This is a genomic window from Flagellimonas sp. CMM7 (assembly GCF_021390195.1).
Classification (GTDB): domain Bacteria; phylum Bacteroidota; class Bacteroidia; order Flavobacteriales; family Flavobacteriaceae; genus Flagellimonas.
Genome location: NZ_CP090003.1, coordinates 169608 through 355000 on the forward strand (window position 1 = coordinate 169608; position 185393 = coordinate 355000).

The 185393-nt window shown below is 37.4% G+C and carries 157 protein-coding genes, 2 tRNA genes, 1 other RNA gene and 1 pseudogene (2 of these 161 cut by a window edge); 97 read left to right on the forward strand and 64 right to left on the reverse strand.

Going from position 1 to position 185393, the window contains the following annotated elements; all coding sequences use genetic code 11:
• Nucleotides 1–765: the 3' portion of a conjugative transposon protein TraM gene (traM, locus tag LV704_RS00945; RefSeq protein WP_163423472.1), read on the forward strand. The gene continues 177 nt to the left of window position 1, outside the view; only the last 765 of its 942 coding nucleotides appear in the window; the start codon falls outside the window, past its left edge; the stop codon is at nucleotides 763–765.
• A gap of 138 nt (nucleotides 766–903) precedes the next feature.
• Nucleotides 904–1725 (forward strand): DUF4138 domain-containing protein, encoded by an 822-nt coding sequence (locus tag LV704_RS00950; RefSeq protein WP_163423471.1) that lies wholly within the window; start codon nucleotides 904–906, stop codon nucleotides 1723–1725.
• A 38-nt stretch (nucleotides 1726–1763) separates the two neighbouring features.
• Here the strand turns inward: LV704_RS00950 and LV704_RS00955 are convergent, their stop codons facing one another.
• On the reverse strand, nucleotides 1764–2420 hold the full coding sequence (locus LV704_RS00955; protein WP_163423470.1) for a response regulator: 657 nt from the start codon (nucleotides 2418–2420) through the stop codon (nucleotides 1764–1766).
• Between the two features lie 534 nt (nucleotides 2421–2954).
• Here LV704_RS00955 and LV704_RS00960 point away from each other — a divergent pair.
• The 32 genes from LV704_RS00960 (at nucleotide 2955) to LV704_RS01120 (ending at nucleotide 49354) form a co-directional block, all read left to right on the forward strand.
• A complete protein-coding gene (locus tag LV704_RS00960; protein WP_163423469.1) occupies nucleotides 2955–4430 on the forward strand; it encodes a hypothetical protein in 1476 nt (491 codons plus the stop codon).
• A gap of 2 nt (nucleotides 4431–4432) precedes the next feature.
• On the forward strand, nucleotides 4433–4978 hold the full coding sequence (locus LV704_RS00965; protein ID WP_163423468.1) for an OmpH family outer membrane protein: 546 nt from the start codon (nucleotides 4433–4435) through the stop codon (nucleotides 4976–4978).
• A complete protein-coding gene (locus LV704_RS00970; protein WP_163423467.1) occupies nucleotides 4959–5585 on the forward strand; it encodes a hypothetical protein in 627 nt (208 codons plus the stop codon). Before LV704_RS00965 ends, LV704_RS00970 begins: the two co-directional genes overlap by 20 nt.
• A gap of 6 nt (nucleotides 5586–5591) precedes the next feature.
• Nucleotides 5592–5933: a DUF6531 domain-containing protein gene (locus tag LV704_RS00975; RefSeq protein WP_233782112.1), complete on the forward strand. Its 342-nt coding sequence runs from the start codon at nucleotides 5592–5594 to the stop codon at nucleotides 5931–5933.
• Nucleotides 5882–11389, forward strand: a complete 5508-nt coding sequence (locus LV704_RS00980) for a hypothetical protein (protein WP_233782113.1) — start codon at nucleotides 5882–5884, stop codon at nucleotides 11387–11389. The genes LV704_RS00975 and LV704_RS00980 overlap by 52 nt, the downstream gene beginning before the upstream one ends.
• Nucleotides 11367–12107, forward strand: a complete 741-nt coding sequence (locus tag LV704_RS00985) for a hypothetical protein (protein ID WP_163423465.1) — start codon at nucleotides 11367–11369, stop codon at nucleotides 12105–12107. Before LV704_RS00980 ends, LV704_RS00985 begins: the two co-directional genes overlap by 23 nt.
• A gap of 4 nt (nucleotides 12108–12111) precedes the next feature.
• On the forward strand, nucleotides 12112–17112 hold the full coding sequence (locus LV704_RS00990) for a hypothetical protein (RefSeq protein WP_163423464.1): 5001 nt from the start codon (nucleotides 12112–12114) through the stop codon (nucleotides 17110–17112).
• Nucleotides 17113–17123: 11 nt separating this feature from the next.
• A complete protein-coding gene (locus LV704_RS00995; protein WP_163423463.1) occupies nucleotides 17124–17519 on the forward strand; it encodes a hypothetical protein in 396 nt (131 codons plus the stop codon).
• 12 nt (nucleotides 17520–17531) lie between these two features.
• Nucleotides 17532–28316 (forward strand): RHS repeat-associated core domain-containing protein, encoded by a 10785-nt coding sequence (locus tag LV704_RS01000; protein ID WP_163423462.1) that lies wholly within the window; start codon nucleotides 17532–17534, stop codon nucleotides 28314–28316.
• Nucleotides 28317–28323: 7 nt separating this feature from the next.
• A complete protein-coding gene (locus LV704_RS01005; protein WP_163423461.1) occupies nucleotides 28324–28980 on the forward strand; it encodes a hypothetical protein in 657 nt (218 codons plus the stop codon).
• 32 nt (nucleotides 28981–29012) lie between these two features.
• Nucleotides 29013–29237: a hypothetical protein gene (locus tag LV704_RS01010; RefSeq protein WP_163423460.1), complete on the forward strand. Its 225-nt coding sequence runs from the start codon at nucleotides 29013–29015 to the stop codon at nucleotides 29235–29237.
• A 201-nt stretch (nucleotides 29238–29438) separates the two neighbouring features.
• On the forward strand, nucleotides 29439–29855 hold the full coding sequence (locus LV704_RS01020) for a hypothetical protein (protein ID WP_205597900.1): 417 nt from the start codon (nucleotides 29439–29441) through the stop codon (nucleotides 29853–29855).
• A gap of 415 nt (nucleotides 29856–30270) precedes the next feature.
• Nucleotides 30271–31323, forward strand: a complete 1053-nt coding sequence (locus LV704_RS01025; RefSeq protein WP_163423458.1) for a hypothetical protein — start codon at nucleotides 30271–30273, stop codon at nucleotides 31321–31323.
• Between the two features lie 371 nt (nucleotides 31324–31694).
• On the forward strand, nucleotides 31695–32546 hold the full coding sequence (locus tag LV704_RS01030; RefSeq protein WP_163423457.1) for a toxin-antitoxin system YwqK family antitoxin: 852 nt from the start codon (nucleotides 31695–31697) through the stop codon (nucleotides 32544–32546).
• Nucleotides 32539–33756, forward strand: a complete 1218-nt coding sequence (locus LV704_RS01035; protein ID WP_163423456.1) for a hypothetical protein — start codon at nucleotides 32539–32541, stop codon at nucleotides 33754–33756. Before LV704_RS01030 ends, LV704_RS01035 begins: the two co-directional genes overlap by 8 nt.
• A complete protein-coding gene (locus LV704_RS01040) occupies nucleotides 33734–34078 on the forward strand; it encodes a hypothetical protein (RefSeq protein ID WP_163423455.1) in 345 nt (114 codons plus the stop codon). The genes LV704_RS01035 and LV704_RS01040 overlap by 23 nt, the downstream gene beginning before the upstream one ends.
• 28 nt (nucleotides 34079–34106) lie before the next feature.
• The gene (locus LV704_RS01045; protein ID WP_163423454.1) at nucleotides 34107–34550 is read left to right on the forward strand and encodes a type II secretion system protein J; all 444 of its coding nucleotides are present in this window, start codon (nucleotides 34107–34109) and stop codon (nucleotides 34548–34550) included.
• Nucleotides 34547–35677 (forward strand): type II secretion system F family protein, encoded by a 1131-nt coding sequence (locus LV704_RS01050; protein WP_163423453.1) that lies wholly within the window; start codon nucleotides 34547–34549, stop codon nucleotides 35675–35677. Before LV704_RS01045 ends, LV704_RS01050 begins: the two co-directional genes overlap by 4 nt.
• A 6-nt stretch (nucleotides 35678–35683) precedes the next feature.
• The gene (locus LV704_RS01055) at nucleotides 35684–36127 is read left to right on the forward strand and encodes a type II secretion system protein (RefSeq protein ID WP_233782114.1); all 444 of its coding nucleotides are present in this window, start codon (nucleotides 35684–35686) and stop codon (nucleotides 36125–36127) included.
• A 26-nt stretch (nucleotides 36128–36153) separates the two neighbouring features.
• Entirely contained in the window at nucleotides 36154–36609 is a 456-nt protein-coding gene (locus LV704_RS01060) for a hypothetical protein (protein ID WP_205597899.1), read from the forward strand.
• 10 nt (nucleotides 36610–36619) lie between these two features.
• Nucleotides 36620–38038 carry a GspE/PulE family protein gene (locus LV704_RS01065; RefSeq protein WP_317164655.1) on the forward strand — a complete coding sequence of 473 codons (1419 nt, stop codon included), beginning with the start codon at nucleotides 36620–36622 and terminating at the stop codon, nucleotides 38036–38038.
• 1 nt (nucleotide 38039) lies between these two features.
• Nucleotides 38040–39932, forward strand: a complete 1893-nt coding sequence (locus tag LV704_RS01070) for a type II secretion system protein GspD (RefSeq protein ID WP_233782115.1) — start codon at nucleotides 38040–38042, stop codon at nucleotides 39930–39932.
• On the forward strand, nucleotides 39932–41119 hold the full coding sequence (locus tag LV704_RS01075) for a hypothetical protein (protein ID WP_163423450.1): 1188 nt from the start codon (nucleotides 39932–39934) through the stop codon (nucleotides 41117–41119). Before LV704_RS01070 ends, LV704_RS01075 begins: the two co-directional genes overlap by 1 nt.
• A complete protein-coding gene (locus LV704_RS01080) occupies nucleotides 41119–41643 on the forward strand; it encodes a hypothetical protein (protein WP_163423449.1) in 525 nt (174 codons plus the stop codon). The genes LV704_RS01075 and LV704_RS01080 overlap by 1 nt, the downstream gene beginning before the upstream one ends.
• Nucleotides 41627–42589: a hypothetical protein gene (locus LV704_RS01085; RefSeq protein ID WP_163423448.1), complete on the forward strand. Its 963-nt coding sequence runs from the start codon at nucleotides 41627–41629 to the stop codon at nucleotides 42587–42589. Before LV704_RS01080 ends, LV704_RS01085 begins: the two co-directional genes overlap by 17 nt.
• Nucleotides 42586–43077 carry a hypothetical protein gene (locus LV704_RS01090; RefSeq protein ID WP_163423447.1) on the forward strand — a complete coding sequence of 164 codons (492 nt, stop codon included), beginning with the start codon at nucleotides 42586–42588 and terminating at the stop codon, nucleotides 43075–43077. Before LV704_RS01085 ends, LV704_RS01090 begins: the two co-directional genes overlap by 4 nt.
• Before the next feature lie 663 nt (nucleotides 43078–43740).
• Entirely contained in the window at nucleotides 43741–44223 is a 483-nt protein-coding gene (locus LV704_RS01095; protein ID WP_163423446.1) for a single-stranded DNA-binding protein, read from the forward strand.
• Between the two features lie 86 nt (nucleotides 44224–44309).
• On the forward strand, nucleotides 44310–44759 hold the full coding sequence (locus tag LV704_RS01100; RefSeq protein WP_163423445.1) for a RadC family protein: 450 nt from the start codon (nucleotides 44310–44312) through the stop codon (nucleotides 44757–44759).
• 384 nt (nucleotides 44760–45143) lie between these two features.
• Nucleotides 45144–45725 (forward strand): BfmA/BtgA family mobilization protein, encoded by a 582-nt coding sequence (locus tag LV704_RS01105; RefSeq protein ID WP_163423444.1) that lies wholly within the window; start codon nucleotides 45144–45146, stop codon nucleotides 45723–45725.
• Nucleotides 45725–46804: a MobB family relaxase gene (gene mobB / locus LV704_RS01110; protein WP_163423443.1), complete on the forward strand. Its 1080-nt coding sequence runs from the start codon at nucleotides 45725–45727 to the stop codon at nucleotides 46802–46804. The genes LV704_RS01105 and mobB overlap by 1 nt, the downstream gene beginning before the upstream one ends.
• A 13-nt stretch (nucleotides 46805–46817) precedes the next feature.
• On the forward strand, nucleotides 46818–48398 hold the full coding sequence (locus LV704_RS01115) for a type IV secretory system conjugative DNA transfer family protein (protein ID WP_163423442.1): 1581 nt from the start codon (nucleotides 46818–46820) through the stop codon (nucleotides 48396–48398).
• A gap of 233 nt (nucleotides 48399–48631) precedes the next feature.
• Nucleotides 48632–49354 (forward strand): hypothetical protein, encoded by a 723-nt coding sequence (locus tag LV704_RS01120; RefSeq protein WP_163423441.1) that lies wholly within the window; start codon nucleotides 48632–48634, stop codon nucleotides 49352–49354.
• A gap of 134 nt (nucleotides 49355–49488) precedes the next feature.
• Here the strand turns inward: LV704_RS01120 and LV704_RS01125 are convergent, their stop codons facing one another.
• Nucleotides 49489–50622, reverse strand: coding sequence for a restriction endonuclease (locus LV704_RS01125; protein WP_163423440.1), 1134 nt, complete (start codon nucleotides 50620–50622; stop codon nucleotides 49489–49491).
• Nucleotides 50623–50830: 208 nt separating this feature from the next.
• Nucleotides 50831–51577, reverse strand: coding sequence for a hypothetical protein (locus tag LV704_RS01130; RefSeq protein ID WP_163423439.1), 747 nt, complete (start codon nucleotides 51575–51577; stop codon nucleotides 50831–50833).
• A gap of 95 nt (nucleotides 51578–51672) precedes the next feature.
• On the opposite strand from LV704_RS01130, the gene LV704_RS01135 reads away from it, so the two are divergent.
• Together LV704_RS01135 and LV704_RS01140 are read left to right on the forward strand one after the other, a co-directional pair.
• Nucleotides 51673–52932, forward strand: coding sequence for a hypothetical protein (locus LV704_RS01135; protein ID WP_163423438.1), 1260 nt, complete (start codon nucleotides 51673–51675; stop codon nucleotides 52930–52932).
• A 74-nt stretch (nucleotides 52933–53006) separates the two neighbouring features.
• Nucleotides 53007–53948, forward strand: coding sequence for a restriction endonuclease (locus LV704_RS01140; RefSeq protein ID WP_163423437.1), 942 nt, complete (start codon nucleotides 53007–53009; stop codon nucleotides 53946–53948).
• Nucleotides 53949–54151: 203 nt separating this feature from the next.
• Here LV704_RS01140 and LV704_RS01145 read toward each other — a convergent pair whose 3' ends face one another.
• From LV704_RS01145 to LV704_RS01160, 4 genes are all read right to left on the reverse strand, one after another.
• Nucleotides 54152–55384 carry a site-specific integrase gene (locus tag LV704_RS01145; RefSeq protein ID WP_163423436.1) on the reverse strand — a complete coding sequence of 411 codons (1233 nt, stop codon included), beginning with the start codon at nucleotides 55382–55384 and terminating at the stop codon, nucleotides 54152–54154.
• Between the two features lie 227 nt (nucleotides 55385–55611).
• Nucleotides 55612–55686: transfer RNA gene (locus tag LV704_RS01150), tRNA-Pro, on the reverse strand.
• A 32-nt stretch (nucleotides 55687–55718) separates the two neighbouring features.
• Nucleotides 55719–55802: transfer RNA gene (locus tag LV704_RS01155), tRNA-Ser, on the reverse strand.
• A 115-nt stretch (nucleotides 55803–55917) separates the two neighbouring features.
• Nucleotides 55918–57954 carry an HD family phosphohydrolase gene (locus LV704_RS01160; protein ID WP_163423435.1) on the reverse strand — a complete coding sequence of 679 codons (2037 nt, stop codon included), beginning with the start codon at nucleotides 57952–57954 and terminating at the stop codon, nucleotides 55918–55920.
• 113 nt (nucleotides 57955–58067) lie between these two features.
• Between LV704_RS01160 and LV704_RS01165 the strand changes: the two genes are divergently transcribed.
• On the forward strand, nucleotides 58068–59243 hold the full coding sequence (locus LV704_RS01165) for an acetyl-CoA C-acyltransferase (protein WP_163423434.1): 1176 nt from the start codon (nucleotides 58068–58070) through the stop codon (nucleotides 59241–59243).
• 22 nt (nucleotides 59244–59265) lie between these two features.
• A complete protein-coding gene (locus LV704_RS01170; RefSeq protein WP_163423433.1) occupies nucleotides 59266–60018 on the forward strand; it encodes a C40 family peptidase in 753 nt (250 codons plus the stop codon).
• A 49-nt stretch (nucleotides 60019–60067) separates the two neighbouring features.
• Here LV704_RS01170 and LV704_RS01175 read toward each other — a convergent pair whose 3' ends face one another.
• Both LV704_RS01175 and gyrA read right to left on the reverse strand, forming a co-directional pair.
• The gene (locus LV704_RS01175) at nucleotides 60068–61330 is read right to left on the reverse strand and encodes a tetratricopeptide repeat protein (protein ID WP_163423432.1); all 1263 of its coding nucleotides are present in this window, start codon (nucleotides 61328–61330) and stop codon (nucleotides 60068–60070) included.
• 33 nt (nucleotides 61331–61363) lie between these two features.
• Entirely contained in the window at nucleotides 61364–63895 is a 2532-nt protein-coding gene (gyrA, locus tag LV704_RS01180) for a DNA gyrase subunit A (RefSeq protein ID WP_163423431.1), read from the reverse strand.
• A gap of 261 nt (nucleotides 63896–64156) precedes the next feature.
• Here gyrA and LV704_RS01185 point away from each other — a divergent pair, with 261 nt between their 5' ends.
• Both LV704_RS01185 and LV704_RS01190 read left to right on the forward strand, forming a co-directional pair.
• On the forward strand, nucleotides 64157–66712 hold the full coding sequence (locus tag LV704_RS01185; protein ID WP_163423430.1) for an ATP-dependent Clp protease ATP-binding subunit: 2556 nt from the start codon (nucleotides 64157–64159) through the stop codon (nucleotides 66710–66712).
• Nucleotides 66713–66888: 176 nt separating this feature from the next.
• The gene (locus LV704_RS01190) at nucleotides 66889–67290 is read left to right on the forward strand and encodes an STAS/SEC14 domain-containing protein (RefSeq protein WP_163423429.1); all 402 of its coding nucleotides are present in this window, start codon (nucleotides 66889–66891) and stop codon (nucleotides 67288–67290) included.
• 14 nt (nucleotides 67291–67304) lie between these two features.
• On the opposite strand, the gene LV704_RS01195 is transcribed toward LV704_RS01190, so the two are convergent.
• Entirely contained in the window at nucleotides 67305–68840 is a 1536-nt protein-coding gene (locus LV704_RS01195) for an NAD(P)H-hydrate dehydratase (protein WP_163423428.1), read from the reverse strand.
• 250 nt (nucleotides 68841–69090) lie between these two features.
• Here LV704_RS01195 and thrA point away from each other — a divergent pair, with 250 nt between their 5' ends.
• The 9 genes from thrA (at nucleotide 69091) to LV704_RS01240 (ending at nucleotide 78390) form a co-directional block, all read left to right on the forward strand.
• Nucleotides 69091–71535, forward strand: a complete 2445-nt coding sequence (thrA, locus tag LV704_RS01200; protein ID WP_163423427.1) for a bifunctional aspartate kinase/homoserine dehydrogenase I — start codon at nucleotides 69091–69093, stop codon at nucleotides 71533–71535.
• Between the two features lies 1 nt (nucleotide 71536).
• On the forward strand, nucleotides 71537–72460 hold the full coding sequence (locus tag LV704_RS01205) for a homoserine kinase (protein ID WP_163423426.1): 924 nt from the start codon (nucleotides 71537–71539) through the stop codon (nucleotides 72458–72460).
• Between the two features lie 4 nt (nucleotides 72461–72464).
• Entirely contained in the window at nucleotides 72465–73760 is a 1296-nt protein-coding gene (gene thrC / locus LV704_RS01210; RefSeq protein ID WP_163423425.1) for a threonine synthase, read from the forward strand.
• A 101-nt stretch (nucleotides 73761–73861) separates the two neighbouring features.
• On the forward strand, nucleotides 73862–74947 hold the full coding sequence (gene gcvT, locus LV704_RS01215; protein ID WP_163423424.1) for a glycine cleavage system aminomethyltransferase GcvT: 1086 nt from the start codon (nucleotides 73862–73864) through the stop codon (nucleotides 74945–74947).
• The gene (locus LV704_RS01220) at nucleotides 74948–75862 is read left to right on the forward strand and encodes a glutaminase (protein ID WP_163423423.1); all 915 of its coding nucleotides are present in this window, start codon (nucleotides 74948–74950) and stop codon (nucleotides 75860–75862) included.
• A 3-nt stretch (nucleotides 75863–75865) separates the two neighbouring features.
• Nucleotides 75866–76687, forward strand: coding sequence for a sugar nucleotide-binding protein (locus LV704_RS01225; RefSeq protein ID WP_163423422.1), 822 nt, complete (start codon nucleotides 75866–75868; stop codon nucleotides 76685–76687).
• Between the two features lie 66 nt (nucleotides 76688–76753).
• A complete protein-coding gene (locus LV704_RS01230) occupies nucleotides 76754–77041 on the forward strand; it encodes a 4a-hydroxytetrahydrobiopterin dehydratase (protein WP_163423421.1) in 288 nt (95 codons plus the stop codon).
• Nucleotides 77042–77118: 77 nt separating this feature from the next.
• The gene (locus LV704_RS01235; RefSeq protein WP_163423420.1) at nucleotides 77119–77829 is read left to right on the forward strand and encodes a YebC/PmpR family DNA-binding transcriptional regulator; all 711 of its coding nucleotides are present in this window, start codon (nucleotides 77119–77121) and stop codon (nucleotides 77827–77829) included.
• Between the two features lie 66 nt (nucleotides 77830–77895).
• Nucleotides 77896–78390 (forward strand): hypothetical protein, encoded by a 495-nt coding sequence (locus tag LV704_RS01240; protein ID WP_163423419.1) that lies wholly within the window; start codon nucleotides 77896–77898, stop codon nucleotides 78388–78390.
• On the opposite strand, the gene LV704_RS01245 is transcribed toward LV704_RS01240, so the two are convergent.
• The 6 genes and pseudogenes from LV704_RS01245 to LV704_RS01270 form a co-directional block, all read right to left on the reverse strand.
• Nucleotides 78387–78926: a 1-acyl-sn-glycerol-3-phosphate acyltransferase gene (locus tag LV704_RS01245; protein ID WP_163423418.1), complete on the reverse strand. Its 540-nt coding sequence runs from the start codon at nucleotides 78924–78926 to the stop codon at nucleotides 78387–78389. The genes LV704_RS01240 and LV704_RS01245 overlap by 4 nt on opposite strands.
• 48 nt (nucleotides 78927–78974) lie before the next feature.
• On the reverse strand, nucleotides 78975–80102 hold the full coding sequence (locus LV704_RS01250; protein WP_163423417.1) for an iron-containing alcohol dehydrogenase family protein: 1128 nt from the start codon (nucleotides 80100–80102) through the stop codon (nucleotides 78975–78977).
• Nucleotides 80102–80806, reverse strand: coding sequence for an HAD family hydrolase (locus tag LV704_RS01255; protein WP_163423416.1), 705 nt, complete (start codon nucleotides 80804–80806; stop codon nucleotides 80102–80104). The genes LV704_RS01250 and LV704_RS01255 overlap by 1 nt, the downstream gene beginning before the upstream one ends.
• Complete coding sequence (gene kdsB, locus LV704_RS01260) at nucleotides 80797–81510, reverse strand: 3-deoxy-manno-octulosonate cytidylyltransferase (RefSeq protein ID WP_205597902.1); 714 nt, start codon at nucleotides 81508–81510, stop codon at nucleotides 80797–80799. Before kdsB ends, LV704_RS01255 begins: the two co-directional genes overlap by 10 nt.
• 42 nt (nucleotides 81511–81552) lie before the next feature.
• Nucleotides 81553–82127: pseudogene (locus LV704_RS01265) on the reverse strand (DUF4126 domain-containing protein).
• A 24-nt stretch (nucleotides 82128–82151) separates the two neighbouring features.
• Complete coding sequence (locus LV704_RS01270) at nucleotides 82152–83585, reverse strand: ATP-dependent RecD-like DNA helicase (RefSeq protein WP_163423413.1); 1434 nt, start codon at nucleotides 83583–83585, stop codon at nucleotides 82152–82154.
• A 194-nt stretch (nucleotides 83586–83779) separates the two neighbouring features.
• Between LV704_RS01270 and LV704_RS01275 the strand changes: the two genes are divergently transcribed.
• The 3 genes from LV704_RS01275 to LV704_RS01285 are packed head-to-tail and all read left to right on the forward strand — an operon-like array spanning nucleotide 83780 to nucleotide 85783.
• A complete protein-coding gene (locus tag LV704_RS01275) occupies nucleotides 83780–84430 on the forward strand; it encodes a hypothetical protein (RefSeq protein WP_163423490.1) in 651 nt (216 codons plus the stop codon).
• Nucleotides 84408–85247 (forward strand): DUF3822 family protein, encoded by an 840-nt coding sequence (locus tag LV704_RS01280; protein ID WP_163423412.1) that lies wholly within the window; start codon nucleotides 84408–84410, stop codon nucleotides 85245–85247. Before LV704_RS01275 ends, LV704_RS01280 begins: the two co-directional genes overlap by 23 nt.
• The gene (locus LV704_RS01285; protein WP_163423411.1) at nucleotides 85247–85783 is read left to right on the forward strand and encodes an RsmD family RNA methyltransferase; all 537 of its coding nucleotides are present in this window, start codon (nucleotides 85247–85249) and stop codon (nucleotides 85781–85783) included. The genes LV704_RS01280 and LV704_RS01285 overlap by 1 nt, the downstream gene beginning before the upstream one ends.
• Here LV704_RS01285 and rnpB read toward each other — a convergent pair.
• An RNA gene (gene rnpB, locus LV704_RS01290) (RNase P RNA component class A) lies at nucleotides 85780–86082 on the reverse strand. The genes LV704_RS01285 and rnpB overlap by 4 nt on opposite strands.
• A gap of 106 nt (nucleotides 86083–86188) precedes the next feature.
• Here rnpB and LV704_RS01295 point away from each other — a divergent pair.
• The gene (locus LV704_RS01295) at nucleotides 86189–87910 is read left to right on the forward strand and encodes a DNA polymerase III subunit gamma/tau (RefSeq protein ID WP_163423489.1); all 1722 of its coding nucleotides are present in this window, start codon (nucleotides 86189–86191) and stop codon (nucleotides 87908–87910) included.
• Nucleotides 87911–88005: 95 nt separating this feature from the next.
• Entirely contained in the window at nucleotides 88006–88587 is a 582-nt protein-coding gene (locus LV704_RS01300; RefSeq protein ID WP_163423410.1) for a tRNA-(ms[2]io[6]A)-hydroxylase, read from the forward strand.
• Here LV704_RS01300 and LV704_RS01305 read toward each other — a convergent pair whose 3' ends face one another.
• From LV704_RS01305 to rpsA, 9 genes are all read right to left on the reverse strand, one after another.
• Nucleotides 88588–89475, reverse strand: a complete 888-nt coding sequence (locus LV704_RS01305) for an exopolyphosphatase (RefSeq protein WP_163423409.1) — start codon at nucleotides 89473–89475, stop codon at nucleotides 88588–88590.
• 10 nt (nucleotides 89476–89485) lie between these two features.
• Nucleotides 89486–91567 carry a polyphosphate kinase 1 gene (ppk1, locus tag LV704_RS01310; RefSeq protein WP_163423408.1) on the reverse strand — a complete coding sequence of 694 codons (2082 nt, stop codon included), beginning with the start codon at nucleotides 91565–91567 and terminating at the stop codon, nucleotides 89486–89488.
• 3 nt (nucleotides 91568–91570) lie between these two features.
• Nucleotides 91571–92056 carry a histidine phosphatase family protein gene (locus LV704_RS01315; protein WP_163423407.1) on the reverse strand — a complete coding sequence of 162 codons (486 nt, stop codon included), beginning with the start codon at nucleotides 92054–92056 and terminating at the stop codon, nucleotides 91571–91573.
• Between the two features lie 36 nt (nucleotides 92057–92092).
• Nucleotides 92093–92740: a pyridoxamine 5'-phosphate oxidase gene (gene pdxH / locus LV704_RS01320; protein WP_163423406.1), complete on the reverse strand. Its 648-nt coding sequence runs from the start codon at nucleotides 92738–92740 to the stop codon at nucleotides 92093–92095.
• 84 nt (nucleotides 92741–92824) lie between these two features.
• Entirely contained in the window at nucleotides 92825–93730 is a 906-nt protein-coding gene (locus LV704_RS01325; protein WP_163423405.1) for a ribonuclease Z, read from the reverse strand.
• Nucleotides 93727–94059, reverse strand: coding sequence for a ribonuclease Z (locus tag LV704_RS01330; RefSeq protein WP_163423404.1), 333 nt, complete (start codon nucleotides 94057–94059; stop codon nucleotides 93727–93729). Before LV704_RS01330 ends, LV704_RS01325 begins: the two co-directional genes overlap by 4 nt.
• Nucleotide 94060: 1 nt before the next feature.
• Complete coding sequence (locus tag LV704_RS01335; protein ID WP_163423403.1) at nucleotides 94061–94987, reverse strand: aspartate carbamoyltransferase catalytic subunit; 927 nt, start codon at nucleotides 94985–94987, stop codon at nucleotides 94061–94063.
• Nucleotides 94988–94993: 6 nt separating this feature from the next.
• On the reverse strand, nucleotides 94994–95533 hold the full coding sequence (gene pyrR, locus LV704_RS01340) for a bifunctional pyr operon transcriptional regulator/uracil phosphoribosyltransferase PyrR (RefSeq protein ID WP_163423402.1): 540 nt from the start codon (nucleotides 95531–95533) through the stop codon (nucleotides 94994–94996).
• Between the two features lie 118 nt (nucleotides 95534–95651).
• Nucleotides 95652–97487 carry a 30S ribosomal protein S1 gene (gene rpsA, locus LV704_RS01345; protein ID WP_163423401.1) on the reverse strand — a complete coding sequence of 612 codons (1836 nt, stop codon included), beginning with the start codon at nucleotides 97485–97487 and terminating at the stop codon, nucleotides 95652–95654.
• Nucleotides 97488–97746: 259 nt separating this feature from the next.
• Between rpsA and LV704_RS01350 the strand changes: the two genes are divergently transcribed.
• Both LV704_RS01350 and LV704_RS01355 read left to right on the forward strand, forming a co-directional pair.
• Nucleotides 97747–98127, forward strand: a complete 381-nt coding sequence (locus LV704_RS01350) for a LysM peptidoglycan-binding domain-containing protein (protein ID WP_163423400.1) — start codon at nucleotides 97747–97749, stop codon at nucleotides 98125–98127.
• 382 nt (nucleotides 98128–98509) lie between these two features.
• Nucleotides 98510–99586, forward strand: coding sequence for a family 16 glycoside hydrolase (locus tag LV704_RS01355; RefSeq protein WP_163423399.1), 1077 nt, complete (start codon nucleotides 98510–98512; stop codon nucleotides 99584–99586).
• Between the two features lie 278 nt (nucleotides 99587–99864).
• On the opposite strand, the gene cmk is transcribed toward LV704_RS01355, so the two are convergent.
• Entirely contained in the window at nucleotides 99865–100557 is a 693-nt protein-coding gene (gene cmk / locus LV704_RS01360; protein WP_163423398.1) for a (d)CMP kinase, read from the reverse strand.
• A gap of 53 nt (nucleotides 100558–100610) precedes the next feature.
• On the reverse strand, nucleotides 100611–103061 hold the full coding sequence (gene lon / locus LV704_RS01365) for an endopeptidase La (protein WP_163423397.1): 2451 nt from the start codon (nucleotides 103059–103061) through the stop codon (nucleotides 100611–100613).
• Nucleotides 103062–103278: 217 nt separating this feature from the next.
• Between lon and LV704_RS01370 the strand changes: the two genes are divergently transcribed.
• The 4 genes from LV704_RS01370 to LV704_RS01385 are packed head-to-tail and all read left to right on the forward strand — an operon-like array spanning nucleotide 103279 to nucleotide 106229.
• A complete protein-coding gene (locus tag LV704_RS01370; protein ID WP_163423396.1) occupies nucleotides 103279–103836 on the forward strand; it encodes an RNA polymerase sigma factor in 558 nt (185 codons plus the stop codon).
• A gap of 2 nt (nucleotides 103837–103838) precedes the next feature.
• Nucleotides 103839–104399 carry a hypothetical protein gene (locus tag LV704_RS01375; protein ID WP_163423395.1) on the forward strand — a complete coding sequence of 187 codons (561 nt, stop codon included), beginning with the start codon at nucleotides 103839–103841 and terminating at the stop codon, nucleotides 104397–104399.
• On the forward strand, nucleotides 104380–105471 hold the full coding sequence (locus tag LV704_RS01380; RefSeq protein WP_163423488.1) for a hypothetical protein: 1092 nt from the start codon (nucleotides 104380–104382) through the stop codon (nucleotides 105469–105471). The genes LV704_RS01375 and LV704_RS01380 overlap by 20 nt, the downstream gene beginning before the upstream one ends.
• Before the next feature lie 32 nt (nucleotides 105472–105503).
• Complete coding sequence (locus tag LV704_RS01385) at nucleotides 105504–106229, forward strand: head GIN domain-containing protein (RefSeq protein ID WP_163423394.1); 726 nt, start codon at nucleotides 105504–105506, stop codon at nucleotides 106227–106229.
• An 80-nt stretch (nucleotides 106230–106309) separates the two neighbouring features.
• Here LV704_RS01385 and LV704_RS01390 read toward each other — a convergent pair whose 3' ends face one another.
• From LV704_RS01390 to glgB, 5 genes are all read right to left on the reverse strand, one after another.
• Nucleotides 106310–106795 carry a nuclear transport factor 2 family protein gene (locus LV704_RS01390; RefSeq protein ID WP_163423393.1) on the reverse strand — a complete coding sequence of 162 codons (486 nt, stop codon included), beginning with the start codon at nucleotides 106793–106795 and terminating at the stop codon, nucleotides 106310–106312.
• A 22-nt stretch (nucleotides 106796–106817) separates the two neighbouring features.
• Entirely contained in the window at nucleotides 106818–108143 is a 1326-nt protein-coding gene (locus LV704_RS01395; RefSeq protein WP_163423392.1) for an MFS transporter, read from the reverse strand.
• An 88-nt stretch (nucleotides 108144–108231) separates the two neighbouring features.
• A complete protein-coding gene (locus tag LV704_RS01400; RefSeq protein WP_163423391.1) occupies nucleotides 108232–109041 on the reverse strand; it encodes a M48 family metallopeptidase in 810 nt (269 codons plus the stop codon).
• Nucleotides 109042–109079: 38 nt separating this feature from the next.
• Nucleotides 109080–111479 carry a glycoside hydrolase family 31 protein gene (locus tag LV704_RS01405; RefSeq protein WP_163423390.1) on the reverse strand — a complete coding sequence of 800 codons (2400 nt, stop codon included), beginning with the start codon at nucleotides 111477–111479 and terminating at the stop codon, nucleotides 109080–109082.
• Nucleotides 111480–111573: 94 nt separating this feature from the next.
• Entirely contained in the window at nucleotides 111574–113469 is a 1896-nt protein-coding gene (glgB, locus tag LV704_RS01410; protein ID WP_163423389.1) for a 1,4-alpha-glucan branching protein GlgB, read from the reverse strand.
• A gap of 160 nt (nucleotides 113470–113629) precedes the next feature.
• Between glgB and LV704_RS01415 the strand changes: the two genes are divergently transcribed.
• The 6 genes from LV704_RS01415 to LV704_RS01440 all read left to right on the forward strand — a co-directional run bounded on the left by LV704_RS01415 (nucleotide 113630) and on the right by LV704_RS01440 (nucleotide 117616).
• Complete coding sequence (locus LV704_RS01415; RefSeq protein ID WP_163423388.1) at nucleotides 113630–114208, forward strand: collagen-like protein; 579 nt, start codon at nucleotides 113630–113632, stop codon at nucleotides 114206–114208.
• A gap of 115 nt (nucleotides 114209–114323) precedes the next feature.
• Nucleotides 114324–114815 (forward strand): peptide-methionine (R)-S-oxide reductase MsrB, encoded by a 492-nt coding sequence (gene msrB, locus LV704_RS01420; protein WP_163423387.1) that lies wholly within the window; start codon nucleotides 114324–114326, stop codon nucleotides 114813–114815.
• Nucleotides 114816–114890: 75 nt separating this feature from the next.
• Nucleotides 114891–115301, forward strand: a complete 411-nt coding sequence (msrB, locus tag LV704_RS01425) for a peptide-methionine (R)-S-oxide reductase MsrB (protein WP_163423386.1) — start codon at nucleotides 114891–114893, stop codon at nucleotides 115299–115301.
• Nucleotides 115298–115834 carry a DUF1572 family protein gene (locus tag LV704_RS01430; RefSeq protein ID WP_163423385.1) on the forward strand — a complete coding sequence of 179 codons (537 nt, stop codon included), beginning with the start codon at nucleotides 115298–115300 and terminating at the stop codon, nucleotides 115832–115834. The genes msrB (LV704_RS01425) and LV704_RS01430 overlap by 4 nt, the downstream gene beginning before the upstream one ends.
• A 98-nt stretch (nucleotides 115835–115932) precedes the next feature.
• Nucleotides 115933–117324: a dihydrolipoyl dehydrogenase gene (gene lpdA / locus LV704_RS01435; protein ID WP_163423384.1), complete on the forward strand. Its 1392-nt coding sequence runs from the start codon at nucleotides 115933–115935 to the stop codon at nucleotides 117322–117324.
• A 10-nt stretch (nucleotides 117325–117334) separates the two neighbouring features.
• Nucleotides 117335–117616 (forward strand): DUF3817 domain-containing protein, encoded by a 282-nt coding sequence (locus LV704_RS01440; protein ID WP_163423383.1) that lies wholly within the window; start codon nucleotides 117335–117337, stop codon nucleotides 117614–117616.
• On the opposite strand, the gene aroQ is transcribed toward LV704_RS01440, so the two are convergent.
• The 4 genes from aroQ to LV704_RS01460 all read right to left on the reverse strand — a co-directional run bounded on the left by aroQ (nucleotide 117608) and on the right by LV704_RS01460 (nucleotide 119815).
• The gene (gene aroQ, locus LV704_RS01445; RefSeq protein WP_163423382.1) at nucleotides 117608–118024 is read right to left on the reverse strand and encodes a type II 3-dehydroquinate dehydratase; all 417 of its coding nucleotides are present in this window, start codon (nucleotides 118022–118024) and stop codon (nucleotides 117608–117610) included. The two genes, LV704_RS01440 and aroQ, sit on opposite strands and share 9 nt — an antisense overlap.
• Before the next feature lie 81 nt (nucleotides 118025–118105).
• The gene (locus LV704_RS01450) at nucleotides 118106–118609 is read right to left on the reverse strand and encodes an outer membrane beta-barrel protein (RefSeq protein WP_163423381.1); all 504 of its coding nucleotides are present in this window, start codon (nucleotides 118607–118609) and stop codon (nucleotides 118106–118108) included.
• Nucleotides 118610–118787: 178 nt separating this feature from the next.
• On the reverse strand, nucleotides 118788–119249 hold the full coding sequence (locus LV704_RS01455) for a hypothetical protein (RefSeq protein WP_163423380.1): 462 nt from the start codon (nucleotides 119247–119249) through the stop codon (nucleotides 118788–118790).
• A gap of 50 nt (nucleotides 119250–119299) precedes the next feature.
• Complete coding sequence (locus LV704_RS01460; protein ID WP_163423379.1) at nucleotides 119300–119815, reverse strand: hypothetical protein; 516 nt, start codon at nucleotides 119813–119815, stop codon at nucleotides 119300–119302.
• 267 nt (nucleotides 119816–120082) lie between these two features.
• On the opposite strand from LV704_RS01460, the gene xerD reads away from it, so the two are divergent.
• Complete coding sequence (gene xerD, locus LV704_RS01465; protein WP_163423378.1) at nucleotides 120083–120979, forward strand: site-specific tyrosine recombinase XerD; 897 nt, start codon at nucleotides 120083–120085, stop codon at nucleotides 120977–120979.
• A gap of 25 nt (nucleotides 120980–121004) precedes the next feature.
• Nucleotides 121005–122693 carry an alpha-glucosidase gene (locus LV704_RS01470; protein WP_163423377.1) on the forward strand — a complete coding sequence of 563 codons (1689 nt, stop codon included), beginning with the start codon at nucleotides 121005–121007 and terminating at the stop codon, nucleotides 122691–122693.
• 188 nt (nucleotides 122694–122881) lie between these two features.
• Here the strand turns inward: LV704_RS01470 and LV704_RS01475 are convergent, their stop codons facing one another.
• The gene (locus LV704_RS01475) at nucleotides 122882–123625 is read right to left on the reverse strand and encodes a M48 family metallopeptidase (RefSeq protein ID WP_163423376.1); all 744 of its coding nucleotides are present in this window, start codon (nucleotides 123623–123625) and stop codon (nucleotides 122882–122884) included.
• Nucleotides 123626–123764: 139 nt separating this feature from the next.
• On the reverse strand, nucleotides 123765–125048 hold the full coding sequence (locus LV704_RS01480; RefSeq protein WP_163423487.1) for an NAD(P)/FAD-dependent oxidoreductase: 1284 nt from the start codon (nucleotides 125046–125048) through the stop codon (nucleotides 123765–123767).
• A 100-nt stretch (nucleotides 125049–125148) separates the two neighbouring features.
• Here LV704_RS01480 and LV704_RS01485 point away from each other — a divergent pair, with 100 nt between their 5' ends.
• The 3 genes from LV704_RS01485 (at nucleotide 125149) to LV704_RS01495 (ending at nucleotide 127788) form a co-directional block, all read left to right on the forward strand.
• Entirely contained in the window at nucleotides 125149–126576 is a 1428-nt protein-coding gene (locus LV704_RS01485; protein ID WP_163423375.1) for an amidohydrolase, read from the forward strand.
• A 69-nt stretch (nucleotides 126577–126645) separates the two neighbouring features.
• Nucleotides 126646–127140, forward strand: a complete 495-nt coding sequence (locus LV704_RS01490; RefSeq protein WP_163423374.1) for an RNA polymerase sigma factor — start codon at nucleotides 126646–126648, stop codon at nucleotides 127138–127140.
• Nucleotides 127141–127143: 3 nt separating this feature from the next.
• A complete protein-coding gene (locus LV704_RS01495; RefSeq protein ID WP_163423373.1) occupies nucleotides 127144–127788 on the forward strand; it encodes a hypothetical protein in 645 nt (214 codons plus the stop codon).
• Here the strand turns inward: LV704_RS01495 and LV704_RS01500 are convergent.
• Both LV704_RS01500 and LV704_RS01505 read right to left on the reverse strand, forming a co-directional pair.
• Entirely contained in the window at nucleotides 127785–128597 is an 813-nt protein-coding gene (locus tag LV704_RS01500; protein WP_163423372.1) for a 1-acyl-sn-glycerol-3-phosphate acyltransferase, read from the reverse strand. The two genes, LV704_RS01495 and LV704_RS01500, sit on opposite strands and share 4 nt — an antisense overlap.
• 37 nt (nucleotides 128598–128634) lie before the next feature.
• Nucleotides 128635–129276, reverse strand: a complete 642-nt coding sequence (locus LV704_RS01505; protein ID WP_163423371.1) for a CoA pyrophosphatase — start codon at nucleotides 129274–129276, stop codon at nucleotides 128635–128637.
• Between LV704_RS01505 and LV704_RS01510 the strand changes: the two genes are divergently transcribed.
• Complete coding sequence (locus tag LV704_RS01510; RefSeq protein ID WP_163423370.1) at nucleotides 129275–129994, forward strand: peptidylprolyl isomerase; 720 nt, start codon at nucleotides 129275–129277, stop codon at nucleotides 129992–129994. The genes LV704_RS01505 and LV704_RS01510 overlap by 2 nt on opposite strands.
• Here LV704_RS01510 and LV704_RS01515 read toward each other — a convergent pair whose 3' ends face one another.
• Nucleotides 129995–130606 (reverse strand): trimeric intracellular cation channel family protein, encoded by a 612-nt coding sequence (locus tag LV704_RS01515; RefSeq protein WP_163423369.1) that lies wholly within the window; start codon nucleotides 130604–130606, stop codon nucleotides 129995–129997. It abuts the gene before it with no gap.
• Between the two features lie 2 nt (nucleotides 130607–130608).
• Nucleotides 130609–131334 carry an RDD family protein gene (locus LV704_RS01520; protein ID WP_163423368.1) on the reverse strand — a complete coding sequence of 242 codons (726 nt, stop codon included), beginning with the start codon at nucleotides 131332–131334 and terminating at the stop codon, nucleotides 130609–130611.
• Between the two features lie 35 nt (nucleotides 131335–131369).
• Between LV704_RS01520 and LV704_RS01525 the strand changes: the two genes are divergently transcribed.
• The 6 genes from LV704_RS01525 to LV704_RS01550 are packed head-to-tail and all read left to right on the forward strand — an operon-like array spanning nucleotide 131370 to nucleotide 137543.
• Complete coding sequence (locus tag LV704_RS01525) at nucleotides 131370–132344, forward strand: stage II sporulation protein M (protein ID WP_163423367.1); 975 nt, start codon at nucleotides 131370–131372, stop codon at nucleotides 132342–132344.
• Nucleotides 132319–133257: a hypothetical protein gene (locus tag LV704_RS01530; RefSeq protein ID WP_163423366.1), complete on the forward strand. Its 939-nt coding sequence runs from the start codon at nucleotides 132319–132321 to the stop codon at nucleotides 133255–133257. Before LV704_RS01525 ends, LV704_RS01530 begins: the two co-directional genes overlap by 26 nt.
• Entirely contained in the window at nucleotides 133257–133976 is a 720-nt protein-coding gene (locus tag LV704_RS01535; RefSeq protein ID WP_163423365.1) for a hypothetical protein, read from the forward strand. The genes LV704_RS01530 and LV704_RS01535 overlap by 1 nt, the downstream gene beginning before the upstream one ends.
• Nucleotides 133977–133981: 5 nt before the next feature.
• Nucleotides 133982–135193: a DUF4350 domain-containing protein gene (locus LV704_RS01540; RefSeq protein ID WP_163423364.1), complete on the forward strand. Its 1212-nt coding sequence runs from the start codon at nucleotides 133982–133984 to the stop codon at nucleotides 135191–135193.
• Nucleotides 135194–135197: 4 nt separating this feature from the next.
• Nucleotides 135198–136196 (forward strand): MoxR family ATPase, encoded by a 999-nt coding sequence (locus LV704_RS01545; RefSeq protein ID WP_163423363.1) that lies wholly within the window; start codon nucleotides 135198–135200, stop codon nucleotides 136194–136196.
• 12 nt (nucleotides 136197–136208) lie between these two features.
• A complete protein-coding gene (locus tag LV704_RS01550) occupies nucleotides 136209–137543 on the forward strand; it encodes a DUF58 domain-containing protein (RefSeq protein WP_163423362.1) in 1335 nt (444 codons plus the stop codon).
• A 6-nt stretch (nucleotides 137544–137549) separates the two neighbouring features.
• Here the strand turns inward: LV704_RS01550 and LV704_RS01555 are convergent, their stop codons facing one another.
• From LV704_RS01555 to mnmA, 3 genes are read right to left on the reverse strand one after another with little or no spacing between them, the layout of a single operon-like run.
• Nucleotides 137550–138032, reverse strand: coding sequence for a hypothetical protein (locus LV704_RS01555; RefSeq protein WP_205597898.1), 483 nt, complete (start codon nucleotides 138030–138032; stop codon nucleotides 137550–137552).
• 32 nt (nucleotides 138033–138064) lie between these two features.
• Nucleotides 138065–139009 carry a nitronate monooxygenase family protein gene (locus tag LV704_RS01560; RefSeq protein ID WP_163423361.1) on the reverse strand — a complete coding sequence of 315 codons (945 nt, stop codon included), beginning with the start codon at nucleotides 139007–139009 and terminating at the stop codon, nucleotides 138065–138067.
• A gap of 2 nt (nucleotides 139010–139011) precedes the next feature.
• The gene (mnmA, locus tag LV704_RS01565; RefSeq protein ID WP_163423360.1) at nucleotides 139012–140202 is read right to left on the reverse strand and encodes a tRNA 2-thiouridine(34) synthase MnmA; all 1191 of its coding nucleotides are present in this window, start codon (nucleotides 140200–140202) and stop codon (nucleotides 139012–139014) included.
• A 577-nt stretch (nucleotides 140203–140779) separates the two neighbouring features.
• Here mnmA and LV704_RS01570 point away from each other — a divergent pair.
• Both LV704_RS01570 and LV704_RS01575 read left to right on the forward strand, forming a co-directional pair.
• Nucleotides 140780–142666: a fasciclin domain-containing protein gene (locus tag LV704_RS01570; RefSeq protein ID WP_163423359.1), complete on the forward strand. Its 1887-nt coding sequence runs from the start codon at nucleotides 140780–140782 to the stop codon at nucleotides 142664–142666.
• 76 nt (nucleotides 142667–142742) lie between these two features.
• The gene (locus LV704_RS01575) at nucleotides 142743–145250 is read left to right on the forward strand and encodes a fasciclin domain-containing protein (RefSeq protein WP_163423358.1); all 2508 of its coding nucleotides are present in this window, start codon (nucleotides 142743–142745) and stop codon (nucleotides 145248–145250) included.
• Between the two features lie 281 nt (nucleotides 145251–145531).
• On the opposite strand, the gene yidC is transcribed toward LV704_RS01575, so the two are convergent.
• The 3 genes from yidC to LV704_RS01590 all read right to left on the reverse strand — a co-directional run bounded on the left by yidC (nucleotide 145532) and on the right by LV704_RS01590 (nucleotide 149393).
• Nucleotides 145532–147400 carry a membrane protein insertase YidC gene (gene yidC, locus LV704_RS01580; RefSeq protein ID WP_163423357.1) on the reverse strand — a complete coding sequence of 623 codons (1869 nt, stop codon included), beginning with the start codon at nucleotides 147398–147400 and terminating at the stop codon, nucleotides 145532–145534.
• A gap of 67 nt (nucleotides 147401–147467) precedes the next feature.
• Nucleotides 147468–149102 (reverse strand): CTP synthase, encoded by a 1635-nt coding sequence (locus LV704_RS01585; RefSeq protein WP_163423356.1) that lies wholly within the window; start codon nucleotides 149100–149102, stop codon nucleotides 147468–147470.
• Nucleotides 149103–149156: 54 nt separating this feature from the next.
• Nucleotides 149157–149393, reverse strand: coding sequence for a DUF3820 family protein (locus LV704_RS01590; protein ID WP_163423355.1), 237 nt, complete (start codon nucleotides 149391–149393; stop codon nucleotides 149157–149159).
• 44 nt (nucleotides 149394–149437) lie between these two features.
• Between LV704_RS01590 and LV704_RS01595 the strand changes: the two genes are divergently transcribed.
• A complete protein-coding gene (locus LV704_RS01595; RefSeq protein ID WP_163423354.1) occupies nucleotides 149438–150301 on the forward strand; it encodes a hydroxypyruvate isomerase family protein in 864 nt (287 codons plus the stop codon).
• Here the strand turns inward: LV704_RS01595 and LV704_RS01600 are convergent.
• The 6 genes from LV704_RS01600 to guaA all read right to left on the reverse strand — a co-directional run bounded on the left by LV704_RS01600 (nucleotide 150298) and on the right by guaA (nucleotide 156879).
• Complete coding sequence (locus LV704_RS01600; protein WP_163423353.1) at nucleotides 150298–151368, reverse strand: serine hydrolase; 1071 nt, start codon at nucleotides 151366–151368, stop codon at nucleotides 150298–150300. The genes LV704_RS01595 and LV704_RS01600 overlap by 4 nt on opposite strands.
• An 80-nt stretch (nucleotides 151369–151448) precedes the next feature.
• Nucleotides 151449–152252: an AraC family transcriptional regulator gene (locus tag LV704_RS01605; protein ID WP_163423352.1), complete on the reverse strand. Its 804-nt coding sequence runs from the start codon at nucleotides 152250–152252 to the stop codon at nucleotides 151449–151451.
• 50 nt (nucleotides 152253–152302) lie between these two features.
• Nucleotides 152303–152833 carry a DUF922 domain-containing protein gene (locus LV704_RS01610; RefSeq protein ID WP_163423351.1) on the reverse strand — a complete coding sequence of 177 codons (531 nt, stop codon included), beginning with the start codon at nucleotides 152831–152833 and terminating at the stop codon, nucleotides 152303–152305.
• On the reverse strand, nucleotides 152821–153225 hold the full coding sequence (locus LV704_RS01615) for an OsmC family protein (protein ID WP_163423350.1): 405 nt from the start codon (nucleotides 153223–153225) through the stop codon (nucleotides 152821–152823). Before LV704_RS01615 ends, LV704_RS01610 begins: the two co-directional genes overlap by 13 nt.
• Nucleotides 153215–155350 carry a LysM peptidoglycan-binding domain-containing protein gene (locus LV704_RS01620; RefSeq protein ID WP_233782116.1) on the reverse strand — a complete coding sequence of 712 codons (2136 nt, stop codon included), beginning with the start codon at nucleotides 155348–155350 and terminating at the stop codon, nucleotides 153215–153217. The genes LV704_RS01615 and LV704_RS01620 overlap by 11 nt, the downstream gene beginning before the upstream one ends.
• Entirely contained in the window at nucleotides 155347–156879 is a 1533-nt protein-coding gene (guaA, locus tag LV704_RS01625; RefSeq protein ID WP_163423348.1) for a glutamine-hydrolyzing GMP synthase, read from the reverse strand. The genes LV704_RS01620 and guaA overlap by 4 nt, the downstream gene beginning before the upstream one ends.
• A gap of 211 nt (nucleotides 156880–157090) precedes the next feature.
• On the opposite strand from guaA, the gene pgmB reads away from it, so the two are divergent.
• The 5 genes from pgmB to LV704_RS01650 all read left to right on the forward strand — a co-directional run bounded on the left by pgmB (nucleotide 157091) and on the right by LV704_RS01650 (nucleotide 164408).
• Nucleotides 157091–157750, forward strand: coding sequence for a beta-phosphoglucomutase (gene pgmB / locus LV704_RS01630; protein WP_163423347.1), 660 nt, complete (start codon nucleotides 157091–157093; stop codon nucleotides 157748–157750).
• A gap of 13 nt (nucleotides 157751–157763) precedes the next feature.
• Nucleotides 157764–159797 carry a glycoside hydrolase family 65 protein gene (locus tag LV704_RS01635; protein ID WP_163423346.1) on the forward strand — a complete coding sequence of 678 codons (2034 nt, stop codon included), beginning with the start codon at nucleotides 157764–157766 and terminating at the stop codon, nucleotides 159795–159797.
• 67 nt (nucleotides 159798–159864) lie between these two features.
• Nucleotides 159865–161739: a tetratricopeptide repeat protein gene (locus LV704_RS01640; RefSeq protein WP_163423345.1), complete on the forward strand. Its 1875-nt coding sequence runs from the start codon at nucleotides 159865–159867 to the stop codon at nucleotides 161737–161739.
• A gap of 227 nt (nucleotides 161740–161966) precedes the next feature.
• Nucleotides 161967–163652 carry a hypothetical protein gene (locus LV704_RS01645; RefSeq protein WP_163423344.1) on the forward strand — a complete coding sequence of 562 codons (1686 nt, stop codon included), beginning with the start codon at nucleotides 161967–161969 and terminating at the stop codon, nucleotides 163650–163652.
• Nucleotides 163653–163862: 210 nt separating this feature from the next.
• Nucleotides 163863–164408 (forward strand): pyridoxamine 5'-phosphate oxidase family protein, encoded by a 546-nt coding sequence (locus LV704_RS01650; protein ID WP_163423343.1) that lies wholly within the window; start codon nucleotides 163863–163865, stop codon nucleotides 164406–164408.
• Here the strand turns inward: LV704_RS01650 and LV704_RS01655 are convergent.
• Together LV704_RS01655 and bshC are read right to left on the reverse strand one after the other, a co-directional pair.
• Nucleotides 164357–165775, reverse strand: a complete 1419-nt coding sequence (locus LV704_RS01655) for a glycosyltransferase family 39 protein (RefSeq protein ID WP_163423342.1) — start codon at nucleotides 165773–165775, stop codon at nucleotides 164357–164359. The two genes, LV704_RS01650 and LV704_RS01655, sit on opposite strands and share 52 nt — an antisense overlap.
• Nucleotides 165776–165777: 2 nt before the next feature.
• Nucleotides 165778–167382 (reverse strand): bacillithiol biosynthesis cysteine-adding enzyme BshC, encoded by a 1605-nt coding sequence (gene bshC / locus LV704_RS01660; protein WP_163423341.1) that lies wholly within the window; start codon nucleotides 167380–167382, stop codon nucleotides 165778–165780.
• 160 nt (nucleotides 167383–167542) lie between these two features.
• On the opposite strand from bshC, the gene LV704_RS01665 reads away from it, so the two are divergent.
• From LV704_RS01665 to LV704_RS01690, 6 genes are all read left to right on the forward strand, one after another.
• Nucleotides 167543–169999, forward strand: coding sequence for a M14 metallopeptidase family protein (locus tag LV704_RS01665; RefSeq protein ID WP_163423340.1), 2457 nt, complete (start codon nucleotides 167543–167545; stop codon nucleotides 169997–169999).
• A gap of 98 nt (nucleotides 170000–170097) precedes the next feature.
• Complete coding sequence (locus tag LV704_RS01670) at nucleotides 170098–171237, forward strand: ankyrin repeat domain-containing protein (RefSeq protein WP_163423339.1); 1140 nt, start codon at nucleotides 170098–170100, stop codon at nucleotides 171235–171237.
• A 92-nt stretch (nucleotides 171238–171329) separates the two neighbouring features.
• On the forward strand, nucleotides 171330–172433 hold the full coding sequence (locus LV704_RS01675) for an AraC family transcriptional regulator (RefSeq protein ID WP_205597897.1): 1104 nt from the start codon (nucleotides 171330–171332) through the stop codon (nucleotides 172431–172433).
• A gap of 79 nt (nucleotides 172434–172512) precedes the next feature.
• The gene (locus tag LV704_RS01680; RefSeq protein WP_163423337.1) at nucleotides 172513–173025 is read left to right on the forward strand and encodes a lipocalin-like domain-containing protein; all 513 of its coding nucleotides are present in this window, start codon (nucleotides 172513–172515) and stop codon (nucleotides 173023–173025) included.
• 102 nt (nucleotides 173026–173127) lie between these two features.
• On the forward strand, nucleotides 173128–174450 hold the full coding sequence (locus LV704_RS01685; RefSeq protein ID WP_163423336.1) for a carboxypeptidase-like regulatory domain-containing protein: 1323 nt from the start codon (nucleotides 173128–173130) through the stop codon (nucleotides 174448–174450).
• A gap of 95 nt (nucleotides 174451–174545) precedes the next feature.
• Nucleotides 174546–175598, forward strand: a complete 1053-nt coding sequence (locus tag LV704_RS01690; RefSeq protein ID WP_163423335.1) for an LD-carboxypeptidase — start codon at nucleotides 174546–174548, stop codon at nucleotides 175596–175598.
• Between the two features lie 83 nt (nucleotides 175599–175681).
• Here LV704_RS01690 and rocD read toward each other — a convergent pair whose 3' ends face one another.
• The 3 genes from rocD to LV704_RS01705 all read right to left on the reverse strand — a co-directional run bounded on the left by rocD (nucleotide 175682) and on the right by LV704_RS01705 (nucleotide 178037).
• On the reverse strand, nucleotides 175682–176962 hold the full coding sequence (rocD, locus tag LV704_RS01695; protein WP_163423334.1) for an ornithine--oxo-acid transaminase: 1281 nt from the start codon (nucleotides 176960–176962) through the stop codon (nucleotides 175682–175684).
• 146 nt (nucleotides 176963–177108) lie between these two features.
• Nucleotides 177109–177498, reverse strand: a complete 390-nt coding sequence (locus LV704_RS01700) for a DUF6768 family protein (protein ID WP_163423333.1) — start codon at nucleotides 177496–177498, stop codon at nucleotides 177109–177111.
• Nucleotides 177495–178037 carry an RNA polymerase sigma factor gene (locus LV704_RS01705; RefSeq protein WP_163423332.1) on the reverse strand — a complete coding sequence of 181 codons (543 nt, stop codon included), beginning with the start codon at nucleotides 178035–178037 and terminating at the stop codon, nucleotides 177495–177497. Before LV704_RS01705 ends, LV704_RS01700 begins: the two co-directional genes overlap by 4 nt.
• Before the next feature lie 119 nt (nucleotides 178038–178156).
• Between LV704_RS01705 and rlmD the strand changes: the two genes are divergently transcribed.
• Genes rlmD through LV704_RS01725 form a run of 4 tightly spaced genes read left to right on the forward strand, consistent with a single transcriptional unit; the run spans nucleotide 178157 to nucleotide 181222 of the window.
• Nucleotides 178157–179569: a 23S rRNA (uracil(1939)-C(5))-methyltransferase RlmD gene (rlmD, locus tag LV704_RS01710; RefSeq protein WP_163423331.1), complete on the forward strand. Its 1413-nt coding sequence runs from the start codon at nucleotides 178157–178159 to the stop codon at nucleotides 179567–179569.
• A gap of 29 nt (nucleotides 179570–179598) precedes the next feature.
• A complete protein-coding gene (locus LV704_RS01715) occupies nucleotides 179599–180117 on the forward strand; it encodes a DUF6452 family protein (RefSeq protein ID WP_163423330.1) in 519 nt (172 codons plus the stop codon).
• Nucleotides 180098–180862: a DUF6048 family protein gene (locus LV704_RS01720; RefSeq protein WP_163423329.1), complete on the forward strand. Its 765-nt coding sequence runs from the start codon at nucleotides 180098–180100 to the stop codon at nucleotides 180860–180862. Before LV704_RS01715 ends, LV704_RS01720 begins: the two co-directional genes overlap by 20 nt.
• A 12-nt stretch (nucleotides 180863–180874) precedes the next feature.
• Nucleotides 180875–181222, forward strand: a complete 348-nt coding sequence (locus LV704_RS01725) for a VOC family protein (RefSeq protein WP_163423328.1) — start codon at nucleotides 180875–180877, stop codon at nucleotides 181220–181222.
• A 9-nt stretch (nucleotides 181223–181231) separates the two neighbouring features.
• Here the strand turns inward: LV704_RS01725 and LV704_RS01730 are convergent, their stop codons facing one another.
• Both LV704_RS01730 and LV704_RS01735 read right to left on the reverse strand, forming a co-directional pair.
• Nucleotides 181232–181462: a hypothetical protein gene (locus tag LV704_RS01730; protein WP_163423327.1), complete on the reverse strand. Its 231-nt coding sequence runs from the start codon at nucleotides 181460–181462 to the stop codon at nucleotides 181232–181234.
• Complete coding sequence (locus tag LV704_RS01735; protein WP_163423326.1) at nucleotides 181459–182625, reverse strand: class I SAM-dependent RNA methyltransferase; 1167 nt, start codon at nucleotides 182623–182625, stop codon at nucleotides 181459–181461. Before LV704_RS01735 ends, LV704_RS01730 begins: the two co-directional genes overlap by 4 nt.
• Before the next feature lie 57 nt (nucleotides 182626–182682).
• Here LV704_RS01735 and LV704_RS01740 point away from each other — a divergent pair, with 57 nt between their 5' ends.
• The gene (locus tag LV704_RS01740; RefSeq protein ID WP_233782117.1) at nucleotides 182683–183372 is read left to right on the forward strand and encodes a ZIP family metal transporter; all 690 of its coding nucleotides are present in this window, start codon (nucleotides 182683–182685) and stop codon (nucleotides 183370–183372) included.
• 41 nt (nucleotides 183373–183413) lie between these two features.
• Here LV704_RS01740 and LV704_RS01745 read toward each other — a convergent pair whose 3' ends face one another.
• Together LV704_RS01745 and LV704_RS01750 are read right to left on the reverse strand one after the other, a co-directional pair.
• The gene (locus tag LV704_RS01745; protein WP_163423325.1) at nucleotides 183414–184052 is read right to left on the reverse strand and encodes a hemolysin III family protein; all 639 of its coding nucleotides are present in this window, start codon (nucleotides 184050–184052) and stop codon (nucleotides 183414–183416) included.
• Nucleotides 184053–184058: 6 nt separating this feature from the next.
• Nucleotides 184059–185393 carry the 3' portion of an amidohydrolase family protein gene (locus LV704_RS01750; RefSeq protein ID WP_163423324.1) on the reverse strand. 6 nt of this gene lie beyond the right edge of the window, so 1335 of the gene's 1341 nt are visible here — the last part of the coding sequence; the start codon falls outside the window, past its right edge; its stop codon occupies nucleotides 184059–184061.

The window sequence follows — 185393 nt, forward strand, 5'->3', positions numbered from 1 at the left end:
GCAGTGGATGATTTAAAAGAAGTCAGGCAAACCAACGCACCCAGTATCTATGATGAAAAGTATCTGGATTCCACAGGCGTTTTTGACCCTGATTTTTTGGAAAAAGAAAAGATACGAATGGTGGATAGCATCTATAACAATAGCCGCATCAATTACACGACGGGTACTCTTCGGGCAACGAATCCTGTTCGGGATAGTGTGGTCAATGCGATAGCTAAGAAACAGAAAACACAAAAAAAGGAAGTCTCGCCATTGGCTATAGAAATTAGCCCAAAAGCATTGGCCTTGGAACAGCAGTTGTTTTTTGCTTCCAATCCCTTGCCTATTGAAGAAACGATAAATGAACCGAGCATTGAGGTAATGATTGATAAGAAGCAGGTCATTAAAGTCAATGACCGATTGCAAATGCGCACCTTGCACAATGTCGAAATTGAGGGCAGGTTGATTCCAAAGAATACCACGCTGTTTGGTATGGTCAGCTTTAAACCCAATCGGGTGTTGTTACAAATCGAAAACATTGATAACGTTCCACTGTCTTTTAAGGCGTATGATTTTAGGGATAGGTTGGAAGGAATCTATGTCAAAAACAGTTTTCGGGAAGAATTACGGCAACAAGTGCTGGGAGATGTAGTAGATGATATCAATGTACCTGGTGTGCCTCAGGTCACGGGATTCAAAAGGTTGTTCCAACGCTCAAACCGACAGGTAAAAGTAACGGTGAACCCTAATTATAAACTCATAATAAAAGTCGATGCACAACAATAAAAATATAGGATATGAAATGAGCATAAATTTTTTCATTAAGAAGTTCAACTATCTGGATGAAGAAAATTTTTGCGAATTACTTAATGTCTTAAAATTTTTAAGACGTTGAATATTATAGATTTAAAAAAAATTAAACAGATGAAAAAGATACTGATACTGTTAAGCTTGGGTCTGTTTTACCCAGTTCACGCAACAAATACACAAATATTGGATACTATTTACGCCAATTCAACAATGACAATGGCCTTGTTCTTTCCCTCAGATATAAAGCAGGGCATTACAGGTTCAGAACATTTTGTGTTCACCTATAATCGCGAAAAAGAACAAAATTTAGGACTATTGAAAGCCGTAAAAGGCCCCCCTAGTAATTTATTGGTGATTACTACGGATGGAAAAGTATACTCTTATATCTTAAGGTATGCAGAGCATCTAGAAAACCCCAATCGTTTTATTTCGGTTCAAGAAAGTATAGGGGATGCCAAAAGGCGCTCAAAAGAGGAAATACAACTGGAGGAAGATATTGATATAAATATTTCGGTCAATGATTCTCCGGAACTATTGCGAAGATCCTGTGAATCATTATTGAATCTTCCTGAAGAAAAACATATCAGAAAGAAAGAGGGAGAGATTGTTCTGACCCTAAAGAACCTTAAGTATCACGGCGATAATGTATTTCTACAGTTTGAGATTGAAAACAAATCAGGCATGCGCTTTGATTTCGACTACCTTAAAATCTACAAGGTAAACGGCAATAAAAAGCGTAACGCTTCTTATCAAGAACTCCCGTTAGAACCTGTATATGTGCACAATAAACCTTCACAAATAATCCCGAATACAAAGGTCAGAATGGTTTATGTAGTGCCTAAATTCACCATCGCAAAAAATGAGAAAATAGTAGTTCGATTAAAAGAATTGCATACCTCCCGAGGAGTAAATTTGATAAAGAAGAAATTTAATTAAAAGAGGCTATGCCAATACAATAAATGTGCAATCATGTCCTAAATAAACCCTTTCTTCCGGGCAACCTCCAGAAGATCTTTGGTATTTCCATTCGGAACCCCTAGCAAAGCTTTTATCCGTTTCTTTCTGCGTTCGATTGTTGGCATGGATAATTGGATGTGTTCAGGTAAATCCTTCATTCTATATCCTTGGGAAAGGTGGTATAAAATTTTCCTGTTTGAAGAATCAATATAGATCTTTTCGAAATCTTCAGGATATAACAAATCTTTGATTTTTTCACTGTAATACGTTCCATTTTGCAATACTTTATTTACAGCTATTTTCAATACGTTTGCACTAATATCCGATTTTATTAGAAAACCCTCAGGTTTTAGTGTGTTGAAAATGTTAGAGATTCGCTGTACATAATTTAAACCCGTATGTACTATAATCTTAGTCTTTGGGTATTTTTTTCTAATCAAAAAACCTAAGTCTTCTCCAGACGTAACTTGTTTATCCTTGGAAGCCGGGAGGCTTATATCAAGTAATACCACATCAAAGAACAATTCTTCCGGTACATTCATAATTTCGATTACCTGGTCACAATTCGTGGCACCCTGTACTTCATTGGATAATGCAATTTTCTGGTTTTCTAAAATAAGTTTGTACCCTCTTATAGTAATGGGATGGTCGTCAATGATTAAAATATGGGGCATTATAGTCGTTTGTAAGGTTAAGCATCCTATATAACGTTCATCTCTTTCAAATGTTTTGCTAAATGACACGTTTTTAATCGATTCGAAAATTCCAAATGAACCAACGTTTTGCTTTTTCTACAAAATAAATTACCTGTAAACTCAAGATTGAAAAAAGAAGAAATCCATGTGTTTAGTTTAAAAATGTAGGATTCTTCTACAATATGATGGAAAACCCATCATCCAATCCATTTTTTAGTAAAACCCAAAAGTGTGCATTACATCGCGAAAACAATACTGCTTACCGAAACTGAATGCATTACATGGGAAAATTCTACCATTTCACCGAATGTCGTTTGTTCTCAAATTTCCTGTTTGACAGATTTGTAACAACAACTAAAAAACCAAAATGATTATGACACTTAAGATATTTCAACAATTGAAATTTCAGATGTAATTCTTAAAGACAGATTGTTTTCTTCTATCTGAGTAATTCAATTTGTAGCTATCCCCATTCTACAACTTAAAGCTACTTACTAATTAAATTAAAGATTAATGACTAGAATATATCTATGCCTGATATTGGCCTGTGCATTCTCATTTCAAACCCAAGCTCAACAGAATGGGCGTTTGGATACTGATTCCGATGGAGTTATTGACAAAAGAGACGTTGATGACGATAATGACGGAATATTGGACCGCCATGAGAATAGGGTTAGAAAGATTCAAATGAAAAATTGGGTGAACCGTGTCAGTGTGAATGCATGGCATAACGACATTTATTTTCGGCGCGGGAACTTAGGATGGAACAACTCGATTAATTCTGCACCTTATACATCCTTTGGGTTTATTAAAAACTATGCGGTTTCATTTAATGCTAAAATTTCCACCGAAGCCATAGTAGGATTCGGTATTGAGGAAAATGGAGTGGGAAAAGAAGATGTTGATTATGGCTTCTTCTTTGACCGGGGCCGATTTAGCATTTATGAAAATGGATTGCCAATAACCAATGAAAAATATTATCGATTCAATGATGAATTTAAGATTGTGTACGAACGGGATGAGTTAAAATTCTACAAGAACGACAGAATTGTTAAAACCATTGATGTTGGTGAGAATATTGGGTTCTATCTAGATACTTCCTTCAAAGGCTCCAACGGGTATTATAGAAAAGCCATTTTTTCAAATTTTCAAATTTTTTCCTCTTTTGGTAATCGCGATATTGATGGCGATGGCATTATCAATAGTAAAGACTTGGATAGTGATGGTGATGGTTGTAACGACGTATTGGAAGCAGGTTTTGAAGACCCAGACAATGATGGTATTTTAGGAGAAGGACCCCCAGTTGTTAATAAATGGGGTAAAGTAATATCATGCGATGGGTATTGGGATGTCAATGACGATTACTTGGACCCAACCACTCAGCCATGTGATACCAATGTCGAAGGTATCACCATTAACACAAAAAACCTTCCTAGTTCCGAATTTGAAGTAATTTTTGGAGACACCACTCTCGGCAATCTTGTCAGCGGCACCGAGGAAAGTGAAGTATTCGTAGAAACCGGCACAAACAATGGTGAAGACATTATACTTCTTTTGAATGTTTCTGCAACTACGAAAAATGCTGCATTGAACCTAAGAATAACTAAAAGTCAGGATACTTATCGAATCGAAGTATTTCAAAATGGCGAATGGTTATTGTTGAGTGAAGAATTCTATGACATCGTTGGAGATACCATAGCATTTACAAACCAAGGAAACTTAACACGTGTCCTTCCATTCAGTGTGAGCTTGGTGAATGGGGTTGAATATGACAGATTAAACCCATTACAATTCAATCTGACCGAAATCATAAGTGTTGAAGGAGGGACTTTGGATATAACAGGTCCTAATGGGTTTTCAACATTGATTCAGCCCGATGTGGCTAACAACAATTTTGTTTGGGACGGGACACAGGCGCAGCCAGGTCTTTATAAATTCAAGATACAGCTACAAAATAAAATTTTTAACGGACAATTCCTGATACTTTAACCATGAAAGAAAAAGTACTTTTTAGTATAGCCGGTGCGCTGGCCCTAGCAACAATATGGCTCTTATTTAGCTTCTCCAAAACAGATGATACCGTAGCAGTGGTTGATTCTCAAAGGGTTTTGGAAGAATACCAGGGTTTTTTGGAAGCAAAGGACTCCTATGAAATCAAAATCAATGACCTCAGCAAAAACTTTAATGAAAAGCGTATGGTCTTTGAATCCAAGACCAAGGAATATGAGATTTTAGAAAATTCTATTTCCAATACAGAAAAGTCAAAAAAACAAGTTGATTTGGCAAAAATGCAACAAGAGTTAATGAAGCTGGGAACAACCATTGAAAACCAGTCGACGGTTGAAGAGACTAAGTTGCTGGAAGCGGTTTACAACAAAATCAACGATTTCATCCAACGCTACGGCAAAGAAGAAGGATATACAGCCATTTTGGGTGCCAATGGACAAGGAAATGTCATGTATGTGGATGAAAGGAATGACATTACACAAGAAGTTATTAATGCTCTAAACAAAGAATATGTTGAAGGGATTAAGTAAAGTATTTGTGTTAGTTACTGGGGCTTTATTGCTCAATGGTTGTAATACATCGGTTACGAGCGAAGCAGCATTCCTACAGTGGCTTGACAATCCGAGTAATGGATTAATCAAGAAGGCTTCTGCCAATGGATTTTCGCTGTCTCTTAAATATCTGCCATCAGAATATTTGGCATATATCGAAATGAAGAAAGGAAACGATGGAAGAAGCCAGCAAGATTTTTTGGATGATTTTAAAGATTCTATGTCCCTCTTGTTTTCTATAGAGCACAATGCCCATGGTATAGACGCAACAAACTATGATGTACAGAATATGGTGGGCTACAAACAACGCATCAATGATTTGAATTTTGAATTAAAGCGACATCTATTCGTCAAGGGACAGGATGGAGAAAAAATAAGCCCTGTCCTGACAACTTTTGAAAACAACTACGAGGTAGGTGGTAAAAAAACATTCTATATAGTTTTTACAAATACCAATGTTGATGAGGAAGAAAACAAATCCATAGACATTGTTTTTGAGGACCCCTTTTTGGATACAGGCATTAGTCACTTCGTATTCAAAAAGAAAAATATTGAAGAAATACCAACACTTGAATTTATAAACTGATACGATATGATTTCTATCTGTAGAAAACACATAAAGGCCGCTGCATATTTTTTATTGTTTGATATGGTTTTAACCATTGCGGTGCCTTCCACAAATGCCATCTACGCGTTGACATCCGGGCCGACCACACCAGAGTTCTCAAGTTTTGAGCCTGTAGCAACTACGAATTTGGTGGACCCGCTTACAGGAAATTTCACCTATAACCTTCCTGTTATACAAATCCCTGGACCTGATGGTGGTGGCTATGCCATGTCCTTGTCCTATCATAGCGGAACCTCACCTGAAGAAGAAGCATCTTGGGTGGGCCATGGCTGGACCTTAAACCCAGGGCCATTAATAAAAATGTAAGGGGATTGCCTGATGAGTATGACAATACCCTGATTGATGTATATAACAAGACCAGACCCAATTGGACCTTAAGTGGTTCTGAAAAATTAAATCTTGAGGTTTTTAGTGCTTCTAAACAAAAACAAGCTAGTTCTGCTGGTAGAAATTTACAATCAGGGTCAGGCTTTGGAGCTTTAAACTTGAGCAAATTTGTAAGATTTAACAATTATCAAGGAGTTGCAAAAACTTCTTCCATCGGCCTATCCAATGGTTTTGGAAGTCTTTCAATGAACCGATCTGTAACAGGCATTACTTTCAGTGCAAATATTAATCCATTATTCATATTTGACAAGAATAGAAAACTTGGAGGAGAGCTGGAACAGGTAAATACTCAAAAAGGCCTTTTACGATTTGACAAGAATGCACTAAAATTTGATAAGGCATCTACCCTAAATACTGCTCAAAATACCGTTCTAGGTACCTTAAGCCCTTTTAGAACCTTTACAGATCAAGGGGTGACAACATCACTTTCAAAACTTAGGGGTTACAATTTTAATGTAAGTTTTGGTGCCCAGGTCAATGCTGCGGTGGCACCAATAGGTATAGAAGGTGGACTTACGGGCACTTTTGCACTTACCGTGACCGAAGAAAAGGAATCTATACCAACATTTGGATATCTAAACACACCATCAGGGATAGGAAATTACCGTTCGGATTACTTTACTGAAAAGGCACAATCTTTCGATCGTCGGGATTATTTTATTGGCATTCCTTTTTCCACACCAGACAACTATATGCTGACAGGAGAAGGGTTATCAGGAGGTTTTAGACCCTATAGAAGTAGCATAGGACATTATTTTCCAGAAAAAATTGACGGTGATGACAACAAAAGACGCACCTATGGTATAGGTATAGAAGGTATGATTGGCACCAATGTTGGTGTGGGTGTGAACTTGGCTTTTGGAAATACCAAATCCTTAATCAAGGATTGGGCCAGAGAGGGAAATACGAACACAAACAGCTTTTCTTTTGACACCGCTGATGACCAGGTTTACCGCTTTTACGGGGATATGGGTGGCAAAATGGAGTATGGCAACAACGACTTGGCAAAAGCTAACCTGACTGCATCACCAAACTTTCCAGGGATTACAACAGTATTTCCCACACTTTCTTCAGATGCAATTTCAGATTTGAACGAAACGGAAGCTAAGAATGCCTCTTATATACAAAAGGAAACATCGGGCTTTAGCATCTACAATGAAGCTGGTTTGAAATACACTTATGATGTAGATATGATGGTAAAGAACACGGCAAGTTTATCTATTGATGTTGATGAAAATGATGACATAGAAGAGAACTATCTAGCATTCAAACAGCTTTACTTAGATAACAATTTTGATATGGATCAATGTGAGCATAAAGTTGTTGTTGGAGATGTAAAAAAAGAAGGTTATGCCGCAACCTCTTTGTTGTCGAGTATAACGACTTCGGATTATGTGGATTTAGGCCCAGGCGGACCTGACGAAGAAGATTTTGGAGGTTGGACAAAATTCGAATATCACAAAAAGTATGGAGATAACAGTGAGTCAGGCAAATGGTATAGATGGCGAATACCTTACAATGGATTGTTCTATTCAAAAAATTCCATATCCGATGTTAAAGACGACACAGGTTTTGTTACTACTGGTGAAAAAGAAATCTATTTCTTGAAAAAAGTAGAGACCAAAACACACGTTGCCTATTTTGTCACCAACAAATCGACTCCAAACCGTTTCGATATTAATCCTTCTGATGAGCAAGCCAAGTTTTTACAAGGCACTAATGTTGATAGGTATGATGGGCTTGCAGCAACTGATTTGAATGGTTCGGAGGACCCCTCAGCGAATAGTGCAGCTTCCAAAAACAATATAGATCAATTGGAATATTTGGAAAAAGTGGTGCTCTTTGCCAAGGATAGACCAGAAGTTCCGCTACAGACCACTAATTTTAAGTATGACTATTCTTTGGTTGGTAATCTTCCCAATAACAGCAATGGAAATTTTCCTGGCAACACAACTTCAGCAGAGAGTGGCAAATTGACACTGAAAAAAGTATGGTCAGAATTTGAAGGGGTCATAGGAGCTCGTATTAGTTCATACAAGTTTGATTATCGATACAAAGAACGAGCGGATTATCCCGATTATTTGGTCACAGAACACCCGGAACTGGACAGTTTCTTTGCTTTGAGTGATCTATACTCTGTAAATGCCCAAAACCCTGACTATGGACCACATTTATTGGACGCATGGGGAGCTAATCAATTCAATGGCAGGGAACGACATCTGAATCTCATTAAATGGCCCTATCAGGGTGACATTCCTGAAAACTCTTTTGATCCCGCTGCATGGCAATTAAAACAAGTGACATTACCGTCGGGCGGGCAAATTTTAGTGGAATATGAGAGTAAGGACTATTCCTATGTCCAAGATCGTAATGTCATGGCTTTGGTGAAACTTTCTCAGGCTGACGATAATTATAATGCTCCAACATATACCTTGGATTTAACGGATATCGGCTATAATTCAGTGGAAGATGCCGACAAGATTGAAGACTTACATCAATATTTAAGAACATACTTTTTAGAGGAGTTTGATGAAACATCGATTCCCGTAAATGGAGGTTTAGCTAATATTTTAGGCAAAGACTTAGGAAACCTAAAGGTTGACAAGCGCATCTATTTCAAGTTGTTGTATGCACTTGAAGGAGCGTTTGCGGATATCGAAAATTGCAGGTCTGAATATATAACTGGTTACGCCAAGGTTCTTGATGTAACATATGACTCCAACAACAATACCATCGCAATTCAATTGGATGGCTCTAGTGATGGGGAAAATCTTGTTGGTGTTGGTTTATTTGATGACCCCGTTCCCGATCAGGGTTATAGACTGACACCTCGTCAAGCATGTTATGATTTCTACACTACCCAGCGATGGGGCAAGTATACGGCCGGTTGCGAAGCTCAACTGGAAAGCAGATATGAAAGGCGCATCAATGAACTGGCGGGCTGTGAGGGTCCTTTGGTCGATAATATTGGAGATGCAGTGGCTATTGCCGAGTTTACAGTGGCAGGTATTGGAGTGGTTTCAGGGCTTTCGGTCAATTCAAGATATCCCGAAAAATCTGAAGTATGTATGGCATTAAACCCTGAATTGTCCTATCTCAAGATTCCAATTAACAAAGCCAAAAGAGGTGACGGTATTCGGGTTAAAAGAGTACTAATGTTCGATAAGGGTATTGAAGATGGTGATGCGGGTATTTACGGCCAAGAATACACCTATGAATTGGAAGACGGTCGCAGTAGCGGTATTGCCACCAATGAACCTAACGAAATGCGTGAGGAAAATGCATTAGTAGGTTTCTTGCCCAAAGACGATCAATCATGGTTGAACCGATTGGTCTCAGGTAAGGATATGGAACAATCTGAAGGTCCTATTGGAGAATCCCTATTACCTTCTCCTTCTGTAAAGCATGCAAGGGTTGTTGTTGAAAATATCCATAAAGGAAAAACAGGTTCAGGGCATACCGTATACGAATTCTATACCTGTAGGGATTACCCTTTTGATAAAGTTTATGATTACTCACAAAATGGCACCAACAATAACCAGTATGATATTGGAACGGCAAAGGCTGTAAGAGGTGTGGATTATTCCGTGCTGCAAGATGATAGCTATGATGACAAACTCCGTATACCTACCCCGGTTTTTAGCTATAGTGTAGACAAGGCATGGGCATCACAAGGGTTTCGATTTGTAATGAATTCCATGGATGGAAAGCCGAAATCTGTTCGCACCTATGGTGGTGATTACGCCACCGGTAATAATAGCTTTATTTCTTCTGGTCAGGACTTTTACTACTATGAACCTGGTGAAAAAGTTCCTATGATGCAAGGTGATGGCACTTATTATTGGGATACTCCTGGTAAGGAAATGGACATTACAATGGAGAAGTTCCAATTGGAAAACCAAAACCTGGATTTCAACTTTGAAATTGATGTCAGTGTCGGTTTGGTATTTCCCCCACCCATATTCGTTTCAGGCTGGCTGCAGTTCAGTTTTAGTGAACAAAAACTAAGTAAATATGCCATATCTAAGGTCATCAAGTATCCCGCTATTCAAAAGAAGGTGGTTTCATATAGCGATAATATTGCATCTGAAACAGAGCATCTTGCTTTTGACAATGCGACAGGGAGGCCTTTGTTGACAAGGACTTTTGATGCTTATCATAATATTCCATTGACTGGTAGCACAGATGTTCATGACGGGGCAATTTACAGTTTGAATCTCCCCGCGCATTGGAATTATGCCCAAATGGGTAGAAAATCTGAAAATTCCAATTATACGAATCAACTATTGGCTAGCTCTGGACAAGTGGTTACCTATGGCTCTGGTGCAAACCCTTTAAATTCATCCAATGGTGAAACCGGAACATGGAATATCAAGACTGATAGGGTTATCTCTTCTGGTGCCAACACCTTTAATACGTTGGCCGGAGTTACTACATGGATCGATGCCAATATCAATGCTATCTATAATTCGTCAGGTGCAACAACCCAATTGGAAAATATATGGCGTTTACACCAAAGCTTTGTATACAAGGATGATACCCAAAAATCGTCAAATAGGAATGCAGCCCTAGGGAAAATTTATGAAGGGGGCATTTTAGATGATTATGTAACCTTTGACTATACTCCTGGTGCCTCCCAAGATGAACGCTGGGTAAAACTGAGCGAGGTGACCAAATACTCTCCCAATGGTAATGCGCTGGAAGAGCAAGATGTGCTGGGAGTATACAGTGCTTCGAAGTTCGGATATAACTTCACTCAACCTGTTATGATAGGGCAAAATGCGCGATATGGCGAAATTTACTTCGAGCATTTTGAAGACAAACAAGGGAGTAGCATCTCTAACATTGTCCAAGGAGTGGGACATTCTGGAAATTATTCCCAAGAAATCACTTCTGGGTCATCAATAATCTCAAATGTTATTGCTCAAGAATTGTTGAGCACAACAGGTGGATGGCTCAAATTTTGGACCAAGTCCCAAGATGAATTGGATACACCAGTTATCACTGTCTCAGGAACGGATTATAACCCAGAGCTAGTGGCTAAAACTGGTGAATGGACCTTGTACCGGGTTTTTATAGATGCAGTATCACTCCCCCAAGGGCAACAGGTGAATATGACATTGGCATTTAATAATGCCAATGCCTATATCGACGATATCAAGTTTAATCCAAAGGAATCACAGACCACGTGTTTTGTCTATGATATAAAATCCTTGCGATTGATTACCCTTTTCGATGACCAACATTTTGGCTTGTATTACCAATACAATAATGAAGGTCAGTTGGTGAGAAAACTCATCGAAACGGAAAGAGGTCTTAAAACAATTACAGAAACCCAATACAATACACCCCGTGAAAATCGCAACAGTCTTTAGGATACCAACTATCATTCTGGCATTAATTCCCTTTTTAGGATGGTCTTATGATACCAATTGCAATACACTGGATTGCAAAGAAAAATTAATGGCCTATTTAAATCAGATGGAAAACATGAATTCCCCAAAAAAAGGGCAGGTATATCATGTTAAGTACAGTATGGAAACCAAATTCAATTCAAATACTGGGGTCGAATCCAGAACAACGGATACCGAAATATTGACCACCGTTGACAAAATTGCTGTGTATGATGACAACATGAGTGTGTTTGGGGATGGGAAAGACATTTTTGTTGTACTCCCAGAACATGGTAAAATTTATTGGAACAATTCGGATCAAAGGATTTTCAATGATGTTAATACGTATAAAAAGTTTCTGGAGATACAGCGTTCCTTATTGCATACCGCCAATGCCATCAATTGTACACATCAGGATAATGGCATGACCCAAATTACAGTAATTCCTGACAAGGATTTTGCCAAACGAACAAAACTTGTAAGTCAGAAAATCACTTATGACCCAAAAACGGGCAGTATTGTGAAAGTACATAACACTTTTAACGCTCAAAGCAAAATCAAGGATCAGAAGATTACATATAAAAAACTTGATTTTAACAGTGCCAAAAAAATCATATCCCCGGTTGCTGCACTTTTCGATCAAAATAAGTTGAAACCGGTCTACAAAGGTTTTCAAATCATAGACAACAGAAAAAATTGATACCATGCGTATAAAAAACTTATTTATCAAGCTAACTGCGATAGCCTGTTTTATAGCCATTCAAGCAGTGGGGGCACAAGAACTGGGCGTTCGCTCAGATCAAACCATGATAGCCATCCCTTCTAATGGAAATGCCACCTCTGGAAGTTTGAATTTCACAACACCTTGTTCAGACTTTTTTGTTAAAAATGGGAAAACATGGGTGAAAATAGATTTGGGGCAACAATATGGTTTTGGAAGTGGCACCGCCGGATTGCTCTTTGATATCAATGTCAATATAGACTTGACTTTAGTCACTTCAGGAGGGACTGATCCCACGATAAATTTTGATGTGAACCTAGACAACCAAAATCCAGAAGGACTTGTCTATCTTGATTTAGAACAATATTTGGATGATACAAATACGGCCACTGGGCTATCCTATCTAACGGAATCAATTAGTAGCGTGACAGCAACAATTAATTCTGCTTCGGATGCAATCGGATCTATTGATTTACAGTCCAATTTACAGATAGGATTATATTATGAACTTGCATATGGGCTTGATGTATCTACCAACGTTGTCACATTGATATCAAATACAGCTTCTATTGGAAACAAAATTGTCGATTTTGATTGGGAGGCGACTTGCGAAGCTCCTAACTATGAATTTCAATTACTTCGTTTATTCAATAAGGATGAAACTTTTGTCGCAGATGAACGCAACATAAGGACCAATGTAGACTGGAGTAAAGCGCTTAGTTTCCAAACCTATAGTTCAGACACACAACTTTCCCTTACCATTGGTGAGGGACAGGGCTTCTATGCGTGGAGGGTGCGGCCTATAGGAACTTTCTATGGTAATGGAATTGAAGATAATGATAACTGGGGGACATGGAATACTTCTGCTTTTGATACTGCCACCTATGAGTTCAGTGATCCAACGGGTGCGGTTGAAACTCTCTTTTTTGAGGACCCGGATGATAACACCAACTATCAATATAGCAGGGTATTTACTGAGGGGAACAAAGTAAGCGAGCAAGCCACCTACGCCACAACTTTAAATCAGGTAAAACAAACCCAGCGCTACTTTCCATCAAAGGATTATAAAATTGTATCTCAAACTATTTTGGATAATTCAGGGAGACCTACCCTTACAACATTGCCCATACCCATAGAAGGAGAACGTATTGATAGGTATAGGAACAATTTTGTTACCACCAATAGTGAATTGTACCGTGCAAAACATTTTGATGAAATATCAAATTATTCGCAACCATCCACTATTGATGCCACAGGAGCTTTTGGGTATTATTCCAGTTTGAACACGGATAGGCGAATTCCAAATTCTGAGGGATATCCATATACACGTGTAATTTTCAGTAACGACGGTACGGATAGGGTCGTTGAGCAATCGGGTGTGGGAAAAACCCATATGCTTGGAGATCAAGCATCAGGACAGGGGCGTACAGTACGGACTTTGTATGGCACACCTACAGAAGAAGAATTGGTTGCATTATTTGGAGATGAGGCTCCAGACCCTGAGCAAGTGGCCAAGGTCATTACCATTGACCCAAATAACACTAAATCTGTTGCTTACATTACCAAAGAAGGCAATACCATAGCAACTGGGCTCACTTTTAGCGAAGATGATACGGTATTGGACAAGATAACTACCGGACCCACGGTTTCTGGTATAACTGACAAAATCACCAACAACACTGCCACAGAAAAAGGATTCAAAGCTTCGAAAAGGATTACCATTTTGGAGGACGCTACAGATTTGAACATCAGTTATACTATTTCTGAGCCTAAAATTGAAGGACTTTGTAACAACCTAGAAATTGAAGCGGATTATCGTTTGAAAATTGAAATTTTCGATGTTGCCAGTGGTACCATTGTTCAAGAATTTGAGGAACCGAGTATTGCGAATCTTTCCAATGACCCAAACAATAATGAAGAGGAGATTACCATTGATTTTGGAACAGTAAGTTTGAATACAGGGTCGTATTACATTCAAAAAACACTGGAGCCAGTTGATGACTTCACGGCAAAATTGGTAAGCAATACCGAAAATACAAGAAAGTTGATAGAACCTTATTTTGCCTGGCTGGTCAATGCGTTGGACGAAATAGACTGTGAAGAGGAAATGCAATACCTCTATAACGATATTTTCTTTTATGGACAAATTTTACACAATCAAAATCTAATAGGTAGTCTAGATAGCAATAACACTTTAAATTTTGATTGTGCTGACTGTTCTACAATTGGTTACCAATTTAGAAGGAAGGATGCGGCCGATCCAGAAGCTACAGATGAATTTTTAGATTTCTATGAACAAAATCCAGGGCTGTACAGTGTTCAAATTATCTATTTTGATGGTAATGATCTGGTATCTATCGATTATTCGCAAACATCGAGTTTAGGAGATATCAAACCTATTGAAGTACGATTTACCACACCCTGTTGTGATTTTAACATTCCTATCGTTTTTACGCCTCCTTTCAAAAAACCGTCTCCTGAAGCCTTAACAGCTTACTTGGGAGATAATGTAGCAGTAAGTCAGCTGAATGGTTCTATTAATTATTTTGACACATCGGCCAATAGTATCAATCCGAACGATGACTTTTTGACCAATACCACGCAAAATTTCACATATCAAGATGATGGAAACGGGAATATTACCATAGTAAATAGGGATGCTTATCCAATGGATTTTGAAGGATATGCTATTTCGATGTTATATGAATGTAAGAGTCTGACAAATACTGGCTATACAAGGGAAATGGCTTCTGAAGAAATATATAATGCCATGCGTGGCTGGCATCGACCTGGATTATTGAACCAAATGGTTTACCACATGGCTACCGACAATTACGGTGCTAGTGGTTGTGCCAACAGGGCGGATGGATCAGACCCGAACGATCCTGCCTCTTTTATAGGGGGTACACCCAACCCGAATATTGGCAAATACAATATTTGTGATATTCCAGAAGCTCCTGTCAGACTTGACGGAGCTCAATATTCCATCAATGAGTTGGCAGAATGTTGGGAACCTTTGGTCATTGAATTGGTCAACCAAATCTGCGTAAATCCATATACAGCAGATATAGATCAAAGTAGCAATGTCGCCCAAAATGTGGATATCCAAGATGGTAATGCTGTAGATGACGCTGTGGATAATATTAGAAGTTGGATTATCCGATGGATTTCCCGTGGAAAAATCAAGCGCAAACTACGAAAGAAGAATGCAAGTACTACCGATGATATCGCAGATGAGGTTGAAAAACTGGACAATAATCTTGTCAAAACCTTTTTGGACTGCACGGGATATGTATTTGCCGATATTCTAGACCCGGACACGCCGTCAAATAACTTTACGGAGTTTGAAAATGATTTTGATACAGACATCGATGATGGGGAATATGACCAAGAGCGCCTGCTAAACAGTGGAGAGGGAGCCAATTGGCAGTATTTCACACTCAATCCAGCAACTCAAAGCAACAATTATGAAGATCCCAATGCAGACCCCAACAATGAGACCACGGGTATTTTAAGGGACCTCTTCCCAAATATCCAAGATCCAGTATATGCATTTAAGTACTACGCTTATAAGGATGGTACCTTTTCTGGTCTTGAGGTTGAGACCTGTTATAGAGATCCGAATATTTGTATAGATGAGAACGGAAACCCAGTACCTTGCTGCGGAGGAACCTTGCAAGATCCTGTCCCCTGTAATTTCTGCGGTATTGGCTATATAACTTGTCCCTATGACAAAAACAGTTGGAGTTGTAATCAACGATTTACCTTCTACGAAATGATAAAAAATTATGACGAGGTCGTTGATTCCGATGCTGGTGTTGTCATCAATTGTGATAATTACTATGAAGCAACGGAATATGTTGTCAATCCTGATTTTGACAGGCTTTTGGATGAGGACGGGGGAAATACTGGTGATTTTGTACTACAATACTTAAATCCGGAGATTCCGTTGGATGCTTTTGTAGACTTACCGTACCTGTCTCGAAGTTTAATTGACACCTATGTTTCCAATAGGACCTTTGAACAATTGCAATCTGCAGGAGGAACTGTGGAGCTAAGGGATATTAATGGAGATACTCAGACCACAGGTATTAGCATCATTGAAAATGATGCCTATGCCATGATGGAGGAATGCAGCTCCAATTGTGACCAGCGTAGGGATGAATTTCGAGAAGAACTCATACGTGCCTTTACCGACCGTTGTTATGAGATTGGAGAATGTAAGATTGACCCTAACGACAACATTATTCCTTATGAAGACATTGAATTAATGGTAGACCAAATTGTCGAGCAGTGTAAATCACAATGCACCATAAGTTCATTCACCTGTTCCGACGAACCTTGTCGCCTACCCACAAGGTCACCATTAGAATTTGGTGGGAGTCCTGAGGCCAGTAATGATTTCAATACATCCTACATTGATTTTGGGGTAAGCGGCCCGATTGTTTCCGGACTTTCAAATCGCGAAAATCAGACTCTTAGAATTATTGACACGAATAACGCTACTGTTGTGGATACTGGTGAAACTGTAACGGCTCAAAACATTTCAGCAACAGGATCCTTGGAAAAATACGAGTACGGCTCTGACCCCTCCATATGGGATGTACGACGTTCGCTGACCTATTCTGAATTTACACGTTGGACCCAGGCCATGGAATGGGATATTGTCCTGGACATACCTAGTAAATGTGATGAATTTGGGAATTACAATGCTTCATTGACATACGATTCCAATGGTCTTCCCATTGAACCTGTGTACCTGTTCAATGAAGAAACGGGACTATATGATATACAACAAAGCTTTTCCATTGCACCCAGTCCATATGTGACCAAGGACAATCCTACCGGACCGGGCGACACTTTTGTAGAACGTGATCAATATATAAAAAGCAATACCACTCCTACGTCAACAAATGACCCTTCATTCAATGATCCTGTGAACTCGCCAGCGGTGGGCATAAAAGTGGAAGTAGACAACAACTAAACAATATAGCCATGAAAAGAATAATTGCAATCATCATACTTTACATTGCCTGTATTGGCATGACCAATGCCCAAGAAGGATCCTTATTTGACTATCAGATACAACGTTTGGATGATCAAAATTATACAATGCAGATGCAACTTTCTGAGAATTCAAATACGCAGTATATACAGATACATTTTTTTGAAAAAGGAGTGGAATTGGTGATATATGAAGCCTCAATTAACAAGAAAAAAGATGGGAACTACTATCTCTATTTTGAGGGGGTGGAAAACCTTGTCTTTCTTGATAACATCACCTTTCAATTCAACCATGATTTTGGAATGCTAAAGGAACCATCGGTAGTGGTAAGATTAATTGATAAGGATTTTAATCAAATAGACACCTACCAGCAAACAATCCAATAAAACCAACTGAAGATGAAAAACTATTACATCATAGCATTTGCTTTTTTAGTAAGCATATTTGCGAATGCCCAGTCAGACAATAATCTATTGGTAGAGACCAATGCTTCGGCCTCATTGAATCTTTGCGGGGAAAACGTCACTATATCAATCACTATATCAAATTCTTCTTCTGAAATTGCAACTGGAGTCACCTTCTCCACGAGCTTACCTATTGGGGTTTCACATATTCCAATGGCAAGTGATTATCCATTGGATTCTGGGTCCACTATAGGAAATCCTATTTTCATGCTTCCAGATGTAGCGGGAAATTCTACTTTAAATTTTACCTATACCATTGCTGGTAGCTGCGAGCTTTTAGATGAGTTTGATAGTACCTTTGGTGATGAAACCGAATTTGAGGTGAGCAATGAGAATACCATCACCTATAGCCTTAATAATGGTTCCCCTAACAGTTTTACCGGTAACTCTGAATCCTATAACGTTCGTTTTGCCGAACTAGAAGTAAAAGTTGCTGATGATGATGTGAACCTTTTTACAGGAGTATTGGAAAAAGACGCAGATGGAACAGTCTTTACCCGTGAGATAGAGGTACGTAATTCAGGGCTTGGAAGACTATCTGAGTATACATTTTATGTAGACGTTGACAATCGTATTGAATTCTCTGAACTTTCCCTGGGGAACCAAGTGTTGACTCCTACTTCAACGGGTGTATCACCTACGGACCCTAATGTAAATAGATACGCTTATACTTTTTCCGATTTTTCAACAATCGGGAATGGAGATGCCTTTTTTGATCAAAATGAATCCATGATTTTCAATGATAGTGTAGCTTTACTCCCCGGTACTTGTGAATCTGCACTGGAGACTAATTATACAGTAACTTGGGGTTGTACTAACACCGTTTGTAATGAAGGAGATCAAGAGGCTACCTCTATTGCCTTTCTTTCCTTCGTTTCAGGTCGTCCTGCAATTTTCAATTCATCGACGGCTTCAGGGCAATTTAGATTGCTCTTGACGGTAATCGATTCAGGAGATATTTGTGGTGATGATAGTGAGGTTGAAATAGGCTTTGAAAATAGGGGTTCAGGTTCGACAATACCAGAATCTGATGCAGCCTTCAATTTAGTAATAAGGGATTTTAACCTTTCATCAGATTTTGAATATACTATTGCAGGGCTCACCTTGACCGATGAAGATTTATCAGATAACTTCCTTGTGACCATTGATGACAACCCAAATTTCACAACTGACCCTGATGGTGTTGGAATCGGATTGGATGATATTGATAAAGATGGTTTTTATGATGACCTTCCTAGAGGTCAAATATTAACACTCCGTCTTAAATTAATGCCCACATGGGATGCAGCAACTTTTGAAAATGTAAAGTCCCGAATATTGGGATTGACCCGAATTTATTATCAAGACAACAATTGTACCCCTTCAAATTATAATGGGAATACAAATTCGATGAGCTATTTCTTGGGTGAAAGAAGCGCACCATCACTTGATCTACCGCTAGAATTACAAACCAATGACACAGCCACTCTCATCTTTAATCATGATTTGAGAAGCCCTACCATTTCTCCAAGTGGATTACTTTCATTTGGTAATTATCTTTCTGATTTCACTTTACCAGAGGGATATGTATTGAATGAAGTTCGATGGATATCCAACTTTGGGTCTACACAAACATTTATACCACAAGCTTTGGGCAACAATCAATATCGTGTATTGGGAGGAAGCACCATTGGTCGTTATGAACTTGATGTTACCGTGGGTTGTAGTGACGGAGCCCCCGAAATAAGTAACGTTTCGTGGAAAATGTACTTAGATGCATGTGGAGACTTTACTGATTTACAATTAATAAATTTAATAGATGAATCAGAGCCTATATTTACAGATTATGATTCCTGTAATACTGGAGGAGGCGGTGGTGGTTCTTGCGATTTTGCCACCGATTCATTTGATGTACAAAGAAATACTTTTGGTTACACGCCTCCCACTCAGGTAAGAAATGGGGAAATTTATTATACACATGGCGAATTGGCAACAGCCGCTTTTGTGAATGCGTCCACTCCTGACATTAATCTAGAGGCTGCCTATCCTAGAGATAAGGTGTTGTTTCAGGCCCAGGGAAAAGTATTGGCCAATGCTACAGCTCGCAGTTATGACCGACTTTATTTTGAATTTGCATTTAATCTGCCGGAAGGTACAAGTGTAGCTATGCTGAACCATGAGACTAATGGGCAACTTCAAATTAATGGAAGTACTTTTCCTTTAACAAATCCAACAACCAGCATTGATGGTAACAATAGAATCACATATCTGTACGAGATAGTGCATAGTTACAATAACGTCAGTGAGCAAAATATTACGGTCTCCAATCTAGAGCTCCAGTTTTTGAACAAATCGGGTCTTAACTTACCCTTTGGTGTTCACGACCTATCAATTTTCCGTGCTAAATTTTATGGTAAAAGAATGGGACTTCAAGAATTTGGTTGTTCAACAGGCAGTGTTGGCACAACCATGTCACTTCTCATGCCATCTTTCTCAACGAGCACTAGCTTTCCAAGCGTTCTTTGCAACGGTAGAGGACAAATGACATTCTTGTCAATTAGTTCTGCAACTACTGGAGATGATTTTCCTAACGAATTTAGGCCTCTTTTTCTGGTAGATGATTATAGCACAACGTTGCCTGCTGGTTATAAGTTTGGGCTAGATGGATACTTTACCCAAGTCTCCAATAGCTCGTTCCCGAATACGAACCCTGAATTGCCAATGACCAATACTAATCCATTGGATTCACCTCAAGTTGATTTTACTTTTGAGAATAACACGGTTCTTGAGGCAAGTGAAAGATTCGGGCAATTGAACATAATTCAAATAATCGAAGCTGATTGTGAAACAAATTTTCAGGTGCCTGCATTCGGTGCTTCTGTATCTTATCCAAGATCGGCAAATTATATTGATCTATTGGAATCTGACAATCCTCAAAATATTAACGGAACGGGTTCAAGATTCTATCAAGATGTTCCATTTACAATTAGCCCTAATACTACCCAAGAAGGTTTTGAAGAATCCGTAAGTTGGCCGGTATTGTTTTGTAACGAATCGACTAGCTTTAATGGCAATATGTCAGGTACATGGATTGCTTTGGAGCTTAAAACTGATGATTTAAGAACCAGACTCGTAGGAGCATCGTCTGACCCTGACGGTTTGTTTGATTACCCTGTGGTTTTTTATGGGCAAACAGCAGATGGATTGCCCAAGGGCATGCTTGTTCAGGTCGGATCTATCTCGCAATCGACCTGTGTGACCGTTTACCCTAGGGTAGAATATATCAATTGTGAAAATGATGCAGTACAGAATATCGATCTACTTTCTAGTTGGAGCTGCGGGGAATACCCCTTGGATGGGGCGAATCAGGCTACCTTGGATGCTATTGTTTCCATTAAAGACCCGGATGTACTCTCATGTCAATACCGCTTGGATGAGCAAGAGCTTACCCTGCGCTATAAAACAGGTGATCTAACTTGGGAGGTCAACCGCTTGGAAGATCAAGTAGATTTATGTGAAGCCTTATCCTATGAGGTAAATGTGCTTAGTTCAAAATTTGCCAATGTTTACGATACAGAATTAACGGTGACCCTGCCACAGGGTATTACCCCAGAGGATATTGCCAACATTCAATATGAATACGACGGAGTGATTGGTTTGGTCAATGTGGCCAATTTTATAGAGGACAATACAACGACATCCAACAATTTTAAAGTTAAGGTTTCCGAATTGGTAACCAGTTTATTACTGGCTGACGGCACTCCAGGTATAGGTATTGGAGATAACACTATCCCTGGTTCACGCTTGGCCGGTAAAAATGAAATTACGTTCACTATAAATCTGGTGGCAGACTGTACCATGGATCCAGGTATTCCCGTGCAGTTCAATCTAGATGGCCGTACCAATTGCAATGACAATATCAACTTGTTGTTCAACCGATTGTTCCCCATCAATGGTGTTGTATTGCCCGAATTGACTATTGATGTGGCTGCAAGCGACTTTTTGGTGTGCAACACTCAAAACCAGGTTGACATCATTTTGGAAAACAATGACCCCAATCCCGATGTGGCCCAGCAAGAATTACGGTTGACCTTACCCCAAGGTGTAGTCTATGGTGGGATTGCCAATGGCACACCGTCACCTGTTCAAAATGGCAATGTGTTGACATGGGACATCGGCGATATAAATACTAATAGGACACAATCGTTCAGTATTTTCACTGACCTAACCGATTTCAATACCATTTCTTTTGATTATACGGTAGATGTGGTGCAGAATGGGCAGGCTACTTGCGTGCTCGACGCACAGGCTTGCAATTTGGAAATCACTACAGCTCAAGGCACGGACAATGCGGCACAGATCACCCTTCCACAGGTGACCATAACGCCCATAACGAGTACTCCTGTTTGTGAAGGGACACCAGTGACCGTGGCAGTGGAATTGGTAGGGGTTACCGATTATACAGGCTATGAATTTGATTGGAACATTGCTCCTGTCTCACAGAACAACAATCAATTCACATTTGAGTTGACCAATACAGCCCAATTACAGTTAAGTGTTTCTCCATTGGGGAACAATAGTCCATCCTGCACAGGAAATGCAAGTTTGGATGTGGAGGTGTATCCTGGGGGCAGTATTGGCATGAGCCTGATTGAAGGCATTACATGTGTAGGCCAGTCTAATGCAAGTGTCTCTGTTACCACCACTGGAGAGGCGGGTACAGGTTTTACAGAACAGCAGCCCTTTGAAATCGTGAGCGCTTCCCCTGTGGGTAGCGTGACCATTGGCCAATTCGTGAATAATGGTGAGACTATCACAGTAGAGAATCTTCCTCAAGGCCCTTTTAGCATTAGTTTTAGGGACAACTATGGTTGTACTTTTGAGCAGACCTTGAATATCCCAACCATTGGTAATCCAATTACTAATTTCTGTACAACCTTATTGCCATGCGGCGTTTTATCCGGCGACGTAACGATGAGTTTTGATACAGCCGATTTGCACAGTGTGTTAAACGGCTCTTCATACAGCGCCGTTGTAACCGACAATCAAACAGGAACCGATATTTCAAATTTTACAGGAAATTTCCCTGATACGCAAACCCATGTCCTTAACGGAGTTGCACCCAATGCCGCTTATACGTTGGAAATTAGTGCAGATAACGGTTGTGTATATACAAGACCTTTTGTTATTGAAACCTATCAAGTGACGGTCAGTCAACCTACTGACGAAGAACTTTGTTTTGCCAATGAGACCAAAGACATTATAGTAAATATAAATGACAACATTCCTACCTGTTCTTCTTTCGCGGTGCCTACCTATGAAGTATTGTTTGGGGTTTATGATGTAGATAGTCCAGATAGGGACTTTATAGGCACACCACAAACCATAGGTGGTATCACCAACCAGTTGGATTTGAACGGATTGGGAGAGGGCAATTATAAAATTGTGGTGAGACCTGATGCTTCAGGCTATACCGACGATATTTCTGCCTGTTTTGTAGATAGATTTTTTAGCATCACTTCAAGTGCGACCTTTTCTGCTACTTTAAACACCATAGATCCCTTATGCACCGGTGAAGCTTCGGGTAGTGCAGAAGTGGTTATCAATGGAGGCTCAGGTACCTTCAACTATGAGTGGGAGGACCAAAGTGGCCAGGTAATTTCAACAGGTTATAGGGCAATCGGTCTTGCAGCGGGTAACTATCAAGTTACTGTAACCAATGCTGAAGGCTGTGATGCTCCAGTGCCATTGACCTTTACATTGACCGATCCGGATCCATTGGAAGCCCCTTTTATTGAAGACGTGCAAACAGCCTGTGAGGCCATTGCGGGAAGTGGTGGCCCAACTGCATCAGGATATACTTCTGGGACCGCTCCCTATACCTTTAGGTGGTATGAAATTCTGACGACCACCGATTTTGAGGGTATCGAAGTAACCAATGAATCCTTTGCATATCAAGAAACAGTACCAGAGGGCGGCACTTCCACATATATAGGCATCACCCCAGGGGACTATATCGTAAGGATTACAGATGCTAACGGTTGTACTGCGGAAAGCTTGGTCACCACGGTAACACAGCCCGAAGTGGCACGCCAGTACAATATCAACCTATCATGGCAATCAAGGGTGATCCAAGAGAATGAAAACCCGAACCCACGAACTTTTGAGGTGGATCCCATTGGTCCATCAAACTATAAATTGGCATTGTCCGCCCAGGTGGAACGCTGTATTGCGGAGACTCAAGAAGTATCACGTGAGAGCGTAGCCAATTTCTTGAAAGATATAGAACAAATTAACGACACGGTCAGCTTGGCCTATGCCAATAATAGTGATGTGTACCATTATACGCTGTATTATTATGATCGTGCGGGCAACTTGGTACGTACCGTACCTCCTGCCGGAGTGAACGTGGCCACAGACGGCGATGGCAACATTGCGAGGGTGCCCACTAATCACACATACGTTACGGGCTACGATTACAATAGCATTTCGCAATTGGGCAGTCAAAACACCCCTGATGGTGGCACCACTAATTTCCTCTACAATGATATTGGGCAATTGCTATACTCACAAAACGAACGTCAAATTGCCGACAATGCGTTCTCATATAGCATTTACGATGAGTTAGGTAGAATCATTGAAGCAGGTGAAGCGCAATTGGCCGGAAAAAACTTTCCGGTAGATTTCTTGGTGAACGACCAAGCCGATGAAAGTGTGGCATTGTCCATCCCATTGGCAGAGAAAGTAGAATACATACAAACCACCTTTAACGATAGAGCCACTATTACCTATCAAGGCGGGGAACAACGGTTCTTGCGCAACCGCGTGAGCCAAATCTACAATCTAGACAAAAACGGCCAGGAAAGCTATACGTATTATAGCTACGACCCCCATGGGAATGTAGAGTGGATCGTACAAGACCTGCCATCCATTGGACAGACTACAGTGGCTTATGAATATGATTTAATATCCGGCAACGTGAATGAAGTAATCTTTAACATAGGTAGGGTTGATGAGTACCATCACCAATACGCTTATGATGAGGATAACCGTATTATCTCGGTAAAAACATCGAAAGACGGCCATCTTTGGGATGAGGATGCTCGATATGACTACTACCTGCACGGCCCATTGGCGCGTACGGAGCTGGGTGAAGACAGAATCCAAGGATTGGATTTCACCTACACCATCCACGGGTGGTTAAAGGGTATCAATACGCCCGATTTGGCTCAGAACGCCTTTAACCCAGATGGTGTGAATACCCAAGGCGATGCGCCCAATACCCATGCCCAAGATGAATTTGGGATGGCACTGGGCTATTACGGAGGTGATTTTGCCCGTGATGGGGTATTTGACAGCCGATTGACAGCCGCTAACCCATTCGTATTGGTCAATCAGATCAATGGAACAAATCAAGACCTATATAACGGAAACATCAGCACGTGGACGGCACATACGGCCGCAGAGGCAAAGGCCAAAAATGCAAACAGTTATGTGGTGGGCAATGCATACCAGTATGATCAGTTGAATCGTATCAAAGAAGCCACCGCCCAAGCCTTTAATGAGGCCAGTCAGGTGTTTGAACCGATCAACGGACAGACCGATGCCTTTAAGACCAATTACAGTTATGATGGCAATGGCAACTTATTGACCCTGCAACGCTTTAAGGACGATGGGCAGTTGATGGACGATTTGGCCTATAATTACGATTTGACAGACCCCAACCTGTCCAACAAATTGACCCATGTAAATGATGGTGTAGGACAGGTGAGTGCCGAAATTAACGATCTGCCCAATCAAAATACTGATAATTATATCTATGATGCCATTGGGCAGTTGGTACGTGATAATAGTGAAGGACTCACCTATGTATGGAACACCTCAGGCAAGGTATCCGAGATCGTTCCTGATGATACAGGAGATCCCAACACTCAAAAGGTGCATATGAAGTTTACCTATGATGGCATGGGCAACCGTATTGTGAAACAGGTGAACCGCTTACCCTATGAAAGCGGCAATGGCCCACAGGTGAACAATCCCGAGGCTATGGAGACCACCTATTACAGTTTGGATGCGCAAGGCAACGTGATGGGCATTTACAAGCGTGAAGATGCAAAAGTGTTCCCGGGTGATGCAACGGATACCAGTTATAGGGCCACTTTTAAAATGAGCGAACGCCCCATGTACGGTAGTGACCGCATTGGGCAAGATACCCGAAAAGAAGATATTTACAGTACGGTTTACAACTTTAGCGGTGAGACGGATTACAATGCCGTGATGCTGGAGTTTGTAGAGCAAATCAACAGTGTTGCCTTAGGCAATGTATTACTGGCACAACAAGTGGACCAAGATATTTTTGATACCGATGGAAATTTGATTACCGTACCGGGCACCAACCTGACCACTACCACAGTTGATGGTGAGTTTGTAGAGTTGCTATACAACAGTATGTTGATACAAGATGCCGACGGTACCCCAGTGATTACGGACAACAACATTTTCTTGATCGAAGATGTGGAAGAAAACCCCTTGGGGTATGGTGTGGTGGCCAGTAGCTATTTTAACACAGACCCAGAAGATGGGGTAATGCTAATCTACGATACCGATGGTGGGTTGATCAATGGCTTGCAATTGATCAATTCTGACACTGCAGAAGCGGTAGATTATCTGGCAAAAAGTGTGGTGGTAAAAAATCCGGCACGCAATGATGAGTTCTTCTTGTTCTATAAAGATGTAACGGGCAATTTGCACACAGCGACCTTAAGCACAGCTTCAGGCAGTTTAGAAGTAGTTGCCACCGTACAATTGGGCTCCAGCAACTATGGCCGCCATATGGCCGTGGTGGACGATCGCCAAATGCAGCGTGCCTTTGTATATGCCACAACGCATACCGAAGCGGTAGTCGATGTGGATGGAAACATTACCACACCACCACAGGCTACCCTGGTACGCTTTGCCATAGATGGTACAGGTACCATAACCGAAGAGGGTGCCGTATTGGATCCCTTTGAAAGCTATGATGTACAAGGAAGCGGAGAACTACAAGTGGCCTTGGATGGTAATACCCTGAGTATGTACAACTACACTGCCCTGGCCACACAGTGGACAGGCCTTGGCGAGGCCGAACTGCGTACATGGCAATTAAATGAAGATTGGTTACCTTTACAGAGCAGTACCCAACAAACAACCATTGGTGGGAATATTGGCAAAGGTTCTTTGATAAATACAGGAGCGGATTTGTATTATACCCAACGTGCACAAGAAGTAAGCACCAATACAGAGACCGTGCGGATTATACGGGTATCTGACGGGCAGGTATTGGCGAATGATATTGGTGATCTTAGGGCCAATAAGAATAACAAATTCTACAATTTTACCCAAGGAGCGGACAACGGAAAGGAGTATAACCTGACCGCCACCAATATTGTGAGCTTGAACAATTTACCAACTTCCAACAACGGTACCACAGGCTACCAGCCCTACCAACCCTATACCATTAATGGGGTGACCCCTGCGGCCACCAACGGGGTGGTGTACCGTAATGTAGGAGAAAAATATTATGAGCTTAAAGACCATTTAGGCAATGTTAGGGTTGTTGTGAGTGACAGAAAGAATTTAGACACTAATGGTAATACCCTTTCAGCGAACGTGGTAAGCTACAATAATTACTACCCCTTCGGTTCCCCCCTACCAGGTCGAACTTTCGATTCACAAGAATACCGCTACGGGTTCAATGGAAAAGAAAAGGATGATGAGATTAAGGGCCAAGGATTGCACTATGATTACGGTTTTAGGGTATATGATCCCCGCTTGGGCAAATTTTTAAGCGTAGACCCTCTATCCAAGACATATCCGTGGTACACACCCTACCAATATGCAGGTAACAAGCCCATCAGTTCCATTGATTTGGATGGTTTGGAAGAGTTCCATTATGTCTTGTTCAGGGACCGTAAGGGCGAAACACACCTCCAACTAAACCATGTCGATGATGTTGAGTGGCACAGTTGGACGGCAGGCAATAGAAATACCAGAAAACAGGTGAAGCATGTGAACGAGTCCCAAAAGTTTATTCTGCACATAGAACAAGAGGTATTCAGAAATGCTGGGCCCGGTGTTCCAAAAGCTGGTTTTCAGTATGTAGCATTGGCCGTGCATGGGATTACTGCCGAACAGACCGCAGGCCTCTTTTTTGCAACGGACAAAGAACGGAACGAAATCATCAATAGGGCCAATGTCCAATATGGCACAGATATTTTAAAGTATTTTGCCACCGCTGCTGCAAGTGAGGTTACAGGGGGCGTTTTGGGCTTAGCCATACAACGTATGACAAGACTTGCGGATGCCGCTTTGGACATGAGTGCGGTAAAGCGCAATTTGATCAGCAAGGCAGATGAAGCGCTCCCTGCTGGCGCAGATGCTGTAAATGCTTCGGTCAAGGGAACCAAGGTTCATACGGAATGGGGCAAGTTGCTTAAAGAAGAATTTGGTGATGCAATAGAAATAGAAAAATCATTTGTGAAAGGAGAAGTGGTCAAAGGAGGTAAAGCATCAAAAGGAGGTGTACGTGTAGATGCTATTTTATATGATACCAAAGGCAAACCATTTGCGATTTTTGATCTTAAAACAGGGAAAGCTGGGTTGACAACCAAGAGAATAAAGGAAATTAGAAGCCAATTGCCTGCTGAACTTAAAGAAATACCAATACTAGAAATCAGACCAACGGCTACTAAATCAAATTAGAATTTTAATGAGTAGAACACGCTTGAACTATAAAAATCTTGTTCCAAAGTCTTTAATAGATAATGGCTTTATTTTGAAGGGTAGTCTTTTATTTAAGCCTATGAACAATGGGCTGTTACAAGGTTTTTGTTTTGAAAAGGTCAGAACACATTTGTATGTAAATGTATTTTTCCTGCCATTGTTCATGAAAAAGGATGTTATTAGTCTAACTTACGGAAATAGGCTAAAGGGCAGGCATAAATTGGGAACTCTCTTTCTGATTGATGATGAGAATTTGATTGATAGCACACAAGAAATTCAATATGTAATACATAAAAATGAAGAATCTGTTCTAAGTATAAAAACCATTGGAGATTTCATTGCCCAATTTCATAAAAGAGAACTGCACAGCGTTCGATTGCTTGAAGGGCTTGTATTTGCTGCATACTTTTCAAACCATCCCAAAAAGGATGAACTGTATACCCTATTCTTAAAGCAGTTCCAAAAATATGATGATGGAAGTTCGGATTGGATGAAAGAGATGAAAGAAGCCATTGATTTTATGGTAGGATTGTACGATCAGGGAAAATCGCAAGAACTGAAATCTCTTTTTAAGGAGAATTTTGATTATTCCATAAAAGAATTGAAGCTTGAAAAATATGCCAATGTTTTAAGAGATGATTAATTTTAACCTGTAGTCAACGGCCAAAATGACCAATGGAAACCGAAAAGATGAACCAGTTGTTACAGAACTTTATCACGGGCGGTGGCCCAGAAAACTATATCTTCCCTGTAAATGGTGTGATAAGCAAAACTTTTGAAAACTCGCGCATCGTTAAAAAAGCATTGGAAAGATATGCGAAAACAGATGCGAGGGAGGTATTCAGGCAGAGCTTTGGCATTGGTGATCTTTTCGGTAACATAAAAGACAATGCAAGCTAGCGCTAGCTTGCAGCTAGTGCCGACTATAAGTAAGCTATAAAGGTCATTTTGTATCTTACCGATATGAGCAGAAAATACAAATTTCATAATCCCAGTGGTGTTTATTTTATAAGCTTTACTACTGTAAATTGGATAGACGTATTTACGTGACAAGCTTATTTTGATATATTGATAAAAAATATCCAATATTGTTGAAAATCTATGAGAATTTTAACAGTTTTAGCCGTATTTACGTTAATGTTGTGCAATTCGCAAACAAAGAAATCGCAAAAATGCAAAGCATCTCTAATGTATGAATTTGTGGGGTTGGTTCCGAAAGATTCAATCTCCGAAGTTCTCCCAGTCGAACTCAAAGTCTCCGTCATGGATTATGATGGTGTTTTGAAAATATCGGATTGCAAAGGAAACGCAGAAATAAAAGTTTTTAGCGATAAAGACGGTTCAGTCATTATTAAAGGGCAGTTTTTGGGTGGAGAGCAGTTAGAAAAAATCGAGGTTTTCACCGTTACGTCAAATCAAATGGTTGCTGATTCCATTGAAGTCTATAAAACTTTTATGAATGGAAATTGGATTTTTAATAAATTGAAGTACAAAACAGATGATGATTTGATAGAATGATTTTTAAGTCAAATTAACTTTATAAAAAACCGCTAGCGCTAGCTTACAGAAAGTCTCGGGCATGAGTAAGCTATAAAAGTCATTTTGTATCCTACTGACATGAGCAAAAAATACAAATTTCATAATCCCCGCTAGCGCCCCCGTCTTCCTATGCTGAGCTTGCCGAAGCATGACGGGTGTCGTACCGAGCAAGAAAAGATAAGAAAGAGCCACTGCCAAAAACGGGTCTCCGGGATACTGATGCTGCATAAAACTGTATTGAAAATATCTGTACGGTACTCTTTTTTAAAGCTAACAATCCAACTTTGAAGTTTAACAGCTACAATTCTTACACATACATACAGTAAAAGACTGTTTGCAACAAGTATTTTTTAGGGTCAAGCTATTAAAATATGTTTGTAAAAACGTGTGTGAAATGAAAACCCGTAACCTGATTCCTTCTATTAAAATAATTGGAAAGACAATAGTCCTATTTAATTTATTCTTGGCAAGTAATGTTCATGCCCAATTTAAGCTTATCCCTAAAGATGTACTTGAAGCGGTAAAAGAAAAAAAACTACTGGTAGCCCTAAAAAATGAGATTGCAACTCAAGGTAAAGATTCATTGACCGATGACGAAGTTAACTTTAACACTATCTACAATAAGGCAATCAAAGAAGAACTGTCCAAATACTGGAAATTGACAAAAGGTCAAATCGAGTACAAAACTGAAAATGAAATAAGGAACATGGCCACTCCCGAGTTGAAGGATTATTTGCTTTTACATGCTAATTGGGTAGTTAAAGTCAGTCGCATACAAGGGGAATTCGTCATGTTTTCTTTTGATCTTGAGTATTTTGAAGAAGATGGTAGTTCTGAATCGGTATTTTCACTCTCTTATTCGCCTAATGATATAGTTGCCAATGCCGATGTAATATTTATGATGAAGGTATTGAACAACCATATTGACATGTCGCAAACGTTGGAAGACTTTACGGGTTATTTCAACATAGAGAGAAACATTGAAGATCTAAAGACAAAAACGTTGCTTCTTGCAAGTAACATAACCAATTTATCGTTGGATCAGGTGAAAAAAAATTATGAAAATGAAGTCAGAATTGTGTCACCAGAAGAAGTTGCTGAAAATATAAGTACTGAAAATGATGAGGGAGTTTTTATACGCTTAGTTTGGTGGGGACCGGAAGCTGTATACGGGGCCTTTAACACAAAAGACTGTGATATTGTTTCAATTATTGGGGCAGGTGGACTGCGTGTTACCCTAGGAAGCCGACAACTTGAATATTACGGCCCAAGTGGTCAATCAAACTTTTATAGCAGTGCAACACCTTACGTTAATCCATGGGCGAGAAACGAACACTTTAGCTTCCAAGTTTTTAGAAGCCAATATGTCCTCAGGAAAAATCATTTCAAATCAATACTTAATGAAAAATGGCAAAAAAACAATTACAGAAGAGTTTTTGGGTATTGATATTTCTTTTCACATTACCTTCTGGTCCAGGTCCAGTTTTTCTTCTTAGCTAAGCTATGTTGAAGTTTTAAGATGGCCCAGTAAAGAGGGCCAATACTTTTCCGAAACTGTTTTCGAGACTTTTTCTTACGCAATGATGGTTTTTCCATCATTTCCCATCATTGTTGAATACACTTTGTTCTAGGTAATACGACTGATAAAAGAACCCTCTTACCGAATCCTTGGTAGTTAATGTGTAGGTAACTGCACTTTGTCGAAAGCCATTTGTAACTAAGTTCCGTAGACTACATTTTTGTTTAGATAACCAATTAAACGTTTTTTTAGGTTGGGGCACATTGCCCTTAGTTAAAAATCTGAAGCGTGGGCCTAACATGAACACTCAGTCAAGAACCAAATGCAAATTCTTTAAAATAGGGCAAACGCCCTTTCCTTTTTTAGTATTGTTTGTTCTGTTCACAGATCAAGCATTTGGACAAACTTTTGAACAGTATGCCAACCGAAAGGTCATCAATGAAAAAGGTTATAAGGAGATAGTCTATATCACTGATAAGACTCCGCAGGCCAAAGGAAAACGCTCGTACCATTGGTACAAATCCCGTAAAGTGCATGCATCGCAAAACAACTATGCAGGAAAACTATTGGATGGGGACTATGTCAGGTATTATCCCAGTAACCAACTTGCAGAAAAAGGATATTTTGAAAATGGCCTTAAAGTAGCACTTTGGACTACATGGCATTCTAACGGAAAAGTAGCTTCAGCAATGCGCTGGAAAAACGGAAGACGTAACGGAAAGTATATACAAAGGGACAGCTTGGGGACCATTGTAGAACTGGGCACTTACAAAAAAGGTCTAAAAACAGGAAAATGGATGTATCCTGTAACAGGGGACACCCTGTATTTCAAAAAAGGAGCATTGGTTCCCTTGGACTCCATCATCAATGATTCCCTCCAAAAAAAAACCTCTTTTCTTAAACGCCTATTTAAAAAGAAAGATACCATAGCTACAAAAGGTGTAAGCGAAGAAACCCTTAAAAAAAATAATTTCTTTAAAAGACTTTTTGCCAAAAAAGAAAGGGACGCCAAGATAAAACCGAAAAGAAACGGTAAAAGAAAGAACAACGGAAAAGATAAAAAAGCACTCGATACCACTACTGATAAGGAAGGCTTCTTAAAACGCCTATTCAAGAAAAAAAATAAACCCCAAAAAAAAACCAATGCTTAAGGCAGGCTCCCTATATTATGCCATAATGGTATGTGTTCTGGTCGGCATTTGTTGTTCGACCTTATTGCTTATGAGCCATTACTCCAATCTCTTTGCCATAAATATGGAGACCCGTACCGAATTGTTGCAAAACAATCGTTCGGCCATGAATTATTACTTAGCAAAAGTGGAAAGTCTTAAAAACGGTCCACAGGAACTCGACCTTTTTGAAAACGGAATTGTTTCCAATGGAAGTGTTTCCCAATGGGGCCTTTATCCTATTTTACATGTAAAGACCGCTTTTAAAAAGGATACCCTGTCAAAGAGTGCCATTATAGGACAAAAATTGTCGCAAAAACCTGCACTCTATCTTGTGGACAATGACAAACCCCTTCAAATGGTAGGCAAGGCCAAAATCATTGGAGATGCCCAATTACCTAAAAAGGGAATCAAAAGAGGATATATTACAACACAATCGTTTAGTTCCTTCACTTTTATGGAGGGAACAAAACTGCGTTCAACCAATAAATTGCCCATTCTTAAGGAAACCTTTTTTCTTCCGGAACAACGCAATGACACCTTACACTTTCTCAATGACTTTGAAAAAGGTAAAGTCATATACAGAGAATTTGAAGAAGAACCACTACATGTTCAGCTGACCGAAAACGTAATCAATAATTGTGAATTGGTGGGAAACATAGTGCTTCACTCCCAAGATTCCATTTTTATAAAAAAGAACAACAGATTTGAGGATATCATAGTCGATGCCCCTGTAATCGTTTTTGAAAAAGGTTTTGAAGGAACGGTACAAGCAATTGCTTCACAAAAAATCATCCTCCAGGAAGATGTCATTCTAGGGTATCCTTCCAGTGTTTATTTGAAAGGCAAAGCTCTTGAAGATACCAAAATAAGTTTGGCTGAAAAAAGTCAGGTTTTAGGAAAAATAGTAATGACTGGTGTATTGGGTAATAATGCAGGGTCTAATCTAGTACAAATCGATAAGAACGCCCAAGTGGTGGGTGAGGTTTATTGTGAAGGAAGTACCGTTTTTAACGGTAGCATAGCGGGCAGTTTGTATACTGACAATTTTTATCTGAAGACAAAAGCCTCATCCTATGAAAACTATATAGAGGATGGCATCATTGACAATAAGACCCTTCCCGATATTTTCTTGGGAAGCATTATAAAGGAAAATGATAACAAAGCTTATGGCATCATTAAGACACTTTAAGGTAAAGGCAAGTTCACTGACAGAATCTATTATCGCTATGGTCATCGTGGCGATATGCCTTTCTATAGCCATGGTAGTCTATGTAACTATTTTAAAACACGATAGAGGGTTGCCCCATTACAAGGCAGAACAGAAGGTGAAAGAACTTTTATGGGTCGTCCAAGAGGAACGATTGTGGGAGGATGAGGATTATACGTTTGATTCGTTCACCATCACTAAAAAAGTGGAACAGATTAAAGGATTGGAAAACACAAATAAAGTAGTGTATACCGTAAACCTGCCCAACGGCAATAAGAACTATACCTATGTGGTATCGAAATAACAAGATAACACAAATAAAAGCTTTTACAGTGCAAGAACTATTGGTCGCTATGGTTATCAGTTCATTGATTATTGGCCTGGTGTACAGCATCTATGTACAGCTCAATAAGCAGTTGTACAGTTATAGTGTCCGCCAACAGGAAATGGTAGTTTTTGAACAGTTCAAACAGGTATTGGCCTCTGACATTTTTAAGGCAATGGCAATTGAAAAAAGCTCTGAAAATAATTTGAGAATAGCTTTTCGGGATGGTGAGCACAATTATTTGTTTCTAATGGACAAAGTGGTCCGGAATAGGAAGGATATGGTAAAAGATACATTTCACCTTGCATTCTCAGAAGTTGCTTTAAAACAAAATAAAAACCATACAAGTATTGAACTCACTACCATATTGGGTGGTGAACCCTTCACCCTATTTGAGGGAAAGGAAATCTCAGCAGCAAATCGAATCAATTCGATTTACAATAAACAATGAGCATCAATATATCTACATATCAACCGAGTGCGTCTAAAACCCTCCAAAAAAAGGGAGCGGGTTACGATTTTCTAAAAATGGAACTCAAAAAAGGGTTCTCAAACAAGAACAAGGTAGAATTCTATAAAGAGTTCGCCACCCTGTTGAACTCTGGAGTAGATTTTAGACAGGCCTTGGATATATTAAAGAACCAACAAAAAAAGAAGGCACATCAACAGTTTATTTCCAATATCACCAAGCAAGTGGTACGCGGTAAATCATTGTATGAAGCTTTTAAGGATTCGGGAGAGTTTTCGGCTTATGAATACTACAGTATCAAAATTGGGGAAGAGACCCGAAAATTGGGCAAAGTACTGAATGAACTAAGCCAGTTTTTTGACAGAAAGGTAAAAACGACACGGCAAATGGTTTCTGTATTTACTTATCCCTCTTTTGTAATGTTATTGACTTTAGGCGTATTGTACTTTATGTTACAATATGTGGTGCCCATGTTCTCATCGGTCTTTAGACAGTTTGGTAAGGAATTGCCGTCATTAACCAAAAAAGTAATTCTACTTTCTGAAAACTTCACCTTGATCGTATCGGTATTCTTTGGAGTGATAGTCGTTTTGGGAGTACTACATTTTGTTTTCAAGAACAACGAATCATACCGATCCATACGCTCCAAATTTGTGCTGAGGGTCCCTTTTTTGGGCAATCTTATCCAAAAGTTATATGTCACCCGTTTTTGCCAATCACTCAGCTTATTGCTAAGTGCCAAAACACCTTTGATCACCTCGTTGGACCTGGTACAAAAAATGATCAGTTTTTACCCTTTTGAGGCCAGCTTGGAAAAAGTAAAAGCGGATGTTTCAAAAGGAACCCTACTGTCCACCGCATTGGCAAAGCATTCTATCTATGACTTTAAACTGATATCAATGGTGAGCGTGGCAGAACAGGTAAATACCTTGGATGAAATGTTTGAACGTTTGGCCAAACAATATGATGAAGAGACACAGCATCAGACTAAGATGATAGGTGTCATCATTGAACCGCTGATCATAGTGGTCATTGGATCCATAGTAGGGGTGGTTTTGATAGCCATGTATTCACCCATGTTTGATTTGAGTAAAATTTTACAAAACTAATAGCATATGAGAACAAAGAAGATAATCGAAAGGTTCAAAAGCCCACACTCTAAAAGTATGTGGGCCAAAGCCTATTCCATGTCAGAATTATTGGTGGTACTTTGCATCATAGGCATATTGATTCTTTTGGTATTGCCGAACCAAACTTCCGTAATTGCCCAAGCCAAGGCCATAGAGGCACAAAGCATGTTGAACCACCTTTACGGATTGCAAAAAAGCCATTTTTATAGGTTCTCCAAATATTCAAATGATTTTGAGGCCCTAGGTTATGAACCGGCAGCAACCATAAACGAAGGTGGCCAGGCCATCTATAAAATCGAAATCTTTGAAGCCTCGATAAACTCCTTTAAGGCTAGGGCAGTATCACTTTCTGACTTTGATGGGGATGGAAATTTCAACACATGGGAAGTGGACCAAAACAAATTATTGATTGAAACGGTTAAAGACTGATGGAGATTATATTGAACATAGTACTCATGGCAATTTTGATTTTGGTGACCTACCAGGACATGAAAATGCGTTTAATCCATGTAATGCTGCCTATTGCCATATTCGTTTTAGGAGTTTCCATGAATTGGGTTTTTGCGGAATTTGCCTATTTGCAATGGATCTGGTCATTACTGTTTCTGGTTTTCAACTTCGCCATTGTAGCGATATATTTTTCGGTCAAAAACGGAAAATACACGAATCCTTTTGACACGTTGATCGGTTGGGGCGATGTACTGTTTCTTATTGCTTTAATACCATTATTCTCGTTTGGAGGCTATATCCGTTTTTTTGTCCTGGGCATGGTCTTTTCCCTCCTTCTTTTTGGAATCATGAAAACATTATATCCTAAGTACAGGACAATTCCTTTGGCAGGATTCCTTGCCATATTCTTGATAGGGACCACCCTTGTAAATCATATTACCGACTTAAACCTTTTATTATAAATATATAGTTTTGGAGTTTTTGGACAACATAGAAATAGCAGTTGAACTTAGGCAGATCATCAATGCCGATCTTGCCTATCACTACCGCGTTGTGCCAAAACAGGATTCTGATAACACTTTGGTGTTGTTCATTGAGGAAGAGAATGCCTCTGATGCGGTTTCAGAGGAGTTGGAGCTTTACCTAGGAAAAAAGATTGAATTCTATAAAGTGTCCAAATCAGTATTGAACAAGGCATTGTACGAATATTACAGAAAAGAAGAGTTCACGACAGAAAGCACTAATGGCCAAACCATTGCCGCTGGAAAAGATTTTCTTCAAAACCTGATTTTAGAGGCCAAGGCCATAGGCAGTAGTGACATCCATTTTGAGGTTTATGAGGAGGAGGCCCGAGTACGGTTTCGGATAGATGGATTGCTTATTGAAAAGTATAAGATTCCAAATGATTCCTATTTGGAAATGATCAACAAAATAAAGATCGAAGCCAACCTTGATATTACCGAAAAGCGCTTACCTCAGGATGGTCGTATCAATTTTGAGGACTTTGATATCAGGGTATCCATATTACCAACATTGCACGGCGAAAAAACGGTCATGCGTTTATTAGGAAGGGATACATCGCACTTGAACCTTGAAGATGTGGGGTTTGAGGAAGAGCAATATCAAATTTACAATGAGGCCATCAAGCAATCCAATGGCATTGTCTTGATCAGTGGTCCAACCGGTTCGGGTAAAACTACTACCCTATATGCCACATTAAAGTTATTGAATGACAGTAAGCGCAACATTGTTACTGTTGAAGATCCAATTGAATATACACTGAAGGGTATTAACCAGGTACAATTAAAAGAGGACATAGGTCTAAACTTTACCAGCGCGTTACGGTCATTTTTAAGGCAAGATCCAGATATCATCATGTTGGGTGAGATTCGGGATGCCGAAACGGCAAAGATGGCAATCAGAGCCTCTTTGACAGGGCATTTGGTGTTATCCACAATCCACACCAATTCAGCGATTGGCACCATTTCAAGGTTGGTGGATATGGGGGTGCCCGCATTTTACATTGCCGAAACCTTGAACGCTTCGGTAGCACAACGACTGTTGCGAAGACTTTGTGACAATTGTAAAGAAGAGACCCTTTTTGACAGAAAAGATTTTCCAATGGGATATAAAATGCCCAAGCCCTTGAAATCTTATTACAAACCGAAAGGATGTCAACATTGTTATTACACGGGTTATAAGGGCAGAAAAGCAATTTATGAGGTAGTTCCGATGACCAATGAAATCGTTTCTGTAATCAAGGAACAGCCACATAATATTAAAGACAACATAAACTATAACTACCACACCCTTGCCGATAAGGCCTTTGCCTTATTGGAAAACGGGACGACCTCAATAGAGGAAATTTATTCCCTATTAATCAATGCATAGAATGAAGAATTATTTGATACATATCTTCTTTTTCCTAATAGCAGTGAGTGGATTTGCACAATCGGATGCGGAAAACCTACTTGTTGACTATGCGACGGAACACGAAGAACTTAGTGAAACGATTACAATAGATATATCTGGTCTTACCATTTATGAATTTTTAAATTCCGTTGCCCTAGAGCATAAAATCAATTTAAGTGTTGACTCAGACCTTACCGAAGTAATTGAGAGTAGTTTTTTTGAGATACCGGTCAAGGATGTCTTTTTGTTCATTGTCAATAAGTTTGATCTTGAACTAAGTATTGTAAATAACATCATCGTTTTCTCAAAAAAGGAAATTGAAAGAGAGGTGATGGAAGCTCCAAAACCTAAGGAAATTGAAGCGAGCTATAATGATAAGAACGATTTTTTGTCCATCAAACTCTCAAACGAGTCTTTAGAAGGTGTGGCCAAAAAGATTACGGATATCTCTGGTAAGAATTTAGTAATTGGTCCTTCACTTAAGGATAAACAGGTGTCCGCTTATATCCTGAACCGACCATTTGAACAGGTAGTGGAAATGATGGCCAAGTCCAATCAAATGGTTTTGACCATAGACGAAAATGGGTTTTACTATCTCGAAAAAGACACTACTCCAACCGAGCAAACAGGAAATCAAAAAACCAAAGGAAATGGGTTGAAAAGCTTAGCTAGTTTAGAATCCTCTGCTGAAATAAAAGTAGAAGAAAATGGCTTTATCAGCATAAAAGCATTTGACGCGGATATTACCGCTTTAATCACAAAAGTAGCTGAACAACTCAATGTAAACTACTTTATGTACAATAGGCCTGATGGGCTGACCACGACATTTGTATCCGAGATGATAACCTTTGATGATCTTTTGGACCATGTATTCAAAGGCAAACCATTTACCTATAAAAAGACAGGGGATTTCTATCTCATCGGTGATCAAAATGTTGAAGGCCTACGAAACACTGAATTGATCCAACTGGAAAACAGAACCATTGAAACCGTGCTAGAGACATTGCCAAAGGATTTATTGGAGAATGTCGAGATAAAGGAATTTTTCGAACTGAACGGATTTGTTATCTCCGGATCGAGACCTCGTATTTTGGAAATTAAGGAATACATCAAGGAAATTGATGTGGTCGTTCCCATGATTTTAATTGAGGTATTGATTGTACAGTACCAAAAATCCAGCGAAGTGCAGACTGGCCTTCAAGCTGGATTGGATAATGAGCCTAGAACAACAGCAGGTGTTCTGTTTCCGACTACTGATGTATCGCTGAATAGCACATCGGTTAATTCATTGGTAGATGCCTTTAATGGTTTTGGAATTTTTAATCTGGGAAAGGTTACAGAAAACTTCTATTTGAACCTTAGGACATTGGAAAACAATTCTGTAATCAACCTTAAATCAACTCCCAAGATTTCTACTTTAAACGGGCATGATGCCAAACTTTCCATTGGAGAAACAAGCTATTATTTTGAACAGAACAATAGATTGATAAATAGTGGCCTAGGGAATGACATTCTACAATCAGGTCAGTGGAAATCTACGGATGCCAACCTAAGTGTAAATATTAGGCCCTTTGTTTCAAAAGACGAACAAATCACATTGAACATACTGGTAGAACGAAGTACGTTTTTGGGAAGACAAGGTGAAAATGCCCCTCCTGGAAAGGCTACCCAGCAGTTTGAGTCATTGGTGCGCTGTCTTAACGGAGAAATGATACTATTGGGAGGCCTTGATGAACTTGATAAGGAAAATTCAGGAACCGGAACACCTGGTTTATCTAAAGTCCCAGTTTTGAAATGGTTTTTTAGTAGCAGAAGAAAAAGCAATAGTAAGTCAAAGCTTCATGTATTTATCAAACCCACAGTAGTATACTAATGCTTGAACTATTTAAACATATTGACATTTTCAATGACAAGGTTTTTGCTGTCATAGGCATTACACTTGGGGATTCTATCAAGTATAGAGCTTTGGTGCTTGAAAAAAACAAAGAAAATCTCTCCATAGTTAAATCCTTTGCAGTAGGTGATTTTGATGAAATCAAGAAGGAAATAAAGACCAATGTTCCTATAATCCTCAATTTCTCAGGGAAAGGAATTATTAGCAAAAAGACACGGGCTAATGGAAATTATATAAAGGAGGTTTTATTCAATGGGAATCCAGATGATTTTTATATTTATACTGTCTTTCAAAACGCCCATAACTTTGTCTCTATCTGCCGAAAAGAAGTTATTGATGAGCAGATACACAAATTCGAAAAAACCAAATACAAGACAATTGATTACAGTATAGGCCCTTACGTGGCATGTTTGGGAAAGAGCATGTTTAAGGAAGATGTATTGAGATTAGATGATGGGGAACTAATCTTCGCCAATGGGAATATTACGGACCATGTTCGCAGAACGAAGGAATCACTTGTTGTAAAATACAAAGTGGGCAATAACAACTTGGACGGGAATGAAATAGTACTCTTATCCTCATTGCTGAACAACCTCTACCCTTCTGATATCATAGATTATGACAATGAATTGCTTTCTGCCAATCTCAACGACCAAAAATTAAAAAAGGTTTTTGATTACTGCTCTGTTGGAACGCTTGCTCTTTTTCTATTGACCCTTTTGGGCAGCTATATGTTATTGGGCCATTATAATGAAAAATATGTGGAATATGAAAAAGGGCTTTATCATTTCAATGACAACTATTCCCAAATTAAAAAAATGGAAGAAGATTTGATCAACAAACGATTTATTGTTGAAAATTCAGGAGTCCTGAACAAAAACTTCATTTCATTCTATATCAATGAGATCGCCTCTTCAGTTCCTGAAGGGATACTATTAGGTAATTTAAAGGTAAACCCATTGCTTAAAAAAGTGAAAGGAAGTGAACCAATTTCTATTGGAACAAATATCATATTGATTGAAGGGGAAACCAACAATAGTTTTTACCTGAACCAATGGGTCAAAAAACTAAAAACTAAACCATGGACCAACAAAATCGAAATATTGAATTTGAATAAAGTGGATAGGAACGCAGATTTATTTTCATTAAAAATAAACATCAAATAATGTTTGAGAATTATTCCCATAAGAAAAAGTTTATTGGTCTTGCAGTGCTGCTGGTACTCTTGTTCTTTGCTGCAAACAAAAGGTCATTCAAAGTGACCAAGAATGCCTATGTACAGATGAAAGAGGTCAAGGAAAAATTAGAGTTCATGCAGAATTCCAACCTTGATTCCAAGGAGCTGCAACGCCAAATGAACCTTTACGACAACTTGATTGGGAAACAAGATATCCAGCCAGATGTAGCCCAACAGTCAATTTTGGACTTCGCAACTAGGTACGGGGATGTTGAAATAGATGAGCTGAGCGAAACTCATTTTTCGAACGAAAAGGGTTTTGACATCATAACCAATCAACTAACACTACAGGGCAGTTATTCAGCCTTGTCAAAAGTAGTTTACGACTATGAAAAAAAGTTTAAAATTTCTTCTTTGATAGGGGTGTCCTACATCAAGGAAAAAAACTATAACCGCAAAAAAAGCAAACTCAAAGTTCTTTTAATATTCCAGAATTATGAAAAGAGTATATAACATTATAGGACTATTATTAGTAGCGACATTATTTATAGGATGTGATGATGTTTTTGAGGAAAATATCTCAGACGATAGTATTACCGTAATATCTCCTAAGGACGATGCCATTATCAATAGCAATTCGGTCACTTTTAGGTGGGACGTTTTGGATGGTGCCAGTGAATACAATGTTCAGGTCTCTGAGCAATCATCATTCACAATCGTTTTGGACTCTATGGTCCAAGGTAATATCCTTTCCGTTCAAATGCAATCGGGAATATATGATTGGCAGGTTCGTGGTGAAAACTTTGCTTATGTATCTAGCTATAGTTTTCCTGAAAGTTTTTCGATAGAATCGACCAATAATCTGGCAGATCAGAATGTTTTCCTGAACGCTCCTTCCGATAACTTCTATACGGGCAACAACACCATAATCTTAAGTTGGTCGGTAATTCAGGCAGCTGATTCCTATAGTATACAGGTGGAAAAGACTTTAGATGGTAACACTTCCATTGTTTTACAACAAAATGAAATAACCGGTGCAAGTTTTACACTTGATTCAAGTATTTTGGATGAGGATGCGGTATATGGATGGTCAATCAAAGCGGTGAATGATATTAGTGAGACATCATTTTCGAGTAGAAACATATTTTTGGACACAACAGTTCCCAATCAACCGACATTAACCTCTCCCAACGACAATGATACCACTTCCACCACAGTAGATTTTACATGGAATTCTGGAGCGGATACTGGGAATGTCCAATCACCTTTGGCCAACTTATTGGAAATTTCTACAGATGAAAACTTCTCATCAATTGTACAATCCTATAACACTGGAGAAGTTGTGTCCCAGCAACACACATTTTCAAATACTGGAATTTTTTATTGGCGAGTAAGGATATCCGACGAAGCGGGAAACGAAAGTTCATATAGTGAAACAAGAAGTATTACCGTTGAATGAAAAAAAAGATTATACATATCACTTTGGTTATCGGGATGTTAATAATTTGGGGCTTTGTTGCCAAAAAAGCCCTGTTTTATTTTGGAAAGGACAACAAAAAAACAGCCTCTATAAATCCTATTTCCTATGATAGCCCAATGCCGGAATTTAAAAAAGATACTTTTGAGCTCTCCATGTTGCAAAGAGATCCTTTTTTAGATGCGGTGATTAAGAGAAAATCGCAGACTTCAAATCAGAAGCCAGTGAAAATCGAGAAAACTTCAAAGCCGAAACAGGGAAAAAAATCAAATATCAACTGGCCAAAACTCCAATATTTTGGTTATTTAAAAGGTGATTCCCAATCAGCAAGACTAGCGGTAATTAAAATAGACAACAAACTTCATAGACTTCGTGAAAAGAAAGCTGTTGAAGATATTCAAGTACTGAAGATTTATAAGGATTCTGTTTTGCTAAAAAAATATGGCAAAACGAAGATGGTTATCAAATAAGCCCTTAATTGGATAAATCAAGTTGGTGGTATTTTACAGTTTGTTTGGATACAAAGGTGCATTATCCTAAAATTTTCGTTCGAAAGATTAGGAAATTGCAAATTACGCTTCACATTCTCAAAATAATTCGACTTTGCACTGGTTGGATTTTCCAGATAAAATATTGTACGTTATAACCTATCTACTTCGGTGGTATCTGTCACGCTAATTTCAAATTGATTCAGTTTTTAAAAAGTAGTTCTTATCCTTCTTCTGTATTGTTTCTATTGTGTGGCACTCTTCCTGTTCTCGTTAAACTCATTCTTCTTTTTTGGTCGTCCTTGTTATCTTTTTAGATAGGCAAAAAAACAATGGCAATACTGTGCGTTGCGGCATAAAGCCGCTCCAAACTTCGACTACGCTCCGTTCTACGCTTTTTATACGCCCCACAAAATCTTGCCATTGAATCATGTATAGCATCAAAAAAGGTAACAGCGACGGCGCTATGGGAAGTAAATCATTTAAAATAAAAACCATGAAATCATACCAAAACAATAAAACGAAAGCAATACAGAAGTTAAAAAATCAAAAAAGAGAAAACGCTCAGGATATAATAAGTAAATCAGTTTTCAAATGCCTGTTGATAGGGCAAAAATCAAATAGTAATAATTTAAATTTTAAGTCATGAGTACATTGAGAAACAAAGTGCAATTAATTGGAAACGTTGGCAGTGAGCCAAAAATCACAAACTTGGAAAGTGGTAATAAAGTGGCCCGTTTTTCCATGGCTACAAACGAATTTTACAGAAATGCGCAAGGCGAAAAAGTCCAGTCCACCCAATGGCACTATGTAGTCGCCTGGGACAAGAAAGCAGACATCATAGAACAGTATGTCCATAAAGGAAAAGAATTGGCCATAGAGGGCAAATTGATCTCTCGGAGCTACACCAATGAAATGGGGGTCAAATGTTATGTCACCGAAATCGTCGCCAATGAAATCCTTTTGTTGGGTTCTAAATATGAAACTGTTCCTACGAATGAAATCGAAGTAGTGGAAACCTCCGTAGAGAATCCAGATGAACATGGGAAACAAGATGTTACAGAAAATAAAAAACCACGGACAGGAAGAACATCAAGCCGTAAAAGTAACGCAGAAAAAGCAGCTTAAACGCACTGATTTTTTCAAAAGTAAAGAGGGCGAACCGTCTTAAGTAACGCCCTCTTTTTCATTATAAATCCTATAAAGAAAATACAATGAGAGAACAAGTTAACGAAATAAAAGTAAGCTACCATGAAAGCCCTACCACACTTTCTCGCTCAAAAATCACTTCCTCATCCGATGCAGCGGAAGTCCTCTTTTCATATTGGGAAAAGGACACTATCGGGCTTCGGGAATCCTTTAAGGTCGTATTGCTGAACAACAGCAATGCCATTAAGGGCATCTTTGAGATTTCCAACGGCGGTATCACAGGAACTTTAGTAGATCTTCGCATTCTTTTCGCTGTTATTCTGAAGTCACTTAGCGTGGGTATTATCCTCACCCACAACCATCCCTCGGGAACGCTCACGGCCAGTAAAGCAGACATCGAGATCACCAAAAAAATCAAACAGGCCGCAAGCTTTTTTGATATCAACCTTTTGGATCATATCATCCTTACACCTAATGGGAGCTATTACAGTTTCGCCGATGATGGTTTGATATAAGGAAGTACATATATTCTCCAACTAAATATCATCTATGGGGCGGTACGATGTACTGTCCCTTTTCATTTTCAAAAATTCAACAAACCCAAACAAACCCTAAGAATACTTTAAAACCTGCCTTACAAACATCTTAAAACCGATTCTTTTGGCATTGGAGCTATTCACTGCGAATAACTTGGTATTCGTATGGATTTTCGACCCGCGAGCGGGCGAAAAGGAATAGCAAGAGGGTAGCGCGCCAAGGCGACGCTACGAGTTTTATTTGCTTCGAAAAGCATTGAAAACAAAGGGGTTTTCGAAGATTTATGAGTAAGAACAAAAGATAAATTTTACTGTAAATCCCCTCAAAGCCCCTTTAAACACGAAAAAAAGTTACTGTAAACCATGGGGAAGAAGAATGGAACATATCGGTATTCAGCCATCAGCATCAAACATGCCATTGCTGTGCGGTTTCGTTCCTTCTCCAAAAAGATGGCCCAATCCCATTCGGAATGCTTGGAGTCCATCATGGACTTTTTTGAATGGCATGGCTTGGATCCCAATAAGAAATTTGGCAAGAGCATTATCCAAGAAATCCTGAAGAACCGACAACGCACGGAGACCTCCATCAAACGGAACGAGGCCACCATAGCCATTATCCGCGACATAGAAATCAACCAGACCAAGCCCAACAATGCCATGTTGTTGGCCCTCTTCGGGGAGGATGCCAAGACCAAAAAACCCATCCGAAAAGAGAAAAAACAGCTCGATAAGAAAATAGATGCAGCAGCTGAAATAGAACTCACCGTTCCCAAGATCCGCTACGAACGTCTTACCGAAAAATTGGAAAAAGTAAAACAGGATTATAGTCATGTACTGGACAGGGTAGAACTCGTCAAAGGAAGTTTTGGCAAGGCCTTTTTTAAGTTAGACCTCTCCCCTTCCGAGCTTGAAAAATTCAAAAGAACCCTCAAAAACAATGCGTAATGCACATCAATATCACCCCTCAAAAAATCGGCCCACAGCATGAAACTTACAACAGTAGCGTGACGGATTATGTGAACTATCTGGAGAAGGAAAACGAAGGGAAACACCCAGAACTGCAAGAGCATTTCTTTGATCAAAACAATGATAAAGTCAGTCCCCAAAGCGTCATTTCCGAAATCGATGGGAACACCAAAAAACTAAAAAAACGGGACCCAAAATTCTATTCCATCGTAGTCAGTCCCAGTACTAAGGAACTCAAGCATATCAACAACGACCCTGCCCTACTCCGTGCTTATACCCGTGAACTTATGAAGGACTATGCCGCCTCCTTTTACCGTGATCGAACAGTCTCCATTAATAATATCAAATACTATGCAAAAATTGAGCATGAGCGAACATTTCGGGGCTTTGAAAATAGGGTCCATGAGAACGCCCCTTATCGCAAGCAGATTGCCAAACTCCGAAACGATATGGTCAAGGTACGGCGTGGGGAATTGGAAGGAAACCTTAAAAAAATTCAACAGGAAATCGACCGATTGGTGGCCGAAGCGCCGCATAAGATCAATGGAAAGTTGGTGACCGAGGGCACGAAAAAGGAAGGCTTTCAGACCCATGTGCACATCATTGTCAGCCGCAAGGATGTCACCGATACCTACAGTCTTTCTCCCAATTCCCAGCATAAAAAAAACGTGACCATCCTCAATGGAAAACAGCAGAAACAGGGCTTTGACCGAAACCAATTCTTTGATGCGGCCGAACGACGGTTTGATAAATTATTTGGGTATGAACGGAGTTTTATCGACCGCTACAATGCCAAAAACCTTTACCGAAAAGACCCCAAGAAATTCTTTGCGCTGGTCGTTGGCCTGCCCACCAACGAGCGGGAACTGGCCTTAAAATCCCTGTACAAAATGGGCATTCCAACCAACCAAAAGGGTGTGACCTTAAAACTGTTCCGCAAGGCAGGGCTGAATGTTCCCAATATCCCAACTAACAAGGTACAGCTGGCCATGAAAGCCTTCAACCAACTAAAAAAGGGAATGAAACGCGCGATTGAATCAGGATCAATAGGCGTCTAAAAAATAGAACGATATGGAAAATTATTTGCTATTGACACTGTTGTTTTTTATAGGGATAGCCTTTGAATATCTGCTCATCCGTTTTCTGAAAAAAGGCTTTTATATCTCCATTTTGCTCTGGGTGGTATTGGCAGTAATCTTCTATTATTATTTTCCTACTACGTTCTTTTTAAAGTCGGTTTTGTATGGCGGACTCCCCCTCCTATTCTTGGCCATTCTCTTCTTCGTTTACGTGGCCAAAGAGGAAAACCCGACCAATATCCATGAAGAATATAGGGCCATTCTCCATACCAAAGGATTCCGTTTGGCCCTTGGCAACATCCGTCGAGGCATCTCCATTATCGGTTCGGCAGGGAGCGGAAAAACCGAAAGTGTCGTCCATGGGCTGTTCCAACATTTAGGGGCACACGGGTTCTGTGGGGTGATGCACGACTACAAGAATTTTGAGATTACCGAGATGGCCTATCCCATCTTTAACGCGACCGATAGGGACTTTTATATTATTTCCTTTGGGCCTATCTACAACCGTGTCAATCCCATTGCCCCTCGATATATTCCCGATGAGGAAAGCGTCCATGAAATCTCTCGGGTCCTCCTCGAAAACCTCTTGGAACTCAAAGAATCTGGAAGTACGGGAGCCTCAAAATTCTTTAATGATGCGGTTGAGGGGCTTATTAGTGGATTGGTCTGGCGATTGAAAGTGGACTATCCCGACTATTGTACCATACCCCATATGATTGCACTGTACCAACATCTGGATACTGTCGAATTGGTGGAGTTTTTGAGTGCCAATGTCACCTCCAAAGCGATGGCCGATGCCTTTATCAGCGGCGTGGATTCCGATAGGCAGACCGCCGGGGTTAAGAGCACCTTGGCCAATGCGTTTAAAAAGATCAGTACCCAAAAAATATTCATGGTATTGTCCGCCGATGAAGTGCCTTTGAACGTGAATGACCCCGAGACTCCCTCCGTTATTTCCGTAGTGAATGACCCAAAAAAAGAAACCTCGCTCTCCCCTGTCATTGCAACCATTATCCATTCCATTACCAAGCAAATGAGTGAACGAAACCGCCTGTCCTCTTTTCTTTTGATGGAGGAAGCGGCCACCTTACGACTGTTGAACATGCACCGCATTCCTGCCACCTTACGGAGCTATGACATCGCCATAATTTACGTTTTACAGGACAAGGTTCAGAACGGTATGATGTACGGTGACAAGGCCAGTAAGGCCATCTTGAGTAACCTATCCTACCAGTTTTTTGGAAAGGCCAATGACCCTGATACCGCCAAATATTATGAACGTTTCTTTGAAATCATAAAGAAGGAAACGCGAAGTATAAGCAAAGGGCATTCCTTGAATTTTGATACCCGTGTGACCCAAGGGGAAAAGGAAGTGGCCAAACGCAGAGCTGATGCATTCTATGGTTTACAACAAGGGGAGTTTGTGGTGTTCTTTGATGGAAAAGATAAAAAAATACGATTTAAATTTCCCAAAATAGTTCGGGAATTACCAAAACCATTATCAATTTCTGAGAGTGAATTGAAACATAATTTTGATAGAATCCATAGAGAGGCTCAATCAATTTTTAAATAATCCCTATATATTGTTGTATTTTTATTAGGATATTACCTACTTATATGTTGTATTCTATTTCAAATAGAATATTATATTCTTATTTTTGTTAAAATCTCCCCCCGACTTTATAATAACATTGATTAATTAACGTAGAGCAAAGGAGCATTTATTCTTTTGGTATAGAAGTAGATTCTGTTGGCTAAAATTCTTTGCAGTTTTGTTTAGGCTTAATATTATATAAAATACTTAAAATGAAAAAATCTATACTATTATTCTTGGCAATTTTAACCATTTCATTCAAGTTACCAGCTCAAGAAAAATCTTACGGCATAATTTCTACAACAATCGATGAATCTAAACAATTAGGTCTAATTGCTTATTTAAATACTATTAAAGAGATTTCCGAAAATAAAATCTTATGGTCAGAAGCAAAATACAATCAAAGAAAAAATAAAAGACTTGAAGAAATTAAAAAAGCCAAAGACTCAAATTCCATAAAAAACCTAGAATACCAACAGCAAAGTGATGATAGTCTGAGACAATCACTTCAAAATGATTATGCCCTTCTAAGATGGAAAAGTAACTTGTTAATTAATCAGCTATCTGCTGATATCATTGATAAAAACAGGATATCCATTTACAGAAACATGAATAAATACTTGGCGAGTGGTCAAGATATTTCTAGCAGACTAAAAAAATTCAAAGAACTCATAAAAACAATAGATGATATCTATTTCGAGGTAATATCATTTTCATATAAGATAGGAGGATTACAAAGTGTTGCAGGGGTACAAGAGATATTTACTTTAGCGGGAATCAATCCATACACAATTTATAAGGATATAAAAGCTTCGAAAGAAAAGAAATTAGCAACTCTTGTAGGGTATATTAAAGAAATGAAATTACAATCTTTATCTGAGCTAACTTCGGATAAAGAAGATGAAAATGAAGACGAAAAAAAGGATGAAGAATAATGTCTATTATTCAAAGAAAAGGATAAAAAATAGTTTGTTTTAATATAATGAGCATTTGAACAGGAATAATATCATTGGTATTAATAATGTTTGCTATAACATATTTTGCCATGCTAGGATTATATATATTAAAATCAAAACCTTAGATTAATGTTTTTCTTATAGTTTTCTACCCAATCAATTACGTTTCCATAATCTTTCAATCCTATTAAGTTTTTATGTCTTTTTTGAAACTTTTGGGCATCTTTAGTAAATCTAGATGTAGTGACCAACAAACTACTATTGGCTTGGTAGTCCAATAAGGTTCCATATAAATTTCTAACCAATGATACTCCTACAGGGTTGTTTGGTCTATATTTCTTTGCTTCTATCAAACAAACATGCTTTCCTAATAAAGTATGATTTGATGCAATAATATCCATTCCTCCATCTCTGGTTTGAGGGGTTAATTCAACTTTCCATCCCGACTCACTTATAATTTCTGCAATCAACCTCTCAAATTCTCTGGGTGATAGTTGATGAATATCTTTTGGGTTTTGTTTTATTTTTTCGATTAGCAACGATTCTACGGTCACTATACTGGGACGAACAGATTTTATTAGTTCATTTTCTTTGGCTTGGCTTCCTAAACTAAAATTTAACCTTAATGGGCTCTCGAGAAGGTTTTTAACTTCTTCAAATGAATATTTATTGAGATAATCATCAAACATTTGAAGTATGAGAGGATTTCCCTGAACTACCTTAAAAATTTCGGTTGAAAAATTAAGAAGTTGTTTCCTTCGTTTCAAAAAACCATTGGTCTCTTCATACGTAAAAGGTGATACCAATATAGCTTTGGAATGAAACGCATATATATACTCCCTAGATATGAGAATAACTTTAATCTTAGAATTGTTGTTTAAAAAATGAGTTATATTACTATTTAAGACTGCTGGATTCATTAAATCGGCATCATCTATAACCAAAATTTTTGTATCAGTATTGACATGCTTAAACAAATCGAACTTTCTATCTGGGTCAACAGAAAAATCTCCGAATAGAATTTTATTCGTTCTTTTTAACCGCGAATAATCTGCTAGCGAAACCCATTCAACAAAATTTTCTAGTTTATTGCTCCACAAAACTTGACGGGTGAGAGTAGTTTTTCCTACCCCTGCCGCTCCAAACACCTGTAAAAATCTCATTTCGTCACTTAAAACAAAATCTAAAACTTCATTTTCTAATCCTTTTCGAGCTATATAGGTATCGGGTATTTGATTCTTATTCATATATATAATAAATTCTTGATAATTGTTGAATTAAGCATACAATAGCTATAGCTATTAAAGTGTAATTTTCAAAGTTTAGGTTGGGGGGATAATAATAGCAGATGGTTACAAACAAATATCTGGAACAGTAAAAATACTAAAAGTCGTGATAAATTTGAATTATAGGTCGGAGTAACTAAATTGTATGGATAGCTCTTTAAATTGATATTTAATCTTGCTCTATTTCTTCCTCTATAGCTTCCAGTTCATCTATATTGAAAACACCAGAAACCACCCAATTGCATCTCGCTATTTTACGTGCTAATTCATTAAAATTTTCCTCGCTAAAATTAAATTCCTCTAATACAGGATACATCATAGTAGTAGCATTGTTTGTTCCATTATCGGCTCGATTTATATGTAATATGTCAAAGCCTTCGTCCTTAATCAAGAAAATTTCTACAGTATGTCCAAAAGAAAGAATATCAATTATAAATGGAATCTTGTTGCTATTAATCGAAAATTTAAATCCTGGTAGTATCAAACTTATGGGTAGTCCGCCACTCTTTAAATCCTCCAATGCGTCTTTAAAATTTTCACCCCCCCAAGTAAGCCCATCGAACTTAAACTTAGTTTTTCCTTTTTTTATTTGAGTTTCTCTCAAGATTAGTCTTTCCATGATAACCAACTCATCCCCATTTTCATATTTCCAATGCAAAAAAACTTTACCCAATATAGCCCATAATAAAACCTTCCTTCGCCTTTTATACACATATAACAAATGGCAACAAATGACTACAGACATCAATGGAAAAAACGTAAAGATTATTGGTAATTGAGTTTCTGCAATCCCTGTGGTTCTTTCAAAAAACATGAAAATTCCCAATGCCAATAGAACAATGGAAATAATGAAAACCCATGTGGCATTCTGGATTTGCTTTCTTGTTTTCTCTTTGGCTTTTCCAAGTACGTCCATTTCTAATTTATATAAGATATATCAAACCTTTTAATATACATAAATATAAAATACTGTCATTTATAGTTTTATACCTATTTTGATTTCTTTTATATATGGAGTCAGATATATTATTCGCCATATTTGGTAGTCTCACATTTTGGGTCACTTTTTTAGGTATAGCGTTTCGCCTTTTCAATTTGGATGCAAAGGAAGTTGAGAGAAAATTTAAGAGCCTATATGACAAAGCCGACAATGTATCCTTTTCAATTTGGAACACATTTAAAATAGTACTTCAAAATATTATTACCTTATTGAAACGGCAAGGAATCCTGAAATTGATTCTTGTAGCAATATTACCAGCCCTAGTCTTAATGACTTTGGTTCATTATGATACCTATCGACAATGGCAGAACAATTCTGAAAGAATTGATACCCAAATCAGGGAGCTAATAAAAGATTTTAACCCTGACTACTTCGCATATACTGGAAATAAATTGGGAAGAAAAAAATTGATTAAGGCGTTTGATAGTAGCACTCATGATGGTATTACCATATATTATAATAATGACCCTGAATCAAAAAAACTCCGTAAAATTTGGTCTGAGTTTAATCAAAAATTCAAGATTGTATTACGAGAGAATAGGCTACAGAAAGAGAACTATCTTGAAATGGCATATGGAAAAGCATACTCAAATCCATATTGGATGGATAATCAGCGTAAACAATTAATCCCAAGCATAGCTATAACCTGTATAATTGCATTTATTCTCGATTTCCTATCCATACTTTCTCTTACATTAATCATGGAAACAGAAAATACAAATGAACCAACCTTCTCTAAAGGAATAGGTCTGATATTCCTTTTATTGAATTTTCTAGGATTAGCACATTGGACACTATATTATCAAGGCAACGGAATTGGAATTTTACGGCCAATTTTGTTCATATCACTGGTAATTGCAATTCCAAGTCTAGCTTTTTATTTTGCAACAGCTGCTAAAACTATAAAGGCGTTAATTCTAAAGATTTTACTTTTATTAGTACTTGCTTATCCATTTTATATTATCATGAAAATGTTTATAAATGAAATATACATTTCATTCTTCGATTTAGCACACGGAGTATCTAACGAATCCATTCTATTAGGAATCACAACTATGTTTCCGCTAATAATTTTAATAACTATTTTTTTCATCATTTGGATTACGAAAATTCTATTTCGTACCTTAAAAACACTTTTGCTTGGTCAAATATATGGCGTAGCTATACTTTCAGGTGGTACTTTTATTGTGGGGTTTTTAACCATACTCGTAACGATAACAACCCTAATTTACTTTTTATTAAAGCATTTTTTGGTCGAAGCACCAAATTGATTTTGATTTTTACATTTCAAAAAAGAATAAACCAAACTATTTGCGTTTATATAGCATATTAATCACAAATAAAAATGGCTAACTCAAAAAACGCTGGCAAAGGATTTGAACGACTCGCAGAATCTTTGTTTAATAAACTAATTGAAAACTCTGAATATGAAAGTGTTGAAAGAGATGTTCAATTACAGGGAAAAGATGGTTTGAGACAGGTTGATGTATTAATTAGAAGTAAAGTCGCATCATTTAATATGCTGACTGTAGTAGAATGTAAAGACCATAATAGAAAGTTAAGCATAAGTGTTGTAGATGCATTTCATTCTAAATTACTTGATATTCAAGCAAATAAAGGCATTCTAATCTCTAGGTTAGGATTTTCAAGCAAAGCAATCTCTAAAGCAAAAAGGCTAGGGATTTCTTTATGTACTGCGCATAAAGCACTTAGTCCCAAATGGATGCCCGATATAGATATACCAGTTATTATTGAAGAAATACAACCAATTGATATTAATTTAGAATTTACTGGGACAATGGAAAAGGGGAATTTAATTTCTCAAACCTCAATACCCTTGATTAACGGAATTGATGTTACTGATTTGGTAGATAAAAAATGGAAAGAAGGAACACTAAAATTCGACAAGACCAACCGACCTCAAAAATTGGTATTGGAAGAATTGTCCAAACCATATATAACCAATTTATCAATAAACAATTCAGGTAGTTCAACAAGTGAAATAAGTGAAATAAGTGACTTGGATATTTTTTTTAGAGTCCGCATTAGATATTTTCAAACAAGTCTTAGCAAACTAAGAGGGACTGAAATATTAAAAGATATTACTGAGCAGAAATTAAAAATATTCTTAGAAATACACTCAGTTGAAAAATTAATAACAGGTCTAAAAGAAATAAAGAAAAATGAAATAGCAGGATTTATAGGTTTAAGAATCTCTCTAAATATTAAACCAAATTTAGTTGATAAACCACAAAAAATTGAATTCCAAAAATTGAAATCAAAATGATACCGAATTTGAAAAAACCAATTTAATATTTAAGTATAAATAAAAAGACTATCATAAATCAAAGTAGATAAATAATAGTCTTTTTGTAGTGATTTAACTTTCACCAATAATTTATGCTTAGACAAACGTTTCAATTTTGCTTAAAGCCATATTAACACAGCTTTATCGTCCTATTTAAATTATCCGCATTGTTTTGGAGTTTTCTATGCACTATGTTGATTTTGATTTAAGGTGTTCTGTAACTTATTCATATCATCCCTAAGTTTCTTCTCGACAACATTCGCATAGATTTGTGTAGTAGAAAGTTTGGTATGTCCCAATAGTTTAGAAACAGTTGCAATAGGAACACCATTTGAAAGTGTAACAGTAGTTGCGAAGGTGTGTCTGGCAACATGGCAGGTTACTTTAAAATCTATATTACATATTGTAGCTATATCTTTAAGATATTGATTCATTTTTTGGTTAGAACATACAGGTAAAAGCCTTTCTGAATTTTCAAAATTTTCATACTTCTTTAAAATGCTTACAGCTTTGTCTAAAAGAGGGACTTTAACAGGTTCATCACTTTTCTCTCTGTATAGGGACAACCATAAATTACCGTCGATTCCCATAACAACGTTATCTTCGGTCAACAATTTTACGTCGATATAAGATAGACCTGTATAGCAACAAAAAATAAAAACATCCCTAACACGATTAAGTTTTTCACTTTCTAATACTACCGTTTCTACATCATTTAGTTGTATTTCATTTAAGTAATTGTTCTTGAATTTGGTATAACTCAATTCATATTTCTCAAATGGATGTTTAGCAATCCAGTCTAGTTTTGCAGCAAAACTCATTAGCTTATTGAGTCGCTCTAAATGCTTCATAATCCCATTATTTTTCAATGGTTGCTTTGTATTTAAATGATTCTTTGAATCAAGAAGAAACAATTCAAAATCAACAATGAAACTGTATTGAATGTACTCTAATGGCAAATCCGAAGATTTAAAATTTTTCTCCATAAAGTCGCTCAAATATTTTTCAGTAGTGGTGTAGTTTTTTAAAGTCCCTTCCGCAAGTTTAACCTTGTTTTTAGCATAATGATATTTAGATAAGCCAAGCAAAGTTTCGTTACTATGGTCTGTTCCTTGATAACGTGCTTTAAGGGATTGAGGAGTAATATATTTACCCTCACGTTTAAGTTCTTTATAAGCTTCTTTTAAATCTACTTTGATAGTATCCAGTTCATCATTTATAGCCCTCGCATTCGAGGTTCTACCAACTACCCTATTCATTTTACCATCCCATTCTTCTGGAAGACTCCAAAGTTCAGTATTAAATTCTGTACGCTTCCCATCTAAAGTAATTCTTACATAGATGGGTGCAATGTCATTTTTCATTCTGGATTTTACCAGACGAAATAAAATTTTGAAAGTTTTTGAAGTTTGCATTTTCTTTCGTTTTAGGTTAAACATCCTAACACGAAAGTTAAATCACTGAGAAAGGCTTGCTTTCTTTATAAAAGGTAAGGAAAAAAATAAATCTGGTGTGTTGGTTCTGTTCCCGAATTGTTCCCGATTTATTTGATTTGAAAACTAACTAAATGATGACAAAAAAAAATTAAAAATCTGAAAATCATTTAGTTAGCAATCAATTAAAATCATTTAAAATGATTTTGTCGGGGTGGCAGGATTCGAACCTGCGACCTCCGCGTCCCAAACGCGGCGCGATAACCGGGCTACGCTACACCCCGAATTGGTTATCCTTGTAATTAAAAGAAAATTGCGGAGAGAATGGGACTCGAACCCATGCGACACTTACGCGTCGACAGATTAGCAATCTGCTCCGTTACCACTCCGGCACCTCTCCAATAATCTTACTTGTGTATGAACCTACGCAAAACGCGGATGCAAAAATACCCTTTCATTTGTAACATCGCAACTATTTTTTGATTTTTTTAAACCGTAATTATTTAGTACATAAATTACTCAGGGTACTCCACCCTTAAATGGTAAATATTGGTCAGTTTTTGTTTTAAAACCTTCTTTACCATTTCTATTTCTTTAAGGGTAATATTGGCGTTTAAAAATTGATTGGCCTGCATTTGCCCTTTTACAATTTTTTCCACAAATTCATCAATAATGATGTAAGTTGGGTTCTTTAAACTTTTTGAGGCCGCTTCAACAGAATCTGCTATCATTAAGATTGCAGTCTCCTTAGAAAATGGAATAGGACCTGGATATCTAAAATCTTTTTCGTCTACCGCTTGTTCCAATTCCTGTTGTTTCTTAAAAAAGTAAAAAACCAAGGTTGTACCGTGATGCGTTCTTATAAAATCTATTATCCTATCTGGAAGTTTATTTTTTCTTGCTATTTCAATTCCATGTATCACATGATCAATAATAATCTTTGCGCTTTCCTTAGGCGGCAAATCGTCATGCGGATTCACGCTTGTTATTTGATTTTCAGTAAAAAAACTAGGCTTGCCCATCTTTCCAATATCATGATACAAGGCCCCTACCCTAACCAACATAGCATTAGCCCCAATTTCGTTGGCAGCTGCTTCTGCAAGATTGGCTACCTGAAGGGAATGATGAAACGTGCCAGGAGCCTTATCCGATAATTCCTTTAACAACTTGGAATTGGTATCTGAAAGCTCTAAAAGCGAAACATCTGATATTAAACCAAATATTTTTTCATACATATAAATAAGAGGTTGCGCAAAAAGCGTTAGAAGTCCATTTAAAATAAAGACTCCAAACAATATCCATTCAATATTTTCAAGATTGCCCTCATGTATTGCATGAAACGCAAAATACCCAATAATGTATATCAACGTAATCTGCCCTACTGAGATAAAAAGATTGGCACGTTTATAAAGTTCTGATGCGGTTAAAATGGTTACAATACCAGCAATAATTTGTAAAAAGATATATTCAAAACTATTGGGAACCACAAACCCAAGTATAAGAACGGTTAGCACATGAACAAACAGCCCTAGTCTAGCATCAAAAAAGTTTTTAAGGATTAAGGGCAGAATGCAAAGAGGTACAACGTAAACATAGCTCTCATTGTTCTTCACCATAAGTGTGGTTGCAAAAACCATTAGCAATACATTCACAAAAATGAATGTGACCTTATTGTTATTCTGGAAGATTTCACTGCGATACCGCTTTAAGAAAAGGAACAACATAATTAATACTAAAGCCACCAAAATGGTATACCCTAGAAGAATGAAATAATAATTATCTCCTCTCCATAGTTCCGATTCATATTCTTCTTTCAAAGAATTAAGGATTTTAAAATTTTCCGCCTCGACCACTTCACCCTTCGCAATAATTAGTCTCCCTTCTGAAACTTCCCCTCGTGTAAAAGAAATTTTGGATAATTCTTCCTCCAAGGCTCTTTCGGTAAGTGCTTCATCAAAGAAAACATTCGTTTCTATTACTCTAACTATCAACGTTTCCAAAACTTCTTTCGCTGGAGTTCTTTTAGTGGATAAAATTGATGAAACTCTTTTCTTGGACTCCGGTAAATCCATAAAGCTATTAGAGCCTAGGGGTCGTGCTTCATTATTCTTAACAAGTAAAATGGAACTTGAAGTTGGCAAATCTTGGAACACGCCTACTCCATAAATACTATCTACCACCTCCAATCCTGTATCCAGTATAATTTTTTGTTGAGGGCTTGGATAGGCACTTTGCGCAAAAAAACCATTTAAATCGGTTTGCAATGCTTTTTTAGCCGCGACAGGCACATCTCCATCAAATGTGTAGTAATCCGTTTTATTATCGCGGAGTGAACGTTGCTCATCGGCAATTTCTGCTTCCGTCTTCTTTATAGAGAAATCAATGGGAGCATATAGGTTTTCATACTGCCAAGGCTTTCCTTTCTGAAATTCATATTTAAACTTACCACCCTTTGGGAAAAAGAATACAATAAGTGCAACGGAAACTAAATATAGAAAATACTTGTATGCAAGTGATTGATGCTTGTAAACATTATCCAAAGTTTTTCCCATTCCGTGTACTGTTAGCATCAAAAATAGAAAATATAAATAAGAAGTGGTCCTCCCTTTATAGACTAGAGCTTTGCATTTAATTTTAGTATTTTCGCATTAGTAAAAATGCATACATGAATAAAGTCGTTATTGTTTCAGCTGTTAGAACGCCAATTGGAAGTTTTATGGGTTCATTGTCCAGTGTTCCTGCACCTAAATTGGGTTCAATTGCTATAAAAGGAGCATTGGAAAAGATAAATTTAAAACCAGAACAAGTAGAAGAGGTTTTAATGGGCAATGTTGTACAAGCAGGAACTGGCCAGGCTCCTGCAAGACAAGCCGCTATATATGCTGGAATTCCCAATACGGTTCCCTGCACCACAATAAATAAAGTATGTGCTTCTGGCATGAAAGCCATAATGCAAGCAGCGCAATCCATTGCTTTAGGAGAAAATTCTATTGTAATTGCTGGAGGTATGGAAAACATGAGCCTTATTCCCCACTATACTTATATGAGAAATGGCGTGAAATTTGGACCTGCAACTTTAGTGGATGGCATGCAAAAAGATGGATTGGTGGATGCATATGATCAAAATGCCATGGGTGTTTGTGCAGATGCGTGTGCCACAGAGCACAATTTTAGCCGGGAAGAACAAGACGCCTATGCAATTCAATCCTATAACAGGTCGGCCGAAGCATGGAAAGCTGGCAAATTTGCCAATGAAGTTGTTCCTGTGGAAGTTCCCCAACGCAGAGGGGAGCCAATCATTGTTAATGAAGATGAAGAGTATACCAATGTGAAAATGGAGAAAATCCCTGCCTTAAGACCTGCCTTTACTAAAGACGGCACCGTTACCGCGGCCAATGCTTCAACCATCAATGACGGTGCAGCAGCTGTGGTGCTTATGAGCGCAGATAAAGCATCTGAATTAAATCTGATTCCTTTAGCTACAATAAAAGGTTATGCTGATGCAGCACGCGAGCCTGAATGGTTTACCACCGCTCCAGCAAAAGCCTTACCGAAAGCTTTGGACAGAGCCGGAGTACCTATGGAAGATATTGAATTCTTTGAGTTCAACGAGGCATTTTCTGTTGTTGGTCTTGCCAATATGAAACTTTTGGGCTTAAAAGATTCCAATGTAAACGTAAATGGCGGGGCTGTTTCATTGGGGCATCCTTTGGGTTGCTCCGGAGCACGAATTACGATTACCTTGCTTAACATACTTGAGCAGAACAATGCAAAATTTGGTGCCGCGGCCATTTGTAATGGTGGGGGTGGTGCTTCTGCAATTGTTTTAGAAAGAAATTAATTTATTCAAGCTCATTAAATAGATGCAATACGGAATTTGCCATCTAAGTATTGTTCCCATCAGAACACTCGCTGATGATAGCAGTGAAATGATCTCTCAATTAATGTATGGAGAACATTTTAAAGTTTTGGAGTATAGAAAAAAATGGAGCAGAATTAGAGTTGCATACGACCATTGTGAGGGTTGGGTTTCCAACAATCAAATTACTTTAATACCCGAAGAAGAATTTGACATACTTAATTCCGAAAAAAATAAAAGGTTTTCTTCGGATATCATTTCTCATATATGTACTGAAGATGAAATGCTGATGCCCATTCTAATTGGGTCTATGGTCTCTAAAACAGCCCCCTTACAACACATTTTTGAAGGGAATTTTATTGAAGGTGCAAACAAGAAATCCAGTTTGGTAGATATAGCGTTGTTATACTTGAAATCACCCTATCAGAGCGGTGGAAAAACTCCGTTTGGTATAGATTGTTCTGGATTTACCCAAATGGTGTATAAGATAAATGGGCATGCGCTAAAAAGAAGCGCGGAACAACAATCCAAACAAGGTGAAGCTTTAAGTTTTATAGAAGAAAGTGAAGCCGGAGATTTAGCTTTTTTTGATAATAATGAAGGAATTATTGATCATGTCGGGATTATTTTAAAGGACAACTACATCATTCATGCTCATGGTCATGTACGCATTGACCGTATTGATCATACCGGCATTTTTAATGCCCATAAAAAACAGTACACCCATAAACTAAGGGTGATAAAAAAAGTGATATAAAAAAAGCTCCACTTGGTGGAGCTTTTTTTAATTTTTACTGCTGAAGAAATTATTCTCCCAATAGCTTTTTTATTCTCATAAAATTTTCAGTATCACCCAAAGCACCATATATGTTCTTTAGTTGAGCCAAAACACTTTGATTATCAGGGTTTGTTTTTAATGCATCCTCCAAAATTTTTGAGCCTTCTAAAAACAAATTATCTTTTTGCTCTTTCAATTCATCATATCTAGCAATATCTGATCTTGAACTACCAAGAGTATTCATTTCATCAATAAGACCATTACCCTCGTTTACATAAGTAGTTGAAAGGTTCAATAGTGCATTAATGTAACCAGGATCAATAGCTAAAGTCTTTTTGTATGCTTCTCTTGCATCTTCTAAATTACCTTGCTCCATATTTATAACTCCAATGTTGTAAAGCAAATCAGCGTTATCAGGAGCCATATCAGAGGCTTGAGCCATCAATTCTTTAAATTTTTCTTTATCCCCCATGGCATAGTACAAATTAGCTTCACCTAAAACTAGGTTAACATCATTTGGATCTACCGCTCTTGCATCTGCATATGCTGCTAGGGCTTTATCATTATCACCTAATTGTTGGTTTATTAAGGCAATGTTTTTTACAATTTCAGCCTTTTTAGAAGGAGACTTTTCTTCTTTTGGATCCTTATGAGTTCCAGCTTTTACATAAAGGTCTCTGGTATTCTTATCCATAGTCTCAACCTCACCGGTTTCAATATTAACCGCAGTGAAAGTAACATCACTACCATCATAGCCAATTTCCTTAAGCTCATCATAGTATTCCAATGACTTTTCATAGTTTTGGCCATTTACGGCGCTACTGGCTGCGTAGTACAAATAAAGCGTATCCGTTGGGCTCAATTTATATGCTTGGTATAATTTTTCCGCCGCTTCTCCAAACTTTTTCTCATTGTTGTCCTCCACAGCAGCATTTACCAAATCAGCTGTTATTTGAGCCAAGTTCTGTCTAGCTATTGTAGTATATTTTTCTTTACCGGCCGCTTCCTCAATCGTAATGACTTTATTGAAAGCATCAATTGCAGGTTGAAAAGCTGTAGCATCTCCTTTTTTGGCCAAGTCAGAATACGTATTACCCTTAACGGCGTAATATTGTGCTTGTATTTTGGCATCAGCGGCATCAATTAAAGATGCAGCTCCTTCCAAAGCGGTCTTAGCACTCTCGGAGTCTCCTGTTTTAAGTGCTTTTTCTGCTGCCTTGATTTCATTTTTTTGGGAAAAGCCCATCGTAGAAATCCCTATGGCTAGTAGTATTAAAACTTTAGTCTTCATTTTAAATGTAATTATAATTATTAGTGTTTATGTTTATTCTTTTGTTTCGTCGGAATTATTATCAATTGCCGTGCCATCTTCCCCATTGACCTCAATATCAAGGATATCGGTTTCCTCTACAGCATCTTCATCCTTCATTACTTTAGCAACAGCAGCAATAGAATCATTGTCCTTTAAGTTAATGAGTTTTACACCTTGTGTGGCTCTTCCCATTACCCGCAAATCTTCTACGCCCATCCTAATAGCAATCCCAGATTTATTTATGATCATCAAATCATCAGTATCCGAAACATTTTTAATAGCCACAAGACCTCCCGTTTTATCAGTAATTGAGATTGTTTTGACTCCCTTACCTCCTCTATTGGTTACCCTGTAGTCATCTATTGTGGAACGTTTTCCATACCCATTTTCAGAAACTACTAAGATATCGTCTTCAAAGTTATGTACAGATACCATGCCTATTACCTCGTCATCGGCATTGGCTAAGGTAATTCCACGCACACCTGAAGCATTTCTACCCATAGGTCTTGTCTTACTTTCTTCAAAACGAATAGCCTTTCCTGATTTCAATCCTAAGAAAATTTGACTTGTACCTGTTGTCAATTTAGCTTCAAGTAACTCATCTTCTTCCCTAATGGTTATGGCATTGATACCATTTTGACGTGGTCTTGAATATTGTTCCAAGGAAGTCTTTTTAACAGTACCTTTCTTGGTGGCCATGATTACGTAATGACCATTAACATAATCTTCATCCTTTAAATCTTGAGTACAAATAAAGGCTTTGACCTTATCCTCACTTTCAATATTGATTAGATTCTGAATGGCTCTTCCTTTGGAAGTTCTGCTTCCTTCAGGTATTTCATAAACACGCATCCAGAAACATTTCCCTTTTTGCGTGAAGAACAGCATGTATTGATGGTTCGTACCTACAAAAAGATGTTCCAAGAAATCCTCGTTTCTTGTGGAAGAAGCCTTTTGGCCTACTCCACCCCTATTCTGTGTCTTGTATTCCGTTAAAGGTGTTCTTTTAATGTAACCGGCATGTGAAATCGTTATGACAACCTGTTCATCAGGAATCATATCTTCAATACTTAAATCACCGCCAGCAAAGTTTATTTCCGACCTTCTTTCATCCCCATACTTATCCTTAATTTCTTGCAATTCATCTTTAATGATTTGCATTCTTCTCTCTTTCTTATCCAGGATATCCTTTAGGTCTTCAATCGTCTTCAAAAGCGCATCGTACTCCTCGCGTAGTTTATCCTGCTCCAGTCCCGTAAGCTGGCGCAAGCGCATTTCTACAATAGCTTTGGCCTGAATTTCAGTCAATTTGAAGCGCTCCATTAAAGTACTTCTCGCTTCATCAACATTTGAAGATGCTCTGATTATCTTAATTACCTCATCAATATTGTCAGAGGCTATAATAAGCCCTTCTAGGATATGTGCTCGGTCTTCTGCTTTTTTAAGCTCGAACTTGGTTCTACGAACCACAACTTCGTGCCTATGCTCAACAAAATAGTGGATAATTTCTTTAAGATTGAGCAGTCTGGGCCTTCCGTTAACAAGGGCAATGTTATTAACACTGAAAGATGACTGCAATGCTGTGTATTTGTACAGCATGTTCAGAACTATGTTAGGAATGGCGTCACGTTTTAAAATGTAAACGATACGCATACCTTTTCTGTCTGATTCATCACGGATGGTAGAAATTCCCTCAATCTTTTTGTCATTGACAAGATCGGCAGTCTTTTTTATCATATCTGCCTTATTGACCTGATATGGAATTTCTGTCACAACAATGCATTCTCTGCCCTGTACTTCCTCAAAAGTAGCCTTGGCTCGCATTACAACACGTCCTCTACCGGTATGAAAGGCTTCCTTAACCCCATCGTAACCATATATGATACCTCCTGTAGGAAAATCTGGAGCTTTTATATGGGTAATCAGCTCATCAATTTCAATATCGTTATTTTCAATATAGGCCACGGTACCATCCACAACTTCACATAGGTTATGGGGTGCCATGTTCGTAGCCATACCCACTGCAATTCCAGATGCTCCATTAACCAATAGGCTAGGAACACGAGTGGGAAGAACGGTAGGTTCCTTTAAGGAGTCATCAAAATTTAACTGATGGTCAACGGTATCTTTATCAATATCCGCTAACATATCATCAGCTATCTTACGCATTCTTGCCTCCGTATAACGCATTGCTGCTGGACTATCCCCATCCACTGAACCAAAGTTTCCCTGTCCATCAACAAGCATATACCTTAAACTCCATTCTTGTGCCATACGCACCATTGAGTCATAGACCGATGTATCACCGTGTGGGTGATACTTACCCAATACCTCCCCTACAATACGGGCAGATTTTTTATGGGCGCTATTGGATCTAACACCTAATTCGTGCATACCATACAACACCCTTCTATGAACGGGCTTAAGTCCGTCCCTTACATCTGGTAAGGCACGTGACACAATGACCGACATTGAATAATCAATGTAGGCAGATTTCATCTCATCTTCAATGTTGATAGGAATTAACTTTTCTCCTTCCGCCATGCTAAAATCTAATTGTTTTTTGTGGTTAAAATATCATGCCAATATACGCAAAATCAAACCTTGCAAGACAACTGAAACTTACTTTATTAAAAAAATTATCAACAGTATTACTTTCGATTTAATTTGAGTAATAAAGCTATGTTAAACCTTGTATAAAGTGTCCCTTATTTCGACTTTAACTACTACTTTATCGAATATGGGTACGGTATTTGACTACGGTAAGGATACTTTTATTAATTTTAATTGCTGAAAAGGAAGTGTATGGACGATAATTTTTCCCCTAGAGTAAAAGACGTTATAGCTTATAGCAAAGAGGAAGCTCTTAGATTAGGGCATGATTTTATAGGAACCGAGCATTTAATGTTAGGGCTTTTAAGAGATGGAAATGGCAAAGCCATCAACATTTTGGACGCCCTAGATGTAGATTTGGATCATCTGAGAAGAAAGGTAGAGATTCTTAGTCCTGCCAATCCAAATACAGGAACAATACAAAAAGATAAAAAGAACCTGCATTTAACAAGACAGGCCGAGCGTGCCCTTAAGACTACTTTTCTTGAAGCCAAACTTTTTCAGAGTTCTTCAATTAACACGGCGCACCTTTTGCTTTGCATCCTTAGAAATGAAAACGATCCCACTACAAAACTGTTGCACAAGCTTAAAGTGGATTATGACAATGTAAAGGAGCAATTTAAATCTATGATTACCAGTGATGATGATTATTTAGATACACCACATGCCGAATCTTTTCCAAGTGACTCTGATGAGACTGGTGATTCTAAAGAAAGTACTTTTGGTTCTGGCTCATCGCAAAAAGGAGCAAAAAAGTCTAAAACACCTGTTTTAGACAACTTTGGTCGTGATTTGACCAAATTGGCAGAAGAAAATAAATTAGATCCTGTTGTTGGAAGAGAAAAAGAAATTGAGCGAGTATCCCAAATATTAAGTAGAAGAAAGAAAAACAATCCTCTGCTTATAGGTGAACCTGGTGTTGGTAAAAGTGCAATAGCTGAAGGACTGGCTTTGAGAATTATTAACAAAAAGGTTTCAAGAATTCTTTACAACAAGCGAGTTGTAACGTTGGATTTAGCCTCATTAGTAGCCGGCACAAAGTATCGTGGCCAGTTTGAGGAACGCATGAAGGCGGTTATGAACGAGTTGGAAAAGAATGACGATATCATTTTATTCATTGATGAAATACATACTATTGTAGGTGCTGGTGGCGCCACAGGAAGTTTAGATGCTTCAAATATGTTCAAACCTGCACTTGCCAGAGGTGAGATTCAATGTATAGGTGCAACCACCCTTGATGAATACCGTCAGTATATCGAGAAAGATGGTGCTCTTGAGAGGAGATTTCAAAAAGTAATTGTTGAACCCACAACAGTGGAGGAAACTATTGAAATTTTGATGAACATAAAAGGGAAGTATGAAGACCACCACAATGTATCTTACACAGATGATGCAATCAAAGCATGTGTTACGTTGACCAATCGCTATATGACAGATCGATTCTTGCCGGACAAAGCAATTGATGCTTTAGATGAGGCAGGTTCAAGAGTTCATATCGTAAACATGGATGTTCCAAAACAGATTTTGGAGCTTGAAGGACAATTGGAAGATGTTCGCGAACTGAAGAACAGTGTTGTTAAAAAACAGAAATACGAGGAAGCGGCTAAACTAAGAGATGATGAAAAACGATTGGAAAAGGAACTAGCTTCAGCTCAAGAAAGATGGGAAGAGGATAGTAAACTGAATCGTGAGACAGTTTCTGAAGATAACGTTGCTGATGTAGTTTCTATGATGAGCGGCATTCCTGTGAATAGAATTGCTCAAACTGAAAGTAATAAACTTGCTGAATTACCTGAATTAATCAAAGGCTTTGTAATTGGGCAAGATGAAGCAGTAGCGAAAGTAGCGAAAGCCATCCAACGTAATAGAGCTGGATTAAAAGATCCTAACAAGCCTATCGGTTCTTTTATTTTCTTGGGACAGACTGGAGTTGGGAAAACACAATTAGCAAAAATTCTTGCAAAAGAACTTTTTGATTCTGAAGATGCCCTTATCCGAATAGACATGAGCGAATACATGGAGAAATTCGCTATTTCTAGATTGGTAGGTGCGCCTCCGGGATATGTTGGTTATGAAGAAGGTGGACAATTAACAGAAAAAGTACGTCGCAAGCCGTATTCAGTAATTCTTTTGGATGAAGTTGAAAAAGCGCATCCAGATGTTTTCAATATGCTGTTACAAGTCTTAGATGATGGGTTTCTTACAGATAGCCTCGGAAGAAAGATTGATTTCAGAAACACTATCATCATCATGACATCCAACATTGGAGCACGTCAGTTGAAAGATTTTGGTCAAGGCGTTGGATTTGGAACTGCGGCCAAAAAGGCACAAGCAGATTCACATCAGAAAAGTGTTATTGAAAGTGCATTGAAAAAAGCATTCGCACCGGAGTTTTTAAATAGAATTGATGATGTTGTTGTCTTTAACTCATTAGAACGGGAAGACATTCATAAAATCATTGACATTGAACTTGATAAATTATTTGGCAGGATCAAGGATATAGGGTACAACCTAAGTCTTACTAAAAAGGCTAAGGATTATATTGCAGAGAAAGGATTTGACAAACAATATGGTGCAAGACCTTTAAAAAGAGCAATTCAGAAATACATTGAAGATGCTCTTGCTGAAGAAATTGTAAATTCCAAACTGGACGAAGGCGATAGTATTTTTATGGACTTGGATGAGAAAAAAGAAGAACTCACCATAAAAATTAAAAAACCTGAAAAAACGCCCAAAACGGAGCAATAAAAACGATTAAAGTAAAGAGCCGACAGTTTTGTCGGCTCTTTTTATTTTAAACAAACTTACCGTACGCAAAATAAAACTTACCGTACATGCGATATTTGCGCCTTTAGTCTAATATTTTTCTGCTCCTATTCTATTAGGTATACTTTCGTCCAAGAGACACTATAATATACTGGAGAATGAAAATTGCTTCTAACAAGAAAGCTATTGTTGTACGTGAATACCAATTGGACATTGGAAGTGTTCAGGTTTTTAACAACTACATGGTTTCAACTTTTGACGAAGGTGCTACACTAACACTGGAGAGAGCTTATCAAATTATTGGAATTTCAGAGATACATTTTAGAGATAAAGACTTTGGCTACATAAGCCTTAGAAAAAATTCTTATGCTGTAGACCCTACTATCTACAATTACTTAAGAGGGATGGAAAACCTAAAGGCTTTCGCAATTGTTTCCAAGAAAGAAATTGACATGCACAATTTTAAAATAGAGAAACTCTTTTACAAAAAGAATATGGAGTTCTTTATAGAGTATGACAATGCATTGGCTTGGGTAAAAAAAAGACTCAAAAAAAAATAACAAAAGAATAAAACCTAAGCTCCTTCCTGATTTTCTTGATTAGGTGGTCTTAATAGTTCCATATAAGCCTTACCAATATTTTCAACAATACCAGAAGCTTTTAAAGCTTCGTATCCATCAGCAGATACACCAATATCACCAGCCAGGCCATGCAAATAGACGCCAAAAACAGCTGCATGTAAAGAAGAATATCCCTGGGCCATTAAACCTGTAATCATTCCTGTCAAAACATCGCCGGTACCTGCCGTGGCCATACCTGGATTTCCCGTTGTATTTACAAATCCCTTGTCCTTATAGATTACAATGCTATGTGCTCCTTTAATAACTAAAATACATTCGTTTTTGGTTGAAAACGCTTTGGCCTTTTTCAGTTTATCAAAATCATTGTCCCACTCCCCTATCAAACGTTCCAATTCCTTTGGATGAGGAGTTAAAACAGATTGTTTGGGAACATCTTTTAGCAAGCTAGGCTGTTTTGCCAAAATGTTTAGACCGTCTGCATCGATTACTATAGGAATTTCAACCTTCTTTAAAAACGAGCCGAAAGCCTTGCTTGTTTCATCTTTTGTGCCCATCCCCATACCTATCCCAATAGCAGCAGGTACAAATGGAATGTTAATCTCACCAATACTATCGTCCTCATCATCTGTAAGGACCATTATTTCTGGAATTGCAGTCTGCAAAGAATGATATCCACATTCAGGCACAAAGGCAGTAACCAAACCACTACCTACAGACAAACAAGCGTTACTTGCCATTTGAACAGCTCCAATTTTGCCATAGCTTCCCCCAATAATTACAGAATGCCCGTAAGTACCTTTATGTGAAAATTTGAGTCGCGGTCTATACATAGGTAAGACTTCTGGTCTCCCTATCAACTCATAATCTGCTTCGGTATTAACCAAAAACTCAGCATCCAATCCAATATCCAGAATCTCCCATTGGTTTTGGTAAACTCCTGTTTCTGGGAGAAAAAATACCAGTTTAGGAACCTGAAAGCTCAATACAAAACTAGCCCTAACAACATGTTCTCCTTCCCATGGATTTCTGTTTGAAGGCAAACCTGAGGGTATATCCACTGAAAGTATAAACGCAGAAGAGGAGTTTAAATGTTTAATAAGATTGGCAACCCAAACATCTGGAGGTCTATTTAATCCTATTCCAAAAATTGCATCTACAATAATGTCATTGGGGTTTATCTTTGGAAACGAACAATCCGAATCTAAAAATTCTGGCCATAGTTTTCGCTCCTTTAATCTATCAAGGTTTATTAGAAAGTCCTTAGAACGTTTTTCACTATAATTGACCACATAAACCTCAATTGCATATCCATTCTCATGAAGATGCCTGGCCAATGCCGCCCCATCTCCTCCATTATTCCCAATACCGCAGAACAAGTGAATTTTAACTTGAGCTCCTTGTAACCTTGAATGCATCCATTCAAATAGCTTGGTAGCCACTCTTTCCATAAGAGCATCACTTGTAATCTGCTGCTTATTTATTGTGAATTTATCAGCTTCATAGATTTGACTGGCGGTAAAAATTTTCATTCAACAAGAAAAATTGATTATTACTATAGATTTCGCAAAAATTTTTGAATCATTTGAGGAAGAAATCAAAAGTACTACTTTTGACATTGATTATTGTACTATGCAATTTAAACAAACGGATATTAACCCTTCAATGATGGAATCTTTTTCATCTATCTTCACTTTGGTTACCATTACCCCTTTGGGGTAATCTGCTAATTATTTTCGTCCGTATTTAATCTATTTTCAACATTTTTCAACAATATTCATCATGAAAGTCTTAAAATTTGGTGGTACATCAGTGGCCAATCCAGAAAATATAAATCGAGTCAAAGCTATTGTCCAAAGTAACCATACGGAGAAAGTAGCCATTGTAGTATCCGCATTTGGAGGTATTACAGACTTACTGCTCAATACGTCTCGTTTGGCTTCAAATCAAGATTTGGCTTATAAAAAAGGTCTTACAGAAATCGAGAACAGACATATTGAAACAATTAGGGAGCTTATCCCTGTTCAAGCTCAAAGTACCATCTTAAGTAAAATGAAAAGTGACCTAAATGTCCTGGAAACCCTTTTGGAAGGCTCATTTTTAATTGGAGAGCTTACTCCAAAACTATCGGACAAAATAGTTAGTTATGGAGAATTACTCTCTTCTTTCATCATTGGTGAATTCTTTAAAGCTGAAGGTTTGGATGCAGAATTTAAGGATAGTAGACAGTTAATACTAACCGACGAAACGTATGGCAATGCAAATATCAATGTTGAAAACACTTATAATAATTGCAATACTTATTTTGAGAATGCCAATCATCAAATAACCGTACTTCCGGGGTTTGTTTCATCAAGTGTCTCTGGAAACTCCACAACGTTGGGAAGGGGCGGTTCAGACTATACCGCAGCAATTATAGCTGCAGCTCAAGAGGCGGACATTTTAGAAATATGGACAGATGTAAGTGGCATGTTCACAGCCAATCCTAAACTAGTAAAACAAGCTAAGTGTGTCTCCCATATTAGTTACGAAGAAGCAATGGAACTTTCACATTTTGGAGCTAAGGTCCTTTACCCACCAACAATCCAACCTGTCTTAAGTAGAGGAATCCCTATTGTCATCAAAAATACTTTTAAGCCTGAGGATGAAGGAACTTATATTTCCCAAAACAATAACGGAAATGGAAAAACAGTAAGAGGTATTAGTCACGTGGACAATATTAGTTTACTTTCTTTAGAAGGGCCAGGCATGATAGGTGTTCCCGGAATATCCAAACGTTTTTTTGAAACCTTATCCCTAAAAAACGTAAGTGTTGTCCTCATTACGCAGGCTTCTTCTGAGCATTCCATCTGTGTTGGTATTTCAGATGAGGATGTTGAAAAAGCGGTAGAAGCTGTCAACATTGCTTTTGATTATGAAATAGCCAGCAATAAAATAAAACCTGTTCTTGTTGAAAAAGACCTTGCCATTGTAGCCTTGGTTGGGGACAATATGAAAAGTCACCAAGGGTTGAGCGGTAAAATGTTCAGTACTCTAGGAAAGAACAATGTAAATATAAGAGCCATTGCTCAAGGCGCTTCTGAACGGAATATTTCCGCAGTAATTACAAAAACCGATGTAAAAAAAGCTCTTAACTCATTACACGAAGAGTTTTTTGAGGAAAATATAAAACAACTCAATCTCTTTGTAATGGGAGTAGGAAACGTTGGTTCCAAGTTCCTAAACCAAATAAGGCAACAGAAAAAATACTTAAAAGACGAACTTAAACTAAATCTGCGGGTCATTGGTATAAGTAATTCTAGAACCATGACCTTTGACGAAGATGGAATCTCATTAAAGGATTGGGAAAGTACTTTGAAAAATGGGCAAAAAGCAGATAAAGAAGCATTTTTTAAAACAGTAAAAATGCTAAATTATCGCAATAGTGTTTTTGTGGACAATACCGCAAGCGGTCAAGTTTCTGAAAGTTATCCTGACTACCTTAAAAATAGCATCTCCGTAGTCACTTGCAACAAAATTGCCTGTTCCTCAAATTATACTTTTTACAAAGAGTTGAAGCAATTGGCAAAGCGATACAATTCGCCATTTTTATTTGAGACCAATGTTGGTGCAGGGCTTCCAATTATTGATACCTTAAAACATCTTATCGCTTCTGGTGATAAAGTAAAAAAGATTCAAGCCGTATTGTCCGGAAGCTTAAATTTTGTGTTCAACAACTTTAATGATGAAGTTACTTTTCATGATATTGTTAAACAAGCACAAGAAGAAGGCTATACGGAGCCTGACCCCACTATTGATCTTAGTGGTGTAGATGTAATGCGAAAGATTTTAATCCTAGCGCGAGAAAGTGGAAATCAATTGGATATAGAACAAATAGAAAACGATTCCTTTCTACCAAAAGAAAGTTTGGAGACCAATTCAAATGAAGCTTTTTTCGAATCATTAAAGCAAAACGAGGCAATGTTTCAAAAACTGTTCAAAGAAGCTAAGGATGTTGATAGCAAACTTAAATATGTAGCGCAATTTGAAAATGGGAAAGCAAAGGTTGGGCTTCAAAAAATACCAAAAGGACATGATTTTTATAATCTAGAGGGCAGTGATAACATTGTGTTGTTTTATACAGAGCGATATCCAAATCAACCTCTAATTATTAAAGGTGCAGGTGCAGGTGCCGAAGTCACAGCTTCTGGTATCTTTGCTGATATCATACGAATCGGAAATTTCTAAGATGGAAGAAATAAAGGTTTTTTGTCCGGCAACTATCGCCAATGTCTCCTGTGGTTTTGATGTCCTTGGACTCGCATTGGATTCTGTGGGTGATGAAATGATAGTCCGAAAAACATCGGAAAAAGGAATAACAATCACCAAAATTTTAGGTCAGAAACTACCATTGGAAACCAACAAAAATGTTTCTGGCGTAGCTGGTTTAGCACTATTGGAAAAAAGTGATTATCAAGGAGGTTTTGAAATTGAAATAGATAAAAGAATTAAACCAGGTAGTGGAATAGGAAGTAGCGCGGCTAGCTCTGCTGGAGCAGTATGGGCAATGAATGAATTGTTGGGAAAACCCTTTTCCAACCTGGAACTAGTTCAATTTGCCATGCAAGGCGAAAAACTGGCCAGTGATGTGGCCCATGCAGACAATGTAGCTCCTGCTATATATGGTGGATTTACTTTGGTAAGAAGTTATGACCCTTTGGACATTATATCCATTCCTACCCCAAGTGAACTTTTTGCAACTGTAATCCATCCACAGATTGAAATTAAAACCTCTGATTCCAGAAAGATTTTAAAAACGAATATAACCCTTGAAAAAGGCATACAACAATGGGGCAACGTAGGCGGTCTTATTGCTGGGCTTTTTAAAAATGATTATAACTTAATAGGTCGTTCTTTAGAAGATTCCATTGTAGAGCCCATTCGGTCAATATTGATTCCTGGTTTTGATGACATAAAATCCAACGCACTGGATGTTGGCGCTTTAGGGTGCGGTATTTCTGGTTCTGGCCCTTCCATTTTTGCTTTGAGCAAAGGAGAGAATACGGCACAAAAAGTAGCTGGGTCCATGAAAGAAACCTATGGGAATATTGGAATTCCTTTTGACATTCATGTTTCCAAAGTCAATACAAAAGGTGTAAAAAGAATAGCATAAATCCATGAAGTTTTACAGTTTAAATAATTCCAACGTTCAAGCTTCCTTTAAGGAGGCGGTCATTGCGGGTATTGCTCCAGATAAAGGATTGTATTTTCCAGAAGAAATTAGACCGTTATCTACTGAGTTTTTTGAAAACATAGACTCCTACTCCAATCACGAAATAGCCTTTAAAGCAATACATCAATTTGTAAGCGCTGACATTCCTGACCAAGTTCTAAAGGAAATCATTGAGAACGTACTGGATTTTAATTTCCCAGTGGTGGAGATTGAGGAAAATGTAGCCACACTTGAGCTTTTTCATGGTCCCACCATGGCATTTAAAGATGTAGGGGCACGGTTTATGGCCAATTGTCTAGGTTACTTTTCAAAGGGTGAGAATAATGAGGTTACAGTGCTTGTGGCAACATCTGGTGATACCGGTGGTGCTGTAGCTAATGGTTTTTTGGGCGTCAAAGGCGTTAATGTAGTCATTCTTTATCCTAGTGGAAAAGTAAGTGACATACAAGAAAAACAATTAACCACTTTAGGTCAGAATATCGTGGCCATGGAAGTGAACGGCACTTTTGATGACTGTCAACGGATGGTAAAAAACGCTTTTCTGGATACTAAAATTACGGATCAAAGGAAATTGACTTCTGCAAACAGTATTAATATAGCTAGATGGTTACCGCAATTGTTCTATTTTTTGTTTGCCTATAAACAAGCAAAACAAGAAGGCAAAGAAATTATATTTTCTGTACCCTCAGGTAATTTTGGAAACATTTGCGCAGGAATAGTAGCCCAAGAATTAGGTATGCCGGTAAAACATTTTATAGCATCGACCAATGCCAATACCGTGGTTCCAAATTTCATGAAGAATGGTGTTTATGAGCCTATGCCTTCTATAGCAACCATTTCTAACGCTATGGATGTTGGCGATCCCAGCAATTTTATTAGAATAAGACATTTGTATCAAGATGATTTTTCTACGATTAAAAAAAATCTTTCATCTTACTCTTTCTCGGATGATGCTACCAAGTCAACAATGAAAGAGATTTATTCAAAATCTGGTTATGTAACGGATCCTCACGGAGCGGTGGGTTATCTTGGTCTTAAGGAGTATCAGAAATCAAATCCAGATGTCTATGGCATCTTTTTGGAGACCGCACATCCCGTTAAGTTTTTAGACGTTGTTGAGGACACGCTCGGTCTTTCTCCAGAAATACCTCCCCAAATTCAAAAAGTAATGGGTAAGGAAAAAAAATCAATCAAAATCAATTCTTATGAAGGGCTAAAATCCTATTTAATGGATAGTTAGCATATTTCTCTTCTCAATTAACATCACTTTGTTCAAAACATTAGCTGTTAAATAGGCTCATCTTGGGTGAATTCAATACATTTATCCCATAAATTGATGTCATGAAAACTATTGCATTAAGTGAAACACATATTTCTTTAGGAGCTAAAATGGTTTCTTTTGCTGGGTATAATATGCCAGTATCTTATGAAGGTGTGAATATTGAACATGAAACGGTTAGAAAGGCTGTTGGTGTATTTGATGTTTCTCACATGGGTGAATTTCTTATTGAAGGGCCAAAAGCTTTGGATTTGATTCAAAAAGTAACTTCTAATGATGCTTCCAAACTAGTGATTGGTAAGGCCCAATATAGCTGTTTCCCAAATGAGACAGGCGGAATTGTTGATGATTTGATCGTTTATAAGATAAAAGAAGAAACATACTTATTGGTCGTAAATGCTTCAAATATTGAAAAAGATTGGAATCATATTTCAAAATACAATGAAGCAATTGGCGCCACCATGAAAGACTTATCTGATGAGTATTCCTTATTGGCCATACAAGGACCAAAAGCAGTTGATGCCATGCAATCCCTATCATCCGTTAATCTTTCTGATATAAAATTCTACAACTTTGTTGTTGGTGACTTTGCAGGAATAGAACATGTTATTATTTCGGCAACAGGTTATACCGGTTCTGGAGGCTTTGAGATTTATTGTAAAAATTCTGAAGTAAAACAAGTCTGGGACAAGGTCTTAGAAGCCGGAGCCAATTTTGGAATAAAACCTATTGGTTTAGCAGCTCGCGACACCTTACGATTGGAAATGGGTTATTGCCTCTATGGCAATGATATTGATGACACTACCTCTCCGTTGGAAGCAGGATTAGGATGGGTGACCAAATTCACAAAAGATTTTGTCAATAGTGAAGCTTTGGCAAAAGAAAAAGAAGAAGGAGTCAAAAGAAAATTGATTGCCTTCCAAATAGAAGAAAAAGGTATTCCAAGGAATGGGTACGTTATACTGAATGAAGAAGGTGATGAAATTGGGAAAGTCACATCTGGCACCATGTCCCCTTCCCTTTCAAAAGGAATTGGTTTGGGATATGTTACTAAAGAAAACTCAAAAGTAGATAGCAGTATATATATTCAGATAAGAAAAAATCAAGTTCCTGCCACCATTGTAAAACTTCCATTTTATAAGTCATAAATGCAAGATTTTCAGCCCATAATAGACCATATTGTCAATGAAGCCAAAAGGCAAACGGACAAGGGCGAATTAGCAAACTATATCCCAGAACTTTCCAATATTGATTCCAATAAATTTGGCATCTGTATATTGGATACCAATGGCACTGAATATAATGCCGGGGATTCCCATGAACAGTTTTCAATACAGAGTATTTCAAAAGTGCTATCCTTATCTATGGCTTTTTCTATAATGGGGGAAAATTTATGGGAGCGAGTTGGTGTGGAACCATCTGGAGACCCATTCAACCATCTATCATTGTTAGAAATGGAGAATGGTATTCCAAGAAATCCATTAATCAATGCCGGAGCCATAGTTATAAGTGATATTCTAATTTCAAATCTAAAAAATCCAAAGTCAGATTTTTTAAAATATGTCCAAGGTATCGCCAACGATTCTTCTATTTCCTATGATGAAAAAGTTGCAGCGTCTGAAAAAAGAACTGGTTTTAGAAACTATGCAGCGGCATACTTGATAAAATCTTTCGGAAACTTGAAGAATGATGTTGATACGGTATTGGATTTTTATTTCCATTCCTGTTCCATTAAAATGTCATGTGAGCAATTGGTGAAAGTCTTCTATATTTTCATGAACCGTGGCAACTGCCTTCAAAATAACAATTATCTAAAAATACCACAGGTAAAACGCATTAATGCCATAATGCTTAGTTGTGGTTTTTATGATGAGGCTGGTGAATTTGCCTTTGAAGTTGGTTTACCTGGAAAAAGTGGTGTAGGTGGCGGCATTGTTGCACTATTGCCCAATAAGTTTTGTGTGGCTACTTGGTCGCCCGGATTAAATAAAAAAGGAAATTCCAAACTAGGTATGCTGGCTTTGGAAAAACTAACAACCGATACTGGTTTGTCAATATTCTAATATTTGGATAAAAAAAAGATACTTATACTTGGAGCAAGTGGTTTTATAGGCAATGCTATCTACAAAGAACTCTGCTCCTACTTTGATACATATGGCACTTATTGCTCCAACACTTCTTTCTCAAAGAATCAACAATTTTATAGGTATGATTTAGAAGAGGATGATATTTTCCGTGTTTTGGAAAAGGTAAACCCAGATTTTATTATTTCTGCATTACGGGGAAATTTTGGTGCCCAAATTCAAGCGCATCAACATTTGATGGAATATCTTTTAAATCACGAATCCAAACTATATTTTATTTCTTCTGCCAATGTTTTTGACGCGTACAGTAAATTTCCTTCTTACGAGTCTGACAAAACGCTTTCTGAAAGTGTCTATGGACGACTTAAGATTAAGATAGAGAATATGATGATGCGGTTACCCAAAGAGAAAACCGCCATTTTAAGAGTGCCCATGGTTTTTGGAAATACATCGCCCAGAGTCAAGGAAATTAGAACATACTTGGAAAGTAATGAGCCAATAGAGGTGTTTCCAAATCTCATTATAAATGTGACCAATGATGACAAGCTTACCCAACAAATCCATTATTTGATCAATAGGGACAAAAGCGGTATTTTTCATTTAGGTAGTATTGATTTAATTCAGCATGAAGAATTCATCAAAGAAATCATTAAACGTATTGGTAATTTTCATCCCTTGCTTAAAAGGGTGTTTACCACCAACGAAGATCGTTACTTAGCGGCATTGCCCAAGGATAACAAACTTCCAAAAAACCTTAGAATTCATTATCAAGATATCATTGACCATCACGTTACCGTTGATTAATCTTTGCGAAGCTTTTTTTTGAAATTTTAAACATGATTTAGCTAACTTTAGGAAAAATGGAAGCTCATGGAAAAGTTAAGTGCCGCTCAAATTGAAGAATTTCTAAAAAATCTAAATGGATGGGCATATGATGACGGTATGATTTGGAAATCATTCAAATTTCAAGATTTTAAAGACACCTTTTCCGTAATGACAAGGATTGCCTTTGAATGTGAAAAACAAAATCATCATCCCAATTGGGAAAATGTCTATAACAACCTTACTATCAAACTAAATACGCATGATGTGGGCGGCATTACCCTAAATGATTTCAATCTTGCAAAAAGCATAGAAAAAATTGTCAACAATAAATAGTGACACTGCTTTAAGTTACACTTGACAAGGGAGCATTTTTTGCTAAATTTGCCCCTATCCATAACCAAAATTAATTCATGGGAAGAGCATTTGAATTTAGAAAAGCGCGAAAAATGAAACGTTGGTCCGCTATGTCCAAAGCCTTTACACGCATAGGCAAGGATATTGTAATGGCGGTAAAAGAAGGAGGTCCAGACCCTGACTCCAACTCCAAACTGCGAGCTGTAATTCAAAATGCTAAGTCCGTCAACATGCCCAAGGACAATGTGGAGCGAGCGATTAAAAGAGCTAGCGACAAAAGTCTGGGCGACTATAAAGAAGTTTTGTTCGAGGGTTATGCACCTCATGGCATTGCTATCCTAGTGGAGACTGCGACAGACAACAATACAAGAACAGTAGCTAACATTAGAAGTTATTTCAATAAATGTAATGGCAGCCTTGGAACATCGGGTTCTGTAGAATTTATGTTTGACCACACATGTAATTTCCGTATTCCTGCGGAGGGAATAGATGCAGAAGAGCTTGAACTGGAAATGATTGACTTTGGGGCAGAGGAAGTTTTTGTGGATGAGGATGGCATATTGATTTATGCTCCTTTTGAAAGTTTTGGGTCCATCCAGAAAGAATTGGAATCAAGAGAGATTGAGATTTTGTCATCCGGTTTTGAACGCATTCCCCAAGTGACCAAGCAACTCAGTGAAGAACAGGCTCTGGAAGTAGAGAAACTTCTTGAAAAAATTGAAGAAGATGACGATGTCCAGAATGTCTACCATACCATGCAAGAGTAACATCTATTTAAACCTTGATTTGTAAGTAAGGAATTGTTTGGCGACCAAATAACAAACTATTCCGCCATGCGAAACATAATCACCATCCTTGTTCTGCTATTTGCTGTAGGAGGCATCTATTCTCAAGAAATGACCTCTGCCAAACTTCTTGAGCTCATAGAACAAGAAGCGGATACTGTTAAAGCGAACGGTAATTCTATCCAGTTTTTAATCAAAGAGAATATGCTAATCTGCATTTATGATGAGAATGCAAATAGAATGCGTATTATTTCTCCCATTGTAAAACGGGAAGAAATTGGTGAAGAAGAATTACTAAATGCATTTGTGGCCAACTTCCATTCGGCATTAGATGTAAAGTATGCCTTAAGTGATGAGATTATCTGGTCCGTTTTCACTCATCCGTTAATGGAACTTTCAGAACATCAAGTTGTAGATGCCATAAATCAAGTGTATTCTGCCGCTGTTACATTTGGCAGTTCTTACTCAAGCACAAATATTGTATTTCCGGGAAACACAAAAAAGACTGAGAAACCCAGGCCCAAAGTCTTAAAAAAAATCTAGAAACTATATTCCGGCACTTTTCCCAAAACGCCTTTATAGAAGCTGTGGAATATTTTAAAGTCCTCTTTCATTTCACCGGTTGGGTAAATAGCTTCTGATATTTTGACCTGTTTTTTTCCAAAGTCAAAAGCAACAGCAACAATAGGTACTTGAGCCATTACCGCAATATGATAAAAACCAGTTTTTAGTTCAGAAACTTTTTTTCGGGTCCCTTCTGGTGCCAAAGCAAACCTAAAAACCTTTCTTTCTCTAAAGATTCCTACAATGCTTTCAACAGTATTGGAACTTGTTGAGCGATCTATGGGCGCTCCTCCCGTCCATCTAAAAAACCATCCAAATGGAGGTTTAAAAAGACTTTTCTTTCCAATGTAATTGATTTCTTCATTAAGAACTTTGCGGACTATTAGGCCTAAAAAGAAATCCATCCAATGTGTATGAGGAACCACAATTACTACACATTTATCCACATTGGGAAATTTACCAATGAGCTTCCATCTTAAAATTTTAAAATATAAAAACTTGGAAAGCTTGTGCATGCATTTTCTTTAATCTACTTATTAAAAGTGCAGAGATAGGTACAACATCTATATTTTTTGATAAATCTCTTGAAGACGTTCTGCTGTCATAATATCCTTCCAGTCTTTTCCAAGTGCATTTTCCCATAGCGCTTCCATGCCCAGGGCGACGCTCACTAAAATATCAAAATCATTCTGTGTTAAATTGGCACAAACTCCCTGCGGAAGATGAATCTTATGTTTTTCAATCATTCTATAGAACAACTGAACTCCTTCTGGGTAGAATTCTTCAAGATGTTGAAACACCAAACAGTTTCCAATCCCATGTTTAATACCAAGAAGATAGGAAAGTCCATAGCTCATTGCATGGGCAATACCCACTTGGGAATAAGCAATACTCATGCCTCCATGCCATGAAGCCATCATTAATTTATCTCTTGACTCCGTAACTGAAATATCTTCTAAAAAAACTTCCTTGCAGAGCTCAAGTGCTTTCTCTCCATAACTTTGACTAAATGCGTTTAGGTATGTTCCGTTCAATGATTCTATACAATGGATAAAGCAGTCCATACCTGTGTAAAACCATTGTTCTTTTGGTACTGTATTAGTTAAATCTGGGTCTAGGATGACTTGGTCATATGTAGTAAAGTCAGAATTGATCCCAAGTTTTTTCTCTGGACCCAACAGAACGGTTGTCCTGGAAACTTCTGCTCCTGTTCCACTAATTGTAGGAATTCCAACATGGTACAAAGATGGTTTACTAACCAAATCCCAACCTTGGTAATCCTGAGCTTTGCCTTTGTTATTTAAAAGTATGGCAACAGCCTTGGCTAAATCTAAAAGAGTACCGCCTCCTATGCCTATAATTCCAGATGGTGGTTCTTCAAACGTTTCTCTTATTCTTGTTACTAGGGCATCTACTTGTTCCGTTTTAGGTTCTTCCTCGGCAGATATAAAGATCACCTCATCATTAAATAGTAATGGAATGCGTCCCACCAGTTCTTTACCTTCAAAAAAATCATCTATTAAAAAAATAAAAGGGGCTTCAGAATTATGGCGTTTAGGTAATAATACATCACCCAATTGATTAAAACTTCCCTGACCAAAAACTACTCTCGGTACCATGGGGAAATTGCGGTACGAAGTGTTCTGATTTGATGTTATTTCCTTTTTCTTCAAATTGTGCTCTGTCTTCATCAGTTATCCAAATACTTCAAAATGTCTTTTAAGCTATTCAACTTCAAGTGATTGTTCACCTGTTCCGCATCTGTAACCATTTCATGTGCCCAAGTTGTATGGAATGGCACATGAATCGCAGTTGCCCCAATATTCAATATAGGTAATACATCTGACTTTAAAGAATTTCCTATCATTAAAAACTCACGGACATTAATCTCTAAATGCTCTAACAAGTTACGGTAGTTGCTCTCTTTTTTATCACTAAGCACTTCTACATGATGAAAGTATTTAGAAATTCCCGATTTCTCCAATTTCCGCTCCTGATCTAGCAAATCTCCTTTAGTAAGCACTATTAACCTGTATTTATCAACTAACTTGCTCAGTACTTCCTCAACACCATCCAATAATTCTACTGGATGGGAAATCATCTTTTTTCCCAGATTTAAAATTTCTAAAATAATTTCTTGTGGAATTTTATTGTTAGATAAATCCAGTGCGGATTCTATCATGGAAAGTACAAACCCTTTTACACCATAACCATAAAGCGCCAAGTTTTCCATCTCCATTTTAAAAAGCTCTTGATCCACTTTATTTTTAGTTTCATAGCCCTCTAACAATTCTGCAAAACGTTCTTCGGTTTCCCTAAAATAGGTTTCATTAACCCATAGGGTATCATCGGCATCAAAGCCAATTACTTTAATATCGTTAAAATCTATTTCCATGCTTTTTTAGCCCGTTCTAAGTCTTCTGGAGTGTCAATTTCTATGCCAGTAACATGTGTTTCCACCATTTTTATTTTTTTTCCATATTCCAAAAATCGTATTGCCTCTATTTTCTCCTTAGCTTCTAACAGTAACATAGGTAATCGTTGAAAATCCAATAAAGCTCTTTTTCTGAAGGCGTAAATTCCTTTGTGTTTATAATATATTGCCTCAACCTTCTCATCTCTGGGGTAAGGAATTGGCGAGCGTGAAAAATATAGCGCAAAATCTTGGTTGTCCACTATTACTTTTACCGTGTTTGGGTTAGAAATTTCATTCCAATCTGTAATTGGAGTCATTAAAGAAGCTAAATCTATTTCTTCATCAACATCCATTTTAAATACCTCGATAATCTTTGTCAGGCTCTCTCCATCAATAAAAGGTTCATCTCCTTGAACATTAATAACGATATCAACGTCCATATTCTCCACAGCCTCTGCAATTCTATCGCTACCACTTTCATGCTTAGTTTTACTCATGAGCACTTGCCCACCTATTCCAGAAATGGTTTCAAAGATGATATCACTATCTGTTACTACATAGACCTCATCAAATAGGCCTGTTTGCACTGCCGCTTCATAAGTTCTTACAATGACCGGTTTTCCACCTAAATCCTGCATAAGTTTTGCAGGAAATCTTGAGGCTTGGTACCTGGCGGGTATCATAGAAATTATCTTCACTTCTACTATTTATTAATTTTGGTAAAACTATCTTTTTGGTTTTGGTCTCAACTTGCGGTAGATCCTAAAAATGATAATCAATATAATAATGACTAAAATGGCCGCTATTGGGGGTACTAAAATTGATGCCGTTGAAACAGCCACTGCTGTTCCCGTTTCTACAGTAGCTACAACGGGGTTAGCTATTCCTCCTGTGGTAGCCGTAGATGTTAATCTGCCCGCGGCATTCGCTCCTTTTATTGCTGTTGCAGTTCCTCCCCAGCAATGATCGCCAAAGACCATGTAACAACAGGATCCAGGTTTGCTACTGTAGACACCACCACTGCAGTTCCCGCTATGGCCGCTAGTGGAACTGCTATACTATCCAACGCATTATCTACCCATGGGATGAAGTACGCAAAAATCTCAACAAAAGTGGCAACCCCAAGAGCGATAAGTGCTGCCAAACTTCCTATCCACTGCCAGCTCTCATTAAGTTCCCACACGTCTAAATATGCGGCTAAACTAAGCGCAAAAAGGGGCAAGAAAACTCTAAACCCTACTGAAGCTGCTAAGCCAATCCCTAAAAATATACTTATTATAGTATCCGGTGTTAATCCCATGGTATTGTCTAAAATAAGTTATTCCTAGTCAAGAAAAAAATCATCTTTGAATCCTATTAAAAATAGTTTTTGTTTAGCTCTGGTAACGGCAGTATACAACCATCTTAAATAATCCTTATCCACTCCATTGGGCAAATATGGTTGTTCTACAAAAACGTTGTCCCATTGTCCTCCTTGTGATTTATGACATGTTATGGCATATGAGAATTTTACTTGTAGAGCATTGAAGAACTTGTTGTTCTTTACACCAAGAAACTTTTTGTATTTCGATTTTTCATGGGCATAGTCCTTCAGGACTTCTTGATATAATCTATTGCCTTCTTCATAGGAAAGTGAAGGCGTTTCAGCATTTATAGTATTAAGCAACAGTACCGTTTCAAACGGTCTTTGGTTTGGGTAATCCACCATTTTCACTTTTACCTCTGCAAACGAAAAACCATACAGCTCCTTTATAGAGAACAACTCCAACACTTCAATGATATCACCATTTGCAATGAATCCAGCTTCTGAGTTTGGTTTCAACCAAAAATAATTGTTCTTAACTACCATCATATAATCTCCCACTGCCAATTCATTGTCCAAAAATAGAATCCGTTCCCTTATATTTTTGTTATAGAGGTTTGCACGCTTATTTGAGCGAACTATTATTGCGGTCTCTTCTTTTCCATTTTGAACATATGAGGTATCAATGGCTTCCTGTATTTCGGTGCCATCAATTAACCGTACAACATCTTTGAACGTATTTACTTCAAATTTGAAATCATCAAAAAAATGAGATTGTAATTGTTCCCTAAGGTTGGTAGCGTTGTATAGGATACCAGAGTCGCTGGTCTGTCTCATTACCTCGTCCAACTCTAAACACTCTACTTCCTTGTTATAGTTTAAAGAAAGCCTTTGTTCTTCCAATGCAGGACTTAAATCCAATTTTACCGGTGGTAATTGCGCTGTGTCACCAATCAACAATAGTTTACAATTATGACCAGAATACACATAAAACATAAGGTCATCAAGTAGAGATCCATTTTCAAAAAGTTTAGAATCTGCTGGTGTATCTGGAATCATAGAGGCCTCATCCACAATAAAAAGAGTATTTCTATGCTTATTGGGCGCTAAGACAAATTGGATACCACCTCCTGTCTGCTTTTTAGGAAAATATATTTTTTTATGTATAGTAAAAGCCTTGTTGCCTGAATAAACCGACATAACTTTTGCTGCACGACCTGTTGGGGCCATTAAGACAGAACTCATTTTCACTTTCCAAAGACTACTTACTATGGTTCCCACTATTGTAGTTTTGCCTGTTCCCGCAAATCCTGTCAAAAGAAAAACTTCCTCTTTTTTTCCATTTAAAACAAAACTGGAAAGCTTTTCCATCGCCAAGCCCTGCTTAATGGTAGGTGTATGAGGAAATTTTTCAATTAGAATGGTTAAAAATCCAGAAGGTGTAGCGTCATTCATAAGCTTCTAAAGATAGCATGGATTTTTAAAGCAAAAAGTTTCGTGATTAAAAAAAAATTGTAGATTTGTCTGTAACCGCTAAATTAACTCAGAAAGACAATATTAGTATGTTAAACTTAATTATTATCGTTTTAGTTATTTGCCTTTTGACCATAGGCCTAGTATTCTTAATTGATAAATATTTACCTCAAAAGATAAAACCAATTCTTGTTATTGTCTTTGGTCTCCTAAGTATTTTCTTGGGATATAAAATTTATCAATCTATTAATGCACCTATTGAATTTAATAAGGTTAGAAAGGAAAGATTTTCTCAAGTCATTGCAAAGCTTAAAGATATTAGGGATTCCCAAGAAGCTTACAAAACAGTAAATGGCAGGTTTGCCAAGGACTTTGGTAGCTTGGTCAAATTTGTAGATACTGGAAGCTACACAATTACCCAACAACGAGATTCATCTTTTATGAGGTTTGATAAAACCTATGGAATTGAACTTCAAAAAGATACAATTATCATTGACACTCTTGGGTTCGTAAAAGTCAAAGATTCCATATTTAAAAATGATGATCGGTATAAAACTATGATGAACGTGCCATATGCACAAGGAGGTGAGAAATTTGAAATGAAAGCTGATATTATTGATAAACAAGGTTATAAAGCACATGTTTTTGAAGCCAAGGCTAAGAAAGACATTATTCTTTATGATCAACCAAAAGATTTATTATCAAGAGAGAATGCTCATCAAAGTGTTGAAGAAGTAAATGGTACCGAAATTAAAGTTGGCTCACTTACAGATGTAAGCTCAAACGGAAATTGGCCTCCAATTTATGATAGAAAAAAGAAACAATAGTATAGAAGATTCAACATCTAACAATAATACTTTCAAAAAATTGTCCATTCAGGTTGGCCTGAATGGACTTTCTTTTTGTGTGCTGGATACTATATCCAATGAAATACTAGTTTTCGAAAAAGTACTTTTCAAAACTTCGTCTACCCCTTATCTAATACTCAAAGAGCTCAAAGCAGCATTAGATCAACACAATATTGTTGACAGTGATTTTTCAGAAGTCATGGTCATACATAAAAATGGTTTATTCGGTTTAGTGCCCAAAACACTTTTCAATAAAGAGGAATTGCCCAACTATTTAAAGTTTAACGCCAAAATCATGGCGAATGATCATATTGTTTTTGATGAGATAATGAATCATGATATGGTCAATGTTTATATTCCTTTTACCAATGTAAACAATTACATTTTTGATCTTTTTGGAGAATTTGAATTTAAGCACAGTGGTACCATCTTAATAGGAACACTTTTAACCCAAAGTACTGCTACTAGAGACCCTATTTGCTACGTACAAGTTTCTGAAAAGGAAATGGAAGTCGTAATTATCTCTGAAAAAAAACTTCTTTTTTACAATCATTTCGAATATAAAACCAAAGAGGATTTTCTCTACTACCTACTGTTTAGTTTGGAACAATTACAATTAAACTTAGAAAATACACAACTTAAGCTTTTTGGACTTGTTGAAGAAGGTGATGCTATCTATGAACTGTGTTATCGTTATATAAAACATGTTTCCGTTTTTGCACCAAACAATTCTGCATACCCAATGGAACAGTTAGAAGATCAGGCTATAGATTTTACAGTATTAAGCTCTCTATAATGCGGATCATCTCTGGAAAATACAAGGGAAAAAGACTTACTGCTCCAAAAAAACTCCCTGTAAGGCCAACGACAGATATGGCCAAAGAAGGACTCTTCAATATCTTAAACAATCGCTTCTATATCGATGAACTTAAGGTGTTAGATCTTTTTGCCGGTACTGGAAACATAAGTTTTGAATTTGCTTCCAGAGGAGCGTATGAAATTATATCTGTAGACAGTTTTACTGGTTGCGTACAATATATTTCAAAAGTGGCTAAAGAACTTAACTTTCCTATCTCCTCAATAAAATCTGATGTCTTTAAATATTTGGAAAGGGCCAAACAAAAGACAAACATAATCTTTGCCGACCCGCCGTATAGTTTTGAAGACAATAAATTTTACAACATTGTGGATTTGGTTTTCGAAAAGGAATTGATACTGGAAGATGGGCTTTTGATTATAGAACACTCAGATCAAACTGATCTATCTAAAAACCAATATTTTAAGGAAAGTAGAAAATATGGTGGAAGCGTGTTTAGTTTTTTTGAAAAATAAAAAGCAGGCCATAAGCCGGATTCTGTCTAGCCTTATCATTTATCTAGACTTTTAGTTACCCAAAAGTTCCAACCGCCTACCCTCCAACTTGGGCGTGCAGCCCTCAAACACTGGTTTACATGACGTTTCACCACATAGAGTTTACCTGATTTCACTACAGCCGAACTGTACTTGCTTTCTGTTGCACTTGTCCTTGCCTCTCAGCTGACGGGCGTTACCCGCTATGTTGCACTGTGGTGTCCGGACTTTCCTCTTCAATCCCAATTGCTCAGGATTGCAGCGATAAGGTGGCCTGCTGGCCGCAAAGGTAAAGCAATTGTTAATAAAAAAAGACTTACTATGCAAAGCTTAAGCAGCTTTGCAGATTCCAATTTTTATATTTGTAGTAATCCAAAATTTATTGATTTGGAACCTTTTGTAGTATCTGCCAGAAAGTATCGCCCCCAGACCTTTAAAGATGTTGTGGGCCAGGGAGCCATTACCAGTACTTTGCTAAATGCAATTGATAATAATCATTTGGCACAAGCGCTGCTATTCTGTGGTCCCAGAGGTGTTGGCAAAACAACTTGCGCACGTATTTTGGCAAAAAAGATAAATGAAGATGGTACCGAGCAGGAAGATGAGGATTTTGCATTTAACATTTTTGAGTTGGATGCCGCTTCCAATAACTCTGTAGATGATATACGTAGTCTTATAGATCAAGTTAGGATACCTCCTCAAGTTGGAAAATACAAGGTTTACATCATTGATGAGGTACATATGCTTTCTCAATCTGCCTTTAATGCTTTTCTAAAAACATTAGAGGAACCTCCAAAACATGCCATTTTTATTTTAGCCACTACAGAGAAGCACAAAATAATTCCTACCATTCTTTCTCGTTGTCAAATTTTTGATTTTAAACGTATTACCGTCAAAGATGCAGCTGAATACTTAAAATACATTGCAGAACAACAAGGAATCGAGGCTGAAGAAAGTGCTTTACATGTTATAGCACAAAAAGCAGATGGTGCAATGCGCGATGCGCTATCTATTTTTGATAGGGTTGTTAGTTTTTCTGGAAAGGAGCTTACCAGAAAGGCGGTAACAGAGAATTTAAATGTTCTGGATTATGACACCTATTTTACCGCAACAGATTTAATTCTTGAAAACAAGATTCCTGATTTACTGGTTCTTTTTAATGAAACGCTGTCCCATGGCTTTGATGGGCATCACTTTATCTCTGGTCTAGCTTCGCATTTTAGGGATTTAATGGTATGTCAACATCAAGAAACCATATCACTTTTAGAAGTTGGAGAGGACGTTAAACAACACTATCTAGAGCAATCCAAAAAGGCTCAAAAGGAGTTTTTGTTAGAAGCTCTAGACATGGCAAATGATTGTGACCTAAAGTACAAAACCAGTAAAAACCAGCATTTACTAGTTGAACTTACTCTAATGAAATTGGCATCCATCACTTTTGATGGAGAAAAAAAAAACTCTAATTTCATAATTCCCGCTTCATTTTTTACCTCTGAATCAGAAATCAATGGTGCCACAATAACCAAAAAGGTTGAAGAAGAACAAGAAGTCGTAAAGGATATAAAGCCGCCCGTTGAACAGATTGAAGTACCTAAACCTGAAGTAAACACTTCACCACCTGTTAAAAAAATCCAACTAAAATCTCCAGAAAACAGAGTGTCTGGATTATCATTGTCCAGCATTAAGGCTAAAAAAGCGCATGAAAATATAAAGGCTCCGCCAACTGACCATAAGGAACTCCCAAAAGAATCATTCTCTGAAGAAGACATGTTAACCCATTGGAATGATTTTGTACAGCAATTAGAGGATAAAGGGCGTAAAATATTAGCAAGTAATCTTCAAACTGATATTCCTAAACTAAAAGATAATTTTGTTATTTGGATAGAGCTTCCCAATGATACAATGAAAAAGGAAGTGGAACGGGAGCAAAGCCTCATGCTTAATTATTTAAAGGAAAAAATGAACAATTTCTCCATTTCATTACACATTACCGTGAATGAAATTGTTGCCAAGAAATTTGCTTTTACCCCTGAAGAAAAATATCAAAAACTGAGAGAGAAAAACCCGGCCATAGATATTCTTCGTAAAGAATTTGATTTGGATTTTTGATACAACTCCCCTAGTATACAATTTTGCTCTTTATAAAGCTTCATAAAGAATACCACTATCTTTGTTTATGAATTGTTTTACTAAAAACTTATTAAATGCTCGGGCTAAAACTACCTACAGACCCAAGATGGGTGAACATTGTTGAAAAGAATATTGAGGAAATTCTAACAGACCATGCGTACTGCGAACAAAAAGCCGCCAGCATGGCCATATCCCTTATTATTGGGTTTCCAGAAAAGTCTGACCTAGTAAAAGAGATGACCGCATTGGCAAGAGAAGAAATGGGGCACTTTAACATGGTTCATGACAAAATTGTAAAAAGAGGTTGGGTATTGGGACGTGAACGTAAGGACGAATATGTACTTGAACTAATGAAATTTTTTCCTAAAGGAGGAAGTAAAGAAACCCATTTGGTACATAAACTTTTGTATGCCGCAATGATTGAAGCAAGAAGTTGCGAACGGTTCAGGCTACTTTCTGAAGAAATAAATGATAAAGAGCTTGCAAATTTTTACCGGAATCTTATGGTCAGTGAAGCAAATCACTATACAATGTTCTTGAAATTTGCCAGAAAATATGGGGAGCGAGAAGTAGTAGATGAAAAATGGCAGCAACTTCTGGATTATGAGGCTTCATTAATGCAAAAATTAGGCAAAAAGGAAACCATCCACGGATAACTATTGAGATTGATAGTAAAGTGTTTTTATCATACCGTCTGCCAATCCAATTTTTGGAACGTGTATTTTCTTTGCACCACTCCATTTTGCGGCCGATAAAAATATTTTTGCGGCTGGTATAATTACATCTGCTCTATCTTGATTTAGTCCTAGTTCTGAAATCCTATCATCATATTCCATACTATTCAAAAAATGGTACTGCGCATTCAACCAAATAAAAGATAAAGGCTGCCCTACTTTTCTACCAGACATCTTATGCAGTTTATTAATGTTTCCACCGGAACCTATAATCTCAACTTTTCCTTCTTTGTTAAAATGAGAGGTTATCCATTCTTTGATTTCATCCCAAATAGAATCTTTTACCAAATCATTCAAGATTCTTACTGTACCTATTTTAAATGATTTTGAAGAAATGAGATTTCCTTGATCAAAAATGGTAAACTCAGTACTTCCACCACCCACATCTACATATAGATATGACCTATCATTGTTAATTAGATCTTTTAAATCAGTAGAGGCTATAATTGATGCCTCCCTCTTTCCATCAATGATATCAATCTTTATTCCAGAGTCTTTGTATATATGTTCCACGACCTCATGACCATTATTTGCTTCTCTTAATGCTGAAGTTGCACAGGCCATATATTTCTCAACACCGTATACTTGCATCAATAAATCAAAAGATTTCATGGTTTTGGTGAGGCGATTCAAAGTTGCTTCAGATATTGTGCCTGCAATAAAGGAATCTTCTCCCAAACGGACCGGAACCCTTATCAACTCACTTTTTTTAAATGTAGTTGGCTTACCTTTCTGCTCTATTACATTGTTTATCAATAATCTAATTGCATTAGACCCAATGTCAATGGCTGCAAATTTTCTTATTATCAATTTAGCAAAATTAGGATTCTAGCTTATCTTGGTAATAATCATAAAGTTTAAACTGAGATCTTAATCCTAGACTCGTCTCCTCTTTTTCCCGATAAGCGTTGTCCTGTTTATCAGAAAAAACACGAGCCTTAAGATTATCATTCCAAGAAATATTAAATGTATCTAATAACTCTTGTTTAATATCTTGGTCATAAATAGGACAACCTACCTCTACTCTAAAATCAAGGTTTCTGGTCATCCAATCCGCTGATGAGAGATATATTTTTGGATCTCCTTGATTTCCAAAAATGAACAATCTTGGGTGCTCCAAAAATTTATCCACAATGCTAATTGCCTCAATATTTTCACTCATTCCCTCAACTCCAGGAATTAGGCAGCAAACCCCTCTTATTATCAATTGAATTTTCACTCCTGCCCTACTCGCTTCGTACAATTTATCAACCATCTTATAGGATGTGAGGCTGTTCATTTTGACTTTAATATAGGCTTCTTGCCCCGCAAGTGCATTCTCTATCTCATTATCGATTAGCTTGATAAATGTTGATTTAGTATAATGTGGGGATAAAATAAGGTGTTTGTATTTGTTTATTTTGTAATTGGTCTCAAAAAATTCAAAGACCTTGCCCATCTCTTTCAGTATTCCTTCATGTGCTGTGAAAAGGGTATAATCTGTATAAATCTTGGCCGTGGATTCATTAAAGTTTCCAGTGCTAATAAAACCATATCTTTTGGTTCCTTCGGCTTCTTCCCTTTCAATTAAGCAAATTTTACTGTGAACTTTAAGTCCAGGAACCCCAAAAATTAAATTGATGCCTTCTGCCTGCAATTGATTGGCGTATTGAATATTTGCTTGCTCATCGAACCTTGCCTGTAACTCAATCTGAACGGTAACTTGTTTTCCATTTTTTACAGCATTTATCAAAGCGGAAGCTATTTGACTGTCATTTGCCAAACGATAAACAGTAATTTTTATGGCACGTACCTTTGGGTCAAGAGCTGCCTCTCTTAAAAACTTGGTAACATAGGTAAATGTATGATATGGAGTATAGATCAAATAATCTTTTTGATGTATTTGCTCCAGAAGACTTCCTGTCATGCTTAAACCTTTAACAGGAAGGGGTTCAATTTTTTTATACATTAAATCATGCCTCCCTAAACTTGGGAAACCCATATAGTCCCTTCTATTGTGATATCTCCCCCCAGGAATAACACTATCTGTGTTAACAATATTCATTTTCTCCTTCAGAAACTGGAGTGTATCCTTGTCTATCCTTTTATCATAGACAAAACGCACCGGGTCACTAATTTTTCTATGCTCTACACTGGAAGAAATTTTTTCTATAAAACTTTTTGTCAAATCATTGTCAATATCCAATTCGGCATCACGGGTAATTTTTATCATGTGTGCACTAATGGATTCAAAATCGAACATGGTAAAAACGCTATCTAAACAATACCGTATAAGGTCATCCAAAATGATGATATAGTTTTTTTCACCCTTCTTTGGGAGCACAATGAAACGGTCAATTCCCTTGGGTATTTCAATTAGAGCATATCTATTATTTCCATTGGTTCCCGATGTCTCATCATTTGCCATTACCATTTTAACTGCTAAATAGGCGGCAGTATCTTTTAATAATGGAAACTCTGTTAAATCGTTTAAGATGATGGTCATCAACTCTTGGTTGACCTTTTTGAAGAAATAGTCCCTTATAAATTCTGCCTGGGTCTCATCGACCTCATTCTCATCTATAATAAAAATATTTTCCGTCTTAAGCTCTTCTTCAATACTATTAAGAATTTCAAGGCTTCTTGCCTGTTGCGCAATTACAATCTTTGTGATTTCTTCCAACAGATCTTGAGCTTTCTCTCCCCCTAATACACTTTTCCCCTTTTTACCCGCATCTACAATGCGCTTTACCGTTGCATAGCGTACTTTGAAAAACTCATCTAGGTTGTTACTGAAAATACCAAGGAACCGAAGTCTATCTATTAATGGCACTTTTTTATCCGCGCTTTCTTGAAGCACTCGTGCATTAAAGTGTAACCAACTAATTTCCCTGTTTACGTACTCGTTCTTAACTTTAATCATGTATTATTTCAACTGTTTTGGAAAGATTATTTCTTCTGTGATTCCCTTTGAAATTTTAGACCATTTATCCGTTTCAAACTTAATTTGTACCAGTCCAGAAGTGGGAACGTTTTCAATATACTGATCTCCCCAAGTATTTGCAAGGTTTGTGAACGCATAATTATGTCCAAAAATCATAACTGTGCTCATTTCATCATCAAAACTCCCCACAAAGCTCTTGACACTTTGTCCAGAAAAATCATATAGCATTTCGCTTACTTGAAAATTGTTTAAATCAAACTCAAGGTTTCTCAAAAAAATCATACTGGTATGCAAGGCCCTATTTGCAGGACTGGAATAAGCAAGATCTATTTGAAGGCCCTTCTTCTTAAAGTTTCTTGCCACTATATGAGCGTCGTTGATTCCCCTTTCTTTTAAAGGTCGGTCCTTATCCGAGACTTCATAATCCCATGACGATTTTCCATGTCTTACCAAGATGATAGTCTTCATTGCTCCTTTTTGATTACGTGATAAGAAAATACAACATTAGGGCTGCAAACGTTCAATTTTCCAATTAAAATCTTCTTGAAGCACATATCTAATTCGATCATGCAAACGATTTGGACGTCCCTGCCAAAATTCTATGGAAACCGGTCTTACCAAATAACCGCCCCAGTAGGATGGTCTTTCAAGCTCTTTCCCAATAGATTCTTTTTCCATTTCAGCTAGCTTCTCTTCCATTTCTTCTCTTGATGCTATTGTTTCACTCTGTTGTGATATTATAGCACCTAGTTGGCTGCCAACCGGTCTGGATTCAAAATAGCCATCAGAAAGGTTTTCTGCTATTTTCTCTGCCTTTCCTTTGATGATTACTTGACGCTCTAAATTGGGCCAGAAAAATGAAAGGCAGATAGAAGGGTTTATTTTAAGAGCTTTGCCCTTTTCACTTTGATAATTCGTGTAAAATATAAACCCTTCATGGGTGTATCTTTTCATAAGGACAACTCTATTTTTGGGAAATCCATCTAAACCAATGGTAGAAACTGTCATGGCATTGGGTTCCTCCAACCCGTCGGTAGCCTCAACCTCATAAAACCACTTCTGAAACTGCTCCAATGGGTTTTCTAAAATAGAATCCTCCATAAGAGCACTCTTTTCATAAGACTTTCTGTAATTACTTAAATCTTTTTGCATGATTTGCCTATAGGGATAAACAAATTTCAGCAAAAGAATGCAGATTAAAAAGGTTGATCCCTTTTTGTTTTTACAACCTTGCCATTATATCTCAAAGGATTTTCCATCATCCGCCAGTTCTACACTGGGAAAAACTTCTAATGCTTCTTCTTTAAAGAGATCAATAGATTTGTATCTAGTGGAATAGTGACCCAAAATAAGATTACCAACATTCGCTTTTAGGGCAATTTGGGCCGCCTGTTTGGCTGTTGCGTGTTTCGTTTTTTTACACAGATCTACATTGGTCTCCAGAAAGGTAGATTCGTGGTATAGGGTATCCACGTTTTCTATTAGTGGTAGAATAGCTTCATTGTAAGCAGTATCACTACAAAATGCATAGGTTTTTGGGTATGGCGGGTCAATGGTTAAGTCTTTGTTGGAAATTATTGTGCCATTTTCCAATACTCCATCCGCCCCATTTTTGATATTGCCATATTGGCTTCTATCAATTTCATGTTCAGTAACTGAATCAACATCCAGCTTACGAGGGTGTGGCTTTTCTTTAAATAAAAATCCATTGGTATAAACTCTGTGATCCAATGGAATAGTATGTACACTTACTTTTTCATCTTCAAAAATAAGTTCTGATTCTTTAGAGTCCAATTCATGAAAAATTAAAGGGTAATTGGTCCATGAATCCCCCAGTTTAAGGAACAATGTAATTGCTTCTTTGATTCCTTTTGGGCCATAAACATGCATTTCTGTCTCTCTTCCTAAAAGCCTGAACGTAGAAATGAGCCCTGGTAACCCAAAAAAATGATCTCCATGCAAGTGTGAGATGAAGATATGTTTGATTCTAGCGAATTTGATTTTGTTCTTTCTGAGTTGTACTTGTGTACCTTCCCCGCAATCAATCAAAAAAAGATGGTTACGTATCTCCAGTATTTGCGAAGTGGGATTTGTAAATGTTCTGGGAGTAGCCGAATAACAGCCAAGTATGGTCAACTTCATATACCCAAATCGCGTTCTATTTCTTCCATTTCAATGAGATCTTTTGCTTCCTGCATTGTTGGCACTACACTAATTTCATCTGGTGCTTCGTCATATGACACCTTATTCGTTACCAAAACAAAAGATTTGTTGGAACTTCTATGCTTGTTGGAAATTTCCAAAAACTCCAAAATATCTCCTGCCGTCAATTTGCTAAAAGAGAAAAGGTTTACAATAATATTGTCGTGCTTTAATCTGGGGTAAGCTTTGTTCAAATTTTCCAAGAAGGTAGAAAGTGAAATTTTTTCTTGGAAAACAGTGGTTGTTGTTCCTTTTTTGTCGAAAATCATTTTACCTAATTTTTGATGCCAATAAATAAATCACTGCCATACGGATTGCAACTCCATTCTCAACTTGTTCCAAAATAATGGACTGGTTAGAATCCGCTACGTCACTTGTAATCTCTACACCCCTGTTAATGGGTCCTGGGTGCATGATTACAATCTGTTTGTCTAAGCTATTCAATAGCTTTTTGTTAATTCCAAACTGTTGAGTGTATTCTCTGGTCGTTGGGAAATAACTAATATCCATTCGTTCGTTCTGTACGCGTAGCATATTTGCTACATCGCACCATTCCAAAGCCTTTTTTAGGTTAGTTTCAACCGTTACGCCCAAAGATTCAATATGCTTTGGAATTAATGTTCTTGGCCCACATACTTTTACATTGGCCCCTTGCAATTTTAGAGCAAAAATATTGGATAGTGCTACTCTAGAATGCAAAATATCACCTACGATAACTACATTTTTACCGCCCACATCTCCTAATTTTTCCCGTATTGAGTAAGAATCCAATAAAGCTTGAGTTGGATGTTCATGTGCTCCATCTCCCGCGTTTATAATGGATGCTTTAACGTGTTTTGAAAGAAAAATACCTGCTCCCGGATTTGGATGGCGCATGACCACCATATCCACCTTCATGGAAAGGATATTGTTCACGGTATCTATTAGAGTTTCCCCTTTTTTGACCGATGACTGTGAAGCTGAAAAATTAATGATATCAGCCGACAATCTTTTTTCGGCAAGTTCAAAAGAGAGCTTTGTTCGTGTGCTATTCTCAAAAAAGATATTTGCTATAGTGGTATCTCTAAGCGTAGGAACCTTTTTAATAGATCTGTTTATTACTTCCTTAAAATGGTCCGCAGTTTCAAAAATGAGCCCTATATCTTTTTTGTCCAGATATTTTATTCCCAGTAAGTGGTTTACACTTAATTCGCTCATTATAAATTATTTGTTTACTAAATACACAATATCCTTCCCATCATTCTCCTTCCACAATACCTTTACCTTTTCTTCATTGATTGCGTCCACCTGCCTTCCTCTATAATTAGGTTGAATGGGTAAATGTCTGCTGAATCTTCTATCGATTAGGGTCAGCAACTCTATATCAGAAGGCCTTCCAAAGGATTGAATGGCTGTAAGGGCCGCCCGTATACTCCTTCCGGTATACAATACATCATCAATAAAAACCACATTTTTATCATCAACCAAAAAATCTATCTTGGTAGTGTTTGCCTCTAAGGTTTTTTCTCCTCTTCTAAAATCATCTCGGTAAAAGGTTATATCCAAAAAGCCCAGGTCTATATCTTTTACTTTGTATTCTTCTTTTAGGATTTTTGCCAAGCGCTCTGCCAGAAATATTCCTCTTGGTTGAATTCCTATTAAAACCGTGTTGCTAAAGTCTAGGTGGTTTTCTAAAAGTTGACAAGCCAAACGGTGCAGTATGATGTGGATTTCTTTTGAGGTAAGAAGTACTTTTTGACTCATTTGCTATGCTACCAACTCTGTTGTATGCAAAAGTAAACAATTCTTTAAAAAGGTTGATCACATAAAAAAGCCCCGTCTGTTTCCAGCGGGGCTCCTAATTGATTTTAATAAAACCTGATTACTTTTTAGAATCAGCTTCCATTTTATCTTTCAACGCCTGTAATTGAGAGTTAGCATCGCCTAATGTGGTTTTAGCTTCCTCCGCAGCAGCTGCAGATTTTCTCTTAGCTGTACTAACGTTGCGTTCTTCTTGCTCTCTAAAGATAGCTGTATGGCTTGCTACCACACGTTTAAAATCTTTATTGAACTCAATGATCTTAAATTCTACTTCTTCACCTTTTCCAATCTTCTTACCATCTTCTTTCTCCATGTGTCTTGAAGGAACAAATCCTACAATATCTTCATTGAAATTAACGGTAGCTCCCTTATCAACAACTTCTGAAATAGCTGCTTTGTGGATAGTACCTTCAGCAAATTCAGCTGAGTACTTGTCCCAAGGGTTCTCTGTAGTTTGTTTGTGACCAAGACTCAACTTACGTCCTTCAACATCCAATTCCAATACTTCAACTTCCAAAGTATCACCAACAGCTACAAACTCAGATGGGTGCTTAATTTTCTTGGTCCACGAAAGGTCAGAGATGTAAATTAATCCATCTATTCCTTCTTCCATTTCTACAAACACACCAAAATTGGTAAAGTTTCTAACAATTCCTTTGTGTCTTGAACCTACAGGGTATTTAGAAGTAATATCTGTCCATGGATCTGGAGTTAATTGCTTAATGCCCAACGACATCTTACGATCTTCTCTATCCAAAGTCAGTACTACTGCTTCAACCTCATCACCTACGCTTACAAAATCTTGCGCAGATCTCAAGTGTGTAGACCATGACATTTCAGAAACGTGGATCAATCCTTCCACACCTTCAGCAACTTCTATAAAGGCACCGTAGTCAGCAATAACCACAACCTTACCTTTAACCTTGTCGCCAATTTTTATTTCATCACCTAAAGCATCCCAAGGATGTTTCTCCAATTGCTTAAGACCTAGTTGGATTCTTGATTTGTTATCATCAAAATCAAGAATTACCACATTCATTTTCTGATCTAGCTCAACAACTTCATTTGGATGGTTGATTCTACTCCAAGAAAGGTCTGTAATGTGAATTAATCCGTCAACACCACCAAGGTCGATAAATACACCATAAGAAGTAACGTTCTTAACGATACCTTCAAGTACTTGACCTTTTTCAAGCTGACCGATGATTTCCTTCTTCTGCTCTTCAATATCAGCTTCAATCAACGCTTTGTGCGAAACTACTACGTTTTTGAACTCATGGTTGATCTTAACCACTTTGAATTCCATGGTCTTACCAACATACTGATCGTAATCACGGATAGGTTTAACATCTATTTGAGATCCTGGCAAGAACGCCTCAATTCCAAATACATCTACAATCATACCTCCTTTGGTTCTGCATTTTACAAAACCTTGAACAATTTCTTCTTTGTCATGGGCAGCATTAACTCTGTCCCAAGCCATAATTGTTCTTGCCTTTCTGTGAGACAATACCAATTGACCCGTCTTGTCTTCACGGATATCTATAAGAACCTCAACTTTATCCCCAACCTTAAGATCTGGATTGTAGCGGAACTCGTTCAATGAAATAACACCTTCAGACTTTGCATTGATATCAATGATAGCCTCACGGTCCGTCATGTGAACAACTTTTCCTTGAACCACTTCTTCATCAGCGGTATCAACGAAATTTTCCTCTACAAGTGCTTCAAATTCCTTAAGCTTTGTATCATCTACGCGCTCAATTCCTTCTTCGTACTTTTCCCAATCAAAATTTTCAAGATATTCTTTTGGATCCTGTTTTGGAGTTTCCTCTTTTACTTCTTGTACTGCTGCTGTAGTTTCTTCTACCTCAACGTTTGCTTTTTCTTCAGCCATGTGCTGATTAAAATTTGTATTCCACAGTTTTACAAGAGTTAAACAATTACTGCAGAAGTTGTTATTGATTTTCTATTCCCTTTTTCCTCTTGTCTATTTGTTAAAAAGGAGTGCAAAAATACAATTAATTCCTTGTTTTACAAACCCTTGCCACCCACTTATTCATTTGAAACAATAATTAGTTAAAAATTAGGCTAAAATGTGACTTTTATATATATCTTGTTTCTTAATATTAACCATTAAAACAATTAAGAATATTATGAGTGCAAAAGCAAAATACCAGGCAGTTTTAGATTTAGGTCAAGAATTAGGAATAAAAGATGGTGATGTATCTGAAGATGGAGGAGTCTTGAAAATTAAAGGAGTGGCCAACACGCCTTATGAGAAGAACGCCATTTGGGACAAAATTAAGCAAATTGGTGGCGAAAGTCCATCTGATGTTAAGGCAAATATTAGTGTAGCAGATGATTCTGTTTACCACAGACACACTGTAAAAGGTGGCGAGTCTTTGAGCAAAATTGCAAAACACTATTATGGTGATGCCATGAAGTACAATAAGATCTTTGATGCAAACACCAACATCTTAAGTAATCCAGATGTTATTCACCCTGATCAGGTTTTGGTCATTCCTAACATCTAAGTTGTTGTTACATTGGGTAAAGTCGAGATGTCTCCTGTAGTTCTCGACTGCGCTCGAACTGACTTATACTTAAAAGAAAGCGCCATTTAGGCGCTTTTTTTTCCACCAATTCTAAAATGAGAATTGGTTTTTTCAAAAGCTTCAACTATCCTGAATGCCCGATAGGATTAGATCCAAACTAAATTCCTAACATAGGTCAAATGCTTTTTTTTAGTTGTTATTTTTAACGGTGGTAGATTTACAAATTCGAAAGTAAAAATTCATGGAAAATCTATTAACAAACAAAGTAGAATCCTACAATCAATTCGCTCCATTTGTTTCAATTATCCTTCAAATAATAGGGTTTGCAACAAAGGATGGTGACAACAAATAAATTGTAATTATGAGAACATTAATTTTCATCTTTTTAGTTAGCCAATTTCTAACTTCACAGGAAATCAACAAGACCATTGAAATACACCCATCCAACTGGGAAATATTTGATGGAACTAAAGCTTTGTTTGAAACATTCGATAATAGAAAAACGCTTTTGCTGAACGGAAAGGTATTTGTCAAGAACATTGAATTTTCGAATGGTACTATTGAGGTTGATATATATGCCAAGAATACTCGAAGTTTTGCAGGAATTGTTTTCAGGCGTAAGGCAGGGAACATGGAAGAAGTATATCTAAGGATGCATAAATCCAACCAAATTGATGCAATCCAATATACACCAACATTTAACAAAGACCTGTCATGGCAACTATACAATGAATATCAGGCTAAAGTAGAATTTAAAGAACAAGGTTGGAACAAATTAAGAATAGAAGTTGTAGATGATAAATCAACCATCTATGTTAATGATACAGAAGTATTAAAAGTGGATCAACTAAAAACTGACCACATGAAAGGAGAAATCGGTTTGTTCGCTTTATTTGAGAACAGGTTCTCCAATTTTAAATATATTCAGAAGGATATACCCGATAACTTTTTAGGTAATGATAACAAATTGATTACTGATTCTACTATTATTTCTAAATGGAATCTAAGCCAACCTTTTCCGTATACAAATAAAGAAATTGATGTTACTGATTTTTTTGATCGGGATTATAAGATTGTAGAAACCGAAAAATCTGGCCTACTACCCATATCAAAATTTATTAAAAAATCCTCATCTGGTAATTTTGACAATAATGAAGAAGCTTTTGCAGTAGCAATGAAGATAATAGAATCTGATATTGAGCAACGTAAGGTTTTTTCATTTGACTTTAGTGATAAGGTTATTGTCTATCTAAACAATCAACCTGTTTTTTATGGGAATAATGCCTTCAGGTCTAAAGGCAATCAGTTTATGGGTCATATGAATATCGATGCAAACAAGGTGTCCTTAAATCTTAAAAAAGGACAAAACCTCCTTCATTGTGTTGTAATTGAACGAGCAAATGGTTGGGGCTTGATAGGAAAACTTATTGATTTCTAAATGATCGAAACAAAAAACAATGATGCGAATTCGTTTCTTCAAAAGCCTCATCTACCAATTTCATCTGGATTTTTACCATAAAATTCCCGAACTTCACTTATCAGTTGCCAAACAATCATTAAAACGATTTTTAGCTTAACGATAAGTGCCATTTCCAAAAATATACTCTTTTTTACCTCTTTAGATTTATCTCTAAAACAATGCAGCACCCTTAAGAAGTTAGCTTTTGCTCTTTAGTTGTGCTCTAGATGACCGCAAGAACTAACAGGGCGTTTCATCTAACTTCGTTCTTCAATCACCCGTTGTGAAAAATTGTATATACGCTCAAATTGTTCTTCAAGTCCCATATCGCTATTATCAAACTCAATAGCATCTTCCGCTTTTTTCAAAGGAGATATTTCACGGGTTGAATCTATTCTGTCCCTTTTTTGGACATTCTTAAGTACCTCATCAAAAGTCACCTCTTCCCCTCTCTCCAACAGTTCTTTATAACGTCTTGTAGCGCGTGTCTCTGGGGAGGCCGTCATAAATATCTTTAATTCGGCATTAGGGAAGACAACAGTACCTATATCCCTGCCATCCATTACAATACCCTTCTCCTCTCCCATTTGCTGTTGCATGGTCACAAGCATATGTCTTACTTCTTCAATGGTGGCTACTTTGCTTACTTGTTCGGACACTTCCATCGTCCTTATCGTCTTTTCAACGTTTTGCCCATTTAGATACATCTCTGAAAGCCCCAAAGTTTCATTGGGCACAAACTTTAATTTGATGTTAGGTAATTGTTTTACCAGAGATGGAATATCCTCATTAACACCAACATAGTTGTTATTTAGAGCGAAAAGGGTAACTGCGCGGTACATGGCACCGGTATCCACATAAACATAGTTTAAGGCAGAAGCCAATCTTTTTGCCAGAGTGCTTTTACCTGTTGATGAATACCCGTCTATGGCAATTGTAATTTTTCCCATTACTTAAAAATACCAAGAAAATAAGTTGTTGATGCCACTGAAAAATAATAAACCTACAATTTTTTAGCCTTCTTCACCTTAGCATCTGTAACGGCAATAGCAATGACCTCGCTCATGTCCGAAACATAATGAAATGTAAGCCCTTTTAAATAGTCTTCTTTTATTTCCTCAATATCCTTTCTATTGTCTTCACAAAGGATGATCTCCTTGATACGGGCTCTTTTTGCTGCTAAAATCTTTTCTTTTATTCCTCCAACTGGCAATACTTTGCCACGTAGGGTTATCTCGCCTGTCATCGCCAAACTCTTTTTTACCTTACGTTGCGTAAAGAGCGAAACCAAAGAGGTAAGCATTGTTATTCCCGCACTTGGGCCATCTTTTGGTGTAGCACCTTCTGGTACGTGAATATGAACATTGTATTTTTCAAAAACACCAGAATCTATTCCAAAAGCATCCGCATTGGATTTAATATATTCCATGGCAATGGTTGCAGATTCCTTCATCACCTTTCCAAGATTTCCGGTAATGTTTAGGGTACCTTTTCCCTTGGATAAAATGGATTCAATAAAAAGAATATCTCCTCCTACGCTGGTCCAGGCCAAGCCAGTAACCACTCCCGCCACATCATTATTCTCATACTTGTCGCGCTCCAATCTAGCAGGGCCCAATATTTTCTCTACATCTTGGTTATTGACCTTAATGTTATATTCCTCCTCAATAGCGATGGATTTTGCTGCATAACGCACCATTTTAGCCAATTGCTTTTCCAAACTTCTCACCCCGGATTCCCTTGTATACCCTTCCACAATTTTCTCCATTTGAGGCTTACCAATCTTCAAATCCTTAGCAGTAAGTCCGTGCTCTTTTAATTGTTTTGGCAACAAATGCTTTTTGCCAATTTCAACCTTTTCTTCAATAGTATATCCGGTAACATTGATGATTTCCATACGATCCCGCAAAGCCGGCTGAATGGTTCCCAAATTATTTGCAGTAGCAATGAACATTACTTTTGACAGGTCATAGCCCATCTCCAAGAAGTTGTCGTAGAATTCGCTATTCTGCTCTGGATCTAATACTTCCAACATGGCAGATGAAGGATCACCTTGATGGCTATTGGAAAGTTTATCAATTTCATCCAAAATAAAAACTGGATTGGATTTTCCTGCTTTCTTTAGACTCTGAATAATCCTTCCGGGCATTGCTCCAATATATGTTTTCCTATGCCCTCTAATCTCAGCTTCATCTCTTAAACCTCCTAAAGAAATTCTAACATATTCTCTTCCCAAAGCTTCCGCAACCGATTTTCCCAAAGATGTTTTACCAACTCCCGGAGGACCATAAAGACATAGAATTGGAGACTTCATATCATTACGAAGCTTCAACACCGCTAAATACTCAATGATTCTTCGTTTTACATCTTCAAGACCATAATGATCTCTATCTAAAATTTGTTGTGCTCGTTTTAGGTCAAATTTATCTTTTGAAAATTCGTCCCAAGGAAGGTCCAAAAACAAATCCAAATAATTACGCTGAATGGAGTATTCCGCAACTTGCGGATTCATACGTTGCATTTTGGCAAGTTCTTTTTCAAAATGCTCTTTAATGGTTTTAGACCATTTTTTCTTTTTGGCCTTTACCCGCATTTCATCCACCTCTTCCTCATAAGACAACCCTCCAAGTTCTTCTTGGATTGTTTTCATCTGCTGATGTAAAAAATACTCCCGCTGCTGCTGGTCCATATCACTACGAACCTTGGATTGAATATCGTTCTTCAATTCCAATTTTTGAAGTTCCATGTTCATATACTTCAAAGTGGTAAGGGCACGCTCTTGCAAGTTTGGAATCTCTAGAAGTTTTTGCTTTTCGCCAACGCTCAAGTTAAGGTTGGAGGACACAAAATTGATTAAGAACGAATTGCTTTGAATATTCTTAATAGCAAATGTAGCTTCACTTGGTATGTTCGGATTATCCTTTATAATTTTAAAAGCCAATTCTTTAATAGAATCTATAATCGCCTCAAACTCCTTGCTCTTTTCATTTGGTCGTTCCTCCGATGCCTCTTTTACCGTAGCGGTAAGGTAAGGTTCCTCAGTAATTACCTCTGCAATCTGAAACCGTTTTTTACCTTGAATAATAACTGTTGTATTACCATCGGGCATTTGTAATACCCTCAAGATTCTAGCAACTGTTCCGAGGGTATTGATATCTTCAACACCTGGATTTTCTGTCTCTTCATCCTTTTGGGAAACTACCCCAATGGTCTTATTGCCGTTATTGGCATCTTTTATTAGGTTTATGGATTTGTCCCTTCCAGCTGTAATTGGAATAACTACCCCTGGAAAAAGGACAGTATTTCTTAGCGGTAAAACTGGTAAAGTCTCCGGTAATTCTTCCTTGTTCATTTCCTCTTCGTCCTCTGGTGTTAACAAAGGAATCAATTCTGCATCTTCATCAAGACCTTGCAGGGATATATTGTCAAAAGTTGAAATTTTTATTTCTCCCATATCATATGTTTCGGTCATTTTGTCACAAATGACGCAAATCTTCGGTTTATACTAGACCTACAAACCCTCATAATGTCTTAAAAGTAAGTATTACAAAAGGCTTTAGGTTCTTTTCTTCTGCTATAAGGGCAATTCTTGTGCCATTAAAAATTAAAAATTTAGAAAAAAGTGTAACAATTAATAAATTCATCAATCTATAAGACAAACCATTCATTTTTTGAGCCACCAAAATGAACATACTGATGCACTGCTGCAATTATGCTTAAAGGGTAAGCAAAGTGCCCAACTAGAAATTTACAACATGTACTATAAAGCTATGTACAATATAGCTTTTAGGATTGTAAAGGACTCGGCCGAAGCTGAAGATGTAATGCAAGAATCGTTTTTGAACGCGTTTACGAAACTGCATACATTTAAAGGTGATGTAACCTTTGGAGCATGGTTAAAACGAATTGTGATAAACAACAGTATATATCATTACAAAAAACAGCAAAAAAACAGAGCTGTTGATCTGGATGAAGTAATGTACAAGGTCGAAGACAATGATGAAGTTGCTTTGAATCACAATGGTTACACTGAATTGAAGGCTCAAAAAGTGATGGAGACCATGAAAAATTTAAAAGACAATTACAGAGTTTCTTTGACCTTACATTTAATTGAAGGGTATGATTATGAGGAAATCAGTGATATTATGAATATTAGCTATGCAAATTGTAGAACTACAATTTCTAGGGCCAAGGAAAGTCTAAGAAAAAAATTGACTGTAAATGCTTAATCATGAGTAAAGATAATTTAGAACGATTGTTTGAGAAGCTTCAAAATGATTTTGATTTTGAAGAGCCCAAAAATGGGCATCAAGAACGATTTTTAGAAAAATTGAGCCAAAACAATGAGGTAGTGACCTTACACCAGAAAAAAACAAATTGGTGGAAACCACTGTCCATAGCAGCATCTATTGCTATTATCTGTTTACTGGGTATTCAGGTATTCAACACAAGGCCTTCCATAAAAGAGCAAGTGGTAGAGATTGCCCCAGAAATTTCAAAAACCGAGTTCTATTTTGCCAGCCTTATTGAAGAACAAGTACAACAACTTAAGGATGAAAAATCCCCTGAAACCGCAAAGTTGGTAGATGATACTTTACAACGACTAGAAAAACTGGAGTTAAACTATCAAAATCTAGAGAAAGAACTAGTGTCTGGGGGTAACAGCAAAATGTTATTGAACGCCATGATAACCAATTTCCAAACCAGAATTGATTTATTAAGGGAAGTATTGACCAATATTGAAAACATTAAAAATTTAAAATCATACAATGATGAAAACATTACTATATAAATATGCCTTTTTGGCATTAGCCCTAATTCCTTTCGCTTTGGGAGCCAATACCGATAAAATGGGTGGCAGGTATACCAAGGAAAAGACTATAAAAAAAGAATTCAATGTAAATCCAGATGCGCTTTTCAAAGTAAAGAACAGCTATGGAAATCTTAACATCACATCCTGGAATGAGGACAGGGTTGTAATAGAAGTTCGCATAAAAACAAATGGCAACAATGAAGAAAAAGTGCAAAACAGGCTGAATGAGATTGATGTAGACTTTGAAAGTAGTGCCAGTTTAGTATCCGCTCGTACTCTTTTTGGAGACAGGAACAATAATTGGGGATGGAAATGGGGAAAGCGAAACAATGTACGTGTAGAGGTAAACTACACCATTAAAATACCTGTAAAGAACAGCGTTAATCTTAACAATGACTACGGAAACATTTATCTTAATCGTGTAGATGGACATGCCAAAATAAACTGCGATTACGGTAAAATTGATATTGGAGAGTTACGCGGACGAAACAACGAACTACGATTTGATTACACTTCTCGTTCTACATTTGAATATATCAATAGTGGGGAGATTATAGCAGATTACTCGGGTTTCACCGTAGAAAAAGCTGGAGACCTCACCGTAAAAGCAGATTATACCAACGCCGTAATAAATGAAATGGAGAATTTAGACTACTCCAGTGATTATGGCTCTATTGAAGTAAACAATGTCAATAATGTAAATGGCAATGGGGACTATATTGGAGTAAAATTAGGAACAGTGCATGGAAACGTTACCATAAATTCAGATTACGGTTCACTAAAAATAAGTGAAATGGCTGCCGATGCAGGTGATATGAATATCAAGACCGATTACACAGGAATTAAGATAGGATACAATCCAAAGTATTATTTCGATTTTGAAATTTCAACCGAGTACGCTGGTGTAAGCGGTAGGGATGCCTTTGAAATTAATGTAAGTAAAGAAAAATCGAACCAAAAATATTTTAGGGGATATCACGGTAAAGAGAACTCCGGAAACACGGTATACATTACCAGTGATTATGGCGGAATCACTTTTTATCAAAATTAAGAATCAAATCAAAAAACAATAAAAACACAATCATGAAAAAACTTATCACGTTAGGATTAGCGCTATCTATGGTAGCGGTTACAAATGCCCAATGGGGCAAAAGAGTAAAAGGAAATGGCAATGTTGTTACCGTTGAACGTTCGGTTGGAGATTATGATGCAGTGGCATTGGCCGGTTGGTTTGATGTTGAGCTGGTTGATGGTGATGAAGGGGAAATAACGCTAAAAGGAGAGTCCAATCTTTTGGAATATATTAAAACTGAAGTAAAAAATGGCAAATTGATTGTTAAGGCTGAAAAAGGGGTCAATCTTAGGCCTTCCAATTGGAATTCAGGAATTTATATAACCGTACCTGTCGAAACTATCAATTCCGTTACTTTATCCGGTTCCGGGGATATAGTAAGTAAGACCACACTTAAATCTGATGATTTTGCTACAAGAATATCTGGTTCTGGAGACATTACTTTAGACATAGAAGCCGAAAACGTAGAAGCCACACTATCAGGTTCTGGTGATATTAACTTAGAAGGGAGAACCACAAATTTGGATATTCAAGTATCAGGTTCCGGAGACATAAAGGCGTATGGACTAGAAGCTGAATTTGCTACCGTACAAGTATCAGGTTCTGCAGATGTAAAAGTGACTGTCAACCAATCTATTGATGCACGGGTTTCTGGCTCTGGGGATATTTCCTATCGAGGGAATCCAAAGAAAATTAAAAGTAAATCTTCAGGCGCAGGGGATATTTCCAAGGGATAATTAGGAGTTTATTACCAATCAAAAACAAATCATCATCAATCAATAATTTAAAAGCCCTGACATAAAAGTCGGGGCTTTTACTATTTAATCCACTCATTTGAGTTTTTCCTTTTAGTATAATCAATCAAATTGGAAGGATAGTTTATCCAATCAACCTGTTTAATAATCTTTCCTGATTGGTTAAAAGTCAAAATGGTGACAAAGTGCATTGCTTCAAATTTCTGTTCTCCCCAAAGAAATTCAGTAAAATGACCACTGGTAACCGCTCTATTCCCATCAATCGTCTGTTCATAAATTACGAGTGCGTTCGCCGCTATCTTTTTATATTCTGGATTATTCCAGTCAAAAAAATCTTCAAGGGCTTTTTTCCCTTCAATTCTGTCTGCATTGATAATGTCCTCAAGAACTATTTTTTCGTCATAAAAACCCAAAAACTTTTCAAAGTCATCCCGTTCTTGATAGGTCTTATAATATTGCTCTATAGTTTTTGAAATATCATTGTCATTGGTGGTGCAAGAAATTGTTGTAATTAAGATAACAGCATAAAGTAATATGTGCCACTTCATAATTTTAGAATCTATAGGTTTTCTATTCAGTTTTCTTGTTTACTCTTGTAAGCAAAAATGCCCCAACTAAAAAGAACAGTCCTAAGAAGATGGTACTGTTCCGCATGCTGCCGGTAAGCTGGGCCACTGCACCATATAAAAAAGTTCCTATTACAATACCTATTTTTTCAGCTACATCATAGAAACTAAAAAAGGAAGTGGTATCTGTGGTTTCTGGTAAGAACTTGGAATAGGTGGAACGGGACAAGGCCTGAATTCCTCCCATGACCACACCAACAAGGGCTGCCGCAATGTAGAAATCTGTGGGCGTTTGCAAAAAGTATGCATACACACATAAAAGAATCCAAATGATATTGATAAAAATCAAAGTTTTGATATTACCATAAGCTTTGGAGGCAAAAGCGGTAACCGTTGCTCCAAAAATTGCAACTATTTGAATCACCAAAATACTGATGATAAGTCCAGTAGTGCGCTCGCTATCTGTTCCCCAGCTTATTTCTTCCTCTCCAAAATAGGTAGCAATCAGCATTATGGTCTGTACAGCCATGCTATACACGAAAAAGGCCCCTAAGTAGCGTTTAAGCCTCTTTTCAGTCCCCAGTTGCTTCCAAACACTTTGCAACTCTCTAAATCCATTAAGGACAATGTTGGTGCGTTCTCCTTCCCGCTTATACCCTTTAGGCAGATGCATAAAAGTATACTGGCTAAACAATATCCACCAGATTCCTACGGAAATAAAGGAATATTTCATGGCCTTAATTTCTGCTACCTCTCCTCCCCCATCTGTAATTCCAAATACAGCAGGTTGCATTACCATTGCAAGATTAAAAACCAACAAAATCACGCTACCAATATATCCCAACGAAAAGCCTTTGGCACTAATTCCGTCTTGTTGTTCAGGAAATGCAACATCTGGCAGATAAGAATTGTTAATAGCAAAGCTTACCCAGAAGCCCACTAAGCCAAAAAAGTAACAGACCAAACCAAAGTAGATGTTTTCCAATGAAAACCAATAAAGTCCAATGCAAGATAAAGCTCCCAAATAGCAGAAGAATTTCAAGAAAATCTTTTTGTTTCCTAGATAATCTGCTATCCCAGAGACCAAAGGTGTAACTATGGCAATAAAAACAAAAGCAAGAGAAGTAACATAACTAATCAAGGGAGCCCGCGCAATCTCACCTCCAAATATGGTAACTTTTTCAATCTCCGCTATACGGAACAATGCACCATAAAATATAGGAAAAACAGCCGATGAGATGACCAAACTGTAGACAGAGTTTGCCCAGTCATAAAAGGCCCATGCATTTAACAACTTTTTACTTCCCTTTAATGCGAGTGCTCGTGCCATAGGTTTTTCAAATAAAAAATGTCATCACAAATACTTCCGTTTATTAGGAATGTTTGTGATGACATTAAAGGTTATTTTGGTCCATTGATTATTTAAATGATGTTACTCCAAACTTAGCCGCTTCTTGTTTTGCTGCTGGTGCCCAAGCCATTAAGTTATTAATTCTTGTATCGTTTGAAGGGTGTGTGCTCATAAACTCCGGAGGTGCCTGTCCTCCTGACTTGGCCTTCATTCTTCTCCAAAGATTAGCAGCCTCATCTGGATTATAGCCGGCAATGGCCATAATTTGCAATCCTATTCTATCTGCCTCAGTCTCATGGCTTCTACTAAATGGCAACATAACACCAACTGTTGACCCCAATCCATATGCTTGATTAAACATATTTCGTTTTTGTGGATCTTTAATCGCTACGTTTCCTGCCACTGCACCAATTTGTTGTACCATTCCTGCACTCATTCGCTGTGCACCATGATCGGCCAATGCATGAGCTACTTCGTGTCCCATAACAACTGCAACTCCTGTTTCAGTCTGTGTTATTGGTAAAATTCCAGTATAAAAAACAATTTTGCCACCGGGCATACACCAAGCGTTTACAGTTTCATCATTCACCAAATTGTACTCCCATTTGTAATCTTTTAAATATCCAGGGTATCCATTTGAATCTAACCAACGTTCCGCCGCAGATGATATACGTTGCCCTACTTTGGTTATCATCTGCGCATCTGAAGTGCCGGTTACGACTTTATTATCAGTCAAGAACTGGTCATATTGCGCAAATGCCATTGGAAAAATTTGACTATTGGGGTAAAAATTAAGCGTACTTTTCCCTGTAAAGGGGTTTGTTTTGCATGCTGAAACGGCTAAAAAAATAACCGCTGTAATGATTAACTTTTTCATTTTGTTTATAGTGTTTAGTGTAGGTAAATTACAAAAAATTATTTTCCAACTATATGAAGTTCTGTAAAATCCTTGCTCACTTCAATGGTGTTGTTTCCATTTAGTTTTATATCCTTTGCATTGACCACCTCATTATCCAACTCTATGGTGCCAATGGTAAACGGCAGACCGTGGAACTTTAGCTTAAACTTGTTGTAAGAAGTGATAAAGTCTCCATCTTTGAACTGTTGTATAATCAATTCGTTTTCTTTTCCGCGCAATCTGAATTTTCTTAGGCTATAACGTCCTTTTTTATAATCGTATCCATCTTGCTGGTCTTCATAAACACTGGAGTTCTCAATTCCGTCTTTGTAGTAAACATCTATTTCCAACTCTTTGATTTCTTTTTCACCAACATATTGCTGTATTGGGTATTTAGGGATCATCGATCCTTCTTTTACAAACAACGGAATCGTATCTATTTCTGCTGCCACCCATTTTTCTACCCCTCCGGATACAACTTCATCCGTCCAGTAATTGTACCACTTTCCTTTAGGAAAGTACATTCTCCTACCTTGTGCATTTGGTTCTTGTATAGGGCACACCAATAGTTGTTTCCCAAAAAGAAACTCATCCGTTCTAAAATGTGTTTGGGTATCTTCTTGATCATAGAAAACCAAGGATTGAAGCATGGGCACCCCATTCTTGTTATACCTATAAAACATGGTATATAAATAGGGCAGTAACATATATCTTAATTCAATATACTTTCTTACAATATCCGTTATTTCATCACCAAAAGACCATGGTTCTTGTTCTCCATGATCACCACTGGAATGTACTCTACAAAATGGATGGAAAATTGCCAACTGCATCCATCTAGCAAATAATTCTCCATTAGGTTGCTCAGCAAAACCACCAATATCTGACCCTACAAAGGAATAACCACTCATACACATGCGCTGCATTTGCACATTTGCTATCCACAAGTGTTCCCATGTTGCAACGTTATCCCCTGTCCAAGTTGCACTGTATCTTTGCGTTCCTGAATATGCGGCACGTGTTAAGACAAACGGCCTTCTAGGAAACATGAACTTTTTGACCCCTTCGTATGTAGCACGCACCATTTGCATGCCGTAAACGTTATGTGCCTTTCTATGACTGCAAGGGTGACCGTCATAATCATGCCTTACATCTAGATTTGCCGTTTTGGTAGGAACCTCCATAATGGCGGGTTCGTTCATATCGTTCCAAACACCTTTTACCCCTAAATCCGCAATCATCTCTTTATACAATCCTGCCCACCATTCTCGAACTTCTGGATCCGTAAAATCTGGGAACTTACATTCCCCTGGCCATACTTTGCCTTTAAAATGTGGACCATCTGCACGGCGACAGAAAAACCCATTATCCATAGCTTGTTGATATACCCAATAATCTCGATCTATTTTTATTCCAGGGTCAATCATTGTGATGGTCTTAAAACCATCTTCCTCCAGCTCTTCTATCATCTTTTTTGGATTGGGAAAATGTCGGTTGTTCCATGTAAAACAACGGAAACCTTCCATATAGTCAATATCCAAATAAATAGCATCACAAGGAATCCTTAGCTTTCTGAAGTTTGATGCTATGTCTTTCACTTTTTTTTCTGGAAAATAACTCCATTTTGACTGGTGAAATCCCAAAGCCCATAAGGGTGGTAATTCTGGCACACCAGTTAAATCCGTATACGCCTCCACCACTTGGTTCATTTTTGGCCCATAGAAGAAATAATAGTTCATTTCACCCCCATCCGCCCAAAAACTGGTCACATTCCGTTTCTCGTTAGCAAAATCAAAATAAGTACTAAAAGAATTGTCAAAGAAAACCCCATAAGCAACATTCTCTTTAAGTCCCACATAAAATGGAATGGACTTATATAAAGGCTCTTGGTCTTTACCGTAGGCATAGGAATCTGTGGCCCAATTGTTTACTCGTTTTCCTTTTAAATTTGTGTGAGAGGCCTTATCCCCCATTCCATAGTAACTCTCTCCTGAATGGCAAGTTTTGCTCATTTTCACCACATTTCCTCCGTAGTCATAATTCTCTTCCCAGTGAAACCCTAGCTCATCTTCAATGATGGTCATATCTTCTAAATCCAAAATCTGAACCTTCAAATTGGACTTATTAACATGTATTTTAATTTTTGAAGTGGTTATAACGTACTCTGGAACCTCTTCTTTCACTGTAAGTTCATTATATCCTAAGCTTACATCGTCACTTATGGCATAAGAAAAATCGGGCTCAAAAACGTGCTCTGTGGCATATCTGAAACGAATTGCGCTATCCCGCAGTATGGTGAGCTCTAAAATAACCCCATTATGGGTGGTAAAATAGAGTTTATCATTCTCTTGTTTAAAGTCAACTATATGATTTGGGTATTGGTTACCTCTTTTTTCTACTTCTGTATTGGTAATCATTCTCGGTGGATTAAGACTAACAAAAGAAAGACTTTAGAGCGAGAAATTAAAAAGATGTTTTGAACAACTTAACTATAACGTTTTAGTAAATTCCTTATCTATAAATTACTACACTTAGTGGAGGAAGTGTCATAACTACGGATTGTTCATGCCCATTCCACGCCTTTGATGATGGTTTTAGTGTTTTCTTACCCATTCCAGTTCCGGCATATTTGGTGTCATTACTATTAAAAAGCAGTTTCAATTGCGAAGTTTTAGGAACTCCTACTCTATAATCTTCTCTTGGAACAGGTGTAAAATTACAGGCTATGATCAAATCATCCTTAGCATCCCGTCCTTTTCTCAAATACGTTAACACTGTATTTTCTTGGTCGTTATATTCAATCCATTGAAAACCATCAGCGTCAAATTGTTTTTCATAAAGCGCAGGATTATTTTTATAGACCTTATTTAAGTCTTTTATTACTTCTTGGATTCCAGCATGAAAATCAAATTGGGTCAAGTGCCAATCCAAGCTGGTTTCAAAATCCCATTCAGATGATTGTCCAAATTCTGCTCCCATAAAAAGAAGATTGGTCCCCGGGTGGGTAAACATAAACCCAAAAAGTAACCTTAAATTAGCAAATCGTTGCCACTCATCACCAGGCATACGGTATAGCAAGGACTTTTTCCCATATACCACCTCATCATGGGAAAACGGCAACATGAAGTTTTCAGTAAAAGCATAGGTCATGCTAAAAGTGATGTCGTTTAGGTCATAAGACCTATGTATTGGTTCTTTTTTAAAGAATTCCAATGTGTCATGCATCCACCCCATCATCCATTTCATACCAAAACCAAGTCCACCAAAATCAACAGGTCTGGAAACACCTCTAAAAGCCGTGGATTCTTCAGCAATGGTCTGCACCCCCTTAAAGCTGGCATACACTTCTTGATTCATTTCTCTTATGAATGACATGGCTTCCAAATTCTCATTATTGCCATACATATTGGGTTCCCATTCCCCTTCTTCGCGTGAGTAATCCAAATATAACATTGAAGCTACCGCATCTACACGAAGACCATCCACATGATACTGATCCAACCAAAAAATTGCATTACTTATTAAAAATGCGCGCACTTCATTTCTTCCATAGTTGAAAATCAGACTTTTCCAATCTGGATGATACCCCCTTTTTCTATCCGGATGTTCATAAAGGTGAGACCCATCAAAAAAACCAAGTCCATGTGCATCTTCTGGAAAATGAGATGGTACCCAATCCAAAATAACCCCTATTCCACGTTGATGAAATTTATCAACAAGAAGTTTAAAATCTTCTGGTTTTCCAAATCGGGATGTAGGAGCAAAATATCCCGTTAACTGATACCCCCACGAAGGATCATAAGGGTACTCCATAATGGGCATAAACTCTACGTGGGTAAATCCCATTTCCTCTACATAGTCCACAAGCTCATCGGCCAGCTCCACGTAGGACAGTGATTCCCAACCATTTTTTTTCTTCCAAGACCCTAAATGAACTTCGTAAACAGAGTAAGGTTTGTTCAACGCATTTTTCTCTTCACGGGTATCCATCCATGTTGCATCCTTCCAACTATGGGAAGCATCCCATACTATAGAAGCAGTGTTAGGTGGATGTTCGCAGCACCTTCCAAAGGGATCTGCCTTTTCTGTCCAAATATCATTATTGTTGGAGTGAATCTTATATTTATACTTGGTACCCTTGTCCACTCCAGGAATAAAGCCTTCCCAGATACCGCTTTCATCCCATCTAACAAATAACTGATGGTCATCTGCTTTCCAAAAATTAAAGTCTCCAATTACAGAAACTGATTTTGCCGATGGGGCCCAAACGGCAAAATAAGTGCCTTTTACACCATCTACCTCAGTCAAGTGCGAACCTAATTTATCGTAAAGTCTATAATGCTTTCCAGCTTTAAAAAGATTTACATCAAACTCTGTGAAAAGACTGTGGACGATTACCTTGGACATATAAGCTGGTTTAACAACTACAATATTACACATCTTTGTCCAAGAATCCGACTTTGCACTCTTTGTTTGTAAAATAAATCGGTAGTCTTACAAAAATGGAATGCTTTTTGATTTTGACTTGAAAACAAATGAAATGAGTACAAATCAAAAATCAAAAATCATGAATAAATTCAACACAATTATTGGGGCATTCCTTGTTTTGCTTACCGTATCCTGCGAAGGCCCAACAGGACCTCCAGGGTTTGATGGGTTTGACGGAGCAGACGGCCAAGACGGTCTAGATGGAATACAAGGACAAATAGTAGAAATAGATGGGGTTAATTTTGGTTATGATGTTGACGGCAACATATATAGTACGCTTATAAACTTTGGTGATGAAACAAATTATGAAGTGCGAGAAGCGGATGCGGTTTTAGTATATCGATTTGATGGTACCATTGACCTTGATGATAATAGCACAGCCGATGCTTGGAGTCAAATTCCGCAAAGTTTTTTCCTTCCCGAAGGTACTCTACAGTATGTGTTTGCCCATACTTTTGTAGATCTTGAACTCTTTATTGACGGAAATTTTGATCTTTCCGCAATAAGCACGGATTTCACAGATAATCAGTCCTTTAGAATTGTGTTCGTGCCCAGTGTGTTTGCAAACTCTTCTAAAATGGATACTTCTAACATAGAGAATGTAATGAGTGCTTTAGGTATTGAAGAAAGTCAAGTCATGAAGATTAATATAGATTAGTCGCTTAAAAATCTTAATTTAAAGACCTGCTGGTAAACCAGCGGGTCTTTTTTATATTATAAAGATATTGTGAAAGGAAAACCAAAAAAAAACGTCTATTAAGTAAAATAAAGAAATGGGAAAACAATTGCTTTTAATCGCATTCCTTATTACGTTAGGATGTAAGGGTGTATCACAGGAAGAGAAAAAAGAAACAAAAAAAGATGTTGCATTCGCCATAGCTAAAACTGATGCTGAATGGAAGGCTGAACTTACCGATATGGAATATTATGTATTGAGGAAGGCAGCCACCGAAAATCCTTTTACCAGTGACTTGCTTGAAAATAAAGAAAAGGGAACCTATGTATGCGCCGCATGCGCTACGCCACTTTTCCGTAGTGAAAACAAATTTAAATCTGGAACTGGATGGCCAAGCTTTGACAGGGAAATTGAAGGCAATGTTGCCTATGATGTTGATTATAAGATTGGTTATGAACGTACAGAAGAGCACTGTGGTACTTGTGGAGGACATTTAGGTCATGTTTTTAATGATGGTCCTAGAAATACCACGGGAAAAAGACATTGTATTAATGGTGTTGCTTTGGATTTTATACCAGATTCCAATTAGTCCAAACTTTTAGGCACCTCGTTTATAGTTTTACAGTTTCAAGATTTAATTCATTTTTTCCTTTAATTTGAGGCTATGGATAACAAGCAAAGTACAGAGAAATCAGAAGCAGAGTGGAAAGAGCAACTTTCTCCTGAAGAATACTACGTTCTAAGGCAAAAAGGCACTGAAAGACCCCATACAGGGAAGTATGATCTACATTTTGAAAATGGTGATTATCATTGTAAAGCCTGTAATGCCAAGCTTTTTGAAAGTGAGCACAAGTTTGAAAGCGGCTGCGGCTGGCCCTCTTTTGATGAAGCAGTAGAAGGTGCTATTGAATATATTAGAGATACCACACATGGAATGATACGCACTGAAACGGTTTGCGCCAATTGCGGTGGTCATTTGGGACATGTTTTTAACGACGGTCCAAGAGAAACAACAGGGCAACGTTATTGCATCAATTCTGTTAGCATTGATTTTGATCCTTCAGAAGAAAAATGAATTTTCAAGAAAACTATCTTAAAAACGTAGTTTTTGAATTCCATCGTTACAAAACAGTGGGCGATAACACTTTTGCCCAACTTTCCGATAAGGAAATCCATTGGAAGTATAAAGACACAGACAATTCCATAGCCATTATTGTAAAACATATGGTAGGCAATATGCTGAGCAGATGGACCAATTTTTTAACGGAAGATGGTGAAAAACCCTGGCGTAATCGGGAAACGGAGTTTAAGGAACCGTACACTTCAAAAGTTGAAATGATAGCGGCTTGGGAAAAGGGTTGGAAATGCCTTTTTGATGCCCTGAGCAGTATTGATAGTTCAAATTTTGAATCAAAAATTAAAATCAGGGACAAGGAACATACCATTATTGAGGCCATAAACAGACAATTGGCGCATTATCCAAGCCATGTGGGACAACTAGCATTTCTAGGAAAAATGATAAAAGGTTCTGATTGGATTTCGCCTTCAATTCCAAAAGGAGGTTCAGATTCGTTCAATAAAAAGATGTTCGGACATCCCAAATCGTAAATTCAGCTTCAAGAAAATCAGGAATCTCAAATCTTGGTAATTGGCATCTGAATTACGTACTTTTGCACTTCATTTTTAACAACTAAAATCAAATTCTAATGAGCAACTTCGATGTAATTGTTTTGGGTAGTGGTCCTGGAGGGTATGTAACGGCTATAAGAGCCTCACAACTTGGATTCAAAACAGCCATTGTAGAAAAGGAAAGCCTAGGAGGTGTATGTCTCAATTGGGGATGCATCCCCACTAAAGCTTTACTAAAATCCGCTCAGGTTTTTGATTATTTAAAGCATGCCGAAGACTATGGCTTAAGTGCTAAAAAAGTAGAGCATGATTTTGATGCCGTTGTAAAAAGAAGTCGTGGGGTTGCTGACGGAATGAGCAAGGGAGTTCAATTCTTAATGAAGAAAAACAAGATTGAAGTTCTAAATGGATACGGAAAAGTGCAACCTGGCAAGAAAGTATTGGTTAAAGGTGAACATGGTGATCCTGCAGAATTTACAGCTGACCATATCATCATTGCTACAGGTGCTAGAAGTCGTGAATTACCAAGTCTTCCCCAAGATGGAAAAAAAGTAATTGGCTATAGAGAAGCAATGACTTTGGAAACTCAACCAAAGAAAATGATGGTTGTAGGCAGTGGTGCCATCGGTATTGAGTTTGCTTACTTCTATAACGCTATGGGTACAGAGGTGACGGTAGTGGAGTATCTTCCACATATTGTTCCCGTTGAAGATGAGGATGTTTCCAAGCAATTAGAACGCAGTTTTAAAAAAGCGGGTGTTAAGATTAAAACCTCAGCAGAAGTTACTCATGTAGATACTTCTGGTGAAGGGGTAAAAGCTACTATAAAAACTTCCAAAGGAGAAGAAGTTCTAGAGGCTGATATTGTTCTTTCCGCGGTGGGTATTAAAACCAATATTGAAAACATAGGATTAGAAGAGGTCGGTATTGCTGTTGATAGAGATAAAATCTTGGTCAATGATTACTATCAAACCAATATTCCAGGGTACTATGCCATTGGTGATGTTACACCAGGACAAGCTTTGGCCCATGTTGCCTCGGCTGAAGGAATCCTTTGTGTTGAAAAAATAGCAGGTATGCATGTAGAGGCACTGGATTATGGAAACATACCGGGATGCACCTATTGTATCCCAGAAGTAGCTTCTGTAGGTCTTACCGAAAAGCAAGCCAAAGAACAGGGATATGATGTCAAAGTAGGCAAGTTCCCATTTTCAGCCAGTGGAAAAGCAAAAGCGGCGGGAACTCCTGACGGTTTTGTTAAAGTTATTTTTGATGCTAAATATGGCGAATGGTTAGGATGCCACATGATCGGTGTTGGTGTAACAGACATGATTGCAGAAGCCGTGGTAGCAAGAAAATTAGAAACCACAGGCCATGAAATCCTAAAAGCGGTTCACCCACACCCAACCATGAGTGAGGCTGTAATGGAAGCTGTAGCTGCTGCATATGGTGAAGTAATCCATTTATAATTTTTTTAGGGTGTTAAAAGTATTCAGGGCAACGGCAATATTGGAAGGAATATCTTATTTACTTCTATTTGGACTAACAATGCCATTAAAATATTGGGCAGGTATGTTAGAGCCCAACAAAGTTGTTGGCTACGCCCACGGGGCACTATTTATTATTTACGTTGTCGTTGCATTGGTTTTTTGTTGGGAACGAAAATGGACAATCAAACGATTTATTATTCTTTTTCTAGCGTCATTGCTTCCTTTTGGGACATTTTACGCGGATAAGAAATATTTGAGTAAACTAGCCTAAAAAACTTTGAATGGCAAGGTCATAGCTTTGAAGTCCAAAACCTAAAATCACGCCTTTGGCTCCTGAAGAAATATAGGAAACATGCCTAAAATCTTCCCGTTTATGGGTGTTTGAGATGTGAACCTCAACAACAGGTGTATTCACCGCCTTTACTGCATCTCCTATACCTACTGAAGTATGTGTATAAGACGCAGCATTCAAAACAATACCATCATGAGCAAAACCAACTTCTTGAATTTTACCTATCAACTCCCCCTCAATATTGGATTGAAAGTATTCCAATTCAACCTGAGGAAATTTTTGTTGTAGTTGAACAAAATAGTCTTCAAAGGTGGTACTCCCGTAGACCTCTGGCTCACGTTTTCCCAGTAAATTCAGATTAGGGCCGTTGATGATAATTAGTTTCATAGGATAAATGTACCAATATTTTTAGGGCATAAAAAAAAGAGGAAGCAACAACTTCCTCTTTTTATAGCTATTGTTAGTTTCTTAATTAAATCTATAACCAGCTCCTACAGTTAGCGTATTGATATCTACAGCATCACCAAAATCTCCTCCTCTAGAAATCTGAAAACCATAACGAGCCTCAACAAACCAATTGTCATCTATTTGATAACCGCCTCCAAACGCTAAGTCCAATCCAAATTCACCATCTGGTAGATCTTCTAACAAATAATTTATTTGAGGACCAGCTTGAACGTTGAATTGATCCGTAATTCTGTATTTACCCATTATAGGAAGGTACAACGATGTTAAATCATCTACAAAACTAAAAAGTAAGGATGGCTCAATATCAAAGCTTTCACATACTTCAAAATTATAACCTCCACCAACAAAAAATCCTAGTTCACTGTCACTGGCATCAAAAAATCCACCAGTATCAACACTGATAGAAACATTATTAAAACCTGCTTTGACCGCAAAGCCTTCTTGGCCGTAGGTTGCAGACACAATACTAATAAAAAGTACAATTAAAATAAATGATTTCTTCATAATTTGTTATTTAGTTATGAGTCACAAATATACTAAAGACAATTTCCTTTAACAGGCTTAAAGCTTCAAAATATAGATATTTCACTTAAATAGAGTATGGCACTTTTAGTACAATTAAATACCAAAAGTGCCATACTGTTCATGGAAAAAAAGCTTCCACAAAAAATCTAATTATTTGCTAGTTAAAAGCATATTGTATTCCAAAGCCAAAAGCACCAGCTTCTCCATCTCCAGCATCGCTTATGACTATAGCCGGTCTCCAATCAAAATTGACTACTATTGGTACGCCATCAATTTTAAAGTCCAGACCTGCATGAGGACGCAAAGAAAATATATTGTCAAAATCATCAATCAGAATTATACTTGGTCCTATTCCCGCGTACCACCTAAGTCCAGGAGCTCCATCAAATTGTTTATGATAAGAATAGAGAAAAGTGAGTATTGTGGCATTGTCTTCAAATCCTAAATCTGCTTGCCCTACATGATTACTTGAGAAAAAGTATTTTGCACTGGGGCCAACAAAAGTGGCATTGTCATAAAGATCAATTCCTAGTCCAACCGCTCCTTTATAGCTACTTTGTGCCGCAGCACTAAAGGCCAACATAAGGGTTAAGACAAATACAAAAGATAATTTTTTCATTTTACTTTATTTATAGTTATTACTTATTCTAAGCTGTTCTTTAGCCTCAATTAAAATAAAAACAGAAGTCCTACCATAGCAATGGAAAATGTTTCACCATTATTATCCACTGCAACATAAGAAACATTCAATTCCGTATTTCCAGTGATATTATAGCCTATTAATGGTCTATAATAAAGTCCTCCTTCATTTCCATCATTTATTCCAACTGCATATCCAACATCTGCCCCTAACTTAAATTGATACGTTGGATAAATCCTTACCGAACCTGCCAATGGCAAAAACTGAAAATCTTCAAACTCTGCTTGTATTTGCACATCACCTACTGCTGTATCAATGTTCTCACCAAAAGCATTTATAAAGCCTGTTGCCAAACCTACATCAAATACCTCTGAGACACCCCAATGGTACGCTGCATCTAATCCAATGGCAAAACTTGAAACATTGGTTGCATCACCAACAGGTATTCCTGCGATTAAACCTGCCTTAAAACTACTTCTGTCCTGGGCGTTTGCGGTAAAACCTGCAATAAATACGGTTACAATAACTAAAATGGTTTTTTTCATGGTTGTTAAAATTTATTAAAAGCTACAACGTACTCGTAATAAATAAAGTATTTCCAATTGTTAAAATTCGTTATACAATATAAATGCACACCAATGTCTTTTCCTTTAGATCAGCATAAAAAAACAGCGGGGTGAAGGTAATATTCCTTGTTAATTTTTGGCACTCTTTTTTGACTGTTACCTTGTTTCAATTGACCAATTATATGTTGCAAAAAAAGCTTTTCAACAAAAGTTAAAATGAAATTCATTTGTAACTATCTTTAAACCATGAACTGGCCACAAGCTTTGCAAGATTATCAGAATTACTTGAAAATAGAGCGAGGACTTTCTGAAAATTCTATTTCTAGTTATATGTTGGATTTGGAAAAACTAATGGCTCATCTAAAGGCACATGAAATTAACGAATCACCAATTCAGGTAAGCGCAGAAACAGTTCAGAAGTTTATCTATGACATTGCCAAAACAGTAAACCCACGTTCCCAGGCGCGCATTATTTCTGGTCTAAAAGGTTTTTTCAATTATCTCATATTTGAAGATTACAGAGCGGATAATCCTATGGATTTGATAGAAACTCCTAAAATTGGAAGAAAACTACCGGATACCTTATCTACTGACGAAATAAATCAACTTATCCTGGCTATCGACCTTTCAAAACCTGAAGGAGAGCGAAATAGGGCCATTTTGGAAACTTTATATGGCTGCGGGCTCAGAGTGTCAGAATTGGTAAACCTTAAACTCTCTGACCTCTATTTTGAAGAAGATTTTATAAAAGTAACCGGTAAAGGTGACAAACAACGATTTGTACCTATTAGTCATTTGAATAAAAAGTACATCAACATCTATAAAAGCGAGATTAGAATTCATTTACCCATTCAGAAAGAACATGAAGACTTTCTTTTTCTCAACAGAAGAGGAAAACAACTCACTAGGGCAATGATTTTCACCATCATAAAACAGTTGTCTGAAAAAATTGGGCTTGATAAAAGTATTAGCCCACACACCTTTAGACATTCCTTTGCCACCCATCTTTTGGAAAATGGTGCAGACCTACGTGCAATTCAGCAAATGCTGGGACATGAAAGCATTACCACCACCGAAATCTATATGCATGTAAACAGAAGTCATTTGGTAAAAGTCCTCAACGAATTTCATCCTAGAAAGTAATATATTCGCCTTTTAAAATTATTGCATGGAACAATCTCGCACTTGGTGGAAGGAAGGAGTAGTATATCAGATATACCCCAGAAGCTTTCAGGATACTACAGGAAATGGCGTTGGTGATATTCAGGGTATCATCAAACGATTAGATTATATAAAAGGTCTGGGCGTGGATATTATTTGGTTATGCCCCGTTTACAAATCTCCAAATGATGACAATGGATATGACATTAGTGATTACCGAAATATCATGGAGGAATTTGGGACCATGTCCGATTTTGATTTATTGCTTGAAGAAATGCATGCCCGTGGTTTAAAATTGGTGATGGATTTAGTGGTGAACCATACCAGTGACGAGCACCAATGGTTCCAAGAGTCAAGAAAATCCAGAGACAATGCATATCGTGATTACTACCACTGGTGGCCTGCAGAAAAAGGAACTCCACCAAAACGCTTTAGTTATTTTGATGTAGATGGCGACGCTTGGAAATATGATGAACCAACGGACAGTTACTACTTACACTACTTTTCCGTAAAACAGCCCGATTTAAAATGGGAAAACCCTAAGGTGCGCCAAGAAATATACGATATGATGCATTTTTGGTTTAAAAAAGGAGTAGATGGCTTCCGTATGGATGTCATTCCCTTTATATCTAAGGATACAAGCTATCCAGAGCTGCCTGAAAAATTTAATGGAAACTTTATTCCTTTTTATTCGGATGGTCCCAAGTTGCATGAGTACCTCCATGAAATGAATAAAGAAGTGCTTAGCAAATACGATATCATGACCGTGGGGGAAACTCCAGGGGTAGCAAGAGACCAGGCTTTACTTTTTGTGGATGAAGAAAGAGAAGAGCTTAATATGTTCTTTCATTTTGAATTGATGTCCCTTGATCGTGACGGAGACGAAGTATTTTGGATGCGAGAGGACAAATGGAAGCTTACAGAGTTTAAAAAAATACATTCGGATTGGGATGAGACCTTTGCCGAAAAAGGCTGGGGAAGTATGTTCTTGAGCAACCACGATAATCCTAGGACAGTAAGCCGATGGGGAAATGATTCTCCTGAGCATTGGCATAATTCTGCCACTATGCTTCATACTTTTTTATTGACCATGAAAGGAACCCCTTATTTTTATTATGGTGATGAAATAGGCATGTCCAATATCCGATTTGATACTATTGATGATTATCAAGATATCAATACCCTAAATAGATACGAGCTGTTAAAACAACAAGGGGTTGATTTGGATACATTTATTGAAAATGAAAAAGAGGCCAGTCGTGATAACGGACGAACTCCCATGCAATGGGATGCTACAGAAAATGCCGGTTTTTCTGCAGCAACACCTTGGTTAAAAGTACACCCAAATCATAAAAAAGGCCTCAACGTTGCGGAACAGGAAAAAGACGAAAACTCTGTTCTCAATTACTTCAAAAGAATGGTACAGGTGCGTAAAGATCATCTGGGATTGGTCTATGGAGATTACCAATTATTGCAGGAAGATAATGAACAGGTTTATGTGTATACCAGAAGCATGAATGATGAAAATTATTTGGTTTTACTGAGTTTTTCTGAGGAAAAGGCCAACTTGGAATTAGGCGATTTAGCAAGTTCAACACTGCAATTGCTCATTTCCAATGATGCTCATGATGCTGCAAAAAGCAATACTGGTTTTGAGCTAAATCCGTATCAGGCGTGTGTCTATAAAATTGACTAGATCTCAGTTTAGTTTGATTTAAACCAATATCTCGAAATTGAGATTTCACTTATCGGTCTCGGCTATGATTTCGTAGCGGCGATTCCCAACGGGAATTGTCGGACTGAAATCCAGCCATATTAAAAGTAATGAATTTTGAGGTTGGGTGAGAGGGAGCTATAAATTATAGCCAATGTTGTGTGCCGTTTTTACTTTTTTTCAAATTTTACTTTTCCGATATCTGCACCTGATTCATTATCTTTTGCAGGTTCCAAGTATATGTAAATTTGGGTGTCCCGATTCCTAAAGATTATATTTTCCAGTAAATCTGGATTATTACTTTCGAGATTATGAATCCTTTCCAAGCAGTATTTATAAAATGTAGTGTCCTTTAGATACAATTCCCTATACTCTTTTTTCGCTTTTTCGAGGTCATTGGACATTTCAAATACATTGCCCTTATGCCATTTAAAGCTGTAATTCAAATGTGAAGCTTTGTTCAACAAGTCGATTGCGGTTTTGAAATCCCCTAATTTTGAATAGCAGCCTGCTTTGTTGGCAAATAATCTTGGAGATGCTGAATAATATTTGGGGTCATCAAAACGTTGAAGAGCTTTATTTATTAAACCATTTTCATATAAAACTTCTCCAGCTAATACATTCAAATGTGATTTATCGGATTTTGAAAGTTTATTATCATGTTCTAATATTGAGTCAATGTACCCAATTCCGTACTCGAGTTTAATCTCCGCCCGTTTATAAAACTCTTCTGTTCGTTTTTGGTCCAAAAGAGCCCTTTGGTTGAACTCTTCTGCCATTTTTCCAAATTCCTCTTTTGATTCCTCCATAAAACTATTCATCAACATTTCTGGAGTTGCATAATTCTTTAGAAAGATATAGGTCAGAGCTATTATAGAGGCTAATGCTATTAAAATCCAGTTTTTACGCTTCATCTTTAGATTTAGAAATGGCACACAACATTAAGCTAAAAATCGTTTTAATGATTCTTTAGCAACTGATAAGTGAAGTTCGGGAATTTTACCCAAAGAAGCTACCATAGATTGACAACCAAATCTTTTGATCTGATAAAATTTATTTAACCCTTATTTTCTTAAACGGCCTAATGATCAATCGTGCCTCACGATCAAACCTGATATAGTTGTACACCCAATTGATAAAGACCACTACCCTATTTCTAAACCCAATTAAAAAATAGAGGTGAACGAACATCCAAACAAACCAGGCAAAAACCCCTTGGAACTTAAATCTTGGTAAATCCACAACGGCTTTATTTCTACCTACCGTGGCCATGCTGCCCTTGTCCTTATACACAAAAGGTTTCAGGGGCTTATTTTCCACTATCCGCACCAAGTTCTCTCCCAAATTTTCTCCTTGCTGCATAGCGGGTTGCGCCATCATAGGATGTCCATGCGGAAAAGCTTCGGTCTCCATTTGGGCTACATCGCCAATGGCAAATATTTCTTTGAATCCCTCAACTTGATGAAATTCGTTTACTTTCAATCTACCTCCACGACAAAGCAACTCCTCAGCATTTAAACCTTCAATGCAGGCCGCTTTTACTCCAGCTGCCCAAACCAAGGTTTCCGATTCAAAAGAAGTATCGGTGTTAGTGGACACATGCTTGCCATCATAGTCCGTAACCCTAATATTCTTCCAAACATTAACACCCAAACTCTCTAAAAAGTGTTCCGCCTTGCTTGAAGCAATTTCACTCATCGCGGGAAGAATTCTATCACTCCCTTGTATTAAATTAATCTGTGCCCTTCTCGTATCCAAATCTGGATAGTCTTTTGGCAAAATTCCTTTTTTAATCTCTGCCAAAGCTCCGGCGAGTTCAACTCCTGTGGGGCCACCTCCAACAATAACAAAATTCATTAAAGCATCCCGTTCATGTAAGTCATCTGTCAACAAGGCCTGCTCAAAGTTTTCTAAAATGAGGCTGCGAAGATTTAAAGACTGTGGAATGGATTTCATGGCCATTCCCTTGGTCTCAATATTTTCATTTCCGAAGAAATTGGTTTCAGAACCTGTGGCGACCACCAGATAATCATATGCTATTTCTCCAATATTTGTTTGGAGCGTCTGCTTATTTGCATCAATCCTTTTGACTTCGGTCAATCTAAAATAAAAATTAGGATATCCTTGAAGCACTTTCCGTATGGGATATGCAATGGAATCCGGTTCCAAACCTCCTGTTGATACCTGATACAATAGTGGTTGAAAAGTGTGGTAGTTATGTTTATCTATCAAAACTACTTGTACTTCTTTTTTACAGAGTTTTTTAGCAAGTGATATGCCTCCAAAGCCACCACCTATGATAATGACCCGAGGAAAACTGGATTGAGGAATGTTCATAGTAGACATGGCCGCAAATTTACGCATTCCCTCATGGTCAAAATCATTTTAAGATAGGTTTTTTAGTATCTTTAAACCTGACTAATCAAATATCCATCCAATGAAAAAATTACTCCTATTCGGTATTGCCTCTATCTTGTTTATCTCTTCATCTTTTTCGCAAGAAGACAGAGACATTGCACTAGAGAGTTTGAACAATAAAGCCCAAGAATATGGAGATATAGCCCACGAAATTTGGGAGCTTGCCGAAATGGGGTATTTGGAACATGAGAGTTCTGCCCTGTTGCAAAAAACACTTTCGGACGAAGGGTTTTCCATAAATAAGGGAGTGGCTGGCATACCAACAGCTTTTATTGCCGAATATGGCTCAGGATCTCCTGTTATTGCCATTTTAGGCGAATATGATGCGTTGCCAGGTTTGTCCCAACAAGCAATTCCTGAAAAAAAATCAGCCGACAAAGCTGCCGGACATGCCTGCGGACATCATCTTTTTGGAACCGCTTCTACTGCTGCTACAATTGCTGTAAAAGATTGGCTAAAGAAAAGTAAAACACAAGGAACCATTCGTTTTTATGGCTGCCCTGCCGAAGAGGGGGGGTCCGGTAAAGTATATATGGTAAGGGAAGGCCTTTTTAATGATGTAGATGCCGCACTACATTGGCACCCAGGATCTCAAAACGCAGCCAGTGCTGGAGCTGCCTTGGCCAATAAATCTGCTAAATTTAGATTTCATGGAGTCTCCGCACATGCTGCAGGTGCTCCAGAAAGAGGTCGTTCTGCGCTTGATGGAGTTGAAGCCATGAACAATATGATAAATATGATGAGAGAACATATTCCGCAGGAAGCACGCATACACTATGTAATTACAGATGGTGGAAAAGCGCCAAATGTGGTTCCTAACTATGCTGAAGTTTATTACTATGCCAGACATAACAAAAGAGATGTTGTGATAGACATTTTTGACCGAATGGTTAAAGCAGCAGAAGGAGCAGCTTTGGGCACGGGTACCACCATGGATTATGAAATGATTGGCGGTACGCATGAGCTATTGCCAAATCTTACCTTACAAAAGATAATGCACGATAATCTATCCAAGGTTGGCGGCATTACCTACACAGGCGAAGAAAAGGCATTCGCGGATAAAATTTCTGTTAGTTTGGGTTACGAGGAACTGGATATGAGCAGAGCCACAGGAGTTCAGCCTTATAAAGAAGAAGCAAGAGCTTACGGATCTACAGATGTTGGAGACGTCAGTTATACCGTTCCCACTGTTGGTATGAGTGCTGCAACTTGGGTTCCTGGCACTCCCGCGCATAGCTGGCAAGCTGTTGCCGCTGGAGGAACTTCTATAGGCACAAAAGGTATGATGGTAGCTGCAAAAACCATTACACTCACTGCAATTGATCTTTTTGAAAAGCCCAGTACCATCGTTAAAGCTAAAGCAGAACTAGAAGAACGTAGAGGAAAAGACTTTAAATATATTCCCTTACTGGGCAATAGACCACCGGCCCTAGACTACCGAAAGTAATATAATTTATTATCGGAATGTAACAAAAGCTGCTTTATAGATACATATAAAGCAAACTTACCAACCAAAGTGAACAAAGAACTGGAACATCGTTTTGTGACGGAACTTGAGAACAATCAAAACATTGTTCACAAGGTATGCACGTTGTACACAAATGATAGAGATTCGCACAATGACCTGTTCCAGGAAATCACAATTCAGTTATGGAAAGCTTATCCTAAATTCAGAGGGGATGCTAAGTTTAGTACATGGATGTACAGAGTGGCATTAAATACAGCCATAACACTTTATAGAAAATCAAAGAAACGAATAAAGACCCAAGATTATGATTCGGTAATTTTTAAAATTAAGACCGACGAATATGATGACACGGAGGAAAAACAGCTAAAGTTAATGTACGGTGCTGTAAAACAGTTGGGGGATATTGATAAAGCCTTGGTCTTTTTGTATCTGGAAGACAAGGACTATGCAGAAATATCGGAAACTCTGGGAATAACCGAAGTTAATGCACGAGTGAAAATGAATAGAGTGAAAAACAAATTAAGAACCATACTAAATCCTTAAGTTATGATGGATGAACTGGAACTCTTAAAGAAAGACTGGCAGAACAAAGAAGAACATCTTCCTAAACTCTCCTATGATCAGATCTATAAAATGATTTGGAAAAAATCATCTTCAATAGTTAAGTGGATTTTTTATATAAGTCTTATTGAGTTTGTCTTTTGGGCAGGAATAAATATCATATTCAGTGACCCAGAATCTATGCAAGAACTAAAAGCCATGCATATCTATAATGTTATGATGGTTTTAAATTTTGTCAATTACGGCGTAATTTTATATTTCATCTATAAGTTCTATACAAACTATAGAAAGATATCTTTTACGGATTCCTCAAAAAAATTGATGGGAACCATACTTGATGTGAAGAAAATAGTCACCCAATATGTATGGTTCAACCTTATCATCTTTGCCATTACGATGATCATAAGTATTTATGGGATTCTTATATACGGCCCGCAAGGCAAAGAAATAATAGCCTCTGCGATGCAAGAGGGAAATGAGGTTACCTTCTGGTTTTTGGTGATTACAGTCTCTGTTATTTTTACAGCAGTCCTGTTAGTATTGATTTGGCTGTTTTATAAGTTGCTCTATGGAATTCTTCTTAAAAGACTCAAAGAAAATTATAACGACTTAAAAAAGCTGGAAGTTTAGTCACCGCGGTAGCTATATCTCCTTTTCTGATGATCTGCTTCATAAGCAGCAAGCTCTTCTTTGGAAAGCACTTTTAAGAAAGATGGATGTTGTTCTATAGCATACTCCAATTTCTCCATTATGGAATCAATGGACTCGTTTTCGTAGTCAATTTCCAGAGGTGTCTTTATTTGCATGGACTGAAGTATTCCTTTCTTTTTCACCCTTAACCCCTTCTTATCAAAAGAGCGTCTAAAGCCATCAATGACCACTGGAACTACAATGGGCTTATATCTTTTAATAATATGGGCCGTTCCCTTGCGAAGTGGCTTCCAAGGTGTAGTAGTGCCTTGTGGGAAGGTAATAACCCACCCATCTTCCAAGGCCATTGCTATATTGCTTATATCACTAAATTTCACCTGTCTCTTCACATCCTGTCCGTCTGCCCTCCATGTTCTTTCAATACTGATAGAACCCGCATAGGCCAAGATTTTGGCGATCAAGCTTTGTTTCATGGTTTCTTTGGCCGCCACATAATAAATGTTCAGCTTAGGGTTCCAGAGATAGCTAAGATTTCTTATGGAGTCATCCCTACCTTTTAAACTGGCATTGAAAACATGAAACATCGCGACCACATCAGCAAAGTAGGTCTGATGATTACTAACAAAAAGAACATTTGCGTCTGGTAAATCACGAATTACTTGGGAGCCTTCAATTTCTAAAGTGTTAAATCCTTTGTACCTCGAATGGGTCATCATTCCCGCAATGCGTATCAACCATCGCTTTAGAAATAAAATATGCCCAAAAGGATTTTCTTTAAATAGCCCCATGTAGTATTCTGTTATGGGCTAATTTACAAAATAGCGGCTAAAGCACTTGCTCCAAAAGTTCCTTGATTTCACTCATCATCATTGCCGTTGCTCCCCAAACCGTATAACCATTTAATCTATAGGCTGGTACATTTACATTTTTTGCATAAGAAGTACTCAGTTTTTCTTCAATATGATTAGAATTATCAAGAAAATCACGTAAATACACCTCAACTAGGGCCTCAACTTCGCTCTCTTGTATCACAAAATGCTTTGGGTTGGAATAGAATCCCATAAAAGGCTGTACTAAAAAATTACTTGGCGGTATATAAACCTCGCTTAATTCTTTTAAAACTTCCACTGATTCTGGCGTCACCCCAACTTCTTCATGAGTTTCACGCAAAGCAGTTTCCAAAAGGTCTTTATCCTGCTCTTCCACTTTACCACCTGGAAATCCAATCTGATTGGAATGAACCCCTTGATACGTTTTGCGCAGAATAAGAAGCAATTTGGTATTTTGATCTATATCTGGATAAAAAAGAGCCATAACTCCCGCCTTTTTAGGCTTCTTCTTTTTTATTTCGTTGGATTTCAACCATTGAATTCTCATTAAAGGGGACATTTTATGATGAGAATCTGTTCCGGGAAGTGGTAGATCTTTTATTTTTAAAGCTTGTTGATAAAATTCCTTGAAATTCATGTTTTTAAAACAATCGGCTTTAACTACAAGTATACTATTATTTTTTCTGGTCTCCTGCGGAGATTCTCCTAAAAAAAGTAATGTCGCAACTGAAGAAACCGCTGTAAAGTTAGATTCTGTCCCTAAAGAAGCTATTGCCCAAGAAGTGGAGCCTGAGGAAGAAGAAGCATTTGTTCTGAATGAAGAAAATGCTATTGATTTCTTTTTTAACTATGCAAAAGATTTAACGGAGGACAAAGTGAAGTTGACCACCAGTATGGGAAGCTTTACGGTACAACTCTATGATAACGTGCCGTACCACAAGGCAAATTTTATTTATTTAACCCGAATGGGGTATTTTGATAATACCCAATTCCACCGTATAGTTAAAAACTTCATCATTCAAGGTGGAAACTCCGATGATAAAGAAACCCCAAGAAAAAGAAGGGCCATTGGAAGGTATCTTCTTCCGCCAGATGCAAAAAAAGGATACAAACACCATAGAGGTGTTATTTCAATGCCGAGCAGTGAAAGGGACAATCCACATAAATTGGCTTCACCCTATGAGTTTTTCATTGTAGTGAGCAAACCAGGTTCTTATCACCTAGATGGTGCCTACACTCCTTTTGGAAAGGTCATCAACGGAATGGATGTTGTAGATGCAATTAGTAATGTTGAAGTTGGAGATGGTGATTGGCCGTGGAAAAACGTATATATACTTAAAGCCGAAGTACTGTAATTAGGCTTCTTTCTTATAAATGTTTGGCAATCGTATTCCCAATCTTACTGCTAAGATCCTTAGCATAATTACCACAAAAATTGCGGCCATATAAGCGTAATTCTCTTCTATAGGAAGCTGGGTGAACAAAAAATAGCTGGCACCGCCCAAAATACATGCAGTAGCGTAAATTTCTTTTCTGAAGATAACCGGTATTTCATTACAAAGAATATCCCTAAGCACCCCTCCAAAGCTAGCTGTCATAGTACCAAGAGCAATGCACATAATTGGTGAAAGCTCTGCTTGCAGCCCTTTTTCTATACCTAGCATTGTATACAGGCCAATACCAATGGTATCAAACAAAAACAATGATTTTCTAAGGTATTTTAATTGATTGACGAAAATAACGGCAAAAACAACAGTTATTGCAATCGTTGAAACATAGGTCAAATCACGCATCCAAACAACGGGGGTGTTCCCAATAAGCAAATCACGTAAAGTTCCACCTCCTATTGCGGTTACAAAAGCAATGATAAGCACTCCAAACAGATCCAAGCGTTTTTCCATTGCAACCAAAACCCCAGAGATGGCAAAGGCCACTGTTCCTAAAATATCTATGGATTGGTAAAACATAGTTACAAGTTTTGGGTATAATAATTATAATCCTTCAATACAGTATCTAGAAATTGTACATCATACAAAGTGGAGTTCGTATTTAAAATGCTTTCAACCTTAACCCTTAACGCAGTAAGTGTTTTAAAATCATTGCTTTTTCTAGCAATTCGGAAAGTATCTTTTATAAGTCTTACGTCTTTATCCGTAAGCAGGGTGACATTGGTAAATTGGGGAACATACTCTTCATGAACCTCTTCTAAAATGGTATGGGATACTTTTGTTTTGTTTTTGGTACTTATTACCACTGTTCCAGCTGCGGCATCTCCCACGCGTTGTCTTTTTTCAGAAAAAAGTATTGATAGTATTCCTATTGAACCTAAAAATATCCAAATATCCACCAAGCGCAACATCCATCTAACCAAATAATTACTCCAGTGTACCGGTGTGCCATCCAACCGAACGACCCGCATCTTCAGTAACATTTTGCCAACTGTTCTGCCATTAAAAATACTGTGCATTAAAAGCGAGTAGAACATGGCCGGTAAAAAAATCAAAGCAGCCAGACCCCTTTGAGTCCAGGTGTCTTCATAGATATACCCAATGGCATTGCTCAAAACACTGACCAAATATGCGAACATGTACAATATGAGGCCATCAATCAAAAATGCAACGATTCTTTCTCCAATACTTACAATTTTATAATCTAGGTTAACATTTTGCGTTGTATTGATTTGGAGGTTACCCATATAACAGTAATTTTAGCTTTACGAATCTCTTATTTATGCGCGAAGCAGCCTTTGTAAAACAAAATAAGGAAAAATGGATAGCATTTGAAAAAGCTATCGCACTTAGTTCCAAAACCAATCCAGATATTTTAGTAGATGGCTATATTCAACTTACAAATGACTTGGCATATGCACAAACGTATTACGAGGAAAGTAAGACTTTATTGTATTTAAATTCTTTAGCGTCTCAGGCCCATCAGAAGATTTATAAGAACAAAAAGGAAACGGGCAACAGAATAATCAACTTCTGGGCGCATGAGTTTCCGTTGTTCTTTAAACAATATCACAGCACATTGGGCATTGCTTTTTTAATCTTCTTTTTAGCCTCTGCCATAGGATGCATTTCAGCATTAAATGATTCTACTTTTGTTCGTCTGATATTAGGAGACGGTTATGTCAATGAAACCCTTAACAACATTGCAAAAGGTGAACCAACCGCTATTTATAAAAGTGGAAGTGAGATTGGAACTTTTCTCGGCATTACGATCAACAACATAAGGGTTGCGTTTTTAGCATTTGCTTTTGGCGTGATTACGAGCATTGGAACTATTTATATTCTTTTTAGTAATGGAGTTATGTTGGGAGCATTCATTACATTTTTTTATACCAAAGACGTTTTTTTTGAAGCAAACAAGCAGATATGGCTGCATGGTACCATAGAAATATCAGTAATTATAATTGCAGGCTGTGCAGGGCTTATTATGGGAAATAGTATTTTGTTTCCGAAAACATTTTCTAGGCGTGTTTCCTTTATGAAAGGCGCAAAAGATGGACTGAAAGTGGTGGTAAGTACAATTCCCTTTTTTATTATTGCAGGGTTTATTGAAGGGTTTATTACACGCTACTCCAGCATGCCAAATTGGTTAGCTTTTGCAATAATTGGCTTGTCGTTATTGTTAATAGTATTCTACTATATCATTTATCCTATTTTAGCAAACAGATTATATGAAAGACAAATACATAGAACTTAGAGTAAACCATGACTTTGGTGATATTCTGACCACTTACTTTGATTTTTTAAAACAAAACATAAAGAAATTCACCAATGTATTTATTAGTTATAATGGGGTTTTTCTAATAGGACTACTTATTACAAGTTACTTATTGGTTTCTGGTTTTATAGGACTTATCGCCGAAGAAGGTGGTTTTTCTGGCAGTGGATTAGGACAAAGTAATGAAGAGGCCTACTGGATCTATATTGTTACGGGTGGTATCCTGTTTTTTGTGATTTTACTTTTGGTAGCGGGCTTAAACTTTAGTTTAAGTTCATCCTATTTAGTGCAGTATGAAAAAACCAAAGGGCTAAACTTTGATAAAAAAGATGTCTGGAATCTTACAAAAAGTAAGTTTGGCAATACAGTGGTTTTTATCTTAATGCTTATTCCAATTTACCTGGTGTTTTTTGTGGTAGTATTAATTACCGCTTTTATTCCGTTGATAGGGTTGTTTGCCCAATACATTCTTCAGTTTTCCTTAGCGGCATGGATTGGGGTTTCCTTTTTCAGTATGTTAGAACAGAACAAAGGAGTAACCGAAGCATTTGGAGAGGGTTGGAATCTGGTCAGCAAAAACTTTTGGAAATCTGTTGGGGTAAATTTTATTCTTGGTTTGCTCAATGGGTTACTTATGTTCATCGTCTTGTTGATTCCCGGAATAATCTTAGGGGTTTATACTTTTCACGTGATTGAAAATAGTGTTGATGTTGGTGCTTCTGTAGTATCTACTGTTGTATATACACTAGGGCTTTGCTTAATATTGATTTTATCAGTCTATGCGCAATGCCTTGCCCAAATTGTAAATGGCATTCTTTTTTATACCCTACATGAGAAAACCTATAACGTAAACACAAGAAGTAAAATAGAGCAAATAGGACAATCCAACTAGTGATAAGAAACATCACATATTTATTTTCTTTTTTGTGGGCATCCTTTACATTCTCCCAAAATGATTCTATACCCATTCCTATAGATGAAAATTCCGTGATTCAAGAACGCAGAATTTATGAGAACCTAAAAGAGAAGTACCCTGGAGAAGAGTTTAATTATGACACGAACACCGGGGAATCTAAAAACCTGCTTGCCCGTTTTCTAAAATGGCTTTTTCAAGGCATTGGTGATGCCGTTGGAATCGATATACCCTATAATGTTCTCCAAATACTGGAATACGTTATTTATGGCTTAATGGGGCTATTGGTCATCTACCTTTTAGTAAGGATATTCATTAATGAAAAATTTAATTCCATATTCTCCAAAAAGGCAAAAGCCATAATAGACATTGACCTCTCTGAGCAACATATTGAAATCATAGACTTGGATGCTTTGATGAATGCTGCCCTAAAAAATAAAGATTACCGACTAGCTGTGCGGTATCAATACCTAAAGATCTTAAAACTATTATCACAGAAGGAAATCATTGAATGGCATTTTGATAAAACCAATGCAGATTATGAGCAAGAAATTAGTGGGTCTAAGTTAAAAAAGGACTTTAAAAAAGTCTCATACCTGTATGAATACATATGGTATGGTGAGCAAATTATTAACGAGACTGATTATACAAATGCCAGTTTTAGATTTACTCAATTAAACAACTCAATATCGCAGTAGCAGTAATGGATAAGAAATCTAAAATAATACTGGTTATCTTTTCCCTTGTGATCATAGGTATTATTATAACGGAAATTGTAAGGCCCAAACCAATTAATTGGAGGCCTTCCTATACCGCATCTTCCAAAATACCCTTTGGCTGCTATGTTCTTTACAATGAACTATCCTCCATTTTTGATAATAGTAATATTGATACCGTTGAAGAAAGTGTTTATGATGTGCTAGTGGACAGAGATAAATCAATTGGGTCCAATTACATATTTATCAACGAGTACATTGATTTAGACAAACAAGAGACCAATCAAATGTTGGATTATGTAAGTGATGGAAATACAATTTTCATTTCTGCTGCGGGTTTTGGAGGTTACCTAGCCGATACACTAAACATCAGCATAGAGTCAGATTATAATTTAAAAGAAGGTTCAACCAAATTAAGTTTGACGCACAAAAAATTCCAATCCGAAAAATTTGATCTCTCTCGCGGAATTTACAATTCTCATTTTACAAGCGTTGATTCAACAAATACCACAATTTTAGGACATATAACATATCTAAAAGAGGACTTTATCGACGACAAACCTCCTCAGAAATTTAGAAGAGCCAACTTTATTAAAACCAAATTTGGAGATGGCCATTTCATTTTAAACACAACTCCCCAAGCGTATTCCAATTTCTATATGCTCAAAGGAAATCAGGATTATGTTTCCCATACCTTTTCTTACTTAGAAGACAAGGATGTTTTATACTGGGATAATTATAAAAAAGCTGGACGTGCCGTCATCAATTCGCCAATGCGTTTTGTTTTAAATCAACCAGCACTTAAATGGGGGTATTATTTAATGATTACGGGAGTTTTGCTTTTTGTCTTCTTTAAAAGTAAAAGGGAACAACGAATTATTCCCGTGATAGAACCTTTGAAAAACTCCTCTGTTGAATTTGCCCAAGCCGTGGGCTCGTTATATAATCAAAACAAAGATTTCACAGATTTGATCAATAAAAAACTCAACTATTTTCTAGAATACATCAGAAGTCATTTTCATATTGATACTTCAATATTGAATGAAAAAACGATTCAGGTATTGGCGTCTAAATCTGGCAAAGGAATGGAAGAGACCAAAAACTTGATAGAGTTCGTCACCAAATTAAAAAACAAGACAACGCACAACGAGCAAGATAGCATTGAACTTAATAAAAAAATAACTGCCTTTAAGCAATAATAGCATGGAAGATAAAGAACAACAAGAGGATTCGTTACAGTTTAATTCAAGAGTGGACCTGACCAAACTGCAGGAAGCCGTTACCCAAATAAAATCCGAATTGGGCAAAGTAATCATTGGTCAACAAAATATGATTGAGTTGCTGATTATTTCAATTCTTTCCAATGGTCACTCCCTTATAGAAGGTGTTCCCGGTGTGGCTAAAACAGTTACCGCAAAACTATTGGCAAAAACAATGAATGTTGATTTTAGCCGTATTCAGTTTACGCCTGACCTAATGCCCAGTGATATTTTAGGAACCTCCATTTTCAATGTAAAAACATCAGAGTTTGAATTTAAGAAAGGCCCATTATTTTCAAACATCATCTTAATTGATGAAATCAACCGTGCCCCAGCCAAGACACAAGCGGCGTTATTTGAAGCCATGGCAGAAAGACAAATTACCATAGATGGCACAGAATACAATATGGAGCCTCCGTTTTTAGTGTTTGCCACCCAGAACCCCATTGAGCAAGAAGGAACCTATAGACTGCCAGAAGCACAATTGGACCGTTTTCTTTTTAAAATTAAAGTTCACTACCCCACCCTTGAGGAAGAAGTGGAAATTCTAGAAAGAAAACATGAGCAGAAGAATTCCCAAGTAGAACAATTGATTACTTCTGTATTATCAGCAAAGCAAATTGCAGAATATCAGAATACCATAAAAGAGATTATTGTAGAAAAAAATCTAATAAAGTATATAGCTTCTATAATTGATAATACAAGAACCAATGCCAATCTCTATCTTGGAGCATCACCAAGAGCCTCAATTGCAATCATGGATGCCTCTAAAGCATTGGCAGCTATAAACGGACGGGATTTTATTACCCCTGATGACATTAAAAAGGTGGCAACACCTATTCTAGCACATAGGATTATTTTAACTCCGGAAAGAGAAATGGAAGGGCTCACGGCAGAACATATGGTTAAACAAATTATAGAGAGTATAGAAATCCCTAGATAAACAATTCCATCCTTGAAAAGACTGTTCAAACATGTTTACTTGCAAAAACGCTTTTTTATAGCGGTTACGGCTATTGTTTTTGGATTTTTGCTCTCTTACATAGTAGAAGATATGTTTGGGGCTATAAAGGTTTTATTCTATGTATTTACACTCTTGTTTATAGTTGATGTTTTATTGCTGTTTGCATCAAAAGGTAAATTGGAAGGTGAACGAATTTTGCCCGACAAACTCTCTAACGGAGATGATAATCCAGTCCACTTAGAAATAACGAACACCTATCTTTTTCAAGTTGACACCAGGATAATTGACGAGATACCATTTCAATTTCAAAAAAGAGATTTTGGTTTAACCAGTAAAATAAAAAGCGGCGGTAGCAAGAGCTATAGCTATATGCTCAGACCTACTGAACGTGGCGTTTATTCTTTTGGCAGCTTAAATTTATTTGCGATCTCCCCTATTGGTTTTCTTGCAAAAAAGTATGAATTCAATCTAGATCAAAAGGTTCCAGTCTACCCTTCTTTTCTTCAGCTTCAAAAGTATGACTTGATTGCTTTTACCAATCGTTTGCATGAATATGGGCTTAAAAAAATTAGGCGTATTGGGCATACTATGGAGTTTGAACAAATTAAGGAATATGTGCAGGGAGATGATATTAGAAACATTAATTGGAAAGCAACAGCAAAGAGAAACCAATTGATGGTCAATCAATATCAAGATGAAAAATCACAACCCATTTATTCTGTTATAGATAAGGGCAGGGTCATGAAAATGCCCTTTAACGAGCTAAGTCTTCTAGATTATGCCATTAATGCTACGCTTGTCATTAGCAATATCGCATTAAAAAAACAGGATAAGGCCGGTATGTTTTCATTTAGTGATAAAATTGAAAACCGTGTTGTTGCAGAGCGCAGAAGCTCTCAAATGAATTTAATTTTGGAAACGCTATATAATTTAGAAACCAATTTTATTGAAACTGATTTTAGTAGATTATATATTGACGTCAAAAGAAACCTAAACCAAAGAAGTCTTTTACTGCTCTACACAAATTTTGAAACACTTGATGCCCTTCATAGGCAATTGCCATATCTTCAAGCAATTGCCAAACAACATCTATTGGTGGTAATCTTTTTTGAAAACACTGAACTGAACAAATTTGCTGGTAAAAAAGCGGAAACCGTTCATCAAATTTTTGAACAGACCATTGCGGAAAAATTCATTTATGAGAAAAAGTTAATTGTAAACGAACTTAGAAAGTATGGTATACAAACTATTTTGACCAAACCAGAAAATTTGACCATTAACACCATCAACAAATATCTGGAAATTAAGGCAAGAGGACTTATTTAGGTGTTTTTAGGGAGAGAGATAACTTCTTAAGAAGGTTGAAGAAAGTCCAAATGTAGTTAAGCTAGGTAGTTCTTCGTAATCGACCAACAGATTCTCGCTTACCACATTTACTTGAAAAACATCTGTTTCTATATGTTCTGTGGTAAAACTTCCCCTAAGCCGTTTATTTCGTTTTTTTGAAAAGACTTCAATTGCAACACCTACTGTAACACCACCTAAAATGGTAGCCAATAGGTCATCATTGTCCCAACCATTATCTCGCTGGCCCGCATCCACCGTTTCCTTTGCCAAACCAATAAGTGTGCTTCCGGCCACGGCGCCTACAAATGTCCATACTCTATTTCCATCTGAAGCTTGCTTAGCAATACCTGCACCTGCCAGACCAAAAAGACTTCCACCTAAAAAGTGAAGTGCCTTATCACGTTCTATTTGACCATAGAGCTGCGATGCAAGTACAAATAATACTAATGTGGGGATTAGTTTTTTCATATGCCCGATAAATGTAAAGAAAGTTGATTGTTTTAAAAATTTTTCACTGCCTCTTTGGCTTTGCCAAATTCCGTCATCAAATCTTTTACAATTTCTGCTGCGGGCTTTATTTCATGAATCAACCCAGATACTTGTCCAATCTCCAATTCTCCTTCAACTAGGTCACCTTCAAACATGCCACGCTTGGCTCTTGCTCTGCCCAATAAGGTCTTCAAATCTTCAACTGAGGCTCCTTGTGCATATGCCTGCTGCACATCTTCATAAAATTTGTTTTTCAATAAACGTACCGGGGCTAATTCCTTTAAGGTTAAATGGGTATCTCCTTCTTGGGCCGCTACTATTTCTTCTTTAAACAAATCATGCGAGGAACCTTCTTCGCTTGCCGCAAATAGACTACCCAACTGAACCCCATCTGCTCCCAGTACCATAGCGGCCAACATTCCTTGGCCAGTAGCAATTCCTCCTGCTGCAATCAAGGGAATACTAATTTTTTCTTTTACCGATGGAATCAAGACCATAGTGGTTGTCTCGTCCCTTCCATTATGCCCTCCTGCTTCAAATCCTTCTGCTACAATGGCATCAACTCCGGCATCTTGTGCTTTTAAAGCAAACTTCACACTACTAACCACATGCACAACCGTAATTCCATGTTTCTTTAGAAACGCTGTCCATGTTTTTGGGTTTCCTGCAGAAGTAAAAACAATTTTTACTCCACTGCTGACAATGATTTGCATTAACTCTTCAATATTAGGATACAACATTGGAATGTTTACCCCAAAAGGTTTGTTAGTGGCTTTCTTACATTTATCAATATGTTCTTTTAACACATCAGGGTACATACTTCCGGCCCCAAGCAACCCAAGGCCTCCAGCATTGGAAACTGCCGACGCCAAACGCCAACCGCTAGCCCATATCATTCCTCCTTGAACAATTGGGTACTTAATTGCGAAAAGCTGTGTGATTTTATTTTGACCCATATTTATGAAATGACTCCCGAGCCGATAAGTTCATCAGCTATGTACCAAGCCACAAATTGACCTTCTGTTATAGCGGATTGTTTTTCTTTGAAATCTACGTAAAGACCACTATCGGTTTTGTACAATGTAGCATGTTGCAAGGGTTGTCTATATCTAATTCTGGCCATTACCTCCATAGTTTCATCAACATCTAGGGTTAAATCTTTTCTAACCCAATGCAATTCATTTTCATTTACGAACAATGTATGGCGCAATAGACCCGGATGGGATTTACCTTGACCCGTGTAAATTATATTTTTTTCTACGTCAGTATCAATTACAAACAAAGGTTCTTTTGTTCCCCCAACATTCAACCCCTTACGCTGCCCAATGGTAAAATAATGAGCTCCTTGATGCTCCCCCACTACTCTTCCGTCTGTTTCTGAATACGCAGGTTTCTCAGCATAAAATGCCAATTCCGCACCCTTATTTTCAAATTTAGGGGTCTCACCAGTAAAAAGAGCTGCTGTATTTGGAACCTCCACAATAAGGCCTTTTTTCGGTTTCAATTTTTGCTGTAAAAAATCTGGAAGATGCACTTTCCCAATAAAACACAATCCCTGAGAATCTTTCTTATCAGCTGTGATCAAATCATTGTCAGATGCAATCTTTCTTACCTCTGGCTTTGTTAGTTCACCGATAGGAAACAAAGTTTTTGAAAGCTGTTCTTGGGACAGTTGACATAGAAAATAAGATTGGTCTTTGTTACCATCTACTCCTGCTAAAAGCTGATATGTTTCAGAACCATCTTTGTTCAGTATTGCACCTTTTCTGCAATAGTGCCCGGTAGCAACATAATCTGCCCCCAACTGCAATGCAATTTTCATGAACACATCAAACTTTATCTCACGATTGCAAAGCACATCTGGGTTGGGTGTTCTTCCTCTTTCATATTCATTGAACATATAGTCCACTATACGTTCTTTGTATTCAACACTTAAATCCACGGTCTGAAATGGAATACCCAGTTTTTCAGCAACGATAAGGGCATCATTACTATCTTCTACCCAAGGACATTCCTCAGAAATAATCACAGAATCGTCATGCCAGTTCTTCATAAAAAGACCGATTACCTCGTAACCCTGTTCTTTTAAAAGATAGGCTGTAACGCTTGAATCCACACCTCCAGAAAGTCCAACAACAACTTTTTTCATCTCTATTCCATATAACTGTGCAAAAATACAAAATGACACCCATTAAATCCTAAACCTGTTTTTTTGGGCATGGAGAAGTATTTGGTGGACAAAACCTAAAACGTTAATCTTTTGTAATAAAAAAGTGATACTCCATTTATACACTTGTAATAATGCATTATTGTCTTAATGTTCAGCATAAGTATTTAAAATTAAGTTAAACTTGAACTAATAATTGATTATCTTTTAAGCATAAAAGTTAAACATAATAGTAAATAACAATATCTACATTCTAGACAAAACGGGAGAACCTTCCAAAGTTACTTCACCAGATACAGAAATATTGAAAGGAGTTATTCATATTATAGATAAAGCACCACCATTACTAGGAATTTTGAGTAATATTTAGCTACATAGTTTCACGAAGTTTTATAAAAAACCGTTTCACTGTATTCAGCGGGTCGTTTTTTTTTAATAGTATCATTTGTTTTTTAGATTGATTTGTTAAACTTTTTATAAAATAAGTTAAACAGAAAGCAACCTATTTTGTTTAATGACATCTTTACAACATTAAACAACATAAAATCTAAAAAATATCATGAAAGCACTAATGAAATTATCCCAATTCACATTATTAATGTTCGCCTTGATCTTAACATCCTGTTCGGATGATGACGATGGTACAATCGTGGTTGTACCTACCAGTAATATAGTAGAAGCTGCAATAGCTACTGCAGATTTAAGCAGCTTGGTAAGCGCATTACAAAAAGCTGATGAAAGCGCCGACAACGATTTAGTTAGTGCTTTAAGTGGTGATGGCCCTTTCACGGTCTTTGCACCTACCAACGCTGCATTTGCAGATTTGTATGCCCAATTGGACGGATTTGATTCTTTGGATGACTTTAGCACACAAGAACTTCAAAACCTATTGGCCACCATATTAACGTACCATGTTATTCCTGGAGCAGGAGCGCTTTCTTCTGATTTGAGCGATGGTCAAAGTTTGACCACATTACAAGGAGGTACTTTGGAAATTTCCACACAAGGGGGAGTTTTTATTGGTGATGCAACTAACGTTAATGCAGAAGTTACAAAAGCTAACGTTGAAACTACCAACGGTATAGTACATGTGATTAATAAAGTATTGCTACCACAAGCTATTTTAGATGAATTGGCTGATATTATTCTAATTCCTATTACAGATTTGGCAATTGGAAATGAAAATCTTCAAAGTTTAGTAGCAGCCTTAACTGCAGCTAACGGAGATTTACCAACAGTACTAAGAGGTGATGGTCCCTTTACGGTATTGGCTCCCTCAGATGATGCGTTCACAGCTTTCTTGGATGGTGCTGAACTTGGTGATATTCCAGTTGATGTTTTAACCAATGTTTTACTAAATCATGTTATTAGTGGAGAACTAATGGCTGCAGACTTAATTGCCTTAGGCTCTGGATATGCCAATACACTTGCAGCAGGTGCTGGTGATGAAAACATTAGTATTTTCTTTGATACTGCTGATGGCGTTGTGTTCAATGCAGCTTCAACTGTTGAAGCTCCAAATATAAAGGCGCTAAATGGCGTAGTACATGTGGTAGATGCGGTTATAGATATACCTAACATCGTTGACCATGCATTGGCCAATCCAGCCCTTACTTCTTTAGTAGCTGCACTTACTGATGGTGGAAATACTACTTTCACAGATCTATTATCCAATGATGAAGAGGTATTTACCGTCTTTGCACCAGTAAATGATGCATTTAGTGCATTTACAAATCCAAATTCCAATGATATTAATGATATCCTTTCTAACCATGTAATCGTTGGCGCGGCGGCATTTTCATCAGGATTGACAAATTCTTATGTAAACACCGCTGCTGAATTTGCAACTGATGAAAATTTAAGTCTTTACATTAATACAGATGATGGTGTTACTTTAAATGGCATAAGTAACGTTGCCATTGCAGACATTGTAGCTTCCAATGGAGTTGTTCATGCTGTGGATGCTGTAATCGATTTGCCAACAGTAGTTACTTTCGCAACAGCGAATCCAAACTTTGATTCTTTAGTAGCTGCTTTGACCACCGAAGGTCAACCTGATTTTGTTACAACATTGCAAGGTAATGGTCCATTTACTGTTTTCGCTCCAACCAATGATGCTTTCCAGGCTTTATTGGATAGCAATGATATGTGGAACGGATTGCCTGATATTGATTCCGCTTTACTAACCAGTGTTTTACAACATCACGTTATTGCTGGAGCCAATATACGCTCAGGAGATTTAACTCCTGATGGTGATACGGTAACACCCGCAACTCTAGAAGGTGATACGTTTACTATTACGCTTCCTGGTACAGATGGTAATATTGCAAATGTAACAGATGGTGCTGGCAATGCAGGTATAGGTATTGACGCAGTTGATGTACAAGCCGTAAATGGAGTAATCCATGTATTGGATGCCGTATTGATTCCAGATACTACAAATTAATTTGAAAAAGAGGGTCATTTTGAGAACAATGACCCTCTTTTTTCATCCCAACAATTGAATCTAAACACTTTTTGAAATGAAAAAAAATTCACTCTTAAAGAGCTATCTCTTATTGATGGTTCTATCCGTATTCACGTTCTCTTCATGCGATGACAATGAAGATCAAACAACAGACAAAATAGTTGAAGCTACAGGTACTATTGTAGAAACTGCACAAGCAACTGATGCCTTCAGTTCATTAGTTGCTGCGTTAACAAAGGCAGATGAAAATGAAGATTCAGATTTAATTCCAGCACTTAATGGTAATGGACCCTTCACTGTATTTGCTCCAACCAATGATGCCTTTACAGCACTCCTACAAAGTTTAGATGGTTTTGATTCATTAGAGGATTTTGATACTCCAGAAGAAAAAACCTTGCTTGCGACTATTCTAAAATACCATGTTATTTCTGGTGTAGCTGCTGCATCTTCGGATTTAAGCGATGGTCAAACCCTAACAACTTTTCAAGGTGAAGATGTAATTGTGAGTCTTGCAGATGGTGGCGTGTTTATAGACGATGCAACAGATACAGATGCAGAAGTTGTATTACCTAATGTAGGTACTTCCAATGGTATTGTTCATGTAATCAACAAAGTGTTATTACCACAAGAAATTATTGATGCATTAAATGGAGGAAGTGAAGAAGAAAGCACTTTGGTTGACATTGTAGTAGAAACTGAAGCCTTATCACTTTTAGAAGCAGCTGTTATCAAAGCTGGTTTGGTAGACACTTTAAATAGTGAAGGACCATTTACAGTTTTTGCACCAACAGATGATGCCTTTGTAGCATTATTGGGCATATTGGGAGATGATTATATGTCTTTGGAAGATTTTGATACAGATGACGAACTAGCGCTTCTTAAAAACATACTATTATACCATGTGATTCCTGCAAAGGTTTTGGAAGCAGATTTAGCCGCTGGCGAAGTGCCAACTGCATTTACCAATAACACTTTAACCGTTATTGAGAAAGATGGAAATTTTGTTATTGGTGATGCTTCTGATGTAGATGCCAACATTACAGGAACAGACATCATGGCATCCAATGGAGTTGCCCATACCATAAACAAAGTATTGCTTCCTCAAGCTGCTTTGGATTTTGTGGCATCATTACAATTAAAGAACATTGTTGAAATAGCAATTGAGACTGAAGACTTAAGTCTGCTTGTCGATGCTTTGCAAGCTGCAAATGCCGGTCTTGTTGAAACACTAAGCGGGGCCGGTCCTTTTACGGTATTTGCACCAACCAATGCCGCTTTTGTTGAATTATTGGATATTCTTGGAGATGACTTCAATAGTTTAGCTGATTTTGATACACAGGAAGAAATTGATTTGTTGATTGCTATTCTAACCTATCATGTAGTTCCCAACATTGCAGCATTTTCAACAGATCTATCAGATGGACAACAAATTCCAACTGTTTTTGGAGCTAACTTAGGAATCAATATAAAGGATGGCAATGTACACGTTGTGGATGCTACGGACGCAAATGCCACTGTGGTTCTTCCAAACGTTGAAGCAAGTAATGGAGTAGTTCATGTAATCAACAAAGTGTTATTACCGCAAGTTGCCTTAGACTTTGTTGCTCAACTACAACTAAAGAATATTGTAGAGATCGCAATAGAAACAAATGATTTAAGCTTGCTGGTAAAGGCATTGCAAACGGCTAACGCGGGACTTGTAGAAACTTTGAGCGGAACAGGGCCATTTACAGTTTTTGCTCCAACCAATGCCGCTTTTGAAGAGCTATTGGACTTGTTAGGAGATGACTTCCATAGCTTAGAAGACTTTGATACCCCCGCGGAACTAGATATTTTGGTAAAAGTACTTACCTATCATGTAGTTGCAGGAACTGCAGCTTTCTCAACAGACTTGTCCAATGGTCAACAAATTGAAACTTTTCAAGGTGAAAGTGTTGGTATCAACATTAAAAACGGAACAGTACATATTGAGGATGTAACGGATGATAACGCAACAGTTGTATTGCCAGATGTAGAAGCAAGCAATGGTGTTGTCCATGTCATCAATAAAGTGTTATTACCACAAGAAGTTTTGGATATTCTATTTCCTCCTACCCCTAATATGGTGCAATTAGCGCAATCTGTAGATGACCTTAGTCTATTGGTAGAGGCCTTAATCCAAGCCGATGCCGGTCTTGTAGGAGTATTGAGTGGTGATGGTCCTTTTACCGTATTTGCTCCAACAAATAAAGCTTTTCAAAATTTATTGCATGCCTTAGGAAATCAATACAATAGTCTTGAAGACTTTGATACTGCAGAGGAAAAAGCATTATTGGCTAAAATATTGACCTATCATGTGGTGGCTGGAAATGCAGTGGCTTCTTCTGATTTGTATAATCATCAAAGATTAAGAACTGTACAAGGTGAATCTTTATTTGCAATTATTAATCATGGAGTCTTTATAAGAGACAAAACCCATGTAGATGCAAAAGTAGTTGGTGCAGATAATGTTGCAAGTAATGGTATTGTACATGTTGTAGATAAAGTTCTTTTACCTCAAGAAGTTTTGGATGCACTGCATTGATCCTAGTAAATCAAACTTATAATTTGTAGGTTTTTTATTACTAAAAACTCCTTTGATTTTAATCAAGGGAGTTTCTTTTTTTTATAGGTGTTTACCGTTCGTCGATGACACATCAAAAGAGGTCTCTTTACCATACAAAAACACCCCCTTTGACAACTATTAATTTTTTAGGCAAGTATTATGTTACATCTTTGAAGTCCCAAATCTTTCCAAACTATACCTAATCAATGGTGAAAGCTCCCCCAAATTCTGGGGGAGTTTTTGTTTTGCAGAAATACTTTTTAACGTTTTCCAGCTTTCTTTTGCTCTTCGGCCTGCTCCATCATTTCACGCATCTTTTTCTGAAACTTGTTCTCCTTTTTAGGCTTCTTCTTATTCTCTTGAATTTGAGCATGAATCTTATCTTCATTTAAGATATACTTTTTGATTGCCAACATAATAAAGATGGTAATCAAATTGGAGATGAAATAATACAAACTCAAACCACTGGCATAGTTGTTAAAGAAAAACAGCATCATTACTGGAGAAAGATACATGATGAACTTCATGTTCGGCATGCCCGGTTGCTGTTGCATCTGCATACTCTGCCCTGTAGTCATGGTCATATAGAAAAAGATGGCTACGGATGCCAAAATTGGAAAAAGACTCACGTGATCTCCGTAAAAAGGAATCGCAAACGGTAAATTAAAAATAGTATCATAAGATGATAAGTCTTCCGCCCATAAAAAGGACTTCTGTCTTAAAGCAAATGAGGTTGGGAAAAACATGAACAAAGAGTAAAAAATAGGAAGTTGTAGCAGCGCTGGAATACAACCACTCATTGGACTCACTCCTGCTTTATTATAGAGTTTCATGGTCTCTTGTTGCTTTTTCATAGCATTGTCCTTCAACCGCTCATTAATTTCAGTAATCTCAGGCTTTAATACTTTCATCTTAGCCTGAGACAGATAAGATTTATAAGTGACCGGTGATAATGCCAAACGCACTATAATCGTCATAATAACAATGGCAATACCAAAAGGAAGGAAAGAACTTAGGAAACTATAAAACGGAGTGAACACATATCTATTGATCCACCCAAAAATTCCCCATCCAAAAGGAATAGATTCTACCAATCCTAAATCTTTGTATTCATCCAACACTTTCACATCTGTTGGTCCATAGTACCAGTGCATATTTTGAGAAAGCTCTCCACCTTGTAATTCCAAAGCAGTTTTAGTTGTATATGCCTTTGTAAACAGTGTTTCTTTGCTTTCTTCCTCCACTAAATTTGTGGAACTCAGTTCTGCACTCTTAAAGTGGGTGTCTGTTGCCAGAATAGAACTGAAGAAATGTTGTCTATAAGACAGCCATTTTACATCTATTTCCGTCTCTTCATCTAAATCACTGCTCTCAGAAAGTTTGCTGATTTTATCCCCATCATGATTATAGGTCAAACGAGTATAGCGATTTTCGTATAGAACACTTTTGTCATGCCTTATTCCTTTTAGATTCCATTCCAAATCAATAGGGCGACTTGAATTGATCACTCCGTTCAATCCTTGAGATCGAATAGTGAAATCCACCAAATAATCATTTGGTTTCATCTCATACCGATATTCTAAAAACTGGTTTTGCGAAATCTTGGCTTTCATGGAAAGCACTTGATTATCTCCACTATTTGAAAGTGAGGGTTCAAAAAACAAATCTAGAGTGTTCAACACTCTGTTGTCTGAAGTAGAAAAGTTTATCCCAAATTTGGCATTAGCATCCTTCACCAAATATATTGGAACAGAATCATGATCAACAAAATTTTTCATTCTGGCCTCTATAATTTGGCCACCTTTGTTATCCACTTCTAAATAAAGTACCTCATTCTCCAGTGTTGTAGTACCTTCTGCAGCTGCTGTAAAACCAAAAGCCCCAACAGTACTTTTATAGCTTGCTACAGCTGTAGAATCTTGCAAGTTAATAGGTGCAGGTTTGTTATTTTGAACAGATTCAACAACAGTTTCAGATTCTGCAGCTGCTGCTTCAATCTTTTCTTGTTCTGCTTTTTGGGCCTCTAATTCTTCTGGGGTAGGCTGATTTTGGTAAAACATAAAAATGAGTATCCCAAAAATCAATACAAAACCAATAATGGAATTGATATCCAGTTTCTTTTCTTCCATGAAAGTTATTTAGTGAAAATCTTTATCTCAGGTTTTCAAGTGGCAAATATATGTCCAAAAGCGGAGTTTATGCCAAACTGGCATTAGTTTGTTGTTGCTTTTGTATTAAAACCGCTTTTACAAATCCTACAAACAAAGGATGTGGGCTTGCTACGGTGCTTCTATACTCAGGATGGTATTGAACACCCACAAACCATGGATGCGAAGGAATCTCAATGACCTCAACCAAACCGGTTTTAGGGTTTAGTCCCGTTGCCATCAATCCTGCTTCTTCCATTTGCGTTTTATAGTCATTATTATATTCAAAGCGATGTCTATGTCGTTCCTTTATATCGGTTTCCCCATAAACTCCATGTACCAAACTATCTTCTTTAAGTTGGCAGTCCCATGCACCCAAACGCATGGTTCCCCCCATATCAGTTACTAACTTCTGTTCTTCCATTAAGCTAATAACTGGATTGGATGTTTTTTCATCCATCTCAGTTGAATTGGCATCACTTAATCCCAACACATTTCGAGCAAACTCTATGACGGCCATTTGCATCCCTAAACAAATCCCTAAAAAGGGGACATTATTTTCACGAGCGTATTTAACTGCTAAAATTTTACCTTCAATACCTCTCTCACCAAATCCGGGAGCAACCAAAATACCATCCAATCCCATCATCTTTTTATCAATATCTGAACTAGAAATATGCTCAGAATGTATAGATTGTATCTCTACTTTTACCTCGTTGGCGGCACCAGCATGGATAAAAGATTCTAAAATGGATTTATAGGAATCTTGAAGCTCTACATATTTACCAATAAGGCCAATGGTAACTTGGTTTTTTGGGTTCTTGTGTTTGTTTAAAAATTGCTTCCATAGTTCAAGGTTTGGTTCGGTTTCTTGTGGAAGTGCCAATTTTTCCAAAGCTACTTTGTCCAATCCTTCTTCTTGCATGAGCATAGGAACGTCGTAAATGGTAGATGCATCTATGGATTGAATAACTGCTTCTTGTCTCACATTACAGAAGAGTGCCAGTTTTTTCTTGATATCGTCCGAAATCTCATGCTCCGTTCTACAAACCAAAATATCAGCTTTTATTCCACTTTCCATTAAGGTTTTTACAGAGTGTTGGGTAGGTTTGGTCTTTAACTCGCCAGCAGCGGAAAGAAATGGCACCAACGTTAGATGGATTACCATCCCATTATTGTCTCCCAATTCCCATAAAAGCTGTCTAACTGCCTCAATGTATGGCAGCGATTCAATATCACCTACGGTACCACCTATCTCCGTGATAACGATATCATAATCCCCGCTATTTCCCAATATCTGGATACGCTGTTTTATCTCATTGGTAATATGTGGTACAACCTGTACCGTCTTACCCAAGAACTCTCCCCTACGTTCCTTCTCAATAACACTTTGATAAATTCTACCAGTGGTGACATTGTTTGCCTGGGATGTGCGCACATTTAGAAAGCGTTCGTAGTGCCCCAAATCCAAATCAGTTTCAGCACCATCATCCGTTACATAGCATTCGCCATGCTCATAAGGGTTTAATGTCCCCGGATCAACGTTAATATAAGGATCTAATTTTTGTATGGTAGTCCGGTAACCTCTAGCTTGTAGTAACTTGGCTAAAGATGCGGCGATAATTCCTTTACCTAAAGAAGAAGTAACACCACCCGTAACGAAAATGTACTTGGTTTGTGACATATTGGGATTTCTATTACGGGGTGTAAAGTTACAAATTGCCAACGTAAAACCAGATCATTCCTTAGGAAATTCTTTTTGAATTTTTCTTATCATGGGCTCTAGTCCGTTGTCCTTCACATCCAACATGGTAATCAAGTGTTCTCCCAACTTTCCCCTTGGAAATCCTTTCTGCCTGAACCACACCAAATAAGCCAATGGCAAATCGACCAAATAACGATCTTTATACTTACCAAAGGGCATTCTATAATGGGCAAGTTCCAGTAACTTTTCTTTGTCGGGTTGAATTTCCATTTGTATTTCTAAAATACTATCTTTCTGGGTATAAATACCTAATCATGAAGAGAAGAAATTTCATAGCTGCCGCTGCCGCTGGATCTGCAGCTATGGTAACCACCTCATCCTTAGCACAAAGTCAAGAATCAAATAAGGATTTTGAGCTAAAGAACAACATTAATCATAGTGTATGTCAATGGTGTTTTGGCCATTTGCCTTTAGAAGAGTTTCTTCAAATATTGAATGGATTAGGGATAAAAGCAATTGACCTTATAGGCCCAAAAGACTGGCCCCTTCTAAAAAAGTATGATATTCATTGTTCTATGTGCAATGGTGCGGAAATTAGTTTGACAGAGGGATGGAACGATCCAAAATACCATGAAGAGCTTATACAAAACTATACGGAGGTTATTCCTCAGGTAGCTGAAGCCGGATATACCAACCTCATCTGCTTTAGTGGCAACCGAAGAGGAATAAACGATTATGTTGGGCTTCAAAATTGTGTTGACGGACTTTCCAAGATTATGCCTTTGGCGGAGAAACATGGAGTGGTAATTCAAATGGAATTGTTCAACCAAGTCAATCATCCAGATTATATGTGTGACAGTTCCATATGGGGGGTGGAACTTTGCAAACATCTGAGCAGTGACAATTTTAAACTTCTTTTTGATATCTACCATATGCAAATACAAGAAGGCGACATTATTCGAAGTATTCAAAATTATCATCCCTACTTTGGGCACTATCATACCGCGGGTGTACCTGGGCGGCATGAGATTGATGAAACCCAAGAATTGTATTACCCTGCCATCATGAAAGCAATTTTAGATACAGGTTTTACTGGTCACGTGGCACAAGAGTTTATTACAACTTGGGATGACAAGATTGAAGCCCTTAAAGATGCTTTTTTACGGTGCGATGTCTAATTAAATAAGGCTGGTACTATATAATTATTCATTAACTCGTTTGTATAACTATGGGCTTTTCTGTTTCCATAGTTAGTGGTGGTAATTATAACTACGGCTTCCAATTCTGGAATTGCCAGAACTTTTTGCCCACCACTTCCGGACATGTAATATGATTTGTACTTTTTATCGCTTCCAAAAGACTTCAACCATAACAAATATCCGTAATCAGTTCCTTCTCTTGCATTTGCTTTGGGTGTAATGGCCTTCTGTATCCATTCTTTTGAAAGAATTTGTTTTCCGTCCCATTCGCCATTTTGAAGAAACATTTGGATAATCTTTAAAAAATCACGGCTTCTGTATTCACTTCCACCAGCTGTATTTAAAACACCCGAAGGCGTATAGTGCAATTTATAATCCTTAATATTTAATGGGTCAAATAAGTTTTGTATTGCAAAACTGTCCAAGGGCATCTCTACGGCATTTTCAACAACTACAGCCATTGTCGCAGCTCCGGCAGAGCAATAGCTCATAGCCCTACCATAAGGGGAGTCTTTCGGTTTAGGCCCAAATGGAAACGAACGTATTGGAAGGTCTACAAAAAACTGAAGCCAATCTTCAACAATATACATGCGCTCTTCATTGCCTCTCGAAAACATATTGTCATCATCACATTCAAGCATAGAGCTCATCGTCAACAGATCTTCTATTGTAATTTGTTGTTTTCTAGGATCTTGATTTTTTATGGGCAATTCTGGTTTCAGGTATTTAAAAATCTCTTCCTTTTCCGATTTTACATACCCTTTATCTATAGCTATTCCAGTAAGGATAGTAGCCATAGTCTTGGTAACAGACCGTGTGTTCCTCAGCGTATTTACATCTGTTCCATTATAATATTTTTCAAAAACCAGTTTTCCTTGCCCCGCTACCAAAACACTTGTAATCCTTTCATAGTCTCCATTATCAATCTTTTTATCCATTTCTTTGAAGAGTGCATGGTCTATTCTGTTTTTCTCAGAAAAGTCCAATTGAGCGCTTAGAGAAATTGGAACCGCAATCATTAATACTAACCAGATAAATTTGTTCATTTCTATTGTTTTTTGATTATCTCAACAAAATAAATCAAGCATTTACGATAAAAATAGAATGAAATTAACACGAAACAGAATTAGAGAAACTTCTGCCTAAAAATTTTTGGGGTTTCTTTGAAATAATGCTTGAACGTTCGCGTAAAATGACTTTGATCAGAAAATCCGCAAGAATGCGCTATCTCAGTAAGAGAGTAATTCTGATTTCCCAATAGATGAATAGCTTTTTTAATTTTATGGCTTCTGATATAATCTCCCAATGTGGTATTGAGGTATTTTGGGATACTGCGAGACAAGTGCACAGGGTGCACACCTAAAATTTTGGAAAGGGAGGATAATGTTAAGTCATTAGAATCATCATATATCAATTGTCTTAAATTTTCTATCCATTCTGGTTCTGTTTTTATTGGGGTTAAATCCTCTCCCCATACTTCTTCACAAAGTTGCGAAACCAATACATCTAAAGATACAGTGGAATACTTATCGTTACATTTAAACTCATAGTAGATTTTTGCCAAGGTTTGGTGCAGTCTTGGATCTTTCATAAGTCCGCTGCCTTCCCAAAGGTTTTCGTTTAGGTTTTTCTTTCCGAAACAATTTCGATCTAATTCAATATGAAAACCTTTTGCTAAACGAGTTTCTTTTGTATTCATGTGCATTTCTTGCCAATTATGAAACAAAAAGCTGCCAGGAGGACACAGTGTAGTACCTCCCCTATTGATATCTTTAAGGTTTCCGTCCAAGACATACATGAAGTAGGGGTTTTCATGATAATGCCAATCTGTTTGCGGTAAATTATAATCATATTCGGAAAAAGAAACACCTACATTTTCTAATTCCAATTTACGGATGCCGTAATAGTTGCCCTTTTCTAGAATTTTCATACACTATAAAGAGTACGAAATATGCCAAACGTTACAACCGACAATAAAATTTAGTTTTTATCCAAAGCCTTGGCTATCTTCTTGTTCCACTCCAATTGCTTTTCAGCGTTTCTAGAAAAGCTGGTTTCCCAGTCGTATAAATCTTGAAAATCTTCTAATTCCTTTAAAATTTCCTTGTAGATTTTCCGTATCTCGGCCTTTACATTATCTGAAAAAGAAGTACGTTTCAGCTTATCCCTCATCTTACGGGCAAAGAGTTCAGAAATATCAAAATGGAGTTGTTCATGACTCAAGATCAAGTCATCACAAATTTCTGGTTTGTACCAAGATTCATTTGGGTAGAAAAAAGCATTTACTTCAAAATCCAACTCTACTTCATGGTGAATTAAATTTGCAGAGTATTTATAACTTATCCCGCTTGCGGTAGTGGCTGCCGGTACTGCAGCTGGTGGGACTTTACCCCTAAAATCTGCCCAAGTAAGGCGCTCACTGGAATCCCATAAGATACCCTCTTCAATTTCTTGGGCATATCCAAAAAAACAAAGAAATAAAAGGCATCCTATAGCAATTACTTTACCCAATGAAATTCAATTATTTTTTCAATATCAGGGTGTAAGCTATAATGTACAGGACAAGTGTTCGCAGTATTCGTTAAAATTTTCCTATGCTTTTCAGAAACATTTTCAGGAAGTTCCATTTTCACTTCAATTTTAGAAATGCGTCTTGGGTTTGCAGCCATGTGTTTGGTAATCTCGGCAGTAGAGCCGGACAAATCCACTTCCAAGTCCCTAGCTTTAATCCCCATCATGGTCAGCATGCAACTTCCTAAACCGGTAGCTACGGTATCTGTGGGTGAAAATGCTTGTCCCAATCCGTTGTTATCAACTGGGGCATCCGTAATAAATTCATTGTTAGACCTTAGATGCAAACATGTGGTCCGTAATTCTCCTGTATAAGTAACTTTAGAGGTCATCTAACTTTATTTCTTTAATTCGTAATCCATTATACTCCATTAAATAGCAGGCCGTGTTATAATATCCAGAAGACCAGTTATTCAAATAATTGAAACTGTTCCCCGTATATTCCGTAAGCCCTATAATCTTGGAGGTTTCAAAAAGGTTGTTTTTATGGGCAAGTTTTAATAAAACATCAAAAGTCACATCAAAACCACGTACAGCATAGCGGTCAGGTTTTAAGCCTTTGTATCGCTTTCTATATGCTTTGGTAAAGGCATCAGTTGCGGCTTCTCTATAAAAAGATGGGTACGTAAATTTTAAATTGGAAAGGTGAGCACTGGATACCGCATCACTTTCAAAAGCACTATTGAAATTTGTAGTGAACATCTTTACAGGAGTCTCTTCTGAAATTGCCGAATTTAGAATGGAACTAACGCTGGACACCATATTAGGTTGATCTGTTTCTACAAATACCCAGTTCTCCTTAGTCTCGGAAAGCATGATCAGAAATTCATCCAAATGCAATGATTTATTATCAATGATTTTTGCGATTTGAGCTGTTGGAAACTTAGATATAATAGAGTCATAGGCCACTTGATGGGTAGAGTCGGCAATAATAACCACATTTTGATCTGTGTACTTTTTTTCCATATAGGAAAGCATTTTTTGTCGGAGAATAGCATCCGTTGGAACGGAAAAATATACATTGCTATGGCTCAATTGACTATCTGAAGCTATTGGCGAGATTACCGGGATGTTTTTGGAAGCAGCCTGCACAGCAACCTCATTCAAAGCGCTTGAAGACACCGGGCCAATAATGGCATTTACTCCCAAGAGATTTTCTCTAAACAAAATTTCTTTGACTTTAGCTTGGCTCAACTCCGTATCAAAAGTTTTTACATCAACTGAGACACCCATTTTCTTGATGGAGTCCAATGCTACCAACGCCCCAGAGTAGAACCCTACACTTAAGCTAATATCCTTCCTTGTCTCTATTTGACTTATGGTCTTCTTTCTATCATTAAAATTAACTCGGTCCAATCTAAAAGGCAGCATAAAAACCAACTTTGGCCTGTTTTCAACATTGATGCTATCTATTAGATTAATTTTATCCAAGACCAAGGCATTTTTAACTTCTAGACCTGTGGCATTATCCTTGGGGAGCTTTAAAACCATACCCGCTTTAAGGCCATTCTCCAAATCCGGGTTCAATTCAAACAATTCGTCTCTAGTAATTTTTAAATTTTGGGTAAGCCTAAAAATGTTTTGTTTTGGTTTTACTTCGTAAAAAATGAAATTTTCCGTATTCACTTCTCCAGAGGTATCCTTTTTCTTGGGAAGGCGTATAACCATTCCCTCCTTAAGGCCGCCAAGTTTCATGATTTCAGGATTCAGTTTTACTATAGAATCTGAAGGAATACCATACTCTTTCCCTAAACTATACAATGTCTGTTTGGGCGGCACTGTAAATGAGGTAAATAAATCTACTTCTTGATTTTCTAGGCTGTCTCCTTTAGGTCTTGGTAAATTTAGTTCTTGCCCTACTGCCAAATAATCTGAGCTTTTGCTTAGGTCAGGATTTAGTATAACCAAGCTATCCACCGTGATTCCGTATTTATGGGCAATACTCCATCTTGTTTCTTTAGGTTGTACAGTATACGTCTCAAAATCCAGTGCCCGCTCATCTTCTGGTGTAGGTTCTGGGAATTTGGGTATTTGCAACACCATACCTTTTTTTAGAGGTTCTGAATATAACTGTCTGTTGTAACGCTTTAGTTGTTCCTCCGTAATCTCGTAGCGTTGGGTAAGTCCAAACAAGGTTTCTCTTTTCCTTACCCTATGTCTAGAAAAGCTTAATGGTTTTTCTTGCTCTTCTACTTTTTCTTCTTCAGCCTTTTCTTGTGGTTCTATTACTGAACCATCCAAAGGAATAATCAAAATGGTGTTTGCTTTTACATCCGAAGCCGTTTTGATTTCCTTGTTGGATTGCAAGATGGTAAAAGGAGTAACGCGGTATTTTTGAGAGATGCTTTGCAATGTCTCTCCTTCTTTAACCGCATGAGTGGTATACTTCTGTGCAGAAACTTGAATTGAAGCCAAGAAAAAGGCAACAACACTAAGTCTTAAAATATGTTTTTTCATTCCCATTCTATAGTTGCAGGTGGCTTTGAGCTAATGTCATACACTACTCTATTAACGCCTTTGACCTTATTTATTATATCATTGGATGTCTTTTGTAGGAATTCATAGGGCAAATTGACCCAATCTGCCGTCATACCATCAGTACTTTCCACAGCTCTTAAAGCTACACATTTTTCATATGTCCGTTCATCTCCCATTACTCCTACACTATTTACGGGCAAAAGCATAGCTCCGGCCTGCCAAACCTTGTCATATAATCCCCATTTTTTCAATCCATCAATAAAAATAGCATCCACTTCTTGTAAGATAGACACCTTTTCTGCTGTAATGTCACCTAAAATACGGATTCCCAAACCTGGGCCAGGAAAAGGATGGCGACCAAGAATTGCTGCATCCATATCTAAATTTCTTCCAACCCTACGTACCTCATCTTTAAACAACAACTGCAAGGGTTCTACAATTTTCAACTTCATATAATCAGGCAATCCACCTACATTATGATGACTTTTAATGACCGCTGAAGGGCCTCCACTTGCTGAAACCGATTCTATACGGTCAGGATAAATGGTGCCTTGTGCCAACCATTTTGCATTTTCTACCTTATGTGCTTCATCATCAAAAACTTCAATAAAAACCCTCCCTATAATCTTTCTTTTGGTTTCAGGATCCGACTCTCCTTTCAAAGCATCCAAAAAACGTGCCGAAGCATCAACACCTTTTACATTCAACCCCATGTGCTTATATTGGTCAAGAACGCTATCAAACTCATTTTTACGTAACAATCCGTTGTTCACAAAAATGCAATGTAAATGGGTTCCTATAGCTTTATGCAGTAACATGGCCGCTACACTGGAATCCACACCTCCAGAAAGCCCCAAAATCACCTTGTCATCCCCAATTTTTTCTTTGAGTTCTTGAACGGTGGTTTCCACAAATGCATCTGGGGTCCAATCTTGTTGTAGACCTGCAATGTTTACTAAAAAGTTTTCCAACAACTCTTTACCATCTTTTGTATGATATACTTCTGGATGAAACTGAATGCCAAACGTTTTTTCATTTTCAATACGAAAAGCAGCATTTTCTACATCCTGTGTGCTTGCTAAGCGTGTTGCACCACTGGGTAATTCTTTTATGGTATCACTATGGCTCATCCAAACCTGACTGTTTTCATCAATACCTTTTAAAAATTCCTCGTCTTCCTTCACATAGGACAAATTAGCCCTTCCGTATTCTCGTGTGGCTGATGGTGCCACATTACCTCCATGAAAGTGCGCCAAATATTGAGCTCCGTAGCAGATGCCCAGCAAAGGTTTTTTTCCTTTGATTTCAGATAAATCTGGATGCGGGACATTATCCCCTCTAACAGAATGAGGAGACCCTGAAAGAATTACCGCTTTATAGGCTGATAAATCCTTAGGTGGATTGTTATAAGGTTTTATTTCTGAGTAAATGTTAAGCTCCCTAACGCGTCTTGCGATCAACTGTGTGTATTGGGAACCAAAATCTAGGATAAGTACGTTGTTATGCATGGGCAAAAATAGCAATTTGCTTCAGTAGAAAAAGTATCTTTTCAGGGATATTTATAATAACTTTTTTAATGGTTTATCAACATAGCTTTATCGTCTCTATTTTCCTGCTTTTATTGACTCTTTTTATCCTAAAACGACTGGAATATAACGTTAAGTAGTTTTTTTCTTAACATTATTCACCATTTCTTTGCGTTTCCTAAACACACAAACCATGATTAAAGGATTTATCTTCGATTTAGACGGGGTTATTACCGATACTGCAGAATCTCATTACAATGCATGGAAAAAACTGTCCGATGATATGGGCTGGGATTTTGACCATGAGGTCAATGATAAACTCCGGGGTATTTCCCGTATGGATTCTATTCAAGTTATCCTGGACCATAACAACACTACTTTAGATGAGAAGACTTTAGCTGCACTTGCTACTAAAAAAAATGATATCTATGTTGCCAGTCTTGAGACCATGACTCCAGAGGATTACTTACCAGGAGCCAAAGAATTATTGACCCATTTAAGAACAGAAGGGTTTAGTGTAGCACTGGGAAGTGCCAGTAAAAATGCAGTAAAAGTACTGGAACAGCTCAATGCATCTGGGTATTTTGATGTTATTGGCGATGGAAACAGCGTTTCTAAAAGTAAACCTGAACCAGATATTTTTCTCTATGGTGCTGAAAAATTAAATCTGCAACCTGAAGAATGTATTGTTTTTGAAGATGCAGAAAGTGGTATAGATGCTGCCAAAGCGGGCGGATTTTATAGTGTGGGAATAGGGCCAGAAGAACGTGTAGGCCATGCCAATTTGCGGTTTGACACCATGGCAGAAGCCACATTATTCGAAATAAAATCTTATTTTAAAGACTTGTTTTAAAAGTCTTTAAATAATGAAAAACACAGCTTGTACACTGCTCATATTTTTAGTGAGCATTTCTCTTCATGCTCAAGAAGATGGATGGAGCATCTCTTCTAAAAAAGTAGAAAAATATACTGGTGTTGTTGCTGCAAACGGCAGAATTGGGATTCTACCAGAGGACAAACCCTTTAAAACAAAATCCATAATCCTTAACAATGTCTATGACAAAGAATCTCCTTTAGGTGTGAGTCGCATTCTATTGGGAATGAACTTTGCCAATTTGGAAGTCGAAATCGATGAAGAAAAAATTACCGAAGAAAATGTATCAGATTGGGTACAAACCTTGAACATGAGAACAGCAGGGTTCACCACCAGTTTTTTGTTTAAGGACAAAGCAAGGGTTTCCTATACCATCTATGCATTGCGCAATGTTCAATACTCAGCTTATATTGATATACAGATTGAGCCCTTAAAAAATATTGATATAAGGGCAACAGGAATCATTAGAACCCCGGATGAATATCATAGCCCAAACAGTACTTTTAGGGTACTTCAAGATTTGGAAACCACCATGCCTATTCTTCAAACTGTGGCAGAGAGTAGACTAGGTAGGCATATGGTGGGCACTTCTGCAACATTTATTTGGCATGCGATTAATTCCACAAGAGAGCACCAGCGGCCTGAACTTGTTCATGAGCAAGCTTCAGCTTACGATAACCGTCTAACCTTTGGACAAACATTGAAAAAGGGCGAAACTTTTGAATTTGCCTGGACAGGAGCTCAATGTTCAACACAAGATTTTGAGGACCCACAAACAGAATCGGAACGCTTTGTCATTTTTAATCTATTAACTCCGCGGTCTGATTTACTGGACCAACACAAAAAACTATGGGAAGACCTTTGGGAAGGCGATATTATTATTGAGGGGAATCTCCAAGATCAATTGGATGTTCGTTTGGCGCTATACCACCTTTATGCCTTTTCCAGAGGAGATTCAGATTTAAGCATAGCGCCTATGGGACTGTCCTCGCAAAATTATAATGGTCATATTTTTTGGGACACGGAGCTATGGATGTTCCCCCCATTGCTAATGTTAAACCAAGATATTGCACGTTCACTGGTGAATTATCGCTCAGACCGACTGGGCAAAGCCAAAGAGAAAGCCATCAACTTTGGGTATAAGGGCGCCATGTTTCCTTGGGAAAGTGATGATACCGGTGAAGAAGCTACGCCTGCGTGGGCTTTAACCGGGACTTTTGAACACCATATAACCGCCGATGTTGCCATTGCTTTTTGGAATTATTATAGAGTTTCCCAAAATCTCGATTGGTTAAAAACAAAGGGATATCCTCTTATGAAAGAAGTAGCGGATTATTGGGTAAGTCGTTCCACAAAAAATGAAGATGGGACTTATAGCATCAAAAATGTGGTGGGTGCCAATGAGTTTGCCCCCAATGTGGATGATAATGCCTTTACCAATGGTTCGGCCATAACGGCATTGCAATATGCCACAGAAGCTGCAAAAACAGTTGGAGAAATAGCAGACCCACTGTGGAATGAGGTTGCTTCCAAAATCAGAATTTTAAAATTTGAAGATGGAACAACGAAGGAGCATTCCACATATGCCGGAGAACGCATTAAACAAGCAGATGTGAATTTATTGACCTACCCTTTGGACGTGGTAAACAATGAGGAGACGGTCTTGAAAGATTTAATGTACTACGAACCCAAATTGGCTGAAGAAGGACCGGCTATGGGGCAATCCGTGTTTGCTGTTATTTATGCACGCTTGGGAAATACCAAAGAGGCATACCGATTGTTTAGGAGAAGTTACGAACCTAACAAAAGACCCCCCTTTGGCGCTTTGGCCGAAGCCGCAACAAGTGATAATCCCTATTTTGCTACAGGCGCAGGAGGAATGCTTCAGGTGGTATTGTTTGGTTTTGGAGGTTTGAACATCACCAATGAAGGAATCCTTCAGAAAAACCCAGTTCTCCCTAAAGAATGGAAATCATTGACCCTAAAAGGGATTGGCCCTAGGAAAGAAACGTTCAAAGTAGAATAATCCGTAAGGAGCTATTTTTCAATTGGTTGTTTTTTATTCTCTATTTTTAGTAGGTAAACCAACCTCCATGAAAACCTCAATATTACTCCTTTTAGTCTTTTTCAGCTATACCCTGTTCACTTCTGCACAAGAAAACCAAAGGTTAGACAGTCTGCAAAGTGTTCTTAAAACACAAGAAGATGATACCTTAAAAGTGGCCACTTTGGAGGAGTTGTTTTTAGAGGAGTTTTATACGGATCCCAGTAAAGCTAAAAAATATATAGAACAAAGCCTTAAGCTTTCTAAAAAATTGAATTTTGCGGATGGTGAAGGATTTGCCAATTACTATTTGGGTGCTGGCTATTATCAAACCATAGGAAAAAATGATTCTGCTAGGTATTATATCAATGAAGCGCTATCCATTTTCAAACGCATAAAGCACGAAGAATACGTCGTTAAAATGACCAATGCTTTGGGAGTTGTAGAATACACTTCTGGGAATTATCAAAAAGCAATCGAATATTATAATATCGGAATTGATTATTCAAGAAAATACAAACATTGGGACAACCTAGCAAATAGACTTGGGAACAAATCCTTGGCTTATATTAATAAGGGAGACTATAACCTTGGAGTCAAATACTCCATAGAATCCTTAAAACTATTTGACAGTTTAAGTTCAAAATCCAACACATTACAACTTAAAATTCATACCGCTACCGCTGCGGTGCGGGTAGGATATGCAGAAATGGGTTTAGAAAATCATGAAAAAGCATTGGAATACTTTGATCGCGCATTAGATATTTACGATGGAATAGATGATGTTGTGCATATGGGCCATACCTACTCAGATATTGGTAATGTTCATTTAGAGCTTGGCAATTATGATTTGGCCATCGAAAATTATCTCAAAGCACTGGACATCTCAAAAGAAAAAAAAGTTCCTATAATGAAAGGTTACGTTTTGGTCAATCTAGGAAAAGTCTATAAAAAGAAAGGCAATTATAACAAGGCTCTTTCCATTCTCATGGAAGGATTGCCCATTAATAAAGAGTTTGGAACAAAAGATGATCTTGCCCTTAATTTCAAACAGTTGGGACACACATATATGAAAAAAGGTGACCCTGATCAGGCTCTTACATATTTTAATAAGTCCATTGCTTTAGCTGACTCAATAGAAGCAGCTGAAATTTTATCTGAAGCCTCTTTAAACAGAGCTGAAGTATATCACAATCTTCAACAATATAGGAATGCATATCTGGATCAAAAGAAACATCAATTTATCAATGACAGTATTTTCAATGCAAAAAAATCTCAACAAATAGAGGAACTCCGAACCATTTATGATACAGAAAAAAAAGAGCAACAAATTGCATTGCAAGACAAGGAAATTACCGTTTTGGAACAACAGGCTGAAATCAGTACCCTTCAAAAAGTACTTTTGGGTATTGGTCTTTTACTCTCTTTAATTGGTTTTTACGCCATTCGCCAAAAATTAAAACGCAACAAACTCGAAAAAGAAAAGGTAGATGCCGAACTTGCCTTTAAAAAGAAAGAACTCACCACCCACGCACTGCATTTGGCCAAAAAGAACGAAGTTTTAGAAAGCCTAAAACAAAAGGCCCAAGAGCTCAAAGAAAACGAGGAATCCAAAAAGGGCTATCAGCAGCTTATTAGAACCATCAATTTTGATCTACAGGACGACAATAATTGGGAAAATTTTGCGCGTTATTTTGAAGAAGTACACAAAGATTTTAATAGCAATGTGAAGTTAAAATTTCCGGATGTTACTTCAAATGAACTTCGTTTAATGGCACTTTTAAAGATGAATCTGTCCTCAAAAGAGATTGCCAATATCCTTAATATTTCCCCTGAAGGGATAAAAAAAGCCCGTTATCGACTCCGCAAAAAGTTGGACATTACCACGGAAGATTCTTTACAAGATTTGGTGTTATCCCTTTAAAAACAGGCATTCCGAAGCCTATCCGCTAATTGTTCCATCCTTATTTTTAAGGTGTCCACCTGTTGTCCACCCTAGTTTTTTCATTCCTTAAAACCAGCATTTTAGGTTTGTGGTGTTATGCATTGAACATAACAAGTTTTGTGGTCTTGCTCGGCTAAGGGCTGCAGACCGTTTCCCGGGCAGGTCACACAAAACAACAATCAAGTTTAACCCACAAAACAAAAGAGATGAAAACAACAAATCTAACATTCAACCGAATTTTTACACTACTCCTGTTTATAACGGTCGTAGCATGCAGCAAAGATGATTCTGGGACAAGCATGCCACCCGGACCAAATTCGGAACTGGAAAATACCCAGTCCAATGTTGATACCAATGAATATGAGATAGACGAGGGGCAATTGGGCCTTAGCATTAGTGCAAGAAGTATAAAAAGAAAGGGATACGCTCCAACTAAGGCCATTATTACCATATCTGAAGGAGCAAAAGCCGGTGATTATGAGGTCAACATAGGCCAAGATACGTTTTTGGCTAGCTTTTCATTCGAAAATAAAGACCTATCGGAAACTGAAAAGAACGAGCTTGAAGATGGTGTGGCCATGAGCATTACCATTGAGAATGCACTAGGTGAAGTCCTAGCGGTATTTACCAGCACTAAAAAGTCTTTCACGTCCAGCCCTCTGGAAACAGAAGTAGACGACCCGACCAAAATCGATATCAACCCCATAGCTTTAAACCCAGAAGTAGATTATTACCTGCAAATTTTAGATGCCAGCATTACTTCGGTTTTTGGAGCACCCTCGGCAACTTTGCGCACATCCACAACTGATTTTGATACTGAAGTTAGGGTGCGTCAAGCTTCAGATTTGGATTATGTAAACGATACACAACAGACTATTCTGTTTACCAAATTTAGATTTGAAACTGTAGACGCTGAAAACAATATCTTCAACATTTTCAACCCCAACGGAAGTAAAAAACATTATCTGTACATGGATGCCAACAATAGATTAAACGTGCAATCTGAGGCGAACTATACCACAAATGGCGGCAACACTCCAGATGCTGCATCACGGACCAATTATCAATTTAAGATTCAAAAAATAGACACGGGCAAATTTTTTATCATTCCACAAACAACCAACATCCCCTTAATTGCTTCGGCAAGTTTGGCATCCATTACATCCCAAACTGTGGAAACTCCCTCACATTTTAGAATTTTAAATTTTGAAATTGACTGGAATTTCGAATCGAGGAACACCAGTTTTCTAGCCCCAATACTTCCTCCATCAAAAACTATCGCAGCCTATAATACGGCTCTTAAAAATTGCAGTAGCGGTCCATTGACCGATGAGGTGGGGGTAGTAAAAACTTTGACCAGAACGGATACCTACACATGGTCTGAATCCATTCAGGTAGCGACTTCCGTAGAAGCGAGTTTGTCCACAACCATTTCTTCTACGGTAGAAACTAGCGTGAACACACAGTTTTTTGGAGCCTCCAATTCGACGACGGCCTCTGTAACGGCAGGTTTAAGTGTGGGTCATACCACAACAGAAACCAGAACGGAAACCGCTGAGACCAGCACTTCAGAAACTTTAGAACTTTCATCTAAAAGAATCATTACTGTTCCGGCTGGTAGGGGGACCGCTGCAGCAGATATTTATCAAGAGTACGAGAACATTCGTGTACCCTATGTCCAAGAATATCGTATTCGTGGAGATTATCAAAATGGGAATCCTTTAAGTGGATTAGAAATTATGTCCCAATTCAACTTTAATGGGTTTTCAGGTGTAATAAATGAGATTGGTTCTGACTTTATCGACATAACACTTAGGGGCACCACCGTAATAAGTCATTTAATATCAAAAGAAATAGTGACCAGGGATATTCCGGACGCCTGCACCAATTAAACATTCAAAGTTAGTTAGGCTAGTTAAAAACAAAAAGCCCTGGGAACCACTCCGGGGCTTTTTAATAAAATCAAAACCAACCTAAACATATGAGTTAACCTACTCATATCTTTGAAAATTTCATAGCAATTTTCAGTAGTAAAACAACTACCTCTAAAAAAACCCTACTTTATTTTTAATTTTTTTTTGAAAAAGTTACTTTCACGTATAATGACTACTCCTTTTTTTAAAGAATTATGCGAAGAACTTAAGTTAGGGGCCACTGAAAAAGGGCATCCTTTCAGGTATTTCGTATTGGGAACCCTTGGGTTAGACAATTCTATTGGGCAACGCATGCTTGTTTTAAGAAAAGTATATCAAGATTTGCGATTAACGTTTTATACGGATAATCGTTCCCCTAAAATAGCGCAGTTGCAAAAGAACAATACGGTTAGTGGGCTTTTTTATAATCCCACCAAAATGACACAATTAAGAATTGAGGGGAAAGCCATCATTGAGACTAACAAGGAACTATTAAAAGCGAACTGGGACAATATTCCTATAAATAGACAAAAAGAGTACAACACAAGTAAATCTCCTGGAGATTCTATAAACAATCATACTGAAATTGAATATCTAAGCGAAAAAACCCATTTTAGCATGGTGCATATTATTCCAGATAAAATGGATTTTTTAAAACTGGGAAATCACTATCATACGCGCGTTCAATTTTCACTGGTAGATGACGAATGGAAAGGCAAATTTTCTGTTCCATAAACTTCAAAAAAATATAAATTTTCTTTGTCCGGACCATATTGCAATAAACTATCAGTAGGCATTAAGCTTTCAGAAAGTCTACTCAGGGATGATAAGATGACATGAGGTTCATCATACTTTTTGGATTCTGGAATGGAGAAGTCGTCCAAAGTGAACAGCTCCTTTTTAGGGTTATACAATCTAATCTGCCCCCCATAAGTAACATTGGGTAAAACCCAAATAGCCTCTGAATATTCCGTATTCAGTTTATTGGATAATCCTGAGTAATCAAAATGGATATCTGAAGTAATGCCAAGAAATCGTTCCGCTGGGGTACGCAAAGTTTGAAACACCAGAATCAATAAAAATAATGGCACCCCCCATTTTATAACTTTTTCACCCGCTATATCTAAATTTCCTATCAACCATATCAAGTATGGCAAAAGCAATGGAAGCAACCACCTTGCTTGAACTTCTTGTACATTCATAAACATAAAAAACAGCAACAGCACCGTAATTTGTAAAATCCCCATGTTTCGCAACCATTTTGGAGTATTGCTAGCATTCCATCTCACTTTTTTCAATAATAAAAACAGAGCAACTGCTAAGATTAAAGGAAATACCATTTCTAAAAAAGCCACGGTAGTTTCCAACAGAGGGGTTAAAACAGGAATCCCCTTCCCTTCTGTTTCTAATTTTGTACCAATGCTTTCGCCAATAAAACCTAAATACTCTCCCTGTATCAACCAATAAAAATTTGGGGAAAAGAGCAGAAAAGCGATTATACAGGATACTAAAAGTTTAGGGTTCCATATAATCCGTTTTAGCGAAGCATCGAAAAAAGAAACTCCCAAAACCATCATTAAAAATATTGAATAGTTATATTTGGAAAGCATTCCAAAACCAAAGCAAACACCTAGAAAAAGGTAGTTGTAGACGGATCTCTTTTCTATTAATTGCACTATTACCAGAAGTGTCACTATAACCATAAAACAAAGTAATAAAGTATGTGATAGCCTTCTGAAAGCAAAATCAATAAAAACGGGAACGAAAGCTAAACCCAATACCATAACCTCAGCCTTTACCTTATTGTTAAGGACTTTTTTAGCAAGTTTATAAAAAGACAGGATTACGGCTCCAAAAAGAATTCCTCGTAAAAAGGAAAAAGAAAATTCGGTTACTCCAAAAACGCTGTTAATCGCTTTTTGAATCCAAGTATATAATGGGGGTTGATCATCATACCCCAGCCTCCACCATTGCGAATAATAGGCTTGCTCCGCATCTTCTAATTCCAGAGAAGTTTTTAGATAACTAACGATAATTATGGAAACAAAAGATGCGGACGCCAATAACCAAGCTAACGGTATCTTTTTCGCATTGTTTACCACATTTAAATTGTTTTCAGTAGTGTAAAGTTGTTTGAGAGCGGATCTAAACTATCCATTAATTTTGGGATAAGCTGAGTACCCAATTCCAAATACAGTTCCGAAAAATTAAGTTGTCGTTCTTGTAGCGATAGGTTAGGAAAAAGCTCGTTTTGGATATCCGTCATTCTAACAACATGGTCCTTCAACTTTCTCTTTTGTGCTTGCAACAACCTTTTTTCCAATGCATCCAGTCCCTTTTTTTGTTTTACCTCTTGGGCCTTTACTGCTCCTAAAAAGGTTTTATCGGTTTCTTCTGCAAGTTTGTACAATGTTTGGAACTGCTCTTCTAAAAGTTCTTTTTGAGGTGAAAAATCAATATCAATATTAGAAATTTCTCTTATTCTTTTATTGATAAAGCTATTTTGCTTTAAAAAAAGGTCAGAAATCTTTAAACTGAGTTTTTCAACTTTTTTCGCTTGCTTTTGCGTCATGACCAAGGCAGAGTTACGCAGTAACAACATTGGAAAAGTCACATCTACAGCTTCAAAATAAGATTTAAGCTCCAACCAATATGCGAGCTCTCCCCCTCCTCCAATATAGCAGAGATTGGGAAGAATAACTTCTTGGTACAACGGGCGGGCAATTACGTTAGGCGAAAAACGTTCAGGGTATTTTTCAAGTTCCGCAACAAGGTTTTCCTTTGAAAAGGACAGCTCTGTATTATTGACATGAAAAACCCCATCCTTTTCCACAATTCGTTCTCTAACACCATCCAAAAGATAGAAGTAGTTTATCTCTCTTGGATTTACTTGTATGTTATAATCAGAGGATACTTCTGCTAATATATCAATAGACGCCGAAACTTTGTGAAATGGAAGGTTTTCAAAAATATCCCGTTTGGCAAAAGGAACCAATAGTTTCTTTAGTTCTAAATCATCCCCATCAACAATCACCAAACCATATTCTCCAAACAATTTATTTGCAAGAAAACGAGTAGCATCTGACAAGTTCTCATGTTCTAGATAAGCACTTTTAAACAACGCTTTCAACTCATTGGCGTTTGCCGTATTCCCGAGTTCAGAAGAAAATGTATTAAAAACAGTATCTAATCCCTCTGTCTTCAAATTTCCAACTGCTCCAGAAGCTTCTCTGTTCCATTGAACTTTCTGTCCTTTAAAATTGAAATAGTTTATTTCATCAAAGTCATGGTCTTCAGTAGCCATCCAATATATGGGAACAAAGTCGTAATCAGGATATCGTTCCTTCAGTTGTCTTGTTAAATTGATGGTGGAAATAATCTTGTATAAAAAATATAATGGTCCTGTAAAAAGGTTTAGCTGATGCCCAGTAACTATTGTAAAAGTGTTTTCTTCTTCTAACAAAGAAATATGGTTTGCTGTAGCCTCCGTAACCGAAAAGCCCTTATACTGATGTTTAAGAGCATTAGAGAGAATAATCCTATTGGAAGTAGGATAGTTGGCCTTCTTCTCTTTTAATTGATTTTCAAAGTTTTCTAATAGGGGAAATCTGTTAAAAAACGGTTGCAAGTTCTCGCTCTGGTCAAGATAATCGCAAATAAGTTTAGAAAAATAACCCGTTTCCTTAAAAGGTATACAATCTACTTCCATTAAAGTTTTAATATCGTGCTAAAGATAATCCTCTTCTTTTTTTCAGTTCCTAAAAATACGTTAATTACGTTTTTAGTCAATTTACTGAGTACTATATAGATCAAGAATGGTCATTATGGAATTTATCATTAGATTTGATTTCAGGCAAATTAACCTCTATATGACAAGACTTTTACTGTTATTTTTTACATTTATTTCTTTTTCAATATCCGCTCAGCAGCTAAAATCTCCTTCAGATTTTTTGGGGTATGAACTTGGTACGGAATTTACCAGACACCATGAGGTGGTAGATTATTATGAATACCTGGCCAAGGAAGCTTCAGACAGGGTTAAACTCACAGTCTACGGACAAACCAATGAGCGGAGGCCTTTGATATTGGCCTATGTATCTTCAGTAGCCAATATCTCTAATCTAGAAAACATAAGGCAAGAGCATTTAAAAGATACTCAAGGTGGTGGAAATACATCTAAAGCAATAGTTTGGTTAAGTTATAATGTTCACGGTAATGAAAGTGTAAGTACAGAGGCATCTATGCAGACCATTTATGAATTGCTAACCAATAAAAGTTCTTATTTGGAAGATGTCGTTGTCATTATGGACCCCTGTATAAACCCCGATGGTAGGGACCGTTACAGCAATTGGTACAATCAATATAAAAATTCTCCATACGAAGTTGATCCCAATAGTAAAGAACATCATGAAGGTTGGTGGAGTGGCAGAAGCAATCACTATATGTTTGATTTAAATAGGGATTGGGCCTGGTTAACACAAATTGAAAGTCAACAGCGAATAAAGGTATATAATAAATGGCTGCCACACATACATGTAGATTTTCACGAACAAGGGGTGGATAACCCTTACTTTTTTGCTCCTGCAGCGGAACCTTATCATGAAGTGGTTACTGATTTTCAAAGAGATTTTCAGGTTACTCTTGGAAAAAATCACGCAAAATACTTTGATGCAAATGGTTGGTTTTACTTCACAAAAGAAATGTTTGATCTTTTCTATCCCAGTTATGGAGATACCTACCCTACCTACAATGGTGCTATTGGGATGACCTATGAACAAGGAGGAAGCGGTAGAGCTGGTCTTGGAGTAATTACAAGGATTGGAGATACTTTGACGTTAAAGGACAGAATGGCCCATCATTTTACTACGGGACTGTCCACAATAGAGGTTTCAGCTAAAAATGCGGATAAACTGAATACTGAGTTCAAGAAGTTCTATCAAAATAAAACTTTTAAGTACAAGAGCTATGTGTTGAATGGAGATGAAGATAAAATTGATGCACTTAAAAATCTACTATCAAAACACAAGATTGAGTTTAGTAGTGCCCCTAAAGGAACATTCAAAGGATTTAATTATAACACCGGGGCCAATGGCAGTATAGCTAGTTCAAAAAACAGTCTTGTAGTTTCTACAAATCAAACCAAAGGTACATTAGTAAAGGTTTTGTTTGAACCCAATGCCAAACTAAGTGATTCCCTTACTTATGATATTACAGCATGGTCTTTACCTTATGCCTATGGTTTGGATGGTGTTGCCTCTACTTCTATTGCTGCTAGCGGTGTTGAAGAAATGGACGTCCAAATAGCTCCAAGTCAATCCATAAATGCCAAAAACTACGCTCACATAACAGACTGGAACAGCATGAAGGACGCTCGTTTCTTGGCCGAGCTATTAAAGAAAGGAGTACGTGTACGAAAAACGAATCATCCATTTTCGATTCAAGGCAAATCTTTTGCCCGAGGAAGCTTAATTATAACCAAATCAGACAATCAGAATAAAACAGACTATATTGAAGTTTTGAAAAAAGCTTCAGATAAGTTTAAAAAGGATATGACCCCTTCAAGCACGGGTTTTGTAGATTCCGGGAAGGACTTTGGCTCCTCATATGTGCAAATGATTACGAAAGCGAAAATTGCAGTACTATCGGGGAAACCAACATCAACTTACCGTTTTGGTGAAATCTGGCACTTTTTTGAACAGCAATTGCACTATCCACTTACGGTGCTTGATAATGATTATTTTAATAGAGTTGATTTAAAGGATTATCATGTGCTGATTTTACCTGATGGTCGTTACGGTGATTTTTTCAATGAAAAGCAGCTGAAAAAGCTTCAGGACTGGGTTAAAACCGGTGGTAAGATTATTGCAATGGGAGGAGCTATCAATGCAATTGATGGCAAAAAAGGGTTTAGTATCAAAAAGAAAGAAGTAGCAAAAGACTCAGCGGATGTTAAACCAAAACCACATAAGAGTACGCAAAGAGAGCGTATTAAAAACGCTATTACTGGAGCAATATTTAAAACCAAAGTAGACAATACCCATCCCCTGGCCTATGGTTATGGACCTAATTATTTCACATTGAAATTAGGAAGTTCCAGCTATGAATACCTTAAAGATGGAAATGCGGTTTATCTAGAAAACAATACGAAACCTATTTCTGGTTTTGCAGGCAGCGATGCACAAAAAAACATTGGCAACTCTTTGATTTTGGGAGCTGAGCAATATGGGCAAGGACAAGTTATCTACATGATAGACAATCCATTGTTTAGAGGTTTTTGGGAAAATGGCAAGCTGTTTTTTGCCAATGCACTTTTTATGGTAGATTAATTTTTTTTCTTTCGAAATGGTTTAGACTTCTTCAATGTTCTTCCCTTACAAATAGAGACATGTTTTTAAAAGGGAGGTGGTACTTTACCGAAAAAATAATGTTCAGTATTAGAAATGCTTCCCTGTTAGCTTTTTTATTGTGCCTTGTAAATGGTTTTTGTCAAGATAGTTCTACAACACAACAAGAAGATACCCTCGAATTATTTAATGCCATTAATGAGGTAAATTTAGAAAGCATAAGAATTCTTCCAAATACCATTGTGAATGTTCTAGACTCAACTGGACTTTCAGCACTTTCACATGCGGTAAGAAGTAAAGAATTAAAACTCGTTAAATTGTTGTTGGAAAAGGGTGCCAATCCTAACCTAATCAACAATGATAATCTCGAGACTACCCCATTAATGCAATGCAGTAACGTTAACAGCTTAGAAATAGCCGCGCTTTTAATAGAAAAAGGAGCGGATGTTAATGCCCTTGATAAAAATGGAGATCCGGTAATACATTGGGCTGCTTATTTTGGGCAAGAAGAACTTACACAACTTTTGTTGGACAATAACGCAAAAACCGACCTCATTAGCATACATTCAGATGGTGTGATGCAAGTGGCTTTAAAAGAATGGAAATCCAACGTCGTTGCAACCTTAATGGTCAATGGTGTATCCCTAGTTCCCGTTACAGCATCGAGCAAGGAACTAATAGATGCCGTTAAAACCCAGAAAATAGAATTTCTACAGAACACCTTAACCAAGATAAATGCGAACACTCTAGATGCATCTGGCACTCCTCTTCTAGTAATAGCGGCCGAAACAGGCAACCTCGATGTTGTTAAAGTATTACTTGAGAAGGGAGCTGATATTGATATTATGAATCCGACAGGTCATACCGCGTTGAATAGGTCCATCTACTTTGAACAGCAAGAAGTCGTTGATTTTTTACTTGATCAAGGTGCAGATGTCAATAAAACGGATAACATTTTTATTTTACCTCCATTAATTGCGGCGGCAATAAAAAACAATGCTGAAACGGGAAAAAAACTAATTGAACTTGGAGCAGAGGTAAATGTTTTGGATAAAATAAACAAATTTTCTCCTTTAACCTGGGCAGTAATCTATGGGCATATTGACTTTGTGAAGATGATACTAAATTACAAGCCCGATTTAAACATTATGACTACATACGGAACAACTGTAAATGAAATGACACAAAACAAAGAAATACTGAATCTTCTAAAGTTTTAAAAAAGATCGGACCAATTGGTTTGAGTTATCTCCCTACAGAAAGAGACATCAAAATTTTCGGTAAGTGTATCTTTGAAGTTCAAAATGAATAAATGGCTTGGCACATTGTATTATTCCTTTTTTTTGTTATTATAGGTACAGGAATTGGTTTTTTATTTTTCTTCAAAAAAAAAGGAAATCGATTTGCAAATACCATACTTGGAATTTATACGCTCCTTTTCTCTTTTGAACTTTTTTATAATTGTTTAAAATGGTCTGGATACCTTGAAGAACTGGAATTTGTGCATTTCACGTTCACACATTTCCCCCTCTGGCTAATCTATGGCCCTTTGGTTTATATTTTTGTTAGGACAGTTTTGAAAAATGTAAAATTCAAGAAAAGTGATTCTCTTTTTTTAATTCCAGTAATTCTAATCATTATACTGAATGCCCCTTTTTACTTTTTAAAAGCTTCAGTGAAAAAAGAAATATTGCTCGCTGGAACGTTTAATGAATACTCTTGGATGCCCAACTGGACTATATGGGCAGTAATATTACTCATGTTTTTTTATAGCTTATTGACCTATCATCAATTTGGGCCGAGAAAGAATATCGGTTTTAAAGAAAACAAATGGCTAAAATGGTTTCTAGGATCTTATTTTGGGTTTGTCATGGCATTTTCTTCGTACATTATTTTAACTCGGTTCAACCTTATGAATCCTAGTTACGATTATTTCGTGGATATCGTCATTGTCCTGTTCATAGGTATCCTTAGTTTCTTTGGGTTTGTTCAGCCAGAAGTTTTTGAAGGAAAGTCCATCCAACAAGTTATTCCTTTTGTAAAGTACAGAAAAACAGGGCTTTCAAATACATTATCCATTGAAATGAAAGAAAAGCTGTTATATATAATGAAAAATAAAAAGCCATACTTGGAGAGCACCCTGCGACTGGATGATTTGGCCCTTGAATTAAACTTATCCAGAAATCATACTTCCCAGGTGATAAACCAACATTTTAACCTCTCCTTTTTCGATTTTATAAATAAATACAGAGTTGAAGAAGCTAAAAAATTACTTACCCAAACTGTTGAAAAAGCTACCGTCGTTCAAATAGCATACGATGCAGGTTTTAATAATCGTGCTTCCTTTTACAAAGCCTTTAAAAAGTTTGAAAATCAAAATCCGACGCAATATATAAAGCCACCTAGGGCATCATAATTCTAAAAAAGTGTAAAGGTTTACACAAAGAGACAGCTTGTTGTACTCTTGGTTATACTTTTAGCGAAAAGTAAAACTAATGACGCTTCGTTTAACAACAATATTACTAACCATTGCAGTTTTACCAGTAGGGTGTATCAAAAAAGCTGAACCATCAAATCCGTTATTGGGCTCATGGTCTATTGAAACTATACAATGGATTTCAAACGATACTACAGTCATTCGAAACCCAAAACAAAATGGGCTTCTACTTGTAACTCCAAATAGATATAGTATTTGTTGGAGTCCTTTAGAAACCAAAAGAAACCCGTTTCAAAATCTAAGCGCGCCTACCGATGAGGAAGTTCTTGAGGGTTTTAAAACTATAGTTTTTAATACCGGAAGTTATGAACTTTCCAATTCAATATTTAGTACTAAGCCCCACATGGCCAAAGTGCCTGGTTTTGAAGGAGGAAAGCAGTTTTTCGATTATGAAATTTCGGATAATGAAATGACACTAATTTTATTCGATGAAACCTATCCAGATGGAAAAAAACCTTCCTGGTTTGGAAAATGGAGAACAAAATTCAGTTTAACCAAGCTGGAAGATTGAAGAAATAATTCTTTTAACTTTTGAAATCAAAGTTAAAAACCCTTTATATCATTAAAAATCATTAATTTAGAGTAGTAGTTTTTCACCAAAACCACATTTGCAATGAACAAGAAATATCAAAAAATTCGAAAAAAAAATCAACGCATAATATTATCAGTATTATATGTTTTGGTATTTGGAACAACAAGCGTGTTTGCGCTCCAAGAACAGGAAACAACTGAAAATTTTAAGCAGTATAAAGGAGAGGTTATTGATGGGTCTTCAAAAAAAGCTCTGGTATTTGCCACGCTTTCTGTAGAAGGCACTAATATTAGTACAATTACCAACACAGAAGGAAGCTTTCTTTTAAAAATTCCTGAAAGTATTACGAACGGTACGGTAGTCGTATCTTTTTTAGGATACAAAAGCAAAAACATTCCGCTTTCCCAGTTAAAATCAAACAAAAACAAAATCTCTCTTATTATTTCTGTTACTGAGCTTTCAGAAGTTAACATAAATGCTCCAAAAGATGCTGCCGCCTTAGTAAGAGAAACTCTTGCTAGAAAAGGGGACAATTATTTTGACGACCCCACCTTGATGACCGCGTTTTATAGAGAAACCATTAAAAAGAGAAGAAAGAACGTATCCTTATCAGAAGCAGTAGTTAACATCTATAAAACACCCTATAGCTCACTTCGTAAAGACGCCGTGGAACTTTATAAGGCTAGAAAAAGTACTGACTACAGCAAATTGGATACGGTGGCACTAAAATTACAAGGAGGGCCTTTCAATACTTTGTACGTGGATATTATGAAATATCCAGAGTATATTTTTGCAGAAGGATCTATAACAGACTATAAGTTCACATTTAGTCGTTCGACAAGAATCAATGATAAATTAATCTATGTTATCAAATTCGATCAGTTAGAGACCATTAGCGACCCGCTATATACCGGTGAACTCTTTATAGATGTTGAGAACAGAACGTTGACCAGTGCCATTTATACCTTGAATATAACCGATAGAGAAAAGGCTGCCCGGCTTTTTGTTCGTAGAAAACCAGCAAAAGTAGATGTATGGCCAACAGAAGTTGCCTACCGCGTGGATTATAGGGAAAAAGGAGGGAAATGGTACTATGGCTATAGTAACGTCCTATTGGAGTTTAAAGTTGATTGGGAAGACAAGTTATTCAATTCTGTATATAGCATGACCGCTGAAATGGCCGTTACTGATTGGGAGAAAAATATTACTGGCGAATTACCAAAGAATAGGGAGAGACTTAAAAAATCCATTATTTTAAGTGATGAAGCGATTGGATTTTCCGATCCAGACTTTTGGGGTCAATACAATATCATAGAACCTGAAAAATCTATAGAGTCAGCAATTAAGAAAATACAGCGACAATTACGCAGATCAAAAGCAAAAGGCGGGGCTTCAGCTCCTTAATTAACTCAAGTTTTAATATTAAAAAGCCTCTTAAAAGAGGCTTTTTTTATTGAACTTTACAATAAATGTTTAAGTTTAAAAACTTCCATTCATATATGTTAAAAAGAAGAAAGTTCATCAATCTGGCAGCGCTAATGTCTACAAGCGCACTATTACCTAATGTTACCACATCAAAAAAAGTTAGTGAACGGAATAATCCACAGCTTTTAGCAAAACGGTTAAAAAAAGGAGATACTATAGGTCTTATAGCTCCGGGTTACGCTGTTAAGCCGGAAACCCTAGAGGAAATGAAAACAACATTAACAGAAATGGGATTTATCCCTTTTCATACAAACCGAATTCACGGAAACCACGGTTATTTCAGTAACACAGACAAACAAAGAGCTACAGATCTTAATGAAATGTTTAAAAATCCAGAGATTGATGGTATCCTATGTGCGCGAGGCGGGTATGGCTGTACTCGGATCATGCAAATGATCGATTATCAAAGTATTAGAACAAACCCCAAAGTATTAATTGGATTTAGCGATATAACCGCTCTGCTAAACGGTATTTACAAAGAAACCGGCCTAATCACCTTTCACGGACCAGTTGGAAGTACAATTGCTGATGCATACAGTAAACAACAATTTAGCAATACGCTTATGCATCCCCAATATCCTCAAAAAATAGATAATGTTATCCTAGAAGATGAAGAAATGATTAATGATGTAGAATATGAACGTTACACCATTACTCCGGGGCAAGCAATAGGGAAACTTGTTGGAGGCAGTCTTACCTTAATAAATGCGCTTATAGGAACACCTCATGAAATAGATTTTACAGACGCTATTGTTTGTATAGAAGATGTTGAAGAAGCTCCCTACCGAATAGATAGAATGCTTACTCAGTTAATTGAAGGCTCTAGTTTTAAAAAAGCAAAAGGTGTTGTTTTTGGAGTTTGCGCAGGTTGCAATGGCAGCAGCAATTCTAAATCTTTCACTTTAAAAGAGGTAATAATGGACAGAATAGCGTCTTTAGATATTCCAGCAGCTTATGGGATGAGTTTTGGCCATGTTCCAAACAATTTTACTTTTCCAATTGGCACCGATGCAAAATGGGATGCAGATAAAATGACTTTGGAATTATTGGAAAAAGCCATTTATTAAAATCAATTCCCAAATAAAGTTTCACCCATAAAAGAACTGGCTTGATTGGTTTGATCAAGCCCGTTCTTATAAATGTTCCACTTTTATTTCTCAAACTCTTGCAGTGTTTTTATAATGATGGAAACACAATCCAGCAATTGTTCTCGGTTCATTACCAAAGGTGGTGCAAAACGAATAATGTTACCATGGGTTGGTTTTGCCAAAAGACCATTTTCTTTTAGGGCCATACAAATATCCCATGCCGTTGAGCTGTCTTCAGTATCATTAATAAGAATTGCATTGAGCAATCCTTTTCCTCTAACTTTTATTACTAGGTCACAAGTTGAGATGAATTTATTGAGTTCTTCTCTAAAGACTTCACCTAGTTCAAAAGCATTTTGTGCCAGTTCTTCATCCTTAACAACTTCTAATGCAGCAATACCAACGGCTGCAGCTATTGGGTTACCTCCAAAAGTACTTCCATGACTACCTGGGGTAATTACATCCATAACATCGTCGTTTGCCAAAACTGCAGATACAGGATATGCTCCACCCGAAATTGCCTTGCCTAAAATTAAAACGTCTGGTTTTACATCTGGGATTCCACTGCAATGCTTATCACTACAAGAACAATTTCCACATGTGGCCAATAACCGTCCTGTACGGGCAATACCTGTTTGTACTTCATCAGCAATAAAAAGTACATTGTATTTTTCACAAAGTGATTTAGCGGCTTTAAGGTACCCATCTGATGGCACATAAACACCAGCTTCACCTTGAATAGGCTCAACTAAAAACCCTGCAATATTTGCATTGTTTTTCAAAGCTTCTTCCAAGGCACTTAAATTATCATATTCAATTTGGATAAAGCCCTCTGTGTAAGGACCATAATTTGCCTTTGCTACAGCATCATTGGAGAATGATATAATCGTTGTTGTTCTTCCATGAAAATTGTTCTTGCAAACAACAATATTTGCTTGATTTTCTGGAATTCCTTTTTTCTGATATGCCCACCGTCTACAAATTTTTAAGGCAGTTTCCACCGCTTCTGCACCGGTATTCATGGGCAAAACTTTATCAAACTTAAAAGTGGAAGTAACATACTTCTCATACTTACCCAACATATCGTTGTAGAAAGCTCTTGATGTTAAGGTCAACGTTTTTGCTTGTTCTGTCATTGCCCCTACAATTTTTGGGTGACAATGCCCTTGGTTTACGGCAGAGTAGGCGGACAAGAAATCATAATACTTCTTACCTTCTACATCCCATACAAAGACACCTTCTCCCTTGCTCAATACAACAGGAAGTGGGTGATAATTGTGAGCTCCATACTTGTTTTCTAAATCTATCGCTTGTTGCGATGTTAAATGTTCTAAAACAGCCATTTTAATTGTTTTTGAATTAATAAAATAACCATTCCTGCAATACCTTTATCCTTTCGAAGTCTCGAAAATTCAGCGTGGGAGAGAAATCATCCCTGAAGAGCTGCTAAAATATTAAATATTTATTCAAACTTAAAAGATTGTCTGCTTTAATCAGTCATTCTTTTAGTGGATAAGGTTGTTATTTGTAGCTCTAACCGCTTTAGCTCTCGAAGAATATCATTCTTATCCATTTGCATCCATACAAACAGTTTTATCATACCCATAAAAATCAAGCAAGCAAATATTCCGGTTCCCCATTTAATAAGTTCATTTGTAACCTCGGTATTCAAAAATTGAACAACACAAAATATGAGCAATCCAAAAATAACCAGGTTAAACAAATTCATGATAATGGCCAACCACCCGGTCTTTCCTTTAAACACACCGCCAAGTTTTTCAATAAGGTTTTGTTCCCCAAGTTCATCATAAAACTTTGCCTCTTCTTGGGTCAGTGCTTCCTTGATAAGTTCGTCTATTTTTTCAATGTCTTTTTTCATCTTTTTTTCTTTAAAATTCCTTTTAATTTTTCTCTGGCATGAAACAACCTTGATTTTGTTGTTCCTTCCGATATGCTTAGTATGCCGCTTATTTCTTTCAATGAATATTCTTCCAAATAAAATAGCTTCAATACCATCTGTTGATTTTCTGGTAATTCTTTAATTGCTAAAAGAAGTTTTCTTATTTCAGCTTCTTTATCATTAGCTACATCGTTGGTTATTGAGTTGTTATAAATTCCCTCAATGTTCTTTTTACTTCTTTTTAATTTGTTCAAATGATCCAAGGACTTTCTTGTTACAATTTTTGTAGCCCAACTACTAAAAGAATTTGGATCCTTTAGCGTGTAAAGTTTACTAATTATGGTTTTCCATGAATCCTGTACAATGTCTTTGGAAGCCTCAAAGTCATATGTGTACCTATACGAATGCTTGCACAATCTAATATGATGTCTCTTTACCAATATGGATAACGATTTTTTATTACCAGATTGATATTCCAATACCACTAACCCATCAAAAACTTTTTCTGTTGTTTTCATATCACTTACTAACCTATAGACAGCGAAATATTGGAAAGGTTCAAAAAAAAGAAAATTTTTATCCTTTCATTTTCACAAGTTACTTGTTCTTAATAGAAACCTATTCTTACTTTTGCCACATGCGCAAAAAAAGAAGTCGACTAATGTTTGAAAATGTCGAAGTAATAGATGCTGGAGCAAAAGGAAAGTCAGTTGGAAAAGCTCCCGATGGTAGAATTATATTTCTATCCAATGCCGTGCCTGGAGATGTTGTGGATGTAATGACCACTAAAAAGAGAAAAGCTTTTTTTGAAGGTATAGCAACAAAATTTCATACCCTATCCGAAAGAAGAACAACACCTAAATGCGAACATTTTGGAGTTTGTGGGGGGTGTAAATGGCAGCACATGGCATATGAACATCAACTCCATTTTAAACAAAAAGAAGTTGAAAACAACTTAAAACGTATTGGAAATCTTGAACTGCCCGAAACAACACCAATTCTTGGTTCTAAGGAACACTATTTTTATAGAAACAAGATGGAGTTTTCATTTTCGAGCAGTCGTTGGTTGACTCAAGAAGAAATTGATTCTGAATCTCAGATTGAAGACAGAAATGCTTTAGGGTTTCATATTCCCGGTATGTGGGATAAAATTCTGGATATTAAAAAATGTCACTTACAAGAGGACCCTTCCAATGCAATTAGGTTGGAAGTCAAAAATTTCGCGAGTAAGAATGGGCTTGCATTTTTTAACCCTAGACAACAACAAGGGCTATTGCGCACTATGATGCTTAGAACAGCTTCTACAGGTGAAATAATGCTTCTTATCCAATTTTTTGAGGATAACCAAGAACAACGTGAACTGCTATTGAACCATATAGAACAAACTTTCCCAGAAATCACTTCATTGCTTTACGTCATCAACCAAAAACAGAATGACACTATTTATGATCAAGAGGTAGTTTGCTTTGCTGGGCGGGACCACATTTTTGAAGAAATGGAGGGGTTGCGTTTCAAAATAAATGCCAAGTCATTTTATCAAACAAATTCAGAGCAAGCCTATGAACTTTATAAGGTAACACGTGATTTTGCAAATCTTACCGGAAACGAACTTGTCTATGACCTATATACCGGAACAGGAACCATTGCTCAATTTATATCTAAAAAAGCGAAGAAAGTAATAGGGGTGGAATCAGTGCCGGAAGCAATTGAAGATGCGAAAAATAATGCCCTTCACAACAACATTTCCAATGTGGAATTTTTTGTGGGTGATATGAAAAAAGTCTTTAATAGTTCATTCATAGAGCAGCATGGACAACCAGACATCATAATAACCGACCCTCCGCGAGATGGTATGCACAAGTTAGTGGTAGAACAACTTTTACAAATAGCTCCAGAGAAAATAGTGTATGTAAGTTGTAACAGTGCAACCCAGGCAAGAGATTTAGCTCTTTTAGACGAAAAATATCAGGTGACAAGAGTACAGCCGGTAGACATGTTTCCGCAAACACACCACGTAGAAAATGTTGTACTTTTGGAAAAACGGGTATAGTTTTTGATAAAATTTGTTTTTACTCTAGAATGAAAAAAATACTTCCCATCTTACTTATTGCCCTCTCGCTTATTTATGTTCCTTCCTGTGAAAAAGATGACATTTGTGTTGACGGTGACACTCCTTTGATAGTAATTGGTTTTTACGATGCTACAGATACCACTGTGTTTAAATCCGTTCCTTCTATACGGATTAGGGGCATTGATAATGACAGTATTTTAGAAACTGATTCGTTTAGTGACCGTTCAAGTTCGCCAGATTCACTATCGATTCCATTAAGAATTGATGGTACAAGCACCAGATATGAATTTATAACTGATTCCGCGGATGATGAAACAAGCATGGAAGAAACGGGCAATAGAGACATCTTATCGTTCAACTATACCGTTAGTGAGCAATTTATTTCAAAAGCTTGTGGTTTTGTTGCTAATTACAATACAGTCACCATAGGATTGACATCTGATGACACCAACTGGATTCAAGATATTACTGTGGTACAAGACACCATCGAAAACTCCAATAACATCCATGTTAAGATATTTCATTAGTATTATTTTTATCTCGCTTTCGTTTTTGGCAAAAGGCCAAGACAAACCTGTGGACCTTCAACCAAAAGATACGGTGGAATACAGGCAAGAGTACGGTTTGCGGGTTGGTGCCGATATAAATAGATTGCTATTTTCTTTTATTGATGAAGATTACACAGGTTTTGAATTGGTTGGCGACTATAGAATTACCGAAAAGCTTTATCTGGCTGCAGAGTTGGGCAATGAAGAAAAAACTCAAACCGAAGAATTGAGCAATACCCCATTGTACAATTATACGTCATCCGGAAGCTATATAAAACTTGGGGTAGATTTAAATACCTATGAAAACTGGTTTGGAATGAACAACGCTATTATTATTGGTGGTAGATATTCTGTTGCCAGTTTTAGCCAAACCTTAAATGAATATAGCATTTTTGAAAGCAATAGATTTTTTAATCCTGATGAGTTTTTGCCAGGAGCACAACCGGGAGAGGAGTTTAGTGGTCTAAGCGCTTCTTGGCTAGAATTTGTTTTTGGTATAAAAGCAGAGCTTTTTGCCAACATCTATATTGGAATGAGCGCTCGCCTAGGATTTTTGGTTACAAATAAGGAAGAGGAACGTTTTCCCAACCTCTGGATTCCTGGTTTTAATAGAGTAACTGATGGCAGTAATTTTGGAGTGAGTTATAATTATTCCATCTCCTATTTTATTCCATTGTATAAAAAAGCGAAAAAGAAAAAAGAAAAATTACCAGAAACAGAGTAAAAACATTTTAAGATGGGCATTAAAAATACTCATATCAACTATGTTGAGTTCAAGGCAAAAGACCTAGAAAAGATAAAACAGTTTTATAGTGAATGCTTTGGGTGGGTTTTTACAGATTATGGCCCAACGTATACCGCTTTTGAAGAAAGTGGTATTGAAGGAGGGTTTGAAACAACAGGGGAAGAAATAGTAAATGGAGTGCTTGTAGTGTTATATCACGAAAACCTTAATACTATAAAGGATAGTATTGAAGCAGCTGGCGGAAAAATATCCAAAGCCATTTTCTCTTTTCCAGGAGGACGTAGGTTTCATTTTGTGGACCCTTCAGGAAACGAGCTTGCAGTCTGGTCAGACAAATAAGAAATAGTGTTAGATTTCTCTCATTCCTTTAATGAAAATCCATTTCATTAATACTTTTTCACCATCGTTAGTTTTAACAACTCCAAACTTAGGTGCCAAAATAGTAGCAATTATTGCAGAAATCACAGCCAAATAAACAGAGGCTATAGGTATATAATATCCTAAAGTCAAACGGATGATTAGAAACAGAGTAACAAAGGCAATAAAATTTAACAGCAAAGCTTTATGTTTTGGTTTCATCTAGTATCTGTATTATGCTTAGCTTTCTTACTGCCCTCATACATTTCATATTTAACTAGTCTGGATTCCAGTTTTCCATTGAAAGCCTTTATTTTTCGAGAAGGCCTTAGACCAACATATTTCAATGCTTCAAGGTTTGAAGTAATCAACCACGCATTTGTACCCGGATAGTGTTGTTTTAAGGTGTCTCCAATTTTCCCATAAAAATCTTCAACGTCAATTTGAAGCCGTTCCCCATAGGGTGGATTAAAAACCATATGTAACCTTGCATCCAAGGGTTTTTCAGTCCTAAAAAAATCTTTTCGTTCTATAGTAATATATTCAGAAAGATTGGCGTTGTCGACATTTTCTTGAGCCTTTCGCGTTGCCGAAGGAGCTTTGTCATACCCAATAATCTTATGATGAAATTCTCTAGTTTTATTTAGACTTGCCGTCTCAATTTTTTCATGAAGTTCTGCATCATAGTCATTCCACTGCATGAACGCATATGATTCTCTATTAATGTTTGCTGGGATATTGCAAGCAATCATTCCAGCTTCAATTAAAAAAGTGCCACTACCGCACATAGGATCCAAAAAATCCAATTGTCCGTCCCACCCGCTCAAAAGTAATAGGCCAGCGGCCAGCACTTCATTAATAGGTGCAATATTGGTAGCAATACGATAACCACGTTGGTGTAAGGAGTTTCCAGAGCTGTCCAGAGAAATTGTGCATGTATTTTTATATAAATGGATGTTAACGCGTATATCTGGGTCGTGGGTGTTTACGTTGGGACGTTGTCTTTTAACTGCCCTGAACTTATCCACCAAGGCATCTTTAGCCTTTTGCGAAACATACATTGAATTGTTGAATACCTCCGAATTCATTGTAGTATCAATGGCAAAAGTTTTATCATGGTCAAAATAGTCTTGCCAATCAATAGCATATACACTATCATACAATTCCTTTTCATTGAACACCTTAAACCTTTCAATGGGTTTCATGATTTTCAACGCCGTACGTAGACAAAGGTTCGCTTTATATAAAAAACCTATATCTCCATCAAAAGAAACATTCCTCACTCCCTCCTCCACATTTCCAGCCCCGAGGTTTCTCAATTCCTTGGCTAAAATGGGTTCAAAACCATATAAAGTTTTGGCCAACATCCTAAAATTTTCTGCCATTTTTTTATAAAAAACTTTCGGTAAAAATAGGCTATTTTTATCCCTTCAACCTAGCTAATGGATTTTCCCTATTTAATGATATATGCAGTACCTATGTTAGCTGTATGGGCAAGTTTTGCTTTTGTACGGATTGCAAAGCCCAAAGACAAAAAAAACATAAAGCTCTTATTGGCTTTTAGTGGCGCATTTTTATTGGCACTTACTTTTTTTGAGCTGCTACCTGAAGTCTACGAGGACAACAATCCCAAAACTATAGCGGTATTAATTTTAGCAGGAATATTGCTTCAGGTCTTTTTGGAGTTCTTTTCTAAGGGAGCGGAACATGGTCATATGCATATTGACCTTCAAAAGAATAAATTTCCTCTGCTCTTATTTTTAAGTTTAGCGGTACATGCCCTAATTGAAGGTGTTCCCGTAGATGGCAATAATTCTATTTTATATGGTATAGTTATCCATAAAATTCCAGTAGCTATTGTTCTGAGTATCTTTTTGGTCAATTCAAAAATGAAAAAAAGTCTGGTGATTTTATTCATAGCTGCCTTTTCCATTATGACTCCCCTAGGAAGCTACATTGCAACGCAATCATCATGGATGGAAGTTAATGCGTATTTAATGACCTCATTGGCCATTGGTGTATTCCTGCATATTTCTACAGTTATTCTTTTTGAAAGTTCTCAGGGACATTCCTTTAATCTTCAGAAATTAGTGGTTATCATACTTGGAATTGGTATTGCGTATTTAATGTAATTTTAATTCTTTTCGCACAAAAAGTTTGACACACTCTATATTTAGGAGAATGTTTCTTTTTGAATTAAAATCCAATGACAAATTGCTCCTCCCAATACAAAAAAATGCCAAATCAAGTGATTATATGGTATTTTTTTAAGGGCATAAAACAGAATTCCAATAGTATAAAAAGCACCTCCCAGACCAAGAAACAATAACCCATTGCTCGACATGTTCTTGGAAAGAAAAGAAACATCAATGACGATCAACCATCCCATTATTCCATAAAGCACCAAAGAAAAAACTTCAAATCTTCCGGTAAAAAACAGCTTCAGAATAGTTCCAAAAAGTGCTATGCCCCACACCAAGTAAAACAGCAACCATCCTTTTGAATCTAAAAGAACGGTTAAACAAACCGGGGTATAAGTCCCCGCAATTAAGTAATAGATACTTATATGATCTAATGCCCTAAGCTTCTTTTTAAGTTTTGGGTTTTGTACTGCATGATAAACGGTTGATGCGGTAAAAAGAAGGATTAATGACAAACTATAAACCAGAATACTTCCAAAAAGAAACGGTTCTCCTGTCATATCTTTCTGAAAAAAAAACACCATGCCCAAAATGGAAAGCGCAATACCTAGAGCATGCGAATACGCATTCCACTTTTCTTCTATTAAAACAGATTTGGGGTCAGAGGTCAAGAAAATCTATTTGTAACGTTTACCATGTTTAATAACCATATCCACATCTTGAAGCAAGCTAATATAACGCAATACATCTCCTTTTACGGCAATAATATCTGCGTACTTCCCTGGAGTAATAGTTCCAACTTCATGAGCAACTCCCATCCAAAGTGCCGGCCAGTATGTTGCTCCTCGAATGGCATACATGGGATCAATGCCAAATTCATTCACCCAAACATCCAGCTCATGCCAGGTAGATTGGCTATGGAATTTCATAGGAATGCCACTGTCCGTGCCAATCATTAAAACAACACCTGCATCTAATAACTGATTGATTTTAGTTTCCAAAGTAGGCTTCCTTGAGGGCATCAATTGAAAATAAGGAAGTCTGTCAGGATGTTGAACACTATTTTTAATATCCACTATAACGCTATCTGGTAATCCCAAATGCCATGAATCATCATCAATGAACTCCAAATTATCCCGGTTGTATTCAAAATTGTACAGTACTTCAACAGTTGGGCACCAAAATAAAGGTCCTTGGCTCATATCCGCAGTGCGCTCTTTTATCATCGTCATAACATCATCTGGGTATCTTGGTGCAGAAGATAACCCAGTATGCTCAAAACAGTCCACACCTACTTCTAGTCCTCTTCTAATTTCCTCAGGTCTATGACTATGGGCAACAACCTTTAAATTATTTTTATGCGCTTCGTCTACAACTGCCCTAAGTTCATCCATGGTCATCTGATCATGATCAATCAACTTGATGACATCCACCCCGGCAGTAGCTAATTTTTTAACTTTTCTTCTTCCATCATCCGGACTATCAACTCCCCATCTGGAATTTTCTGTACCTGGATAGGGTTTGTGCTGTATAAAGGGTCCGGAAACATATAATGTTGCACCAGGAATTTCACCATTATTAACAGCATCACGCACCGCAATACTTTCTTCAAGTGGTGCGCCCAAATCTCTTGCACTGGTAACACCCGCCATCAGTAGTTGGTGTACAGAAGCTGGCATAATTACATCTTTCCAAAGGGGTTGATACACTTTATCCCAATATCCATAATCTGAATGACCTACTAGCTTTGTGTGAACATGCATATCCCAAAGACCAGGTAAAACCGACATGCCTTCAGTGGAAATAATCTCTGCATTGCTGGGTATTGTTGTGTTTTCTTTGTTCCCAACAGAGACTATTTTTTTCCCTTTAATAATTACAACACTATTTTTAATTGGATCGGACCCAAAACCATCAATTAAAGTTCCTCCAACAAGCGCTTTTACATTATTTTCTTGTGCAGTAATTAGAATAGAAAACAGTGTAAATACAACAATAGATAAAATTCGGTT

Coding starts and splice junctions, on each gene's coding strand:
- LV704_RS00950 (WP_163423471.1), top strand. CDS start 904: ATGAAAAAGATACTGATACTGTTAAGCTTGGGTCTGTTTTACCCAGTT.
- LV704_RS00955 (WP_163423470.1), bottom strand. CDS start 2,420: ATGCCCCATATTTTAATCATTGACGACCATCCCATTACTATAAGAGGG.
- LV704_RS00960 (WP_163423469.1), top strand. CDS start 2,955: ATGACTAGAATATATCTATGCCTGATATTGGCCTGTGCATTCTCATTT.
- LV704_RS00965 (WP_163423468.1), top strand. CDS start 4,433: ATGAAAGAAAAAGTACTTTTTAGTATAGCCGGTGCGCTGGCCCTAGCA.
- LV704_RS00970 (WP_163423467.1), top strand. CDS start 4,959: ATGTTGAAGGGATTAAGTAAAGTATTTGTGTTAGTTACTGGGGCTTTA.
- LV704_RS00975 (WP_233782112.1), top strand. CDS start 5,592: ATGATTTCTATCTGTAGAAAACACATAAAGGCCGCTGCATATTTTTTA.
- LV704_RS00990 (WP_163423464.1), top strand. CDS start 12,112: ATGCGTATAAAAAACTTATTTATCAAGCTAACTGCGATAGCCTGTTTT.
- LV704_RS00995 (WP_163423463.1), top strand. CDS start 17,124: ATGAAAAGAATAATTGCAATCATCATACTTTACATTGCCTGTATTGGC.
- LV704_RS01000 (WP_163423462.1), top strand. CDS start 17,532: ATGAAAAACTATTACATCATAGCATTTGCTTTTTTAGTAAGCATATTT.
- LV704_RS01005 (WP_163423461.1), top strand. CDS start 28,324: ATGAGTAGAACACGCTTGAACTATAAAAATCTTGTTCCAAAGTCTTTA.
- LV704_RS01010 (WP_163423460.1), top strand. CDS start 29,013: ATGGAAACCGAAAAGATGAACCAGTTGTTACAGAACTTTATCACGGGC.
- LV704_RS01020 (WP_205597900.1), top strand. CDS start 29,439: ATGAGAATTTTAACAGTTTTAGCCGTATTTACGTTAATGTTGTGCAAT.
- LV704_RS01025 (WP_163423458.1), top strand. CDS start 30,271: ATGAAAACCCGTAACCTGATTCCTTCTATTAAAATAATTGGAAAGACA.
- LV704_RS01030 (WP_163423457.1), top strand. CDS start 31,695: ATGAACACTCAGTCAAGAACCAAATGCAAATTCTTTAAAATAGGGCAA.
- LV704_RS01035 (WP_163423456.1), top strand. CDS start 32,539: ATGCTTAAGGCAGGCTCCCTATATTATGCCATAATGGTATGTGTTCTG.
- LV704_RS01040 (WP_163423455.1), top strand. CDS start 33,734: ATGGCATCATTAAGACACTTTAAGGTAAAGGCAAGTTCACTGACAGAA.
- LV704_RS01050 (WP_163423453.1), top strand. CDS start 34,547: ATGAGCATCAATATATCTACATATCAACCGAGTGCGTCTAAAACCCTC.
- LV704_RS01055 (WP_233782114.1), top strand. CDS start 35,684: ATGAGAACAAAGAAGATAATCGAAAGGTTCAAAAGCCCACACTCTAAA.
- LV704_RS01060 (WP_205597899.1), top strand. CDS start 36,154: ATGGCAATTTTGATTTTGGTGACCTACCAGGACATGAAAATGCGTTTA.
- LV704_RS01070 (WP_233782115.1), top strand. CDS start 38,040: ATGAAGAATTATTTGATACATATCTTCTTTTTCCTAATAGCAGTGAGT.
- LV704_RS01075 (WP_163423450.1), top strand. CDS start 39,932: ATGCTTGAACTATTTAAACATATTGACATTTTCAATGACAAGGTTTTT.
- LV704_RS01080 (WP_163423449.1), top strand. CDS start 41,119: ATGTTTGAGAATTATTCCCATAAGAAAAAGTTTATTGGTCTTGCAGTG.
- LV704_RS01085 (WP_163423448.1), top strand. CDS start 41,627: ATGAAAAGAGTATATAACATTATAGGACTATTATTAGTAGCGACATTA.
- LV704_RS01090 (WP_163423447.1), top strand. CDS start 42,586: ATGAAAAAAAAGATTATACATATCACTTTGGTTATCGGGATGTTAATA.
- LV704_RS01095 (WP_163423446.1), top strand. CDS start 43,741: ATGAGTACATTGAGAAACAAAGTGCAATTAATTGGAAACGTTGGCAGT.
- LV704_RS01100 (WP_163423445.1), top strand. CDS start 44,310: ATGAGAGAACAAGTTAACGAAATAAAAGTAAGCTACCATGAAAGCCCT.
- LV704_RS01105 (WP_163423444.1), top strand. CDS start 45,144: ATGGGGAAGAAGAATGGAACATATCGGTATTCAGCCATCAGCATCAAA.
- mobB (WP_163423443.1), top strand. CDS start 45,725: ATGCACATCAATATCACCCCTCAAAAAATCGGCCCACAGCATGAAACT.
- LV704_RS01115 (WP_163423442.1), top strand. CDS start 46,818: ATGGAAAATTATTTGCTATTGACACTGTTGTTTTTTATAGGGATAGCC.
- LV704_RS01120 (WP_163423441.1), top strand. CDS start 48,632: ATGAAAAAATCTATACTATTATTCTTGGCAATTTTAACCATTTCATTC.
- LV704_RS01125 (WP_163423440.1), bottom strand. CDS start 50,622: ATGAATAAGAATCAAATACCCGATACCTATATAGCTCGAAAAGGATTA.
- LV704_RS01130 (WP_163423439.1), bottom strand. CDS start 51,577: ATGGACGTACTTGGAAAAGCCAAAGAGAAAACAAGAAAGCAAATCCAG.
- LV704_RS01135 (WP_163423438.1), top strand. CDS start 51,673: ATGGAGTCAGATATATTATTCGCCATATTTGGTAGTCTCACATTTTGG.
- LV704_RS01140 (WP_163423437.1), top strand. CDS start 53,007: ATGGCTAACTCAAAAAACGCTGGCAAAGGATTTGAACGACTCGCAGAA.
- LV704_RS01145 (WP_163423436.1), bottom strand. CDS start 55,384: ATGCAAACTTCAAAAACTTTCAAAATTTTATTTCGTCTGGTAAAATCC.
- LV704_RS01160 (WP_163423435.1), bottom strand. CDS start 57,954: ATGGGAAAAACTTTGGATAATGTTTACAAGCATCAATCACTTGCATAC.
- LV704_RS01165 (WP_163423434.1), top strand. CDS start 58,068: ATGAATAAAGTCGTTATTGTTTCAGCTGTTAGAACGCCAATTGGAAGT.
- LV704_RS01170 (WP_163423433.1), top strand. CDS start 59,266: ATGCAATACGGAATTTGCCATCTAAGTATTGTTCCCATCAGAACACTC.
- LV704_RS01175 (WP_163423432.1), bottom strand. CDS start 61,330: ATGAAGACTAAAGTTTTAATACTACTAGCCATAGGGATTTCTACGATG.
- gyrA (WP_163423431.1), bottom strand. CDS start 63,895: ATGGCGGAAGGAGAAAAGTTAATTCCTATCAACATTGAAGATGAGATG.
- LV704_RS01185 (WP_163423430.1), top strand. CDS start 64,157: ATGGACGATAATTTTTCCCCTAGAGTAAAAGACGTTATAGCTTATAGC.
- LV704_RS01190 (WP_163423429.1), top strand. CDS start 66,889: ATGAAAATTGCTTCTAACAAGAAAGCTATTGTTGTACGTGAATACCAA.
- LV704_RS01195 (WP_163423428.1), bottom strand. CDS start 68,840: ATGAAAATTTTTACCGCCAGTCAAATCTATGAAGCTGATAAATTCACA.
- thrA (WP_163423427.1), top strand. CDS start 69,091: ATGAAAGTCTTAAAATTTGGTGGTACATCAGTGGCCAATCCAGAAAAT.
- LV704_RS01205 (WP_163423426.1), top strand. CDS start 71,537: ATGGAAGAAATAAAGGTTTTTTGTCCGGCAACTATCGCCAATGTCTCC.
- thrC (WP_163423425.1), top strand. CDS start 72,465: ATGAAGTTTTACAGTTTAAATAATTCCAACGTTCAAGCTTCCTTTAAG.
- gcvT (WP_163423424.1), top strand. CDS start 73,862: ATGAAAACTATTGCATTAAGTGAAACACATATTTCTTTAGGAGCTAAA.
- LV704_RS01220 (WP_163423423.1), top strand. CDS start 74,948: ATGCAAGATTTTCAGCCCATAATAGACCATATTGTCAATGAAGCCAAA.
- LV704_RS01230 (WP_163423421.1), top strand. CDS start 76,754: ATGGAAAAGTTAAGTGCCGCTCAAATTGAAGAATTTCTAAAAAATCTA.
- LV704_RS01235 (WP_163423420.1), top strand. CDS start 77,119: ATGGGAAGAGCATTTGAATTTAGAAAAGCGCGAAAAATGAAACGTTGG.
- LV704_RS01240 (WP_163423419.1), top strand. CDS start 77,896: ATGCGAAACATAATCACCATCCTTGTTCTGCTATTTGCTGTAGGAGGC.
- LV704_RS01245 (WP_163423418.1), bottom strand. CDS start 78,926: ATGCACAAGCTTTCCAAGTTTTTATATTTTAAAATTTTAAGATGGAAG.
- LV704_RS01250 (WP_163423417.1), bottom strand. CDS start 80,102: ATGAAGACAGAGCACAATTTGAAGAAAAAGGAAATAACATCAAATCAG.
- LV704_RS01255 (WP_163423416.1), bottom strand. CDS start 80,806: ATGGAAATAGATTTTAACGATATTAAAGTAATTGGCTTTGATGCCGAT.
- kdsB (WP_205597902.1), bottom strand. CDS start 81,510: ATGATACCCGCCAGGTACCAAGCCTCAAGATTTCCTGCAAAACTTATG.
- LV704_RS01270 (WP_163423413.1), bottom strand. CDS start 83,585: ATGAATGACGCTACACCTTCTGGATTTTTAACCATTCTAATTGAAAAA.
- LV704_RS01280 (WP_163423412.1), top strand. CDS start 84,408: ATGATAGAAAAAAGAAACAATAGTATAGAAGATTCAACATCTAACAAT.
- LV704_RS01285 (WP_163423411.1), top strand. CDS start 85,247: ATGCGGATCATCTCTGGAAAATACAAGGGAAAAAGACTTACTGCTCCA.
- LV704_RS01300 (WP_163423410.1), top strand. CDS start 88,006: ATGCTCGGGCTAAAACTACCTACAGACCCAAGATGGGTGAACATTGTT.
- ppk1 (WP_163423408.1), bottom strand. CDS start 91,567: ATGATTAAAGTTAAGAACGAGTACGTAAACAGGGAAATTAGTTGGTTA.
- LV704_RS01315 (WP_163423407.1), bottom strand. CDS start 92,056: ATGAAGACTATCATCTTGGTAAGACATGGAAAATCGTCATGGGATTAT.
- pdxH (WP_163423406.1), bottom strand. CDS start 92,740: ATGCAAAAAGATTTAAGTAATTACAGAAAGTCTTATGAAAAGAGTGCT.
- LV704_RS01325 (WP_163423405.1), bottom strand. CDS start 93,730: ATGAAGTTGACCATACTTGGCTGTTATTCGGCTACTCCCAGAACATTT.
- LV704_RS01330 (WP_163423404.1), bottom strand. CDS start 94,059: ATGATTTTCGACAAAAAAGGAACAACAACCACTGTTTTCCAAGAAAAA.
- LV704_RS01335 (WP_163423403.1), bottom strand. CDS start 94,987: ATGAGCGAATTAAGTGTAAACCACTTACTGGGAATAAAATATCTGGAC.
- pyrR (WP_163423402.1), bottom strand. CDS start 95,533: ATGAGTCAAAAAGTACTTCTTACCTCAAAAGAAATCCACATCATACTG.
- rpsA (WP_163423401.1), bottom strand. CDS start 97,487: ATGGCTGAAGAAAAAGCAAACGTTGAGGTAGAAGAAACTACAGCAGCA.
- LV704_RS01350 (WP_163423400.1), top strand. CDS start 97,747: ATGAGTGCAAAAGCAAAATACCAGGCAGTTTTAGATTTAGGTCAAGAA.
- LV704_RS01355 (WP_163423399.1), top strand. CDS start 98,510: ATGAGAACATTAATTTTCATCTTTTTAGTTAGCCAATTTCTAACTTCA.
- cmk (WP_163423398.1), bottom strand. CDS start 100,557: ATGGGAAAAATTACAATTGCCATAGACGGGTATTCATCAACAGGTAAA.
- lon (WP_163423397.1), bottom strand. CDS start 103,061: ATGGGAGAAATAAAAATTTCAACTTTTGACAATATATCCCTGCAAGGT.
- LV704_RS01375 (WP_163423395.1), top strand. CDS start 103,839: ATGAGTAAAGATAATTTAGAACGATTGTTTGAGAAGCTTCAAAATGAT.
- LV704_RS01380 (WP_163423488.1), top strand. CDS start 104,380: ATGAAAACATTACTATATAAATATGCCTTTTTGGCATTAGCCCTAATT.
- LV704_RS01385 (WP_163423394.1), top strand. CDS start 105,504: ATGAAAAAACTTATCACGTTAGGATTAGCGCTATCTATGGTAGCGGTT.
- LV704_RS01390 (WP_163423393.1), bottom strand. CDS start 106,795: ATGAAGTGGCACATATTACTTTATGCTGTTATCTTAATTACAACAATT.
- LV704_RS01395 (WP_163423392.1), bottom strand. CDS start 108,143: ATGGCACGAGCACTCGCATTAAAGGGAAGTAAAAAGTTGTTAAATGCA.
- LV704_RS01400 (WP_163423391.1), bottom strand. CDS start 109,041: ATGAAAAAGTTAATCATTACAGCGGTTATTTTTTTAGCCGTTTCAGCA.
- LV704_RS01405 (WP_163423390.1), bottom strand. CDS start 111,479: ATGATTACCAATACAGAAGTAGAAAAAAGAGGTAACCAATACCCAAAT.
- glgB (WP_163423389.1), bottom strand. CDS start 113,469: ATGTCCAAGGTAATCGTCCACAGTCTTTTCACAGAGTTTGATGTAAAT.
- LV704_RS01415 (WP_163423388.1), top strand. CDS start 113,630: ATGAATAAATTCAACACAATTATTGGGGCATTCCTTGTTTTGCTTACC.
- msrB (WP_163423387.1), top strand. CDS start 114,324: ATGGGAAAACAATTGCTTTTAATCGCATTCCTTATTACGTTAGGATGT.
- msrB (WP_163423386.1), top strand. CDS start 114,891: ATGGATAACAAGCAAAGTACAGAGAAATCAGAAGCAGAGTGGAAAGAG.
- LV704_RS01430 (WP_163423385.1), top strand. CDS start 115,298: ATGAATTTTCAAGAAAACTATCTTAAAAACGTAGTTTTTGAATTCCAT.
- lpdA (WP_163423384.1), top strand. CDS start 115,933: ATGAGCAACTTCGATGTAATTGTTTTGGGTAGTGGTCCTGGAGGGTAT.
- aroQ (WP_163423382.1), bottom strand. CDS start 118,024: ATGAAACTAATTATCATCAACGGCCCTAATCTGAATTTACTGGGAAAA.
- LV704_RS01450 (WP_163423381.1), bottom strand. CDS start 118,609: ATGAAGAAATCATTTATTTTAATTGTACTTTTTATTAGTATTGTGTCT.
- LV704_RS01455 (WP_163423380.1), bottom strand. CDS start 119,249: ATGAAAAAATTATCTTTTGTATTTGTCTTAACCCTTATGTTGGCCTTT.
- LV704_RS01460 (WP_163423379.1), bottom strand. CDS start 119,815: ATGAAAAAAACCATTTTAGTTATTGTAACCGTATTTATTGCAGGTTTT.
- xerD (WP_163423378.1), top strand. CDS start 120,083: ATGAACTGGCCACAAGCTTTGCAAGATTATCAGAATTACTTGAAAATA.
- LV704_RS01470 (WP_163423377.1), top strand. CDS start 121,005: ATGGAACAATCTCGCACTTGGTGGAAGGAAGGAGTAGTATATCAGATA.
- LV704_RS01475 (WP_163423376.1), bottom strand. CDS start 123,625: ATGAAGCGTAAAAACTGGATTTTAATAGCATTAGCCTCTATAATAGCT.
- LV704_RS01480 (WP_163423487.1), bottom strand. CDS start 125,048: ATGAACATTCCTCAATCCAGTTTTCCTCGGGTCATTATCATAGGTGGT.
- LV704_RS01485 (WP_163423375.1), top strand. CDS start 125,149: ATGAAAAAATTACTCCTATTCGGTATTGCCTCTATCTTGTTTATCTCT.
- LV704_RS01495 (WP_163423373.1), top strand. CDS start 127,144: ATGATGGATGAACTGGAACTCTTAAAGAAAGACTGGCAGAACAAAGAA.
- LV704_RS01500 (WP_163423372.1), bottom strand. CDS start 128,597: ATGGGGCTATTTAAAGAAAATCCTTTTGGGCATATTTTATTTCTAAAG.
- LV704_RS01510 (WP_163423370.1), top strand. CDS start 129,275: ATGTTTTTAAAACAATCGGCTTTAACTACAAGTATACTATTATTTTTT.
- LV704_RS01505 (WP_163423371.1), bottom strand. CDS start 129,276: ATGAATTTCAAGGAATTTTATCAACAAGCTTTAAAAATAAAAGATCTA.
- LV704_RS01515 (WP_163423369.1), bottom strand. CDS start 130,606: ATGTTTTACCAATCCATAGATATTTTAGGAACAGTGGCCTTTGCCATC.
- LV704_RS01520 (WP_163423368.1), bottom strand. CDS start 131,334: ATGGGTAACCTCCAAATCAATACAACGCAAAATGTTAACCTAGATTAT.
- LV704_RS01525 (WP_163423367.1), top strand. CDS start 131,370: ATGCGCGAAGCAGCCTTTGTAAAACAAAATAAGGAAAAATGGATAGCA.
- LV704_RS01530 (WP_163423366.1), top strand. CDS start 132,319: ATGAAAGACAAATACATAGAACTTAGAGTAAACCATGACTTTGGTGAT.
- LV704_RS01540 (WP_163423364.1), top strand. CDS start 133,982: ATGGATAAGAAATCTAAAATAATACTGGTTATCTTTTCCCTTGTGATC.
- LV704_RS01545 (WP_163423363.1), top strand. CDS start 135,198: ATGGAAGATAAAGAACAACAAGAGGATTCGTTACAGTTTAATTCAAGA.
- LV704_RS01555 (WP_205597898.1), bottom strand. CDS start 138,032: ATGAAAAAACTAATCCCCACATTAGTATTATTTGTACTTGCATCGCAG.
- LV704_RS01560 (WP_163423361.1), bottom strand. CDS start 139,009: ATGGGTCAAAATAAAATCACACAGCTTTTCGCAATTAAGTACCCAATT.
- mnmA (WP_163423360.1), bottom strand. CDS start 140,202: ATGAAAAAAGTTGTTGTTGGACTTTCTGGAGGTGTGGATTCAAGCGTT.
- LV704_RS01570 (WP_163423359.1), top strand. CDS start 140,780: ATGAAAGCACTAATGAAATTATCCCAATTCACATTATTAATGTTCGCC.
- LV704_RS01575 (WP_163423358.1), top strand. CDS start 142,743: ATGAAAAAAAATTCACTCTTAAAGAGCTATCTCTTATTGATGGTTCTA.
- yidC (WP_163423357.1), bottom strand. CDS start 147,400: ATGGAAGAAAAGAAACTGGATATCAATTCCATTATTGGTTTTGTATTG.
- LV704_RS01585 (WP_163423356.1), bottom strand. CDS start 149,102: ATGTCACAAACCAAGTACATTTTCGTTACGGGTGGTGTTACTTCTTCT.
- LV704_RS01590 (WP_163423355.1), bottom strand. CDS start 149,393: ATGGAAATTCAACCCGACAAAGAAAAGTTACTGGAACTTGCCCATTAT.
- LV704_RS01595 (WP_163423354.1), top strand. CDS start 149,438: ATGAAGAGAAGAAATTTCATAGCTGCCGCTGCCGCTGGATCTGCAGCT.
- LV704_RS01600 (WP_163423353.1), bottom strand. CDS start 151,368: ATGAACAAATTTATCTGGTTAGTATTAATGATTGCGGTTCCAATTTCT.
- LV704_RS01605 (WP_163423352.1), bottom strand. CDS start 152,252: ATGAAAATTCTAGAAAAGGGCAACTATTACGGCATCCGTAAATTGGAA.
- LV704_RS01615 (WP_163423350.1), bottom strand. CDS start 153,225: ATGACCTCTAAAGTTACTTATACAGGAGAATTACGGACCACATGTTTG.
- LV704_RS01620 (WP_233782116.1), bottom strand. CDS start 155,350: ATGAAAAAACATATTTTAAGACTTAGTGTTGTTGCCTTTTTCTTGGCT.
- guaA (WP_163423348.1), bottom strand. CDS start 156,879: ATGCATAACAACGTACTTATCCTAGATTTTGGTTCCCAATACACACAG.
- pgmB (WP_163423347.1), top strand. CDS start 157,091: ATGATTAAAGGATTTATCTTCGATTTAGACGGGGTTATTACCGATACT.
- LV704_RS01635 (WP_163423346.1), top strand. CDS start 157,764: ATGAAAAACACAGCTTGTACACTGCTCATATTTTTAGTGAGCATTTCT.
- LV704_RS01640 (WP_163423345.1), top strand. CDS start 159,865: ATGAAAACCTCAATATTACTCCTTTTAGTCTTTTTCAGCTATACCCTG.
- LV704_RS01645 (WP_163423344.1), top strand. CDS start 161,967: ATGAAAACAACAAATCTAACATTCAACCGAATTTTTACACTACTCCTG.
- LV704_RS01650 (WP_163423343.1), top strand. CDS start 163,863: ATGACTACTCCTTTTTTTAAAGAATTATGCGAAGAACTTAAGTTAGGG.
- bshC (WP_163423341.1), bottom strand. CDS start 167,382: ATGGAAGTAGATTGTATACCTTTTAAGGAAACGGGTTATTTTTCTAAA.
- LV704_RS01665 (WP_163423340.1), top strand. CDS start 167,543: ATGACAAGACTTTTACTGTTATTTTTTACATTTATTTCTTTTTCAATA.
- LV704_RS01670 (WP_163423339.1), top strand. CDS start 170,098: ATGTTCAGTATTAGAAATGCTTCCCTGTTAGCTTTTTTATTGTGCCTT.
- LV704_RS01675 (WP_205597897.1), top strand. CDS start 171,330: ATGGCTTGGCACATTGTATTATTCCTTTTTTTTGTTATTATAGGTACA.
- LV704_RS01680 (WP_163423337.1), top strand. CDS start 172,513: ATGACGCTTCGTTTAACAACAATATTACTAACCATTGCAGTTTTACCA.
- LV704_RS01685 (WP_163423336.1), top strand. CDS start 173,128: ATGAACAAGAAATATCAAAAAATTCGAAAAAAAAATCAACGCATAATA.
- LV704_RS01690 (WP_163423335.1), top strand. CDS start 174,546: ATGTTAAAAAGAAGAAAGTTCATCAATCTGGCAGCGCTAATGTCTACA.
- rocD (WP_163423334.1), bottom strand. CDS start 176,962: ATGGCTGTTTTAGAACATTTAACATCGCAACAAGCGATAGATTTAGAA.
- LV704_RS01700 (WP_163423333.1), bottom strand. CDS start 177,498: ATGAAAAAAGACATTGAAAAAATAGACGAACTTATCAAGGAAGCACTG.
- LV704_RS01705 (WP_163423332.1), bottom strand. CDS start 178,037: ATGAAAACAACAGAAAAAGTTTTTGATGGGTTAGTGGTATTGGAATAT.
- rlmD (WP_163423331.1), top strand. CDS start 178,157: ATGCGCAAAAAAAGAAGTCGACTAATGTTTGAAAATGTCGAAGTAATA.
- LV704_RS01715 (WP_163423330.1), top strand. CDS start 179,599: ATGAAAAAAATACTTCCCATCTTACTTATTGCCCTCTCGCTTATTTAT.
- LV704_RS01720 (WP_163423329.1), top strand. CDS start 180,098: ATGTTAAGATATTTCATTAGTATTATTTTTATCTCGCTTTCGTTTTTG.
- LV704_RS01725 (WP_163423328.1), top strand. CDS start 180,875: ATGGGCATTAAAAATACTCATATCAACTATGTTGAGTTCAAGGCAAAA.
- LV704_RS01730 (WP_163423327.1), bottom strand. CDS start 181,462: ATGAAACCAAAACATAAAGCTTTGCTGTTAAATTTTATTGCCTTTGTT.
- LV704_RS01735 (WP_163423326.1), bottom strand. CDS start 182,625: ATGGCAGAAAATTTTAGGATGTTGGCCAAAACTTTATATGGTTTTGAA.
- LV704_RS01740 (WP_233782117.1), top strand. CDS start 182,683: ATGGATTTTCCCTATTTAATGATATATGCAGTACCTATGTTAGCTGTA.